Origin of the sequence: Rhizobium sp. AN68 (assembly GCF_030758035.1) — a bacterium.
Taxonomy (GTDB): Bacteria; Pseudomonadota; Alphaproteobacteria; order Rhizobiales; family Rhizobiaceae; genus Agrobacterium; species Agrobacterium tumefaciens.
This window is the reverse complement of the sequence record NZ_JARWMI010000003.1, coordinates 2,110,859-2,339,725: the sequence shown is the minus strand read 5'-3', so window position 1 is coordinate 2,339,725 and position 228,867 is coordinate 2,110,859. Positions and strand designations below refer to the sequence as shown.

Sequence of the window (228,867 nt, the reverse complement as noted above, 5' to 3'; positions counted from 1 at the left end):
CCGACTGGCCGTCCACCTTCAGAATGCTCTGCAGGAAGAACAGTGCATAGAACTGGCCCGTATACCAGACGACGGCCTGACCGATGACGGCGCCGACGAGGGCAAGCAGGGCGATCTTTGCGTTTTTCCACTGGCCGAAGGCTTCGCTGAGTGGTGCCTTGGAGGTCTTGCCTTCTTCCTTCATCTTCTTGAAGGCAGGAGATTCGTTCATTTTCAGACGAATCCAGACCGATACGCCAAGCAGCAGAACCGAAACGAGGAAGGGAATACGCCAGCCCCAGGCGGCGAAGGCTTCCTTGCCGAGTGCGAACTGCACGCCGAGAATGACCATCAGCGACAGGAAGAGCCCGAGCGTCGCCGTCGTCTGGATCCATGAGGTGTAATAGCCTCTGCGACCGTTGGGCGCGTGTTCGGCCACATAAGTTGCAGCACCGCCATATTCGCCGCCAAGCGCCAGACCCTGAAGCATGCGCAGGATGATCAGGATGATCGGGGCTGCGATGCCGATCTGCGATGCACCGGGCAGGACGCCGACGAGGAATGTCGAAACGCCCATGATGAGAATGGTGATCAGGAAGGTGTATTTACGGCCGACAATGTCGCCGAGACGCCCGAACACCAGGGCGCCGAAGGGGCGCACGAGGAAGCCGGCGGCAAATGCCAGAAGCGCGAAGATGTTACGTGTCGTTTCCGGATATTGGCTGAAGAAGTTCGCGCCGATATAGATCGCGAGCGAGCCGTACAGATAAAAATCGTACCATTCGAAGACTGTTCCGAGAGAAGAGGCGAAAATCACCTTCTTCTCCTCACCCGTCATGGGACGGGCGGCGCCGCTCACGGCTGCTACGTTTGCCATTGTCTGTCCTCCACAGATGTCAAATGAGCGCATTGCAGAGCCCTGTCTCTCCTCCGGACTCCCCCGTAAGGGTGCAATGCGCGTAATGTTAGAGTGACAGAAAATTAACCCCAATGAGAGCGATGCTTTCGGATTATGACTTTAGTCTAATGCATAACGTGCAAAAATATCGCGAGGTGGCATTTGCGCTTATGCGCCGGGTCGCTCGCAACGTGCCTTTTTTCTTGACACGAACACCAAACCTTCTAATAGCTTCTCGCGAAGAAGGAGCATCACCTTGCGCAGGCATGTTGCAGACATGATTGTCATGGAAGGACCGGCACAATCCGCCGGCGATGATCCGCGTCTTTCTTATTCTATCCGAATTACGGCCAAAACGACGATTAAAACCGTCTGACGTCTCTGGCCACCGCTCTCTCCCCGGTTTGGCTGGGGATCGAGGAAGCCGCAATGCGATGCGGGTTCCCCACCTCACCCAAAAGAGGAGAGACAGAAAGAGAGCTTGATCATGGGTTTCAAAGTTGCAATTGTAGGCGCCACCGGCAATGTCGGTCGCGAAATGCTCAACATCCTGGCCGAACGTGGTTTTCCGGCAGATGAAGTCGTGCCGCTCGCTTCCTCCCGCTCGCAGGGTACGGAAGTTTCCTATGGCGACCGCACGCTGAAGGTTTCCAACCTCGAAAACTACGATTTTTCCGACACGGATATTTGCCTGATGTCGGCCGGCGGCGAGATTTCCAAGAAGTGGTCGCCGAAGATCGGCCAGCAGGGTTGCGTCGTCATCGATAACTCGTCTGCATGGCGCTACGACCAGGACGTTCCGCTGATCGTTCCGGAAGTCAATGCCGACGCGATCTCGGGCTTCACCCGCAAGAACATCATCGCCAATCCGAATTGCTCCACGGCCCAGCTCGTTGTCGCGCTGAAGCCGCTGCATGACTTTGCCAAGATCAAGCGCGTCGTTGTCTCCACCTACCAGTCCGTTTCGGGCGCTGGCAAGGAAGGCATGGACGAGCTGTTCCAGCAGACACGCGCCGTCTTCGTGGCCGATCCGGTCGAAACGAAGAAGTTCACCAAGCGCATCGCCTTCAACGTCATCCCGCATATCGACGTCTTCATGGAAGACGGCTATACCAAGGAAGAATGGAAGGTTCTGGCCGAAACCAAGAAGATGCTCGATCCGAAGATCAAGGTAACCTGCACGGCCGTGCGCGTTCCTGTTTTCATCGGTCATTCGGAATCGGTCAACATCGAGTTCGAAAACGAGATCACCGCCGATCAGGCGCGTGATATCCTGCGCGAAGCGCCGGGTTGCCTCGTGATCGACAAGCATGAAGATGGCGGCTACATCACCCCGGTTGAATCCGCCGGTGAGGATGCGACCTATATTTCGCGTATCCGTGAGGATGCGACGGTTGAAAACGGCCTCAACATCTGGGTTGTTTCGGACAATCTGCGCAAGGGCGCTGCCCTCAATGCCATCCAGATCGCCGAACTCCTGGTCAATCGTGGTCTCATCAAGCCCCGCAAGGCGGCGGCTTGATACGATTTTTTAAGGTTCGTTAAGTATAACCCGTCTGTTCTGTGTGGGGCAGGCGGGTTTTCCAATTGGCTATCATCACGGCCAGTTTATTTGCAGGCCTTGCTGCCAAAAGGCAATTTAGGCGGCCAAAAAGCAATTTGGCACCCGAGCCCATACAGCAGCGACGTTTTGGTTCTCGGGATAAATTCCCCAAAGGATATCGAAGGCAGATTTTGATGCGGGCAATGAAGGCAATTCTGGCTGGTGTGGCCATGGTCTCGGTTTTGGCGGCGACGCCGGTTGTGGCTGCGCAATGCGGCAACACTTCGGCAGGGTTCGACGCCTGGGTCGGTGCCTTCAAGCAGGAAGCGGCGAGCCGCGGTGTCAGCGCCTCGGTGCTTGATCGTGCCTTCTCCGGCGTCTCCTACAATCAGCCGACCATCCGCGCCGATCGCGGCCAGCACAGCTTCAAGCTGTCCTTCGACCAGTTCATGCAGAAGCGTGGCGGCCAGACGATCATCTCGCGCGGCAAGACCATGAAGAAGAACAATGCGGCTCTCTTCGCCTCGATTGAAAAGGCCTATGGTGTGCCGGCCGGCCCGCTGCTCGCCATCTGGGGCATGGAAACCGGATTTGGCGGCTTCATGGGCAACCAGCACACGCTGTCCGCCGTGGCGACGCTTTCTTTCGACTGCCGCCGTTCGGATTATTTTACCGAGCAGCTTTATGCGGCCCTGAAGCTCGTCGGCAGCGGTTCGCTGAACGTTAACGCCAAGGGTGCTGCCCATGGCGAAATCGGCCAGACGCAGTTCCTGCCGTTGAACGTTGTGCGCTACGGCGTGGATTTCGACCGCGACGGACGCATCGATCTCGTCGGTTCGCGCGCCGATGCGCTCGCCTCCACGGCCAACTTCCTTGTCGGCCACGGCTGGCAGCGCGGTGCGGGTTATCAGCAGGGGCAGACGAATTACGCGGCCATTCAGGGCTGGAACGCTGCAAGCGTTTATCAGCAGGCGATTGCGTTTATCGGCAAGGCGATTGACGGCCAATAAGGCCGCTTTCTCCCAATTGGAACGTCCACTTCCGTGATGCCGGACTAGTTCCGGCATCCAGTCACGGCGCGTCTGCGCCGTGAAAACAATCCCAAGCAATCAAAGACTTGATCGCGCTTGGCCCCGGATCACGTCCGGGGTGACGAAGCTTTGAGAAGGTTTCGACAATCACAGGTCCGGGCGGCGAAAGTCGCCCGTTTTGCCGTCCATCACCCACAATTCGCCGGTGGAGATATCGAACCAGGCGCCATGCAGCTTCACCTTGCCGGCGGTTTCCTGCGCCTTGACGAAGGGGAAGCCGCGCAGGTTGGCGATGGAGTTGCGAATGGAAACGCGCTCCAGCGCCGTCTGGCGCTCGGAAGCGGTCATGACGTCGTTGCTCTGGATCTGCTCGGCGGCGGATTTCACCATGTTCATCCATTTGCCGATGAAGTCGCCGGGTGACAGAGGTTCAAGATTGGGGTCGAGTGCGGCCTGAATGCCGCCGCAGCGGCCATGGCCCATGACGACGATGTCCTTCACCTTCAGAACCTGCACGGCATATTCGATGGCGGCTGATGTGGCGTGGTACTGACCGTCAGGCTCAAAGGGCGGCACCATGTTGGCGACGTTCCGCACGACGAAAAGTTCTCCCGGTCCGCAGTCGAAAATCGTTTCCGGCGCCGAACGGGAGTCACAACAGGCAATGAACAGGGTCTGCGGTTTCTGTCCGGTATCAGCCAGAACGCGGTATCTTTCGCGCTCGTCGGCATAGCGGCCGCTCATGAAGTTCTTGTAGCCGTTGAGAAGGTTTTCCGGAAAATCTTTCATCTATCGCAGTACCGTTGTGCTTGGACCAAGATCAAGAGAAGAACTCGGTGCGTTGAAGACCAATCCTTTAGCCGCTATTTGCGCTTGCTGCGCGAAGGATGCAAGAGATGGCGCATCTGCACCATCGCCATGGGTGTGGAGAGACTTGAAGAATCCGTCTCCAGCGTCAATTCGTTCATGTCGCGTTTTTTGGTTCGCGCCAGAATTTCGAACACGCTGGCGGTGGCCAGTTGCAGCGCCTTCTCGTCGTCCATGCCTTCCAGCAGCCGGGCAAGGAACAGCGCCGCCATCAGGTCTCCGAGACCGTTCGGTGCGTCTTCTATGGCGCGGTGTTCCGCCATCAGCGCGTGCCGGCCGCTCAAATAGAGATTTCCCGTGCCGCCCGCCATCATCGACACGGCTGAGGTGACCAGCATTTTCGGCGGGCCGAGTGCGAGCGCGGCATCCATGATGGCATTGTTGGTCTCAAGCTCGGCGCCGCTCATCCAGGCCAGTTCATAACGGTTTGGCGTGGCGACGGTGGCAAGCGGAATGAGGTGATCGCGGATGGCTTCGGCAGTCTCAAGGGGAATGTATAGTCCGCCCAGATCGCCCATGACCGGGTCACAGGCATAAATCAGCGACGGGTTCTTTTCCTTGAGATTGCGGATCAGCCTTGCGACGGAGCGCACCTGCGACGCGCTGCCGAAATAACCGGTCAGGACAGCCTTGACCTCGCCGATCCATTTGGCGTTTTCGAGGTCCGTCATGGCCTTGTCGAAGTCGTCGTCCTGAAAGCGCATCCGGGTGGACGGGCCATGGCCGGGGTGCCAGGGCAAAACGATTGTGGGCACCGCCCATACCGGATAGCCAAGGGTCTCCAGCGCGAAGACTGCGGCACGGTTGCCGACCGATCCACGCATGACGTGGCTGGAAATGACGATGACGGCGCCCTGGGTATTTTCCTGCATCACGGCCTTCTTGTTTTCAAACGCCACAGAAGCCCGCAAGTGCCCCTGCTCACAGATCAAGATGCGCTCTCATGACATATCGCATCGTCACTTTCCACCGTTAATCCCGCAAGGGTCTATCCCGTAAAACGATGGGCGTCCGGTCTTCTTGGCCTTTCCGGTGCCGGTCCGTTATTGCGGGATCGGCGAACTGCCCTACCTTTTTGTTTACGCATCGGGTTTTCCCAAAACCGCGGTACACTTTTCGGCACGATGCCCTATAGTTGCATCATGCTCGATCTCGTCATCGCCTATTGGCCTCATATCCTTGCCGCTCTTTCCATTTTGATGGGAACCGTGGCGGCCGTACATGCCACGATGACGAAGGAAGAGGTCCGCTCCGCGCTTGGCTGGGTGGGCGTCATCGTTCTGTCGCCGATCGTCGGTGCAGTCATTTATGCGATTGCCGGCATCAACCGGATTCGCCGGTCCAGTATCAGGCAGCAGCGGTCTTTCATGCAGGACGAGATCATGGATCGCGTGGCGCGCCTGGATGCGAGCGGCGAGGTGATTGCCGCGCGGTTCGGACGCCGTTTCGAGGCGATGAAGACGCTCGGCGACCGGGTGACGCGCCACGCACTGACGACCGGTAACAGCATCGAGCCGCTTGTCACCGGCGACGCGGCCTATGCCGCCATGCTGGAGGCGATAGGCGAGGCGAAGCGGTCGATCATCCTCGAAACATATATTTTCGACAATGACAGGATCGGTGCTCGTTTTGTCGCCGCGCTGGAAAGGGCGAAGCTCCGGGGCGTGGAGGTGCGGGTGCTGGTGGATGCGGTGGGCGCGCGTTATTCCGTGCCGAGCATCCTGCCGACGCTCCGGGAAAAAGGCATCGTTGCCGATGTGTTCAACGGCAATGTCATCATGGGGCTGCGGCTGCCCTATGCGAATTTGCGCACCCACCGCAAGATCCTGGTGGTGGACGGGCGCATCGCCTTTAGCGGCGGCATGAATATCCGCGAGGGCTTCACCCTTGAATTCGGCGGCGAAAAACAGGCGCACGACACACATTTCAAGATCAGCGGACCGGTTGTCTCTGATTTTTTCTCCATTGCGGCGGAGGACTGGAGGTTCACGACGGGGGAGCTTCTGCACACGCCGGTCTGGGATATCGCCATTCCCGATGGTGTGCCGGGTTCACAGATCGTCGCCCGCGTTTCCTCCTCGGGGCCGGATAAGAGCATAGAGACCAATCACAAGATGCTGATGGGGGCGTTTTCCGTCGCCCGCTCCTCCATTCTCGTCATGTCGCCCTATTTTCTCCCCGATCGGGAGCTTATTTCAGCGCTCATTACCGCAGCGAGGCGGGGAGTCGTGGTGGATATCATCGTGCCGCAAAGCAACAATCTGGTGCTTGTGGACAGGGCGATGACGGCGCAATTCGACCAGATGTTGAAGAATTACTGCCGCATCTGGCGGGCGACAGGGCCCTTCAATCATTCCAAGCTTCTGGTGATCGACGAGCGCTGGAGCTACATCGGTTCTTCCAACCTGGACCCTCGTTCATTGCGGCTGAACTTCGAAGTCGATCTGGAAGTTATGGATGAGGAATTCGCCGCGACCATCGGAAACCGCATCCGGGAAGCACGGGCAACCGCTTTACCCGTGCGACTGAGCGAACTGAATGCGCGGCCATTCGTTGTCCGTTTTGTGGAGCGCGTCCTGTGGCTCGCTTCGCCGTATCTTTAGAGCGCCATGCGTCGGAAACGCTCTAAAACTTTTAATTTGCGCATCGGAGGCGTCGCAGCGTGAAGAAAAACAGTTTGCTGGAGCGTGGAAAAACGGCACTGGCGAAAAACAGCAGCCTGCCCGCCTTCGTCATGCAGTCACTGCGCGACCGCCACCAACGGAAGAATGCCGGGCAGGTGGAGAAAGATCACTCCTTCCCGGTCATCGCGTCCTACAACGTCCATAAATGCGTCGGACGCGACCGCAGGTTCGATCCTGATCGCACCAGCCGCGTCATTCAGGAAATCGGCGCGGATATCATCGCGCTACAAGAGGCGGACAGCCGTTTCGGCGAGCGCACGGGCCTGCTCGATCTTGCCCGGCTGGAGCGGGAAAGCGGGCTTGTCCCCGTGCCTGTTCTGGCGGGTGTGAAGGCGCATGGATGGCACGGCAATGTCCTGTTGTTCAAGGAAGGTGCGGTGCGGGATGTTCATACGCTGAAATTGCCGGGGCTGGAGCCGCGCGGCGCGCTGGTGGTGGAACTGGATTTGAAAAGCGGTGGCGCACTGCGAATAATCGCCGCGCATTTCGGTCTTTTGAGGCATTCCCGTGCCCAGCAGGCAAAGGCGCTTATCGGTCTTCTGGAAGCGCGAAACGAATGCGCGACCATCCTCATGGGAGACCTGAACGAATGGCGTCTCGGCAATGGCTCGTCGCTCAATACTCTGAGAGATGCATTCGGCGCCCTGCCGCCCGCAGTGCCCAGTTTTCCATCCAACCTGCCGGTGCTTGCGCTCGACAGGATCATCGCCAACCGCGAAGGGCTGATCGAGCAGGTGGAAGCGCATGACAGTGCGCTGGCGCGCATTGCCTCGGACCACCTGCCGCTGAAAGCCGCGATAAGGACCGATCTGCTTCCAACCTGATCCTGTGGCAGCATCGGATACGGCGACAGACTTCAGAGCCGCTGCGCTACCGTCAGATGGCTGCGCGAACGGGCCTCCAGCAGCGATGTGCGGATGGCTTCCATCAGCCGTTCACGGTTGTTTCTGGTCTTGCATCTGTCCAGATTCTGCGCGGCAAGCGCCAGATCGAGACCTTCATGCATTACTATCGAATAGGCAATGGTTGTCGCCCAGTTCTCGTATTCCTGCTCCATCATGTCACCCCTGAACTAAATCATTTAGCCCGAATCACCCTGTTCTTGAAATTACCACAAAATGGAAAGCATAAAATAGCATTGTTCCTTTACGTATCTGCTGCCTTATGCGGATATAGTGTATTCGTTCTTTCGTTATTGCGGCGCAACATGTATGTGCTTGCTGCTTAAGTCATTGAAACAGATTCTGTTTCAGGCGACGCACATGGACGTTCCCACCAACAAAAACGCCGCGCATCGTGAGATGCGCGGCGGGCTTTCGTCGAAGTTTGCGGTGGATTGGATAAGGTCTCAGCCGGCCTTTTCGAGCTTGTAGTCCGAATTGGCAGGTTCTTCCTGTTTGTGCTGGATGAGAGGACGGTTACCCGACAGCTTGCGCACCAGCACGTAGAATACCGGTGTCATGAAGATGCCGAAGAACGTCACCCCGATCATGCCGGAGAACACTGCGACACCCATGGCCGCGCGCATTTCCGCACCCGCACCGGTGGAGATGACCAGAGGCACCACGCCCATGATGAAGGCGAGTGAGGTCATCAGGATCGGGCGGAGGCGCAGGCGACTTGCCTCGACTGCGGCCTGAAGCGGCGTTCGTCCTTCGAATTCCAGCTCGCGGGCGAATTCCACGATCAGGATCGCGTTCTTCGCCGATAGTCCGACAAGGACGACAAGGCCGATCTGCGTAAAGATGTTGTTGTCCCCTCCCGTCAGCCAGACGCCTGTCAATGCGGCGAGAACGCCGAGCGGAACGATTAGAATGATCGCGATCGGCAGGGTCAGGCTTTCATATTGCGCAGCCAATACGAGATAGACGAGCAGCAGCGCCAGCGGGAAGACCACGAGGCTGGAATTACCGGCAAGGATCTGCTGGTAAGTCAGGTCCGTCCATTCGTATTCGATCCCGGCCGGCAGGTTTTCGGCAAGGATTTTCTCGATCGCTGCCTGCGCCTGTCCAGAGGAGAAGCCCGGTGCCGGACCGCCGTTGATATCGGCTGCAAGGAAGCCGTTATAACGGTTTGTGCGCTCCGGTCCTGTCGTTGCATCCACCTTCAACAGCGTGGAAAGCGGGATCATCTGACCGGTGGACGAGCGGACCTTCAGGCGGCCGATATCTTCGGCATGGGCGCGGAATTGCGCATCTGCCTGCACACGCACGCTGTATGTCCGCCCGAAGGCGTTGAAGTCGTTGACATAAAGCGAGCCCAGATAGATCTGCAGCGTCTGGAAGACGTCGCTGACCGAAACGCCCAGCTGCTCGGCCTTGGCGCGGTCGAGATCGGCGAAGAGCTGCGGCACGTTGATCTGGAAGCTGGAGAAGATGCCTGCCAGTTCCGGTGTCTGGTATGCCTTGGCGATGACCGCCTTGGCCGCTTCGTCAAGGGTCTGGTAGCCGTAACCGGCACGGTCCTCGATCTGCAGCTTGAAGCCGCCCGTCTGGCCGAGACCGTTAACCGGCGGCGGCGGGAACATGGCGATGAAGGCATCCTGAATGCCGGCAAACTTCTGGTTCAGCTGCATGGCGATGGCGCCGCCTGACAGTTCCGGCGTCTTGCGGTTTTCGAAGTCGTCGAGAACCGCAAAGACGATGCCGGAATTGGAGCCGATGGTGAAGCCGTTGATCGACAGGCCGGGGAAAGCGATGGCGTGGCTGACGCCCGGCTGTTGCATGGCGATATCGCTCATCCGCTTGATGACGCTTTCCGTGCGGTCAAGCGTTGCGCCGTCCGGAAGCTGGGCGAAGCCGATGAGATATTGCTTGTCCTGCGCCGGTACGAACCCGCTTGGGACCGCGCTGAACATGCCGTAGGTGGCAGCCACCAGCGCCATATAGACGATCATGACGAGGCTTTTGCGCATTACCAGCCCGCCTACGGTTTTGCCGTAACCGTTGGAGGCGGCCCCGAAGGCGCGGTTGAAGCCACGGAAGAACCAGCCGAAAATCCGGTCCATGAAGCGGGTCAGCCAGTCTTTCGGTGCGTCGTGCTCTTTCAGCAGCAGGGCTGCAAGAGCGGGTGACAGCGTCAGAGAATTGATCGCCGAAATGACGGTGGAAATCGCGATCGTCAGCGCGAACTGCCGGTAGAACTGGCCGGAAAGGCCGGAGATAAAGGCTAGTGGGACGAAAACGGCGACCAGCACAAGCGCGATTGCTATGATCGGCCCGGAGACTTCGCGCATCGCCTTGTAGGTGGCATCACGCGGAGAAAGCCCGTTTTCGATGTTTCGCTCGACGTTTTCCACCACCACGATGGCGTCATCCACCACGATGCCGATGGCCAGCACGAGGCCGAACAGGGTCAACGCGTTAATGGAGAAACCGAAGGCATACATGACGGCGAAGGTGCCGATGATCGACACTGGAACGGCGATCAGCGGAATGATCGAGGCGCGCCAGGTCTGGAGGAACAGGATGACCACCAGTACCACGAGGCCAACGGCCTCGAGGAGCGTATCAACGACCTTTTCGATGGAGGAGCGAACGAACTTCGTCGTGTCGTAGACGATTTCATATTTCACGCCATCAGGCATCGCCAGTTGCAGATTGTCCATTGTCGCGCGGACATTGTCGGCGATTTCGATGGAGTTGGAGCCGGGAGCCTGCAATACGGCGATCGCCACGGCGGGTTCGCCGTCGAGCAGCGAGCGCAGCGTATAGTCGGCAGCGCCGAGTTCGATGCGGGCGACGTCGCGAAGACGGGTGATCTGGCCGTTCGCGCCGCTCTTGACGATGATGTTGCCGAATTCCTCCGGCGTCGTCAGACGGCCCTGGGCATTGACGTTGAGCTGCAGGTCGACGCCGTTGGGGCTTGGCGATGCGCCGATGACGCCGGCTGCGGCCTGGACGTTCTGCTGACGGATGGCGTCGGATACGTCGCTGGCGGCGAGATCGTGTTCGGCCACCTTTTGCGGATCCAGCCAGACGCGCATGGAATAGTCACCCGCGCCGAAGACCTGCACCTGACCCACGCCTTCGATACGGGCGAGGCGATCCTTGACGTTCAGCGTCGCATAGTTGCGCAGATAGGTGATGTCATAGGCATCGGTCTTCGACACGAGATTGACGACCATGATGAAGTCGGGCGAGCTTTTGACGGTGGTGATGCCGAGTGCGCGCACTTCCGCGGGCAGGCGCGGTTCGGCCTGCGACACGCGGTTCTGCACCAGCTGTTGCGCCTTGTCCGGGTCGGTGCCCAGCTTGAACGTGACGGTCAGCGTCAGCACGCCGTCCGATGTCGCCTGGCTGCCCATATAGAGCATGTCCTCGACGCCGTTGATCTGTTCTTCAAGCGGCGTGGCGACGGTTTCGGCGATAACGGCCGGGTTCGCACCGGGATAGGTGGCGCGGACGACGACGGATGGCGGAACGACTTCCGGATATTCGGAAATCGGCAGGGCGCGCATGCCGAGAAGGCCTGCGACCACGATCAGGATCGACAGCACGCCGGCGAAGACCGGCCTGTCGACAAAAAATCTGGAAATATTCATATCCAGTCCCCTCTCCGGGTAGATTTGGAAATGCAAGGACCGTTCCGGCGGCATCATGGCCGCCGGTGAGGGCCGGTTCTTTGTGAAATGCGTCTCGCCGGAGGCGGGACGGCGTTATTGCGAGGCGGCGACCTTGTCTTCCGCCTGCGGTGCGATGGTTGCACCGGGGCGAATGCGCTGCAGGCCGTTGACGACGATCGTATCGCCGGCGGCAAGGCCGCTGTCGATGATGCGCTGGCCGTCAGCCGGTGCGCCGGGCTTGATCTGGCGGTAGCTCACCTTGTTTTCGGCATCGACGACAAAGACGAACCGCTTGTCCTGATCCGTGCCGATGGCGCGGTCGCTGATGACTATCCGGTTTTCCGGCTTCGGTTCACCCATGCGCACCCGCACGAACTGGCCGGGAATGAGCCTGCCATCAGGATTTTCGAAGACCGCACGCACACCAATGGTGCCGCTGGCGGAATCGACCTGGTTGTCGATGAGGTGCAGGGTGCCCTTGATCGGCGTGCCTTCATCCGAAAGCGTGCCGATTTCCACCGGGATCTGTTCGAGCGCGGGCAGGGCGTCGGTTGTCTTCGGCAGCTCGGAAAGCGCTTTCGCTACCGTTCCTTCGCTGGCGTTGAAGCTGGCATAGATCGGGTTGACCGAAACCAGCGTCGTCAGGGCAGGCGATGTCGAGCCGGCGGCAACGAGGTTGCCGGCGGTGATTTCGATGCGGCCGACCCTGCCGGAAACCGGTGCAACGATTTCGGTGTAACCAAGATCGAGCTGAGCCGTCGTCAACGTCGCGCGGGCGGCGCGAAGCTGGGCTTCGGCATCCGCAAACGAGCTTTGCCGCTGGTCGAGATCGCTCTGGGAGATCGTGCGATTGTCGGAAAGCCTGCGGCCACGGTCGAGTTCCGTCTTGGCAAGGCTGACCTTGGCTTCGGCGGAGGCGACCTGGGCTTCAGCACCTGCAACGGCTGCCTGATAGGGGGCCGGATCGATGGTGAAGAGGGGGTCGCCTTCCTTCACCAGCGCGCCTTCGCGGAAATGCACGGCCTTGATCTGGCCAGCGACGCGGGAGCGGATCTGCACGCGGTCGACGGCTTCGAGACGGCCGGAAAATTCTTCCCAGCGCATCACATCGCGGCTTTCCACCTTGGCGACGGTGACTGGGATAGCCGGCGTTTCAGCCGGGGTGGAGGCTGCCGTCGCATCACGGCTGGTGGGCAGGTCGAAAATGAGTGCTGCGGCTGCAACGGACATAGCAAGCCCGATACCGGCGCCCGTCAGGGCCGGCGCTTTGTGGTCAGCGTCATGGGTCTCTCCTTGGCTCGGATCAGGAGCCGGTCAGTTTCTCTATCTGTGTGTTTTGTCGCATGGTCCGGGCGTAAAACCGCTACGCACTTTTACTGGACATGCTCAAAATGCGATTTCATTGTTTTATCTGGTCAACGAAAGTCTTGAACTCCGAACAGACGGATGGGACCCATCCGCCGCCCTTTCCTTGATAAAGCCCCGTCCAGCCAATACCGGCGGGGAAAACATGCTGCCGGACGCTGACACCGGAGGCGATGAGCCTGTCGGCATAACCGACCGTTTCGTCGCGCAGAGGGTCGTCCTCGGCGGTAAAGATCAGCGCCGGCGCCACCCGGTTCAGCCGCGTACACTGGCAGGGCGCGGCATAGGGGTGAAAAAACCCGCAGGCCTTGGCAAGGTAATGGCTCCAACCATCCGCCCAGCGCTGGCGCATGCCGATCCTGTCCGCATCGCGGAAGGATTCCGTCGTCATCATCGGGTCGATCATGGGCGACAGAAGTATTTGACCGGCAAGCTTGCCCGGCATGCGGTCTCGCGCCTTCAGCGCAAGCCCAGCCGCCACATTGCCACCAGCCTCTTCGCCGGCCACAAACAGCAGCGATTTCGCGCCGCCATAATGCTTGCGGTCCCGGCTCAGGTGATCCAGCGCTTCGAAGGCACAATCGATCACCATCGGAAACTCGTTGCCGGACGACTTGCTATAGTCGGCCTCGACGACGATCGCGCCGCTTTCGGCGAGCGCGCGTGCCACCGGAAGCTCCGGGCAATTGCCGCCCTTTTCAAGAAACGAGCCGCCGCGCAAATAAAGGACCACAGGCGGGTTGGTGCACAGGCCGGCACTTTCATATCGGCGCACGGAAAGCTGGGACGCCGAGCCCCCACAGCCTTCTATATTTTCCCAGTGCGCTTTCATCTGATCCGGTCCCGTGCGCCGCCATCAGCAGCTCACCATATTTGCAAAATCTGAAATTCATATTATTGTTCGGGAGAAAACGATCAAGTACGTCAAAATGAAAACACTATTCCAAAAAAACGGATAATAGCGACATGGATCAGCTTTCCGCCATGCGGGTATTCACTCGCGTCGTCGAAACCGGCAATTTCAGCCGCGCCGCGACCGCGCTGAACATGCCCAAAACCACCGTCACCAACATGGTCCAGGCGCTGGAGGCGCATTTACATACCACGCTTCTCAACCGCACAACGCGGCGGGTGATGCTGACGACGGACGGCGCTCTCTATTATGAGCGGGCCTCGCAGATTCTGTCGGAAATCGAAGAGCTTGATGGTAGCATGTCCAGCGCGCAGGTGCAGCCGTCTGGCCGGTTGCGGGTGGAAATGGCCGGTGTCTTCGCGGACCTCGTGGTTATTCCACATCTTTGCGAATTTTACCAGCGCTATCCGCAAATCCGGCTCGATCTCGGCGTCGGCGACCGTTTGGTCGATTATATCGCGGAGAATGTCGATTGCGCGCTGCGGGTCGGCACGTTGCGGGATCAATCCCTTATAGCGCGTAAGGTCGGCGAGCTGAAATTCGAAACCTTCGCCTCTCCCCTGTACATCGAGAGTTTCGGCATGCCGCAACAGCCGGAAGATCTCGAAAACGGACATCATTCCGTGGGATATTTCAATGCCACCACGGGCCAGATCATGCCGATCTCATTCGACAACGGGCTTCGCAGCGTCGAGATTACGCCCAACTATGTCGTGTCGGTGAATGACAGCCGCACCTATCTCAACGCCGCGCTGGCGGGCATGGGCATGGTGCAGCTGCCCGTTTTCATGGTCAAGGATGCGCTTGCGCGTGGCGAGCTCGTGCCGGTTCTGCCGGAATGGCGGCGCGAACCCATGCCGATCTATGTCGTTTATCCGCAGACACGGCACGTCACCAACAAGGTCCGTGTCTTCGTGGATTGGCTGGCGAAGATGGTTCACAGCCTCGTCTGAGGCGGCTAGTCACCGCCCGACCTTTGCCGCGACAAAATCGATAAAGGCGCGTACGCGGGCGGCCAGATGATCATGTCCGGCATAAACGGCATGGATCACCTCCATGTCGCCCGGATTGTAATCCTCCAGCACCGGCACGAGCAGACCGGCCTCGATATCCGGCTCGACATGAAACTCTCCGACCCTTCCCAGCCCAAGGCCCGTCAGGCACAGCCTACGCATTGCCATGCCGCTGTTGACCGAGGCGTTGCCGGTCACGGGAAGGCGGTAGACTTCCGTCGTGCCGGGATCACGAAAAGGCCATTCGTTGAGGCTGCGACTGAAATTGAAGCTGATGCAATTGTGTTGGGCCAGATCCTGCGGCTTTTCCGGCATGCCATGTTTTTCGATATAGGCAGGGGAGGCGACGATGATCCGGCGGACCTCTTTCAGCTTTCTTGCCTTGAGGGACGAATCCGCCAACCCGCCGGATCGTATCGCAATATCGGTGCGCTCCTCGATCAGGCTGATGACGCCGTCGGTCAGCGAGATATCCAGTTCGATTTCCGGATAAAGAGATAAAAACTCCGGTGCGAGCGGCAGAAGATACCTTTCGCCGAAGCCCAGCGTGGCGTTGACACGCAGTAGCCCCCGCGGCACCACCTTGCCGCCGCCTGCTACGATCTGCTCCGTATCGGCGATGTCGGCCAGAATGCGCCTTGCCCGGGAAAGATAGATTTCCCCCTCCGGCGTCAGCGTCACCACGCGGGTGGAGCGAGCGAGAAGGCGGGTGCCGAGGCGGTCTTCAATGCGGGTGACAAGTTTGCTCACCGCCGAGGGTGAAAGCTTGAGCCTGCGCCCGGCTGCGGAAAAACTCCCCAGCTCGGCTGCCGCCACGAAGACTTCCATTTCTCCGGCCCTGTTGTCCATCGCTGCACCACTTGTGAAATTAATTCAAAGGCCTTTATCCAATCTTGCTGATTATCATGCAAGTCCCCTTCGCCCATATTGCAATCACATAGTTGATCCAACCGGACAGCACCCGCTGTCCATAACGCCCGCGATCCCGCTCCGGGCGAAGAGGTACTCGTCATGCCATTGGCCATATTTGCCTTGACGATCGCGGCTTACGCGATCGGAACCACGGAGTTTGTCATCGTCGGTCTTTTGCCGACGGTCGCCGCAGATCTCCACATTACCCTGCCGCTTGCCGGCCTTATCGTCAGCGTTTACGCGCTGGGTGTCACTTTCGGTGCGCCGATCCTGACTGCGCTGACCGGCAAGATCGAAAGAAAGCCGCTGCTGCTGGGTCTGATGGCGCTGTTCGTCGTCGGTAATGTCGCAGCCGCCGTGTCGCCAAGCTATGAGACGCTTCTGGTCGCGCGGGTGCTTTCCGCCTTCGCCCATGGCGTGTTCTTCTCCGTTGGTGCCACCATCGCCGCCGATCTCGTGCCGGAAAACCGCCGTGGCTCGGCGATTGCCATGATGTTCATGGGTCTGACTGTCGCCATCGTCACCGGCGTGCCGATCGGTACCTATATCGGGCAGATTTTCGGCTGGCGCGCCACCTTCTGGGCGGTTGCAGGTCTTGGTGTCATCGCCTTTGCCGGTATCGCGGCCCTGTTGCCGGGAACGCTGAAGAAAGCGCCGCCCGCCCGCCTTCTCGATCAGGTGCGGGTGCTGGGTTCCGGCCGACTAATCATCGTTTTCGCCATGACCGCACTTGGTTACGGCGGCACCTTCGTCGCCTTCACCTTTCTGGCGCCGATCCTTCAGGATGTCACAGGCTTCTCCGAAAAGAGCGTCGGCCTGATCCTTGTGCTCTACGGCATCGCCATTGCCGCCGGTAACATCGGTGGCGGCAAAATCGCCAACCACAATCCGGTCAAGGCGTTGATCGGCCTCTTTCTGGCACAAGCCATCGTGCTTCTGGTCTTTTCCTTCACCGCCGTCTCGCCGGTTCTGACCCTGATCACGCTGGTGGCGCTCGGCTTCCTGTCCTTCGCCAACGTTCCCGGCCTGCAGCTTTATGTGGTGCAGCTGGCCAAGGAACACCGCCCCGGCGCTGTCGATGTCGCCTCGGCGCTCAATATCGCCGCCTTCAATCTCGGCATCGCGATTGGTGCGTGGCTTGGCGGTCTGGTGGTGGAATCGCCGATGGGCCTTGCCGCAACCCCATGGGTCGGCGCCATCCTTGTCGCCATTGCCCTCATTCTCACCCTCTGGAGCAGTGCACTCGACCGTCGCGCCTCGCTCTCGCTGAAGACTGCCTGAGTTTTCATATAAATCCCGGCCACTGCCTAAGGGCTGGCCGGGCGTACCCTAAAAGGAGAAAATATATGTTTGATGTCACCGCCAACGGCGCATCGATCCCGGCGCTTGGCTTCGGTACCTTCCGTATTCCCGGCCCCGATGTTCTTCGGATCGTTCCGCATGCCCTGAAGGCCGGCTTTCGCCATATCGATACCGCGCAGATTTACGGTAATGAGGCCGAAGTCGGCGAAGCCATTGCCGGTTCCGGCGTGGCACGCAGCGATATCTTCCTGACCACCAAGGTCTGGGTGGAGAACTACAGGCACGATGCCTTTCTTGCCTCCGTCGATGAGAGCCTGAAAAAACTGAAGACCGATTATGTCGATCTCCTGCTTCTGCACTGGCCGAACGAAGCGGTAACGCTGGCCGAGCAGATCGGCGCGCTGAACGCGGTTCGCGACGCCGGCAAGGTTCGCCATATCGGCGTGTCCAACTTCAATACGGCGCTGATGGCTGAGGCGGTCAGTTTGTCAAAGGCACCGATCGTCACCAATCAGATCGAATACCATCCCTATATCGATCAGGATATGGTGATCGCGGCGGCCAAGGCTGCCGGCATGTCGGTGACGGGTTATTACGGTATGGCCGACGGCAAGGTTTTTGCCGATCCGGTTCTAAAGGACATCTCCGCAAGCCGGGGCAAGTCGGTGGCGCAGGTGGTGCTGCGCTGGCTCGTGCAGCAGCAGGGTGTGATTGCGCTTTCGAAGACGGTGAGCGAAGCCCGTGTTGACGAAAACCTTGCGATCTTCGATTTCACGCTGTCGGTCGCTGAGACGGATGCGATCCGTGCTCTTGCCCGACCGGATGGCCGTATCGTCTCGCCGGACGGGCTTGCACCGGTATGGGACGCGGCTGCCTGACAGTTGCCAACCGGTGTGGGTGGAATTCCTCCTGGTGCCGTCACCCGGGTCTAGCCCGGCATGACGGAGGAGCGGTTTTCACTGATATAGATAACCTTAAGACACCCGGATAAGCTATCCGGGTGTCTTCTGAGAGAGTGGATCAGAATTCGCCCCAGGTCTGATCTTTCGAGGCCGTGGATACGCCGAGCGCTGCGGCCACCTGGCCGATCATGCGACGCGCCGGGGATGGTCTCGGCTGTGCGTTGTCCGCAACGCGCACCGGCGCTGAAGGCTTATATGCGGATCGAGCCGTGCTGGTGCTGGCCATTGCGCCATCCAGCTTGAACTGGCCGACGATCTGGCGGAGTTTTTCGGCATCACCGGCAAGCGATGCGCTGGAGGCCGTCGCCCTTTCGACCATCGCGGCATTGTGCTGCGTGACCTGGTCCATCTGGTTTACCGCGCTGTTGACCTCGGCCAACCCGACCGACTGTTCCCTTGCGGATGTCGCGATGGCGTCGAGTTGTGTATTGATGGCGATGACGTGACTTTCAATGATCTTGAGTGCGTCGCCGGTTGCGGTCACGAGTTTCACGCCGTTCTGCACTTCGTCGGCGGAATTGCGGATAAGCTCCTTGATTTCCTTGGCCGCTTGCGCCGAGCGCTGGGCCAATTCACGCACTTCCTGTGCCACAACCGCAAAGCCCTTGCCTGCCTCGCCCGCACGGGCCGCCTCGACGCCGGCGTTGAGTGCCAGAAGATTGGTCTGGAAGGCAATCTCGTCGATGACGCCTATGATGTTGGAAATCTGGCTTGAAGAGCTTTCTATGCGCTTCATTGCATCGACCGCAGTTGCGACGACCTGACCGGATGTCTGCGCGGATCTGTTGGCCTCGACCGCCACGATCCGCGCCTCCTCAGTCCGTCTGGTCGAATTGCTGACGTTGCTGGTTATCTGGTCGAGCGCTGCGGCTGTTTCTTCCAGCGATGCGGCTTGGGTTTCCGTGCGTTGCGACAGGTCGCTCGCACTCGAACTCAACTCGCGAGAGCCGTTGTCGATCGTGGCCGTGACATCGGCAACGGACAGCAGTGTTTTGCTAAGCTGGTTTACGGCGATATTGAAGTCCGCACGCAGGCTTTCGAATTCTGCGGAGAAAGGCGTTTTCAGCTGGTAGGACAGGTCGCCATTGGCCATATGCTTCAGACCTTCGGCAAGGCCGCTGGTCGCTTCCGCCATTTCGGCGGCGCGCCTGCGATCAATTTCGGCGGTTCTTTGACGCTCTGCCTCGGACTGGTTACGCACCTGCGCCGCATCCGCTTCCAGCCGGCGGGCCTTCAATTCGTTATCCTTGAAGACCTCAACGGCCTTTGCCATCGTGCCGACCTCGTCGCGCCGGTCCGTTCCCTCGACCTTGACGGACAGGTTACCCTCCGCAAGCGTTTGCATCGTGCCGACAAGACCCCGGATCGGCGTGACAAGCCAGCTGCTGATCGCGAAATATCCGATGACGACGACGGTGATGAAGCCGAGGACGACCGCCGCGACGGTAATTAGTGCAGTCCGTTGGCTTATGTCGCTCAGATCATCGCTCTGCTTGGCGCTACGGTTCGAAATATCAGTGGCTATCTGTGTAAGTTTCGCGCCGATCTTGGCAAAGACTGGCTGACACTCGGTGCCAAACGCTTTTTGCGACGCAAGTGCCTCATCCACGGTTGATGCGGTTCGGCCCAGGTGCCAGGCGTTCTTGCACGTCACGTTATAGAGCGTCGTCACGTCGTCCTTGAGTACGCGCAGGCGGTTGTCTTCGGGGATATTGGCGATGGCTCCATCCATCGATACCATGAACTTGTCGCGTGTGGCCTTCACCTCAGCTTCGGCAGCGGCATTACCCTGTTCCGTAAAGGCGATCATCATATCGGCCAGAGCCGCACGCCCGTTCAGCAGTTCCTTGTTCGCGAGCGCCAAATTCAAGGCCGCTGCGCTGTCACGAGCAATAAGATCACTATAACTTCCATCGATCGATTTGATCTGTATGGCGGAGTAGGCCGCAATCAGGATTGCACATACGCCGAATAGCGCAAATACCGTCAAAAACTTTCCGACAACGGGAATATTTCTCATCGTTATGGCTCCCACAAGAAAATCGAGCCCTTCATGGGTCATATTTCGGCATCATGCGCTTTTCCGGTGATGATTATAATTACAAATTTAAGAAACAATTATGTATTATTAGTAATTACGTATCTTATAATAAGATACTGTAATGTTATATTAAATAAGAATAGTATTTAATACTGAATAATTCTAATGAGCATCTCAAATCGGTTGTCATGTCTTGCGCGTCCGCGAACGCCTTCCCGAAGCGAATAAGTTCGGTGTCTAGGGCACGGGACTGTGGTTGGGCGTCAGATCGGCCGAGAACATGCGGGTAGGCTTCGGTTGAAGAGGAGCTATCTGGGACCGACGGCAAAATCAGGCGGTGCCTGTAAGCGCTTTGACATTCCCGACGTTTTCCAGGGAAAACTGGAGCGGGCGAAGGGATTTGAACCCTCGACCCCAACCTTGGCAAGGTTGTGCTCTACCCCTGAGCTACACCCGCTCAAAAACCGCTGGTCCGGGGTAGTTCGCTGGACCGCGGGCCGCCAAAGCGTGGCGACGGGTGCTATATCGCTCAATCGTTTTTGGAATGCAACAGTTTCTTTTGCGGTTTCGGTGGAAATCCGTCTGGCCTGTGGGTTTATTCAAAACGGCCGGGCCGATGCGTCGTAAAAAAGGGTGTTGGCGGGCGAAGGTATTGTTTCGGCTGGCCTTTATTTGGGTGTAAAAGCACACAACCGGCCGGATGGCCAAAAAATAACCTGTTTACATTTGGTTAAAATCTGATTCGACAAGTGATTCGTTCGGGTGTACAAATTTCATGTCCACAAAAAAAGAAACGATACTTGGCATGTCATCATCGGGAGGATGAGCCTTGTCGTATGCAGCTTTTGAAAGAGTCGGCGCACAATTGTCGCCCCAGCAGATCACCGATCTGCAGAATATTTTCGACGGCGTATGTTTCGAGTGCCTTCAAGATCGCTGTAGCCACGTCGCCAACGAGTGCGCGGCGGTTTTGATCCGTAGCGCCCAGCGCGGCATTCTCGATCATGAGATGTTGCGCGACATCGGTCTTGCGGTTTTACGTCGGCACTGATTGCGCCATTTCATTAAAAAAGCGCCCGGGCATCTCGGGCGCTTTCGTGTGTGTGGTGGCAGTAGCAGCGTTGCGGCTCAGCTCTTTTCCTGAACGTGCGCCTCGAGGAACCACAGCGCCTTGTCGAGATCGCGCGAGGCGGCGGTGAAGATATCCGCTGTCGTCGGGTCGCCGGCCTCGTCGGAATCATCGATAGCCTTGCGGATCATGTTGGCCACGTCGCCATAACGGGCGATCAGTTCGTCCAAATGATCGTGGATCTTGTAGATATCGGTCGGATAGGCCTTGAGCTTGGTCGTCGAAGAGACGGATTGCAGGCTACCGAGCGCTGTGCCGCCAAGCTGCACCACACGTTCGGCAATGGTATCGCCGTGATTGTCGAGCTGGGCGCGGAAGGTGTCGAGAAGTTCGTGCACGGCGATGAATTGCGGACCTTTCAGGTTCCAGTGCGCCTGCTTGGTCACCAGTGCAAGGTCGATCACCGAAGCGAGCGATTCGTTCAGAATACCCATCACCGTTGATTTGGCGTTGGAAGGCAGGTCGTTCTTCGTCTTGTGCGTCTTCATCGATGTCTCCTGACGTTGCGGACGGAATGCCGTTTGGCAAAATCTCCCCCGATTAACGCCCTGGCCGGTTGCCCTGTTCCGTCGCTCGGACGGCAATGGCAAAAAACCTCCGCAATCGTCGTATCTCACTCATAAAACAGACAGATGCGTCGACCGTCTATGTTGTTGACACTGATGGTCATGTCGTAGATTTCCCGCAGAACCTCCGGACGGATAATCTGTTCCGCCGGTCCCTGGCGGCAGATTCGGCCATCACGCATGGCGATGATGGTGTCGGAGTACCAGGAGGCGAAGTTGATGTCGTGCAGCACCAGAACCACGGTCTTCTTCAGCTCGTCGGCGGCGCGACGCATGATCTTCATCATGCTTGAGGCGTGTTTCATGTCGAGATTGTTGAGCGGCTCGTCCAGGAGCACATAGTCCGTGTCCTGACACAGAACCATGGCCACGAAGGCGCGCTGACGCTGGCCGCCGGAAAGCTCGTCGAGAAAGCGGCCGGAAAGGTTTTCGAGATGGAGATATTCCAGCGCCCGGTCGATATGGACCTTGTCCTCGATGGTGGGACGGCCCTTCGAATAGGGATAACGTCCAAAACCGACGAGATCGCGCACCGTCAGGCGTGACGAGATGTGGTTGTCTTGCCTGAGGATCGAGAGCCGTTTTGCCAGCGTGTCGGAAGGGGTCTTGGTCACATCCAGCCCGTCCACAGTCACGGTTCCCGCATCCATGGACATCAGCCGTGCCACGATGGAGAGCAGCGTGGATTTTCCCGCCCCGTTCGGCCCGATGATGGAGGTGACGCCGCCTGCCGGAATGGCGACGGAGACGCCATCGACAACAACCGTGTCGCCATAGGATTTGCTGATCTGACTGGCGATGATCATCGCGCACCCCGCTTGAGAATAAGACCGATAAAGACGATGCCGCCCAGAAATTCGATGATGATGGAAAGCGCCGTGTTGAAGGCGAAGATCCGCTCCAGCACCACCTGACCGTCGACTAGGCAGATGATGGCGATGAGGATTGCAGCCGGCAGCACATAGGCATGTTTGCCGTTGCCTGTGAGATAATGGGCCAGCGCCGCAACCAGCAGCCCGAAGAACATGACGGGGCCGACGAGTGCGGTGGAAACGGCAACGAGAACGGAGACCAGCACGAGGATGATCGTCACCGTTCGCTTGTAGTCCACGCCAAGGCTGATGGCCGTTGCGCGGCCGAGCGAAAGAACGTCGAGCGTGTGCAGGAGCCGCAACCCGATAATCGTCACCACGCCGACGATGATGGCTGATACCGCAAGAAGGGTGGGATCGATGGAATTGAAGCTGGCGAACAGCACATCCTGCAGCACCGCATATTCATTGGGGTCCAGCACGCGCTGCATGAAGCCCGAGAGGCTGCGAAAGAACACGCCGAAGACGATGCCGACCAGCACCAGAAGATGCAGGCTGCGTTCCGCGCCGACGAAAAGCCAGCGGTAGAGCAGGGCGGAGAAGGTGACGAGCAGCGCGGTTTCGGCAAGAAACTTCAGCTGCGGATCGATCATCACCACGGTTGCCGAGCCAAACACGAAGATCAGCGCCGTCTGCACCAGCACATAGAGCGAATCGAAACCCATCACCGAAGGGGTGAGAATGCGGTTGTTGGTGACCGTCTGGAACAATACCGTCGAAACGGCGATGGCATAGGCCACCAACAGCAGCGATAGAAGCTTGATGCCGCGAAACGGCAGGATGAAGCTCCAGCTGCCCTTTGCACCGAGCGTCATGAAGGCAGCCATGGAGATGAGCGCCAGTGCGAGAAGCATCAGCAGCACGAGTTTCGCGCGCCGGTCGGGATGTCTCTCATGCATGGTGGCGTTTCCGGAGCAGGAGATAGAGGAACAACGCGCTGCCGATGACGCCGACCACGGTTCCGATCGGTATCTCATAGGGCGCGCGCACCGTTCTGCCGATGATGTCGCAGGCAAGAACGAAGACCGCGCCAAGCGTCGCCACCCAGGGCACGGAACGGCGCATGTTGTCGCCGATCATCAGGCTGACCACATTCGGCACAATCAGGCCGAGAAAGGGGATCATACCCACCGTGACGACGACGACGGCACTGACCAGCGAGACGATGGTGAGGCCGAGCGCCATCACCCGGCGATAGTTCAGTCCGAGATTGGTGGTGAAGTCGCGCCCCATGCCTGCCACCGTGAAACGGTCGGCGGCGAGATAGGCGGCGATGGCGAAAACGAAGCCGATCCACAGCAATTCATAGCGGCCACGCAGCACGCCGGAAAAATCCCCGGTCATCCACGCGCCGAGCGATTGCAGCAGATCGAAACGATAGGCGAAGAAAGTGGTGACGGCAGAAATGACGCCGCCCAGCATGATGCCGATCAGCGGCACCAGCAGCACATCGCGCAGTGGCACCTGCCGTAGAATACGCAGGAAAAGTGCGGTTCCGGCCAGCGCGAAAGCGGCCGCCACCAGCATCTTGCCGAAGATCGGCGTTTCCGGGGCAAGCAGGGTGACGGTGAGCAGGCCAAGGCCGGCGGATTCGGTGGTGCCAGCCGTCGAAGGCTCCACGAAGCGGTTGCGTACCAGCATCTGCATGATGAGACCGGCAATCGCCATCGAGCTTCCGGCCAGTATGAGCGCCAGCGTGCGCGGAATGCGGCTGACGAGGAGCACGCGCAGTGCATCCGCGCTCGTATCCGGCGCAAAAAGCGTCGCCAGCGAGATGTTGCTCACGCCGACGAACAGGCTGACGATGGCGAGTGTCAGTGCCAGAAGGAGGGCGAGGATGAGGGACAGGGATTTCACGTCAGTGGTTTTTCGAAAATGGTGATGGCTCGCTTCGACCTCGCAGATTGCCCGGAGGACTGAACCTCTCCTTCGTCATCCTCGGGAGAAGCCCGGGGATGACGTCGCGAAGGCAGTTTTTACGACTTCTTCTCGGACACGGCCTCGTAGACCTGATCAAGCAGGGTGGTGAGCGCCGTATAACCGCTGCTGACGATATAGGCCGCCTGCGGGTCGAGATAGACGATCTGCTTTTTCTTCCAGGCGTTGGTCTGGTGGATCAGTTCGTTGTCCAGCACCTGGGCGGCGGCCTTGCCTGGGTCCGTTGCGCGGCCGATGCCGGCATCGCGGTCGATCACGAACAGCCATTCGGGATTGACCTCTGCCAGATATTCGAAGGACACGACATCGCCCCGGTCGAAGCGGTCATCGATATCAGGAGCGACCGGCTTGAAGCCGATTTCCGTGTGCAGCCAGCCGGTGCGCGAGCTTGGGCCGTAAACACCGACCTTGCCGGCATTGGTGACGAGGATCATCGCCGTGCCGGAATTCGGCGCGATGGCCTTCAGCTTTGCGACCTTCTCGTCAATGGAGGCGTCGAGCTTCTTTGCTTCTTCCTGCTTGCCGAAGATTTCGCCGAGCTTGGTGATATTGGCTTTGACGCTCGCGATAAATTCCTTGGAATCGATCGACATGTCGATGGCGGGCGTGATCTTCGCAACATCGGGATATTTCGCCCGCGAACGGCCGCCGACGATGACGAGATCGGCTTCTGCCGCATTGATCGCCTCGTAATCGGGTTCGAACAGCGTGCCGACCTTCAGATATTTGCCATCGGCATATTTCTGGAGATAGGTCGGCAGGTTGGAACCAAGGACACCAGTTGGCTCGACGCCCATCGCATCGAGATTGTCGAGCGAGGGGATATCCAGAACCAAAACCTTTTTCGGCGCGGCTTTCAGAACGGTCTCGCCCTGCGCGTGCTTGATCGTCATTTCCTCAGCGCCTGCGGTCATCGCGCCAAGGCTGAAGGCTGCTGCTGCCAGCAGCCGAACGGGGAAGGTGAAGTTGATGGCCACGGATATGTCCCTTGCAATATGGTTCTTGACCCTGCGGAAGCGGATCCCGCAGGCGTAACTTGATGTTCGCTGTCAGCTTTATTGGCAAGGTATGCGGAAATCAAAAATATGTTTTAGAATAGTTCTGAATTGCCGTGAGCGGGAAATGTGTGTGGCATCGGAAGCAAACCCCGGAGCCACATCAGGGGCCGTATCTTTTCTCAATTCGGCGGCCAGTCGCCGACGATCTCGCGTCTTTCCAGTTTCAGCGACCGGTCAGGCTGGATGCGGTAGGTTTCAATCGCCAGCCGGCCGTCGCCCATGACGAATTCGTGGCTGAGCGTGCTGCCGATGGGTGACTTGGTCAATTTGGTGTGGGGTTGTCCGCCATAGGTGATGCTGCCCGGAATGGGTTGCACGTCGGGTGCCGCGGTGGCGCAGCCGGCAAGGCCCAGAACCAGCATGATCGCGATCTTGCGCATGTTTTTCTCCTGCGTTGGACAGGAATACTATCACGGCCGTGCCTGTGCCACACATCCCGTTGCCGTGAATAAAAAAGGGCCCCGCATCCGGAAGGAGACGGGGCCAGTTGCCTTGGGAGGCTGTTTGTTATCAGTCCTCGTTGGCGGCAAGCTGCGTCAGCACCTCGCCGCGGCCGCGGATGCGCATGATGAGCGGGACGATGAAGGCGGCGGCTGCGACAAGGAACAGGCCGACGGCAATCGGTGAGGTGAGCAGCACGGTCGGGTCGCCCTGGCCGATGGCGAGTGCACGGCGAAGCTGCTGTTCGGCAAGCGGCCCGAGGATGAGGCCGACCACGGCAGGCGCGATCGGATAACCGAAGATGCGCATGATGTAACCAAGGATACCGAAGGCGAGCAGCATGCCGAGTTCGAACACGGACGGGTTGGCGCCGATGGTGCCGAGCGTCGCAAACAGCAGGATGCCGGCATAGAGCCAGGGTTTCGGGATGGTCAGCAGCTTCACCCACAGGCCGATGAGCGGCAGATTGAGCACCAGCAGCATCAGGTTGGCGATGAACAGGCTGGCGATAAGGCCCCAGACCAGCTGCGGATTGGTGGCAAACAGCAGCGGGCCAGGCTGAAGACCGAACTGCTGGAAACCGGCAAGCATGATGGCAGCGGTTGCCGTCGTCGGCAGGCCGAGCGTCAGGAGGGGCACGAGCGTACCGGCAGCGGAGGCATTGTTGGCGGCTTCCGGACCGGCAACCCCTTCGATGGCGCCATGGCCGAATTCTTCCGGATGTTTGCTGAGCCGCTTTTCGGTTGCATAGGAAAGGAAAGTGCCGATTTCAGCACCACCGGCAGGCATGGCGCCAATCGGGAAGCCGATCAATGTGCCGCGCAACCAGGGCTTCCAGGAACGCGCCCAGTCCTGCGCACTCATCCAGACCGAACCCTTGACCGCTTCGACCTTCTCGTCGCCACTCTGGCCCTGCGCAACGATGAACAGCGTCTCGCCGATGGCGAACATGGCCACCGCAAGCGTCGTCACTTCCACGCCGTCGAGAAGGTCGGGAATGCCGAAGCTCATGCGGGTCTGGCCGGTCAACTGGTCGATACCGACGATAGCGAGCGCAAAGCCGATGAACAGCGAGGTAAGGCCGCGCAGTGCCGAGTCTCCGAAAGCCGAGGAGACGGTGACAAAAGCGAGCACCATCAGCGCGAAATATTCGCGCGGGCCGAAAACCAGCGCCAGCTTGACGATATAGGGTGCAACAAAGGCGAGAGCGACGGTGGCGATGAGACCAGCGACGAAGGAGCCGATGGCGGCGGTGGCAAGTGCCGGACCGCCGCGGCCCGCACGGGCCATCTTGTTGCCTTCGAGCGCAGTCACGATCGATGCGCTTTCGCCCGGCGTGTTGAGCAGGATCGAGGTGGTCGATCCGCCATACATGCCGCCATAATAGATGCCGGCGAACATGATGAGCGAACCGGCGGGATCAAGCCGGTATGTAACGGGCAGAAGCAGAGCGACCGTCAGCGCCGGCCCGATGCCGGGCAGAACGCCGACGGCAGTGCCGAGTGTCACGCCGATCAGCGCATAAAGCAGGTTCATGGGTTGGGCAGCAACCTCAAGACCGTGCAGCAGGAATTCAAACGTACTCATGGACAGATGTCCCCCAAGTCGAGCAGATGGGCGGGCGGAACGGCTGGCGTTTGCGTCATCGCGCGCCGGCGGTTTCCTGTGATCTCGAATTTTGGTCGGAATGGCTGTTAGAACAACAGCCGTTCCAGAGGCCCGGCAGGCAGAGAAAGCTGCAGCAGCCGCGCAAAGATGATCCAGATGACGAAGCTCAGAGCGATGCCGATGGGGATCGAATACCAGAGCTTGCGTTTGCCGAAGGCGCGCGCCGTAAACGCAAACAGGAGACCGGTGGCGATGGAGAAACCGGCGACGTTCAGCAACAGCATCTGCGCGGCAAGGCCGGTGACGACCCATATGACCGGGGCGACTTCCTGTTTGTCCCGTTCAGGAAAATCACCGCGCCAGGCTTCGATGGCCGTCCAGAGCGCAAGGCCGACAAGACAGAAGGCGATGGCGTAGGGGACCGTTGCCGGACCGACCGGCGAGTAGCCGGTGACGCTGGCGAGACGCGCACTGTCCCAGAAGATCACGCAGGCGATAAGGACGAGGGCTACGGCGATCGCCAGCGCCGCCCAGTCAGGGCGGCGCTCTTGATGTTGTGAAGGGTTGGAACCCTGGCTCATTTTACCAGTCCGATTTCTTTGAGGATGGCGGCGGTGGCGTCGGTGTCCTTGGCAAGCTGCGCCTTGAACTCGTCACCGGAAAGATAGGTATCCATCCAGCTCTTGGTCTTCAGCGTTTCCTGCCACTTTGCGGATTTCGCCAGCTTCTCGATATCGGCGCTGACGGCCTTTTCCTGTTCCGGCGTCAGGCCGGGAGGAGCAGCGACCATGCGCCAGTTCTGCACGACGACGTCGAGGCCGCTTTCCTTGAGCGTCGGCGCGTCAACGCCTTCCAGCTTCTCTTCGCTGGAAACGGCCAGCAGGCGCAACGTGCCCGCCTTGACCTGGCTTTCGAATTCGCCGTAGCTCGAAATGCCGGCAGTGACCTGCGAGCCGAGTATCGAGGCAAGAGCTTCGCCGCCGCCGGAATAGGCGATGTAGTTGATCTTGGTCGGATCGACGCCGGCCGCCTTGGCGATCAGGCCAACAGCGATATGATCGGTGCCGCCGGCCGAGCCGCCGCCCCAGGACACGCTGCCCGGATCTTTTTTGAGCTGGTCGACGAGGTCGCCGATGGTTTTCAGCGGCGAGGATGCCGGAACGACGATTGCTTCATATTCACCAGTCAGGCGGGCGATTGGCGTCACTTCCTTGAGGGTGACGGGCGCCTTGTTGGTGAGGATCGCGCCGACCATCACGTAACCGCCGACGATCAGGGCGTTCGGGTTGCCCTTCTGCTGGCTGGCGAACTGTGCAAGACCGATGGTGCCGCCGGCACCTGGCACGTTCTGCACCTGAACGCTCTTGGAAATGCCTTCTTCCTGCAGCACGGTCTGCAGGGAACGCGCGGTCTGGTCCCAGCCGCCGCCGGGATTGGCCGGCGCGATGATGGTGTAGTCCGCTGCGACCGCCGGAAGCGCGATCACGCCTGCCAGAAATGTGCCGATAAGAAAATGTTTCACTTAGAAAACCCTCCTCAGGATGCCCTTTTTGGGCGTCGTTTTTCGTTTATGCGGAAGGGAGTTTCAGGCCGTGCTTATCCTGACGCTGCCAGGGCAGCGCGGAGCTCTACGGTCCTCAAGATTTCCTCCCGCATCTTCTTCCGCCTCCACGGAATGAAGAAGGATTGCAGAGCATCATAAAAAGCTGTCATCTAACTGACGCACCGCAAGTCCTTGCGCATTTACTCTCTATTAATTTGTGCTTGCCGTCTACTATTGCGAGCGTAGCGCCTCGTTCCACCGCTCGATCAGGCGGCTGCGCTTGACCTGATCCAGATAGACCATCAGGCCCGGGCTGACGGGCACAGGGCGCAATTGTGCGCCGTGGATCGCCTGCATGGTGTTGGCGGTGTTTTCGCCCGCCACGTCAGGGCTGACGGCGGGGATCTGCAATTGCCGGGCCATGATCGTCTGGCCCTCCTTGGACATGAAGAATTCGAGATAGCGGCGGCCGAGCGCCGGATTGGCGGCGGCTTCCGGCACCAGCCCGATGCGAGACATGACCACGGTATAGTCCTTGGGCAGAACGATGCCGACATCGGGATGGCGCGAGGCCCAGCCGGCCGCGTAGGAACCGAGAATATTGTAGCCCAGCACGAAGCGCCCGTCGGAGACACGCTCCAGAATGGCGGATGACGTGGAATAGACCTTCACGCCGGCCGCGCCCATGGCCTTGATGACGCTCCATATATCGCCGAACTGCTCCTGATCGCGCGACATGAACAGGAAGCCGACGCCGGAGCGCTCAATGTCGTAGGTAGCGATGCGGCCATGCACTTCCTTGGCGTGGCGCTCAAGATAATCGACGAATTCGGCACGGGTGGCGGGCGGCTTTTCGGTGGTGAAGCTCGGCTTGTGATACACGAACACCGCCGGCTCGAAGGTCAGCGCATAGGCGGTGTTGCGCCAGTTGGCCCAGGTGGGCCAGCGCGCGCTCATGGCAAGGTCGGAGCGCTGGGCGTAACCGTCATTGCTCAACTTCACCTGCAAATCCATGGCGGATGAAAAGGCGAAATCGGCGGTCTTTTTGCCCGCATCGGTTTCTTTCACGATGCGATCATAGATTTCGCCCGTCAGCATGTCCTCGTAATGGACGGCGATATCGGGGTTGGCCTTCTGGAAACCCTCGATCATCGGCGTGGCCAGCGGTTCGTCCAGCGAGGAATAAACCACCAGCGTTTCCGCATCCGCCTTGCCTGATGGTGCAGGGAAAACGGCGACTTGTGCAAGCGCCGGTGAGGCCATGCAAAGACAGAGACAGAGAAAAACGGCGATACGCATGGAAAAGATCATGCCGCACGCGCTTGCCATTCACAAGCGCCAAGGGCTTGGATAAGCTCGGCAATGTTGCGGGAGGAAGAATTGCGTATTTTGCTGGTCGAGGACAATCAGGTGCTGTCGGAAGGGCTGTGTGCGCTTCTGCGCGGCAGCGGTTATGCGGTGGATGTCGTTTCAGACGGCGCTTCCGCCGACGCGGCGATTGCGGCGGAAAATTTCGATCTCGTCATTCTCGATCTCAACCTGCCGGAAATGGACGGCATCGAGGTGCTGCGCTCCATGCGCTCGCGCCAGGACAAGGCGGCGGTGCTTATCCTGACGGCGCGTGGCACGCCGGAGGAGAAGGTCAAGGGGCTCGACCTCGGCGCCGACGACTACATGATCAAGCCCTTCGACATCACCGAATTTGAGGCGAGGGTGCGGGTGCTGCTGCGTCGCAATGCCGGCCTGCGCTCTTCTACGCTCGGCTTCGGCAAAGTCCTGTTCGACCTCACATCCCGCACCTTTTCAGCCGATGGGCGCCCGCTCGATATTCCGGCGCGTGAAGTGGCGCTGCTCGAGGTGCTGTTCATGCGGGCGGGCAAGGTGGTTGCCAAGGAGGCGATCGTGCAATCGCTGACCGGTTTCGACGACGAGATATCAGGCAACGCCATCGAGCAATATGTCAGCCGGCTGCGCAAGCGGCTTGCCCCCCACGGGCTGACGGTGAAGACGGCGCGTGGCATCGGCTATTATCTGGAAAAGCTGCCGGAGATGGCTGAATGAGACAGGCCGCCTATTCGCTCAGGCGGCGTCTTTTAGGTTGGCTTCTCATCTCCACCGCCATCATCGGCTGCGTTGCGCTCACTGATACCTGGCGCGAGGCGGTCAATACGGCCAATGTCGTCTCCGACCGGGTGCTGTCAGGTTCCGCGCTTGCGATTGCCGAGCGGGTGGTGGTGGCCGAAGACGGCTCGCTGGAGGTCGATATTCCCTATGTCGCGCTGGAAATGCTGACATCGGCGGCGCAGGACCGGGTGTTTTACCGTGTCGACGGGCCAAACGGGCAATTTCTCACCGGTTACCAGAACCTGCCGACGGTGGAGAATCCGGCCGGAGAAACGCCTGCCTATCGCGATGCAGTGTTTCGTGACGAGCCGATCCGCATCGCCGCGATCCGCCGTTTTGCTTCCACCGGCATCAATTCCGTGCCCTTTTCCGTGACGGTGGCTGAAACGACGATCGCCCGCAGCCAGCTTGCGCAGGCCATCATCCTGCGCTCGGCCTTGCGCCTGCTGTTCATGATCGTGGGCGCGGCGATCATTGTCTGGATCGCGGTGACGATTTCGCTCCGGCCGCTTTACCGGCTCAGCGAAGCGATTGCCGAGCGCAGCCCCGACGACCTGCATCCAATCCGGCAATCCGTGCCGGTGGAGGTGGAAAATCTGGTGGAAACGGTCAATTCCTTCATGGTGCGGCTGCAATCGGCGCTCGATGCGCTCAGGCATTTCACCGGTAATGCCAGCCATCAATTGCGCACGCCGCTTGCCATCATCAGCACCCAGCTTGCGCTTTCCGCCCGCGCCGCAAGTCTCGAAGACGCGCAGGCGGCGGCGCGCAAGGGCGGCGCTTCGGTGGCCCATGCCGAACACATCCTCGCCCAACTGCTGCGCATGGCCAATATCGATGCAGCGGGTTCGAGCGAAAAACATGATTTTTCCGCGATAGACTTGGTGGCCGTCGCGCAGAACGTGACCGCCGATTTCGTGCCACGCGCGGCGGACGCCGGCATCGATCTCGGTTTCGAAGGCGAGGGCGAAGCGACAATTCTCGCCGAGCCGCTCCTTATCGGTGAACTGATCGGCAATCTCGTTTCCAATGCCATCAACTACGCGGGGCGTGGTGCGGAAGTCACCGTGCGCGTCGGCAGGCAAGCGGGCGCCGTCTGGCTGGAAGTTGAAGATAACGGCCCCGGCATACCCACGGAAAAACGCGCCATGGTGCGCCAGCGCTTCGCCCGCGGCGAAGCCAACGCCGCCCCCGGCGCCGGCCTCGGCCTTGCGATCATCGAGGAGATCGCCGGGCTGTTCGGCGGGCGACTGACGCTGGAGGACGGCGCGGGCGGGCGGGGCTTAAGGGCCCGGGTAGAGTTTTCCTGAGGCGGCACTGCTGCGCCGTCCCCTTGGATGAGACTCGCGGTCCTATTCGTTCATCTTGTCGATAATCTGCATCATGATGTCAGCGCAGGCCTTCATCGGCTCGTCATCGGCACATTTGACGTCGATTTTGCGCTCGCCGTCTTCAATCCTGAAATGCGCTGCCTTGGAGGGCGGGGGTGGCATTCTCTTGCCATGCGGGCCGTCCCGCCAGCCTGCTTCCCTCGGACCACCAGGGCCGGGCGGCGGAGGTGGCGGCGGCGCATCCGCCCTTGAACCAGCGTCCGCTGGTCCCGGCGGTGGTGGCGGCTGCTGGGCGAAGCTGGACCCCGCCGCGATGAGAAACGCGGCGCCGGCAATGACGAGTTTTTTCATGTGAGAGACCTCGCTGTTGGGCTACAGAGAAGAAACGGTCACATGGGATGCTCGGTTGCCGGTCGGTAAAAATAATTCCGCGTTGTTTTCGTGGCGTATTAGCCCATCCGTTCCGAAGCGTAGCTGCCCGGGCTTGGCGGGAAGACTACGGTGCGGTTGCCGTTGATGAAGGTGCGGTGGTGGATGTGGGCATGGATGGCGCGTGCCAGTACCTGGCTTTCCACATCACGGCCAAGAGAGACGTAGTCTTCGGCAGATTGGGCATGGGTGACGCGCACCGTGTCCTGCTCGATGATCGGGCCTTCGTCCAGATCGGCGGTGACGTAATGGGCTGTCGCGCCGATCAGCTTTACACCTCGGTCATAGGCCTGCTTGTAGGGGTTGGCGCCCTTGAAGGATGGCAGGAAGGAGTGGTGGATGTTGATGATCCGGCCCGACATCTTGCGGCACATGTTATCGGACAGCACCTGCATGTAACGCGCCAGCACCACCAGTTCGGTGCCGCTGGTCTCGATCAGGTCCATCAGCTGCGCTTCGGCCTGCGGCTTGTTTTCCTTCGTTACCTTGATGTGGTGGAAGGGAATGTCGTGGTTGACCACCACTTTCTGATATTCGAAATGGTTGGAGACGACGCCGACGATATCGATCGGCAGCGCGCCGATCTTCCAGCGGTAGAGCAGATCGTTGAGGCAATGGCCGAAGCGGGACACCATCAGAAGTGTTTTCATGCGCTGGCCGTCGCTATAGATGCGGGCTTCCATGCCGAATTTTTCCGCCACAGGCTGAAAGCCCTCGGTGATGGCCTGCATCGTCGCGCCCTCTTCGGAAATGAAGGAAACGCGCATGAAGAACTTGCCGGTCTCGAGGTCGTCAAACTGCGAACTGTCGACGATGTTGCAGCCCTTTTCCGCCAGATAACCGGAAATCGCGGCGACGATGCCGCGGGTCGATTTGCAGGCTACTGTCAGAACATAGGTTGTCATTCGTTTTCCCTCAAAGACTTTGCACCGGCGAGAACCGGCGCAGTTGGCGCGTTCCATAGCGCAGCTCTGTGGCGGAGCAAAGCGCCAAGACGAGTGCAGCAAAGTCATAAGACGGGAAAAGGGGCCGCGCCGTGCCGGAAGCGACATGGAATGTTCCACGGCCAGCACGGCGGCGGCAGGCGTTGCCGCCTGCCGTTACCACTCTCAGGCGCGGCGCAGGCGCATGGCCGGGCGGCCGCGGCCGTCGATCAGCTCCAGCGTGCCGCGGCGCGGCTCGAGCCGGAAGGAGCGGGCGCCTTCAAGCGCTTCGATGAACTGCCTTTCCTGGCGCATGATGTCAGGAGCGCAGGCCATCTGGGTGGAAATCATCCGGCCGAAATCGACGCGGTTGCGGCTTATCTTCACCTCGCCGCCGATGCCGTTGCAGCCGGCATTGCCGGAAACGCGGCCCTCGCGGGAAATTTCCAGCGTTGCCTCGCGGCGGCCGCGAACCCTTTCGCCACGGATTTCCTGCACCAGCCAGCGCCCCTCAATGCCAGCCTGCGGCTTCGGCCTGCCTGGAGCCGCCGCCACCCGTTCCAGAACGAGATCGGTGTCGTCACGCCCACCGGCCAGAACCGAGTAACGGCGCGTGGTGGTGAAGAGCAGCCGGTCGCCCTCGCGGATTTCGGCGCTGAGCGCATAGGAACGGCGGCCACGGATGTCGCGGTCGTCATAACGCAAAACGAAGGGTACCGGCACCTGCCCACGCGGGCGTATGGTGGTTTCGGCGATCGTCTGCGAAGGCGCGTCCGCCAGCGAGACGTCGATGAGGCGCACCGTAACAGTCGCGCCCGGCGGCAGGGCGATCCGCTCGCGATAGGAAACGCTGCCGCGCAGGCTTGCGGGTGCGGCAGCCGCACCGCCCGCTGCAAAAAGCGGTGAAAGCGCGAGGAGCCCTGCGAAATTCCGGCGCGAAAGAAGTGGCTGGCGGTCGTTCATGGTGCTTGCTCCGTGCTGCTGATCGAATTTCAGCGGATGATAAAAAACGGCACTGAACGGGCGATGAACCGGTGAATGTTTCCTCACGAGTGGGGCTGAGCCATCGCGGACTGATGAGGAAGGAGGGAGGCCACCACCAGCAGCCTCCCATTCACTTAGCCACGGAAACTGTCCCGCAGCGCTTCGAACTTCGCCAGCTGATCGCCACGCAGTTCCTTGTTTTCGTCGCGACGGACGAAAATCTTGAACATGGCGCCGCCGGCGGCATTCATGAACCAGACGGAACAGGAGCGTCGGCCATGAAAGCCGCGATCGACGAAGGTGATGCCGGCGCAATTGTCCTTCTTGATGTGGCCGCCGATGGGGCTGTCCCCGTGGATGTTGAACCAGCCGTGGCTTTCGCTGCCCTCTGGCAGGTCGCCCGGCACTTCCAGCACGATATCGCCGGTCTGGACGATCATCAGGACTTCGCCCCAGCCGCGCATCTCGTTCCAAATCGCGTCGAACTGATCGGAACCAGCCGAAACGGCCGCACCTTGCGGCAGGATCGCCAGAACCTCGGCTGATGTCACCTCTGCCTTGGCGGCAATGGCTTCCACGATGCCGTCAGGCTTTTCGGCAAGTGCTGCGGCAGCGCGGGCCTGCCGATCATCGGTCTTTTGTGCTGCAATGCTCATAGGCGAGCCTCAGGCGGCAATCGAACGGCGTTCGCCATTCTTGTCTTCGTGGATGATGACGTCAAAACCTTCGAAATGCGGGCCGGAAAGATATTCGACCTTGCCACGGTTCTCACCGGCCTTGGCATGGGCGGCGCGGAACTGTTCGGATTTGGTCCAGCTCAGGAAATCGTCCTTGGTGGCCCAGACGGTGTGCGAGGCATAGAGCGTGTGGTCATCCGCCTTCGGGCCTTTCAGCATGTGAAATTCGATATAGCCCGGCAGCTCGCTCAGGTGCGATTTACGCTCGCGCCAGATGGATCCGAAGGTATCCTCATAGCCCGGTACGACGCGAAAACGGTTCATTGCGATAAACATGGAAGTCTCCCTTTAAGTTTACAGTTGCAGTCAGGATATCCAGCCGAAGCGTGGATGGAAAGAGGCTGACGATAAAGCGAACAATTTTACTCCACTTATCGATTGCGCCTTCTATAAACATGTGCAAATAACTCAAGTTAAATAAGATGGGCAATCCCGTATCCGCCCGTGCCAGCTTGTGTTTCAGGATAGCGTCATGTTGAATTTAAGCCTTCGCTCGTTCGTTTTCGCCGCCCTCGTGCCCGCCGTCATCGCCGTTGCCGCGCCCGGAGCTAGAGCTTCGGACAAGGGCAATCCGGAGGCGAAACGCATCGTTGCAGTCGGCGGTACGGTAACGGAAATCCTTTATGCGCTCGGCGCGAGCGACCGCATCGTTGCGCGTGACAGCACCAGCAGCTATCCGGCGGACGTGCTGTCCAAGCCCGATATCGGCTATATGCGGGCGCTCTCGTCGGAGGGCATTCTGTCGCAGAAGCCCGATCTCATCCTGTCTGAAGATGGGTCCGGCCCGGCGGATGTCGTTGCCATCCTCAAGGCCAGTGCGGTGCCTTTCGTCACCGTCGATACCCCGCCGAGCGGCGACGCCATCCCCAGGAAGATCGAAGATGTCGGTGCGGCAGTTGGTCTTGCCGACAAGGCAAAGGCATTGGCCGCGGAAACCAAAGCCGGGCTTGATGTGCTCGCCAAGGACGTCTCAGCCGTGCCGGAAAAGAACAGGAAGCGTGTGCTCTTCGTGCTCTCCAGCGCCGGCGGTCGCATCATGGCGGCGGGCAAGGGCACCGAAGCGGCGGCGATCATCGAAATGGCCGGCGGCATCAATGCCGCGCAGGAAATCAGCGGGTACAAGCCGTTGACGGATGAGGCGGTCATCGCCTCCGCGCCCGATGTGGTGCTGACCATGGCGCGCGGCGACCATGCCGGCAAGGCGGATGAGATTTTCGCGCTGCCCGCGTTCCAGTCCACGCCGGCTGCTGCGGAGAAGGCGCTGATCAGCATGGACGGGCTTTACCTCATCGGTTTTGGCCCGCGCACGCCCGCCGCCGGTCGTGAACTGGCGCACAAGCTCTACCCTGATGTGGTGAAGCCGTGAGCCTTGCTGCCTTGAGTTCCACGGAGGGCAGGGTTGCCGGTGACAGATCCCGTCAGGGGGTCGTTACCCTTGCCGTGCTCGTTGGCATCCTGCTGTTTGCCTGCGGCGTGTCGCTCGTCAGCGGGCCCACGGGTGTGGGCATTTCCGAACTCTGGGCCTATCTGACTGGCAGCGCGGATCAACTCGATGCGCGTGATAAAGTCATTCTTGAGGCGGTGCGATTGCCGCGCACGGCGCTCGGCATGTTGATCGGTGCTGGGCTTGGCGTCTCGGGCGCCATGATGCAGGGTCTTTTCCGCAATCCGCTGGCCGATCCCGGCATTGTCGGTGTCACCTCGGGTGCAGCACTTTTTGCGGTTGCGGCAATCTCTCTTGGGGAAGGTGCGCTCGCAACGGTCGCCGTATTTTTCGGCCCGCATTTTCTGCCGCTGATGGCGTTTTTCGGCGGGCTTTTGAACACCTGGCTGCTTTACGTCATTGCCACAAGGGATGGCGCCACCTCCACGACGACGCTTATTCTGGCCGGCATTGCGGTTGCGGCGATTAGCGGTGCGCTGACCGGCCTGATGATTTTTGTGGCCGATGACCGGGCGCTCCGCGACATCACCTTCTGGTCTCTCGGTTCGCTTGGTGGGGCCACCCCTGCCAAGGTTCTCGCCACCTTGCCCTTCATCATCGTCGTGCTCGCCATCATTCCCTTTGTCGCAAGGGGGCTGGATGCGCTGATCCTTGGCGATGCGGCGGCCTTTCACATGGGCATTCCCGTGCAGCGGCTGAAGCGAGTCATCATTCTGGCCGTTGCCGCTGCCTGCGGGGCGAGCGTGGCGGCTGCCGGCTCCATCGGTTTTGTCGGTATCGTCGTGCCGCATCTGCTGCGGCTTGCCATTGGCCCATCGCACCGCTTCCTGCTGCCGGCCTCTGCACTTGGCGGGGCCGCACTTCTGCTTCTCGCCGACAGTTTTGCCCGCACGGTTGCGGCACCGGCGGAATTGCCCATCGGTGTGGTCACCGCGCTGATCGGCGCGCCGGTCTTCCTGTTCCTGCTGCTTGGCCGCGGCGGATTTTCCATGCGGAACATGTCATGATCCAGGCCGAAAACCTCACCCTCATCCGCTCCGGCCGCCGTCTGCTCGATGAGGTCTGCGTCGATCTGAAGCCCGGCAAGGTCAATGTCATTATCGGTCCGAACGGTGCCGGAAAATCGACGCTGATGAAGGTTCTGTCCGGCGAGATGCGTGCCGAGGCCGGTTCAGTGACCTATAATGATGTTGCCCTGCCGTTGTTTACGCCGGTTCAGCTTGCGCGCATCCGCGCCGTGCTGCCGCAGAATACCCAGCTTGCCTTTCCTTTCACCGCGCTCGAAATCGTGCGAATGGGCGCTGTCGCGCAAGGGTCGCGCGCGCCGGAAGAGCAGGCCCGCCGGGCGCTCGCCAGGGCCGGGCTTCGCGGGTTCGAGCAGCGCTCCTACAACATGCTGTCTGGCGGCGAGCAGCAGCGCGTGCAATTTGCCCGCGCTCTCGCCCAGGTGCCGCATCCCGTGGAAAACGGCGAGGTGCGGGCTCTCTTTCTCGACGAGCCGACGGCCAGTCTCGATATCGGCCACCAGATCGCGGTGCTGGAAACGGCGCGGGATTTCGCTATTGGCGGCGGTCTCGTGCTTGCCATCCTGCACGATCTCAACCTTGCGGCAGAATTTGCCGATCAACTTATCGTCATGCATGGCGGCCGGGTAACGGCGAGCGGTCCATCGCTGGACACGATCAGCGACGAGACGATTGAAAGGGTCTATGGCATTGGCGGCGTCGTCGGACGTCTGCCGGCGCGGCATATTCCTTATGTGCTGCCGCAGTCGAGGCATCGCTAGAGCATTTCCAGGAAAAGTGGAACCCGGTTTTCCGTCAGGAAATGCGACAAGGCTCTAAAGGTGATGTCGCCTCAGCTTTCCGGCCGGGTGACGATGAAGAGTGCAGAGCCGAGCATGACGGCGGCAACGATTGCCGCGCGCAGAGCCGGCGGGTCGCTGAGGAACCAGAAGGCGGCATAACTCGCACACATGGCCGACAGGGCCGCAATCTTTGCCTTGCGGGCAATTGCGCCGCGTTCGCGCCATTGCCGAAGCGACGGGCCGAATCGGGGGTGGGTCAGAAGCCACGCCTCGAGTTTCGGTGAGGAGCGGGAAAAGCACCAGAGCGCCAGCAGCAGAAATGGCGTGGTGGGCAAAACGGGAAGAAACGCGCCGACGATGCCGGTCGCGACCATAAGCCAGCCAAGACAGAGGTACAGAAGGCGCATGGATATGCCGGTATCATGAGTTCTCTACTCAGGATAGAGCGGCGGGGCGAAATGTGAGGGCCATTTTGACCGGAAAGCCCGCGTGTCCAGGTCATGCGCCAACTGTTTCGCCATCACATTTGCCGTGATCGGGCGGTTTCCCTGCTCCTTAATCCGTCTTTAGGGTTGAAAGCACGGCACTCTGTCTTTATCCCCTTGGTCCGCAATGTCCGGAGCACAACCGGACGACGACGAGATAAGAAGCAGAAGGAAAACACCATGGCCAAGCTGATCCACTCGATGGTCCGGGTGCTGGAAGAAAAGCGTTCGGTGGAGTTTTACAAGCAGGCTTTCGGGCTTGAGATTGCGGAACGTGCCGAGTTCGAAAATTTCACGCTGATCTATCTCAGCAATGCCGAAGGCGATTTCGAGCTGGAGCTGACTGTCAACCGGGGTCGCGAAGTGCCCTATGCGCTGGGTGACGGCTACGGCCATCTCGCGGTCAGCGTTGCCGATGTGGATGCCGAACATCAGCGTTTCATCGAGCTTGGCCTGTCTCCGGGCAAGATCATCGAAGCCGACCATAAAGGTCAGCCTTTCGCGAAATATTTCTTCATTTGCGATCCGGATGGCTACAAGATCGAAGTGCTGCAGCGCGGCAACCGGTTCAAGTAACAAAGAGGCACATCATGGCAGAGGCAGGCGTCAAACTCGAAGACAGCTGGAAACGTGTTCTTTCCACCGAATTCGCCAGCCCCTACATGCAGAAGCTCAAAGATTTCCTGCTTGCCGAAAAAACTGCTGGCAAGCACATCTTTCCCAAGGGTGTCGAATATTTCCGGGCGCTGGATCTGACCCCGCTCGACAGGGTCAAGGTCGTCATTCTGGGGCAGGACCCCTATCATGGAGTTGGCCAGGCACATGGGCTTTGCTTTTCGGTGCAGCCCGGCGTGCGCATTCCGCCCTCGCTCGTCAATATCTACAAGGAATTGCAGAGCGATCTGGGCATCCGCCCCGTCAGTCACGGTTTTCTGGAAAGCTGGGCGAAACAGGGTGTGCTTTTGCTCAACAGCGTGCTGACGGTGGAAGAATCGCGCGCTGCCTCGCATCAGGGGCAGGGCTGGGAAAAGTTCACCGATGCCGTCATCCGCGCCGTCAATGACGAATGCGAGCATGTGGTGTTCCTGCTCTGGGGTTCCTATGCCCAGAAGAAGGCGGCTTTCGTGGACCAGAAAAAACATCTCGTGCTGCGCTCGCCGCACCCTTCGCCGCTTTCGGCCCATAACGGCTTTTTCGGCAATGGCCATTTTTCCAAGGCAAACGCCTTCCTGGTATCCCATGGCCGCGAGCCTATCGACTGGCAATTGCCGGAAACTGCTTAAGCAACCTTCCAGCCTCCTCCGTCATGCCGGCTCAAGACGGGCATGACGGGGAGTGCAGCAAACATCTTTACAGCGCAGTCGGGTCCGGTTTAAGAATACTCGACTACAAAGTGAAGGATTTGTGCCCGTGTCTCTCCTGTCTGCAGAAACCTCTGTCTCGCTGCCCGATCCCGCATCGATCGTCGATGCTTTCGAGGATCATTTTTCGGAGCATATGGAGATGGAGCGGGAAGGGACGACGGTGCGTTTCAAGGCGGAATATGGCCATGGCAGCTTCAGCGCCGAAGGTGGCCGGTTCGCCGCCCGGGTAAGCTGCGTTTCGGAACATATATTGACTTCGGTCAAGGCCATGGTGGCTGAGCATATCGTTGAGTTTTCCGGCAAGACGGGACTCGATTTCCGTTGGAGCGGACACGGCGCCTATCAGCGCGAGCTACCCAATCTCTTCGTCGGCAAGGTTGCCCGCGCCTATAATCTGACGCCGCATATGCGCCGTCTCGTGGTGTCCGTCGAAAGCGGTATTGAAAGGCTTGTCACCGGCGGCATGCATGTTCGCCTGCTGCTCGTTCCCGATCAGGCGCGCGCTGCGGTCTGGCCTTACCTCGCGCCCACCGGCGCGATCGTCTGGCCGGCGGGCGACGATCTTCTGACGCGGCGCGTCTATACCATCCGCTCCGGCGATGTTGGCCGCGGTGAGGTGGATATCGATTTCGTCATGCATGAGGGCGATGACATGCCGGGCGCAAATTTCGGCGCGACGGCAAAGCCGGGCGACGTTCTCGGCATCATCGGTCCGAGCGGCACTTGCCCGGAAGCGGAGCGTTACGTCTTTGCCGGCGACGAGACCGCGCTGCCGGTGATGCTGCGCATGGCGGCGGAAATGCCTGTTGGCAAGACGCTCAGCGTCTATGCCGAGATCGACAACGAGGCGGAACGGCAGGAGATCGTCTGCGCCGCCAATGTCGAATGGACATGGCTTTATCGTCGCGGCAAGCCCGCCGGCACATCGGGCCTTATCGAACAGGCGTTGCGCGGCCATGCCTGGACGGGCGAGCATGACGGCCTGCATGTTTTCGTCGCCTGCGAGAAGTCCGAGGCGAGGGCGGCGAAATCCTTCCTCACCGATGAGATTTCCTTCCCGAAAGCGTCGCTGCGCGCCGTCGGTTACTGGAGCATGGGCCTCGCCGACGATCATTGAGGCATGCCTCTATCGACTGAGTTGAACAGTCGGTTTTATCGTTCACCAATCGGGAACAATCCGTTCCTGTTGCCGGTCTATGCCCGCAGCACTTCTTACCCCATCTTCACGCCATGAACACGGCTGGCCCGATTGACGGGCCGCCAAGGCGAAAAGGGGTTTATCATGTTGAACCAGATCAAGGGCCTGCACCACGTCACCTCCATGGCCGGTAGTGCGCGCCAGAACAACGGCTTTTTCACCGATACGCTCGGCCTGCGCCGGGTGAAGAAGACGGTCAATTTCGATGCGCCGGATGTCTACCATCTCTATTATGGCGATGAGGTCGGCACGCCCGGCTCCGTCATGACCTATTTTCCGTTCCCGCACATTGCCCGTGGTCGTCCCGGCACCGGCGAAGTGGGCACAACGCTGTTTTCCGTCCCGGAAGGCTCGCTCGGCTACTGGCAGGATCGTCTTTCCAAGGCGGGCGTGGACGGTCTGAAGGCTGACGAGGCATTCGGCAACAAGCGCCTGCATTTTGCAGGTCCCGATGGTGATGGTTTTGCGCTGGTCGAGATCAAGGATGATGCCCGTTCGCAGTGGACCGGCAATGGGGTCAGTGCGGATCAGGCGATCCACGGTTTTCAGGGCGCCTCCTTGCGCCTTCGTGACGAAGGGGCAACCGCCGAGCTTTTGAAGTTCATGGGTTATGAGGAAGTGGACCGCCAGGATGGCGTGCTGCGTCTCGGCATGCCCGGCGGCAACGGTGCTGATGTCATCGACATCGAAACCATGCCGAACATCTCCGGCGCGCGCCTCGGCGCGGGTTCGGTGCACCACATCGCCTTTGCGGTCGAAAACCGCGAAAAGCAGCTCGAAGTCCGCAAGGCGCTGATGGATACGGGCTATCAGGTGACCCCGGTGATCGACCGCGATTATTTCTGGGCGATCTATTTCCGCACGCCCGGCGGCGTGCTGTTCGAAGTGGCCACCAATGAGCCCGGTTTCGACCGCGACGAGGACACGGCGCATCTCGGCGAGGCGCTGAAGCTGCCGACCCAGCACGCGCATCTGCGCGCCCAGCTGGAAAAGCAGCTGGAGCCGCTGGGTGACGAGAAGGCGGTTTAGCCTTATCGAACCTGGCCATCCTTTGGCAGGACGTTAGCCACTCTTTTCTTCTCCCCGTCCGGGGAGAAGACGACACGCTGAAACCTCTCGCTCGACATGTGATGCCCAATGCCTTGCGGCAGAGTGAGTTCGGTATCGCTGAATTTCTCCTTTCAGAAAGGATTATCCAATGACTAAAGACACATATTTCCACAAATCCCGTGCCGGCGTTGCGGGTGCACCGCTTTTCGTCGTGCTGCACGGCACCGGCGGTGATGAAAACCAGTTCTTCGATTTCGGCTCGGGCCTGTTGCCGAATGCCACGATTGTCTCGCCGCTCGGCGATGTCGCCGAACATGGCGCTGCGCGGTTTTTCCGACGCACGGGTGAGGGCGTTTACGACATGGCCGATCTAGAGCGGGCAACAGCCAAGCTGGCGGATTTCGTCAAAGCCAACCGGGAGCACTATCAGGCTGGTCCGGTTATCGGTCTCGGTTTTTCCAACGGCGCGAATATTCTCGCAAATGTGCTGATCGAACAGCCGGAGCTTTTTGATGCCGCCGTGCTGATGCATCCGCTCATCCCGTTCGAGCCGCAGGCGGCTGCGGCCAAATCCTCGCGCCGGGTGCTGATCACGGCCGGAGAACGCGATCCCATCTGCCCGGTGCCGCTGACGAAGGCGCTGGAAAAGAGCCTTGAAGCGCAGGGCGGCACGGTGAAAACGGTGTGGCATCCGGGCGGGCATGAAATCCGTTCGAACGAGATCGAGGCGGTGCGGGAGTTTCTAGCGCCTTATGGAGGGTAGCTTTCTGCCCGGCCTCCTTCCTCACCGGCATGCCGGATCTAGTCCGGGGTGACGGTGAGGGTAGGTGATCCGCCTTTCCGCATCGCAGCCAGGCAGAACGATCCTGCTACCCCCGCCTTAGCGATATCCGCATTGCTGCAACTGCGCCTCGTAACGCAGCGCCATGTTGGCGGAGCGGCGGGCGGCTTTCTGGACGGTGGAATTGTTGCGCCAGCTTCCCTTGGCGTAACCGGCATGGCCGGAATAATAAGCGAGGTAGAGGTTATAGGGATCGTTCAGCGCAATGCCGTTTTCGCGGCGGCTCTTGGCGTGATACCAGCCGACGAAATGGATCGCGTCGGTGAAATCCGTGCGGCTTGCCGACCAGCGGCCGGTTTCACGCTTGTAGACTTCCCATGTACCGTCCAGCGCCTGGGCATAACCGTAAGCGGTAGACTGGCGCGTCCAGGGAATGAAGCCGAAGAGTTTGGTGCGCGGCGGGCGGGCATAGGGGCGGAAGGCGGATTCGGTGTAGATCGTTGCCATCATCACCGGCACCGGCACGCCGAACTCCCGTTCGGCTGCCCTCGCGTCACGTCGCCAATTGTTGAAGAGGCCGTTCCGCTGCTCGAAAATCGCACAGGCATTGGTGACCTGCGACGGTGCGGTTGCGCAACCGGCCAGAACAGTCATCAGTAAAACAACGGCAAATACGCCACGCATCGCGGAACCCTTTCGTTCCGCTATTCTTAAATTGCTAACCATTAACGTCGGGTTTTAAGACACGGTTAATTCAAATGCCGCTGATCAAGCGCCTGTTAACCCGCTGAAAATTCCTGTGTCCGGGATGCGGCAAAACCATGGGGTAAGTGGCGTTTTTTTCCGGAAATGGCATTGCCGGCATCCCCGCACATCCCCGGTCTCACAAAGCCGCTTATCCTTATCCCATCCCGGTCATCCAGCGTGCGCGCGGCGCAAGGTGGGCGGGGCAGGCGGCCAAAACCGGGGAGTTTCCCGATGTCACGGTTGAGGCGGCCGGCATGTGCCCATCCTCCAAACAGGAACCGGTTTGGCGGGCGGGTCACATGTTGAAGCCGGGGCCGCATCGTCTGCAAAACCCTACTACACCATTTGATACTCCCGCAGCGATGCGGCCCCTTTATCACTTCTAAGCGTTGCCTCGGTTTCGGGGCGACGGGCGCGGGCTATGTTTCCGGAGAGCCTGCCCCCTGTACAAAAATGAAAACCGATAAAATTGTAGCAATCGGCTTAAAGCGGCTGAAAACAGTGCTGTGCCATTGTGGGATCACAGACAAGGAGCGGACAACCTGCAAGGACGGGGCCGCTGCGGAAAACAGAAATCGAGACCGGCAGAAGCCGGCGGATCGTCAAACGGGGTATGAAAATGCTGAAGAAGATTATTGCTGCCGCCATCTGCGGAATTGCCATTGCTTCCATGTCCACTCATGCCGATGCGGCTGGTGCCGCCGGTTTCGCCCGCAGCTTTGCCGCAGCCGAAAAGAGCGCCGTAACACAGATCGGTATTTCGGCGCCCGGCGGTTTCGATGGCTGCGTTCTGTCCGCCGGCCAATGCGTTTCGACGATTGCCGCGCCGCTGACCGGCGAACGCCGCGATGAACTGCTGCGCGTCAACCGCGATGTGAACGCCACCATGGGCGCACTCGATGATTATTTCTCCGGCTTTTCAGCCGATGTTCCGGCAACGCCTTCGGTAAGCGCCAATGATTGTGGCGATTGTGCCGCGATCAAGCGCACGGCACTGGCCGGTGCCGGCTGGTCTTCCGCAGCACTGCGCCTTGCCTTTTTGCTTGATGATGACGGATCGCTCGAAAAGGTGCTTGTTGTCACCACAGACAAGGGCGATATCGTGCTCGGCAACGCCGCTTTCTCTCCGGTTGAGCGCGAAACCGCGCTCTAACCCGAACTTTTCATGCCTGCCAGACTGCGCCGGTTTTCCAGACCCTTACGGGATCAGGAAGCCGGCGATTTTTTTCGTTCCGCCACGGCAATGCCGGCCAGCGCCATCACCAGCGCCGCGATCTGGTAGGGATGCAGGGTTTCGCTGAGGACGATGACGGAGAGAAGCGTGCCGAAGACGGGGACGAGGTTGATGAAAAGGCCGGCGCGGTTGGCGCCGATCTGCTCCACGCCCTTGATGTACAGGATCTGGGCGATGAGCGACGCGAAGATGGCGGCATAGACCACCAGCACCCAACCCTTCTGATCGGGCCAGACGACGTTGTCGCGTGAGATTTCCCAAAAGACCAGCGGGACTGAGGTTAGGAGGGCGAAAAAGGCTGGGATCGCCATCAGCGTGCGCCAGTCCACGATTGGTTTCCAGCGCAGGATGACGGTGTAGATGGCATAGACCAGCACCGCCAGCAGCATGATGGCGTCGCCGGCATTCATCTCCAGTTGCAGCAGCGAGACCGGATCACCATGCGAGGCGAGAAGCGCCACGCCGGCAATGGTGAGACAGAAACCGGCGATCTGGCCGAACAGCACGCGAGTGCGGAACAGGATGAAGTTCAACACGAATATGACCATGGGAATGCCCGCCTGGATGACGGCGGCATTGATGGCGGAGGTGTGCTGAAGCGCGGTATAAAGAAAGACGTTGAAAGCGGTGTAACCGACACTGCCGAGCGCGAAGAAGTAAGGCAGGCGTTTTTTCACCACCGGCCAGTCCTTGATGAGCTGCGGCACGGAAATGGCGAAGATGATGGCGACGGCCAAAACCCAGCGCAGGAAGGTAAACGCCATGGGGCTGATGTGGCCGACGGCGAGCTTTCCGGCAACGGTATTGCCACCCCAGCAGAGCGTGGCGATGATGAGGGCGAGATAGGCTTTCGAAGGCACGCTGATGTTTCGCTTCTTCAAGGGGCGGGAAAAGGCTAAGGGGGTGAATAGCGGCCTTGCGTCCGCGCTTGTCCCCCCACGGGGCGAGATAATGCGGAATTCGACGTTTTGTCACGGAAAAAGCAAAATTCACCATAAGAAACAGGGTCGCTTTCCGTAAAACAACGCAGTATACATTCGCGGGTTTGGGTTTCCCATCGGGTTATCGGGCGCGCAAGCGCCATGAGCAGGAAAGCAAGAAATGACGAATGTTGTGGTGGTCGGCTCGCAGTGGGGCGACGAAGGCAAAGGCAAGATTGTCGACTGGCTGTCCGAGCGGGCAGATGTCGTCGTGCGGTATCAGGGCGGCCACAATGCCGGCCATACTCTTGTCATCGATGGCATCAGCTACAAGCTTTCGCTTCTTCCTTCCGGCGTCGTGCGTCCGGGCAAGCTCGCCGTCATCGGCAACGGCGTCGTGGTCGATCCGCATGCGCTGATCGCTGAAATCGGCCGTCTGGAAGTGCAGGGCGTAAAGGTTACGCCGGAAAACCTGCGCATTGCAGACAATGCCACGCTCATTCTTTCCCTGCACCGCGAACTTGATGGCATGCGCGAAGACGCCGCCTCCAACAGCGGCACCAAGATCGGCACCACGCGCCGCGGTATCGGCCCGGCCTACGAAGACAAGGTCGGCCGCCGCGCCATCCGCGTCATGGATCTGGCCGACATGGAGGCGCTGTCCGCCAAGGTCGATCGCATCCTGACGCATCACAATGCGCTGCGTCGCGGCTTCGGCGCTGCTGAAGTTTCGCATGAAACCATCATGGAAGAGTTGAGCTCGGTTGCAGAACGCATCCTGCCGTTCAGCGAAACCGTATGGCTGCTGCTCGACAAGAAGCGCCGCGCCGGTGCGCGCATCCTGTTCGAAGGCGCGCAGGGCTCGCTGCTCGATATCGACCACGGCACATACCCCTATGTCACCTCTTCCAACACGGTTGCCGGTCAGGCCGCTGCCGGTTCGGGCATGGGTCCGGGTTCGCTGGGTTATATTCTCGGCATCACCAAGGCCTATACGACCCGCGTTGGCGAAGGTCCTTTCCCGACCGAGCTGCATGACGAAATCGGCCAGTTCCTGGGCGAAAAGGGCCATGAGTTCGGCACCGTCACCGGCCGCAAGCGTCGTTGTGGCTGGTTTGACGCAGCGCTGGTGCGCCAGTCGGTCGCCACCAACGGCATCACCGGCATCGCGCTCACCAAGCTTGACGTTCTCGACGGTCTGGACGAGCTGAAAATCTGCGTCGGCTACAAGCTCGACGGGCAGGAAATCGATCATCTTCCCGCAAGCCAGGGTGCACAGGCTCGTGTCGAGCCGATCTATGTCACGCTGGAAGGCTGGAAAGAATCTACCGTCGGCGCCCGAAAATGGGCGGATTTGCCTGCTCAGGCAATTAAATATGTCCGTCAGGTGGAAGAACTGATCGGGGCGCCTGTCGCGCTTCTGTCGACAAGTCCGGAGCGTGACGACACCATACTTGTGACTGATCCGTTTGAGGACTAATGTCCTCGGCGATCTAGATTCATAAACCATATCGGGCCGGTACGTCGCCGGTCACGACGAGAAAGTGCTTATGGCGGATTTTGTAGCAGTCATTCGCAAGGCCGTGGATGGCTTGGCGAACAATACTCCCGAAAACCGGGCGAAGGTTTACGACAAGGCGCGCAGTGCGGTTGTGCGCCAGCTCGAGAATATGAAGCCACGTCCGCCGGAAGAATTGTTGCGCCGGCAGATCGCCAAGCTGGACGCTGCCATAGCCGAGGTGGACAGTGAATATGCCGAGGCCTTACCGGCACTGGAGGAGGATGATGCTTTCTCCCCCGTGGCGGAGGAGGCGGATGCTGTCTATCATCCGCAGGATGTTGCCGAAGAGCCTGCCGTTCATGCCGCCGAGCGGTACGAGCCGGTGGAGGAAGAGCCTGCTCCGGTTGTGCCCGCACATTCGGAGCCGGTTTATCCTGTCCAGCCAGAGCCGGTTTATGAAGAACCGGCCCGCGAAGAGGAGCCTCGCCCCGAGGAACCCGTCGCCGCTTTAATCCCGCATGAGGAGCAGCATTACGGCGCGCGTGAGCCGGAGGAGCTTTACGACGCACCCGAACCGGCCCGTGTCGCGCCGGTTCATGAAGCCGGTCCTCACGAGGAAGCCGGTACCTATTTCACCCGCGCGCATGAAGAGCCGGCCTATCAGCCGGAGGACGAGCGCGTTGATGATGTCGCGCCTGAAGCGGCGGCCCCCCATGCCGATGATTCTGTGCCGCCCCATTGGGCGCAGCCGGTTGACGAGGATGACTGGCGCAAGCTCGAAGAAGCGCAGGACGAGGATGTTCGCCCGGCTGCCGAGGCCGAAGTGCGCCACGAGAGGGACGACCATTCCGTCGTCGCCGGTTATTCCGCGCAGCACTATCAGGCCCCGGATGTCAGCTTCGAGCCTGAGCGGCGCGACGGGAACGAGCATGCCGGTTACCGCGCTGCTGCCGATCACGATCCGATTTTTGGCGGGCACGACGATTTTTCCGAACCCCGGCAGACCGAAGACACGGCCCCGAAAAAGGCTGCTGTCGTCGAGGACTTCTCGTCCTATTTCGATGATACGGATCTCGCGATCCCGCCGAAGGCCACGCCTGCGTTGCCGCGCGCCGATAACGATCCCTTCGATGACCGTGCTTCCAAGGACAACAAGGAGCGCACGCCCTGGGACGATCTGGACGAGCTGATCGGTTATGACGGCGCATCGTCTTCCAGCCGGGCAACGACGAACGAAATGCCCGCTCTCGGTGCTGGTGCCGCGACGCCCGCTTACATGGTCAAGAAGAAGCCGCGCCGGAATTATGCCTCGCTGGTACTTGCGCTTGTGGGCGCCGGGCTTCTTGCCGGTGGTGGTTATGCGCTGTGGTTGAACCGTGATGCGCTGAACGACATGGTCGGCGGCCTGGTGCAATCGGCACAGAAGGATGGCGGCACCCAGACGCCTCCAGCCAATACGGCGCAAACGCCGACATCCACACCGCCAGCTGCCCAGCAGCCGCCCGCCAGCGGGCAGCAGCCGACGACAAGCCCCACCAATCATCAGGCGCAGCCGCATGCCGATGACGGGTCCGTCACCGGCACGAAATTCACCCAGCGCCTTCTGGCCGACGGGACCGAGCGCGACGAGGGGCCGGCGCCGGGCGCCAATGGCCAGCCCGTCACGGCGGAGGGCCAGTCGGTCTATGAGCAGAATGTTGCGCCGCCGCCTGCAGGCGAGGCTCCGGCCAATACGGCTGCGGGTACTCCGGCTGGTACGCCGCCGGCACAGCCGCCTGCTGCGGCCGCTGCCGCCACGGGCGACCGCATGTTCCTCTACGAGGAAGTGCTGGGCCAGACGGTTCCGACCGCCATTCAGGGCAGCGTTTCCTGGTCCTTGCAGCAGGAAAACGACAATGAGGGTCGTCCGTCCGCAACGGTGCAGGGCCAGATCACGGTTCCTGGCCGTGGCCTCAGCGCGCTCATCACCTTCAAGCGCAACACCGATCCTTCGCTTCCGGCAAGCCATCTGATCGAGATCGTCTTCTCGGTTTCGCCCGGCTTCGAAGGCGGCGCGATCGACAGCGTCCAGCGTATCGCGATGAAGAGCACGGAGCAGGATCGTGGTAACGCCCTGATCGCGGTTCCGGCCAAGATCACCGACGATTTCCACATGATCGCGCTTAACGACTTCCCGGATGCGATGAAGACCAATCTGGAGCTGTTGAAGAGCCGCAACTGGATCGACATCCCGGTTTCCTACCGCAACGGCCGCCGTGCGCTTCTGACCTTGCAAAAGGGCAATGACGGCATCGCCGCCTTCGACACGGCGCTACGCGAATGGGCGGCTGCAAAGCCCGCGACCGGTCAGTGATGATCTTGGGGATCGGCTAAAGCCGGTCCCCTCATTTCTTCCTTATGTCTTGCAAATAAAAAGCCCGCAGATCTCGCGATCTGCGGGCTTAGAAATTTACTGGCAACGAATCTCACTCTCTCGTCACGCCGGACACCAAGGGGAGTGAGATGGGATGGCAGTCGAGCCAATTACTTCGACGTCATCCTCGGGACAGGCCCGAGGATGACGTAGCCGATAAGTTCAGCCCCACTCTCTTAAAAAGACCGAGCCTTACGCATCCACCACGCGCAGCGCGCGGGCGGCTTCGAGGGCTTCCTTCTGCACCGCTTCCTGAACCTTCTCGAAGGCGCGAACCTCGATCTGGCGCACGCGTTCGCGGCTGATATCGAACTCGGATGAGAGTTCTTCCAGCGTCACCGGGTCTTCGGCAAGGCGGCGAGCCTCGAAGATGCGGCGTTCACGATCGTTCAGCACGCCCATGGCCTTGGCCAGCATGCGGCGGCGGGTTTCCAGCTCGTCCTGCTCGATCAGCACGGCTTCCTGGCTTTCATGGTCGTCCACCAGCCAGTCCTGCCATTGGCCGGATCTCGCCTTCAGATGCCTTGATGGGCGCATTCAGCGATGCGTCGCCATGCAGGCGGCGGTTCATCGAGATCACTTCTTCCTCGGAAACCTGCAGCTTGGTGGCGATTTCCTTGACGTGTTCCGGCTTCAGATCGCCATCGTCGATCGCCTGGATGCGGCCTTTCAGCCGGCGCAGGTTGAAGAACAGGCGTTTCTGGTTGGCAGTCGTACCCATCTTTACTAGCGACCACGAACGCAGGATATATTCCTGGATCGAAGCCTTGATCCACCACATGGCGTAGGTGGCCAGACGGAAACCGCGTTCCGGATCAAACTTCTTCACCGCCTGCATCAGGCCGACATTGCCTTCGGACACGACTTCGCCAATCGGCAGGCCGTAACCGCGGTAACCCATGGCAATCTTGGCAACAAGGCGCAGGTGGCTGGTGACGAGCTTGTGAGCGGCGTCGCGGTCGCCATGCTCGGCGTAACGCTTGCCAAGCATGTACTCTTCCTGCGGCTCCAGCATCGGGAATTTACGGATTTCGTCGAGATATCTATTGAGACCGGCTTCGCCGGCCGTAATTGTAGGCAAACTATTGCGGGCCATAAAGCACCCCCTTATCTATGGTCTGGAACGGCACCCTCATCGATTGGCGATTACTCGCCCAAGGCACACCGCTAGTGGCGGGTCGTTACCGACCCCGCACGAACCCACGTAACAAATATGTATGCACCCGCCGCGTTTCAAGCGAACACAGCGTTCACACATGCGTTATGTCCCGGCGACACCTTCTTTGACCTGTTTAACTTTCGAACGGTAAATTCGTTCCGAAAAACCACCGAGACCGGAGCGCACCATCAGCTCATACATTACCCGCCGGCGGGTGGGGTTATGCAGGCGAACGACCCGGGAGCCGAGAAACTCCGTTTCGACATGATCGAGTGTCTGCAAGTCGGGGCCAGAGGCAATCGCGTCCGCGTAGACAGCGTGAAATTCGCGGCGGCAGACATAGGTCTTGTATTTCGTCATGGCGAAGCAGGCGAGGCTGTGGCCGTGGGTGCGCAGAAAATCGGCGACGCCAACGGTCACTTCCGGCCATGCGGGGTTGAAGGTATCGTCGAAGACGATGACGCCGTGCGGGGCGATCACCTCCAGCGCCAGTTTCGCGTCCGCCAGCACATGGTGCAGGTGGTGCCCGCCGTCGATGCTGAAGAACCTGACGGGACCAGTCCGCGACGTAATATCTGTGGGTGCGAGCCGGGTGCTGTCGCCCTTGATGATCAAGTCCTCATCCATCGCAAAACCCAATCGCCTGCCGTTTTCCATCAGGCGCTCATATTGGTCGAGGCTTCCGTCCGAGGGTGGGTCGAGTTCGAACAGGTCGACGCCCAAAACCTTTTCCTGCGGCTGCGCGAATTTGCGCAGCAGAAAATAGGAGCGGCCATAATAGACGCCGATCTCCGCCATGCCGCCCTTCAGGCCGTCCCTTGTCTGCGCCTGCAGCAGCGCCTTGAAGACAAGCGCGTCGGGTGGGTCGATATAGCCTTCGACGCTTCGTAATCCCTGAAAGATAAACTGGCGTTCATCGGTGTTCATGCGCGATAGATCCCGTCGTCATGCCGGTTCCGTTCAGCTCTGCGGATAAAACGGCGTTCCTTGCAACGTCTGTCTTTCGGCAAGCCAGAGGTCCGGCCACGGCATTCGCGGTGACGATTTCAAGCTTTCCGGGGTTCGAAGAGGTGCGACGATTGAAGCGGAATTGGGGCGGTCTACAAGAAAGACCATGTGGGGAATATCGCTATCCGCTAATCTCTTTTTATTTTCCGTGGCTTCCGGCAAGATGCACGGCGTGGTTTTTTTGACCTCGCCGTGCGGCATTTTCAGCTCCGCAGGGCGATGAGCAGTTCTTCCATATCATCAGGCATGTCTGTTTCGAATTCCATCACCTCGCCGGTGCGGGGGTGTTCGAAGGCCAGGAGATAGGCATGAAGCGCCTGTCGCGGAAAGCGGTTGACGGTGCTTCTCGCCGGTTCCTCAAGCAGGTTCGCCTTGGTGCGAAAGGCCGCGCCATATTCGGGGTCGCCGATCAACGGATGGCCGATATGGGCCATGTGCACGCGGATCTGATGGGTGCGGCCGGTTTCCAGGCGGCACTCCACCATCGAGGCGAGGCAGGACGCATCCGCCTTTTCATGGAAACGTTCCATAACCTCGTAATGGGTGATCGCCTCGCGGGCATCGTCCGTGTCCTCGCGCTTGACGGCGCGTTTGGTGCGGTCGGCGCCGCGGCCGAGTGCGGCGTCAATGGTGCCGCGCAGCGTGCGCGGTCGGCCCCAGACGACGGCCTTGTAGGCGCGTTCCAGCGGGCCGGTGCGGCCGTGATCGGCAAATTGCGCGGCGAGATGGCGGTGTGCGTTGTCGTTTTTCGCCACGACCATGACGCCGGAGGTTTCCTTGTCCAGCCGATGCACGATGCCGGGGCGCTTCACGCCGCCAATGCCGGAGAGGCTGTCGCCGCAATGATAGATGAGGGCGTTGACCAGCGTTCCGGTCCAGTTGCCGGCGCCGGGATGCACGACGAGACCGGCGGGTTTGACGAGCACGATCAGGTCGTCGTCCTCATATTCCACATCGAGCGGGATATCCTCGCCCTTGGGTTCGGGGTCTTCCGGCTCCGGCATGACGATCTCGACGCGGTCGTGCGGGTGCACCTTCTTTTTCGGCTCGGTCACCGGCGTGCCGTTCAATAAAACGGCACCCTGCTCGATCAGGGCTTTCAGGCGGCTGCGCGACAGATCGCCGCCAACTTCGCCCGCCAGCCACACATCGATGCGGCCTTCGGCGTCTTCGCCGGCAATCAGGACTTTCCTTGCGTCTCCGCCTTGTTTAAAGGGGTCGTTCATTCTTATTTTTCCGATCAATCAGCATTCTAGGGAACCCGATGACGCACATCGAGCAAGACGAACAGGAAGACAAGCCGCTTGATCCGGCCATGGATAAAGTTCGCCGCAAGATGATCCGTTTGCAGATCGTGTCGGGCTCCGTGATGTTCATCAGCCTTATGGCTGTGTTCGGCGCGGTTGTCTACAAGGCGGTAGGACCATCGAAAACCGTTGTAACGCAGAGCGTACCGCAAAATCTGGCGGTTCCCACCGGCAACGGACCGCTTGCCGTGACCGCCAGCCTGCCGCAGGGCTTTACAATCGACAATGTCAGCTATTCCGGCGGTGACATGCTGTTTTACGGCAAGCTTGCCAACGGCACCCGCAAGGCGCTGGTCTTCAACGTCGCGGCCGGCCGGTTTCTCGCCGATGTGACGGTCGATGCCCAGTGAGGATATTGATCCGGCGGGCGCGCATGCGCTCCTGGGCGGTCGGGCTCTGATCCCGGTCGAAGACCCGGCCGATCCGCGCATTGCCGCCTTTCGCGATATTCGCGAGCGTGATCTCACCGGTCGCCAGGGCCGTTTCATCGCGGAAGGCACGGTTGTGTTGCGCATGCTGGCCGCCGCCCACAAGGCGGGTGGTGCCTTTGCGGCGGAGAGCATTCTCATCCTCAAGAACAGGCTTTCCGGCGTCGCGGATATCCTAGCCGATTTTCCGCCCGATGTGCCGGTCTATGTGGCGGAAGCGCCGGTGCTGGATAGCATTGTCGGTTTTCACCTGCATCGCGGCATTCTGGCGCTCGGCCGCCGGGTGCGTGACATTACGCTGGACGGGTTGACGGACGCGCTTCCCGCCTCGTCGCTGGTGCTGGTGGGCTGCGGCATTTCCAACCACGACAATCTGGGTGCGATGTTCCGCAACGCCGCGGCCTTTTATGCCGATGCGGTTTTTCTGGACGAGACTTCATGCGATCCGCTCTATCGCAAGGCGCTCCGGGTGTCCGTCGGTTCCGTTCTCTCGGTTCCCTATCATCGCGGCGGTGGTGCGGTGCAGATGCTGGAGCGGCTTTCGCAGGCCGGTTTTGCGATCTGGAGCCTTTCGCCGAATGGCGAGACCGAGATTCGCGATATTCCACGTTCGGATCGCATGGCGCTGGTCATCGGCACGGAAGGCGAGGGGTTGCCGCAATCGGTACTGTCTCGGTTCCATACCGCCCGGATTGCGCAGTCGCCGCAATTGGACAGTTTGAATGCGGGGACGGCTTCGGGGCTGGCGCTTTATCAGATGGCGGGGGCGATAGGGCGGGTTTAGGTCTTCGCGATGTTACTCGTGACGAATGCCGCTCACCCCCCTCTGTCCTGCCGGACATCTCCCCCACAAGGGGGAGATCGACCTGAGGCTAGGTCTCGGCCATCTCGATGTTTGCGAATGAAGTGACGTAAAGCTTCTTGCCGATCTCCCTCCTTGGGGGGGAGATGCCCAGCAGGACAGAGGGGGGTAAACCACACCCACCGAAGGGAATATCAACCCTTCCGCTTCTCCATCAACACACTCGCCCGCTTCGCAAGGCTCTCACGGCCGGTCGAGGCGGTGGCTTTCGCAAGCAGCCCCGGGATCGGCGATTTCTCGCCCTCCTGCGCTGCGGTGAGCGCGATCATCTGGGCGGCGATGCGGGCGATTTCGCGACGGATCGGTTCGTCGTTGCCGGTGCCGCGCACATTCAGCAGGCGTTCGGTGAGTGCCGTTCCCTGATTGCGGATATCCTCGATCTCCTGCTCCAGACCTTCCGGCGGCGTCGCTGCCGGTTCCATGGCGGTTGAGGCCGGTGCAGTGTCTACCGCGACCACGGGCGCGATTTCGGGCAGGACGGGCGCCTTCTGTGGCTGGCTTGCGGTTTCCCCGTTCAGTACGGCGGGGTTGGGCAGACGGATGATCATGTCGTCGGCGCGGCCGCCGGTTGCGGCAAGCTGTTCCTTCAGGCGGGCAACCTCCTGATTGCGCAGAGTCAGCATGGTGTCGAGATCGGCATTTTTTGCCATGACACTGGCGATCTGTTCTTCCAGCCGGGTGACCTTGCGGCTTTCGCGCGCAACCGCCGTCATGGCCTCCTTGTTGCGGGCAGCGACATCCTGCAATTCGCGGGTCGCCGTTTCGCCCTCCTTGCGGAAACGCGAGGCGGTCTGTTTTGCCTGCTCGGCCTCCAGATCGCGGGTGGCGGCGAGGATTTTCGAATCATCCAGCTCGCGGGTCAGATTGGTGAGGCGAGCGGTGATCTCAGACATCTGGCCGGCACGCGCATTTGCGGCCTGTTCCTGCTCCAGAAGGTTTGCCTGTATTGCGCTCGCGCGTTCCTCGCTGGCGTCGAGGGCGCCTCGCAATTCGCCGATTTCCAGCGTCAATTCCTCGATTTTCAGCAAAAGGCCGCGGTTCTGCTCGCCGAGGCGATAGGCGTCGCTGGATGCTGCCTCGTTGGCGAGGCGGAGCGAGGTGTTCTTTTCCCGTTCGGTGTCCAGTTCCTGACGAACCTTGGCGTTTTCGGCGGCATAGAGCGCGCGTGCCATATCCTTCTGGGCGCGAACTTCCTGGGGGCTGATGGGCATTGTCGCGCGCAGCCGGTTTTCCGTATAGGCAACGATGCGGCGATGGATCGCGGGCGCGATCAGCAAGGCCAGCAGGGTTGCGGTGAGAAAACCCAATCCGAAAAGAATGGCATATTCAATCACGCGAGACAGTCTCCGAAACTCAGATACGCGCGCATTCGGAAAGAGGAGCGCGAGAGCACGTTACGCTATTATTGCAACCGTTGGCAGGGGTATCGCCAAGGCAATTGCGCGGGGAGCCGCAAGAGTGCATCCCCATCTCAGCGTCAGAAGGGGTTCCAGGTCGGTTCCTGGGTAAGCTTCAGGTAGCCGACATTGATGCCGAGGCGCGCGCCGATGCCGGTGCGAATGGGTGCCAGCGTGACATCGCTGCTTTTCAGATAGGTCATGCCGACGCCGGCGACGATGAAGGCCGAGCCGCTGACGCCGCCGTAACGGCGATAAAGCGAATCGACCGAAGGCAGATTGTAGACCAGCATCATGGCGCGGGTGCCTTGGCCGCCGTAATCGAGGCCGAGCGACGGGCCTTGCCAGAAGACGGGATGCTGGCCGGCATTCTTGGTATAAAGTGTGCCTTCGCCATAGGTAAGGCCCGCGACGAAAGCGCCGGAGCCTTCCTGCCCCAGAATATAGCCGTTCGGAAGACCGTATTGCTGGAAGGCGCGTTCCACCACCTTGGCGAGGCCGCCGGTGGTTTCACCGAAGAATCCGTGGCCTGCATCCACGACTTCCTGAAAAGAATATTGATCGCTGTTCTGGGCCGAGGCCGGTGCGGCCCACATCAAAAGGCTGGCAAGGAGCGCAAAAATCTTTCCCAGTCCGAGGCGTGCAATGGTGCGGGTTTTCGTAAGGCGCATCGTCATGTCCGTCCGTCTGTTCGTTGGTGCATCAGCCCGAAAATCCGAATCGATTTTCGGCAGGGCCCATGCGAAGATTCAAAGTTCCAGAGCATCCTTTATACGTCCGAACGGACGCGGGGCGCTCCAGGGTGGCCTGTTAAGGCATTTGGCATTTTGAAACCATCCTATTAACAATCGGTTTACCAAATATGGTGTCATTATGGCTTAACAATTTCCACACCGTCCGCGCCTCCCTTGCGCAGGAGAGAATTTTATGACGAGCAAACTCAATATCACGCTGTCCGGTCCCGATCTGGCAGCTCTTCTGTGCAGTCGTGTGTGCCATGACGTGATCTCTCCTGTCGGCGCCATCAATAACGGCCTCGAATTGCTGGACGAGGGCGGCACCGATGACGATGCGCTGGATCTCATCCGCACATCCGCTCTTAACGCATCCGTGCGGCTGAAGTTCGCCCGCCTTGCTTTCGGCGCGTCCGGCTCCGCTGGCGCTTCGATCGATACCGGCGAGGCTGAAAAAGCCGCCAAGGATTTCGCTGCCGCCGAAAAGAAGGCCGAAGTGACCTGGAACGGCCCGCGCGCCATCGTCGCGAAAAATCGTGTCAAACTTTTGCTCAACCTCTTTCTCGTGTCCTACAGCGCGATCCCGCGCGGTGGTAACGTGGATGTGGTGCTGGAAGATCCGGAGGGTGACGCCAAATTCGAAATCACCGTCAAGGGCAAGATGATGCGCATTCCGGCCAAATTCGCCGAGATCTACGAAGGCAGGCTGGAAGAGGCGGTCGACGCACATTCCGTACAGCCCTATTACACGCTGCTTCTGGCGGAGGAGGCCGATATGGCCGTGGAATACAAGGTGCATGAGGATCGCATCGTGTTTACCGCAAAGACGGTTGCCGCGTGATCGTTCAGTTGCAGAGGTAGTTTTGTGAAAGGGCCGGGTAGCGTTTTCCGACGCGCCGGCCTTTTTTGCTTTTGGGGAAGAGGTTCATGACACGTCTGACAACCGCGCGCCTCGTCCTGCGGCCGCACGCCATCACGGATGAAGCGCTTTATTGTGCGTTCTGGAGCGCGGATGTCCGGCCCATCGAAGGGGTCACATCGATTACGCCGCTGGACCCCGAAATCTCCTTTGCCCGTCTTTTGCGCTTCATCGGCCATTGGTCGGTCTTCGGCTTCGGTCCCTTTGTCGTGGAGGAGGCAAGCTCCGGGCGTATCGTCGGCGAGGTGGGCTTTGCCCATATGCGCCGTGGAAACGGCACCGATTTCGATGGCGTGCCAGAAGCGATGTGGAAAATCGATGCTGATCTGAACGGCAAGGGCGTCGCGACCGAGGCGGTGGCGGCGGCAACAGGGTGGTTTGATCGCAGCGGAATTTCGCAGCGGACCGTCTGCATGATTGATCCACTCAACACCCCCTCGCTCGTCATCGCCGCCCGTTTCGGCTTCCGCCTGTTTCGAGATTCGACATTCCGGGGCAATCCCATCCGGCTTTTCGAGCGGGTGGTGGGGGTTTAGTACTGCGCATTCCCACCGGGCCGTCTCAATCGCGTTTCAGGGCGTCCTGAAACCTGTTCGAGGTCTCGGACGGTGGCGGTTTGAACCAAGGGTTGATCCAAGATCAATTTTTGGAGCTTCACATGCGCTATTTTCTTGTGGTCGCCATCGCCATCCTCTCCACCGCTGCGCCCGTGATGGCGGAGAACGCGATTGGTTTCAGACAGCTGGAATTGCCCGATGATTCGGGCACGCGAATGCTGAACCTGTCATTGTGGTATCCGTCCGCACCATCGGGAAAAACTGAGACGGTGGGCGAAAACGCTGCCTTTTATGGTCTCGAGGTTCAACCTGATGCGTCGTTTCTGGCCGGTTCCCGTCCTTTGGTGTTGCTGTCACACGGATTTGGCGGAAGCTGGCGCAATCTGAACTGGATCGCCGGTGAGCTTGTTCAGCAGGGTTATATCGTGGCCGCGCCGGATCACGCGGGCGAATCATTCACTGAAGAGAATGCGATGGAGATCGTGCCGTTATGGGAACGCCCGCGCGACATCAGCCGAACGTTGACGGCGTTGCTCGATAACGATCAACTCGCTGGAAAAATCGACAGGGCACGCATCGCGGTCATCGGCCATTCTCTCGGAGGCTGGACCGCTATGGAGCTGACTGGCGCCCGCTACAGCGCCGATCTCGCGCTAAAAGACTGCAATGCGGAGAAGGTTCTGCCGCAATGCAAGGCACCACGGTTGCTGGCCAAGGTCGGAATCGTTAACGGCGGCAAGGCCGATCCACGCCTTTCGATGGATTTGCGCGATGCTCGCATCCGCGCGGTGATTGCGCTGGACGCTGGCCCGGCCGCCGGTTTCCTGCCGGAAACACTGAAACGTGTCAATGTACCGGTTCTGGTTCTTGCCGCCGGTGTGGAAACGCCCGAGATTGCCGCCATCAAGGCCGATTCGGAATATATCGCCCGCAATCTGCCAAAGGCGACCACGGTTTATCGCGAAATACCGGACGCCAGCCATTTCAGCTTCATGCAGACATGCAAGCCAAACGGCGAAAAAATCGTCGAGGAGCTTTCGCCGGGGGAAGGTTTCGTCTGCCGTGACGGCGGGGGCAGGGACCGCCTGGCCATCCACCGGCAGATCGCGGAGGCGATTGTCGGCTTCCTGAACGTGGAAATGCATTAAGACAGGTGTTCGGGACGTCTCGGTGAACCGTTGCGCGACGTCCCGATCCTTCAGGTCACTTTTTGCGGATGATACCGATAGGCAAGGTCTTCGGGATCAGACCGTGGTGCCGATGGGTCGATAACACCGCCGAGGCGCTGTGCAACTGCTGCTGATTTGCTGTTGCGCGGCGAGACATAGCTGACCAGCGTCTGCAATTTCAGGGTCTCGAATGCCCAGTCGCGCAGTGCAGAGGCCGCTTCCGCAGCATAACCGTGGCCTTCCTGGCCGCCATAAAGCAGCCAGCCCAGTTCCTTTTCGGGAAATAGCGGGCCGTGATTGATGCCGACCTGGCCGATACATTGCCCGGTTTCGCCAAGTTCGATCATCAGCGCCCCGTGGCCGAAAAAATGCCAGTTGGCGAGATCGTGACAAAAAACGCCCCAGGTTGACGGCAGGTCATATGGTCCGCCGACGCCGATGGAGCGGGTTGACGCCATAAAGTCGCGATAGGCGGGGAAATCCGCCATGATCTGCAGGCGCAAAATCAGGCGTTCCGTTCTGAGGGTGGGGATAGAATGGTCCATGGCACTATCCAATCATGAAATCGCAACAAAAAACCCGCTGTCGCCAGCGGGTCTTTTAAAAACTGCCATATCCTGAAGGGGATCAGGCGGTTTCGAGAAATTCCGTGGCTCCATCAGGCTCGCGCAGGACATAACCGCGGCCCCAGACGGTTTCGATGTAGTTTGCGCCGCCTGCAGCATTTGCGAGCTTCTTGCGCAGCTTGCAGATGAAGACGTCGATGATCTTCAGTTCCGGTTCGTCCATGCCGCCATAAAGGTGGTTCAGGAACATTTCCTTGGTCAGCGTCGTGCCCTTGCGCAGCGAAAGCAGCTCAAGCATCTGATATTCCTTGCCGGTCAGGTGAACGCGCTGGCCGCCCACTTCAACCGTCTTGGCATCGAGATTGACGATCAGCTCGCCGGTGGAGATGACCGATTGCGCATGGCCCTTGGAACGGCGGACGATTGCGTGAATACGGGCAACAAGCTCGTCCTTGTGGAACGGCTTCGTCATGTAGTCGTCTGCGCCGAAGCCGAGACCACGAACCTTATCTTCGATGCCGGCCATGCCGGAGAGGATGAGGATGGGTGTCTTGACCTTGGAAAGGCGCAAGGTTCTCAAGACCTCGTAACCCGACATGTCGGGCAGGTTGAGATCGAGAAGAATAATGTCGTAATCGTAGAGTTTACCGAGGTCCACGCCTTCCTCGCCGAGGTCGGTCGTGTAGACGTTAAAACTTTCCGACTTGAGCATCAGTTCGATGCTCTGCGCTGTTGCGCTGTCGTCTTCAATAAGTAGAACCCGCATAATTATCCCCTTTGCCGCCCGCAGATTGGTAAATCATTGCCTCGCGCGATGCGGATCCAGACGTTGCCTGATTTGCAGGCTGCCACCAAATGGTTAACAAATTCTAATTGCCTTTGGCAAGGTGTATCGAATTTATTAAGCAAAGTTGGCATTTCGCTGTTTTTGCACGTGAATCCACCATCGCCAAAATTGAAGCTTAACGTGAGGATATCTCGCTAAGTGATTCAATCGACTCTTACATCGTCGGGCCCGTTTTTTTGGACCTGGCATTTACCGACCCTTAAATGATCGTGTTTATCATTAACGATGCCCGTAAACGAAAGGTTAACGGCGGCGTTTTTTTATTAACGCCGGGTAACTTTTGGGAATCATTCCGGCACAACGGGTTAACCGGGCCGGTTGAGCGGGCGGGTTAAACGGGCCGATCGAGGGGGCATAGTGCCTTTTTGATCCGGGTCTCGCTATCCATGGAGTATTGCGTATGAAGTCGCGTGACAGCCTGGTTCGCCTGAAAGAATTTCAGGTTAATGAAAAACGCCGGCAACTTAACCAGTTGCAGCAGATGATGTCCGAGTTTGAGCGGATGGCAAAGGAACTGGTGCATCAGATATCGCTGGAAGAGAGCAAGTCCGGCATTACCGATCCGACCCACTTCGCATATCCGACCTTCGCCAAGGCCGCGCGTCAGCGTGCGGACAATCTTCAGGTCTCGATCCGGGAGCTGAAGACCCAGCAGGAAGCCGCAGAGGCTTCTCTGGAAGAGGTGCAGGCCGAATATGAAAAGGCGGCGGCACTGGAAAACCGCGACGGAGCGATCCGCGCCCGCGCCTAGGTATTGGCGCAAGATCATATAAGGATCGTCCTCATTGACGGCTGCCGGTGGATCAGGAGGCGGCTTTCAATGACGGGATGCCCATGCTTTTTTCTGGAAGGCCGCCTCTCGTTGGCGGCCTTTTGCTTTGGTGCACCGCAGCGCCTTGCCCGGCTGGTTTCTTGCGGGGCAGGGATGGAGGGAATCCCTGCGTTTTCCATTGTCCGGGGCCGGGGAAAGGCGTAATTTGGTGAAGTTCCGACCAAGAGCCGGAGGCTTGTCCCACGCGCGCCCTGCGCGGACGCGGGTGGGCCAGAAGCGGGGAGGAAACAAATGGCCCGCCAATATATCGATTGCCGCGAATTCCCGAGCGACAGCAAATGCTCGATCGCCATCTCAGCCGATACGCCGGAGGAGCTCATGGAAGCGGCGGTTCAACATGCCGTGGCAGTGCATGGCGCCGAGGATACGCCGGAATTTCGGGCCGAAGTTCGAAGGAGCATACATGCAGGAACACCGCCGCTGAAGGTGGCGTGATTGCTGGCAGCCTGAAACCTATCCGTCGACATGCCGGGCCTGATCCGGCATCCAGCCGACGCGCGTCTGCGCGGCGGAAGATTCCCTTAAGCTCAAGGATTTGAGCTGGCTGGACCCCGCCTCTTGGCCGGGGTGACGGAGCGTGTGGGCTCCGCTTTCGCTAAAAAACAAACTTGAGGTTTTGTCCCGAGCCTCAGCCCGTCTGGCTAGTTACCCCTTGATAACATCTGCCCAGTCAGGGTGGCGTAGCGTCTGAGCCTTGAAGAAGGGGCAGAGCGGAATGATTTTCCAGCCGCCCTTGCGCGCTTCATCGATGGCATGGGCGGCGAGCGCCTGGCCGACACCCTTGCCCCGCAGTGCATCGGGCACGCCGGTATGGTCGATGATGATGAGGGAAGGGGAGGTGCGCGAATAGGTCATCTCGGCCTTGTGGCCGTCGATGGTTGCCGAATATTCGCCGCGCGATCCGGTTTCGGTTGTCTTGATATCCATGATCTCTGCCTTCGCATTGCTTTTCGTTTTTTCCACTGTAACGGCCTGCGCCTGAATTGAAACAGCGGGATAGCGAACGCAGTGGACACAAACCGGTGACAGTCACCGGCTGTGTCTGGCAATTTTCAGGGGAAATCCAAAATCAAACCGAAAGCCCCGTCGATGCGACGGGGCGTTTTGGAAGTTCGGTTTGGGCGCGTTGCCGCGCCGGCGCACTGGTTTAGTGGCGATATTGCTGAATGCGCGTGGTGCGCAGGCCTGCAAGGCCATGATCGGCAATCGACGACTGCCAGGACAGGAATTCTTCGACGGTGAGCGTATAACGCTCGCAGGCTTCCTCAAGGCTCAGAAGTCCTCCGCGCACGGCGGCGACGACCTCTGCCTTTCTGCGAATAACCCATCGACGGGTATTTGACGGCGGAAGATCCGCAATCGTCAGAGGGCTGCCATCGGGGCCGATGACATATTTAACTCGTGGGCGTATCATTTCGGTCATTGGACACTCTATACAAACTCAAGACCATATGACGGGAACTTTAGCCCCGTACCTTTAAAAATTGCCTAAGCAGTTCGTGACAATTTATTAAGAATTTGAACGGTTTCGCCCGATTTGTTCGAGTCGCCTTATTTTGTCGGGAAAAAATTTTTCCAAAAATCGTGTTTCTATCGTCCATCGGTTGTTTTCCTCACAGCGCCGCAAGCGAAAGGCACGTTTTCCCGCTGCCGTGGGCGAATTCCGCGGTTCCCTCATGCAACAGCCGCAGGCGATCGCCGGCATTGAGGGGCAGGATAAGGGTCGTCGACTGCGAGGTGCCGGCATTGGAGGCGTTGCCCGCTACAGTGAGGCCGCCAGCCGCGCCGTTGACGGCAAGCAAAACCTGGTGCCCGGATGAGTACACCACGGCAAGCGACAGGGTGGCCAGATAGAGACCTTTCACGGGAACGACGAGTTCCCTTCCGCCGCCTGTGCCGACCGCGTCGCCGAGAACGAAACCACCCTCATCGATGAAGAGCATGGAAAACCCCGAAGCCGAGCCGTTGGCCGGCCTCGTCGTGCCCGAAGGCAGACTGGCCAGAACCACGGGCCGGTTCGGCATCGTGACCCTGCCGTCGCCGCTGCACAAAAGGGCAGTGTGCCAGGAAATGCCGTCGGCGCTGGTCTTGATCGAAAAACCGTCATTGCCTGCAAGGCCCATTTCCGCCCGGCCGCTCCAGCCGGACTGGAACAGCAGCGAGGCGGTATCGGCCTTTGCCGCCTTGTTGATCGCCATGCGGTGGTTGCCGTTCTCTTCTGTGTGGGTGAAGAGGCTGGCGGGGGCGGCAAGCGCCAGACGGTTGGTGGCATCGGCCTGTGTGCCAATACCAAGCTTTTCGAGGGTCGCCGCGGCAGGCAGCGGCACGTCCCGCCATGCGCTGTCCCGTAGGACGCGATGTTTACCCTCGCTGGAAAACCATGCCGTCCAGCCGGACTGCGGCGCTATCAGCAGCCATGCACCGTCCTGCCGGAAGGCAAGCTTCCCGCCCTTTCCCGCCCCAGTCGCCAGCGGCGTCAAGCGAGAGCAGGAAGCAGTCTCCCTCCGGCGCATTGTCGGGCGGGGCGGCGACCACGTCCTTGACGACCAGCTGGACGATCGCGTCCAGCCGCTGCAGCGCCTCGTTGTGGGTGACGTGTTTCTGTGCCTGCGAGGGCAGGATATAAGGAAGCCTAAGTCTCGCCGTCTGTTCAGTCATGATGTCTCTTCCGCGCTCCGTGGCCGTTCGCCGGCGATTGTGATGCGGCGCGGCGGGGCGGGGATGAGCGGGGATGAAATTATTTTCCGAAATACCGGTTCAACGCCGGTATGATCGATATGGAGGAACTGATTTTGGGGCTCGGCGTATGCGGCTTACCCCCCTCTGCCCTGCCGGGCATCTCCCCCACAAGGGTGGAGATCGGCAAGCGGCTTTACCGTCGCTTCATTCTCAAACATTGAGATCTGCGAGACCTTGCCACGAGTCGATCTCCCCACCTGTGGGGGAGATGCCCGGCAGGGCAGAGGGGGGTAAGCCGCAGACACCGAAGCGAACGCCTAAAAACGCCTGATCACCTAAGGAGGTCTAGCGGTCTCCTCGCAGGCTTATGTCGCAATTTCCACCGTCGCTGCCATTGCGCCCTCGGCAATGAAATCCGGGTTGGCGAGTGCATCCTCACCATCGCCTCTCACCTCATAGGCAAGCAGCCGGCCCTCGCAATCCAGCGTTCTGCCACCGGCGGCGCGTAGTACGGCGTCGCCTGCCGCCGTATCCCACATCATGGTGCGGCTGAAGCGGGGATAGATATCGGCAGCACCTTCCGCCAGCATGCAGAATTTCAGTGAGGAACCAACGGAAATGCAGTCTTTCAGGCCGTGTTCGGCCACGAAGGCTTCCGTTTTCGCGGTACAGTGCGAGCGACTGATCAGCGCCACGGGGGAGGCGCCGCGCTGGCGTGCCCGGATGGGGTGGCGCGCGAGGATCGCGCCTTCGCCGGATATTGCGAGCTTTTCGGCGCTGTTGTCCTTGCCGGTCCAGGCCTGGCCGCGGCAGGGGGCGTAAACCACGCCTGCAACCGGCACGCCGTTTCTGATCAGGGCAATATTGACGGTGAAATCATCCTTGCCGGAAATGAATTCCTTGGTCCCATCCAGCGGATCGACCAGAAAAAATTCCGTGCCTGTCTCCGGCAGAATGCCGTTCGAGACCGCTTCTTCGGCAATGACCGGGATTTCGGGAAAATGCGCAGCCAGTGCCTGCAGAATGATCACCTCCGCCCGCTGGTCTGCCTCGGTCACGGGTGAGCAATCGTCCTTGTACGATACGTGTGGCCCGGCGCGATGGACCGCCATGATTGCCTGCCCGGCGTCCAGCGCCGCTTTCGTCAATATGTCGATCATCTTGTTGCCGTTGCCATTTCGTGCCGGGGATCCTTTACCCCTCTATTTCGCTACTCTTTTGCCCGCCACCCGTCAAACAATGCGTCAGGCAACACTGAAATAAGCATTCGAACGCCATTTTTTTAGCACTTACTGCCGAAATCCTGGCTATTCTGATCGGGAAAACGGCAACGAATGTGGAAATTCCAAATTTTGTGCAGGATCGCCCGTTTTTGACTTCACATTTTTAGCGAACACGATATGCATTTTGCAGGTGGGGGCTAATCGAAAAGGTTCCCCCTATAATTAACATAAACGAGGCGTGGCTCATCAGAGGTCATGCCCAGGGGAAAGACATGGAGTATTTTATCCAGCAGCTCATCAACGGGCTGACTCTTGGATCGATCTACGGCCTCATCGCAATTGGCTATACGATGGTCTACGGCATCATCGGCATGATCAACTTCGCCCATGGCGATATTTTCATGCTTGGCGGTTTCGCCGCGCTGATCGTTTTTCTGATCGCAACATCGTTTTTTGCCGGTATTCCGGTGGCGCTTCTTCTGATTTTGATGATGGTCGTCGCCATGCTGATGACCGGCCTGTGGAACTGGGTGATCGAGCGCGTGGCCTACCGTCCGCTCAGAGGCTCGTTCCGCCTTGCGCCGCTGATCACCGCCATCGGCATGTCGATCGCGCTGTCCAACTTCATCCAGGTGACACAGGGTCCGCGTAACAAGCCGATCCCGTCAATGGTGACGGACAGCTACCATTTCGGCTCCATCACCGTCTCGCTGAAGCAGTTCATCATCATGGCGGTGACGTCGGTGCTGCTGTTCGCCTTCTGGTACATCGTCAACAAGACTCCGCTCGGCCGGGCGCAGCGCGCCACGGAACAGGACCGCAAGATGGCGGCCCTTCTGGGTGTGGATGTCGACAAGACGATCTCGATCACCTTCATCATGGGTGCCGCACTCGCGGCGGTCGCCGGTACGATGTATCTGATGTATTACGGTGTCGCATCGTTCAACGATGGCTTCATTCCGGGCGTCAAGGCGTTTACCGCAGCGGTTCTCGGCGGTATCGGTTCGCTTCCGGGCGCCGTTCTCGGTGGTCTCCTGATCGGCCTCATCAGATCTCTCTGGTCCGCCTATTTCTCCATTGCCTACAAGGATGTCGCGGCATTCGGCATCCTGGCTTTCGTGCTGATCTTCAAGCCGACCGGTATTCTCGGTCGTCCGGAAGTCGAGAAGGTGTGATCCCATGACCAATATCGCTTCCGAAAACGACACTTCCAGCCCGAGCCTGATGGCAACGGCGGTGAAGGAAGGCATCTTTGCGGGCATCGTCTCGCTCGGCATGTTCATTCTTTACGTCGGTATCGTCACCTATCAGGACATCAACAACCAGCTTATCTGGGGCACCCGCTGGGGGCTTCTGTCGATCTTCGTCGGCGTCGCCGCCATCGGCCGTTTCCTGATGGTCGGCTTCATCCGGCCGTCGATGGATCGCCGCAAGCTTGCCAAGGCTAAAAGCGGCATTCTGGAAATCTCCGAGGAAAAAGGCTTTTTCCACAAGCACTTCCTGAAGCTCGCGCTTGTCCTGCTGCTGCTTTATCCCGTCGTCGCCGTGCAGCTGTTCGGTTTTCAGGGCTCGCTGAAATTCGTCGACAATTTCGGCATCCAGATCCTGATCTATGTGATGCTGGCCTGGGGCCTCAACATCGTCGTTGGCCTCGCGGGCCTGCTCGATCTCGGTTATGTGGCATTCTATGCGGTGGGCGCCTATTCCTACGCGCTGCTGTCAAGCCATCTCGGCCTGTCCTTCTGGGTGCTTCTGCCGGTGGCCGGCATTCTCGCGGGCTTCTGGGGCATCATTCTCGGCTTCCCGGTGCTCAGACTTCGTGGCGACTATCTTGCCATCGTCACGCTCGCCTTCGGTGAAATCATCCGTCTCGTGCTGTTGAACTGGACGGATGTGACCAAGGGCACCTTCGGCATTTCCGGCATCGCCAAGGCGTCTATCTTCGGCATCTGGTCCTTCGATGTCGGCGCGCCGAACAATTTCGCCAAGGCCTTCGGCCTGACGATGTCGTCGGCCTATTACAAGATCTTCCTGTTCTACGTGATCCTGCTTCTGTGCATGCTGACGGCTTACGTCACCATCAAGCTGCGCCGCATGCCGATCGGCCGGGCGTGGGAAGCTTTGCGTGAAGACGAAATCGCCTGCCGCTCGCTCGGCATCGATACTGTCATCACCAAGCTTACCGCTTTTGCGACAGGCGCGATGTTTGGCGGTTTCGCCGGCTCGTTCTTCGCCGCCCGTCAGGGTTTCGTATCGCCGGAAAGCTTCGTCTTCCTGGAATCGGCCGTCATCCTTGCCATTGTCGTTCTCGGCGGCATGGGTTCGCTCACGGGCATCGCCATTGCCGCCCTCGTCATGGTCGGCGGCACGGAGCTGCTGCGCGAAATGGAATTCCTGAAGCATGTCTTCGGGCCTGATTTCACGCCGGAACTCTACCGCATGCTGCTGTTCGGTCTCGCCATGGTCATCGTCATGCTGTTCAAGCCGCGCGGCTTTGTCGGCTCACGAGAACCGACGGCCTTCCTCAGGGAACGCAAGGCCGTCTCGGGCAGCTTTACCAAGGAAGGTCACGGTTGATGGCTTCCGGAACGACAAACATGACACCCAATCTAACTGGCGATACGATCCTCAAGGTCGAACATCTCTCGATGCGGTTTGGCGGCCTGATGGCCATCAATGACTTCTCCTTTGAGGCGAAGCGCGGCGAGATCACGGCGCTGATCGGTCCGAACGGTGCTGGAAAGACCACTGTTTTCAACTGCATCACCGGCTTCTACAAGCCGACGATGGGCATGATCACCATGCGTCAGCAAAACGGCGAGGCGCATCTTCTGGAGCGCCTGCCGGATTTCGAGATCACCAAGAAGGCGAAGGTGGCGCGTACCTTCCAGAACATCCGCCTGTTTTCGGGTCTGACGGTTCTGGAAAACCTGCTGGTGGCGCAGCACAATGCGCTTATGAAGGCGTCGGGCTACACCATTCTCGGTCTTCTCGGCCTGCCCGCCTACAAGAGGGCGGTCAACAGTTCGATCGATAAGGCCAAATACTGGCTGGACAAGGCCGATCTGACCGACCGCGCCGACGACCCGGCCGGCGATCTGCCCTATGGCGCGCAGCGCCGCCTGGAAATCGCCCGCGCCATGTGCACGGGGCCGGAACTTCTGTGCCTAGATGAACCGGCGGCCGGTCTCAACCCGAAGGAATCGCTGGCGCTCAATGCGCTGCTGCGCGGTATCCGCGACGAAGGCACGTCGCTGCTTCTGATCGAGCACGACATGTCGGTGGTTATGCAGATTTCCGATCACGTCGTGGTTCTCGAATACGGCCAGAAGATTTCCGACGGTTCGCCGGACCATGTGAAGAACGACCCGAAGGTCATCGCCGCCTATCTGGGTGTCGAGGATGATGAAGTGGAAGACGTGATTGCGGAAGAACTCGACGGAGGAGTGGCCTGATGTCCGGTGAACCGCTTCTCAAAGTACAAGGTGTCGAAACCTACTACGGTAACATCCGGGCGTTGGCCGGTGTCGACGTCGAGGTCAACAAGGGCGAGATCGTCAGCCTTATCGGCGCCAACGGCGCCGGCAAATCGACACTGATGATGACCATCTGCGGCAGCCCGCAGGCGCGCACTGGCCAGGTGACGTTCGACGGCGAAGACATTACCCGCCTGCCGACGCACCTCATCGCCCGCAAGCGTATTGCCCAATCACCCGAGGGCCGCCGGATTTTCCCGCGTATGACGGTGCTGGAAAACCTGCAGATGGGCGCCAATCTCGACAACCTCAAATATTTCAAAGAGGACGTCGAGAAGATTTTCGTCATGTTCCCGCGGCTGAAAGAACGTCAGAGCCAGCGTGGCGGTACGCTTTCCGGCGGCGAGCAGCAGATGCTCTCCATCGGCCGCGCGCTGATGGCACGGCCGAAACTGCTGCTTCTCGACGAGCCGTCGCTGGGCCTTGCCCCGCTGATCGTCAAGGGCATCTTCGAGGCCATCAAGAAGCTCAACCAGGAAGAGGGCCTGACCGTCTTCCTCGTTGAACAGAACGCCTTTGCGGCACTGAAGCTTTCCGACCGCGCCTATGTGATGGTCAACGGCAAGGTGACGATGAGCGGTTCGGGCAGGGAATTGCTGGCTGATCCGCAGGTACGCGCGGCCTATCTCGAAGGCGGCCGGCACTGAAAGATTTTACTTGCGCCGGAAATTTTGCGGCGCAAGATAACGAACCGCCGCCGGCCGTTTTCGAAGGGGAAATTGCCGGTGGCAAACAATAAAATGCCTGCCGGAAAAACGGCGGGACGACAAACAAGGCAGGGCCGGACATTTGCATCCCGGCGCTGATGGGGAAAGAAGATGCAGGGCCTTTTATTCGAGACCGATAGCGGCGTGCGTTATATTCTGCGCGCATTGGTTGTTCTTCTTGGTTTCTGGACGGCGTGGCGCACGGGCAGATCCGTCGCCGATGGCTGGGGCGATTTCCCGCGTGTGGTGATCTATACGCTGGCTTTGGGGCTCGTGATGCGGTTTCTGCATTTCGCGCTTTTCAACGGGCCGTTCATCAACGGCTTCTACTACGTGTTTGACGTCGTTCTTCTTCTGGCTTTTTCCAGCATCGGTTTCCGAATGCGCAGGACGAGCCAGATGGTCAATAACTACTATTGGCTCTACGATCGGACGTCGGCATTTTCATATAAAAAGAAAGATTGACAGCCGGATTCCTCCGGCTGCACGATACTCGCGTGAGTGGAACGTTTCCTGTTCGGTTAAGGTGGGTACTGAACAGGTCCTGGTAGTCAACCCATCCAAAGGAACTGGGAGTATAGTAATGAAGAAGTCTCTTCTTTCCGCCGTTGCGCTGACCGCCATGGTCGCCTTCAGCGGTTCGGCCTGGGCCGATATCGTGATCGCTGTCGGCGGCCCGCTGACAGGCCCGAACGCCGCATTTGGCGCTCAGCTTCAGAAGGGTGCTGAACAGGCTGCGAAGGATATCAATGCTGCAGGCGGCATCAACGGCGAGCAGATCAAGATCGTTCTCGGCGATGACGTTTCCGACCCGAAGCAGGGTATATCGGTTGCCAACAAATTCGTTGCTGATGGCGTGAAGTTCGTCGTCGGTCACTTCAACTCCGGCGTCTCCATTCCGGCTTCCGAAGTTTATGCCGAAAACGGCATTCTCGAAGTAACGCCTGCTGCGACCAACCCCGTTTTCACCGAGCGTGGCCTGTGGAACACCTTCCGTACCTGCGGTCGTGACGACCAGCAGGGTGGCATTGCCGGCAAGTATCTGGCCGACCACTACAAGGACGCCAAGATCGCCATCATTCACGACAAGACCCCCTATGGTCAGGGCCTTGCCGACGAAACCAAGAAGGCAGCCAATGCGGCCGGTCTGACGGAAGCCATGTATGAAGGCGTGAATGTCGGCGACAAGGACTTCTCCGCACTGATCTCCAAGATGAAGGAAGCCGGCGTTTCCGTTATCTACTGGGGTGGCCTGCACACCGAAGCCGGTCTTATCATCCGCCAGTCGGCTGACCAGGGTCTGAAGGCGAAGCTCATCTCGGGCGACGGTATCGTCTCGAACGAACTTGCTTCCATCGCCGGCGACGCCGTCGAAGGTACGCTGAACACCTTCGGTCCCGATCCGACGCTGCGTCCTGAAAACAAGGAACTGGTAGAGAAGTTCAAGGCCGCCGGCTTCAACCCGGAAGCCTACACGCTCTACTCCTACGCCGCCCTGCAGGCGATTGCCGGTGCTGCCAAGGCTGCCGGTTCCGTTGAGCCGGAAAAGGTTGCCGAAGCTCTGAAGAAGGGTACCTTCCCGACAGCACTCGGCGATATCTCCTTCGACGAGAAGGGCGACCCGAAGCTTCCCGGTTACGTCATGTACGAGTGGAAGAAGGGCCCGGACGGCAAGTTCACCTACATCCAGCAGGGGACGTAAGTCTTACTGGACTGCAATATGGAGGCCCGGTCGCAAGACCGGGCTTTCTGCTTTCTGGTGCGGGGCATTTCCGGCGTCAGCATCCAGCCAGCCCAAGTCCTTGGTCTAAAACACTTTCCGAGCCGCACGTCAGACGGATTCCGTCACAAAGACGGAATGACGGTGGTGGGAAAGGCTCGAAACACTTGGCTCCGATCGCGCCTTCAGCCAGCTTCAGCCGCCAGCCTCTCCAGCACAATATCGGCACGTTCCGTGACGGGGGCTTTCGGCAGTACAATCGTCTCATAATCCAGACGGGCATAGTCGTGCAGCAGGCGTTGATATTCCTCCACTGCCACCTCGAAACCATGCTTGCGCTCGCTGTCGCCTCGGTAGATCTCCGGCCAGGGCGGGGTGAGGAAAACCAGCGGGTTATAGCGGTGCGCGTGCCGCAGCGTTTCGATGAATCCATCGCCGCTTATATGGTGAAGTGCTGAGGCGGCGTCGATCAGGCCTCGGTCGAAGAAGACGAGGCCTTCCGCTGGCGCCTTTTGCCGGTCCTCCAGCGCCATGGCGATCGCCCGGCGGGCAAAGGCTTCCAGGTCGATCCAGGGGAGGGCGGTGCCGTTATTTCTCGTTTCCTCAATCGCGATGCGCCGCCCCGGTTCCTCGACGGTCGCGAAACCACGGTGAGCAAGCTCGGCAAGCAGGGTTGATTTACCGCCGCCGGAGCAGCCGGAAAGAATAATGAAATGGTGCATGGGAACCTCCCTGCGCGGGGTTTGGGTTGGATGGAAGATGATGTTTTGGGGGGCTTGGATTGCGGCGTTGCCGCTTGTTTCTTTCCTCGAGGGGAGAAGAAATGTGCTGCACTCGCTCGGCGAATAAGTCGATGCTCTACGCTTAAGCGGAAAATATATGTTTTTCCAACCGTATCACATCAGTTGCAGCCGTCACCCCTGATGCAAAATATGCGCGGCCTTGACGGCGGCGGAGGCGCGGTTTTCGACACCGAGTTTGACGTAAATCTGTTCCAGATGTTTGTTTACGGTTCTGGCGGAAAGGCCGAGAATATCGCCGATATCGCGGTTGGATTTGCCTTTGGCAATCCACAGCAGAACTTCCGATTCCCGCGTTGTCAGGGCAAAGTGGTCCTTTAGCAGGTGGTCGTCGGATTTCTCGTTGGCGGCTGTCAGACGGAAGAGATATTCGTCCGGTCCCATTGCGCCGAGGAAGGAGAGCTGCAAAGCGGGCCGCCCGGCCTCGGTGATCGTCAGCGGTGCATCGCGGGCGGAATCCACTGTTGTCCTGTCGGCCAGCCAGCCGGAAATATGGGTAACGACAATCTCCAGCCCATCATCACGGCCGGTGGCGGCGTTGACCAGCCGGGTTGCCTGTGGTGTGGACCAGTGGATCGCGCCGTTGGCGCGCACGGCAAGCAGGTGGCGTCCGGCGGCATCAAGCGCCACGCGGGCGCTCTGCGCCGAGCGGGCATTGGAGAGATGCACACGGATGCGGGCGCGCAGCTCATCGATGTTGATCGGCTTGGTCAGATAGTCGACACCGCCGGATTCGAGCGCCCGCACCACATGTTCGGTCTCCGTCAGCCCGGTCATGAAGATGACAGGCACCTGGGCCACGGCGGCGTTGGCCTTCAGGCGGCGGCAGGTTTCGAAACCGTCCATGGCCGGCATGACGGCATCGAGCAGGATGATATCGGGCGTGATGCGTTCGGCAATGTTGAGCGCGGCCTGACCGGATGTGGCGATCAGCGCCGAAAAGCCTGACTGTTCCAGCGCATCGGTGAGGAACCCCAGCGCTTCCGGGCTGTCATCCACCAGCAATACAATGTCTCTCGGCAGTGCTGCGCCTTGCCCGCTCATGCCTTGCCGTCTCCCCTGTCGCTCTCTTCAAACCGCTTTAGAAAATGGGCGTAACCGGCCAGATCGAAGGCCTGCACATAGGTGCCAAGCTCTTGCGTGAAGGGCAGGTTGTTCGTGTTGCGGGCGAGATCTGCGAGTTTTGCCTCTATGCCGCGTATGTAGCCTATTTCGCCGAGCCTCTGCAAATCCTTGATATGAATTGCGCCGGGATGAACGATCTGCGCCGGCGGCTGGGGGATGGGTGCCGGGGGAAGGTCGGTATCGTAAATCCATTTCAGGCCGAGATGCACCGCAAGCCTGTCGCACAGGTGGCGGATATCGACCGGCTTGGCGATGGCGTCGTTGTGATTGTCTTCTCCCGCACCCGCTACGATGCCGTCACCGATATTGGCCGAGAGCATGATGAGCGGAGCCGTCTGGCCTGCTTCACGCAACTTTGTCACAAGCTGCCAGCCGGACATTCCGGGCATGGAGATATCGATGAGAAAGAGGTCGGGCTGCACGCCTTCGATGAGTGTCAGGCATTCCGGTCCGCTCTGGGCGGTCAGCACCACGAAATCGAGCGGCGAAAGCACCTGACGCATCAGCTCGCGGTGATCCTCGTTATCATCAACCACCACTATGGTGCGGCGTGGGCCGGAATAGGAGCGAATGGTTTTTTCCGGCGCAGGTGCGGTACTTGGCCGGTGCACAGCCGACAGCATGAGACGGACGCGGAAGGTGGAGCCGTTGTCCTTTTCGCTGGAGACGGAAATCTCGCCGCCCAGCGTGTTGGTCAGAAGCCTCGTGATGGTGAGGCCGAGGCCAAGTCCCGGCATGGGGCGCACGCTTTCGGCCTCGCCGCGCTGGAAAGGCTCGTAGATGCGGGCGAGGTCTTTTTCGGCAATGCCGCGCCCGGTATCCGACACTGTGAAGCTCGCAACCTGGCTGCGATAGGCGACATCGAAGGTGACGCTGCCCTCGTCGGTGAACTTGATGGCGTTGGAGAGCAGGTTGACGAGGATCTGGCGCAGACGCTTTTCATCCGTGCGGACATATTGCGGCAGGGAATGGGCGCGTTCATGCCGGAATTCCAGACCCTTGGCCTGCGCCTGCGGGCGGAACATATCGACGATCTGGTCGAGGAAATCCTGAATATTGATCTCGTTGGAATAGACCTGCAGGCGGCCAGCCTCGATCTTGGAAATATCCAGAAGCCCGTCGATCAGGCCGGAGAGATGGTCGGCGGAACGGCGAATGACCTTGATGGCCGATTGCCGCGGCGCGGGAATGGTCTCATCGCGTTCGAGGATCTGGGCGTAGCCCAAAACAGCGTTGAGCGGCGTGCGCAATTCGTGGCTGAGGCCGACCACGTAGCGGCTCTTGGCGCGGTTGGCGGCCTCAGCCGTTTCCTTGGCGTCCTGAAGGGCGGCGTCGGTCTTCTTGTGGGCTGCGATTTCCTTCAACAGCAGCGTGTTCTGGCGTGAGGATTCCTCTTCCGCGACCACCCGGCTGTCATGGGCAAGAACCAGAAACCAGCAGACGATGCCGGCAATGACGGCAAAGACGAAAAACACGATGAGGATGGTGCGGTTGACCACGTCAGCCGTTGCCGGCGAGGCGGTGCCGACCTGATGGGCGATGAGCGCCAATATGCCGCCAATGGCGGTGACGGCGATGGCCGCCGCCATGCCATAACGTCCGAGCCGTGTGGCGAGTTTTGCCACCAGTTGGTGGGGCAGGAAAGATTTTGCGACCGTCGCGACCTGATAGTTGAGTTTGGCCTTCGGCTTGCACATGTCATGGCAGCGGCTGTCCAGCGAGCAGCAGAGCGAACAGATCGGCGCCGCATAGGCTGGACACCATGCCATGTCTTCCGGCTCGAACGGGTGTTCGCAGATGGAGCAGGTGATGGCGCTCAGCTCGCGCCATTTCTGGCGCGGCTTGCGGGCCAGATAGAATTTGCCCTTCGTGCCCCAGGCGATCAGCGGCGAGGCGATGAAGGCGACGATGAGGGTGAGATAGGGCGCAAGCGAGGCAGCGAGTGCGCCGAAGGTGCCGAAATGCGCCATCAGCGCAATGGTGGCCGAAAGCGCCATGGAGCCGACGCCGACGGGATTGATATCGTAGAGATGGGCGCGCTTGAACTCGATGCCCGGTGGGGCAAGGCCGAGCGGCTTGTTGATGAACAGATCGGCCGAGATGGTGCAGAGCCAGGCCATGGCGACGATGGAAAAAATGCCGAGCGTTTCTTCCAGCAGGCGATAGATGCCGAGTTCCATCAACAGCAGCGCGATCACCACGTTGAAGACCAGCCAGACGACGCGGCCGGGATGGCTGTGGGTGAGGCGGGAGAAGAAGTTGGACCAGGCGAGCGAGCCCGCATAGGCGTTCATGACGTTGATCTTCAGCTGCGAGACCACCACGAAGGCGACCATCAGCAGCATGGCTGCCGTATGGTTGGGGATCATGTAGCCGAAGGCGGTCAGGTACATCTGGGCCGGATCGGCGGCGCGGTCCACCGAGACGCCGGAACTGAAGGTCAAGACCACGAGGAAGGAACCGGCCAGCAGCTTCGGCACGCCCACGACGACCCAGCCAGCACCGGCCAGAAAGACCGCGATGCGATGGCGCAGACGGCTCTGGCCCTCGGCGGGCAGGAAGCGCAGGAAATCCACCTGTTCGCCGATCTGCGACATCAGCGCGAGGATGACGGCAGACGCCGCGCCGAATTCCACCAGATTGAAATGGGCCACGGTGCCCGGCGGACCGGAGGCGTGATGAATGCCGGAAAAGGCCCGCCACAGATCGTATTTTTCCCAGTCCATCAAAGCGATGAAGATGAAGGGCAGGACGTTCAGCACGATCCAGAAGGGCTGGGTGATGATCTGGAAACGGCTGATGAGGCGCACGCCATGGGTGACGAGCGGAATGACCATGACGGCGGAGATGATGTAGCCGATCCACAGGGGAATGCCGAGCGCCAGCTCCAGCGCGCCGGACATGATCGACGCCTCGATGGCGAAGAGCATGAAGGTGAAGGCGGCGTAGATCAGCGAGGTGATGGTGGAGCCGATGTAACCGAAGCTCGCGCCGCGTGTCAGGAGATCGATATCGACGCCGTGACGGATGGCGTAACGGCTGATCGGCAGGCCGACGGCAAGCATGGCAATGGCCGCGACGATGATGGCATAAAAGGCGTTGGTGGTGCCGTATGACAGCGTGATCGCGCCGCCGATGGCTTCCAGTGCCAGAAAGGAAATAGCGCCGATGGCGGTGTGGGAGATGCGGTTGGACGAAAATTGCCGGGCGCTTTTAGCGGTGAAGCGCAGCGCATAATCTTCCAGCGTCTGGTTGGCGACCCAGCGGTTATATTCGCGCCTGACGGGGATGATGCGTTGCCGTGCGGCCATGCCTAGGATCCAGCCCCTTTCCGCAAAAGGTGTTTTGCCATTCTCACAGCCGCACCGACATGCCGCCATCCACCGTCAGCACATGGCCGTTGACGAAGGAGGACGCGTCGCTGGCCAGAAACAGGGCTGCACCGGCGATTTCATCCGGCCTGCCCCAGCGTTCAAGCGGCACGCGCAGCTTGGCAAAGGCGACCATGTCAGGGTTTTCGGCAAGGGCCGCATTGGTTTCCGTGGCGAACATGCCGGGTGCAATGGCGTTGCTGGTGATGCCGCGCGCACCATATTCGACAGCGATTGCGCGCATCAGCCCTGTCAGCCCCTGCTTGGCAACGGGATAGATCGCATCGCCCGGCCTGACGATGTGGCCGAGAATGGAGGTGATGGTGATGATGCGGCCGTAACTGTTGGTATTCATGGCTTGCGCGGCATCTCGCGACAGCGAGACGGAGGAGGTGAGGTCGGTGCGGATAAGCTCCAGCACGTCCTCGTCGCTGAATTCGGAAAGTGGGCGGCGGTCGCGTGCGCCGACATTGTTGACAAGGATATCGAGATGGCCGAATTCGTCCATGATGCGGTGGACGAGGGCAGTTCCGGCGGCGGTATCGGCAATGTCGAAAGCGGCATAATCGGCTTTTCCGCCGGCTTGCCGAAGTATGCCTGCTGCCTGTTCCAGCGCCTCGGCGTTACGGCCGGTCAGCCACACATGGGCGCCAGCCTCGGCAAAGGCCCTGGCGATTTCGAAACCGAGGCCGCGGCCGCTGCCGGTGATGATGGCGATGCGGTTTTCGAGAGAGAATTTTTTGAGAATGCCCATCGCTCACCTTCTTGCTTTAGAGCATCGGACCGAAAACCGTGTCGCGGTTCGGAAAAGCCGATGCGGTTGGTCAAAGCCACGCAACGTCTTCGAGTTTGCGCATAGGCAAGAATATTCCACGCAGGGCAGAGGGCGAAAGGTCGACTGTCCGGTCCGGCCGTTCGGTGGACATAAAAATGGCGTCGCCCGGTTGCGGGCGACGCCATGTCTTGGGTTATCAGGCAGCAGCCGACTTTGCGAGCGGCACTTCTGCAATCGTCTTCAGAACGACGGAAGCGATCTGGTAAGGGCAGCCCTGCGAGTTCGGACGACGGTCTTCGAGGTAACCACGGTAACCGTTGTTGACGAAGGAGTGCGGAACGCGGATCGAGGCGCCACGGTCGGCAACGCCGTAGGAGAACTTGTTCCACGGAGCGGTTTCGTGCTTGCCGGTCAGGCGCAGGTGGTTGTCCGGACCGTAAACGTCGATGTGCTCCTGCCAGTTCTTGGCGAAAGCGGCCATGAGGGCTTCAAAATACTCTTTGCCGCCAACTTCACGCATGAACTTGGTGGAGAAGTTGCAATGCATGCCCGAACCGTTCCAGTCGGTATCGCCGAGCGGCTTGCAATGGAATTCGACGTCGATGCCGTACTGTTCGCAAAGACGCAGCAGCAGGTAACGGGCGATCCAGATCTGGTCGGCGGCGCGCTTCGAGCCCTTGCCGAATACCTGGAATTCCCACTGGCCCTTGGCCACTTCGGCATTGATGCCTTCGTGGTTGATGCCAGCTTCGAGGCAGAGGTCGAGATGTTCTTCAACGATTTCGCGGGCAACCGAGCCGACGTTCTTGAAGCCGACGCCGGTGTAATACGGACCCTGCGGAGCCGGGTAACCCTGCTCGGGGAAGCCGAGCGGGCGGCCGTCCTGGTAGAAGAAATATTCCTGTTCGAAGCCGAACCATGCGTCCTCGTCGTCGAGGATGGTCGCGCGGCTGTTCGATGCATGCGGGGTGACGCCGTCAGGCATCATGACTTCGCACATGACCAGTACGCCGTTGGTGCGGGCCGGATCGGGGTAGATCGCGACGGGCTTCAGCACGCAATCCGAAGAGTGGCCTTCGGCCTGCTGCGTGGACGAGCCATCAAAACCCCAAAGCGGCAGCTGCTCGAGCGTCGGGAATTCATCGAATTCCTTGACCTGTGTCTTGCCGCGCAGGTTGGGGACCGGCTTATAACCGTCAAGCCAGATGTACTCGAGTTTGAACTTAGTCATTACGAACCTCTCATAGGTAACAATGCGAAGCCTTGAGGCTTGCCGTGGCTTTCGCCACCGGAAGCACATTCGCGTTCAAGGGCTGGCGATATAGATGCATGCCGCGTGCCAGATTGGCGATGTTTTGCGAATTCTTCGAAAAATCTTTCAGGCATGCTCAGGGCCGAGGGGGCCGATATGGCCATTAACCGCTCATGCTGCACTGCGGCAGGTAAATCGAACCCTAATGTTTCGTCAGTGATTCCTAACAGATAGCGGGTGGGATCGCTCAAAATGCCCTGTTGCGGTGCAATGTTTTCGATTGCGAACGACGGATCGGCATTTGCCCCAAAAACCGGCGCTTCCGGAATGGTTTTTCTTGCTGAATGACCATTTAATGCCTATATTTTTCGCAACGTGATTTTTTTTTAATCAGATGGAGCTAAACCAGAGCTAACGGGTTTGCTTCACAACCAAAGTGCTTCGATGCAAACAAAGTGAGATGTTCGATATGGCAACTGGCTTTCATCGTGAAACGGCAACGATCTTTCAATTTCCGGTCGGCGGACGCGCGGGGCTCTCAAAGTTCCGTAACATCGGGCTGAGCGATCTGGAGCGCGAGGCACGTCAGCCGCATGTCGATTTCGGCTCCTGGTATCATGACGATGCGATCCGCGACGAAGAGCGGGACGACAAGCCGCACGCCTGATGTGAAGCGTTGCTGATCGTTTCTTCTCCCCCTCCGGGGAGAAGGTGGCGCGAAGCGCCGGATAAAGGGACGACTTCTCAGTCTGTCTCCGACCTCGCACCCTCGACCCGCTGCTGCTCTCGTCTTCCCTGCCGGAAAAGAAGCAAGTTGAAACGCCAGGTTTCACATCGGTTGCCCCGGCCGGGATTTCCCTCTCCCCAACACCCCCTGCAGCTTTCGCCACCCCGCCTACGTCAATTGACGTATACGGTTTCTCGCCCGCGAGATCGATAGTCCCTTCCAGCAGCGGTCAACGATGCCGCTGAAGCCCCATGAGGGCTAAACAAGGAGAGGGGTTCTTCCGATGACATTCCGCAAGACGCTTAGCGCCGCGCTGCTCGGCGCAATCATGTCCACCACCGCCTTCCATGGCGCATTTGCCGCCGACGATACGATCAAGGTAGGCGTGCTGCATTCTCTTTCCGGCACCATGGCGATTTCAGAGACGACGCTGAAGGACGCCATGCTGATGCTCATCGACGAGCAGAACAAGAAGGGCGGCGTTCTCGGCAAGAAGCTCGAAGCCGTCGTGGTCGACCCGGCCTCCGACTGGCCGCTGTTTGCCGAAAAGGCCCGCCAGCTGATTTCGCAGGACAAGGTCGCCGCCGTTTTCGGTTGCTGGACATCTTCGTCGCGCAAGTCCGTGCTGCCGGTTTTCGAAGAGCTGAATTCCCTGCTGTTCTACCCGGTGCAGTATGAGGGTGAAGAATCCTCCCGCAACATCGTCTACACGGGTGCAGCGCCCAACCAGCAGGCCATTCCGGCCGTCGATTATCTCGCCAAGACCGAAGGCGTCGAGCGCTGGGTTCTGGCAGGTACCGACTATGTCTACCCGCAGACCACAAACAAGATCCTGAAGGCCTACCTGATGTCGAAGGGCGTCAAGGAAGAGGACATCATGATCAACTACACGCCGTTCGGCCAGTCCGACTGGCAGACGATCGTGTCCGACATCAAGAAGTTCGGCTCGGCCGGCAAGAAGACCGCCGTTGTCTCCACCATCAACGGCGATGCCAACGTGCCCTTCTACAAGGAGCTGGCGAACCAGGGCATCAAAGCCGAGGACATTCCGGTCGTCGCCTTCTCGGTCGGTGAAGAAGAGCTTGCCGGTCTCGATACCGCGCCGCTGGTCGGCCACCTTGCCGCCTGGAACTACTTCCAGTCTGTCGATACCGAGGTCAACGCCGAATTCATCAAGACCTGGCATGCGTTCACCAAGAACGACAAGCGCGTGACGAACGACCCGATGGAAGCCGCCTATATCGGTTTCAACGCCTGGGTTAAGGCCGTCGAAACCGCAGGCACGACCGATACGGACGCGGTTCTTGACAGCATCATCGGCGTTTCCGTGCCGAACCTTTCTGGTGGCTACTCCACCGTCATGCCGAACCACCACATCACCAAGCCGGTGCTGATCGGTGAAATCCAGGCCGATGGGCAGTTCGAAATCGTGCAGCAGACGCCACAGGTCGTGGGTGACGAATGGTCGGATTACCTGCCTGACTCGAAGGATCTGATTTCGGATTGGCGCAAGCCAATGTCCTGCGGCAACTTCAACGTGGCCACGGGCAAGTGCGGCGGCAAGGGTAGCTGATAGGGACTAGTGGTTTCCGCCCCCTCGTTGGGGGCGGTTTTATCATTCGAAACTGAACAAGCATGCCCCCCTCTGCCCTGTCGGGCATCTCCCCCACAGGTGGGGAGATCGACTCGCGGCAAGGCTCCGCCCTTTCTCATCTGTAGAGACAGAGCGACGCAGGCGCGTCTTGCCGATCTCCCTCCATGTGGGGGAGATGCCCGGCAGGGCAGAGGGGGTAAGCCACTTACTCATCGCCAGATAAAATACACCGCCGCTCCAAGGAACCCGACATGACGATCCGATCTTTTCTCGGAGCCATCTTCCTCTGGCTCACCCTGGGGATCGCCGCCCAGTCCCTCGCGCAGAGCGATCCGAAGGCGCTGATCGACCAGCTCGGCACGGCCGACTTCAAGCAGGCCGAAACATTGATCGGCCAGATTGCTGCCACCGGCGACGCGCGGGTGGTGCCGGCGCTTGAGGCTTTTGCATCAGGCGATCTTTACGTGCGCAAGGCCGACAATCTGGTGTTCATGACCAAGCCGTCGGGTTCCAATTTCACGCTCATCGATCCGCTGACCGGCGAAAGCGCTGGCGAAGCGCCGAAGGCGGCGGTTACCAAGATCAGGGTCAACAACAATCTGCGTCGCGTCATCCGCGCCGCGATGGGCGGCCTGACGTTGCTCAGTCCGGAACGCTCGGTGCGGCTTTCCGCCGCCGATGCGGTTCTGAAAGCCCCCAGCGCCGAAAATCTGGAATTGCTGGAAGCGGCCATATCCAAGGAAACCGACAAAGAGGTGCGGACGCGGATGGAGGAGGCGCGGGCTGTCTCGCTGCTTTCCTCCGACCGCCCCCTTGAGGTGAAGAAAGAAGCGATCGCCACCATCAAGGCGCTTGGCGGGCGCGATGCGATCAGCATTCTGATGGCGGCGACGCCCACGGTTGATCCGAGCCTGAAGCCGGATGTGGACGAGGCGATTTCGAGCATCGAGAGTTCCCTTGCCTTCTGGGATTACGCACAGAATGTTTGGTACGGCCTGTCGCTCGGCTCGGTGCTGCTGCTCGCCGCCATCGGTCTTGCCATCACCTTCGGCGTCATGGGCATCATCAATATGGCGCATGGCGAGATGGTGATGATCGGCGCTTACTCCACCTTCATGGTGCAGGAGTTGATCCGCAGCCATTTCCCCGGCCTGTTCGACTGGTCACTGGCGATTGCCCTGCCGGCCGCCTTTCTTGTCACAGCCTGCGTCGGCCTCATCATGGAGCGCGGCGTCATCCGCTATCTCTACGGGCGACCGCTGGAAACGCTGCTCGCCACCTGGGGTATCTCGCTGATCCTGCAACAGGGCGTGCGTTCCATCTTCGGCCCGACCAACCGTGAGGTCGGCAGCCCGAGCTGGATGTCCGGCTCCTTCAGCGTCGCTTACCTCAACTTCACCTGGAACCGCGTGTGGATCGTCTGCTTCTCGCTTTCCGTCTTCTTCGCGCTGCTGGTGCTTTTGAAGCGCTCCGCCTTCGGCTTGCAGATGCGCGCCGTGACCCAGAACCGCCGCATGGCCTCTTCCATGGGCATCCGCACGCCCTGGGTGGATGCCTTCACCTTCGCGCTCGGTTCCGGCGTTGCCGGCCTTGCCGGGGTAGCGCTGTCGCAGATCGACAATGTCTCGCCCAATCTCGGCCAGAGCTACATCATCGACAGTTTCATGGTGGTGGTGTTCGGCGGGGTCGGCAATCTCTGGGGAACGCTCGTGGGTGCGCTGTCGCTCGGCGTGCTCAACAAGTTCCTTGAGCCGACGGTGGGCGCCGTGCTCGGCAAGATCCTCGTGCTCGTTCTCATCATCCTGTTCATCCAGAAGCGGCCACGTGGTCTCTTCGCACTCAAGGGAAGGGCGATCGAAGCATGATTACCGGCTTCCTCCTGCGCGCGCTCGATCGGCGCATTTCCATCGCCATCGGCATCATCCTGGCCATCGCCGTGCTGGTGCCCGCCTCCAATCTGCTGTTGCCGGCTGACAGCGCGTTCCGCATCCCGACCTACATCATGTCGATGCTCGGCAAATATCTGGCCTACGCGCTGCTGGCGCTGGCGCTTGATCTGGTCTGGGGATATTGCGGCATTCTCTCGCTCGGCCACGCCGCCTTCTTCGCGCTCGGCGGTTATGCCATGGGCATGTATCTGATGCGGCAGATCGGCACGCGCGGTGTTTACGGCCATCCTGTGCTGCCTGACTTCATGGTGTTCCTCAACTGGAAGGAACTGCCGTGGTTCTGGCACGGCTTCGACATGTTCTGGTTTGCAGCACTGATGGTGCTGGTGGTGCCCGGCCTGCTCGCCTTCGTGTTCGGCTGGTTCGCCTTCCGCTCGCGCGTCAACGGCGTTTACCTCTCTATCATCACGCAGGCCATGACCTACGCCCTGCTGCTTGCCTTCTTCCGCAACGACATGGGTTTCGGCGGCAATAATGGTCTCACCGATTTCAAGGATATTCTCGGCTTTTCCGTGCAGGCGGATGGCACCCGTGCCGTGCTGTTTGCGATGACGGCCGTTATGCTGGCGCTTTCGCTGCTGATTGCATCCGGCATCGTCAATTCCAAATTCGGCAAAGTGCTGGTGGGCGTGCGCGATGCCGAAAGCCGGGTGCGCTTCCTCGGTTTCCGGGTGGAAAACATCAAGCTCTTTACCTTCGTCGTCTCGGCCATGATGGCGGGCATTGCCGGTGCGCTGTTCGTGCCGCAGGTGGGCATCATCAATCCCGGCGAATTCTCCCCCGCCAACTCCATCGAGGTGGTGGTTTGGACCGCAGTCGGCGGGCGCGGCACGCTGATCGGGCCGATCATCGGCGCGCTGCTGGTCAATGGCGGCAAGAGCTATTTCACCGGCGCTTTCCCCGAATTCTGGCTGTTTGCACTGGGTGGGCTGTTCATCGCGGTGACGCTGTTCTTCCCCAAGGGCATCGTCGGCACCGTGCAGCATTATCTGGTCGGCCGGCGCGAAAAGCGTGTTGCGCGGGCGGCAAGTGCGGCCGGACAACCGGGCAATGACAGTGCTGCAACAGCGGCGCAACAGGCGGCGGAGTGAGGCTGATATGAACACGGTTTCCGAAAACAGAACCAAAAGCCTGCTTTATCTCGACGGTGTTTCCGTTTCCTTCGACGGGTTCAGGGCGCTCAATTCCCTGTCCTTCGTGGTGGAGCCGGGCGAGCTGCGGGCCATCATCGGTCCGAATGGCGCCGGCAAGACGACGATGATGGATATCATCACCGGCAAGACCCGGCCGGATACCGGCACGGTGCTGTTCGAAGACAGCATCGACCTCACGAAAAAGGACGAGGCGGATATTGCCCAGCTGGGCATCGGGCGTAAATTCCAGAAGCCAACGGTGTTTGAAAGCCATACCGTCTGGGACAATCTGGAACTGGCGTTGAACCGCAAACGCGGCGTCTTCGCCACGCTGTTCTACAGGCTGACAGCGGAGGACAAGGCGCGTATCGAGGAAATCCTCGCCACCGTGCGTCTCAGCCACCGCCGCGGCGATCTCGCGGCCAACCTCTCGCACGGCCAGAAACAGTGGCTGGAAATCGGCATGCTGCTCGCGCAGGAACCGAAGCTGCTGCTGGTGGATGAGCCGGTGGCGGGCATGACGGATGCGGAGACAGCCGAAACCGCCGTGCTTCTGAAGGAAATCGCCAAGACCCGCTCGGTCGTGGTGGTGGAGCACGACATGGGCTTCATCCGCGAGCTGGGCGTAAAGGTGACGTGTCTTGCCGAGGGCTCGGTGCTGGCCGAAGGGTCTATCGATTTTGTGTCCAGCGATCCGAAGGTGATCGAGAATTATCTGGGACGGTGATGGAAGCGTCTGCGGCTTTACCCCCCTCTGCCCTGCCGGGCATCTCCCCCACAAGGGGGGAGATCGGCAAGCGGCTAACACCCTGCCCCAAGACCAGTAGGCGATGGGACGAGCGGGAACGGCATCTGATTTCCCTCCTTGTGGGGGAGATGCCCGGCAGGGCAGAGGGGGGTAGCGCCGCCCACCAAAGCATCAATGGAGTTGCACCATGCTGAACGTCGAAAACATCAACCTCCACTATGGCGCAGCCCAAGCCCTGCGGGGCGTGTCTCTGAAAGCGGAGATGGGCAAGATCACCTGTGTTCTCGGCCGAAACGGCGTAGGCAAAAGCTCGTTGTTGCGCGCGGTCACCGGCCAGCATGCCATCAGTGGCGGGTCGATCAGCTTTGAAGGGGCAGCACTGGATGGGCTGGCACCTTACCACCGTGCCAAGCGCGGTGTCGGCTACGTGCCACAGGGGCGTGAAATCTTTCCGCTGCTCAGCGTGCAGGAAAACCTTGAAAGCGGTTATGCGCCGCTGCCACGCAAGGAGCGTTTCATTCCCGACGATATTTTCAGCCTGTTTCCGGTGCTGCAATCGATGCTGGGCAGACGCGGCGGCGACCTGTCCGGTGGCCAGCAACAGCAGCTCGCCATCGGCCGGGCGCTGGTGACGCGGCCGAAAATCCTCGTTCTCGATGAGCCGACCGAAGGCATTCAGCCGTCGATCATCAAGGATATCGGCCGCGCAATCAAATATCTCAGGGATTCCACCGGTATGGCGATCCTGCTGGTCGAGCAATATCTGGATTTCTGCCGTGAGCTTGCCGACTATGTCTACATCATGGACCGGGGCGAAATTGTGCATGAGGGGCTTGCCGAAACGCTGGATACGCCCGAGGCGCGTCGCCATCTGACAGTATAAATCGAGACTAGAAGCCACGCCTGCCGATCACGGCGTGCAAACGGCCGATTAATATTTTGAAAGTCTATGCGTGTCTGCATGGCTTTTATGCGCAATTTTAGCATTTCATTGAATAAACGCCTGTGATATTGGCAGCGGAAATGCTGCATGCGAGACACAGACGAAGTCTATTCGCACGCCGCGACAGTTGATCCCTTACATTCCACGCGCGTCCGACGTATCGTCGGGGAAACCGTGCCCAATAAAGGCGTGTCAATGCATCAAGACTTTGCCCTTGGCCGGGCTGCCCGGCTGTTCCGCTCCGCCCGCACCCTGTTTCTGGGTCTTGCGATCTGCGCGAGCGCGAGTGTCGCAGCGTCAGCCTCGACCTGCGGTCAGCTTGCTCAACCCGGCGTGGAACCGGGCAGGCATGATTTTTCCATTCTCTCCAGTGGTCAAAAACGCGAAGGCGTTTATTTCGTTCCATCGGCCTATGACGGAAAAAAACCGGTGCCTGTGGTGTTCGATTTCCACGGCTCCAACAGCAATCCGCACGGCCAGCTGAACCGCAGCGGCTGGGACAAGCTTGCCGAGCGCGACGGCCTGATGGTGGTGGCGCTGGCGGGCAGCCTCAATGGCGAATTGCCCGGCACCCATGCCTGGAATGTTCCTGGTGTTACCACCCGTCCCGGCGGGCTGGATGAGGTGAGCTTCATTCGCGATGCAATTGCCATGGTGAAAGGCAAGTTCTGCGTGGATGAGGAGCGCTTTTACGGTTCCGGTTATTCCGGCGGCGGGCGCATGCTGTCGCAATTCATCTGCAATGGTAGCGCGGATTTCACCGCTGCCGGCTTCGTTGCATCGTTGCGCGCGGGTTATCCGTTGGAGACAGAGGGCAAATGGGGACCGGATGCGGCAAGCTGCAAGCCGGCGCGGCCGATGTCGATCATCGCCTTTGCGGGTCTGAAGGATCCGGCCAATCCCTATCAGGGCGGTGGCAAGTCCTACTGGCAATATGGCGGCGAGACGGCGCTGAAACGCTGGGCGGAAATGGACGGCTGCAAGGGCGGCGCGAAAACCAGACCGGGCGAGAGCTTCACCGTCAATTCCTATGACGTCTGTAAGGGCGGGGCACGTATCCAGTCCTATGTCATTGACAATTGGGACCATGCCTGGCCGCGCGCCACCATGAAGGCGGAAGTGCTGGCAGCGTCGGCGGTCCTTACCCGCAAGCCGGGTGGCGAGCAGACGCCGAAGGCGGAACCTGCCGTGGAGCGCAAGATGCCCACAGGCGAAGTGACGCGCACGGTTGATGCGGCGGAAAGAATGTGGGATTTCTTCCGCAACACGGAAGGACAGATGGTAGTGGATGCCGTCGTCAAAAAAGATTGCGGCGCCAAGGCCGGGTCCGCTTCCGCAACCGTTTCGGAGACCGCGTGCAGCCAGAACAGCAAGCCATCCGCCCTTCCGGTCTCGAAGACGGCGAACCTGCCCGGCAGCAGCGCGCCCGTGGCAGAGGACGCATTGTAACCAAGGCTGTCGAAGGTCGCAGCCGGCTGGACCAATTATTCCAGGAAGGTTGCGCCAAGATCCGCCTGCCGGATACGTTTTCCAACGAGATCGAGGCCATCCTCATCAACTCCTCCGGCGGATTGACCGGCGGAGATGAAATGGAATGGCAGGCTGTTGCCGGAGCCGGCACCTCGCTGGTGGTGACGACGCAGGCCTGCGAGAAGGTCTACAAGGCATCCTCCGGAACCGCCACCGTCACCGCCCGCGTTTCCGCAGGGCCGGGCGCCCGGTTGCACTGGCTGCCGCAGGAAACCATTCTTTTCGACCGCGCGTCGCTGACCCGCAGGCTGGAAGCCGATCTCGACGCAACCTCCGAATTCATCGCCGTCGAAGCCGTGCTGCTCGGGCGTCAGGCCATGGGCGAAGCGATGCAGCATGGCCTGTTCCGGGATCGCTGGCGCATTCGCCATGGCGGCCGGCTGGTACATGCCGAAGAGCTGCTGCTTGCGGGAGAAGTGGCGGAGCTGACTGCAAAACCGGCGGTGCTTGCCGGGCAGGTGGCCTTTGCCACGCTTCTTTATATCGGACCTCTGGCCGAGGCGCTTTTGCCTAAAATCCGGGCTATTGCCGGGGAAAGCGGCGGCGCCAGCGAATGGCAGGGCAAGCTTGTCGTGCGCGTGTCCGCCGCGGACGGCTTCTCCCTTAGAAAAATACTTTTTCCGATCATTTCGCTCTTGCGAAACGGCGCGCCAGTGCCGAAAGTCTGGAATCTGTAAAGCTCCGGATCGCCCACGACAGGCGACCTTCCGGGGTCTGTCAAACAAGTCGGATCAGCCCCCGAAACACTGTGTTTTGCGGGGCAGGTGCGAAAGCTGCGGGACGACGATGAACCTTACTCCGAGAGAAAAAGACAAGCTGCTGATTTCCATGGCCGCCATGGTGGCGCGCCGCCGGCTGGAGCGTGGCGTGAAGCTGAATTACCCGGAAGCGATTGCGCTGATTACCGATTTCGTTGTCGAGGGCGCCCGCGATGGTCGCGCGGTGGCCGACCTGATGGAAGCCGGCGCGCATGTCATTTCCCGCGATCAGGTTATGGAAGGCATCGCCGACATGATCCATGATGTGCAGGTGGAAGCAACATTTCCCGACGGCACCAAGCTTGTGACCGTTCACGAACCGATACGCTGAGGGGGGACGATATGGCGCTGGAGCTTCGGCCCAATTGCGAATGCTGCGACCGTGATCTTGCCCCCGACAGCCGGGTTGCGATGATCTGCTCGTTCGAATGCACCTTTTGCGCCGATTGCGCGACCGATGTGCTCAAAGGCGCCTGCCCGAATTGCGGCGGCGAGCTGGTTCGCAGGCCCATCCGCCCGGCGGCCAAACTCGTCAACAATCCGGCATCGACGACACGGGTGCTGAAGGCTGAAGGCTGCGCGGCAGCCACCGCTGCTTGAGAGAGACAAAGGGGAGCACCATGAAACCAGGCGAAATCATTGCCGCAGAGGGCACCATCGAACTCAATGCCGGCCAGCCGACGGTGACGATCGAGGTGGCCAATACCGGTGACCGGCCGGTTCAGGTGGGCAGCCATTACCATTTCTTCGAGACCAATGCGGGTCTTGTCTTCGACCGCGACAAGGTGCGCGGCATGCGTCTCGATATTCCGGCTGGTACTGCGGTTCGTTTTGAACCCGGCCAGAAGCGGGAAGTGACGCTGGTGCCGCTTTCCGGCAAGCGTGAGGTTTACGGGTTTCGTCAACAGATCATGGGGAGGTTATGAGATGGCGACGGCACATTATCACGGAAGTTGCCAATGCGGCGACGTGAGCTTCGAGGTCGACGCCGATCTCGACCACACGGTCGTGTGCAATTGCTCGCGCTGCAAGCGCTTGGGCTCGACGCTTGCCTTTGCGCCTCGCGAAAAATTCACCCTGCTTTCCGGCGACGACAAGCTGACGGAATATCTCTTCAACAAGCACAAGATCCATCATCTGTTCTGCTCCACCTGCGGCATTGAGAGTTTTGCCTATGCCGATGGGCCGGATGGGACGCCGATGGTGGCGGTGAATACCAATTGCCTTGATGGTGTCGATCCGCGTGCGCTGAAGCCGCAGGCTTTCGATGGCGCGGCTGCCTGAGTGATGGCCATGACTTTGAAAAAATTCTGTTTCGGTGCGGCTGTCCTGCTGTCTCTTGCGGCGTCTTCCGCATTTGCCGATGACGCGCCCGATTGCACCTCGCCGCAAACGCAGGCCGATATGACAATCTGCGCCGGCAAGGATTACGAAAAGGCCGACAAGCAGTTGAACGCCGCCTACCAGAAGGTTCGCAAGCAGCTTGCCGAGCGTGACAAGACGGCAGACGAAAGCGGCAAGGGTGCCGTGGATGCATTGGTTGCCGCCCAGCGTGCCTGGGTGGCGTTTCGCGATGCCAATTGTGATGCCTTCGGGTTTCAGGCGCGTGGCGGCACGATGGAGCCGATGCTGGTTTCCTCATGCCTGGCCGATATGAGCAACAAGCGCGCTGATGAATTGCGCCAGTTGTCCGAAGGTTTCTGAACGGTATGGGGCGGCGGATCATGATTGTCGGAAACGGAGAAATGCCGCAGGGCGTGGCCGATCTCATCGACCTTTCCGACATTGTCATCCGCTTCAACGATTGCCGTTCGCTGGGCGCTGGCGGCAGCCGCACGGATGTGGTGGCCGTTTGCAACACCGGCCGGCCCGGCCGCGAGATGAGCGAAGGGGCCGCGTGGCGCGACAATGAGGGGGTGCAGCAGGCTTCCGCCATCTGGTCGGTGCGCGATCCCGCGAAATTTTCGCAGATGGAGCCGGATATCCGCGCTCGCTGGCCCGAACTGACCGATTTTTGTGCCGATTATACCGCCGGTTTCGCAGCATTAGCCGAAGATACCGGCAAGAGCCACCTCGTCATTCCGCGCGGGGTGCATGAGCGGCTTGATCACGCATTGCAGGTCTATGCGCCGGCCCCTTACGTCTGCCCGAGCACCGGGCTTCTTGCCATTGCCCATGTTCTGGAGACCGTGAGCGGCGGTGATGACGAGGTGGCGATTGCGGGCTTTGGTCATCATGGCTGGAACGGGCATCCGTTTGCCGCCGAAAAACAGCTTGTAGAGGCCCTTACACACGAGGGCCGGCTGACACGAATTTCTCCCATATCGATTTTCTCCGCGTCCGAAGGAGCCTGAACCCATGCCTTACAAGATTTCCCGCGCCGCCTATGCCGGCATGTTCGGCCCGACCGTCGGCGACAAGGTGCGTCTTGCCGATACCGAACTCTTCATCGAGATCGAGAAGGACTACACGACCTATGGCGAGGAAGTGAAATTCGGCGGTGGCAAGGTCATTCGCGACGGCATGGGCCAGAGCCAGGCGACGCGGGCCGAAGGCGCTGTCGATACCGTCATCACCAACGTCGTCATCGTCGACCATAGCGGCATCTACAAGGCGGATGTGGGCCTGAAGAACGGGCGCATCCACGCCATCGGCAAGGCGGGCAACCCCGATACGCAGCCGGGCGTGACAATCATTGTCGGCCCTTCGACAGAGGCGATTGCCGGCGAAGGCAAGATTCTGACTGCCGGCGGCATGGATGCACATATCCACTTCATATGCCCGCAGCAGATCGAAGAAGCGCTGATGAGCGGCGTTACCTGCATGCTGGGCGGCGGTTCCGGCCCCGCGCATGGCACGCTTGCCACCACCTGCACCGGCGCGTGGCACATCGAGCGGATGATCGAGAGCTTCGACGCTTTCCCGATGAACCTCGCATTGGCGGGCAAGGGCAATGCTTCGTTGCCCGCGCCGCTGGAAGAGATGGTCCTTGCCGGTGCCTCATCGCTGAAGTTGCACGAGGACTGGGGCACGACGCCCGCCGCCATCGACAATTGCCTGACGGTGGCTGACGAATATGACGTGCAGGTGATGATCCACACCGATACGCTGAACGAGAGCGGTTTCGTGGAAGACACGGTTGCCGCCATCAAGGGCCGCACCATCCATGCCTTCCACACCGAAGGGGCAGGCGGCGGCCATGCGCCTGATATCATCAAGGTCTGCGGCAATCCGAACGTCATCCCGTCTTCCACCAACCCGACGCGGCCCTACACCATCAATACGCTGGCCGAACATCTGGATATGCTGATGGTGTGCCACCACCTGTCGTCGTCCATCCCTGAGGATATCGCGTTCGCAGAAAGCCGTATCCGCAAGGAAACCATCGCGGCGGAGGATATTCTCCACGATATCGGCGCGTTCTCGATCATTTCCTCCGACAGCCAGGCCATGGGCCGTGTCGGTGAAGTGGCGATCCGCACCTGGCAGACGGCTGACAAGATGAAGCGCCAGCGCGGCCGCCTGAAGGAAGAGACCGGCGAAAACGACAATTTCCGCGTCCGCCGTTACATCGCCAAATACACCATCAACCCGGCCATCGCGCAGGGCGTCAGCCATGAGATCGGCTCCATCGAAGTCGGCAAGCGTGCCGATCTGGTGTTGTGGAACCCGGCATTCTTCGGCGTGAAGCCGGAAATGGTGTTGCTCGGCGGTTCCATCGCCGCGGCACCGATGGGCGATCCGAATGCCTCCATTCCCACGCCGCAGCCGATGCATTACCGCCCGATGTTTGCCGCCTATGGCAAGCTGCGCACCAATTCCTCGGTTACATTTGTCAGTCAGGCGTCGCTTGATGCCGGCCTTGCAGGGCGTCTTGGTGTTGCCAAGAAGCTGATGGCGGTGAAGAACGTGCGCGGCGGCATTTCCAAGGCCTCGATGATCCACAATTCGCTGACCCCGCATATCGAGGTTGACCCGGAAACGTATGAGGTGCGCGCCGATGGCGAGCTTCTGACCTGTGAACCGGCGACGGTGCTGCCGATGGCGCAGCGTTATTTCCTGTTTTAACGGCGTTTCGTGGTGAGATTTATCACAAGGTGGATCGGCGGTGGCCTGCTGCTGATCATCCTGCTTCTTGTGCTCGGCACCGTCGTGCCTCGACCCTTTTTTGCCGATGAAACAAGCGGCGTGAGGGATCGCGAGATATTGCTGTTATCCAATCCGATCCATACCGATATCGCCCTGCCTGTTGATGACGATCTGCGGCGGGTCTTTTCCGAATTGCAGGAGGGCGGTATCGCGGTCAACCATCCGGCTGCTGCCCATCTGGTGTTCGGCTGGGGTGGCCGGTCGTTTTACATACAGACGCCGACATGGGCCGACCTGAAGCCGATGCCGGTCGTGCGCTCTCTGACACTCGACCAGTCGGTGATGCATGTGGATGTGACTGGGGATTTTCCCGCCGACCTTGCCGGGGTGAAGCGCCTTCGCATTTCTGAAGCGGGATATCAGCGACTTGTGGCGGGCATTCGTGCGAGCTTCCTGCGGGACAATGGCAAAGTTCAGCTTATACCCGGTGCTTCCTACAGCCTGACGGATGGATTTTTCGAGGCGAATGGCTGGTTCAATGCGCTGGCCGGCTGCAACACGTGGTCTGCCGCCATGCTGCGGCAAGCCGGCATTCGCACCGGCTGGTGGACGCCGTTGCCGCCACTGTTGCGCTGGTCGGTAGCGCTGCACAATTGATCTTCCCGCGGTGCGACGTTTCGTTGATTTGACGTCTGGTAATCCGATTTTTATGCTGCACCGCAGCGCATCTTGCGCTAAAGAAACGGCAAAAGAATTCCGTGCGGATCGGTCCCAAGCGATCCGTGCAAAACGCCAGAAAATTGAAGACAGATCAGGAGACAAGACATGCTCGGCAAAAAAGTGCCCGCCGTTACCTTCCGCACGCGTGTTCGCGACGAGGCCGTTGGTGGCCCCAACCCTTTCCGTTGGCAGGACATGACCTCCGACGATTACTTCAAGGGCAAAAAGGTCGTTCTTTTCTCGTTGCCCGGCGCTTTCACGCCGACTTGCTCGACCTACCAGCTTCCCGATTTCGAAAAGCTCGCGGGCGAATTCCGCGCGCTCGGCGTCGATGAAATCTATTGCCTGTCGGTCAACGATGCCTTCGTGATGAACGCCTGGGCAAAAGGCCAGAACCTCGAAAACGTCAAGGTCATTCCTGACGGTTCGGGCGAGTTCACCCGCAAGATGGGCATGCTGGTCGCCAAGGACAATCTCGGTTTCGGCATGCGCTCCTGGCGTTACGCCGCCGTCATCAATGACGGTATGGTGGAGCAGTGGTTCGAGGAAGAGGGCTATTGCGACAATAGCGATACCGACCCTTACGGCGTTTCCTCGCCGCAGAACATTCTCGAAAACCTTAAGAGCCGCGCTGCGGCCTGATTGCGGTTTGCTTTTTTTGACAAGGCCCGGCAGCGATGCCGGGCTTTTTCGTTTTCCGAGACGCGTTCGACCTGAAAACACGCCTTGAAATCGGCCGGGCTATCCGTCAACAATCGGAACCCCAAGACTGTTTCTGAAATGGATCATCCCATGCTGCGCGTCACGTCCTATCACCCCGCCGGAACTCCAGCCGACGAACCTTCCGGTTATGTCACTCTCGCGCATGACCAGCGGCATCTGCGCCGCAAACTTCTGCATTTGCAGAATGACGAGATGGTGATGTTGGATTTGAAGGAAGCCGTGCTGTTTGCCCATGGCGACCTGCTGGTGGTGGAGAACGGTGATCTGGTGGAGGTTCGCGCTGCGGACGAAAAGCTGTTCGAAATCAAGGCGAAGGACCGTCTTCAGCTGATCGAGCTTGCCTGGCATCTGGGCAACCGGCACCTTTCGGCGCAGATCGAGGAGGAGCGTATTCTCATCCTGCGTGACCACGTGATCCGCGCCATGCTGGAAGGCCTTGGCGCCACAGTGCGTGATGTGGAAGAACCTTTCCAGCCGGCGCGCGGTGCTTACCACGCCCATGGCGGCCATTCCCACGGTCACGGTCACGGGCATGACCATGGTCACCATCACGACCATGGCTGAGGCATGAGCGAAGATCGCGGCGTTGCCGCGCTGCTGCGGCTCATGGCCTGGATGTCGCCGGCCTTTCCTGTCGGCGGCTTTTCCTATTCTGGCGGACTTGAAAAGGCGGTGGAGGACCGGCGCGTCAGTGATGCCGCCGGTCTTTACGGCTGGGTGGAGGTGCTTCTGCGTTCCGGCAGTCTGTGGAACGATGCGGTATTTCTGGCTGATGCCTGGCGTAATGGAACGGACGCCGTCGCCCTGAAGGAAGCAGCGGATCTGGCTCGCGCGCTCGCCGGTTCTGCGGAGCGCTACCGCGAGACGGTGCTCCTCGGCGATGCCTTCGTTTCCGCCGCCGGCGCCTGGCCGCACGCGGTTCTTGAGCTGTTGCCGAAAGAGGTTCCTTATCCTGTTGCCATAGGTGCGGTGGCGGCAGGGCATGGCGTGCCGCTTCGGGAAACGGTTGCCGCATTCCTGCATGCCGGTGTTTCGCAGATCGTCTCCGCCGGTATCCGCCTCGGCGTCGCGGGGCAGAAGGACGGCGTTGCCATTCTCGCCGCAAGCGAGGCGTCGATCGGCGAAATGGCGGCACGGGCCGTGCAATCCACGCTCGACGATCTCGGCAGCGCCACTGTTATCGCCGACACCGCGACCATGCGGCACGAGATGCAGGGAACGCGGCTTTTCCGCTCCTGAATATCTCGCCGCAATGCAGCATTGTCGCCCTTGAAGCGGTCGTGCGAAGCGTTATGGTGGGACAACATCAAAGCATATTGAAGGGAACATGGTTGTGACATCGGGCATGAAATCGGGCAACGGTCCGCTGCGCGTCGGCATTGGCGGGCCGGTCGGTTCCGGCAAGACCGCGCTGACGGAAAAGCTTTGCAAGGCTATGAGCGCCGATTACTCCGTCGCCGTCGTTACCAACGATATCTACACCAAAGAAGATGCGGAAGCGCTGGTGCGCATGCAGGCGCTGCCGTCCGAGCGTATCGTTGGAGTGGAGACGGGCGGATGTCCGCATACCGCCATCCGTGAGGATGCGACGATCAATCTGCAGGCGATTGCCGGTCTCAATGCGCGCTTTCCCGATCTCGATGTTGTCTTCATCGAATCCGGTGGCGACAATCTTGCGGCGACTTTCTCGCCCGATCTTGCCGATATCACCATCTATGTAATCTCCGTCTGTCAGGGCGAGGAAATTCCGCGCAAGGGCGGGCCGGGCATCACCCGCTCGGACCTGCTGGTCATCAACAAGAAAGACCTTGCCCCTTATGTCGGCGCTGATCTGATGGTGATGGACAGTGACGCCACCCGCATGCGCAATGCCATGCCTTTCGTCTTTACCGACATGAAGCGCGGCGAGGGTGTCGATCGCATCGTCGGTTTCCTGAAAGAGCAGGGCGGTCTCTGAGATATGACCACGCCCCTCCGTTTTGGTTCCTATGACGTTTCCCGCTTTGTCGATGGTGTCTACAAGGCGCCTGTCGGCCACCTCATCCACCGGCAGGGCGCGGATGCGCTGGCGGCGGCGCTTGCCGGGCATGAGGGCGAAACGGTGGATATGGACGTCAACTGTTTTGTGCTGTCAGGGCCTGATGGTATTTCGCTGATAGACACCGGTTGCGGCACGGCCTGGGGGCCGACCTACGGCCATGCCCGTGCGGGGATGATTGCCGCTGGGATCCAGCCTGATGATGTCAGCCGTGTTATCCTCACCCATATTCACGGCGACCATGCGCTGGGACTTATCGAAGGCGACCAGCCTTATTTTCCCAATGCGGACATATGGGTGCCCGAGGCCGATCTTGCCTTTTTCACCAGCGAGGATGCACGCAAGACATTGCCGCCTGCGAGGCAAGGCGCCTTCGATATTGCCGCCCGGCTGCTCGACATTTGTGGGGCCATGCTGCGACCAATCCCAACTGGCAGGATTGCCGAGGGTATGGAAGCCATCGCCATGCCCGGCCATACGCCTGGCCATACCGGCTATCTCATCGGTAACGGCGATGACCGGCTGTTATTGTGGGGCGATGTGCTGCATGTGAGCGCGTTGCAGGCGGACGATCCGGGTATCGGTTTCGTCTATGATATCGATTCCGAAACCGCATACTCGACACGTCTCGATGCGCTGACCCAGGTTGCCGATCACGGCTGGCTGGTTTCCGGCGGCCATCTTGGCGGGTTTTTCCGCGTCGAGCGAGAGGGCGATCGCTTCCGCTTCGTGCCGCAGCCGGTCTGATATCCTGCTCGACAAAAAATTAGAGGACGGGATACCCGTAGGCGTCCCGTCCTCTTCCTCTCCCCGGTACTTCTTCAAATCTGCTTCAGCGCCGCGACATCATTGACCTGCACGATGCGGCCGCGAACGGTGACGCCCGCCTTTTTCAGTGCGGAGAAAGCGCGCGACAGCGCTTCCGGCGCAAGGCCGAGCTTGCCGGCGAGCAGGCTTTTCTGGAACGGCAGACGCAGCGAAAAGGACGTAGCGTCGCGAGGCCCCTGATTGATCAGGTAATGGGCAACGCGTTGCGGCGCGGTTTGCAGCCGGTCGTTGGCAATGCAATCCATGGTGCCGAGCAGGCTGTTGGAGAGGCAGCGCATCACGGCCTTGGCGATTGCCGGTTCCTGATCCACAAGGTTGCGGATTCTTGCCAGTTCGAAACGCGCCACGGTGCAGCTTTCCGCCGCCTGCGCGCTGTAACGATAGCTGTCGCTGCCGAAGATCAGGCATTCGTTGAAGGTATCGCCCGGACCGCTGACACGCACATCCGCCTCGCGCCCGTGCCTGTCCAGCCGGTAGAGGCGGACATAGCCCGACAGCACACAGTAGAAATATTGCGCTGCCTCGCCCTCCTTGAAGAGCACATGGCGGGCATTGAGATTGGTGACGGTTGCCGCCTCCATCAGTTTCAACGCCGCCGCTTCATCCGCAATCCCTATCAGGGGCACGCGCAGCAGAATGTTCCTGTCCCTGTTGCTCAGCTTTACGGTCTTGTTCACGTCCATCCGGCTCCCGCTCAAACCTTTTGCCGGGTTGTCCGAAGCGATACGAAACCGGGGATGTTCCTTTTCCCTCACGCCTATCTGAAAAGAGCTCATCGCATTATCCTTCGACCGGCAATTCCCGATGCGAGGGAGATTAGCAGTTCACCTGAAAAGCGAATTGATTTCGATCAAATGGGTTTGGCGTTGTTGTGCGGGGAGCAGGGAAATGTGGAGCGAGTGGGTGCGACCTATCTCTTCTCCCCGACGTGGAGAAGAAGCCAGCCGCAACGCAGTCGCGACCAAGCAAACTCACCACAAAAGGAAACGCCGGGCGCTGGACCCGGCGTTTCAACTTTCACTCGGCTGCGAGCGGCGGCAACCGCAATATATTGCTGCCCTTGTCACCGGATTTTTCACCGGAGCCTTTTTCCATGCCGGCGACGCGCGCTTCCAGCGAGGAGAGCGCCAGGCTGTTTTCGCGGGCGATCTCCGAGAGTTTTTCGTTGGAGAGCGACTCTTCCTCCTCTTCCTTCTTGCCGACGAAGCGGCCGAAGAGGTGGGCGAGCAGGCGCGACAGGTCATCCATGATCAGGAAGAAGGCGGGGACCACGATCAGAGACAGCACCGTGGAGACGATGATGCCACCGATCACTGCAATCGCCATCGGCGCGCGGAAGGAGCCGCCTTCGCCGACGCCAAGTGCCGAGGGCAACATGCCCGCCGACATGGCGATGGAGGTCATGATGATCGGGCGGGCGCGCTTGCGGCCGGCCTCGACCATGGCATGCACCCGTTCCATGCCGTGCCGGCGCATTTCAATGGCGAAGTCCACCAGCAGGATGGCGTTTTTCGTCACGATACCCATCAGCATCAGAATGCCGATGAGAACGGGCATGGAAAGCGCGTTCTGCGTGATGATGAGCGCCACAGCCACGCCGCCAATGGCGAGTGGCAGTGAGAACAGGATGGTGAAGGGCTGGATGATATCCTTGAACAGAAGGATAAGCACCACCAGCACCAGCAGCAGGCCGAGCAGCATGGCGTTGACGAAGCCCTGCTGCATTTCGCCCTGCACCTTGGCATCACCGCTTTCGGCAAGGCGAACGCTTGCCGGCAGTTCGGTTTCCGAAACGATCCGCTTGAACTCCGCCGTCGATGTATCGAGCGCTGTGCCGAACGGTACATCGGAGCCGATGGAGACGACGCGGTTGCGGTCGTTGCGCTTGATCGAGCTTGGACCTTCCGAATAGTCGATATCGGCAACACTGTAGAGCGGCACCAGCGACCCGGATGCGGTCTTGATCTTCAGCGCGCGGATGGTGGCGAGGTCACGGCGGGTATCGATAGATGCCTGCACGCGGATCGGGATCTGCCGGTCGTCCAGCGAGATTTTCGTCAACTGTGCGTCGATGTCACCGATGGTGGCGACACGCACCGTCTGCGAAATCTGCTGCGGCGTGATTCCGAGGCGGGCGATCTCGTCCTTGCGCGGGCGGATTTGCAGTTCAGGACGGGGAAGCGCTCCCTCCGAGCTGACATTGGCAAGGATGGGCGAGGCGCGCAGGCGGCTTTCGAGAATGCCGACGGCGTCGTTCAGATCCTTCTCGTTGGACGAGAGGAAGTTGAAGCTCAGTTCGCGTTCCGCGCGGTCGTTCAGCTTGATGATGCGCACATCCGGAATGCTGTGGACCTTGGCGAAGATATCCCGCTCAACGTCCCACTGCGGACGGACACGACCCTTTTCCTCGATCTTCGGAAGATATTGGCCGACAAGCGGAAGCGAGCCGAGACCCTTGTTGACAAGGGTTTTCAGCAGCGAATGGTCGATATGCTGGAGAATGACGTTGACGGTGGCGCGGCGAAGCTCCAGATCGCCCTTGGGCGAGGCGCCGCCGAGGATGAAGACGCTTTCCACACCGTTGATATCGCGGATGGCGTGGAAGATTTCGGTCGTCGTCCGGTCTGTCTCGTCCAGCGTCGCATTCGGCGGCAGTTCCACCGAAAGCGTTACGCGCGAGGCGTCGTCCGGCGGCAGGAAGCTGCCCGGCACCTGGCTAAGAAGCATGACGGAAGCAATGAGGAAGCCGATGGCGCCGACCAGCGTCAGGTAACGCGCCCACCATTTGGAGGTGGTGGCGGAAACCATGCGCGTATAGGCTTTCATCAGCCAGCCGTCATTGTCGGCATGGTCGTCCATCGCGTCTTCGGCGCGCATCAGATAGGCGGCCATCAAGGGCGTGATGAGACGGGCGACCGCCAGCGAGAAGAACACCGAGAAGGCGACCGTCAGACCGAACTGGATGAAGTACTGGCCGGGAATGCCGGGCATGAACGACACGGGCACGAAGACGGCGATGATGGTGAAGCTGGTGGCGATGACGGCAAGGCCGATTTCGTCTGCGGCTTCCAGCGAGGCGCGATACGGCGTCTTGCCCATCTTGATGTGGCGGGCGATGTTCTCGATTTCCACGATGGCGTCGTCCACGAGAATACCCGTGGCGAGCGTCAATGCGAGGAAGCTGACGAGGTTGAGCGAGAAGCCCATGATGTCCATGATCCAGAATGTCGGGATCGCGGATAGCGGCAGGGCCACGGCGGCAATCAGGGTGGCGCGCCAGTTCCTGAGGAACAGCAGAACCACGATGACGGCGAGGACCGCGCCTTCGATCAGCGTATCGAGCGCTGCCGTATAGTTGCCATAGGTGAAGTAGACGGCGTCATCGACCATCTGGATCGCGACGTCGGGATGGTCCTTGCGGACCTGATCGAGGCTTTCGGCCACGGTTTTGGCGACCGAAACCTCGCTGGCGCCCTTGGAGCGGAACACCGCAAAGGTAACGGCCGGGTTGCCGTTGAAGCGCGAGAAGGACTTCTGCTCCTCATAGGTGTCCGTGACGGTGCCGAGTTCGGCGAGCTTTACGAAACGGCCATTGGAGAGCGCGATGGTGGTGTTGGCAAGCTGGGTGACGTCGCGGGTGTCGCCCAGCGTGCGGATCGTCTGTTCGTTGCCGCCAACCTGGCCGCGGCCGGAGCCGAGGTCGATATTGGTGCCGCGCAGCTGGCCGTTCACTTCGCTTGCGGTGATGCCGTAGGCGTCGAGCTTTTCGGGGCTGAGCGAAACGCGCACTTCGCGGTCGGCGCCGCCATAACGGTCGACCTTGCCGATGCCGGACTTGCCCTGCAGCGAACGCTTGATGGTGTCATCCACGAACCAGGACAGTTCTTCCAGCGTCATGTTCGGCGAGGAGACGGCAAAGGTCTGGATTGCCTGGCCTTCCACGTCGATCTTGCTGACAACAGGCACTTCGATGTCGGATGGCAGATCGCTGCGGATCTTGTCGATAGCGTCCTTGACGTCCTGAACCGCCTCTTCCGTCGGCTTTTCGATGCGGAAGACGACTGTTGTCAGGGATTGTCCGTCGGTGACGGTCGACTGGATTTCGTCGACGCCGCTAATGGCAGCGACGGCATCTTCGATCTCCTTCGTCACCTGCATTTCCAGCTCGGACGGCGAAGCGCCGCTCTGGGTCACGGTGACGGCAACGACGGGAACGTCGATATTCGGAAAACGGGTGATCGGCAGGGCGTTGAAGGCCTGGATGCCGAGGAACATCAAAAGCGCGAAGCCGAGAAGCGGCGCAATCGGGTTACGGATTGACCATGCGGAGAAGTTCATTTCATTCCCTCAGTCAGTTGGACGCAGCCGTCTGGGCTTCCACCGGTCTTATCCGGTCACCATCACGCACGAATGCTCCAGCTTTCTCGACAACCTTGTCACCAGCGGCAAGTCCGCTGACAATCTCGATGAAACCGCTGTCTTCAATGCCGGTCTCGATCTTCACCTGCTTGACGATGTCGCCTTCCACCTTGCGGGTGGTCGAGCCTTCACGCCCGGAGGTGACGGCCGAAAGCGGCAGGGCAAGCGCGTTCGTCTCTTTTACGATGATCTCCGCGCTGGCATACATGCCCGACCGTGCCGGGCTGTCCGTCGGCAGCACAACATGCACGGAACCAAGGCGCGTTGCCGGATCGACGGTCGGCGAAACGAGACGCACCTTGCCCTCAATTTTTTTGGCTCCGCCGGCAACCGTCAAGAAAGCTTTCTGGCCGGCCTTCACCCGCTGGATGTCAGTCTCGGAAAGATCGGCGACAAGCTCGATCGCGCCGTCCTTGATGATCGTGAAAAGCGGGTTTCCGGCGCCGCTGGCGATGGCGCCGACCTTGGCATTCTTGGCGGAAACGATGCCGGTGACGGGGGTTTTCACACCCGTGCGCGTCAGTTTCAGATTGATGTCGTCAATCTGCGCGTCCACGACCTTGATGTCTGCCTCTCCGGCGGAAACGGTCTGCTTGGCGGCATCAAGGCGTGCCTGCGCAACCTGGGCAGCGGCCTCGGTTTTTTCCGTCTCGGAGACGGAACCGGAACCGCTCTGGCCGAGCTTGGCGGCGCGGTCGCGCTGGCGAAGGGCATCGGCCTTGTTGGCCTCAGCCTCCAGAACCTGCGCCTTGGATTGCGCAACGGCGGCCTGCGCCTTGGCCCTGTTGGCCTCAAGCTGGCTTTTTTGCAGGAGAAGACTGTCCGAGGAAAGCACGGCCAGAACCGCATTCGCCTCGACCCTGTCGCCGATATCGACGTTCAGTTCGTCGATCGACAGGCCGTCGACCAGCGGCTGTACATAAATTTCGTCCACGGGCCTGATGGTGCCGGTGGCGATGATGCGGTCCACGAGATCGCGTGTTGCGGCGTGCGCGACGATGATGGAAGGCAGGTTCTGCTGTTTGACCGGTTCCGGCACCTCTCCCTCGGCCACGGCCGAAAATGGCAGGGCCGTTGCGGAAAGAAGAAGGAAAACAAAGCGGTTAAACGTGACTTTATGCTGCATGTGTCTTGGCTCGCGCAATATTCGATCGCATGTCCTTCAGCCTGAAGGCGTGTTTTAAAAGGTCATGCGGCAACGAATGTGAAACAAGGGATCACAATACTTCCTTCTCGATCCTCCCGATTCAAACGCCCCTCAACGCGAATCTTAAGCACCTTTGCCTCGTGCTTTTTTACAAGATCAAATTCGGCAGTCTTGTTGGCGGGGACTCTAATTGTTGTTGTTATACAAATCAATCCGCATAGCCTCGAGGGTTGATATACATTTTTGTATATGGCCGAGTGTTGTAATTCATCAAACGGGTCACCAGCGCGCAAAAAACGCGCGGTGATGGCCGCGCGTTTCCATGTTTTCGGCTTCGACGTGACTATTTCAGCGCCGCATCGGTGATTTCAGTGGTGTAGGCGCCTGTCGGCTCCTTGGTGATGACGGGATCGGAACCGCCGCCGAGCAGCGTCTTGACGGTGCGCTCGTAATCCGCCTTGTCCAGCGCGCCCTTCGAGCCTGCGGTCAGCTTGGCGACTTCGCCCATCATGCGCTTCTGGTGCTTTTCGGTCTGGGCGCCGGAGGCGTCATTTTCAAGAACGATACCTGCTGCATCGTCAGGGTGTTCTTCCGCCCACTTCCAGCCCTTCATGGAAGCGCGGACGAATTTCACCATGTCTTGCTTGAACTTGGCGTCCTTCAGCTTGTCTTCGAGAACGTAGAGCCCGTCCTCCAGCGTTGCCACGCCTTCGTCCTCATATTTGAAGGTGACGAGTTCCTCCGGCTTGATGCCGGCATCAATGACCTGCCAGTATTCATTATAGGTCATGGTGGAAATGCAGGCGGCCTGCTTTTGCAGCAGCGGATCGACGTTGAAACCCTGCTTGAGGACGGTGACGCCATCCGCGCCGCCGGTGGTCGGGATTTTCAGGTGCGCCATCCACGACAGGAACGGATATTCATTGCCGAAGAACCAGACGCCGAGCGTCTTGCCCTTGAAATCTTCCGGCTTGGTAATGCCGGTTTCCTTGAGGCAGGTCAGCATCATGCCTGACGTTTTGAACGGCTGGGCGATGTTGACGAGCGGCACGCCCTTTTCGCGGGTGGCGAGTGCCGATGGCATCCAGTCGACGATCACATCCGCGCCACCGCCGGCCAGAACCTGCGCAGGCGCAATATCCGGTCCGCCCGGCTTGATATCGACATCGAGGCCTTCGGCTTCATAAAAGCCCTTGTCCTTGGCGACGTAATAACCGGCGAACTGCGCCTGGGTGACCCATTTCAGCTGCAGGGTGATCTTGTCGGCGGCCTGAGCCTCAAATGCGCTCAGAAGTGACGCGCCGGCAAGAAGCATGGAGGCAAGTTTCATTTTCATCGCTGTTCCCTTTTTCGTTATTTACGTTCGTCCCCCACGGACGGACGGATGCCAGAAGGTGACGGCGCGCTCGATGAGCGCCACCAGACCGTAAAATCCTGAGCCTGCGAGCGCCGCCACGGCGATTTCTGCCCAGACCATATCGACATTGCTGCGGCCCATTTCCGCCGAGATGCGGAAACCCATGCCGACGATGGGCGTGCCGAAGAATTCCGCGACGATGGCGCCGATCAGCGCCAGTGTGGAATTGATCTTCAGGGCGTTGAAGATGAAGGGCCAGGCGGCGGGCAGGCGCAGTTTCAGCAATGTCTGCCCCCAGCCTGCGGCATAGGTGCGCATCAGGTCGCGTTCCATGTGGCTGGAGGCGGCAAGCCCTTGAACCGTATTCACCAGCATCGGGAAAAACGTCATGATGACGACGACAGCCACTTTCGACTGCCAGTCGAAACCGAACCACATGACCATGATGGGAGCAATGCCGACGACCGGCAGGGCGGAGACGAAATTGCCGATGGGCAGCAGCCCGCGCTGGAGGAAGGGTGAACGATCGATGAGGATGGCGACGATGAAACCGAGGCCGCAGCCGAGCACATAACCTGTCAGCACCGATTTGAGGAAGGTCTGGCGGAAATCCGCCCAGAGGATCGGTAGCGAGCCGAGAAGGCGGGCGAGGATGGCGCTCGGGGCAGGCAGCAGGATGGGCGGGACGGAGAAGCCGCGCACCACACCTTCCCAAAGCGCGAGAATGGCCAGCCCGAAGAGAAGCGGTACGGCCATGCGGCTCATTCGCTTTGCCGACTGTGATGCGAAGGTGTGGCGCACCAGCCATTCGTTGGAGGCCCAGGCGGCAAGCCAGAACAGGATTGCGCCAATAAACCAGACGGGATTTGTCATGGCCGCGCTCCCATTCTCTTGAGGACGGCTGCGTGAGCGATGCCGATGATCGAGACCAGAATGGCGGCCACACCGGCGGCCATGAACAGCGCTGCCCAAATCTGCACGGTCTGGCCGTAATAGGAGCCGGACAGCAGACGCGCGCCGAGACCGGCGACGGCGCCCGTCGGCAATTCGCCGACGATGGCCCCGACCAGCGCAATCGCGATGGCGATCTTCAGCGAGGTGAAGAGATAGGGCAGGGCAGACGGCCAGCGCAGCTTCCAGAAGATTTGTGCGGGCGAGGCATTATAGGTGTGCATCAGGTCCAGCTGGATGGTTTCGGGGCTTCTGAGGCCCTTCACCATGCCGACGACAATCGGGAAGAACGAGAGATAGGTGGAAATCAGCGCCTTTGGCAAAAGCCCGGAAATGCCGATGGAATTCAGGACGACGATGATCATCGGCGCGACAGCAAGGATGGGGATGGTCTGGCTGGCGATGATCCACGGCATGACCGAGCGGTCCATGGCGCGATTGTGGATGATGGCGACGGCAAGCAGGATGCCGAGCACCGCGCCGATGGCGAAACCGAGGAGCGTGGCCGAAAGCGTGACGCCCGCGTGATAAACGAGGCTGCGCTTGGAGGTGATCGCCTTGTTGACGGTGGTGTCCCACAGTTCCGCGATGATCTGGTGCGGGGCGGGGAGAACCGGGCGCTCCTGTGCGAAGGTTTGCGGCAGAAGCTCCATGAAGCTCGGCGTCTGGCCGGCGCGGTTTGCCTGATCGCGGACGAAGGGCATGTTGAGGTAGATGACGCAAAGGTGCCAGACGATGAGGATGGCGAGGAGGACGGTGAGGATGGGGAGGACGCGGTGGCGGAGGAGGGTCATCGGGTTGCCCTCGGTTGATGGGGGGTAATGCTGGCGCTGACCTCACCCCTCATAGCTATGCCCCGCCTTCAATCCCTCACGCACGCGATGCGCAATTGCCAGAAATTCCGGCGTCTCCCTGATCTCAAGCGGCCTTTCCCTTGGCAGCGTGGATTCGATGATATCCGTCACGCGGCCGGGCCGTGGTGACATAACGACGATCTTGGTCGAGAGATAAACGGCTTCCGGGATGGAGTGGGTGACGAAGCAGATGGTCTTGCCGGTCGTATCCCACAGTTTCAGCAGCTGTTCGTTCAGATGGTCGCGGACGATCTCGTCCAGCGCGCCGAAGGGTTCGTCCATCAACAGCAGGTCGGCATCGAAGGCCAGCGCGCGGGCGATGGAGGCGCGCTGCTGCATGCCGCCGGAAAGCTGCCATGGGTATTTCTTGCTGAAACCGCTGAGATTGACGAGATCGAGCGTGCGATCGATGCGCTCCCTCTGTTCGGCCTTCGTATAGCCCATGATTTCGAGCGGCAGTGCAATGTTCTTTTCGATGGTTCGCCAGGGATAGAGTGCGGCGGCCTGAAAGACATAGCCGTAGGACCGGTCCTTGCGGGCGTTTTCCGGCGTGGTGCCATTGACGGTGATATCGCCGGATGTGTGCTTTTCGAGATCGGCAATCACCCGCAGGAACGTGGTCTTACCGCAGCCGGAAGGGCCGATGAAGGAGACGAACTCGCCCTTGCCCACTTCCAGATCGACATTGGAAAGCGCGTGCACCGGGCCATCGCCGGTTTCGAAGGTGAGGCCAAGATTTCTGGCGGAAACGACGGAATAGGACGAGGCTTGGTTCATCGTGGCTTGTTTCCACTTTCCGTCAGGGCTGCGCGTGCCAGCGGCAGCATACGTGTTTCCGTGAGTTTGGCGATCGGCAGATTGGAGGCCGCATCCAGATCGAGCCAGCGCACCTCCTCTATCTCGGCCTGTGGGGTAACTTCGATATTCAGTTGGGCGACGAAGGCATGGGCCACGACCTCCGCCCCTGTCTCATTGGCGGCCTCCTCCCGAAAGATGCCCTCATATCGCGCGGCATTTTCAGGAAGCGTGAGGCCGATTTCCTCGGCAAGTTCACGGTGAAGCGCCTGCTCCGGCGTTTCACCCGGATCGATCTTGCCGCCCGGCTGCATGAAATGCGTGGTGCCGCGCTTGCGCACGACAAGCATTTGCCGCCGCGCATTCAGGAGAACGGCGGCAGCGATGACGATTTCGCGTTTCGGATCGGTGCTCAAGGTCATACACCCGATGCCGGAATGCCGCTGCGTTCTACCTTGCGTGGCGCGACGAGCTCTTTCCATGTGGACAGCGCCTTGCTGACGGCGGGATAGGGATCACGGGCGACGAACGTGCCGTGACCTTCCTGCGTCTTGACTGTGCTTTCCTCGATGCTGACGATGCCGCGCGACAGGGTGAAGCGCGGCAGGCCCTTGACCTTCTGTCCTTCGAACACGTTGTAGTCGATGGCCGATTGCTGGTTTTCCGCGCGGATGGTCTTTTCCCGCACTGGGTCCCAGACGACGAGATCGGCATCGCTGCCGACGAGGACCGCGCCCTTTTTCGGATAGATGTTGAGAATCTTCGCAATGTTGGTGGAGGTGACGGCGACGAATTCGTTCATCGTCAGCCGGCCGGTCGCCACGCCATGGGTCCAGAGCAGCGGCATGCGATCTTCCAGCCCGCCGGTGCCATTGGGGATCTTGCGGAAATCACCGAGGCCGAAGCGTTTCTGGTCGGTGGTGAAGGCGCAATGGTCGGTCGCCACGCATTGCAGCGAGCCGGAGGCGAGACCCGCCCAGAGGCTATCCTGATGCTGGCGGTTGCGGAAGGGTGGCGACATGACCCGGCGGGCAGCATGGTCCCAGTCGGCATTAGCGTATTCGCTTTCATCGAGGATCAGGTGCTGGATCAGCGGTTCGCCATAAACGCGCATGCCGTTCTGACGCGCACGGCGGATGGCTTCATGTGCCTGCTCGCAGGATGTATGAACGACATAAAGCGGCGCACCGGCCATATCGGCGATGATGATGGCGCGGTTGGTCGCTTCACCTTCGACGGAGGGCGGCCGGGAATAGGCATGCGCTTCCGGCCCGACATTGCCTTCCGCCATCAGCTTTTCCTGCATCTGCGCAACGATATCGCCGTTTTCCGCATGCACGAAGGGAATGGCGCCAAGCTCGGCGCAGCGCGAGAAGGAGGCGAACATCTCGTCGTCATTCACCATCAACGCGCCCTTGTAGGCCATGAAGTGCTTGAACGAATTGATGCCCTTTTCCTGAACCACAGTCTTCATCTCGTTGAAGACCTGCTCGCCCCACCAGGTAACGGCCATGTGGAAGGAATAATCGCAGTTGGCTCGCGTTGCCTTGTTGTCCCATCTTTGCAGGGCATCGAGCAGCGACTGGCCGGGATCGGGCAGACAAAAATCCACCACCATGGTCGTGCCGCCGGCAAGGGCGGCACGCGTGCCACTCTCGAAATCATCGGCGGAATATGTGCCCATGAAGGGCATTTCCAGATGCACATGCGGATCGATGCCGCCGGGCATGACGTAACATCCCGTGGCATCGAGCACTGTGCCGCCGGTCAGATCGGGTCCGATCTCTGTGATCTTGCCGCCTTCGATTTTAACATCGGCCTTGTAGGTCAGGTCGGCGGTGACGATGGTGCCGTTCTTGATAATGGTGGCGGTCATTGCACGATCTCCGCAGTTTCCAGCACCGCATGCAGCAGCACGTCGCAGCCCGCGGCGGCCCATTCGGAGGAGATGTCTTCGGCTTCGTTGTGGGAAAGACCGTCCACGCAGGGGCAGAAGATCATGGTGGAGGGTGCAACCCTTGCCGTCCAGCAAGCATCATGGCCCGCGCCGGAAATGATGTCCATATGGCTGTAGCCCAGCTTTTCGGCAGCAGCGCGCACGCGGCCCACCAGCACCGGATCGAAGGTGACGGGATCGAAATGGCCGATGGCCTCGATTGAGCAGGCGACGCCGAGTTCTTCGGCAATAACTGGCACCTCGCGTTCGAAGATGGCGCGCATGTTGTCGAGTTTCGCCTGCGAGGGGGTTCTGAGGTCGATGGTGAAAACCACCTTGCCGGGCAGCACATTGCGGGAATTGGGCGTAAAGATCATCTGGCCGACGCCGGCGACGGCGCCCGGCTGGTGGGCCATCGCCGCTTCCTGCACCTTTTCGAGGATGCGGGCGGCGGCGAGGCCGGCATTGACGCGCATGGCCATCGGCGTCGAGCCGGTATGCGCTTCCTTGCCCGTCAGCGTCACTTCCAGCCACCACAGGCCCTGACCATGGGTAACGACGCCGATCTGCTTGCCTTCCGCCTCGAGGATCGGTCCCTGTTCGATATGATATTCGAAATAGGCGTGCATCTTGCGGGCGCCCACCTCTTCCTCACCCAGCCAGCCGATGCGCTTCAGTTCGTCGCCATAGGTCTTGCCGTCGGTATCGGTGCGGCTATAGGCGTAATCGAGATCGTGAATGCCGGCGAAGACGCCGGAAGCCAGCATGGCCGGGGCAAAGCGAGCGCCTTCCTCGTTGGACCAGTTGGTAACGACAACAGGGTGTTTCGTCTTTATGTTGAGATCGTTCAGGCTTCGCACGACTTCCAGTCCAGCCAGCACGCCGAGAACGCCATCGAACTTGCCGCCGGTTGGCTGGGTGTCGAGATGGCTGCCGATATAGACCGGCAGTGCATCCGGGTCCTCGCCGGGGCGGGTGGCGAACATCGTGCCCATCTTGTCGACGCCCATCGTGAGGCCGGCCGCCTCGCACCAGCGCTTGAACAGGCTGCGGCCTTCAGCATCTTCATCCGTCAGCGTGCGGCGATTATTGCCGCCGGCAATGCCGGGGCCGATTTTCGCCATGTCCATCAGACTGTCCCACAGACGGTCGCCATTGACCGTCAAGTTCTTACCCGCTGCCATGAAGTGTCGTCCTCACCTGTTTTGTTTTTATCGAAGCAAAGCTTGTGCCGTTCCCGTTTTTGCCGGTTAAGATAACAGCCATTGCCTTGTGATGGCGATGGTGGATAAATTGACCGGCTGGTAAACATTGCAAATTCGCCATGACGTCAGCAAGGGATTTTCGTGACGAATCGCACTAATTTTGCCTAAACTGTACGCGGCGATTATTTTTTAAGCATACTGTAGCGGCAATTGCACCGAAAAGAAACACAGAGAGCAGAGTATGGCCATACCGCGCGCAGCGAAAACACAGAAGCGGACCCGCATTCAGGAAGAAAAGCAGGAAGCGATTCTTGAGGCCGCGCTGAGTGTGTTTTCCACCAACGGCTTTCGCGGTTCCACCATCGACCAGATTGCCGAGGCGGCCGGCATGTCGAAACCGAACGTACTTTATTATTTCCGCACCAAGGAGGCGATGCATCGCGCGTTGATCGAGCGGGTGCTGGATACCTGGCTGGATCCGCTCAGGGCTTTCGATGCCGAGGGCAATCCTGAAAGCGAAATCCGCTCCTATATTCGCCGCAAGCTGGAAATGTCGCGCGATTTTCCGCGCGAGAGCCGCCTGTTTGCCAATGAAATCCTCCAGGGCGCGCCCCATATCGAGGATGAGCTGAAGGGTCCGCTGAAGCAACTGGTGGATGAAAAGGCGGAGGTAATCCGCGTCTGGATCAAGGCCGGGCGGATGGCGAAATGCGATCCCTATCACCTGATTTTCTCGATCTGGTCGACCACGCAGCACTATGCGGATTTCGACGTGCAGGTGCGGGCCGTGCTGGGCGACAAGAACGGTGGCGAAGGCCGGTTTGAGGATGCAGCCCGGCACCTGGAGCAGCTTTTCATGGGTGGATTGAAGATCAACAACTGATCTGGTGAGGTTATCGCGAATATGTGATCGATTCTTTATGTCAAAACATGAGGAAAATTATCACCTTTATACTTTACTCCAAAACTCATCTTTATTATGGTGCCGGCATCCCGAACGTCGGGGCATGAAAAAATCAACCGGCAGGTGAGGGAATGGCACGCAAGGAAAAGAAGAAAGCCGAACGCGGCGGCAAGCAGGGCAAGGGCGCGCCTCAACCTGAAAAGGATGTGGCCGAACAGCAGCTTTCCGGTCCGAAGAGCTTTCTTTATGTTGGCGGCCGTGACTGTCAGGTTGCCCATCTTCGCCAGATCGCCAGCAATTTCGGCGCCGAGCTTATCCATCACGATGGCGGATTGCGTGAGGCGGTCTCGCGTATCGACACTGTTCTTCCCTCCGTCGACTGCGTTTTCTGCCCGATCGACTGTATCAGCCACGATGCGTGTCTGCGGGTGAAGTCCGGTTGCAAGAAATTCGGCAAGACGTTCATTCCGCTGCGCAATGGCAGCAAATCCAGTCTGGAGCGGGCGCTGCAGACGATGAATGAACGGACCTTAAACGATGAGCGACGAGCGCAATAATTTCAAAGATGCAGAGCAGGCGGTGGCTGAGGCCTGCCGCGTGGAGCTGCACAAGATGGCCGACCAGGGCGCCGATCCGGCCCTGACGGAGATGTATGAAGTCGTCGGCGAACGCGAGCGGCGCAACCGCGCCGCAGCTGACGGCGGCAATGTGCTCGCTTTTCCCTATTTGCGCACCCGCCAGCCGGGCGAAAAGCCGTTCTTCGAGATCGGTGACGCGGCTCAACGTGGCGGCAACATCCTGTCGTTTCGCTGGAAACGGCGTTGATGCCGATTTAGCCCCTCGGCTTCAAAAATGCACCGGCGCAGAGCACCAGCCATCCCGCGATCATGCCGAGGCCACCCAGGGGGGCCGCGTAGGGAAACAGGCTGTGACCGGAAAAATGTCTGGTGACGAGATCACCAACAAAAACCGCCGTGCCGAAGCCAAGAATCAGCCCTGCCGGAATGGCGGTTCTAATGCGGTCCGCGCCGATATGCAGTGCCACAAGCACCGGCGCATGGGCGAGCGCCATGGCCGAGGCGTTGCCAAGCATATAGGTTTCGCCGGTATGGGTGGCGGCGGCGGCAAGCATGACGCCGGAAGCACCCAAAAGGCTGCCCAGCAGCAAAATCAAGGCGCGCAATCTTTCCGTCGTCATGGGTTATTCGCTTCCTGATTTTGCATGTGAAAGGCCAGCCGCTCCACCGGTCCCCAGATGATGTCCCGGAGCTGTGGGTTGTCGATGGTCTCGTCCATCGCGCGGCGAAAGCAGAGCAGCCATTCGTCCCGCTCGGCGGGTCCGATAGGGGCCACGAAATGACGCCTGCGCAACATCGGGTGGCCGTGTTTTTCGACATAGACCGGCGGTCCGCCAAGATATCCCGTCAGATAATCGTAGAACTTGCTTTCGCTACCGGAAAGATCGGCTGGATGGATGGCGCGGCAATGCACCGCCTCTGGCAGGGTGTCCATTAATTCGTAGAAGCGCCGGGTCAGTGCTCTGACTGTGGCATCGCCGCCGATCGCTTCATAAAGGGTAATGGTCTCGCCGCTCACATCCCGCCTCCTTGAACCCTGCGGCCCTTATCGCTTTCCGGAGCGGGAAGAGCAACAGGCAAAGACGGGATGCGACATTTGCGACACTGGGACATTCATGGTGGCCGTCCGCTTCAAGCGTTCAGCGCCATCCACTCATCCAAAGTTGCGGATGAGATCGAGGCCCTTGCTGAGCAGCGTTTCGGCTTCGTCCTGATTGGCGGCCTCGACGTAGCAGCGCATTTCCGGAGCATTGCCGGACGGGCGGAAATGGATGGTGCTGCCGTCTGTGAGCGCCACGCGCAGGCCGTCAATGTCGCTCAGCGCCTTGACCGTGCCCACGGGGGCGAGGAAGGTTTCGAGATTATCCCGCGAGGCGCGCAGATGCGTCATCAGGGCAGCGCTTTTTTCCTGTGCGAAGTTTTCCAGACGATCCGCAGCCGCGACCGGCAGGTTATAGGCGGCGGCAATCTGCGATAGCGGCTTTTTCTGCTCGGCGGAGAGAAGCAATACGGCGAGGATGGGCAGGAAGCTGTCCCGCGTCGGCAGCGGCGATAGCGGTTTGCCGTTCAATGTGAAGGTGGAGGCTGTCAGAAGGCCGCCATTGGCCTCGAAACCCATGACGCCGTTGTTTCCTTCGGCAAGGGCCTGTGCCATGCCGGCGATCACGAAAGGGGAACCGACCCTGGTGCGGATGACCTTGAACGAACCGCTCGCCTCAATGCCGGAATTGGAGGTGACTGGGGTGACGACCACGCCGGCATCGAGAAAATTCGCCGTGATCAATCCGATCAGGTCGCCGCGCAGCGGCACGCCGTTTTCATCGGCAAGCAGGGGCCGGTCGCCGTCACCATCGGCGGAAACGATGGCATCGAGGCCGTGTTCCGGTGCCCATTTTTTGAGAAGCTCCAGCGTTTCAGGGGAGACCGCCTCGGTATCGACCGGAATGAAGGTCTCGGAACGGCCGAGCGACACGACATCGGCGCCATAGTGGGCGAGAACATCGACGAAGAGATCGCGCGCCACCGTGCTGTGCTGGTAAACGCCGATCTTCAGGCCCGACAACGCCTTTTCCGGCAGGAGTGCAGCATTACGCTCATAAAAAAGCTCGGCTGCAATTGCGGAATGGTCGTCCGCCGTTGCGGCCTCGTCGTTAATCCCTTCAGCCTCGACTTCGGCTGCGAGTGCGGCGATCGCCGTTTCGTCCTGTTTGTCGATCTCGCCGTCCGGGCGGTAGAACTTGATGCCGTTGCGGTCGGCCGGAATATGCGAACCGGTTATCATCAGCGCGCCGGCCTTGAGGGAAAGTCCGTAAAGCGCCAGTGCCGGTGTCGGCACGGTGCCGCAATCGAGCGGTGTGAGGCCGGCTTTTTTCAGCGCGGCGATACAGGTTGCGGAAACATCCGGGCTCGAATCGCGGAAATCGCGGGCCACGAGAATGGGGTCGCCCGCCTTTGCCTGACCCGATGTGAGAAGGTGCCTTGCAAATGCCGTTGCGTAGACGGCCGAGGCCTTTCCTTTCAGATCGACAGACAGGCCGCGAAGGCCGCTCGTTCCAAATTTCAGGCTCATTCCAAACTCCGTTTCGATAAAATCTTTGAGGTTCAAATGGATAATACAAAAATATAACGCCAGAAAGAACCGTATCGATCCATTCAAGTCAATCATCTCTTTCATGGACGCGGCGAATAGGTGATGATGGCGGGGATGATGCGGGTAACCTAAAATTCACCCGTTATATCTAGACTTGCCGGTTAATAGTGGTTCTGGCGACGATGAAAACCATCTGTTGCAGGCCTTTTTTGTGGTTCGTTCAAGTTGGATTGGCTGATGTACAGGCTTCAAAAGGCGGGACATAAGCAGGCACGTCCGCTGGATGAAAAAGCGGCGCCCGCCGCCAGACCCCACGGTTCCCTGCTGGACGATCTGGTGGATGAGGATGAGGTTTTCGAGCGCACGGTGCTGAAAGAGCATCTTGAGCCGAAGCCGGCGGCTGCCGTTGCCGAACCCGCTCCGGCTGAAAAGCCCACAAGGCCGACATCGCCAAGCAACAGTTTCGCGGCCACGCTGCCGGGCCTGAAATATATCGACCGGATCGGTGTCGACGAGGTACTCGGCTGGCTGCGTGCCGGGATCGTCTGGATTGTGCTTGCGATCATTCTCTGCGTCGCCGCTGCACTCGCCTATGCCTACATGACGCCGCCGCGTTACACCGCCTATACGGATATCGTCGTCAATCCCTCCAACCTGAATGTCGTCAATGACGGGGTGTTTTCGCCCAACCAGCAGCGCGACACCCAGATTCTCGAAGTGGAGAGCAAGCTGCGCACCGTCACGTCGCGCAACGTGCTGGCGCGGGTGGTGGACGAGCTGAAACTGGATGAGGACCCGGAATTCATATCCCCACCGCCTCTTGCGCGGCTGAAAGCATTTTTTTCACCCAAGCCGGAAGATGGTGACAACAAGGTCGGCGCGCTTCGTTCGCTGGGCGAACGGGTTGCGGCGGAACGGGATCCGCGGTCCTTCGTGGTTACGCTTGCGGTCTGGACCAATGATCCGGACAAATCCGTGACAGTCTCGAAGGCGATGGTGAAGGCTTTCGAAAGCGAGTTGTTCCAGACGACCTCCGACAGCAGCCTGCGTATCGTCGATGATCTCAAGAAGCGGCTTGAGGAAATGCGTCAGAACGTGACGGTTGCCGAAAAGCGCGTCGCCGATTTCCGCCGCGAAAACGGCCTGCAGGAGAATAACGGCCAGCTGGTCAGCAATCTGGCGTCCGGCGAGCTGAATGCGCAGGTTCTTGCCGCGCAGCAGCGCGTCATTCAGGAGGAGTCGCGCCTCAAGCAGATGCAGGCGGCGATTGCCCAGAACCGCACCCAGAGCGACGCGATCTTCGACAGCCAGACCATGAACACCATTCGTGCGCAATACAGCACCTTGCAGCAGCAGATTGGGGCGATGACGCTGACCTATGGCGCCCGCCATCCGCGTCTGGCGACTGCCGGGGCGGAACGCGACATGCTGGAACGCGGCATTGCGGATGAGGCGCAGCGGATTTTGCTGGCGGCCAAGACCAATGTCGCCGAGGCCCGCTCCTCTCTTGATGCCCTGCGGCTGAAGGCGGTTGCGGAACGCGCCAACGTCTTCACCGACAATGAGGCGCAGGTGCGGCTGCGCGATCTGGAGCGAGACGCCAACTCAGCTGCCGCGATCTACGAGACCTATCTCAATCGCTCACGTCAGATCGCCGAGCAGCAGACAATCGATTCCACCAATGTGCGGGTGATTTCGCAGCCGGTAGCGCCCAATTCCAGAAGCTGGCCGCCCGGCAAGCTGATCTTCCTGATCGCCGGTGGCGTGGGTGGTCTGTTCCTTGGTCTCGGAATTGCCATCGCACTGGGGCTTTTGGGTTTTCTGCGCCGGACAGACCACGCGGAACGCTACGCCTGAGGGCTGTGACCGCGCGCGCTTATTCCTCGGACATCAGGCCGTCATAGACTTCGAGCAGGGCGGCGGCGATGGCAGCGCCCAGCGCATTACCCGCATCGCGAATGCCTGTCTCGTCGCCGTCACGGACCGAAACGGCAAGATCGGACGCCTCGTTGGCGACGATTTCTTTTGCCCGTTCGATGGCCCAAAGGCCGAAATCGCCGCGGTTGTCGATCGATATGGTTTCCATGGCCGGGACCTTTTCTATGGTGTGGTTTCGTCGTCCCTTAACCCATCAGCCGCAAAACCGGAATAGGTGGAGGAGAGGTTGGAGTGGTCACTCAACCCCCGGGCGTATAATTGTTTGATTCAAGCGTCAGATTTATAAGAATATTAATGATAGTTATTCGTAGTGTTTGAAGCCTTATACCTTAATCCTATGCGTGAATATAACAGTGAAACGATGCCTATCTTGGACACCGGACAGAATATGACAGGGAGAGATGTCCCGCATGCGGAAGGGCCTGGCACACACTGGCCGGTTGTTCCGCTTGCGGCTTTGCCCATCACCGATGCGACCATCGAAGAGACGGCGCAGGATTTTATCCTGCGGGCGGAACGTGAACGCGCGGCCGGCGCAAAGCCGTTCTATTCGACATCGGCGAACGGTCAGGTCATCGCACTCTGTCACCAAGACAAGGAATTCGAAGCCCTGCTGCGGCAGGCGGACCAGATTCATGCCGACGGCATGTCGCTGGTGATCTTTTCCCGCCAGTTCTGCGTAAGGGCGCTGCGGGAACGTGTGGCGACGACGGATCTCGTTCATGCGGTGGCCCGGAGGGCTGAGGCGACCGGCACGCGGTTCTATTTCCTCGGCGGTTCCGAAGAGGTGAACCGCGCGGCAGTCGAGGAAATGCAAAAGCTCTATCCACGGCTTGTTTTTGCCGGTCGGCGCAATGGTTATTTCAGACCCGGCGACGAGGAGGCGATCCTTGCCGATATCGTCGCATCGCAGACCGATATTCTCTGGGTGGGCTTCGGCATACCGCTGGAGCAACGTTTCGTCGCGCGCAATCTCGACAGGCTTTCCGACATTGCGGTGATCAAGACCTGCGGCGGTCTGTTCGATTTTCTCGCGGGCAAGAACAGCAGGGCGCCACAATGGATGCAGGATATGGGGCTCGAATGGCTCTACAGGGCCATGCTTGAGCCGAGGCGTCTCGGCAAGCGCTACCTGCTGACCAATCCCATCGCCATATATTCGCTGCTGAAGCACCGCTACGGGTTCGGGGCCGGCAAGGTCTGAAATCTGCGCATTCTCATTGATTCTTTACGGAATTGCCCCTGACCGTCCGGCCGGTTCAGGATCGATATCATGTGAGCGGCATCTGCCGGCGCATGCAATCATCATATGGAGTCGCGCTATATGAGGTCGCTCTAACGTATCGGGGTGGAGGCGTCTTTCCGCGGAAAATCGTTGCAAGTGGGCGTAACGGCGGTACACTGAGCGGATATTACATATTTATTCGAATCAGAAATATATTGAGGACAGCGATGGTAATTACGTCCATTTCTCTTTTCGTATATGGGATTGGCACCGTTACTTCTCTTGCCATGACCTATATAGAAGGCGCCCGCCGCGACAAGGATTGGGACTTTTACCGGGTGACCGGTATCATCCTTTGTTTCTTCTGGCCGGTTCTTGTGCCGCTTCTCATTCTTGCAGCCGTTTTTTCGTCATTCGCTTCCCAGAAACGGCATGTGAATGGGATCTCTTTGCGCAGGGAAAAAACCCTGAGCTGAAAAGCTGATATTAACTGCCGGACGAGCCCGCGTTCAGGCCTTTTTCGCCGGCGCCTTATAGGGCGTGAGCGTAATACCGAGGCTCGCCATGACGCGGCCGATGGACATCAGCGGTGGATGCGTGGCGGGCAGCAGCGCACCGGTTTTCAGGAATGCGGAAACGGCGCGGACCAGTGACAGGCACAGGCTGACGACGTTTTTGGCGGCAAGCAGCAGGCCGCCCTTCAGGCCGGGGCGACGGGCGCGGTCGATGCTGTAATTAATGATCCCGGTTCGGAGCGAGCGCTCCATGATCCAGCGCGGCGCCATGCGGTTTTCCGGCACATATTCGATGATGAGGGCTTGAGCGTTCCAGGCGAATTTGAAATCCGCCTTTCGGCAACGGGTGAAGAAATCCATGTCGCCGCCGCCAAGGAAGTTGAACCGTACATCGAATTCCGGCTTTTCCAGCGTTTCGAAAACTCGCCTCGAGATCAGGCAATTGCCAGACCCATGGATTTGATTGACTACGCCGGTGGGTGCCTCGATGGAGCCGAACAGCGGGTGTGCCAGAACCGCCTTGGGTGCGGGGGCATCGAATTCGCGATCGACCGGCCCGCCGACGATATCGACGCCGAAGGATTTTGCGGCAGAGACCATTTCAGCGAGCCAGACGGGCGAGGCCGCTTCGTCGTCATCGATCATCAGAAACCACTGCGCGGATGGATAGTTCTGCCGCGCCGTGCGGAATGCCGTGTTGATGGCGTAACAATTGCCCTGCGTCGGCTCGACCAGCGTCTGGCCCATCATTTCGCTCTCGGAGAAAAACGCACGCGCGACCGCCAGCCCCGCCTGGCCCACCCCGTCATTATCGACGACGACGATGGCGAAGCGGAAATCGACCTTCTGGGCTGCCAGCGAGTTCAGCGTCTTCTGCAAACCTGCAGGCCTGCGGAAACTCGGAATGCACACCACCGCTTCCGGCATGATTTCGGACATGGACACTCCTAAATTCCGGCAAGGGCTGCGGCGGAAAACACGACGGCGCGCAGGCTTTGGCGCGGGCGATTGACAAATGTATCGGCAAGCGCCGAAAAGGCCTCACGATAGCGCCGGGCGCGAAAGGCCTGCGCCACGGTATAGGCATTCATGTGATTTTCGGATTTGCGGCGAAGCCGGCGCAATTCCTGCGGCGCAATGGCGGCGACGATGGCGGGATCGGAAAACACCGCTTCGATCGCCGGTTCGCAATCCCGGAAGGTCAGAAGGCGGTTCATCATCACGCTTGTCCGGTGCACCCGGTAATCCAGCACGTGGCGGCCGGGCAGATAGGCGAAACGGCCGGAGGCAGCCAGCCGGCACCAGCCATACCAGTCTTCCGCATAACGCAATGTCTCGTCGAAACCGCCAAAATCCTGAAAGATGCGGGTTTTAACCAGCATGATGCCGCCATTGACGATGAAGTTTCCGCCCAAAAGCGGCTGGAGGATGAAACCATCAGGTTTTTCCCGCCGTCTGATGAGGTTGCGCCGCCCGATCTTGGCGCCATTCTCGTCAATGCGCTCATAATCACCGTAGACAGCAACGACATCCGGTCCGGAGATGCCGGCGCATAGGGCGGCGATCGCGCCCGGCTTCACGCGGTCGTCGGCATCGAGAAACATCGTCCATTCACCGCGCGCCTGCGACAGGCCGAAATTGCGCACGGCGGAAACGCCCTGCCGTCCCTGCGGCCGGGCCAGCAGTTTTACGCGGGGATCGGCGAAACTTTGCACCTTTTGCGCCGTTGTATCGGTGGAGCCGTCATTGACGACGAGCACTTCGCAAACGGTTTTCCCCTGAGACAACACGCTTTCGATCGCTTCCACGATGTAACGCTCGCCGTTGCGAACGGGAATGACAATCGAGACGGAAACCAATATTTTTACTCCATCAGGGGCGGGTCAACAATTCTCACACTGAAGTTACTACCGGATTAAGCCGGCTTGCGCCAATTGTGACGTGGTATAGCGTCAGTTAACCTTGCAAATCTTTAATATCCTTTTGGCATGATCAAGATGTTATGTTTTGAGAATTAGAGCGCCGTGCGGCCATTGGGACGCATCAGCGACGTTCTGACAGTTGTGATATGCGCATCGTCCCTTTCGAAAATCGCTTTCGATTTTCAGGCCGATGCGCCGGGGTTGTGGAGGCGGGCGAATGCGGATCGGGCGGCGGAATTTTCTGGGTGGCGCTGCAAGCGCGGGCCTGTTGCATGCCATGGCCGGGCAGGGCGTTGCCGCGACCAGGAAAACGTCGACAAAGATTGCCCCTTACGGTGCGGCCATCTATCTGCCGGACCTTACCGCCGATAGCCGCATCGGCGAAGCGGTGGTCAAATATTGCTCGCGCATCACACCCGTTACTGAAATGAAATGGGAGGTCATGCGGCCTTCGGCAGACGTTTTCGATTTTGCCGCTGCCGATGCGCTTGCGAACTTCGCGCGCCAGAACAAACTCACCATGCATGGTCATCCGCTTATCTGGTACGCTTCCAACGCGCCCTGGCTTGCCAGCATCGGCAGCGGCGCGAAGGTCGAGAAGTTGATGGAAACCCACATCGTCAAGGTGATGGAACGGTACAAGGACGTGATACACAGCTGGGATGTGGTCAATGAGCCTATCCCCGACGTGCCCGGCAATGTGCGCTCGCGCCGCGACGCCTGGTATTATGGCGCAGGCCCGGACGCCATCAAAAAAGCCTTTGACATCGCCCATTCCGTCGATCCGAAGGCCCAGCTCGTCCTCAACGAATATGATGTGGAATTTGCGGTCGAGAAATCGCCGGCCAAGCGCGCGGCCTTCCGCAATCTCATCCTCGAGCTGCTAGAGAAAGGCGCTCCGATCAATGCTATCGGCCTGCAGGGGCATCTGCGCGGTGGCTGGCCCATTGCGAAAGACGAGCTTGCCGCCTTTACCAAGGAAATGCGCAGTTATGGTCTTGCCGTTCTGGTGACGGAACTGGATGCGATGGACCAGACGCTTCCCGCCCCGGAAGCCGAGCGCGACATGCTGATAAACGGTCAGGTCCGCGATTTTCTCGAAGCGGCGTGCGAAGGCGGCCCGCTTTCCTCCATCACCACATGGGGCATTTCGGACCAATATACCTGGATTCGCTGGGCCTATCCCCGCCGGGATGGCACCGCGAACCGGCCGCTGCCGCTCGACTGGAGCTTCAACGAAAAACCCATGATGGCCGTCATCAATGAATTCCGGAACCGTGGTGCGTAATTATGACTGCTGAAATGCCGCTTCCTCCCGTACAAAAGGCGCTGCAAATCAATCTGCATCCCTTCGACGCACCGCATGCGGCCCTGACCGTTCCGCATCAGCTGCGGGTCTGGGGCGGGCAGGTGGACCGCATTCTCCTGACGGTGGATACCGGCCAGGTTGGAGCCGGCCGCTACAAGGGCAACGGTTTCGAGGCCGCCAGCAAACGCCTGTTTGACATGCTGGAGGAAATGCAGGCCAACTATCCGCATCTGTATGTGGATATTGCCGACTATAGCGATGCGGCGCGCAGTGCGGTGGCGGAGACGTTCTTTTCGCGCTCGCCGGTTCCTTATCCCGCCAAGGCTTTCGACGGCGGGCCTTTCCATGTTTATTTCCACGGGTTGAAACGTGCCAACGCCCGTTATGTGCTGCATATGGACAGCGACATGATGTTTGGCGGCGGCAGCCAGAGCTGGTTCAACGAAGCCATTGCGCTGCAGAAGGCCAACCCGGACGCGCTCTGCATCACGCCGTTTTCCGGCCCGCCCACCGTGCGCGGCGATCTCGATATCTCCCGCCATGTCGGCATGCCGGGGGTGAAGAACATTCCCGAACCGCGCAAGCTGCCGAGCCGCGTTCCCACATGGCGGTTCGCCACCGTTTCCACCCGCCTGTTCATGATCGACATGGACCGTTTCGCCAAGCGTATCGGCTCGCTCGAACTGCTGAGACCCGACGTCAAACGGCGCATCCGCTCCTATGCCTATAATCAGCAACCGGTCTCGATGCCTGCCGAAGAGGTGCTGAGCGACAATATGATGCGCATCGGCGTATACCGGCTTGATTTTCTCGGCACGGGCGAGGGCATGTATTCGCTGCATCCGCCCTATCGCTCGCCCGAGTTTTACGCGGCGCTGGGCTCCATCGTCGAGCGCATCGAAAAGGGTGACGTTCCCGAAGGCCAGCTCGGAGATTTCGATATCAACGGATCGATGGTGGACTGGTCGAGCGCCCTTGCGGCCAAGACGCGCTCCAAACGTTACGCGAAGGCGCTGCGTCACCTGATTTCAGCGAATGTCCAGCGCTTCACTGGGGCATAGAAGGCTCGGCATTTTCTTCACAACCGGCGCATGTGCCTTAGAAATCTGTGATGAGCTTGCTCCAGCTTTCCGAGCTTAGCCCGCCAATATAGATATCGCCGGCAAGCGCCCGATCCCGGAGGGCTTCATCCCGGGTGGCCATGCAGAAATAACCGCGATGATGGAAGGTCACGTGGTTCTGACGGTAGAGCGCGTTCATGAGAAACGGCTGCGACATGCCGGTGACATGGGCATAGTTCTCATCATCGAAATGGCGGAACAGCGCACCGAGTACGTCGTTTTCGCGACCGGCATCGCAGACGAGGTTCAGCACATAGGCGGTCCGTCCCGCCTGTCCGAAAAACAGGGCAGCGCCGATGATGCGGCCTTCGGCATTTTCGATCGCCAGGCTGCTCAATTCACCAAGGGTGCCGTTGGTTTTACTCATTTCGATCAGCCAGTGGAATTCCTCGTGGGACCATTCCGGGCGGACGGAAAAACGCTCGATCATTTTCAGCGCGTTGCGTCGGAACGTCTCGAAATCCACCGGTCTGACCGTGGTGCCGGCAACTTCATTGGGCCTTATGCCCTTTTTCCACGATCGCAGGATACGGTCGACAAATCCAAGCGCCATAAGTCCGGGCCTGGATTTGACTACTTGCGAACGGCGCGGCATGCGCAGGGCAATCGCGCTGAAAGGCTTGAGCGCCTTGTGCCATTGCAGGCTTTCCATCGGCAACATGCTGCCGCCGATTGCAAGCCAATGATCGGCGCTGACGGGGGAGGCCGTGTCCGAAAACAGCATATCGTGTTTCGTCGCGCGCATGCCGCGGGACAGGCGCGCGGCGCCGAGTGCGCCGAGTTTTCCTTTCGACGCGAAAGCACATAACAACCTTGCGGTAATGGGTTTTCCATTCGCGACAAACCGCATGGGGACGGCAAGGATAACGCTGGTAACGCCGCTCTCTCCAGCATCGTAGACAACGCTACCGTATTCGGGATCAAACACAGGACTGCTGAAAAACAATGTTTCGACGTAAGCGCCGAAGTCGAAGTTTCTATCAAGCCCGGTCTTTTTGAACGCGCTGTTGAGCACAACCTCGACAGCCGGAAGATCGTCCCTGCGCATGGGTCGAACGCCGGGCGCAGCTGGCTGAACCGGGCGTTGTGTCGCCCCTTCGTTGTTGCTATCGTCCATATTGGTGTGTATCGGAACGTCCACCGTCGGTTTCCAGCTATTTACGCGTTTATGAAATCAACAAGCCAAAGATATATCCAGAGTTGTTAATATACGTTAAACAGAATTTCGGATCATCACCCCAGTATATCCTTAACGTAGCGAAATATCTCTGTCGTCAAATAGATATAAGCAACCTTTACGAGGGCGTATGTCTAGCCAATAATAGGGAAATCAGCAACTTAAATTTGACAGATGAAGTTTGATATGGTCAAGATTCTACCCTTATCCATATGTTGACTTCGAAAATCAGGTTCCGTTTCAATTTCCCGGGCTTCATTCCTCGATAATGGAATTACTATTCCTCCGTGTATTATGGATAACTAAAAAATAGGGTTTTGACGGGATATTCATTTTACCGAGACGAAGCATCGGGTACGATGTGAGAAAGTATGGAAAAAGGTAGAGAAAATTACCTGATGGATGCAGCGCATGATGAGCAGGCGAGTGTCGCCTGGCGGAATGCACTGTTTTATGTGACGTTCTTTTATTTCACGGTCGGCTTCTCGCCTTATATCTCGCTTTCCTCGACCTATCTGGGGTCCGCCATGGCGGCCGGGTCCAACCTCCTCAACCAGCTCACCGCGATCATCCTGCTCATCAGTTTCGTGGCGTTCATGGCAAAGGAGCGGTCGTCTTCCATTGTCTTTACGCCGCGTTTGCTGATGCTCGCGATCTTCGGCTGGTATATCTTCACCTCAGTGGTGGGCGGCGCGCCGGTGTTTTCGCTGCGGCGGCTTGCCATGTGCGCCATCATCTGCGTGCTTGCCAGCTGCTTCCTGCAATTGCCGCGCACCGAGCGGCATTTCACCACGCTGCTTGCCACATGCGTGCTGATCATCCTGTTCCTCTGTTATTTCGGCGTTGCTGTCCTGCCGTCGCGGTCGATCCATCAGGCAAGCGATGCGCTGGAGCCGCTCCTCGCAGGCAACTGGCGTGGGGTCTTCCGTCACAAGAACGAGGCAGCCTCGATCATGGCGGTGCTGATGATCGTCGGGATTTATCTGTGCAAGCGCTGGTCCCTTATCGGCGGCCTGGCGGTTCTGTTGCTGTCGTTGATCTTTCTCGTCAAGTCGGGTGGCAAGACCGCGCTCGGCCTGATGCCGATCATCATCGCCACGGGCTGGTTCATCGTGGGCTGGCCAAGATGGCGTTACGCTGTTGTGACCGTGCTTCTGGGAACCTTCGCCGTGGTGATCGTCGGCACGACCGTTGATCCGGTCTTTTCACAGATGCTGACGAAACTGGGGATCGACGCCAGTTTCACCGGCAGAACCGATATCTGGACCGTCTCCATAGATTATATCCGCCAAAGCCCGATCGTCGGATACGGCTACCAGGCCTTCTGGCGCAGCGACACCCTGATGACGAGCTTCACCGAGAACAATACCTGGGCAACGACGGCGCCGGATTCCCACAATGGCTATTTCGACCTTGTGCTTGGCGGCGGCGTGCCAGGTCTTATTCTGGTGCTGACGTGGATTTGTCTGATGCCGCTTCGCGATCTCGGCAAGATGGATGAGGCCACGCGCAAAAGCCCGCTGACGAAGCTCTATGTCGGCGTCTGGCTTTATGTCCTGCTCTACGGCTTTCTCGAAACGATGTTCTTCCTCAGTACCGGTTTCGTCTGGTTTTTCCTCGTCGTTGCCGTGATGGGCCTGCGTTTGCAGGCGAATGCCAGCCTTGTCGAGGATGAGGCGCAGGCGGAACCGCAATTGGCCCTGACTGGCAGTAACGCGGCCAGCGTGGCGAGGCGCATCAGGGGCAAATCGCGCAGATCGTTGCTCGCAGATGATATTTTGAAATGATTTTTCGTTTCAAATGTGTAAAAGAGCCTGATATTGCGCGCGTTTGCAGCGGGTTTCGCTAAACATGCGTGGCTTAAGTCTTTGTTGTTATGCATGTCCTGTCGCAAAACCGCTCCGCATTTTGCTCGACACGCAATGAACCGGATCGGCAAGGTCAATAAATGGCAGATACAGGCGCCTGTGCGCTCGAAGCGGATGACATCCACAAGAGCTTCGGCGCACACGAAGTTTTGAAGGGCGTTTCGCTGAAGGCCCACAAAGGCGATGTCATATCGATCATCGGCTCGTCCGGTTCCGGCAAGAGTACCTTCCTGCGCTGCATCAACTTTCTCGAAACGCCGGATCGCGGCCGGGTCATCGTCAATGGCGAGGAGATCGCCATGAAGATTGGCAGGGACGGCAAGGCTGTGCCGAAAAGCTGGCGGCAAGTGGAAAAGCTGCGGACAGGGCTTGGCATGGTGTTCCAGAATTTCAATCTCTGGGCCCACCGCACCGTTCTGGAAAATGTCATCGAAGCGCCTGTTCACGTTCTCGGCGTCAAGCGGCAGGAGGCGGTGGAAAAGGCCGAAGCCCTGCTGAACAAAGTTGGCCTTTACGACAAGAAAAATGCCTATCCGGCGTTCCTCTCCGGCGGGCAGCAGCAGCGCGCCGCGATTGCGCGCGCGCTCTGCGTGGAGCCGGCGGTGATGCTGTTCGACGAACCCACCTCGGCGCTCGATCCGGAACTTGTGGGCGAGGTGCTGAAGGTCATCCGCGATCTGGCCGAGGAAGGCCGCACAATGTTGCTCGTTACTCACGAGATGGGCTTTGCGCGCGATGTTTCCACCGAGGTGATGTTTCTGCATCAGGGCCGTGTGGAGGAAGCGGGGCCACCGGCGCAGGTGTTCGGCAATCCGGTAAGCGCCCGTTGCAGGGAATTTACCGGCGCGCTGGCGTGATGGCCGTTTCGCTTCGCCGTTTGTTTTAACAGGAGAGACTTTAAATGAAATTCTTCGCCACGCTGCTTGCCGGAACGGCATTTGCGGTTTCCGCCTTCACCGCCAGCGCCGATGTCCGCTTCGGCATCATGAACGAATCCTACCCACCCTTCTTCGCCAAGGATGCCAGCGGCAAGTGGCAGGGCTGGGAAATCGATCTCATGGACGCCGTCTGCGCGGAAATGAAGGAAAAATGCTCGATCGTCGAGCTTTCCTGGGATGGCCTCATCCCGGCGCTGCAGACGAAGAAGTTCGATGTTATCTGGTCGTCCATGTCCAACACGGAAGAACGCGAGAAGGTCATCGATTTCACCAACAAATATTACAACACGCCGAGCAAGCTGATCGGCGCCAAGGATGGCAAGCCGGGTGCGGCGCCGGAAGACGTCAAGGGCAAGACCATCGGTATTCAGGTCGCGACCATCCAGTCTGAATATTACAAGAAATATTTCGCTGCTGTCGCAGACGAAAAGACCTATCAGACGCTGGACGAGGCGTTTCAGGATCTCGCAGCCGGCCGTATCGACTATGTGTTCGGCGACTCGCTCGTTCTCGATGCCTTCGTGAAGAGCGATGCCGGCAAGGATTGCTGCGCCGACATGGGCAACGTTGCGGATGACAAGGAAATCCTCGGCCTTGGCGTTTCCGGCGGCCTGCGCAAGGACGACACCGAACTCAAGAACAAGCTGAACGCTGCTCTCGCTGCCGTTCGCGCCAGCGGGAAGTATGACGAGATCACCAAGAAATACTTCAGCTTCGATATCTACGGTAAGTAATTTCTCCTGACCGGTCAGATAAATGGCAAGCCTTGAAACCACGCTGCAACTGCTGTCACCCTATCCTCCGGGATGGGGCGGCACCCTTTTGAAGGGTGCGGCGTCGACGCTTGCCATTTCCGCCGGTGCCTATCTGATCGGCATCGTCATCGGGCTTGCCGGTGCACTTGGCAAGCTCTCCGGCAACAGGCCGCTTGGCCTTCTGCTCAATATCTACACGACGGCAATCCGCGCCGTTCCCGAACTGATCCTCATCGTCGGGCTTTATTACGCCGGCACTGATGGCCTGAACCGGCTGCTACAACTGGCAGGCCTGCCGCCTTTGGAAGTGAACGGTTTCGTTGCCGCTGTTGCGGTTCTGGGTTTCGTGCAGGGTGCCTATATGACCGAGGTGCTGCGCGGTGCGATCCTTGCCATTCCGAACGGGCAGATCGAGGCGGCGCGCGCCTTCGGCATGTCGCCGGCCTTGCGTTTCCGCCGTGTGGTCTTGCCGGCACTGTTGCCGAACGCCCTGCCGGGCCTTGCCAATCTCTGGCTTGCGGTAACGAAGGATAGCGCGCTGGTGGCGGTTGTCGGTTATCAGGAGCTGGCGCTTGCGACACGGTTGGCGGGCGCCAGCACCAAGCAATATTTCCTGTTCTTTCTTGCCGCAGCCCTGCTTTACCTTGCCATTACGCTGGTTTCCAACCTCGTCTTTTCGCTGCTGGAGCGCCGTGTGCGGCGCGGCCAGCCGGCCTTGGCATAAAGGGGCCGCGGCATGGATTTTTCATGGATCGCCAAATATTGGCCGCTGCTTATGTCCGGTGCCTGGCAAACGCTGGCGCTGCTCGTCATCTCCGTCAGCATTGGTTTTCTTCTCGCTATAGGGCTTGCCTTCGCGCAGGTCAGCGGCGGGCGTGTGACAAAAATTCTGGCGCGCGCCTATTGCACCTTCTTTCGCGGCACACCGCTTCTGATCCAGCTCTGGCTGCTCTATTATGGCGTCGGCTCGTTTCTGCCGATGATCCCCGGCTTACGTCAGAGTTTCATGTGGCCGGTGTTGCGCGAGGGCTTCTTTTTCGCCGCCGTCAGCTTCACACTGAATTACGCGGCCTATGAGGCCGAGGTTCTGCGCGGCGCGTTGCTGGCTGTGCCAAAGGGTGAGCTGGAGGCGGGCCGGGCTTTCGGCATGGGCCGTTTCACCCTTATTCGCCGCATCTGGCTGCCGCGCGCCATCCGCATCGCGCTGCCGACAATTGCGGGCGAGGTGGTGATGCAGCTCAAAGCCACGCCGCTTGCCTTTACCGTGACGGTGATGGACCTCTACGCCGTGGCCTATAAGGTGCGGCAGGACACGCTGCTCGTCTATGAGCCGCTGATCGTCGTCACCGTCTTCTATCTCATTCTCACCGCCATAATTGCCCGCTGTTTCGGTCTTATCGAACAGCAGGTGCCGGTCCGGCGGTAAACCGTTCAAGGAGCATGAACATGGGCACTATCCGTATTCTCGACGGCGGCATGAGCCGCGAATTGCAGCGGCTCGGCGCCGAGCTGAAACAGCCGGAATGGTCGGCGCTGGCGCTCATCAATTCACCTGATATCGTGCGGCAGGTGCATCAGGAATTCATCGAGGCCGGTGCCGATGTCGTCACCACCAATTCCTATGCGCTGGTGCCGTTCCATATCGGCGAGGAGCGTTTCCAGAAGGATGGCGCATCGCTGATCGCCCTTTCCGGCAGGCTGGCACGCGAGGCTGCGGACGCCTCCGGCCGCGACGTGCTGGTGGCCGGTTCGCTGCCGCCGATCTTCGGCTCCTATGAGCCGCAGAACTTCGATGAAACGCGGGTGCAGGACTACCTGAAGGTGCTGGTCGACAATCTTGGGCCCTTCGTCGATGTCTGGCTGGGTGAGACGCTGAGCCTGATCGCCGAAGGCGAAGCGGTGCGGGAAGCCGTGGCCGCAACCGGCAAACCGTTCTGGATTTCCTTCACGTTGAACGATGATGCGGCTGCGACAGGCGGCGGCGAGCCTGCGCTGCGCTCTGGTGAAACGGTAAAGGCGGCGGCCGAATGGGCCGCGCAATCTGGCGCTGCCGCCCTGCTGTTCAATTGTAGCAAGCCGGAAATCATGAAAGCCGCCGTGGAAACGGCATCCGCCGTCTTTGCGGAAAAGGGCGTTTCGCTTGAGATCGGCGTTTATGCCAATGCCTTCGAAGGTGAACAGGGCGATTCCGCCGCCAATGAAGGTCTGCACGGCACGCGCACCGACCTGACCGACGATGTCTATTCGCGGTTCGCCTGCTCCTGGGCGGATGCCGGCGCAACCATGATCGGCGGCTGCTGCGGCATTGGCGCTGCCCATATCCACACGGTTGCAACGGCATTGCGGCGCGCGGCCGCCTGACGCTACCGCGAGCGCTCCCAGCGACATTGAGTTGAAAGCGGCAGGCTCAACGCCTGCCGCTTTTTTTCGTTGCGGCCATTGACCTCAACTATAGTTGAGGAATTATCAGGGAGTGGAACATTACTGAAGGACGTTCCATGAGCGATAATACACTCTCCATCCGGATCATTTTTGGCAGTGCCCGCAATCCGCGGTTCTGCGATGTCATCGGCAAATGGCTGCAGGAGCAACTCGGCGCATTGCCGGGGATCGAGTTTGCGGTGCTCGACCCGCGCGAACTTGATTTGCCGCAGGGCCACACGCCCGACCGCGCCTCCGTGCGGCAACTTCGTGAAAGCCTTGATGCCGCCGATGCCTTCATCGTCGTCACACCGGAATATAATCGCAGCTACCCCGGCGCGCTGAAGGTCCTGATCGATTCCGCCTATGACGAATGGGGCGCCAAGCCGGTGGCCTTCGTTTCCTATGGCGGGATTTCCGGCGGCCTGCGCGCTGTCGAGCAGCTTCGCCCCGTGTTTGCGGAACTGCATGCAACGACGATCCGCGATGTCGTCAGCTTTGCAAATCCCTGGGACCGTGTCGATGCCGCCGGGCAGTTCGACCCCGGAGCGCCAGCGGCAAGCGCGCTGGAAACGATGATGGGCAAGCTGGGCTGGTGGGCGCATGCGTTGAATAAGGCGCGTTCCGCAACACCCTACAAAGGGGCTTGAGAATGACTGACAATTCCCCGTCGCTGAAACTCACTCTTCTGTTCGTCGCCACACTCACCATCATGGCCGGAACCACGGTTGCGCCCTCGCTGCCCGCCATCGAACAGAGCTTCCTGTCGACGCCGAATGTCGAGATCATGAGCCGCATGGTGCTGACGTTACCATCGGTTTTCGTGGCTCTTTGCGCGCCGGTCGCCGGCGTGCTGGCGGATCGGTTCGGCCGCAAGCGGCTGCTGCTCGGCGCGATCCTGCTTTACAGCCTTTCCGGCATGTCCGGGCTTTTTGCCGATAGTCTTGCGGGCCTGCTCGTTGGCCGGGCCTTTCTGGGGTTTGCGATCGGCGGCATCATGACGATCGGCACGGCGCTGGTGGGCGATTATTTCGAAGGCCCGGCGCGGGAGCGTTATCTCGGCCTGCAACAGGCCTTCACCCAGCTTGGCGGTGTCGTTTTCGTGGTGGCGGGCGGCTTGCTGGCGGATGTTCACTGGCGCGCGCCCTTCGCGGTCTATGCCGTGGCGCTGCTCATTCTGCCGGCGGCACTGTTGTTTTTGCGGGAGCCGGCAAGAAACAATAGCCACGTTAAAAACGGCGGCGAACAGGCTTTTGCGGTCAACTGGTTTCTGGTGGCCGTGCTGGCACTGGCGGCATTTCTCGTCAACGCCCTGTTTTACACCATCCCCTCGCAATTGCCGTTTTTCCTGCGGGAGCTTGGGCTGTTTTCCGGCAGCGTTGCCGGATACGCCATCGGCATCTTCAATCTGGCGGGCGCGCTGATGGCGCTCAACTTCGGTCGGTTGGGGGCGCGGATTGGCGTGACCGTTATTCTGGCGGTCGGGCTGGTGTTGATGGCAACGGGTTTTGCGCTGCTTGCCGCGGCAGACGGGTTGGTTTCCATGCTTTCGGCGCTTGCGGTGGTGGGCCTTGGCCTCGGTGCTGTGATGCCGGCTATCATGTCCACGACGATCATGCTTGCGCCGCTGCGGTTGCGCGGGCGTATTGCCGGCGTCGTTACGGCATCGATGTTTCTCGGGCATTTCATATCGCCGCTGGCAAGCCAGCCTTGGATCGCCCGGTTCGGTTTTGCCGTGACCTATCGCGATATTTCCACGGCGTTCACCGTCATGGCCGGTCTTGCCGTCATGGCTTCCATAATTCAGCGATGGGCGGCGGTGCGAAAGCCACGGTCTTTTGCCCGGGGTGGATGACACGCTCTCTTTGACGTTGTCACTGATCGATGGGGACGGGGGCAACAGCCCTCGTCAATGTTTTGCCGACTGACATTTCCTGTAGCCGGCATGAATATTGTAAGAAAACCAACGAAGCGCGGCTGTGAGACGATCAGCCGTTTTCCGTTCTTTTCCCTCGAAATGTGGCCCGGGGTTTCCGCTTGCTGGCGGACGCGTGCCGCCCGCATAATGGTGACCTGTGTGCATCTGCGCGTTAAATGCGTAAAATGGCGCACCCGACAGGATTCGAACCTGTGACCTTTGGAATCGGAATCCAACACTCTATCCAGCTGAGCTACGGGTGCAGCGGTCACGCTTGAATCGCGTGCAGCGGTTGGTTCATACCCCAGCTTTCTTTCCGCATCAATGTCTAAAAATCAAAGATTTACGAAATGGGGCCTGTTTTCCGGTGAAGGGGAGAGCGTGGGTTGCTGTGAGGGCTGCTGTCTGCATGTTTGCGATAGCAGGGCGGTATGTTGTTTGCGGTATTGCGTTTCTTCCTGATAAGACGTTTCCCTTTTAAGTAGTATTTTACGGCCGCATCCAGCGGCTGTCCTGGCGCTTTTGTACACAGGCGGGTTGATTGTCGTATCGCCTTTCAAACAAGGCGGGGGAGAAGGTTTTTGACCCTAAAAATCGGCGGGTAAATAATCATACTTTTCTTTTGCGCCCGATGGTGATTACGAGACAGGGGTTGTCGCAATGGGTATTAACTGTCAAATTATTATACAATATTAGTATCATCTACATTTATTTGGGATACAGTTTAGTCCTGTTGTCGGTTATCATTCCGGCAGGGTTAAGGAACGAATCAGGCGGGGGATCGGATGGCTTTGCAATTGGCACATAGCAACGGGCCACGGGCGGAAAAGGCCGAAAGCGGCGGCACGCAGGCGGAACATTTAAACGCTATCGACTATGGATTGTTGACGACCGCGATCGGTTATCATTTGAGGCACTCGCAACTTGCCGTGGCAAACGGCTTTTCCGACGTGCTGGCGGAGATGGGATTGCGGCCGGCCGATTTTTCCGTTCTCGTCATAGTCGGCGGCAATCCGGGCCTCAAGCAGAGCGATGTGGCCGAGGCGCTTGGCATACAGCGTGCCAATTTCGTCGCGATCGTCGATAGCATGGAAAGCAAGGGATTGCTTGCCCGCCGCAGGTCGGAAGAGGACAGGCGCGTTCATTTCCTCGACATGACGGATGAGGGCAGCAGCCTTCTTGAGCGCCTTTCCGATGCATGGCGTGACCGCGAGGAAAAGCTGATCGACCGGATCGGCGGCAAAAAAGCCCGTGACCAGCTGCTGGCTCTGCTTGGGCGCCTGCGGGACTGAGCGGTATCGGTCAAGCCGGTCGGCAATCCCTCTGCCCCTGCCTCTCCCTTTCACGAGGGTCTGATTGGTAGCGGGTCGATTTGCGTTGCAATTTTCCTGCGAAACGGCCAAGACGCCTTGGACGTGCCGACGCCTTTGGCGTCGCGTCATGCAATGTTCTGGAAAGGCCCGAAACGGGAACGCCATGCTGATTATCGATACGAGCCATCCGCTTTATCGCCGCTTGTGGGTCAGATTGCTCATCGTCGGCTTTTGCGCCGCCTGGTCCGTCATCGAATTCGTCAATCGCGAATTTTTCTGGGGAACGGTTGTCGGCGGCGTGGCGGTCTATGCGGCCTATGAGTTGTTGCTGAAGTTCAAGCCCGCCAGCGAGGAGAACGCTGGAGGCAAGGCTGACGCGGCCAGGGACGATTCAGACGAGCCAGTGGAAAGCGCACCCACGGATAGAAGCGACGCCGGCTGAGGCGAGCTTTCCGGGCGTAAAACCGCTACCTGCCTCTACTGGAAATGTTCACGGGTTCGCAGCATCCGTATCGCCTGGTCAATCAGGAGATTTGCCGCTGTCATGCGCAGCGTCGCATTGTGCCGGAATTCCGGTCTCACTCCGTCGGGATGATTGAGCCTTGCGAAGGCGCGGCGCTTTTCCGCAAGCGTTGCGGCGGTGTCGGTTTCATGGATGGCCAGTTCTGCTGAAACATCCGCGAGCGAGGTCTTTTCGAGATGGGCCGGCATAGGTTCGGGTTGGGGTTCCGGCTGGGGCTCGGCAAGCGCGACGGGCTCCGGCAGAAAGGCCAGATAGGCGTCGAGACTGGCGTTTCCCGGTTGCGGTGCATCCGGATAGGTATCCATGACGAAGCCAGAGCTGAAACCCACAATACGATGACCGGTGGGCGGCGTCGGCTCCGCGCTTTCGTCTTCTTTTTCCTGTCTCAGTCTTTCAACGACCGACTCGAAGACGGATTGTCCGAAAAGCATGCGGCTATTCCCTGGGCAAGTCCCGATAAATCCGGCCTCTATATACAATGAAGTTGGCGTCTGGCTTGCCTTCCTCAAAAGCCCGTCAGTTTGCGGCTTTCATCAAGAACCAGATCGTAGAGCAGCCGGGCGCTGGGCGGCAAAACGCGGCCTTTGGTGGTGATGATGCTGTAAGGCTTGACGACAAGCTCGAAATCCGTCGGCAGGATGCGGGTGCGGCCGATATCGGCCTGCTGGCCGGCCACGAACTCGGCCATGTCCTGCGCGATTGGCGCAATTGCATCCGTGTTGCAGATAAGGGCAAGCGTCAGCACCACGGATGGTGTGTTGATGACGTTGCGCGGCATGGCGACGCCGTGAGTGAGGAACACGTCTTCCATCGTTCTGCGCAAAAGCGCGCCGGGCGGCTGGAAGACCCAGTCATAACCGGACAGATCCTGCAATGTCACGGGCTCGCCGTGGAGCAGGGGGTGGCCCTCGCGAACCACCAGACAGGCGCGCTCGATGCCAATTTCATGGATGGAGAACAGGCCGGGGTCGAAATCATCGGGGATGCGGCCGATGATGAAATCGTGACGTGCGGCCAGAAGTTCCCGCGCCAGCACGTTGCTACTTTCCACCTGCACGTTGATCTCGATACCGGGATAGGTGTCCATCGCCCGTCTTATGGCGGGCACGACCAGGCTGATGGCCGGTGCGGTGACGGCGCCGATATAAACCGATCCGCCGCTGCCGGATTTCATCTGGTTGAGTTCGCGGCTCGCCTCACGCAGCTCCAGCAATATGGTGCGGGCGCGTCGCGCCAGCGCCTCGCCGAACTTGGTCAGCACCACACCGCGCGACGCTCTCTGACAGAGCGGGCTTTTGACGATTGCTTCCATTTCCGAGAGCATGCGCGATGCCGCCGGCTGCGTCATGTTCATGGCGGCGGCGGCAGCGCTGACCTGCCCGTGCTCCTCGATCATGACCAGCATGCGCAGGTGGCTCATCTTCAAGCCGGCGCGCAGCAAAGGGTTGTCTTCGAAGACGAAGAGCGCATCCGCTGTTTGCGTCTGCTCATACACTTTTTGGTTGCTCATTCGCCGGTTTATACCCCTCAATGGTTATTGTATCGATTTAATATATCATAATTGATATACATAAACTGATTTATTCTATTTGACAGTTATATGGATTCAGAACAATTTGCGGAATGCCGGGGAGGAGCGGCATCTGTTCCATTTCGCAGTTGCGAGATCGGAACGGGCGCAATGCGGCTTCTTCCTCTGATGGCATGAATTTTATGGTGCAACGCAACAAGCGGGTACCAAAGAGGGTTCAAGGGAGAGAGTTAATGAAGTCCATTATTTCGCTGATGGCGGCTTGTGCCATCGGTGCTGCTTCCTTTGCAGCGCCGGCTTTTGCGCAGGACAAGGGTTCTGTCGGTATCGCCATGCCGACAAAGTCTTCCGCGCGCTGGATCGATGACGGCAACAATATCGTCAAGCAGCTGCAGGAAGCCGGTTACACGACCGATCTGCAATACGCCGACGACGATATTCCGAATCAGCTTTCCCAGATCGAAAACATGGTCACCAAGGGCGTTAAGGTCCTCGTGATTGCTTCGATCGACGGCACGACCCTGTCGGACGTTCTGAAGCAGGCTGGTCAGCAGGGCATCAAGGTCATCGCTTATGACCGTCTCATCCGCAACAGCGGCGACGTCAGCTACTACGCCACTTTCGACAACTTCCAGGTTGGCGTTCTGCAGGCAACTTCGATCGTCGACAAGCTTGGCCTGAAGGACGGCAAGGGTCCGTTCAACATCGAGCTGTTCGGCGGTTCTCCTGACGACAACAACGCCTTCTTCTTCTACGATGGCGCGATGTCGGTTCTGAAGCCTTACATCGACAGCGGCAAGCTGGTCGTAAAGTCGGGCCAGATGGGCATGGACAAGGTCGGTACGCTGCGTTGGGATCCGGCAACGGCCCAGGCTCGCATGGATAACCTCCTGTCGGCTTATTACACGGACGCGAAGGTTGACGCTGTTCTGTCGCCCTATGACGGTCTGTCCATCGGCATCATCTCCTCGCTGAAGGGCGTTGGTTATGGCACGAAGGACCAGCCGCTGCCGGTCGTTTCCGGTCAGGACGCTGAAGTTCCGTCGGTCAAGTCGATCATTGCTGGCGAACAGTATTCGACCATCTTCAAGGACACTCGCGAACTCGCGAAGGTTACTGTTGGCATGGTCAACGCCGTTCTGCAGGGCAAAGAGCCTGAGGTGAACGACACCAAGACGTATGAAAATGGCGTCAAGGTTGTTCCGTCCTACCTGCTCAAGCCGGTTGCCGTGACCAAAGACAACTACAAGCAGGTTCTCGTCGACGGTGGTTACTACACCGCAGACCAGCTGAAATAAGCCTGCAACACATGCGGGGATGGCTTGGCGCCGTCCCCGTTTTTCCATAAAAATAAAAACGCCTGAATTAATCGGGCGCTGGATTGCGATATGGCCAATACCATTCTCGAAATGCGGAACATCACCAAGACGTTTCCGGGCGTAAAAGCGCTTGAGAACGTCAACCTTAAGGTAAAGGAAGGTGAGATCCACGCGCTCGTTGGCGAGAACGGCGCTGGAAAGTCGACCTTGATGAAGGTCCTTTCCGGTGTTTATCCCGCTGGCACCTATGAGGGCGAGATCCACTATGAAGGTGCTGTGCGAAATTTTCGCGCCATCAACGACAGCGAAGATATTGGTATCATCATCATTCACCAGGAGCTTGCGCTTGTGCCGCTCCTGTCGATTGCCGAAAATATTTTCCTTGGCAACGAGGTCGCTTCGGGCGGCGTGATCAACTGGCAGCAGACCTTCAACCGTACCCGCGAACTTCTGAAGAAGGTGGGCCTGAAGGAATCGCCGGAGACGCTGATTACGGATATCGGCGTCGGCAAGCAGCAGCTGGTCGAAATCGCCAAGGCGTTGTCGAAGAGCGTGAAGCTTCTCATCCTTGATGAGCCGACCGCCTCGCTCAACGAGAGCGACTCCGAGGCTCTGCTCAACCTTTTGATCGAGTTCCGCAAGCAGGGCATGACGTCGATCATCATCACCCACAAGCTCAACGAAGTGCGCAAGGTGGCCGACCAGATCACCGTGCTGCGCGACGGCATGACGGTGAAGACGCTCGACTGTCATCAGGAAGAAATCAGCGAGGACGTCATCATCCGCAACATGGTGGGACGCGATCTAGAAGATCGTTATCCGCCGCGCGACGTGCCGATCGGCGAGACCATTCTCGAAGTGAAGAACTGGAACGCCTATCACCAGCAGCACCGCGACCGGAAGGTCCTGCACGACATCAACGTCACCGTGCGCAAGGGCGAAGTCGTCGGCATTGCCGGGCTGATGGGGGCAGGGCGCACGGAATTCGCCATGAGCGTGTTCGGCAAGTCCTACGGTCACAAGATCACCGGCGACGTTCTGATCGACGGCAAGCCCGTGGATGTCAGCACCGTTCGCAAGGCAATCGATGCCGGTCTTGCCTATGTGACCGAAGACCGCAAACATCTCGGTCTGGTGCTCAACGACAACATTCTGCACAACACCACGCTTGCCAATCTGGCCGGCGTGTCGAAGGCCAGCGTCATCGACGACATCAAGGAAATGAAGGTGGCGAGCGATTTCCGCACACGCCTTCGCATCCGCTCTTCAGGCATCTTTCAGGAAACGGTCAATCTTTCGGGCGGCAACCAGCAGAAGGTCGTGCTCTCCAAGTGGCTCTTCTCCAATCCTGATGTCCTGATCCTCGACGAGCCGACACGCGGTATCGACGTTGGCGCGAAATACGAAATCTACACCATCATCAACCAGCTCGCTGCCGACGGCAAAGGCGTTCTGATGATCTCATCGGAAATGCCTGAATTGCTCGGCAATTGCGACCGCATCTACGTCATGAACGAAGGCCGCATCGTCGCTGAATTGCCGAAGGGAGAGGCGAGCCAGGAAAGCATCATGCGCGCTATCATGCGCTCAGGGGAGAAGAACTCATGAGTTCGGCAAACACCACAAACGAAGAAAGCAACGTCATCTCGGTCGGGTCGTATATTCGCTCCAATATCCGCGAATACGGCATGCTGATCGCGCTCGTCGCTATCATGGTTTTCTTCCAGTTCTATACCGGCGGCATTCTGTTCCGGCCCGTGAACCTGACCAACCTCATCCTGCAGAACTCGTTCATCGTCATCATGGCGCTTGGCATGCTGCTGGTCATCGTGGCCGGACATATCGACCTTTCGGTCGGTTCCATCGTCGCCTTCGTCGGCGCGATTGCGGCCATATTGACCGTGCAGTGGGGCATGAACCCGTTTCTCGCGGCGCTGATTTGTCTTGTCATCGGCGGCATCATCGGTGCTGCCCAGGGTTACTGGATCGCCTATCATCGCATCCCGTCGTTCATCGTGACGCTGGCGGGCATGCTTGTGTTCCGCGGCCTCACGCTTTTTGTGCTCGGCGGCAAGAACATCGGCCCGTTCCCGACGGATTTCCAGATCATCAGCACCGGCTTCCTGCCTGATATCGGTGGCATCGAAGGTCTGAACACGACGTCGATGATCCTGACATTGGTGATTACGGTCGTGCTGTTCTATCTGGCGTGGCGCCGTCGCGTGGTGAACGTGAAGCACGGCATCGACGTGGAGCCATTCGGTTTCTTCATTGTGCAGAACCTGCTCATCTCAGGCGCTATTCTGTTCCTTGGCTACCAGCTGTCCACCTATCGTGGCCTGCCGAACGTCCTGATCGTGATGCTGGTTCTGATTGCGCTTTACAGCTTCGTGACGCGCCGCACGACCATTGGCCGCCGCGTTTACGCCATGGGCGGCAACGAGAAGGCGACCAAGCTTTCCGGTATCAACACCGAACGCCTGAGCTTCCTAACCTTCGTCAACATGGGTGTACTGGCCGGTCTGGCCGGCATGATCATCGCGACACGCCTCAACTCGGCAACGCCGAAGGCAGGCGTTGGCTTCGAGCTTGATGTGATCGCAGCCTGCTTCATTGGCGGTGCCTCGGCCTCCGGCGGCGTTGGCAAGATCACCGGTGCTGTTATCGGTGCCTTCATCATGGGCGTCATGAACAACGGCATGTCGATCGTCGGCCTCGGCATCGACTTCCAGCAGATGGTCAAGGGCCTCGTGCTGCTCGCTGCCGTGTTCTTCGACGTCTACAACAAGAACAAGGGCTGATTGCCCAGCCAATATAGCAAGTCAAAAAAGTGGCCGGTTTCCGGCCACTTTCATAAGGTGAAGGCGCAACGCGCCGAAGAAGATAAGGCGCGTTGCGCCGCAGGAAGGAAATCCCGTGCTCATTTCACAGATCAAGGATGCCAGTGGCAAAATCACCGTCGCCGTTCGCGAAGAAGGCGGACAGGCGCACGCCGTCAACGGCGCTCAATCGGTTTACGCGCTGGCCATGGAAGCTGCCAATAGTGGCAAGAGCCTTGCCGATGTTGTGTCCGCCCATGGTCTCGGCGATGCCGTCGATCTTGAAAAGGCTTACGCTGAAGGTCGCTTTCTGCCACCGATCACCCATCCCGATCCGGCGCATCTGCATCTGACAGGCACGGGCCTGACCCATCTCGGTTCTGCTGCTACCCGCGACAGCATGCACAAGAAGACCACGGAAGCCGCCGAGGAAAGCCTGACGGATTCCATGAAGATGTTCCGCATGGGTCTGGAAAATGGCAAGCCGAAGGCTGGCGAAAAGGGCGTTCAACCCGAGTGGTTCTACAAGGGCAACGGCTATGTCGCAGCGGCACCCGGTGCTGCTCTCATCTCTCCGTCCTTCGCGCTTGATGGCGGCGAAGAGCCGGAAATGGCCGGCATCTACGTGATCTCCGATAAGGGCGAACCCGTGCGCATCGGCTTTGCCGTGTCGAACGAATTTTCCGATCACGTCACCGAGCGGATCAACTATCTCTACCTCGCCCATTCGAAGTTGCGCCCGGCAAGCTTCGGCCCGGAAATCCGCGTCGGCGTTGCACCGTCGGATATTCGCGGCACCTCGCGCATCCGTCGTGGCGACAAGGTCATTTTCGAAAAGCCGTTTGTTTCGGGTGAGGACAACATGTCCCACACTTTCGCGAACCTCGAATATCACCACTTCAAATACGGCCTGTTCCGCGCACCTGGTGACGTCCATGTGCACATGTTCGGCACCGCGACGCTCTCTTTTGCGGAGGGCATCAAGCCGGAAGCGGGTGACGTGTTCGAGATCGAGGCCGCTGGTTTCGGCCTGCCGCTGAGGAACCCGCTTGCGGTTAATGCGGAAGAAGAAATCACGGTTCGGCAGATCTGATCTACCGGGGCTGCACGTTAAAAACGGATAGAGGGAGGGGGTCGCTCAGCGTCCCCCTCTCGACGTCATCCCCGGCTTGTCTTCAGGTGGGACACATCCGCCAAAGCGATAACGCCGCGGTTTTGCCAGTAATCGTCTTGTCTTAGGTGCGTAATGCTGCCGGAAGACGCGGGAAAGCTGACATAACCGACGCTGTCGATCGGCATTTTGATCCATGCCGCGATGACGAAGGTAAGAGCAAAGCCATGGGTAACGATGATCTGCGTGGGGCAAGGACGCGATATAATCGTGTCCACGGCGCGGTACACTCTTTCGGCCAACTCTCGTCTCGTTTCGCCATCAGCAATTCCGCCACGATGATCCATCCGGTCGTGATGGGGGGCCGGTATCTGACGGGCGTCGAGCCATTCCTGCGGCATACCACCCGCCGAACCGTAGCTGATTTCCCGCAGGCCATCCGTGGTTTCAAAAGGGGACTTGAGGTGTTCAGCAATGATTGCCGCAGTCTGGGAGGCCCGCAGAAGATCGGAACTGAAGATTTCGACTGATGCGTTGCCGATCAAGGCCACAAGTTTCTCGGCCGTCGCCTGCGCATCGGCTTTTCCCTTGGGTGTCAGTTCGGTATCATACCAGCCACCAACCTTGTTCTCGACATGATGGACGGACTGGGTGTGCGTGACGACAAAAATGTTCTTCATAGTGTTCTTCCGGGTAACTGGGGCCTACTCGAACCCCCACAGCCTGCTTTCGCCCACCTCCACGGAATTGCCGGCCGGGTCGCGGATGTAGACGGAATAGCTGTCATTCGGCCAGCGGTGATAGTGTTCGATGGGAATTCCAAGCTCCTCGAAGCGGGCTTTCCAGTCGTCCACTTCTGACTTGTCTTTCGCATAAAAACAGAAATGGCCTTGTCCGGGTGGCGCCGTGGCGCGGGATCGGATTGTCGGGGGTGGCCTTGCGCGATTGTTGCGGATCGAAGACCAGCAGCATCTGCCGGCCACATTTGAAGAACACGAACTGGCCCGGCAGCCTGCGCACCACCTCCAGCCCGAAGACATCGCGATAAAAGGCCTCAGCGGCGTCGAGATCGTTGGCGTAGATCGCCGTTTCCATAAGGGCGGCTGGCGGTTTCATGGTTCCTCCCCGATGTCTGGCAACGGATATAGCGGACAGTCTATGTTTTCGTGCTGTAGGTCAGCACCGTCAGGTCGTGCTTACCAACACCACGCTCCAGAACGGTCCAGCCGCAGTTCGTATAATAGGTTTCGAGACGGCGCTGGCAGCACAGGTAGCTGATGTCGTGACCAAGTTCGGCGGCCCGTTGTGTTGCGGCCTGCATCAGCGCCCGGGCGACACCTGAGCGTCTGCTGTTTTCCTCCACCCAGAGTGCGGCAACCCATGGCAGATATTGTGGCCGCTCCTCCAGATCGCAGTGGATAAGGAAGGCGGAGCCGACGTAACCCTTGTCGTCATGGGCGACGAAGCCGGTTGGCAGGGCATGGGGGTTCACCATGTCCTTCAGATGTTCAGCCACATCGCCGACCTGGAGGCCACTATCCTGCCACCATGCCGTCCAGACCCGTTCCGCAATGATGGGTCCATGGTACTGGCAGTCGCGATAGTCGGAAATACTGTACAAAAAGCCCTCTCCCTGATCGGTTGCTGCGGCGATTTAACCGGTCACGGCGGGCTTTCGCAACCCACAGGTTGTTGAAAGCGGATCAGGGTTTCGTTGCCGTCACATGCAGCCAGTCGGTCGGCAGCTTGTCGTAACCGCTGCCTTGCCGTGCTTCTATTTCCACCCCTGCCCAGGCGAAATGCCCGTACAGGTCCTCAAGCCAGGTTTTCGAAGGATAGTTGTAATAGCGGCCGAACGTGTCGCGGCCTTCCGCTTCCCCGGCCTTGAAGCTGGCGTAAAAAACACCGCCCTGTTTCAGCGCCGTATGGATGCGGCGGATGATGCCGGGAAGGGCAGGGCGCGGCACATGCAACAGGCAGGCATTTGCCCACACGCCGTCATAAGTCTCCACCTCGCCGATATCTTCGAAAAGCAATGTTGCGACGGGAATGCCGAGCCGCGTTTCGGCCGCCTTGGCGATTTCGGGTGTGCCGTCCGTCGGGCGCACGTCGAAGCCTGCAGCGAGCATGAATTCACTGTCCTGCCCGCCACCGCACCCCAGTTCGAGGATGGTCGCGCCTTTGGGCAGGCGCGACAGGAATTTTTCCAGATGGGGAAGGTCCGCCGTCTGCCCTCTCGACGTATAGACTTCGGCATTATCCGTATAAAAGCCGATCGTTTCGTCGTCTCTGCCGGCCATTGTCTCAGCTTTGCGATTGGCTCTGCGATTGCTGCACGGTCACCGAAACGTTCAGCGTTTCGCCGGCCGGGCCGATCCGCATGCCCGATATCGGCGCGCAGTCGCGGTAGCAGAGGCCAAGGGCAATGCGCACGTAGCGATCGTCAGGGCAGATATTATTGGCGGCGTCAAAGCCAACCCAGCCGAGCCCCTGCAGATGCACCTCGGCCCAGGCATGGGTTGCCGTCTGCTCCGCCACGTCTTCCATCATCAGATAACCGGAAACATAGCGGGCGGGCAGGCCCATCAGCCGGGCGGCGGAAATGAGGATATGGGCATGGTCCTGGCAGACGCCCTTGCCGGCTTCGAGTGCCAGTTCGGCGGTGGTTTCGGTGTCGGTCGAACCCGGCACATATTCCACCTTGCTGTTGATCTTCTCCATCAGGTCGTGCAGGCGCTCGAGCTCGCTGTTGCCGGTGCTGGCCTTCGCCAGTTCGCGCACGAGTTTGCCGGGCTTCGTCAGCGGCGTCTCGCGCAGGAACAGCCATAGCGGCGCACTGCCGGTATGGGGGCCGACCATGCCGGCCCTGTCTTCGGTTATGACGAGGCCACCAGCCACGACCTTGACCCTGCGTTGCGGGCCTTCGGTCTCGACCAATGCGACACGGTTGCCGAAATGGTCGTCGTAGCTCACTTCGACGGTGGCGCCGTCGACCGATACATCCCAGTCCTCCACCGTCTGGCACGGGCCGGTCTGTGGCGTCAGGCGCAGCCGCTGCAATGCATAGGGCATCGGCTCGTCATAGACATATTCGGTCGTATGGGTGATTTTCAGACGCATAAGCTGTCCCCGTCCACGCGCTTACAGATAAAAGCGGTAGCCTTCCATGATTTCCTGCCCCAGCTGCCCGTTCCGGTTGACAAATCTCTCCAGAAACTCGTGCAGGCCTTCATCCATGACGCGATCGATCGTCGTCTTGCGCAGACTGTCGCGAATGCTTTCCGCCGTTTCATGCGCCTTGTGCTTTTCACCGTAATCCTCAGCTATGTAATTGAGGTTGCTGGTGATCTTCTCATAGCAATAGGCGAGCGAGCGCGGCATGCGGCCGTTGAGAATGAGGAAGTCGGCAATGTTGGCGGGCTTGTATTCCGCATCGTAGACCCAGCCATAGGAGCGGTGCGCCGAGACCGAGCGCAGGATGGATTCCCATTGGGCGTTGTCCAGCGAGGAGCCGACATGCGCCACGGCCGGCAGCAGCACGTAATATTTTACGTCTAGAATGCGGGCGGTGTTGTCGGCGCGCTCGATGAAGGTGCCGATGCGGGAGAAATTATAGAGATCGTTGCGCAGCATCGAGCCGTGGAAGGCGCCGCGCACCAGACCGGCGCGATGCTTGATGACATCGATGGTCTGCGGCAGTTCGGCATGGCTGAGCTTGCGGCCGAGGATGTTCTTCAGCTCGATCCAGAATTCGTTGGTAGCTTCCCATGTCTCGCGCGTCAGCGCGGTGCGCACCATGCGGGCATTGTTGCGGCCTGCCTCGATGCAGGACATGACGCTCGAAGGGTTTGCCTTGTCCCGCAGGAGATAATCGATCGCGTTGGCCGCGGTCACCTTCTCGCGCGTTTCGAGAAAGGCTTCGTGCACGCCGGCACTCTGCAACACGCCGTCCCAGTCCTCATCGCCGCTGCCGCTGCGCGTCAGGGAAACGCGCAGGCCCGCATCGATAAGCCGGGCGATGTTTTCAGCGCGCTCAATATACCGGAACATCCAGTAGAGCCCGTTTGCCGTTCTGCCCAGCATGGCTTAGTCCTCCAGTACCCATGTATCCTTGGTGCCGCCGCCCTGGCTGGAATTGACCACCAGCGAGCCCTGCTTGAGGGCAACACGGGTCAGTCCGCCGGGAATGATCTTCACCTTGTCTGAAACCAGCACATAAGGACGCAGATCGACATGGCGCGGCGCGATGCCGTTTTTCACCATGATCGGCACGGTGGAAAGCGATAGCGTGGGCTGCGCGATGTAATTGGAGGGGCGGGCTTTCAGCTTTTCGGCAAAAAGCGCCCGTTCCTTTTTCGACGCGGTGGGGCCGACCAGCATGCCGTAACCGCCCGAACCGTGAACTTCCTTGACGACCAGTTCCGCAAGGTTGTCGAGAACGTATTTCAGGCTGTCCGGCTCCGAACAGCGCCATGTCGGCACGTTTTCCAGAAGCGGCTTGCGGCCGGTGTAGAACTCGACGATCTCAGGCATGTAGGAATAGATTGCCTTGTCGTCGGAAATGCCGGTGCCCGGCGCATTGGCGATGGTGATGTTGCCGGCGCGGTAGACATCCATGATGCCGGGTACGCCGAGCGCCGAATCCGGCCGGAAGGTGAGCGGATCAAGGAAGTCGTCGTCGACGCGGCGGTAAAGCACGTCGATGGCCTCGTAGCCACGGGTAGTGCGCATCTTGACCTTGCCGTCCATGACGCGCAGGTCGGACCCTTCCACCAGCTCCACGCCCATCATGTCGGCCAGGAAGGAATGTTCGTAATAGGCGGAATTGTAGATGCCAGGGGTCAGCACCGCGACGCGCGGCTTGCCGGTGCAGCCTGGGGGTGCAAGCGAGGCGAGCGATTGGCGCAGCTGATAGGGGTAGTCCTCCACCCGCTGCACCCGGTTTTCATGGAAGAGTTCCGGGAACATCTGCATCATCGTTTCACGGTTTTCCAGCATGTAGCTGACACCTGAAGGCGTGCGTGCGTTGTCTTCCAGAACATAGAACTGGTCTTCGCCTGTGCGGACGATATCCGTGCCGACAATGTGGGTATAAACGCCGCCGGGTGGCGTGAAACCGATCATTTCCGGGAGGAATGCGACGTTCTTCTCAATAATTTCGCGTGGAATTCGCCCGGCGCGAATGATTTCCTGCTTGTGGTAGATATCGTCGAGGAAAGCGTTGAGAGCGAGAACGCGCTGTTCGATACCCTGGGCCAGTTTGCGCCACTCGCGCCCGGAAATGATGCGCGGAATGATATCGAAGGGGATCAGTTTTTCTGAACTGTCGGCGTGGCCGTAGACTGCGAAAGTAATACCGGTTTTTCGAAAGATGTTTTCCGCGTCTTTAGACTTCTGGATCAGGTGTGCCCTGTCCTGCCGGCTGTACCACTCGTTATAGTTTTCATATGGGCTTCGCGGCGCGTTGTCCGCATTTATCATTTCGTCAAATGCCAACTTCGATGTCCCCTTTTTTGCCATATGAATACAACGACAAATGCAATGCAAGAACTATGCGGAGGCCTCCGTGAAGATTTTTTACCGCCCTAGAGTTTTAAAAAAGAAGCGTTTTTTCGCTTTCAGCCTATAAATGCGGCATTGGCAAATTGGTTGCAGGGCAAGGTGGGGTGGAACGGGGTGGTGGCACTGTGTGCGCCGTGGGCGAATGCACAAATTTTGTTCGTTCGCTTTCGGTTGATGGGTTTTGGGTGTGGCATCAGAAAATCTGAAAGATGCGATCACCAAAACACTTTTGACCTTTTGCGGGGATGGGGATACCGGCTAGCTTGGACGGCTGTGTTTCGCCAAGGGGTGCGCGCCGAGATCCGGCCGGGTAGTTCACCGGTTGCTTCAAGTCGTAAAAATGTCAATTCGCCGCATGCCTTATGTCCCGGGCCCATGTCCGGTTGCGGGGCATCACGCGGCACAGGGGAAGTTCCCATGTCGCTCGACCGTCTGGCTCCGGCCATCTTCGTCTTTCTCTGGTCGACCGGCTGGGTCACCGCGAAATATGCCGTTTATTATACTGGTCCGCTGACCTTCCTCTGTCTGCGTTACCTGTTGGCGGGTGCGATATTGTGGGCGATCTGCCGGTTTTCCTCCATTCAATGGCCTGAACGGCGCATCGATGTTTTCCGGGCAATCTTGTCCGGCGTGTTCCTGCACGGCCTTTACCTTGGCATGATCTGGTGGGCGATAGGGCAGGGCGTGCCGGCGGCGATCGGCGGCATTATTGCCGGTTTGCAGCCATTGATGACGGCGGTTGCCGCCCGTTACATGATCGGCGAAAAGATCTCTCCGGTGCAGCGTGCCGGCTTGCTTCTCGGCTTTGTCGGCATTGCCATCGCCGTGCTGCCGAAGGTCATGGCGTCAGGCGCGCTCGGCCTTTCCGTGCCGCTTTATGCCGTGGCGGTGAATGTGCTGGGCATGACGTCCGTGACCTATGGCACCCTTTACCAGAAGAAATACGTCCATGGCGGAAACATCATGGCGGTCGCCACGCTGCAATATGTCGGCGCCCTCATCGTCACCGTTCCCTTCGCGCTGTTGCTGGAGGATGGTCATGTGGACTGGAGCCTCGGGCTTGCCGCCACGCTCGTCTGGTCGGTGGGCGCGATCTCCATCGGTGCGGTGGCCCTGCTGCTCTATCTCATCCGGCGCGGGCAGGTCTCGCGCGCTGCCTCGCTGATCTATCTCGTGCCGCCGCTTGCCGCCGTGGAAGCGGCCCTGCTTTTCGGGGAAACGCTGACGCCGGCCATGATTGCCGGCACGGTCCTGGCGGTAACGGGGGTTTATCTGGCCAACCGCCGGCCTGCAGCGCCGGTTGAGGCACGTTAATTCCTACAACCTCATATTAGAGATTTGTTAACCATAAAATTATACCTCTCGTTAATCTAGAGATTTGGCGGGGGTTACATGTCTATTTCACGTCGTGGTGTTCTGTTCGGATTGCCGCTGTTGCTGGCCGGCTGCGCAAGTTCCGGCATCGGGCAGCAAAGGCTTAATTATGCGGCGAAGCCGGACGAGAAGTTTCCGCTTCCGGAAATGCATCTCGACAAGGTGAAGCCCGAGCTGCGCCGGCAGGAAGTGGCATACGATACCGCGCATCCGGCTGGAACGGTGATTGTGGATACGCCCGCGCGGCGTCTTTACTACGTACTGGGCGATGGACGGGCAATGCGTTACGGCGTCGGCGTCGGTCGCCAGGGGCTTGCGCTGAAGGGCGACGCCTATATCGGCCGGAAGTCGGAATGGCCTTCCTGGACGCCGACCGCAAACATGATGCGCCGTGATCCGCGCAATCTGAAATACGCCGGCGGCATGGAGGGGGGGCCCGAACAACCCGCTCGGCGCACGGGCGCTCTACCTCTATCGCGGCGGCAACGACACCATGTTCCGTCTGCACGGCACCAACCAGCCGCAATCCATCGGCCACGCCATGTCAAGCGGCTGTATCCGGATGCTGAACCACGACATCATCGATCTTTACAGCCGCGTGCCGGTTGGCTCCAGGGTCGTGGTGTTGCAGGCCTGACGGAGAGGCGGATTTTTCCGCCTTTGCCACTCGAAAAAATGCCTGTATCCTTGGGTTGATTTTTTCCACATGAGTCCAGTTTTATGGTGGAAAATCAACCATGTGTAGAATGACTCCCTTTATGTATTTAAGGGAGTTCTGCTATATCGGAAATGTGATTTTCGGTGTTCGAGACGTGTATCCATAAAGGCATGATTGCGCTGTATCGAGCGTCGCACCACTTCAACGGGGACACATGAACATGGCAATTTTAGACAATCTCTCCCGCTACCGCCCGCAGGCACTCGGGGCGCTGCGCATCATGACGGCGCTGCTTTTCATTTCGCATGGAACGCAGAAGCTGTTCGGTTTCCCGGCATCGCAGATGGACGGCTCCCTGCCGACGATGCTGCTGGTGGCGGCGCTTCTGGAAGCCGTTGGCGGCATTCTCGTGCTGGTCGGCCTTTTCACGCGTCCGGTTGCCTTCATCCTGTCCGGCCAGATGGCTGTTGCCTATTTCATTGCGCACGGGCCTAAGAGCTTCTTCCCCGCGCTCAATGGGGGCGACGCCGCGATCCTGTTCTGCTTCATCTTCCTTTATCTCGTGTTTGCCGGTCCGGGCGCTTTCTCGGTGGATGAACGCCGGGCCTGATCGGCCGCTGCAATCACCGGTCTGTCATTGAAGCCCCGCATGGCTGGTACCGTGCGGGGCTTCATGCTTTTGAAGCGGTGGAAACTTCGGCCGTCACCGAAGCATAGATGCTTGTTTTCGGGTTAGGAACGGTTCATCCTGAACGCAGTTGGAAAATTGATCCGTGACCAGTCAAAACCCTATCGCCCGCGAATTGCTGCTGCTTGCCCTGTTGTCCACTCTGTGGGCAGCATCCTACACTTTCATCAAGATCGGGGTGGAGACCATACCACCGCTGACCTTCATTGCCGCAAGAACCCTGATTGCCGGTCTGTTGCTGCTGGCGGTCATTCGCCTGCGCGGGCTGCGGTTGCCGCGGGATTTCGCGACATGGCGGCTCTTCTTCGTTCAGGCCTGCATCAACAGCGTGTTGCCTTTCACGCTGATCGCGTGGGCGGAGCAGAGCATCGATGCCGGTCTCGCCGTCATCCTCAATGCGACGACGCCGATCTTCACCTTTCTTCTCACCGCGCTGATCATCCGGCATGAACAGGTCAGCGGGCGCAAGCTGTTCGGCACCGTTGCGGGCATGACAGGTGTCTGTCTCATCATCGGTCTGGATGCGTTGAACGGGGCGGGTGAGGCGCTGTGGAGCCAGATTGCCGTGCTGACTGCAGCCTTTTCCTACGCCTGTGCCGCCATCTTCAGCAAAAACTTCAGGGGTCTCGATCCCGCTATGCCTGCCGCCGGCTCGCTGATCTGCGGCGCCGTGCTTCTGCTGCCGGTGAGCGTGATCGTTGACCGGCCCTGGACATTGTCGCCATCTCCGGCGTCGCTCACCGCACTTGTGTGCCTCAGCGTCTTTTCAACCGCGCTCGCCTTCATGGTCTATTTCCGGCTGATGCAGACGCTCGGTTCGGTCGGTACCACGTCGCAGGCGTATTTGCGGGTTCCGATCGGTGTCGCCATTGGCATGGTGTTTCTTGGAGAAGTGCCGACGCCTGCAATGTGGGTGGGTCTTGTCTGCGTGATTGCCGGGGTGCTGGCCATGACCCTGCCGTCGCGGCGCAGGTCTTTGGCGCAGGGCGGTTGAGAGCAAAAGAAAACCCCGCAAGCCTGCGCTTGCGGGGTTTGAAGGTAAACACGCGATACCGGGGAATCGGCTCGCGCAGAGTTAAGTTACTTAGCGGTTACGGCCGCGATTGCCGTTTCCGTTGCCGGAAGCGCGCTTTTCCTGACCGTTGCCGCCAGCAGGAGCGTGACGGTTGCCACCGCTGCCGCCGGGCTTGCGGGCAGGGCGGCGCTGCTTGCGAGGGCCGGCCGGGCGACCTGCGTCACCTTCCGCCGTCTTCACGCGCTTGAAGTCTGACGTGACTTCCAGATCATTGTCCGCATCACGCGGGGCGTGGTGACGCGAGGGACGGGGCTCGCCATTGTGGCGTCCGCCTTCGCGGGGTCCACGCGGCTGGCCGCCATTGTTGTTGCGACCACGGTTGTTGTTGTTCGGGCGCGTCGGGCTGGCAAGACCGGCCGGACGTTCACCGGATGCAACCGGGATATCGATCTTCATCAGCTTTTCGATATCGTGCAGCAGACGTGTTTCGTCCGGTGCGCAGAACGCGATGGCAATGCCGTCGCGGCCGGCACGGGCGGTACGGCCGATGCGGTGGACATAGGCGTCGGGCACTTCCGGCAGGTCATAGTTGAAGACGTGCGTCACGGCCGGAATATCGATGCCGCGGGCAGCGACGTCGGTTGCGACCAGAACCTTGATCTCACCGTCCTTGAAGCCCTTCAGTGCCCGCTCGCGCTGGCCCTGGCTCTTGTTGCCGTGGATGGAAGCGACCTTGAAGCCGATATGTTCCAGATGCTTGTAGAGCTTTTCCGCGCCGTGCTTGGTGCGCAGGAAAACGATCGAGCGGCCATCCGGGTTTTCGTTGAGCGACTTCTTCAGAAGGTCGGTCTTGTCGTTCTTGCCGGCGACGAAATGCACGTACTGCTCGACCTTGTCGGCGGCCTTGCCCGGAGGTGTTACCTCGACCTTGATCGGGTCCGTCAGGAAGTTGCTGGCAAGCTCGGAAATCGCCTTCGGCATCGTTGCCGAAAACAGCAGGGTCTGGCGCTTGGCCGGAACCATCTTGGAAATCTTGCGCAGATCGTGAATGAAGCCCAGATCGAGCATCTGGTCGGCTTCATCAAGCACCAGATAGGTGACCTTGGAAAGCGAGATCGCGTTGCGGGCGATGAGGTCCAGCAGGCGACCGGGTGTCGCCACCAGGACGTCCGTGCCTTTTTCGAGCTGAAGCTGCTGCTTGTTGATCGACGCGCCGCCGACAACCTGGTTGATGCGCAGCGGCGTCTTCTTCACGAAGGAGCGCAGGTTTTCGCCGATCTGGTTCACCAGTTCGCGGGTCGGTGCAAGGATGAGGGTGCGGGTGGTGCGGTTTGCCGGGCGGTCGGCTTGCTTCATCAGCATTTCGATGATGGGCAGGCCGAATGCTGCCGTCTTGCCCGTGCCGGTCTGTGCGAGGCCGATGAGATCACGGCCTTCAAGCAGCAGCGGAATGGCCTTTGCCTGAATGGGGGTGGGGGTTGTGTAGCCGAGCTGGGTAACGCTGGCCACAATCTTTTCAGAGAGGCCGAGTTCGCTAAAACTGGTCAATAGTAATGCCTTTCGGGGCGCCAAAAACCAATCGTCCGGAGCAGTTGCTGCTGTCCGGCGGTTTCGGCGTCAAGAACCCCGCGTGAATTGGGAACTTGTGGGTTGGAATAACTTTCTGCGCATCAGTGCGGCAAAACGCCGTCTTCTGTATTCGTTGCGCTTTTCCTTCATGCGGGCCAAGTCATCTTGGTCATGTGCTGCAGCTCACGCGGCTGCCGAAGGTGAAAGCTTGACCGGCATGTGGGCGTTTTATGGCGTAAAGTCAAGCAATAGTTTTGTAACGCTGCCGTCTCGCGGCGCATGGCTGCCATGCAGAAGGCAGGCTGGCGATTACCGGCGCGGCGCGGAGGCTCGCGAATAATTATGGTTAAAAAAGGGTAAAGCGACCATTCCGCACATAGCAAATAGCGGTTTTCTCACATAACGTTTTTGCAACGACGTCTGGAAATATTTGATTCGACAAGGATGGAACTGCACGGTGTGGAGTATCGCTTGACCCAAGGATGCGGGTTGCTGGAAAAAGCTTACGGGGCAATCGCCGCCCTGGATTTGCCCGCGTGCATCAAGGACAGCGAGCTTCGCTACCTCATGGTCAATGCAGCCTATGGCCGGGTCATGGGGCGTCCGCCCGCCGCGTTCACGGGCCACACGAGCCTTGCCCTTTCCGCCGATATTCGCGATGCCGAGCGTGAGGACAGGGAGCGCCGCTCGCTGGTCTTTGCCACGGACGAAGTGATTTCATGCCATGGTGCAGCGTCTTCAGGGCCTTACAAGCTGCGTTGCGAACGTTTCACCGGCGATGACGGCAGTCTGTTCCTGTTTGAGGTGTTCGAAGAGGCGCCCTCTGTCGTGAAGGGTGTTTCGGACGGCGGCAGCGCCGACCTGCTGTTCGACAGCGGCGTTATCGACCTCATCGATGCCGGCATCGTGATTTATGACCGTGAAAACCGGCTCGTCTATTGCAATGCGCGTTTTGTGGAATTCTACAGTGATTTCAACCTCCAGCTAAAGCCGGGCACCCGGCTTGAGACGCTGATGGAGGCGGTCTATTTCTCGAGCGGCTACCGCAGCGTGAAATCGGACGATCCGGATTACCAGGCATGGCTGCAGAAGCAGTTGCGGGATTTTTCCCTGCCCTATCTCGAAAGGGTGGAGCAGTTTGCCGATGGCCGCTGGGTGCGTATGGTCAACAAGCGGCTGGAAAACGGCATGCTGGTGGGGCTTCGCGTCGATGTGACGGAGTTCAAGGCGCATGAGACCCTGCTTAGCAAGCAGATCCGCGAGACCTGGCTGCTACGCGCCGCGCTTGAGCAATTGCCCGTGGGCGTGTTCCTGCGGGACCAGGACAGGCGGCTGACCTTTGCCAATGCGGCCTTTGAGAAATTCCGGGGCGGCAGCCTCGCCGACTATTTGGGCAAGACCGAATGCGAGATGTTTCCGGAGGAGGGCGCAGAGTTCCAGCGGGAAAACGAGCATATCCTGCAAACCGGAGAGGCGATTGAAAAGACGGGAACCATTCCGCTTTCGGATGGCGGCGCCGTTCCGGTCATAACCCGGCTCGGCCGGGTCACGACGCCCGATGACGAATATTATCTGGTGGGTTCAGTCACCGATGTCAGCCTGCTGAAGGAGCGGGAAAATGCGCTGATCGCGGCGCAGGCGCAGGCCGAAGCGCTGCATCGCCAGTTCGAAACGGTTCTTCATGCCCTGCCGGTTGGCGTACTGCTCCTCAACGCGGATCTCGTCATCGAATATGTCAATCCGTGCTTCGAGACGTTATGGGGCGAAATCGGCGGCGAGAAGTCGCTTGTCGGCAAAAGCTATCGCGAATTCATGGAGGCGAATTTCGAAAGCGGCCTTTATGACTATGGCGATATACCCTTCGAGGAGCTCTACAACCAGCGCGCAGAACGGCTGCTCAACGACAAGGTCTTCACGCCGCGCGAGGTGCGCAGCAAAAGCGGCAAGGTCACCGTCATTTCCAAGACCCGCCTCGACGGCGGAAAAATCCTCAGCACCTATGCCGATGTGACCGACGTGCGCATGCGCGACGCCGAGATCAGTGAGGCAAAGGCCGAGCTTGAGCGTGTCGGCGAATATATGCAGGGTGCCACGCGCGCCATGGCGCAGGGGCTGGTGCTGGTCGAGCAGGGAACCATCATCATGTCCAACGAGGCTGTGGCGCGAATGTTCGATGTGCCGCCGCAGCTGTTGGAAAAGGGCTGCAACTGGTCGGGGTTCTTTGCCCATTGTGCCGGGCGCGGAGATTTTGGCACCAAAGAGGAGGCGGCCGCGACGCTGACCGCCTGGAGAGAGCACATAGCCGCCAACAGGCCGTTCTCCTGGCTGATCCATATTGCCGGAAAGACGTGGCTCAATCTGGAAGCGACCAACAGTTCCGGCAATTACTGGCTCATCATCGTCACCGACGTCACCGAGATGAAGATGCGCGAGGAGGAGTTGCAGCGGCTGCTTTCCCGCGCGGAAGCGGCAGATCGCGCCAAATCTGAATTCCTTGCCAATATGAGCCATGAAATCCGCACGCCGATGAATGGCGTGCTCGGCATGGCGGAACTTCTGGCCAAATCCAATCTGGATACACGCCAGAAAACCTTCACCGATATCATCGTCAAATCCGGCAATGCGCTCCTGACGATCATCAACGACATTCTCGACTTCTCCAAGATCGAGGCCGGGCAGATGAAGCTGCGCAGCGTGCCTTTCGATCCGCCGGAAGCGGTGGAGGATGTGGTTTCCCTCCTGTCCTCAGCGGCGCTGGAAAAGAACATAGAACTTGTCGTCCGGATCGATCCGTCGGTTTTCGGCAAGGTCATGGGGGACGCCGGGCGGTTCCGCCAGGTCGTCACCAATCTTGTTGGAAACGCCGTCAAGTTCACGGAAATGGGGCATGTGCTGATCGAACTTTCGGCGCAGTCGGCGGAAGCGTCGGAGACCATTCTGTCGCTGCGCGTCGAAGATAGCGGCATCGGCATTCCCGCAGACAAGCTCGAAACCATCTTCGACAAATTCAGCCAGGTCGACGGCTCAGCGACGCGGCGGCACGAGGGAACGGGATTGGGACTGGCGATCACGGTCGGTCTTGTCGGTCTTTTCGACGGTACGATCAATGTGGTGAGCGAAGTCGGCAAGGGATCGACCTTCGAGGTCAATATTCCGTTTCACGTTACGGAAAAACGGCGCGACGCTCCGCTTCTTGCCATGGCGATCGAGGATATACGCGTACTCGTCATCGACGATAACGACGTCAATCGCCGCATATTGACGGAGCAGTTGAAGACATGGGGTATCGACGGCCATGCTGTGCAGGACGGGCCATCAGGCATTGCCGTGCTGCAGGAGGCTGCATCCCTCGGTTTTACCATCGACGCCATCATTCTCGATTATCACATGCCTGTTATGAACGGGCTGGATGTGGTCGAGCGGATCAGGGCGGATAGTCGTTTCGACGATATCGCAATCGTGTTCTTGACGTCTATGGATGTCGTAGGTGACGAGAGCCTTTTCACCGATCTCAGCGTGCAGGCGCATCTGATGAAGCCGGCGCGGGCGCGTCTGTTGCGTTCCACCCTGTTCGATGTGGTGCGGGATGTGCGGCAGAAGCGCGCCCGGCAGGATCCGCAGGGGCTGGGCTCAGGTGGCAGCGATGCGCCGGTGCGGCCAGACAATGGCCCCACGGACAAGAAGCGGCGGGTTGTGTCACCTCCGACGATGGTTCCAGACCGACGCCGACCCTGCCTTGTGGATGTGCTGGTGGCCGAGGACAACGACGTCAACCAGATCGTCTTCACCCAGATATTGCAGCAGGCGGGTTTGCGGTTCCTGATCGTCGGCAATGGCAAGAAGGCCGTTCAGGCGTGGGAGGAGCACAATCCCGCCGTCATCCTTATGGATGTGTCGATGCCGGTGATGAACGGGCATCAGGCGACAATGGCAATCCGCTCCGCCGAACAGGCGGCTGCCGACGGCCGGCATGTTCCGATCATCGGCGTTACCGCGCATACACAGGACGCGGACCGCGAGCTCTGCATCGCAGCAGGCATGGATGATTATCTGTCGAAGCCCATCAGCCCCGAAATTCTCGAGGACAAGATCGCGCAATGGCTGGGAGACGCGATGCCACGCCGCGACGTGCCGACCGCCTGACAGTGAAGGCCGGTTGCTGCTGTGGGAGCCGCCTCAGCGGGATGGCTTGGTGCCGCACAGCATCTCACGCTTTCCGGCAAACCCTTTGCGGCGCTCCAGTTCAAAACCGGCGGCGATGAGGTTGCGGCGGACGAAGCCAGCGGCGGCATAGGTGGCGAATGTGCCCCCCGGTACCGTTTTGCCGAACAGCGTCTGCATGATTTCCAGCGACCACATGTCGGGATTGCGGGCAGGGGCGAAACCGTCCAGAAACCAGGCGTCGAAGCCTTCGCTTCTGCCGGAAATGCCGGTGAGCGCTTCGCCGCACACCACTGTCAGGCGCGTCTGGTCGTCCAGTTCGATATCGACCTCGCCTTTCGGGTCCGCCGGCCAGCGGGCGACCAGTGCCTTGCGTTCGGTATCAACTTCCGGCCAGCGGGAAAGCGCCCGGTCGATCTCGTCCGCCTTCATCGGGTAGAGTTCGAAGGACATGAAATGCAGCTTGGAGTGACCGTTGCGCACCTCTTTCCATTGACGCCAGGTCTCGCAGAGATTGAGACCGGTGCCGAAGCCAAGTTCGCCGACGCGGAAGATGCTCTCTCGCTCAAGCCAGCGCTGCGGCAGGCCGTTTCCGGACAGGAAGACATGGCCGCATTCCAGCCTGCCATCCGTCTGGCAATAAAAATGATCGTCAAAGGCCAGCGAATAGGGCATATCCCCCTCACGCCAGTCGAGCGCGGCGGGCGGATTGTCGGCTGCCGAACCGATATCTGCGGTGTTTTCCTTGGAATGTGTCATGACTAATGCCGATAGTCCCGCTTTCAGATCTGGTCAATCACCAAGATTGCGGGCACCAAGATTGCCTGGCTCGGTGCCGCTCCTCATCGTCGGTGGCGGCATCATGGGGCTGTGGGCTGCCGTCAAGGCAGAGAGGATGGGCATAAACGCCCTGCTGCTGGAAGCGGGCCGTCTTGGAGATGGTGCAAGCGGCGGGCTGTTGGGCGCACTGATGCCGCATATGCCGGACCGCTGGTCGGACAAGAAGCAATTCCAGTTCGACGCTCTCGTTGCGCTGGAAAAACAGATCGCCGAGTTGGAAGCCGAGACCGGGCTTTCCGCCGGTTATCGGCGCTGCGGCCGGATCATTCCCCTGCCGAAACCACATTTGCGCAGCATTGCCGAACGGCACGAGCGGGATGCCGGGGAAAACTGGGTTTCAGACGGGCGCCGGTTCCACTGGCATGTCGGTGACAGCCCTTCCGTTACCGGATGGGTGGACGATGCGGCGGGACAAGCGGGCTTCGTGCTGGATACGCTGGCCGCACGGGTTTCTCCCCGGGCGATGATCGCCCTTCTGTCGGCTTTCCTCCGCAACGCCCGGTATGTGCGGGTGGCGGAACAGTGCCGCGTCGTCTCGCTCGATCCGGATAAAGGGCGGGCGGTGCTGTCGTCGGGCGACGAGGTCGCCTTCGATCATGTCATCGTCGCGAACGGCCATGGTTCCTTCGCGCTGATCCGCGATGCCATCGGTCTGGAACCCGGCATTGTGCTTGGACAGGCGGTGAAGGGGCAGGCCGCCCTTCTGGATGCTGCGGCCGATCCGGCCATGCCGGTCGTGTTTCTGAACGGTCTCTACATCGTGCCGCATGAGGATGGCACTGTCGCCATCGGCAGTACCAGCGAAGATTGTTTTTCCGATCCATTCAGCACCGACGAAAAGCTGGAAAAATTGCTCGCGGATGCATGCGCCGTGGTGCCGTCGCTTGGCCGTGCGCCGGTGATCGAACGCTGGGCCGGGTTGCGGCCGAAGGCGGTTGGACGGGACCCGATGGTGGGTACACTTTCCGAATATCCGCGGCTCGTGGCGTTATCGGGCGGCTTCAAGGTCAGCTTCGGCCTTGCCCACTATCTTGCAGATGCTGCGTTGCAGGCCGTGTGTGGCCACACGCCGGACGTGCCTTCCGGTTTTCGCCTTCAAGAACACGTGAGTATTGCCGTCCGGACTTTAGAAACTTCTGATTAGTTTGGTCCACGTCGTTAATCTGTCACGCAAATCGCTTACTTGCTGGCCTGCAAAGAGCCCCGTTTGGCCGCATTTGCGGCGAGGTGATAGCGCATGCGATACGCCATCCATTTCACGCCTTCCCCCAACGACCCGCTGACGCAGGCGGCTGCCGCGTGGCTGGGACGCGATGCCTATTCAGGCCATGCGGTGGAGCCGCCGGGCACGATCGATCTCGGCATGCAGGAGATTTCCTACCATACCGCCCTGCCGCGCCGTTATGGTTTCCACGGCACCATAAAAGCCCCGTTCCGTCTTGCCGAAGGTCATTCCGAGGCCGCGTTGTTGCGCGACCTGATGTATTTTTCCGGCAGGCAGGACCCCTTCACGCTGCCACAACTTATAGTAGCGCGGCATGACAATGTCTTCAGCCTCGTTCCCGAGCGTCCCTGCGAAGTGCTGAATTTTTTCGCAGCCCGTGTGGTGCAGGAATTCGACCGCTACCGCGCGCCGCTCTCCGAGGCGGAAATCGAGCGGGCGGATCCCGACCGGCTTTCGGCTTCGCAGCTGACCAATCTGCATCGCTGGGGCAGTCCGCATGTGATGGACGAGTTCCGTTTTCAGATGTCGCTGACGGGCGGTGTCGAGCCTTCCAGCAGCCAGAGGATCGAGCGTGCCGTGCGCAAGGTTTTCGAGCCGCTGCTCACCCGGCCTCTGTCATTTTCCAGCCTTGCGCTTTTCATCGAGGATGAACCCGGCGCGCCTTTCCGGGTGCATTCGCTGCATCCCATGGGTCGTGTTTCCGCCCGAAAGATCGCCTGAGAAGCGCCCCACAGAAATCGTACACAAAAAAGCATCGGAATGTCGGCAAAATTGCTCTCGACATTCCGAATGCGGATGCTACCGTCCGTGCATCGCATGTCTGAAGCGTGTCGTGTTTACCCGTTCCGGGCAGACACCTTCGGATGGTTGTTTTGCTCATGTCTTCCAGAAGCGGGTTCCGCGTCGGGAGAGGTGTTTTGGGTGGCTGAATGATTTCCGAGAATTACTCCCGCAATCTGGTGGGCTACGGCCGCAATAGTCCCGATCCGAAATGGCCGGGCGGCGCACGCATCGCCGTGCAATTCGTCATCAATTACGAAGAGGGCGGCGAAAGCTGCATTCTCGACAATGACAAGGCGTCGGAATCGCTGCTGTCGGAAATCGTCGGCGCGCAGCCGTGGCCGGGCCAGCGCAACCTAAACATGGAATCGATCTACGAATATGGCTCACGCGCCGGTTTCTGGCGGCTGTGGCGCATGTTCACCGATCTTGGCGTCACCACAACTGTTTATGGCGTGACCGCTGCCATGGCGCGCAACCCGCAAGCCGTTGCGGCAATGAAGGAAGCGGGTTGGGAAATCGCCAGCCACGGTTATCGCTGGCTGGAATACAAGGATTTTTCCGAGGAGGAAGAGCGCAAGCATATTGCCGAAGCCGTGCGCCTGCATACGGAGCTGACGGGCGAGCGCCCCTTTGGCATGTATCAGGGCAAGCCTTCCGACAATACGTTGCGTCTCGTCATGGAAGAGGGTGGTTTTCTCTATTCGTCCGATTCCTATGCCGACGATCTGCCCTATTGGGTGAAGGGATTGCAGGATGAACCGTTCCTGATCATTCCCTACACGCTCGACACCAATGATATGCGTTTCGCCACGCCGCAGGGTTTCAATTCCGGCGACCAGTTCTTCGCCTATCTGAAAGACGCTTTCGACGTTCTTTATCAGGAAGGGCTTGAAGGCGCGCCGAAGATGATGAGCGTCGGCCTGCATTGCCGTCTCGTCGGCCGTCCCGGCCGCGCCGCAGCCCTTCGCCGTTTCATCGAATATGTGCTGGGCCATGAAAAGGTGTGGATCCCGCAGCGTATCGAGATCGCTCGTCACTGGCATGAAAACCACAAGCCGGGAACGCTCTGATGCTGACGCGGGATGAATTTGTCAGCCGTTTCGGCGGTGTGTTCGAACATTCGCCTTTTATCGCCGAACGGGCCTATGATGTTGGAGGCGCAGGTCTGGAGTTAACGGCGAAGGCGGTTCATGGCGGATTATGCGCGCAGTTTCGTGCCGCCTCCGAAGCGGAACGGCTGGGTGTTTTGCGCGCGCATCCTGATCTTGCCGGCAAGCTCGCAATAGCAGGTGAGTTGACCGCCGATAGCCGCAATGAACAGGCGGGCGCAGGGCTCGACCGGCTTTCGCCCGAGGAGCATGCGCGCTTCACCGAGCTGAACTCCGCCTATACGCAAAAATTCGGCTTTCCATTCATCATTGCAGTCAAGGGGCTGAACAGGCACGATATTCTCTCCGCCTTCGAGACGCGTATCGGCAATGATGCGGCGACAGAATTTGCGACGGCGACGGCGCAGGTGGAAAAGATCGCCTGGCTGCGCCTTTCCTCGATGCTGCCCGAGGGTTGAATTGGCGAGCGGCGGTCGTTCCGCTATACTCGTGCTATCTGGAGATTGAGGCCATGAGACCCTCCGAGGTGCTGGAAAAGAACAGGGAAGCGATCCGCGAAGCAACGAAGCGCTTCAACGCGGCAAACCCGCGCGTGTTCGGTTCCGTCGCCCGTGGCGAAGACAGGCCGGACAGTGATCTGGATATTCTGGTGGATGCGTTGCCGGGGACCACTCTGTTCGATCTTGGCGGATTGCTGGAGGAACTGAAGACTATCCTCGGTGTCGAGGTTGACGTCGTCACCTCAGGCGGCCTGCACTCGGATATCCGGGCGCGTGTTCTGATGGAAGCCAAAGCAGTATGAGTACGGATCGACTTCTGCTCTACCTGAAGGAGATGGATGTTGCCGCCTCCCGAATACGGGATTTCATTCAGGATATGGATGAGGCCACTTTTTCTTCCGATACGCGAACCCAGATGGCGGTGATGATGTGCCTTGCCCTGATTGGCGAGGCGGTCGCAAAACTGGACAAACATTACCCCGCGTTTTTACAGCAGCACCCGGAAATCCCCTGGATAAAGATGAAGGGTATGCGCAACTTGATAGTGCATGATTATTTCCGGGCGGAACTCTCGGTGGTCTGGAAAACGATAACGCAGAGCATTCCGGATTTGCAGGCGCGTCTCTCACTCCTCCGAAACTGGCATGCCCAAGGTGAATGACATTTGACTGATTTTCTCGAGATCAAGCCTCTCACCAAAGAGGCGTTCGCATCCTTCGGTGATGTGATCGAAATTACACCCTCTTCCATGCGCCACATCAATGGCGGCCAGACCGAACGGCATCATGCGCTTGCGGCACCCGAGGCAGCGGGCGAGGGTGCGCGCATCATCCTCAATATTTTCCGCGGACAGCCGCGTACCTTTCCCCATACAATCGAGATGATGGAGCGGCATCCGCTCGGCAGCCAGAGTTTCTCGCCGCTGTCCGGCAGGCCTTTCCTTGTCGTCGTTGCCGAGGACGAGGGCGGCAAGCCTGGTCGGCCGCAGGTTTTTCTGGCGTGCGGGGATCAGGGCGTGAATTACCGCCGCAACGTATGGCATTACCCGTTGATGCCGTTGCAGGCGATTTCGGATTTTCTGGTTGCCGATCGCGAGGGGCCGGGCAACAATCTGGAAGAGCATTTTTTCGATGCGCCCTACATGATCGCGGAGCCCAGCCTATGACCGGTTTGACCACTCACGTCCTCGATGCCGCCCATGGCACGCCCGCCGAGGGGCTGACGATCGAGCTTTACCGGCTCTCGGGTGATCGTCGCGAGAAGATTAAGACGGTTAAGACCAATAGCGATGGCCGCGTTGATGGCGGGCCGCTACTTGTGGGCGACAGTTTCAAGGCCGGGGAATACGAGCTGGTTTTCCATGCGGGCGATTATCTGCGTGGCAAGGGCGTCACCCTGGCGGAACCCGCCTTTCTCGACATCATCCCCATCCGTTTCGGCATTGCCGACGAGAGCGGCCATTACCATGTGCCGCTTCTGCTTTCGCCCTATAGTTACTCCACCTATCGAGGAAGCTGACCGCCATGATCTTTGCCGCCATTGCCGATATTCATGGAAACTGCGCCGCACTGGAGGCCGTGCTTGAGGATATCGCGAGGCTGGGCATCAAGGACATCGTCAATCTCGGCGATTGCTTCAGTGGTCCGCTGGAAGCGGGTTTTACCGGCGATGTGCTGGTTGGCAACTGGATACCCAGCGTTCTCGGCAATCATGATCGCGAATTGATCGAGCGCGCGCCGGAAGAGATGGGCAGCTGGGAGAGGCCGGCGCATGCGCAGCTGACCGCCGCGCATCTGGACTGGCTGCACACCCTGCCGTTCAGCATGGTGTTCAAGGACGTCGCCTATTGCTGCCACGGCTCGCCGCGCGGTGATCTGGAGTACTGGCTGGAGACGCTTTCGACGGAAGGGGTGCTGAAATTGCGACCGCTTTCCGAAATCGAGGCCATGGCTGATGGCATCACCCAGCCGCTGATGCTTTGCGGCCACACACATATCGCCCGCACCGTGCAGCTCTCCGATGGCCGCCTGATCGTCAATCCCGGCAGCGTCGGCTGCCCCGGCTGGAAGGATGGCACGCCGTTCGACCATCATGTCGAAGTCGGTCATCCGCTTGCCAGCTATGCCGTGCTGGAAGAAACCGCACGCGGCTGGCAGGTCTATTTCCGGCAGATACGCTACGATAATCTTGCCATGGCCGAGATGGCGAAGGTCAACGGCATTCCGTATCTGGCCGATGCGTTGGAAAACGGTTGGCTCAAGCGGTAGAACTTACCCTTCGCTGTTCATGACAACGCAGGCATAAGACTGCGCCTTCAACTCCTTACAGGCGGAAACCGCCGAAGACTGGTCTTCAAAGCCGGTAAAGCGGGCGCGGTAGAGCGTTGCCGATCCGCTTTGCACCGCTTCGGTATAGGGCGCGATGCCGGAGTAGCTGCCGGCGATGTTGGAGCGCGCATTGGCGAGCAGCGAGCGGGCGGCAGCTTCGCTGTCGGTGGCGGCGATCTGTACTTCCCAGCGGCTGCGCTGGCCGGTCATTTGTGCAGCGGGTGCGGGTTTCGGAATGGCAGAGACCTGGATCATATCCGCCATCTGGCTGTTCGCCGTGGCGATCTGCATGGCGATCGGATCGGCGCGACGCTCGGCAAACATCGGTAGTGGTACTGCTGCCGGAGGGACGGCTGCGGGCGGCACATCGAAGGTGCGGCTGACATTGGTGCTTGCCACCAGCTGTTCGGTATTACGGTTTCTCGAGGCCTGCGGCATCGCCTTGTCCAGCAGAGCAGCCATCTGCGCATCGCGGCTGCGCGCGGTCTTGCCGCCCAGCACGACGCCAACGACACGGCGGCCATTGTGATTGATGGCGCTGACGAGGTTAAAGCCCGACGCATTGGTGTAACCGGTCTTGATGCCGTCCATGCCCTGATAGCGATACATCAGATTATTGTGGCCACGGATGCGCTTGCCCCGGAAGCTGAAGGATTCCATGGCAAAGAGGCCGTATTCTTTCGGAAAGTCGCGCTGCAGCGCAAGTCCGAGTTTCGCCATGTCGCGCGCCGTCGTCACCTGCGATTTGCTGGGCAGGCCGGAGGCGTTGCGGAAAACCGTCTTGGTCATGCCAAGCTGGCGGGCCTTACGGGTCATCATCTGCGCAAATTGTGCCTCGGACCCGCCGAGATGGTCGCCCATGCCTTCCGCCATGTCATTGGCGGATTTGACGATCATGCCGTAGACGGCTTCGCGCACCGTAAACGTCTGGCCCTCACGCACATAAAGCTTCGAGGGGATGACGGCTGCGCCGTTCCTGGACATCCTTATCTTCTGGTCCCAGCAGAATCCGGCCGGCGTGCAACGCCTCGAAGGTCATATAGAGCGTCATCATCTTGGTCAGCGATGCCGGGTGGTTCAGCACATCGGCGTTCTGCGCGGCGAGGACCTTTCCGGTATTGGCATCCATGATGAAATGGGCATAACCGGCCTGCGCAGGCGATGCCTGCAATGAGAGGATCGCGCAAAAGAAGGCGAGTGCGAATACCCATGCGCCCGCCATTCCCCGTTTGATCGTTCCCGACATGGTCCACCCCTTTATGTTCGATCGCCGCGATGGGCGAAGTTTTACTGACACTTTCCGGCAACAAAACCGCTAAAACTTTAGAGATCGCTTTCATGCTTAATTAAGTATGAAATTCAAGTCGGCCGTCGCCCTCACAATTTCCTTGCAAAGAAACCAACCATCCGGTATGTTTTTGACCATGACAAATGCACATGAACGCAAAAAGCAGCCTGAGATCGTGCGCCGCAATCTTCTCGATTGCGCGGCGAAACTCGCTGCCGAGCAGGGGGTTGCGGCGCTTTCCGTGCAGGCAGTGGCCGATGCCGCCGGGGTGACGAAGGGTGGGTTGTTTCATCATTTTCCCTCCAAGCAGGTGCTGCTGGAAGCGGTGATGACTGACCTTCTGGCGGCTCTGGACACTGAGATCGACGACCTCATCTCACAGGATTGTGAAGCTTTTGGGAGCTTCACAAGGGCCTATGTGAACGCGGTTTTCTCGGATCGGGGCAGGGATTCGGGCAGGCAATGGGCAGCGATCTCGGTTTCCATGGTCGGTGAACCGTCGCTTCGGCGCATGTGGAACAGCTGGATTGAGGGGCGCCTTGCCCGTCATAAAGAAACGGATGACGGGGTGGTCCCGGAGATGGTGCGGCTTGCGGCTGACGGCATCTGGTTTGCCGATCTACTGGCCGACGACGGTAAAGCGGGTGGCGACAGGGCGGCTCTGAGGGCCCGGATGATCGCCCAGACGAAAAAGGAAGTGGAACGATGAACGCGGCTGTTTTGACTTATGGGGCGCTTGTCGCGGCTATCGTCTGCGAGGTCATCGCAACTTCCTTTCTGCAGCAATCGCAGCAATTCACCAAGCTGTTGCCGACGGTGCTGATGGCTCTGTTTTACGGTGCGGCCTTTTATCTCCTGTCGTTCACGCTCCGGGCGCTGCCGGTCGGCGTTGCCTATGCGATCTGGAGCGGGCTTGGCATCGTACTCATTTCCAGCATTGGCTATTTCGTGTTCCGCCAGACGCTCGATATTGCTGCGGTGGTTGGTCTTGGGTTCATCGTGACCGGGGTGGTGATCGTCAATGTGTTTTCGAAGACGATTGGGCATTGAGCGGACTTCTCCACCTCATTCCTGTGCTTGTCACAGGAATCCAGCGGGCGCGCGTCTGCGCGACGAGAATAGTCATTTCAGCCCAAGGGCTTGGGCTCGCTGGATCCCTGTGACAAGCACAGAAATGAGGGAGGCGACGTAAAGGCGATATTCTTACCGAAGCATCGGCTTCGATCTTTACGTTGTATGCCGTGTCGTCACCATCACGCCAGAATGCTGCGGTCGACGTCCGTAATCAGCCGCTTCCCGCAAAGCGCCATGCTGATATCCATTTCCTTGCGGATGATCTCGAGCGCCGTCGTCACGCCCTGCTTGCCATCCGCGCCGAGGCCGTAGAGGAACGGGCGGCCGATGTAGGTTCCCTTGGCGCCGAGTGCTACCGCCTTCAGCACGTCCTGGCCGGAGCGAATGCCGCCGTCCATATGCACCTCCACCCTGTCGCCAACGGCATCGACGATCCTCGGCAGCATGGCGATCGAGGAATGCGCGCCGTCGAGCTGGCGACCGCCATGGTTGGAGACGATGATGGCGTCCGCGCCGGTATCGAGCGAGGCGCGCGCATCTTCCTCGTCAAGGATGCCCTTGAGTATGAGCTTGCCGCCCCAACGCTCCTTGATCCATTCGACATCCTTCCACGACAAGCGCGGATCGAATTGCTCGGCCGTCCAGGAGGAGAGCGACGAGAGGTCGGAGACGTTCTTGGCGTGGCCGACGATATTGCCGAAGCTGCGGCGTTGCGTGCGCAGCATGTCGAGGCACCATCTTGGCCGTGTCGCCATCTGCCAGATGTGTTTCGGGGTGAATTTCGGCGGGGCGGAGAGGCCGTTTCGCAGGTCCTTGTGGCGCTGGCCGAGAATTTGCAGGTCGAGCGTCAGCACCAGCGCCGAGCATCCCGCTGCCTTCGCCCGGTCGATCAGATTATTGACGAAATCCCGGTCCTTCATCACGTAAAGCTGGAACCAGAAAGGTTTGGAGGTGACGGAGGCGACATCCTCGATGGAGCAGATGCTCATGGTGGAAAGCGTGAAAGGGACGCCGAATTCTTCCGCCGCTTTTGCCGCCAGCATCTCGCCATCGGCATGCTGCATGCCGGTTAGTCCAGTGGGGGAGAGCGCCACCGGCATCGAAACCTTCTGGCCGATCATTTCGGTGGCGAGCGACCGGTCGGTCATATCCACCAGCACACGCTGGCGTAGCTTTATCTTGGAAAAATCCTCCTCATTGGCGCGGTAGGTGCCTTCCGTCCAGGCGCCGCTATCGGCATAGTCGAAAAACATCTTCGGCACACGGCGCTGAGCCTGTTTCTTCAGGTCCGCTATGGTGAGGATTTTGCCCATGGATAAAGCCTTCACATTTGAATGATGGCTTCACATAACATGGTAATCGCGTTTACGCGATGGCAATCGTCTTTGCAGCAGTGCTTTTTGCACTCGCAAATGGCTAGGAATTATGCTTGAAATATACTGTATTTTGATAATAATTCAGATGGTTTCTCAAGTAATATCGTATTTTAATATGTTAAATTATTTACTCAGATTATTTAGCGCAGTTCTTATTTCGCCCGCGATTGTTTTCGCCGCCGAGTGCCCCTCCGGTAAAAATGATGGAGATGAGTTTGTTCTTGCCCACGGTCAGGTGCGCAGCGAATTCAGGCGATCCGGACCGATCGTCTTGGTGGAGAATGATTTTCAAGGCGCAGGCAAACAGAGGCTTTTTCTCTTTCGGGGGTTAATCGAGCTGGCGCGTTCGGGCGATGACGGCAATTACAGCCAGCACTTTACGTCAAATCTGGAAGCGTTCTGGCCTCTGAAAGTTGGCGCTCGACGCACTTTTGAATTTCTGCCGCTCGAAACTACCAAAATCGAGGATAAGTGGTCACTGACCCTTGCAGTTACGAAGCGGCGCGCCTTTCCGATTAAATTCTGCAATTATGAGGTGTTTTATGTGACCTACGACATTCGTAAAAACGGCAAAGAGGAAGAACGATGGACAGCGGTTTATTCGCCGGATCTGCGCGCCACGGTGGCGAAGATTTACGATGAGGGGACGGAAGACGAAGAAATTGTCGCCTATAATTTGATTGCGCCTCTGAAGCGGTGACGGTTCGACTGCGCTTGAATCAGCTCCAGAATGCTCGCAAAAACAGCTCAGCCCCAAGCAATAGCAGGCAGATTAGGAACCAGCGCCTGAATGTCGCGGGAGTGACGATGCGGCGGATATTCTGACCAAGCCACATGCCGAGAAGCGCTGGCAGGACGGCGAGTGCGGAAAGCGACATGTGCTCGACGCGGAAGGCGTCCTGAGAGGCAAGGCCGGCGGCAAGCGCAACGGTGGAAACGGTGAAGGACAGGCCAAGCGCCTGCACGAGATCGTCGCGGCTGAAGCCAAGCGACTGGATATAGGGCACGGCGGGGACCACGAAAATTCCGGTGCCGCCGGTCAGAAGGCCGGTCGCCAGCCCGACGGCCGGGGAGAGTTTCGGTTCCAGCCTTGCGGGAACGGCGAAGGGCTTTGCAAGAAGGCTGTAGGCTGCGTAAGCCGCGAGGCACAATCCGAGCGCCGAGGTGGTCCAGACGCCGGTGCCTGATGTCATCAGCCGGATGCCGAGAAGCGTGCCGACGGCAATGGCGATCATCATCGGCCATAGTCGCGAGACGATCGCCTTGAAATCGGGTCCGGCCAGCAATTGCCAGATATTGGTGATGAAGGAGGGCAGAATGAGCAGGCCAGCGGCAACGACCGGCGGCATGAAAAGGCCGAGAACGCCCATGGCAACGGTAGGCAGGCCCATGCCGGTGACGCCCGCGACGATGAATGTGGCGACAATCATGAGCGTTGTGGTTGTCTCAAAATCCGGCACGGCGCACTCCAGAGGTCATTCGCATTTCGGCTGACTTGGGCTGTCAGGCGATCATATGAAGCGGGCGAGTGCGGCCTGTTTCTTTTCCCGGCGGGGAGAGAAAAACAGGCGACGCCCGCTCGTTTCAATATGTACTGATATAGATGAGGCCACGACCTGATGTTTCGGCCTAAACCGAACTATGCAAGCGCGCTTTTCATCGCCTTGCCGGTGACGTAGGTCTCGACGACTGTGCGGTCGTCGCCCATGGTCAGCATCAGGAACAGTTCTTCGGTCAGGCTTTTCACCACTTCCATCTTAAGCGCCATGGCGGGCGTGGAAGAGGCGTTGAGAACCGTGATGTCGGCATCCGTGCCGGCGTCCAGCGTGCCGATGCGGTCGACCATGGAAAGCGCTTCGGCATTACCGCGCGTCATCAGATACCAGCTTTCCAGCGGGTTCAAACGCTCGCCCAGCAATTGCTGGATCTTGTAGGCCTCATCCATGGTGCGCAGCATGGAATAGCTCGATCCGCCGCCGATATCGGTAGCAACCGCAATACGAACAGGCTTTTCGCGCCGTTGCAGCTTTTTCATCGGGAAGAGGCCGGAGCCGATGAAGAGGTTCGATGTGGGGCAATGCACGGCGACCGCACCGGTTTCCGACAGCACGTCCGCCTCACGTTCCGAGAGGTGGATGGCGTGGCCGAGCAGGGTCTTGTTGCCCATCAGGCCGTAACGCACATAGATGTCGGTGTAATCGGTCGCTTCCGGGTAAAGCTCGCAGGTATATTTGATCTCGTCCAGATTTTCGGAAAGATGCGTCTGGATGAAGAGATCGGGAAATTCCCGCGCCAGCGCCTGGGCTGCTTCCATCTGTTTCGGCGTGGAGGTGATGGCGAAGCGAGGCGTGATGGCGACGTGGTTGCGGCCCTTGCCGTGCCAGTCGGCGATGACGGCCCGGGTCTCGTCATAGGAGGTTTCCGGCGTGTCCAGCAGGCCCTGCGGGGCGTTGCGATCCATCATCACCTTGCCGCCCACCATCAGCATGCCGCGCTTCAGGGCCTCAGTGAAAAACGCATCGGCTGAGGTCTTGTGCACGGAGCAATAGGCGACAGCCGTGGTGGTGCCGTGGCGCAGAAGCTCATCGTAAAAATGTGTGGCGATGCGCTGGGCATGCACGCTTTCGACGAAACGGCATTCTTCCGGGAAAGTATAGGTATTCAGCCATTCCAGAAGGTTCGCGGCATAGGAGCCGATGACCTGCATCTGCGGGAAATGCAGGTGCATGTCGATCAAGCCCGGCACGATGAGATGAGGGCGGTGGTCCTTCTCCTCGATGTCATCAGGTGCCTGCTTGCGAATATCGGCATAGTCGCCAATGGCGGCGATCTTGCCGTTTTCGATAAGCAGGCCGCCATCCTCGATGTAGAGATAGCTTTGCGTATCGTCGATTGCGAGCGGCGCGCGGCGGAAGCTTAACAGGCGGCCACGCAGCAGAACCATGCTCATTCGGTTTTTTCCTTGGCGTCTTTGCCCGCAGAAACGGCGCTTTCATACCATGCGGTCAGCACTTTGCGCTCCTGCGGGGTGATGGCGGTGATGTTGCCGGGAGGCATGGCATGGCTGCGGCCGGCTTGCAAATAGATTTCGCGGGCGTGTGCGGCGATCTGCGCGTCGGTTTCGAGCTTCACCGATTTCGGCGTGAAGGGCACGCCTTCCCACACCGGCTCGGCGGCGTGGCACATGGAACAGCGGCCCTGAACGACATCACGGGCGCTCGCGAAATGGGCGTCGCTGACGAATTGCTGCTGCATCGGCGAAAGCGTTGCCGCCTTCTGTTCTTCTTCGCCAGTCAGCACCTTCGGCACGGTGGAAAGCCACATGATGACGATGAAGATGAGCGCGGTCAGCAGCCAGGTCCATGTCGGCTTGCCCTTGCGGGCATGGGTGGTGTTGAACCAGTGGCGAATGGTGACGCCCATCAGGAAGACAAGTGCTGCGATGATCCAGTTGAACTCGGTCGCAAAGGCCAGCGGATAATGGTTCGACAGCATGAAGAAGATGACGGGCAGCGTCAGGTAGTTGTTGTGCAATGAGCGCTGTTTGGCGATGCGGCCATATTTCGGGTCCGGCGTGCGCCCGGCGATCAGGTCGGCAACCACGATCTTCTGATTGGGAATGATGATGAAGAACACATTCGCCGACATGATGGTGGCGGTAAAAGCGCCGAGATGCAGGAAGGCGGCGCGGCCGGTGAAGACCTGCGTATAGCCCCACGCCATCGCCACCAGCGCGACGTAAAGCACCACCATCAGGCCCCAGGTGTTGTTGCCAAGCGGCGATTTGCAGAGGAAATCGTAAAACAGCCAGCCAACAGCAAGCGATGCCAGCGACAGACAGATGGCCTGGAACTGGGTGAGCGCCAGCACCGAATGGTCGATGAGGAAAAGGTCGGCGCCGCCGTAATAAACGATGCACAGCATGGCGAAGCCGGACAGCCAGGTGATGTAGCTTTCCCATTTGAACCATGTCAGGTGTTCGGGCATCTGGGCCGGGGCGACCAGATATTTCTGGATGTGGTAAAAGCCGCCGCCATGCACCTGCCACTCCTCGCCATAGGCCCCCGGCGGCAGATGCGGCCGTTTGACCAGCCCAAGATCGAGCGCGATGAAATAGAAGGACGAGCCGATCCAGGCGATGGCGGTGATGACGTGGAGCCAGCGGACGGCAAAGGCCATCCATTCCCACGCAATGGCATATTCGTACATTCGGTTCCCCTGATCCTTGTGCAGCGCACCTTGCGAGAAATTTGACCGTTAGGAAAGGGAAAAGCAAACACCGCACCATGATTGTTCACAATCCCGTACGCTCGTGTCCACAACTTTGGCGCAGGCGCGGCGACGCCCCGCTTCCGGCCCCGTCCAATCGTCAAGGAGCCGTTCTGCCGCTGAGTTTGTGCTTAGCTGGCTAACGCGACTCAGCTATTATCCGCTGAGCAGTCTGCTGATGTGCAAAACTATTGGGCTGCGGGGCCTTGGAGCGACCTGCGTCCGAAAGGACGCTTCGAAGGGCACTCTGACACATTTATGTTGCGCATGTTCTTTCCGGTTTTCGGTCAGAGGCGCAGGGCTTCAATGACATGTTTTTCGCTGGCGGTTCATTCCGAAAGCGGGTGCTGCGAACCCTGGGGGCGGGGGGCAGATCAGGGGCAGGTGTTGCAGTTCCCGGTGCCGTTGCGTCCGGGTATGCGTTGATGCTTGGATTTTGAATGAAGTGACGCAATGACCTTCCGGCAGCCGCCGTTGTTTTCAACGGAGACCGTGCCGATGCGCCTTGTTCTGACAGTTCTTTTCCTGCTGATGGCGTTTAACGCCACGGCGCTTGCGCATGAATCCCACAAGGGGTTCAAATATGAAAGCTACTGCTGCAATGGCGACGCCGAAACCGGCGATTGCCAGATGATCCCTACGCGAAGTGTTCGTGTCACGCAGGATGGTTACGAGGTCTCGCTTGCGCCCGGCGATCATCGTCTGGTGACGCGGCGCCATGTCTTCAGCTGGTCGCAGCGTGAGGCAAGACGATCCGAGGATGGAGAATATCATCTCTGTCTGTTCCCGGACGAGGACACGCCGCGCTGCTTTTATGCGCCTGATATGGGGTATTGAGATGTTTGCGGCCGGTTTTCGTCGATCCGCTTCAGTATCCAGTCGCGAAACAGCCTTATCTTGCGAATGTTCCTGCGGTTTTCAGGGTAGACGAGCCAGTAGTTCTTACCTTCGTTGCTGAGGTGCTCGAAGGGCTGATAAAGGCGGCCGAGGGCAATCTCGTCCGCATAAAGTTCAGGGGTGAGCATGGCTACCCCCTGGCTGGCAATTGCCGCTGCGGCTTCGAAAGCCTGCACGCTGAGGCGGCTGCGCGGATAACGGTCGAGGCCCGGATTTTCGATGCCGACTTCCCGGAACCATTGGCTCCACCAGATGTCACCCGGATCGATGATGCGCAGGCGCAGAAGATCCTCCGGCTTTTTCAATCCACCGATGCTTTCGGCAAGGTTCGGATGCAGCATCGGCGTGTAAACGCCCCGCAGCAACTGATGATAGATCAGTCCTTTGCCATCGTCGCTGCTCCAGCGGATGGCGACATCGCAATCGGACTGCGTAAAATCGATCAATGCGCTTGATGTGTCGAGCCGCACGGCGATCGAGGGATGTTCAAGCTGGAAAGCTCCCAGATGCCGCGAAAGCCAGCGCGATGCGAAGGTCGCGGTGGAGTGAATTGTCAGGGTGGTGTCAGAGGTGTCACGGACATTGTCGACGGCCTCCCGTAAAGTGTTGAAGGCTTCCGCAACTTTCGGCGCCAGTTTCTGCCCGGCCTCGGTCAGCACAACCTGCCGCGCCTTTCTGATGAACAGCGGCTCGCCAACATTCTCTTCCAGCAGTTTCACCTGATAGCTGACCGCCGTCTGCGTCATGCCCAGTTCCTCACCGGCCTTGGTGAAGCTGAGATGCCGGGCGGCGGCTTCGAACACGCGCAGGGCATTCAGGGGGAACTGGCGGGACATTTTCATGGATAAGTTCTCTTTATGCCAACTGCCAAAGGTTTCATTGGTTTTTATCCGGAAAACAGAGCATTTTTAGCTCAATTCATCAACTGAGCTTCTGACATTTTTTAAATGGAGACGAACATGCGCACAGCACTCTTGCGCGCGTGGTCCCGCCTGCGCGCGGGTCTGCGGACCGCGGAACGGTTTTCCCTTGAAAGCCTTCGACCGGATAATCTGGTAGATGAAAGCCTGCCCGACGGGATCAGGCGTGATCTTGGTCTTGAGGATGGCCGCGCTGATTTTCGGTGCGACGGGTTTCGGCAGCGGAAAATGCTTGCAGCAACTCGGCTGCCACAAGGGCCGCTATGACGGCGGGGCGCTTGTCCTTGACGCTACTTCCACCGATCGGCAGGATGAGTTTTTGAAGGCGGGTAGCGGGTTCTCCCTCTCGCTCCAGCCAATGGGCGAAGGTGGCGCGTTTGGTTTTCGAGCCGATCATGCCGACATAAGCGAGATCGTCGCGGGCAAGCGCTTCCTTTGCAATCAGGAAATCGAGTGCGTGATCGTGGGTGACGATGATCGCAGCGCCGTTTGCGGGAATTTTCGCGATCAGCGCTTCCGGCATGGGGATCAGCACGGATACGACACCGGCTGAAAGATCGCGCAACTCGTTTTCACGGGTTTCCACCACGGTCAGTGTCAAAGGCAGAAGCGACAGAGCATCTGCCAGCGCCTTGCCGACATGGCCCGCCCCGAAAATGAAGACGGCCGGCTGCTGCTCGGTTTCAGCCTTAAGCCTTGCCTCGAGTGCTGCCGCGATGTCCGGCGTTACCAGCCGGAAGCGGAGCAAGGTGCGGCCGCCGCAGCATTGGCCGATTTCGGGGCCGAGCGGAATATCCATGCCGTCTTCGGTCGTACCGTTCTTCAACATGGCATGGGCATGGTCTATCGCCATATATTCGAACTGCCCGCCGCCGATGGTCTCCCACAGCGCCTTCCGGCTTACCAGCATGAAGGTTCCAGCCTCGCGCGGCGATGACCCTTTCACGGCCTCGATTTCCACGAGGATTGCAGGTCCGGAGCTGGCGAGGAAGCGGGAGAGGGACGTCATTGTGTCTCCCCTCACACCTTCTTCAACCGTTCCACCGCCATCAGCACCCGCTCGGGCGTTGCCGGCGCATCGAGGCGTGGGCAGACCTTGTAGTCGGCGATGGACGCGACGGCCATGGAGAGTGCTTCGAGAACCGAGATCGCCAGCATGAAAGGCGGTTCGCCCACGGCCTTGGAGCGGCCGATGGTGGGCTCGGCGTTTTCCGACCATTCCGCCAGTTGAACGTTGAAAATCTTCGGCCGGTCGGAGGCAAGCGGGATCTTGTAGGTGGAGGGAGCGTGGGTGCGCAGCCGCCCCTTGCCGTCCCACCATAATTCCTCCGTCGTCAACCAGCCCATGCCCTGTACGAAGGCGCCTTCCACCTGGCCGATATCGATGGCCGGGTTTAGCGACTTGCCGACATCGTGGAGAATATCGGTGCGGTCCATCATGTATTCGCCGGTCAGAGTATCGATCGACACTTCCGAACAGGCCGCGCCATAGGCGAAATAATAAAACGGCGTGCCGCGGCCGGCGGCACGATCCCAATGGATTTTCGGCGTCTTGTAAAAACCGGCGGCGGAAAGCTGGACGCGGGCGAAATAGGCTCGTTTGATGAAATCGTTGAAGGCGACTTCCTCAAGCCCGATGCGCACCCGGTTTGGCAGGAAGACAACCTCTTCTTCCGGCACGTTCCAGTTCTCGGCGGCGAATTTGATGAGCCTTTCACGGATCTGGCGGGCAGCGTCATAGGCCGCCATGCCATTGAGGTCCGTACCGGACGAGGCGGCCGTGGCCGACGTATTGGGCACCTTGCCCGTGGTCGTGGCGGTGATTTTCACCCGGCCAATATCCACCTGGAAGGCATCGGCCACCACCTGCGCCACCTTGGTGTAGAGGCCCTGGCCCATTTCGGTGCCGCCATGGTTCAGGTGGATCGAACCGTCATTATAGATATGCACCAGCGCGCCCGCCTGATTGAAGGCGGTCATGGTGAAGGAGATGCCGAATTTTACCGGGGTGAGCGCAATGCCCTTGCGGATGATCGGGCTGGTCTTGTTGAACTCGACAATTGCCTGCCTGCGCGCGCGGTATTCGCTGGAGGCTTCCAATTCCTCGACGACGCGGGCGATGACGTTGTCCTCGACCTCCTGATGGTAGGGGGTTGTGGTGCGGCCCGAACCGGTTTCGCCGTAGAAATTGAGCTTGCGGACATCGAGCGGGTCCTTGCCGACGGCATAGGCGATTTCCTCGATGAAACGCTCAGCCCCGAGCATGCCCTGCGGGCCGCCGAAACCGCGAAAGGCGGTGTTGGAAACCGTGTGGGTTTTAAGCGGCCGGGAGGTCAGATGCACATGCGGATAGAAATAGCTGGAATCGGCGTGAAACAGCGCGCGGTCGGTTACCGGGCCGGACAGGTCGGAGGAAAAGCCGCAGCGGGCCGCATAGGTGGCGTCGACGGCGTGGATGCGGCCTTCCTCATCGAAGCCTAGCTCGTAATCGACGCGGAAATCGTGGCGTTTGCCGGTGGCGGTCATGTCCTCGTCGCGGTCGGGGCGGATTTTCACGGCCCGGTTCAGCTTCTTGGCGGCAATGGCGCAAAGGGCTGCGAACTGGTTTCCCTGGGTTTCCTTGCCGCCGAAACCGCCGCCCATGCGCCGCACCTGCACCGTGACGGCATTGGATGGCACCTGAAGGATGTGGCTGACAATGTGCTGGATTTCGCTCGGATGCTGGGTGGAGCTCCACAGCGTCACCTCATCGTCCTCGCCCGGCACGGCCATGGCGATGTGGCTTTCGAGATAAAAATGCTCCTGCCCGCCGATCCGCATCGTGCCGGTCAGGCGGCGGGGTGCCACGTCCATTTCGAGCTTCGCATCACCACGCTTCAGCGTCATCGGATCGATGACGAGCGCGCCGCCATTTTCAATCGCCGTGTCGATATCGGTGAAATGCGGCAGGTCCTTGTAGACGATTTTCGCCCTGCGGGCGGCCTTGCGGGCAATATCGCGGCTTTCAGCGAAGACCGCGAAGATCGGCTGGCCGTGAAATTCAACCTTCGTTTCGGCCAGCAGCGGCTCGTCATGACGCCCGCCGGAGGAGACGTCGTTTTCGCCGGGCACGTCTTTGCCTGTCATCACCCATAACACGCCCGGCGCAGCTTCCACTTCCGAAAGGTCCATCGAGACGATTTCGGCATGGGCCCGGTCGGAAAGGCCAAGCGCACCGTGAACGAGGCCGGCGGGTTCGGGAATATCGTCGATATATTCGGCGCTGCCCGTCACATGTTTATGGGCAGAATCGTGCCTGAGCGAGGCGTGTACAGGGCCGTCGATTTCGGTCTTGGTCTTATCGAAGCTTGTCGTGTCCATGGTTCAAGCCTCCTCCAGCGAGAAGCGGGCAAGTTCCTGCTTTTCCCCTGATGTCTCGAGGAAAAACCGTGTCAGCAAATTCTTGGCTGTGAGTTGCCGATATTCGGCGGTCGCGCGCCAGTCGGTCAGCGGTGTGAAATCCTCGTCCAGCACATCGCGCGCCGCGTCGATGGTATCCTGCGACCACGCCTTACCGAGAAGCGCTGCCTCGAGATGTGCAGCGCGTTTCGGCGTGCCGGCCATGCCGCCAAAGGCGACGCGGATGTCTTCGACCGTGCCGTCGGCCTCGAGCGTCAGATGGAAGGCGGCGCAGAGAGCGGAGATATCCTCGTCGCGCCGCTTTGAAATCTTGTAGACGGCATAGTGGCTTTCGGGTTTCTGGAATGGAATAAAGAGCTTTTCGACGAATTCGCCGCTCAGCCGGTCCTGTTTGCCATAATCGATGAAATAGCTTTCCAGCGGCAAGGTGCGGCTGCCGGAAGACGAGCGCAAGGTGAGCGTGGCGCCGAGCGCGATCAGGGCCGGGGGCGTGTCGCCGATGGGCGAACCGTTGGCGATGTTGCCGCCGATTGTTCCCATATTGCGCACCTGTTCGCCGCCAAGACGATCGAACAGCCGGGCAAGCGCCGGGAAATGTTCTGCAATGGTCTTGAAGGCCTGGCTGTAGGTGACACCGGCACCGAGCGTCACGCCGTTCTCATCCACGGCAATACCCTGCAGATCGCCGAGGTTGTTGATGAAGATGACAGGATTAAGCGCCCGCATCTGCTTTGTCACCCACAGGCCGACATCGGTGGAACCGGCAACGATGGTAGCCTTCGGCTCGGCGGCATAGATATCGGTCAATTCAGCAAGCGTTGCCGGGATGATGGTCCGATCTTCGCCGCGGGTGACCGTAATGGTCTCATTGGCGCGGATCGCCCAGAGCCTTGCCATGATATCGGTGCGGTCGCGTTGCAGCGGGTCGAACAGCGCACTCGGGCGGGCGGCTGCAATCTTTTCGGCGGCCCGCACAATCGGCTCGTAACCCGTGCATCGACAGAGATTGCCTTGCAGCGCCTTTTCAATATCGGCGCGGGACGGGTTTTCGCTGGCAAGCCACAGGCCGTAGAGCGACATGATGAAGCCCGGCGTGCAGAAACCGCATTGGGAACCGTGGAAATCCACCATTGCCTGCTGCACGGGGTGAAGCGTGCCATCGCGGCCGGCCAGATGCTCTACCGTCACGATATGGGTTGCATGCAGCGAGCCCAAAAAGCGGATGCAGGCATTGACGCTTTCATAACGCAGCGAGCCATCAACAAGCCGCCCGACCAACACCGTGCAGGCGCCGCAGTCACCTTCAGCACAGCCTTCTTTCGTCCCGGTCAGCCGTCTTTGAAGGCGGAGATAATCGAGAAGCGTGTCTGTCGGTCCGAAACCCTTAAGCGAAATGGTTTCGCTGTTGAGGATGAAGCTGATCGCGTCGTTCATGCACTGCCTTGCTTTTTGTCCGGTTGAGCCGGTTCCCAATCTGCTATCTATGCACGCCCGCGCGCGCATATCGATTTCCGTTTTGGCAATTCATTGTTTCCAAAACGGAAAGAGATGTCATCGATTATTGCGCTGTCCAGCCGCCATCGACGGAAATATGCGTGCCGGTAATGTTGCTGGCGGCATCGCTTGCCAGAAAGACGGCCGCTGCCGCCACGTCATCGATGGTGACGAATTGCTTTGTCGCCTGCAATTCCAGCATCACGTCGTTCTTCACCGCCTCTTCGCTGATGCCGCGCACCTTGGCCATTTCCGGTATCTGCTTTTCGACGAGCGGCGTCAGCACATAACCGGGACAGATGGCGTTGACGGTGACGCCCGTCTGCGCAAGCTCGAGCGCCGCCGTCTTCGTCAGGCCCATGATGCCGTGCTTGGCTGCCACATAGGCAGATTTGAACGGCGAGGCGACGAGACCGTGGGCAGAGGCAATGTTGATGATACGGCCTTTGCCGGCCTTCTTCATCAGCGGTATCGCAACGCGCATCGTATGGAAGGAACTGGTCAGATTGACGGCGATGATCCAGTCCCACTTTTCCGTCGGAAACTCCTCGATCGGAGCGATGTGCTGAATGCCGGCATTGTTGACGAGCACATCGACCGAACCAAGCTTCTCATGCGCGGAATTGATGAGATCGGCAATCTCGTCCGGTTTCGTCATATCTGCCGGGTGGTAGAGCACACGCCCGCCACTTTCGGCTTCCAGCAAAAGGCGGAGTTTTTCAATTTCGTCTTCGTCGCCGAAGCCATTCAGCACGATATTCGCGCCCTCCCTCGCAAATCTCTGTGCGATGCCAAGGCCGATGCCACTTGTGGAGCCTGTCACGATAACTGTCCGATGCATGCTTTCCCCTTTTTGCATTACTTCGCACATATTTAAGCAGGTTATGCCCAAAGGGGGCGGGCTGGCAATCGCGATTTCGGGCGCGATTTCGGGGGAGGCCGGCATGGGGCATAATGCGCCGGCGCCCATCCACTTTTTCGAAGCTAAGCATCCAGATTTTACGCCAGATTTTGCATTTGTCTGAAGGGCCGTCCGTGCCTATCTCTCAGACAATCAAACAGAGGTATCGTCTATGGAACTCGGTCTTTACACTTTTGCGGATGTCAATCCCAACCCCGCCGATGGCCGTGGGCCGGAAGGTGCGCGCCGGCTGCGCGAACTGCTTGAGGAAATCGAGCTTGCCGATCAGGTCGGACTGGATGTGTTTGGGCTGGGTGAACATCACCGCCCGGACTATGTCGCGTCCTCACCCTCCACCGTGCTTGCGGCGGCGGCGGTGAAGACGAAGAATATCCGCCTGACGAGCGCTGTCTCGGTTCTGAGTTCGGATGATCCGGTCCGGGTCTTCCAGCAATTCTCCACCGTCGATCTCCTGTCGAACGGCCGAGCCGAAATCATGGCCGGGCGCGGTTCCTTCATCGAATCCTACCCCCTGTTCGGTTACGACCTCGAAGACTATGACGTGCTGTTTGCGGAAAAGCTCGATCTGCTCCTGGCGCTGCGCGAGAACGAAATCGTCACCTGGTCCGGCACCAAACACCCCGCCATCAATGGGCGCGGGGTCTATCCGCGTCCTCTTCAGGAGCGTCTGCCGGTCTGGATCGCGGTTGGCGGCACGCCGCAATCGGTGGCGCGGGCCGGCGCCATGGGGCTGCCGGTGGCGCTTGCCATCATCGGCGGCGAATATCGCCGCTTCGCGCCGCTGTTCGATCTCTATCACGAAGCTGCACGCCGGGCGGGGCAGGAAAAGACCAGGCTGCGCACCAGCATCAACGTGCACGGCTTCATTGCCGACACCACCGACAAGGCAGCGGACCAGTTTTACGGACCGCAGGCTGAGGTGATGAATCGCATCGGCCGCGAGCGCGGCTGGGGTCCGACAAACCGCGCGCATTTCGATGCGGCGCGTGGGCCGGAGGGCAACCTCTTCCTTGGCGAACCTGAGCTGGTGGCGGAAAAGATCATCAAGGCGCATGGCGTTTTCAAGAACGACCGTTTCCTGTTGCAGATGGCAATCGGCCTGATGCCGCATGACCAGATCATGCGCGGCATCGAGCTTTATGGTACGAAAGTCGCGCCTGTTGTCAGAAAAGAATTGACGGGGAGTGCCGATCCGGTGAAAGCCACGGCCTGATTATTACCAAGGCGGGCGTCTTCAGACCCGCCATTTAGAACGACGGACAGAAACATGGTCATCTCCACCGACGAAGAACTGGTTTTGCTAAAGGATATCGGTCGCATCTGCGCCGTGGCCATGCAGACCATGGCGGATGCGCTGGAACCCGGTATCACCACGGCCGAACTGGATGCGATCGGCCGAAAGGTACTGGAGGATAACGACGCGCAATCGGCGCCGGAGTTCTGCTACCAGTTTCCCGGCGCGACCTGCATCAGCGTCAACGAAGAGGTTGCGCATGGCATTCCCGGCCCGCGCATCATCAAGGCGGGCGATCTCGTCAATATCGATGTCTCGGCGGTGAAGAGCGGTTTCTTCGGCGATACGGGTTCGTCTTTCGCCGTGCCGCCGGTGAAAAAGGAGATCGAGCGGCTGTGCCGCGATGGCAAGCGCGCCATGTGGACGGGCTTGCAGCAGGTGAAAACCGGTCGGCCCTTTGCCGATATCGGCAATGCCATCGGCTCCTTTGCAAAAAAGAACCGCTACACGCTGATCACCAATCTGGCGAGCCACGGCATCGGCCGCTCCCTGCATGAGGAGCCGAAGGAACTGGCGACCTGGCCGGACAAGGGTGAGCGGCGCATCATGCAGGAGGGCATGGTCTTCACCGTTGAACCCTTCCTGTCGACGGGTGCCTATTGGGCCGAAGATGGCGACGACGATCCGTGGACGCTCTATAGCGATCCGAGCGCGCCGACCGTGCAGTATGAACATACCGTGGTTGCTACGAAGAACGGCCCGCTGGTGCTGACGCTGGTTGAGTGAGTGGTGAAGACCGCCACTTTACGAGACACCAAGTTTCGTAGCTGAGTGCGCCAATTACGACGTTTGCCGCATTCGTTGACCTTTCTCCTCCCTCATCCCTGTGCCTGTCACAGGGATCCAGCCAGCCCAAGTCCTTGGGCTGAAAGGACTTCTCTCGCCGCGCGGACGCGCGTCGGTTGGATTCCTGTGACAAGCACAGGAATGAGGGTGGATAAGGATGCGCAGACAACAAGGTCCTTGCATCTCGTACCAACAAAGACGGCTTATGCTGCCGATCAAAATAACTCGCTTGTTCCGTGGCAGTGCGGTTGCGATAAGCCGTACATGAGCATCGACAAGCCACTTTCCCCCAAACATCTGACTGCACTCGGTTTCGCCGGCGCCTTGATGATGGCGTCCGCCATGGGCTTCGGCCGTTTTTCCTTCACCCCCATTCTTCCCGGCATGATGGCTGATGTTCCGCTATCGGCGGGGGATGCGGGTATCGTCGCGGCTGGAAATTTCGCCGGTTATCTCGCGGGGGCGGTTCTCGCCGCCTATTCATGGGGCTCGGGACGGGAACGGCTGGTCGCCCTTTGCGGCTTGTTTTCCACGGGCGCGTTGCTGCTCGCCATGGCCGCATTCAACTCCGTTGCGGCCTTCACCCTGATCCGGTTTTTCGCCGGCGTTGCCAGTGCGATGACCATGATCTTCACGTCGCAGATCGTCATCGGCCACGCCATGAAAGCCGGCAAGGACCATATTCAGGCGCTGCATTATGGCGGCGTCGGTGCCGGCATCGCGATTTCCTCGCTTGTGGTCTATCTCATCGGCGTCGTTTTTGATGGCGGCGGTGCCTCCTGGCGGGAGGAGTGGATTGCCGGTGCCGTCTTTTCCTTCGCTACGTTTCTTCTCGTCTGGCGGGTGATGCCCGCCGGGCCACCCCGGCATGCCTCTGCGCTGTCGGAGCCGCCGCTCAAATGGACGAAGCCGCTCTTTCTGACGACGCTCGCCTATGGGCTGTTCGGCTTCGGTTACGTCATCACCGCCACCTTCATTGTTGCGATTGCCCGCATGGCTGCTGCCGGCGCTTTCGTGGAGTTTCTGGTCTGGTTCGTGACGGGATGTGCCGCCGCCATTTCGCTTTTCCTCTGGAAGCCAGTCTTGAAATCGCAGGGGCTGAAGCGCGCTTTCGTGATCGTGCTTGCTGTGGAAGCCGTCGGCGTCTTCGCTTCCGTCATGCTGCCACCCGTTCCGGGCGTGCTTGCCGGCGGTCTGCTTCTGGGGCTGACCTTCATGGTCATCACCGCCTATGGCCTTCAGCTCGGCCGGGAATTCGCAGGCCCAAGCCCACGCCGCGCCTTTGCCCTGATGACGGCAGCCTTCGGTACTGGACAGATCGTCGGACCACTCGCCGCCGGCTGGATTGCCGAGGTGACGGGAAGTTTTACTGCACCAAGTATTCTCGCCTCTGGCGTGCTTGTCGCCAGCATTCTCCTGATGCTGCCGGTTCTCGCCACGGAGCGGCGGCGCTAAATCCGCCCGGGCATATTGCGCCTCACAAGGGGCGATTTCAGGGGTTCCTTGCGGGATCGATCCGCCGTTTGCGCCTTACATCTTGTTAAGGTCGTCGCTTCTTCGTTGCTGTGCACAAATTTCTGCCCTAGGTTCGGGCCATCTAGTGCTTCGCCAATAATGGCTGACTTCAAACGCGCGTGAGTTCGAAACGTGTTTCATTCTTTCTTTCCCAAACCGAAATTGTTCTTCACCTCCGCCATCGTCTGGGCTTTTGTCGCCATTCTTGGATGGTACTTCATCGTTGAAGGGCTAGGCAGGTCTTGGGGCTACGTGATGCCCGAGCAAGAACCTTACGATCTCAGCTATTTTCTGGTTCCCGCCAATCTGTTCTTCTACGCCTATCTGGCATTGTGCCTGGTGTTGTTCGGGGCTGTCTGGACCGTTCTCGCCAAGGATCACCCCTGGAAGTTCTGGTCCATATGGGGATCGCTGCTGATTATCGCGGTGACCTATTTCGGCGTTCAGATTTCCGTCGTCATCAACAATTTCCGGCGGCCTTTCGGCGATCTCCTGCAAAATGCGCTGTCAAAACAGCCGGGTATCGAAGTCTGGGATTTTTACAGTCTTCAGATTGTCTTCGCCAAGATCGCCTTTCTCAGCATGGCTGTGTCGATCCTCACGGATTTCTTCACCAGCCATTATATCTTCCGCTGGCGCACCGCGATGAACGACTTCTACATGTCAAAATGGGAAAAGCTGCGCCACATTGAAGGTGCCTCGCAGCGCGTTCAGGAAGATACGATGCGGTTCTCCTCCACGCTGGAGGGGTTGGGTATTACCCTGATCAATTCGGTCATGACGCTTGTTGTGTTTCTGCCGATCCTGTTTGCGCTGTCGTCCTACGTCTCCGAATTGCCGATCCTTGGCGAAGTGCCGCACGCGCTGTTCTGGCTGGCGATTGTCTGGTCCGTGTTCGGCACCGTGCTTCTGGCGACGGTCGGCATCAAGCTGCCCGGCCTGAATTTCCGCAACCAGCGTGTGGAAGCGGCTTATCGCAAGGAACTGGTCTACGGTGAGGATCACGCCGACCGCGCCCAGCCGCCGACTGTCAAGGAGCTTTACTCCAATGTGCGGAAAAACTATTTCCGCATGTATTGGCACTACCTCTACTTCAACGTCGCGCGGTATTTCTACATTCAGGCCGATGCCGTGTTCTTGCTCCTGATGCTTGTTCCCACCATCGTGGCGGGCAAGATCACCTATGGTATCTACCAGCAGATCGCCACGGCCTTCGGTCAGGTCAGTAATTCGTTCCAGTATCTGGTCAATTCCTGGACCACGATCATCGAGCTGCTGTCCATCCACAAACGTCTTGTGGCTTTCGAGGCCGCGATCGATGACAAGCCCCTGCCTGAAATCGACGAGCGTTATCTTCAGCGGGAAGCGGAAGCCGGAGAGCTGGCGGCCAACAAGCCCTGACGGAAAACAAAAAGGGCGGCCGACTGGCCGCCCTTTTGCATTGTATCCGGGGACCTTAGCCCTCTGTCTTCTGCTTCCTGCGCGCCTTGATGATCGGCATGGCCTCGGCGTAACTCACGCAGGCGACATCGTCGCTGCGGCAGACTTCGCGCAGCAGCCGCTCATAGGCGTTCCAATAGGCGCCGCCATTCATCTTCACGAAATGGAAGCCCATCTGCAGGGGGATGCGTTCGCCATTATACTGCTTGTCGAAAGCGGTGCGGAACGCCGCATAGGCGCGTTCCTCGAATTCCTGCGCGCGGTCCGGCGTCTCGATGCCGATGGAGTGGCGGATGAAGAGGTTGTAGTCCATGGCGATGATCGGGCGATTGCCGGGGCCTTCCGGAACCAGCGGCAGACCGAAATGTTCGATGCCGTCGCGCTCCACCGGCCATTCCGGTCCCTTGGTGATGCTGGTGGCGTCATAAACGAAGCCGTGTTTCTTCTGGGCTGCGGTCAGCGCCGGCCCCTGCGAAAGATAGGGCGCGCGGAAACCGTTGATGTTTTTCACCATGTCGCGCCAGCCTTCGGGTTCTTCACCCTTCTTGCCAATCATCTGCCAGGCATTTTCCAGCGTGCTGGTGAAGGTGGTAAACTCGCCGTCCCATTGCTCGGCGGTCCATTGGCCGCCATCGAAATGCCCACAGGTGTGATTGCCGATTTCGTGACCTTCGCGATAGGCCGACCAGATGTTGCGCAGCCGCGTCTCCACCTCTTCCGGCGACTGGCCAAATCCGACATTGGAGCGCCCGGCCTTCTGGCCGGGGCCCTGATAGGTCTTGGCGCTGGTCTTGCGGTCCATCACCAGCGTGCAGGCAAGGAAATAGGTGAAATGCGCGCCGACCTCCTTCGCCGTCGCCCGACTTCTTTCCCACAGCGAATTGTCGCCCGCACCGTCGAAAGAAACGATGACGAGCTGCTTCGGCTTCTCTGCATTTTCGGCAAAAGCGGGAAGGGCAAGGCATAGCGACAGGGAAAAAGCAGTCAATGGGCGAAACATCAGGCATCCGTCATGTGAAACACCGCTGCCTTTTGCGGGTGGAATAAGGCGAAGCTTTGAATAAACTGGCTTTTTTACGTCTTTCAGCCTAATTCCTTTTCTGCGTCGCGGTAATGAGGCCGCATTCCGTTCCACCGGGGGACCGTGTTCCATGCTTTTTCTCGTACTCTGTCTTGCCTTGTTTTTCCTGACGCATCTTTTGAAGGTGTTTGCGCCGCGATTTCGCGCGCAGATGATCGCGAAGATGGGAGAAGGACCGTTCAAGGGCGTCTATTCTCTCGCAAGCCTCATAACGCTCGGTCTCGTCATCTATGCGTTTGGCGAGGCGCGACAGGAAACCGGCGTTCTGTGGAACCCGCCGGTCTGGACGAGCCACCTCGCCGTGACCCTGATGCTGCCCGCGATGATCTGTCTTATCGCCAGCCTCATCCCGGCTGGCCACATCGCAACCAGAACCAAACATCCGCTCATTCTGGCGGTCAAGATCTGGGCGCTCGCCCATCTTCTGGCGAATGGAGAGACCTCTTCGATTCTTCTCTTTGCATCGTTCCTCGCCTGGGGTGTGGTGATGCGGATTTCGCTGAAGCGCCGGGAAAGAGCGGGTGAAAAAGTGGTCCGTCCCTTCGTCTCGGGCCGTTACGATCTGGTGGCCATCGTCGGCGGCATCGTTCTCTGGGGCGCTTTCATCCTGAAACTGCACGAATGGTTGATCGGCGTTCAGCCCATCGCCATGTAGGAAATCAACGTTTCCCCCTTACATATCAGGCAAAATAGGCTAGAAGGCCGACCATGACCCGTCGGCTGGACTTTTGCTGACCCGGGTAAGCGGCTTGGTATGTCTGCGAACGGATGGATCGGCGACGATCTCCGCGCGGGTAACGGAGAATTTGATGGCAAACGAAAATGATACCTTTATCCGCGAAGTGAACGAGCAGATCCGTTCCGAGCAGCTTTCCCGTTTCTGGGGCCGCTACGGTATCGTGGTCGTTGGCGCCGCCGTTCTCGTGGTTGTGGGCGCCGCCGGTGCTGGCATCTACGAATACTGGAACACCAGCCGCGCTTCCAATTCCGGCGACCAGTTCATTGCGGCGCTGAAGCTTGCTTCCGACAACAAGACGGACGAAGCGCTGAAGGCCTTTGCCGATCTTGAAACCTCCGGTCATGGCAATTATCCGGTACTGGCGAAGTTCCGTTCTGCGACGCTGCTTTCGCAGAAGGGCGATGCGGCCGGCGCCATCGCTGCCTTCACCGCGATCGGCAACGACACGTCTGCCCCGCAGGTCTTCCGCGATACGGCGAAGGTGCGCGCGGCGTGGCTGCTGGTTGACAACGGCACGTATGATCAGGTCGTTGCACTAGCGGAGCCATTGAGCGGCGAAGGCCAGACCATGCGTGCATCGGCTCGCGAAGCCCTTGGTCTTGCCGCCTACAAGGCTGGCGATTTCGCCAAGGCCAAACAATGGTTCGAGCAGATCGTCAGCGACGCGCAGGCGCCACGCAATGTGACGAACCGCGCGCAGATCATGCTCGACAATATCACTGCTTCGGGCAAAGCTGTCTAACACGGCTTTCCCACCTCCAAGGATTAACAATCAATGAGCTTCACCGTCGCCATAGTCGGGCGCCCCAATGTCGGCAAGTCCACGCTTTTCAACCGTCTGGTCGGAAAGAAGCTGGCGCTTGTCGACGATACGCCGGGCGTGACCCGTGACCGCCGCCCCGGCGACGCGAAGCTTGTCGACCTTCGTTTCACCATCATCGATACCGCTGGTCTGGAGCAATCCGGGCCGGAGACGCTTCAGGGCCGCATGTGGGCGCAGACCGAAGCGGCGATCGACGAAGCCGATGTGACGCTTTTTGTCGTTGACGCCAAGGCAGGCCTGACGCCCGCCGATGAAACGCTGGCCGAAATGCTGCGCCGTCGTGGCAAGCCGGTGGTTCTGGTGGCCAACAAGTCCGAGGCGCGCGGTTCCGATGCGGGCTTCTACGATGCCTTTACGCTCGGTCTTGGCGACCCTTGCGCCATCTCGGCCGAACATGGCCAGGGCATGATCGACCTGCGCGACGCCATCGTCGAGGCGATTGGCGAAGACGTTGCCTTCCCGCCTGAAGTGGATGAGGCAGAGACCGATATCGTTCTTCCGCGCACTGAACCCGGCAGCGAGGAAGAGGAAGAAGAAGAGCCTGTTTATGACGAGACCAAGCCGCTGCGCGTCGCCATCATCGGCCGACCGAATGCGGGCAAGTCCACCCTAATAAACCGTTTCCTTGGTGAAGACCGTCTGCTAACCGGCCCGGAAGCGGGCATTACCCGCGACAGTATTTCCGTCGAGTGGGACTGGCGCGGCCGCACCATCAAGATGTTCGACACGGCCGGCATGCGCCGCAAGGCCAGGGTAACGGAAAAGCTGGAGAAGCTCTCGGTCGCGGATTCCCTGCGCTCCATTCGTTTCGCCGAAACGGTGGTGATCGTGTTCGACAGCACCATTCCGTTCGAAAAGCAGGACCTGCAGCTGGTCGATCTCGTTATCCGCGAAGGCCGCGCCGCCGTGCTTGCCTTCAACAAATGGGATCTGGTTGAAGATCCGCAGGCGTTTCTGGCCGATCTGCGTGAAAAGACCGAGCGGCTTCTTCCGCAGGCCCGCGGCATTCGCGCCGTGCCGATGTCCGGCCAGACGGGCTATGGCCTTGACCGGTTGATGCAGAACATCATCGATACCGACAAGATCTGGAACCGCCGCATCTCGACCGCCAAGCTCAACCGCTGGCTCGATGCGCAGACCACGCAGCATCCGCCGCCGGCCGTTTCCGGCCGCCGCCTCAAGCTGAAATACATGACGCAGGTAAAGGCGCGCCCTCCGGCCTTCATGATTTCCTGCACCCGACCGGAAGCCATTCCGGAGAGCTACACGCGCTACCTCGTGAACGGTCTGCGCAAGGATTTCGACATGCCGGGCGTGCCGATCCGCGTGCATTATCGTGGCTCGGACAATCCATTCGAGAGCAAGGCGAAGAAGAGGCGGTAATCGGCTGCTGAAAACCTCTCCTCCGTTATTCTCGCGCTAGTCCCGAGAATCTGCAAACTTTCGATTTTGCGACTCGGGAGGTAGATCCTCGGGACAAGCCCGAGGATGACGTCGCGTGGGGCCGAGGTCTCACCAACATCGAGATCGACGGTGAACCGGTCTCTCCCGTTGCCTTCCGATAATCATAAAACTGGCGAGTAAAAAACCATGTTGATCAAGCAGACCGACTATCACCGGATTTACCGCGTCATCAACAGCCTGCTCGTCAACGACAATGCTGACCCGGCTACGGCCTGCATGTATTTCAGCACCTTCGGCGCCTTCATCCTTCAGCAGCATTACAAGGTGAAAGCTGTGCCGAAGGGCGGGCTTGCCGCTTATAATCTTGGTGGAACGGTCATGCTTTTTGCGGACCATCGTGACGATGGTTACGTAACGGGCGCTGGCGATAATTTCCATTGCTGGGTCGAAGCGGACGGATGGGCGATCGATTTCATGGCGCCCGCTTTTTCGCAGAGCGCACGCGAACTTTCCGTGCCCCCGAAGATGTTTCAGCGTCCGCTATCGGCCATGGCGGCTTCCATCAACGATCTCGATCATTCCGGCGATTTCTTCTACCGCTCCGAGCCGGAAGCCACCGCGCGGCGTTTTGCCGACTGGCACAAACAGGCGATGATCGGCGATCTGGCAAGCGTCGCCGCAAACTGGTTCCGCAAGTCGCCGAAACAGATGTCCCCGTCGCTTTCGGTCACGGAGCGGAACGGCAAGGCGCGGACGGTGCCGCTTTCCGGCCAGGCGCTCGTCGGCGTGTGGTGATCTAAGACGGGATAAGTCTTTGTGAAATTAGGACGGCCAGCGTGATCTCGCGGCAGCCGCCTGACGTCAATCAGCAGCCCGACCCCGTTCTAAAGATAACGGCGGTCGCGTCCAGATCGTCTTGTGACACTCCTGCTTTGTTTCGTCCACCGTTCCCCGATAAAATGTCGGGGATCAATGTGTCTCCACGTCAGGCAAGTCGTGAGCGGGACAAAAGCGGCAGGGATTTTCCGGCGGCGTGGATGACATTGTCGAGGAATTGCCGCGACGCCTTTTCCCAGCTGTAGCTTTTGGAAAGCGCCAGGGCCTCCTGCGATGAACAATGGAGCGCTGCAAGACACGCGTCGCGAAGATTGTCATTCAGCGCGCCTGCCCCGGGATTGCCGCCGAGGATATCGATCGGCCCGGTAACGGGGAAGGCGGCCACCGGCACACCGCTCGCCAGCGCTTCCAGAATGGTGTTGCCGAATGTGTCGGTCTTGGACGGGAAAACGAAGACATCGGCCTGCGCATAGGCAGCCGCGAGTTCTTCCCCGGTCTTGATGCCGGTAAACAGCACGTCCGGATATTTTTCCTGCAATTCATGGCGGGCCGGGCCATCGCCGATCACGACCTTCGATCCGGGCAGCTCGAGGTCGAGGAATTCAGGCAGGTTCTTTTCCACCGCCACACGACCGACCGTCATGAAGATCGGTCTCGGCAGATCGAAAGGCAGCGACGTTTTCGGACGTGGATGGAAAAGTTCGGCATCGATGCCGCGGCTCCAGCGCTTCAAGTTGCGAACCCCGCGGGCCTCAAGCTCGGTCTCGAGGCTTGGCGTCGCCACCATGCAGGTGTTGCCACCGTTGTGAAACCAGCGCACGAAAGCGTAAAGCCAGCTTTCCGGGACGGGGAAGCGCGCCGCGACATATTCGGGAAAGCGGGTGTGATAGCTGGTGGAAAAACGCATCCTGTTCTTCACGCACCAGCGCCGCGCCATGAAACCCAGCGGACCCTCGGTGGCGATGTGGACGAAGGAGGGCTGGCTTTTTTCAATCTCCGCCGCGACACGGCGATAGCCGGCGACTGACAGGCGGATTTCCGGATAGGTCGGGCAGGGGATGCTGTAGAAACTCTGCGGTGTCACCATGTGCACATCCACGCCCAGCCGCGCGAGTTCCGTATTGGTATTTTCGATGGAACGAACCACGCCGTTGACCTGCGGGTGCCAGGCATCTGTGACAATCGTGATTCTCGTCATGAAACACCGATCCTGCTCGACTGCGCGCGGGCGATTCCCCACCACCCGGCTTCCGCCCGTATATGCGGCGTGCGTGTTACAGGATCATGTCAGGGCGGATAAGGGTAGAGAAGTGTCCTTTGCACACACAAGCTGCTCTTGTCCGTAATGCACGCTCCTGGTCATCCCTGTGACAAGCACAGGTGTCAGGAAGCCGGTTCCGTCTGGCATCATCCGACCAGCGGAAGAAGCTCGGGGCTGATCAGCGCGCCGTGATGGCCGATGACGGTTGCCGCTGCCCGTGCGGCAAAGACGGCGGCGTCATGCGGCGAACTGCCGGTTACATATCGGGCGAGAAACGCGCCGTTGAAACTGTCGCCTGCACTTGTCGTATCCACCACATCCACGGCTTCTACCGCCGGAGCGTGGCTGCGTGCGCCGCTGAAATCGAGTGTCGCACCCTTTGCGCCATCCTTGACGACGATGTTGGCGACGCCGAGCGCACGGTAACGCTCGATTGTGGCCTCGACGGATGTGTCACCAAAATGGCTGGCTTCGTCATCGAAACTCGGCATTACCAGCGTTGCGGCGCGTGCGCCGTTGGTAATCGTCTCCAGCATCGTGTCCTTGTCGGACCAGAGGCGCGGGCGGATGTTCGGGTCGAAGACCACGGGCTTGCCCGCTGCCTTGGCGCGGCGCAGTTCCGCAAGGAAAGTATCTACATCGTGGGGCGAAGCGAGAATGGCGAGCGTGATGCCAGAAAAATAGATGACGTCGGCGCTTTCCACCGTCTTGCGCAGGTGGTCCGCATCTGCTGCGAGTTGCCTTGCTGCGGCGGCGTTGCGCCAATAGCTGAAGGTGCGCTCACCATCCTTGAGGTTGATGAGGTAAAGGCCGGGTGTGCCGCCCTTGATGCGGCGGATTTTTTCCGTGCCGATACCGGCATCTGCAATGAAGGCCAGCATGTCCTGCGAAAGAGGATCGTCGCCGAGTGCCGTGAAATAATCGACGGACCAGTCTTCTGGCAGACAGGCACGTGCATACCATGCCGTATTGAAGGTATCACCGGCAAAACCCTTGCGCAGCAGCCCGTTTCCGGCCTGCGACAGTTCCACCATACATTCGCCAATCGACAGAAACCGTCCGCCCACGCCGTCATCCTCCACTTACTTTACCTTCGGGATTACGACGACAGGAGGTGCCTGACAAGCCCGCTTCGAGGTGATTTTGGGCATTTGCGAAGTTCCGGTTTACGCAGGGACAGCTGCTTTATATTCTCGGACCAACCCTCATCAGGAGATCGCTCATGCCGACAACCCATGCCCCGGTCCACAAATCCCAAGCGCAATCGGACTGGTGGAAGGGGGCGGTGATCTATCAGGTATATCCGCGATCCTTTCAGGATACGACCGGGGACGGTTACGGCGATCTTGCCGGGGTGACGAAGCGGCTGTCCTACATCGCCTCGCTCGGCGTCGATGCCATCTGGCTCTCGCCTTTCTTCACCTCCCCCATGGCCGATATGGGCTATGACGTTTCCGATTATTGCAATGTCGATCCGATGTTCGGCACGCTTGCCGATTTCGATGCATTGATGGCCGAGGCGCACCGGCTGGGGCTGAAAGTCATCATCGACCAGGTGATTTCGCATACATCCGATAAGCATCCCTGGTTCGTGGACAGCCGTGCAAGCCGCATCAACAGCAAGGCGGACTGGTATGTCTGGGCCAATCCCAAACCGGATGGCACGGCGCCCACCAACTGGCTTTCCGTGTTCGGCGGGCCGGCATGGGAATGGGATGGCGTGCGCAAGCAATATTACATGCACAGCTTTCTCGCCTCGCAGCCGGATCTCAATTTTCACAATCCGGATGTTCAGGATGCGCTTCTGGAAACCGTACGGTTCTGGCTCGATCGCGGCGTGGACGGTTTTCGTCTCGATACCGTCAATCACTATTTCCACGACAAGCTGTTGCGCGACAACCCGCCGCTTTTGGACGACGAAAGCTTTGGCCTCGATGCGTCCGACGTCAATCCTTACGGCATGCAGGATCATCTCTACGACAAGACGCGGCCGGAAAACGTGGCCTTCCTCCAGCGCTTCCGCGCGCTTCTCGATGAATATGAGGGCCGCGCCACCGTGGGCGAGGTGGGGGACGGCGCACGCTCGCTGAAGACGGTCGCGGCCTACACATCCGGCAACGACAAACTCAACATGTGCTATACCTTCGATCTGCTCGGCCCGGATTTCAGCGCAAAACACCTGCGGGGCTCGGTCGAGACCTTTGGCAAGGTGGTGACGGATGGTTGGGTGTGCTGGGCCTTTTCCAACCACGATGTGGTGCGCCATCTGAGCCGGTTTTCCGAAGGCTCCGAGGAGCAGACGCGGGTTGCGAAGCTCGCCATCTGCGTTCTCGCCAGCCTACGGGGCTCGATATGTCTGTATCAGGGTGAGGAGCTGGGCCTGACCGAGGCCGAACTGGCCTTCGAGGATTTGCGTGACCCCTACGGCATTCGCTTCTGGCCCGCCTTCAAGGGGCGTGACGGGTGCCGCACGCCGATGGTGTGGGAAACCGGCAAGCCGAATGCGGGTTTTTCAAGCGCGGAAAAGCCGTGGCTGCCGGTGCCCTATGTCCACGCCATGCAGGCGGCGGATGCGCAGGAGCGCAAGCCGGACTCGGTTCTTAACCACTACCGCGCGGTCTTGTCCTTCCGCAAAACCCATGGAGCATTGCGCGACGGCGATATGGACTTCATCAAGACCAATCTCGATGTGCTGGCCTTCACGCGCCACAAGGGTGACGAAAAACTGCTGTTCGTTTTCAACCTGACGCGTGAGGCGGTGGAATTTCCTATCCCGAAGGGTATGGAGGTCACGGATATCCTGCCGATGCCGGGTTTTGAGCCTTTGTTCGACGCCGGGATCGTGAAGCTTGAGGGGTTGGACGTGTTTTGCGGGGTCGTCGCTTGAGCCTGCAATTTTCCATCAGGGACGCCGCAGCATCTCTGGATGACTGGTCCCTTTTGCGCCACCGTTTATGGCCCGATGCCTCTGTTGCCGACCACAGGGCGGAATTGCAGAACCTATCCGACAACGACGCCGGTTTCATTGCCTATGATCTGGTCGGAATGGCCATCGGTTTTGCCGACGTCAGCCTCCGGCGGGATTATGTCAACGGATGCAATACCTCGCCTGTTGCGTTTCTCGAAGGCGTTTATGTGGAGGAGGAATTCCGCGGTCAGGGCGTTGGCGCGGCATTGATCGCCGAGGTCACCCGCTGGGCGATCAGCAAGGGTGTGAGCGAACTTGCCTCCGATGCCAATATTGCCAATGTCGATTCACACCGTATGCATGCGGCGCTGGGGTTTGAGGAGACCGAACGGGTGGTTTATTTCCGCAAGCTGCTGCCATCGCATTCATGACTTGCCGATGCTGTAAGTCAGCCGATTTAGCAATCCGTCCGTTTCGCCTTCTTTTTTATGCGGACGTCGCTCGGCTCATTTATTCTTATTCCGGTAACTTGCGCCACGCCTATTTTGGCAGGGTCGCGGGCAAATATTATTACGTGACCTGGCCTGCAGAAACGAAAATCTGAGACGGCTCGCGCCGTCTCAGAAACGCGGCATAAGCAGATTACGCTGTTTCCAGCCGATAAACTCCGTCGTCAGATCAGTGCAAACCGATCCACATCCACCATGCCCATGTCGGAAATCTTCAGGTGCGGGATGACGGGTAGCGGCAGGAAAGCCACCTGCAGGAAGGGCTCCTCGAGCGTCGTGCCGAGCGCATAGGCTGCCTTTCGCAGGGTGTGGAGCGTGTCTCGCACCGTTTCGTAAGGTTCGAGGCTCATCAACCCGGCGACCGGGAGCGCAATCTCGCCCGTCACCTTGCCGTCTTCGACTACCACGAAACCGCCCTTGATTTCGCCGAGCCGGTTGGCGGCCAGCGCCATGTCGTCCTCGTTAACGCCGACAACGCAGATATTGTGGCTGTCATGACCGACAGTGGAGGCGATGGCGCCCTTCTTCAGCCCGAAGCCCTGCACGAAGCCGTTGGCGTGGTTGCCGTTCTTGCCATGGCGCTCGATGACGGCGACCTTGATGATGTCGTTTGCGAGATCGACAGTCGTCTGGTTGCCGTCCGTCGGCAGCGTGTAGCGGCGATGTTCGGTGATGATCTTGCCGGGGAGCACGCCCATCACCGGGGTCTCGCCTTGCGCGACCGGCACGCCGAAATGGGCGGCGAGCACTGGTCTTGCCTTGACGCTGTCAAGACCGACGGGCGCGACCGGCTTGCGGGTGGCAAACAGCGCGTCATCGACGATACGGCCGCCGGAGAAGACCATGCCGGCCTTGCAGTTCTGCAAGGTGTCGATCACCACGAGGTCGGCACGCCAGCCCGGTGCGATAAGACCGCGATCACGCAGGCCGAAGGCCTTTGCGGCGGAAATCGAGGCGGCGCGGTAGATGGCGAGCGGTTCCACGCGGTTGGCGATTGCAGTGCGGATCATATAATCGAGATGACCCTGTTCGGCGATGTCGAGTGGGTTGCGGTCATCGGTGCAAAGCGCAAGATAAGGCGACAGACGCTCGGTGATAACAGGCATCAGGGCGTGCAGGTCTTTTGAGACCGAGCCTTCGCGCACGAGAATATGCATGCCCTTGCGGATCTTTTCCAAAGCCTCGGCAGCACTGGTGCACTCATGTTCGGTGCGGATGCCGGCTGCCAGATATCCGTTCAGCGCCGTTCCCGACAGAAGCGGCGCGTGTCCGTCGATATGCTGTCCCTGAAAGGCTTCGAGTTTTGCCATGCATACCGGGTCTTTGTGGATGACACCCGGAAAATTCATGAATTCGGCAAGGCCGATAACCTTCGGATGATCACGGAACGGCAGCAGTTTTTCGATCGGCAGATCGGCGCCCGAGGTTTCCAGATGGGTTGCGGGCACGCAGGACGAGAGCTGCACGCGGATGTCCATGATGGTTTCCATGGAACTGTCCAGGAAGAACCGAAGCCCCTCCGCGCCCAGAACATTGGCGATCTCATGCGGGTCGCAGATGGCGGTGGTAACGCCGTAGGGCAGAACGCAGCGGTCGAATTCGTGCGGCGTCACCAGCGATGATTCGATGTGGAGATGGGTATCGATGAAACCTGGAACGACGATTTTCCCCGAAATGTCGATTTCCCGGCGACCCTTGTAGCTTTCGCAAGTTCCAACGATGGTATCGCCGCATATGGCGATGTCGGAGGCAACAAGTTCTCCAGTTACGAGGTCGAAGAATCGTCCGCCCTTGAGAACTATATCTGCCGGTTCACGGCCCGTACCCTGATCGATGCGCGTTTCAAGTTTCGAATTCATGCGGCTTTTCTTCGGCTCCTGGTTTACGTCGTTCGCGAGAATTTTCAGTATTTACATTCTTAGGTTGTTTCTTGACTTAATCGAATTGATTCTTTGCGTTTTAAATATATCCAGAGTAAAAAATTTTCATATTCGTGCTATCTTATGTTTAAGTTCCAAAATTGAACAATGTTAGGAATGCGTAACTTACCCTTGGAGGGATACCGGTTGGTCCCGGTCTTTTCAGCAATTGCCAGCGGAGGTTACCATTCCCGGGAAGGAAAATAAAAGCGTCTGATGCTCAAACGAATTTCTACCCAGCAATTGACGGTTGGCATGTTTATCGAAGCGGTCGAGGGAGCGCTTTCGAACAGCGAATTTTTGCAGCGATATCGATTTCTTCTGCGCCATGAAGAGTTGATGCGTCAATTGAAATTGAGCGGCGCTGAAAGCATCATCATCAATACGGCCAAGGGAAACGATATCGAGGGTAGGCCGTACTCTGGAACCGTCCCGCCGCGATTAAACAATGGCCCCGAAACCATGGCTGCCATCACCCATGCCGTGCGCTCTGCCGCCGATGCCATTGCCGAGACATTTGCCGTTGCCGAAGCCGGTGGCTGCGTGTCCCTCAAGGGCATGACAGCGGCGGCCGGCAAGATTTCCGATGCGGTCCAGTCGAACCCGGCGATTTTCATCGGCGTTACCCGGTTGAAGTCGAAGGACGAGACGACCTTCGTGCATTCGGTTTCCGTCAGCGGGTTGATGATCCATTTTGGCAATTATCTCGGGCTGGACAAGGAAACGGTCGATCTGCTCGGCATCAGCGGCCTGCTGCACGATATCGGCAAGGTGGAAATTCCTTCGTCGATCCTCAACAAGGCGGAAGGGTTAAGCGCCACCGAGCGGGAAATCATCAATCTTCATCCAACGTTTGGCCGGGATATCTTGTCTCGCAACGAGCAGATGCCGGCCATGGTTCTGGATGTCTGCTTCAATCATCACGAGCGCATTGATGGCGGCGGTTATCCCAGCGGCTGCGCCGGAAACGAGATCAGTCTTTACGCGCGCATTGCGGCGATCTGCGATGTCTATGACGCCGTAACCTCGGTTCGGCCCTACAAGAAGCCGTGGACGGCAAACGAAGCGCTGACGTGGATGTTGCGCCGGGAAGGCCACTTCGACATGCAACTTTTGAAGAAATTCGCGCTGTGCATTTCCACATCGCTGCCGCGTAGCTAGGCAGCAGGCGATCTCGAAGTCGCGCTGTTTGAGGCTTGCCCGGCGGCGCCGAAGTGACGCCGCCGATGCAGGATGTTTACGCTGCCTTGGTTTTCGCCTTGCGGGTGAGATGCACCACGACGTTCTCGATCATGCGCATGCCGGCATCCTGGCCGAGAGTCATGATCGATTCCGGGTGGAACTGAACGGCGGCTACCGGTTCCTTGGCGTGTTCGATGCCCATGATCGTGCCGTCTTCACTTTCCGCGGTGATGATGAAATCACGCGGAAGGGTGGAAGGGTCGGCGAAAATCGAGTGGTAGCGACCCACGGTCACTTCCTTGCCGAGACCGGAGAAGACCAGGCCTGGCTCCAGCACGCGGATGCGTGAGGGCTTGCCATGCATTGGTACCGCAAGTTGACGAAGTTCGCCGCCATAGGCTTCCGCCAGCGCCTGAAGACCGAGGCACACGCCGAAGATCGGCAACTCGCGGGCGCGGGCGGCCTTGATCGTCGCCTTGCAGTCGAAATCCGTCGGGCTGCCCGGTCCGGGCGAAAGCACGACGAGATCGGGCTGGAAGCGGTCGAAGACCTCCGCTGCGACCGGCGTTCTGACGGTGGAAACCGTGGCGCCCGTCTGGCGGAAATAATTCGCCAGCGTGTGCACGAAACTGTCTTCGTGATCGACCAGCAGGATCTTGACGCCGGTGCCCACCTTGGCGGCATCGCGCTTGGTGGCGGCCGAGTTTGTGGCTTTTGCATCGCGAATGGCCGCGATCATGGCGGATGCCTTCAGTTCGGTTTCGGCTTCTTCTTCCTGCGGATTGGAATCATTGAGAAGCGTCGCACCGGCGCGGACTTCCGCGATGCCATCCTTGATACGGATGGTGCGCAGCGTAAGCCCGGTATTCATGTCGCCGTTGAAACCGACCATGCCGATTGCACCGCCATACCAGGCGCGCGGGCTCTTTTCATGACTTTCAATGAAGCGCATGGCCCAGAGCTTCGGTGCGCCGGTGACGGTGACGGCCCAGGCGTGGCTGAGGAAGCCATCGAAGGCATCCATGTCGTCGCGCAGACGGCCCTCGATGTGGTCGACCGTGTGGATGAGGCGCGAATACATCTCGATCTGGCGGCGGCCGATGACCTTCACCGAACCCGGCTCGCAGACGCGGCTCTTGTCATTGCGGTCCACATCCGAGCACATGGTCAGTTCGGACTCGTCCTTCTTCGAATTCAGCAGCTTCAGGATCTGCTCGCTGTCGGCAATCGGGTCGTCGCCACGCTTGATGGTGCCTGAAATCGGGCAGGTCTCAATGCGACGGCCGGAGACGCGCACGAACATTTCCGGCGAAGCACCGACCAGATATTCCTGATGACCGAGATTGATGAAGAAGGAATAGGGCGAGGGGTTTATCGCCTTCAGGCGGCGGGAGATCGCCGATGGATTGCTTTCGCAGCGCTCCATGAACTTCTGGCCGGGAACGACCTCGAACAGATCGCCGCGTCGGAAGCTTTCCTTGGCTTTCACCACCAGCTCGGAATATTCGCCGGGACGGTGATCGCCCTTGGGCGGGATCGTGTCGGTGGTCTTGAAGGGATCGGGCGCGATCTCTGAGGACTTGCCGTCCGTCGTTACACCGTCCTTCTCGAAATCGTAACGGTCGATCCAGGCCTTGGCGGAATAATGGTCCACGACGAGAATTTCGTCGGGCAGATACAGCACCATGTCGCGCTGGTCTTCCGGGCGCGCGAGCGAAAGCTTGATCGCGTCGAACTGGAAAGCGAGATCGTAACCGAAGGCGCCGAACAGGCCGATGGCCGAATCCGCATTCGAATAGAACAGGTCGACGATGGCGCGCAGCGCCGTGAAGACGGTCGGGATTTTCGAGCGTTCTTCTTCCGTAAAGACGCGGTCCGGCTCGTTGACCGTGAGGTCGAGACGGCGGACGGAGGATGCGCCCAGCGTCAGATCGGGCGTCGCCTTCAGCTTTTCGGTGATGAAGTCGAGCAGTACTTCGCCGCGACCGTTATAGGCTTCGATCCACATCTGGCGACCGAAGCAGGAAATGCCGAGCGGCGGATCGATGATGGCCGTATCCCAGCGCGTGTAGCGGCCCGGATATTCGTAGTTGGACGAGAAAACCGCGCCGCGATGGGCATCGAGCTTTTCGATGTAGTTGTCGATGGCGCTGGCATATTCGGCGGCGCGACGCTTTCGGCTGACCTTTATGCCGCCTTTCGTCTCGTAGGTTTCCGCTCCGTCATCCTGAATGATCGTTACCATTTCTTTCGCACTTCCCGTTTTTCAGGCCCGATGACAGGCGGCAGAATAACAAAAAAGCCGCCTGAAAATTCGGGCGGCTTGGACTTTGTCTGAAGACATGACTGGTCAAGGCCGCGTAAAGCTGCTCCACCACCAGTTAGCAATGTTCATAGACACGATGTTCATGCGAAAATTGTTAGCCTGCACAATTCGCCTTGGCAAGCGGATTCCGGCGACGGAATGAACCTTACCGGCGCGAGTTGCGTTCCTGTCCTGCTGAAACAGTCAGGAGTGCCCCGGAAAATGCTTCATCGCCTGTGTCTTCTGATGACGAGTCTCGCTCTTATTTCCGCTTCCGAACCGCCGCCACAGGTGCCGGTGCCACAGCCGAAGCCTGGCGAACAGCAAGCACCTGCCACGACGGAAAAGCCGGCCGATAAGGGCGCGCAAACGCCCGAAGACACACCGAAGCCGACCCCCAAGCCGCAACCGCCTGAAGAAGGAAAATCCGACGCGGAAGGGAAGGGTGCCGAGGACAAGAAGAAAGATGACAAGGGGCAAAACGGCGGCGAGACGGTAACTCCGGCTGTCGAAGCAACGAAACCCGAGGAAAAACCGCCGGAGCCTGTGAAGCCGGAAGACCCGGCAGAGCTTCAGGCCTGCCTTGGCGCATTGAAGGAAATCGGCGCGGAATTCAAAGAGCTCGAGCCGATCCGCGACGACGAGCAGGGGTGCGGTATCGAAGCGCCGATCGAGCTTTCCGTGGTGCTGCCGGGCATCAAGCTTGAACCATCTGGCACCATGCGCTGCGAAACGGCCCTTGCGCTATCGCGCTGGACAAAGGAGATGATGCTGCCGGCTGCGGCTCTCGCCCTGCCGGACAAAAAGGTAACGGCGATTGCCAATGCCTCGACCTATATTTGCCGCAACCGCAACAGTGCCGAAACCGGCAAGATTTCCGAACATGCCAAGGGCAATGCTGTCGATATTTCCACCATCGCCTTTGACAAGGGCGATCCGCTGGTGATGAAGCCGCGCGGCGAGGATGGAACGGTGGAAGGTGCCTTCCAGCGGACGATCACAGCCGCCGCCTGCCTGTTCTTCCGAACCGTTCTTTCCCCCGGCAGCGACGCGACCCATCAGGATCACCTGCATCTCGACGTGCTGGAGCGAAAGGGAGGTTATCTCTACTGCCGCTGATAAAAAGGGGGCGACCCGAAGGCCGCCCCGACTGGAGATGATGTTCCGACCGGGTTCAGAATTTCTGGGTCAGAGAGATTTTGAAGGTGCGTCCCGCTTCCGTATAGAAGTCGACAGGCTGGTTGACGGTGCTGACGGCATTGGGGTTGACGTCACGGACGCCGACGGCGTTCCAGTATTGCTTGTCGAACAGGTTGTAGACGCCGGCCTGAATACGCAGGCCCTTGGTCTGTTCCGGTTCCCACCAGCCGGTCAGGTTGAAGATGCCGTAACCGGGTGCGTCGTAGGTTGTGGCCACCTTGTCGTCACGCATATGCGAGGAGAAGATGCCGGTGAATTCCGTGCCCCATGTCTCCTGTGCGTAGCCGACGCCGAGGACGGACTTGAACGGCGCCACCGTGCGGATGAATTCGTTGCTGTCTGTGTCTTTGCCATAAGCATAAGCAAGCGACGCATGGGCGAAGAAGCCGTTTGCGAGTTCCTTGCGGACCTTGGCTTCCACTCCGGAGATTTCAACATTGTTGCGGTTGCGATAGGTAAAGAGCGATCCGTTGCCCCTGCCGCCGAAGCCGGGGAACAGCGTCGTCGAGGTCGTGTATTGCTCGATGAAGTTCTTGTACTTGTTGTGGAACAGCGTCAGGCTCCCCGTCAGATCGCCGGATGCGTAATTGGCGCCGATTTCAAAGCCGTTGCTGGTTTCGGGGTTGAGTGCGGAGTTGCCGACCACGGCATAACCGGAGCTGATATTCGAGAAGTTCAGATAAAGCTCGTTGATGGTCGGAGCGCGATAGGCCATCGACCATTGTGCGAAGAGCTGCAATTCCGGCGTCACGTCGTATGTCGCGAGCAGCTTCGGCGAGAAGCGCGAACCGCTATTGCCGCTTGGCAGGCCGAAGGTGTTGTAACCGCTGTTGCTGGATACCGAGCCATCCGGATCGTAATCGTAGGAATCGAAGCGCAGTCCGGGGGTCAGCCTGAAACCGTTTCCAAACGCGATTTCGTCATCGAGATAGAGGCCAAGGCTCTTGCCGCTCACGTCAGGCATGTCCGACTGTGACGATGAGGTCACTCCGCCTGTGTTGGCATAAAGTGCCTGGCTGAAATCGGTTGTCATGGCGTTGCCGCCGAAGCGCACGGTGTGCTGCACGCCGCCGAGTTCGAAGCCGGATTCAAGGCCGCCGACTATGCCGAAAGCGCTGTTGCGCATGCTGTCTTCGCGGATATAGAGCGAGTTGTTGGTCAGCCGGTTGCCAGCGCCAGATTCTTTGGAGAGGCGCGTCCAGTAGAGCGACAGATTGGCTGCATCGATCAGGCTGTCTGTCGACGGCGCTTCATATTCGTAATCAAGCGATACGCGGTCGCGCTCCGTATCCTCGTAGCCGCTGTAGTCGCCAATACGGTAAGTCGATCCCGAGACGCTGACGCCTTGCAGGGTTCGCATGTCGCTGCGATCTCTCAATGAATAACGCTCGGCCGTAAGTCCGATGCGGTGGCCGCCTTCCAGATCCTGGCGGATCTTGAACATCAGGTTGCTTTCGTAGGTATCTGCCGGGTTGGGCTTGGTGCGGCGGGTTCCGTAGATATCGGCGAAGCCCTTATTGTCCGTTTCGTTGCCGCGCTTGTAGGAGCCCTGGAACAGAACCGAGGTGTTTTCGATCTTCTTTGCAACGGCGAGCGATCCGCCGACGCTTCTGTCCTCGCTGTCATAGGTGGTCTTGGCAACACCGCCCCAGTCCTTGCCTTCACCGATCAGGTCTTCCGGTTCAAGCGTGCGCAGAACGAGTGCGCCGCCAAGGGCGCCGGAACCGATGCGGCTGGAATCGGCGCCGCGTACAACGTCAACCGTGGAAAGCGATGAAAAATCAAAGCTCGAACTGGTATCACTCAGGGTCGTCGTCGCCTGTCCCTGACGGGCGAAATTGTTGAAGTAGGGAACGGGAATATTGTCGATCAGGGTCACGACACGGGCGCCGCCCAGACCGCGAATGAACAGGCCGCCGGGCCTGCCGGGCTTGGCATCCACATAATCGACGCCCGGCTCGGTGGAATTTCCGAGGTCCTTGATGCTGCCGATGTCTTTCTTCCTGATGTCTTCCGCCGTCGTCTGGCTTGCAAGCGGTGTGTCGGCGGCTGCATTCGCGCTTTTGACGCGCTTGCCCTTGACCACGATCTTCTCCAGCGTGGTGGTGTCGTTCGTCTGCGACGCGGCATCCTGCGATTGCGCAGGTCCGGCAAAGGGCAGAAGAGACATGGCAGTGCACAAAAACAGCGCCGAATGTGTGCGCGAGATGGACATTAAATACCCCCGGATAAGGCGCGCGCAGAAGCTATGGCGCGCAAAAACGCGCCGCGCTTGCTGTCGCGGCTGAAACTGTTTTGAATTGTTACGGGCAAGCCGATAGCTGAGGACTAAAAAACATGATCATAACTGTCAACATATTATATATGACTTTTATCATCATGTTTTAAAGCATAACGGTGCGTGGCAAAAATGTGACGCTCCGTGAGACTGCATCCGGACCGGTGGAGAGGCCCGAAAATGCCGGGTTCCGGCCAAAGTCCCGACATTGACGCTTGCTAGGATATTCGCAGCCAGTTTAGATGGCGGAAGAATGCATGCTCCAACAATATACAAAAAAGTAATCGGATACGGAAATGAAGTCACTTGAACTGCTCGTCGAGCGGATCATTCTCTCCAGCCGCTGGCTGCTTGTCGTGTTTTATCTCGGGCTCGTTGCGGCGCTGGCGGTTTATGCATTTTCCTTCGTGCTGAAGTTCCTGAAGGTCGCCAAAAACGTTTTCACTTACGACGAGATCGGACATGATCCTCGCCATGCTCGGGCTGATCGATGCGGCGCTGGTCGCGAGCCTTATCGTCATGGTGATGATTTCCGGCTACGAGAATTTCGTCAGCCGTTTCGATGAGGCGGATGACGAGGTTTCGTTTCTGGGCAAGCTTGATGCCGGCAGCCTGAAAATCAAGGTCGCATCGTCGATTGTGGCGATTTCGTCGATCCACCTGCTACAGATATTCCTCAACGCCAGTCAGTATACGGATAGCCAGTTGATGTGGTTCACCATCATCCATCTGGCCTTTGTCGTCTCGGCGGTCATGCTCGGTTTCCTGGAGAAACTGATGGCCAAGCCGAAGGATAAACCCGAAAAACCGGCACTTTAGTCAAGGTGGTCCGCCCGATATGAAGGTTGCAACACTGTTTGCCCATGCCGCCTGGTCGTCGCTTCTGGGTGTCCTGCGCCCACCGCCGGGTGGCGCCTGAATGCCAAAGACGGAGCGCCAGGCCAGACTTTGCCGCGACCTTTCGGCTGCCATTGACAGACCCCAATGGCTGGCGGCGCTGCAGCAGGTGATGCAGGCGTTCAGTTATTCCTACGTGACCTTGCTGAAGCTGCCGAGCATTCGCAATGCCTATGCCCTGCCGATAGTGGTGGAAAGCAGCCTGCCGGTGTGGGTGGTGAATGCGATGACCCGGGACGGTGAACTTGCAGATTGCCCCGTCATAAAGCGCGGCGCTTCATCGATGATGCCGCAATACTGGTCTCTTGACGATAAGGACATCAACTCCGGCTCGCTGTTGGAAGTCTCAACCTTGCTGCGCGGCATGGGAATCACTTCCGGTCTTCTGGTGCCGGTGAACGGCATGGACGGAAACCGGCATCTGATGAATTTCGCAGGCGATTGCGATGTCCTGTCGCAGGGTTCGCTGAACGAGCTGTGCATGATCGCCCTTCACGCCCTGGAGGCCTACGACCGGCTTTGTCGTGCAGGCTCAAAACTCCCCTCACCACTGACGAAGCGGGAACTCGACGTGGTTCGCTGGACTGCGCAGGGCAAGACCTCCGTGGAGATTGCCGAGCTTCTGTCCATCTCGGAGCACACCGTCAATACCTATATGAACAACGCCATTCGCAAGCTGGATTGCGTCAACCGCGCGCAGCTGGTGGCCAAGACAATACGCCTTGGCCTGATAAGCTGATTTTCATGCCGGTCCAAGCCGTTGACTTACCTGTCGAGAACGGAGCGGAGCTCAACGAGGTTGGAGCGAACGCGCAGAACGTAAAATCCCATGGTGGCAAGGTGCGAGGGCATGATCCAACCGCTTTCGTCGCCGTTGGAAATGATTGCCGGCTGGATGCGTAGCGCCGCACGGGTCTGCCCCAGGGTGTCATTCCACAGATTGGTCAGATTGCGTTCGCGAATAACCTGCGCGAAGTCCGATCCGGCTGCCGACAGCACGCCGTAATAACCATAGAGCTGGCCATAGGCGAACCAGAAACGGTCGTCCGCGCGAGTGTCGAACCAGCCGCCATTATAGTTTTCCGAACGCTCGCGCAGAATGGCCGATGTCGAGCCAATATCGCCGGCAATGCGGTCGATGAACTGGATGAGGTTATCGGCGCGTGTATCGAAGACGGCCTTGCAGGCGGTCAGTTCACCGTTAAATGCCTGGAAGCTGCGGATGGCGGCGCGATAGTAGCTCGGTGTCGGTGTTTTGGGGCCAAACGGATCGAGGCCGAAATACCAGGAATATTCGCTGAACTGCATGTTCCCGCGCGCTTCCTGGAGATTGTTGTTGATACCGGAGGTTCCACGAACGCGACCGAGCGTATCCACCAGTTCCACCGCGGTGCGGCGCACCGCCTGGTTCACGCCGCGCTGGAAGGACGCCTTGTTGTCCAGAAATGGCGTGCTGTCCCAGTCGATGCCGAAGAGGCCAAGACGATAGAGCAGCATGGAGGAAATCCATGCATTCTGATTGACGTTGAAATCGGTGAGATCGGCGGCAGCATCGACGATAGCCGAGCGCTGGCATACCGGTGCGGAGGTGTTTGCGGCAGCACCGGTGGCGCCGGCGGCGGCCGTGGGTGTCGCAGCCGGCAATTCCTGCCCGGGCGGCACCGTGCGCTCGGCAAGCTTGTAACGGGAAATATAATCCGGGTCGAAATTCGTCCAGACCTGCGTTTGCCAGAAGAAGTATCCGTAAAAGCCGGCCAGAAGGATGAGCACCAGAGCGATCGGACCCTTGATGATCCAGTTGCGGTCGCGATACCAGCCGTGGGCGGCCATGAAAGGCCACAGAAGCCAGGCGACGACCAGACCGGCGGCCTTGCCGATGGCGTTGAAGGCTGCCTGAATCAAAGCGGTTATCCGGTCGATCATGTCGTCATAGTCTCCTCTGCCCGTGGGGCTGAACGCCGGAAGGAACAACCGCGGTTCGGCCATGCGCCTTTTGGCGCTTCGCAACAACCGCGGTCGTTTACTGTCTTCCAGATATGTCCCTACCCACCGGGATACAACATGATTGCGAAACTTTTCTCAACCTGCGGTCCGCGCGGGTCGTTCCCGTGTTCCGGAACTACGCGTGGAGCATGTATCGCCTTAACAAGGTGACAGGCGGTTACAGACCGAGCTTGGCAATTTCGGCGTCCAGCCGCTCCGCGCCTTTTTCGGCAGCTTGCCGGTCTTTATGGCATCCAGATTGGCCGGTGCGGCATCGCCGACCACAACGAGGGCGACCATGCCCATGCCGAGATGCGGCGTGCATTTGACGACGTATGCGCCGTCCTTCTCGACGGTCAGTTTCACCGTCTCGTTCATCTTGCCCTTGAAGTCCGCAACGCCCTCGGGAAGCATTTCCTTGACGGCAGCCGCATCATGACCCTTGTCGACGGGCACGAAGGAAATGACGTCGCCGACAGCTGCCTTGACGGTTGCCGGTTCAAAGACCATCGCCTGACCGTCGCTGCCCTTGTTGAGCATCTTCACCTCGATTTCGGCCGACAGGGCGGGAAAGGCGAGGAGGGCAGCAGCGATGGCAAGGCTGGCGACGGTGGCAGTTTTGTTGTGCATATCTTTTGCTCCTGAGAGAAAGCACATCCCACGCGAATGTGTCCGCATGGTCTTAGCGCAGGAGCAGGGGAGCCATCCTTGCGAAAAATCAAATGCGGCAACCGGCCGCAGACGGTCAGTCGCCCTTGACCGTTTCGACCCAGTGGCGGCGGCAGAAGGAGACGTATTTTTCGTTGCCGCCGACATCGATCTGCGCGCCTTCCTTGACCACATTTCCTTCATTGTCGAAACGGGCGACCATCGTCGCCTTGCGGCCGCAATGGCAGATGGTGCGGATTTCGCGAAGCTCGTCGGCAATGGCGAGCAGTTCCCTGGAGGCCGGGAAAAGCTTGCCCTGAAAATCCGTGCGCAGGCCGTAGGCCATCACCGGAATGTTCAACCGGTCGGCAATACCGGCAAGCTGCCAGACATGGTGTTCGGACAGGAAGTTGGCTTCATCGATAAAAACGCAGGCAACGGGCGCTTCGGCATGCAGGGCCTCCACTTCGGAGAAGATATCGGTGTTTGCGTCGAAGGTCCGTGCGTCGGACGACAGGCCGATGCGCGACGCGACCCGGCCGAAGCCGGCCCGGTCGTCAAAGGCGGCCGTGAAAATCAACGTGCGCATGCCGCGCTCGTGATAATTATAGGATGCCTGTAACAACATGGTCGACTTGCCGGCGTTCATCGCCGCATAATTGAAATAGAGTTTTGCCATCGTCCACTCCCTGTACACCTTCGCGTCTTTTGACGGCGAAGGGCCGGGTTGAAAAGTGCCGCAACGGGAAAAACACAGATTTCCGCATGCCGCAGCTGTCCGTATCGCGGACTAAAAAGCCGGAGATTTTCATCGTCGTGTCGCAAACGGCGGGCCAAAGCACGCAAATGCACGCGAGTTGATTGTGTCCGGCAGATATTGATAATGGCAAGGGAACGAAAAAAGGGAGCAAGCGATGTTTGCAAATAGAAGTCGCTGTCTGGCTTTGGCCGCAGCAATCTCCGTCATGACGTTCAATGCAGCCGGCGCTGCGGAGCCGGCAAGTTGTGGCAAGGTTCGTTTTTCCGATGTGGGCTGGACCGACATCACTGCCACCACAGCGACTGCCACGGTGCTGCTGAAGAGCCTCGGTTATGAAACCGACGTCAAGCTTCTCTCGGTGCCCGTTACCTATACATCCCTGAAAAACAAGGACATCGACGTCTTCCTCGGCAACTGGATGCCGACCATGGAAGGCGATATCGCGCCTTACCGCGACGACAAGTCGGTTGAAACGCTGCGTGAAAACCTGACCGGCGCGAAATACACGCTGGCGACCAATGCCAAGGGTGCTGAACTCGGCATCAAGGATTTCAAGGATATCGCGGCCCATAGCGGCGATCTCGGCGGCAAGATCTACGGCATCGAGCCCGGCAATGACGGCAACCGCCTGATCCTCGACATGGTCGCCAAGGACACCTTCGGGCTGAAGAGTTTCGAGGTGGTCGAATCCTCCGAACAGGGCATGCTGTCGCAGGTTGCCCGCGCGGGGAAATCCGGCGAACCGATCGTGTTCCTCGGCTGGGAACCGCATCCCATGAATACGAATTTCAAGCTGACCTATCTGACCGGCGGTGACGAGGTTTTCGGCCCCAATCTCGGCGGTGCGACGATCTACACCAATGTCCGCAAGGGTTACACCGAGGAATGCCCGAATGTTGGCGTCTTTCTCAAGAACCTGGAATTCTCCCTGCCCATGGAAAACGAGATCATGGGCAAGATCCTGAATGATGGCCTCGAGGGCGAAGCGGCGGCGACTGCCTGGCTGAAGGCCAACCCGGCCGCGATCGAACCCTGGCTTGCCAACGTCAAGACCAAGGATGGCAGCGCTGACGCCTTGCCCGCCGTCAAGAAGGCCTTGGGCCTCTAGGTTGCAGACAACGCATGTATCCGGCCTAACCTTTTAAACAGGCCGGATACTGCAGGAATTACCATGTCCTTTGCATGATCTCGGTCCGCGAATTTTTCTCGCATCCGGGGTCACGCGCGATCCCGGTGTCCGGCAATGCTGTTGCCGGCCGTCGTTTCTGCATTAGCGGCATTTCCGGTGAAACGGGATCACCTTCAATGCCTGTTCTTCTTATTTTTTTGCAATTCCGGGCCCAAAACCGTTACGCATTTTTACTGGAATTGCTCTGGTTCACGAAAGGTCTTGTCTTACCGTGGAATGGCTCAGCGCTCCTGAAAACCGCCTGCCCGTCGGCCGATATGCCAAGGAGGCCATTGACTGGCTGACCGGCAATCTCGCTTTTTTCTTCGATTGGCTTTCTTTCATTTTCCAAAGCGTCATTAACGCCCTGCTTTACGTTTTGCAGGCGCCGCATCCGCTGGTCATCGTCGCGATTGTGACGGCTCTTTCAGCCTGGACGAGGCGGTCGGTCGGCATGCCGGTCTTTACGGCGCTTGGTCTGCTGTTCATCATCAATCTCGGGTACTGGAAGGCGACGACGGAAACGCTGGCGCTCGTCCTCGCCTCCAGCGCGGTCTGCATGATCATCGGCATACCGCTTGGAATACTGGCGGCGCGGCGCAAGTGGATCTATGCCGGCATGCGCCCGGTGCTGGATTTGATGCAGACCATTCCGACCTTCGTCTATCTCATTCCGGCGCTAGTGCTGTTCGGCCTCGGCATGGTTCCCGGGCTTATCGCCACTGTCATCTTCGCAATTCCCGCGCCCGTGCGCCTGACCCGTCTCGGCATCGTTTCGACGCCGCCGGCGCTGGTGGAAGCGGCCATCGCCTTCGGTGCCACGCCATCGCAGGTTCTGCGCAAGGTAGAGCTTCCCTTCGCTGCGCCGCAGATCATGGCGGGTCTTACCCAGACGATCATGCTTTCGCTTTCGATGGTGGTCATCTCCGCCCTCGTCGGCGCCAACGGCCTGGGGGTGCCGGTGGTACGCGCCTTGAACACCGTCAACATCGCCATGGGCTTCGAAGCTGGGTTGTGCATCGTCATATTGGCGATCGTTCTCGACCGACTTTTCCGCCTTCCCGGCACGGAGCATGATCTATGAGTGATGCAATCATCTTCGGAAATGTCGATATCGTCTTCGGCGACCGGCCCGAGGCGGCGCTGGCGCTGATCGACAAGGGCAGCACGCGTGACGAGATCAACGAGCAGACCGGCCTGGTCCTCGGCGTTGCGAATGCCTCGCTTTCGGTAAATGAGGGCGAGATACTCGTGCTCATGGGGCTTTCGGGCTCCGGTAAATCGACGCTGCTCAGGGCCGTTAACGGCCTTGCGCCTGTGGTGCGCGGCAATGTCAGCGTGAAGACGGCGTCCGGTTTTGTCGATCCCTATCGGGCGACGGCGAAGGCGCTGCGCGATCTGCGCATGCATACGGTTTCGATGGTCTTCCAGCAATTCGGCCTGCTGCCCTGGCGAAACGTTGCCGACAATGTCGGTTTCGGGCTGGAGCTTTCCGGGACGCCGGAAGCCGAGCGCAAGCGCATGGTGGCCGAGCAGCTTGAGCTGGTGAACCTGTCCGCCTGGGCTGACCGCAAGGTGGGGGAGCTTTCCGGCGGCATGCAGCAGCGCGTAGGGCTGGCGCGCGCCTTCGCAACCGGAGCGCCCATTCTCTTGATGGACGAGCCGTTCTCGGCGCTCGACCCGCTCATCAGAAGCCGCCTTCAGGACGAACTTCTGGAGTTCCAGAGCCGGTTGAAGAAAACCATCCTCTTCGTCAGTCACGATCTGGACGAGGCATTCCGCATCGGCAACCGCATCGCCATGATGGAGGGCGGGCGTATCATCCAGTGCGGCACGCCGCAGCAGATCGTCAAGCAACCGGCTACGCAATATGTCGCGGATTTCGTGCAGAACATGAACCCGATCTCCATGCTGACCGCCGCGGACGTGATGAAGCCAGGCGTGGACGAACAAAACGGCCGGTTGAACGTGGCCGCCACCGCCCGTCCGACATCGCCGCTGATCGATATCCTCGATGCGCTCTCGAAACATTCCGGCGCGATCGGTGTTGTCGATAATGGCGCAATTATAGGCACGATTTCCGCAGACGAAATTGTGACAGGCCTCACTCGCCACCGCAAGAAATGAGAAACACTCGCATTGGTCGAGAAAACGAAAGGCCTTCCTCACCGGAAGGCCTTTTTGTATTACCTAATGCTGGTATAAAGAAAAAGAATACCCAAGACATTATAAGTTATGCATTAAAATAATTACGAATAAAAAGCATATTGCAAACTTTGAGAAAATTGCGCAAAGTAAAACTAGATTCTGTACCTCCTTGCTAAATTTAAGGTGGTGTAAGGTAGTGGTCACGAAGCCAGACATTGGAAGACAAGATTTGTGTGCTCAATTTTTGATTGTTTTTTGCTCCAAATACTACTGAGAATGTAGCAGTTTGTTGCTAAAATGACGAAAAACAGGCGAAAGTCTGAAAATTTGATCAAGATGTCCAGGTAAATGATCAATGAAGAATAGTCTTGGAGGGGGACACGATATAAGCAAGATTTAGGTATATACAACGTATCGACTGAATTATAAAAAACACCTTTTGGACCACCTATAATAGCCACCATGACGGTCTTTCCGACTGTCATCAGGAGACTTGAGCGTATGGATAACCAATCTCTGTCGGAACATAGCATCGCCGCTGCAGACTTGCTCTCAGCGATGGCAAATCCCAAGCGCCTGATGATCTTGTGCACGCTGGTGGATACGGAAGTGCCGGTCGGTGTTCTCGCCTCCCAAGTTGGTCTCAGCCAGTCCGCGCTCTCGCAACATCTTTCGAAATTGCGTGCCCAGCGGCTGGTGAAAACAAGACGGGATGCTCAGACCATCTATTATTCCAGCAATTCCGAATCCGTCAAAAAAATCCTCGCTTCCCTCGAGGAGATTTATTGCCAGGTGCAGAAGAGCAGCAAGACTGCTGCCGCTTGATCTAACGGCCATCCCACGGCCCGACGGTGCCATTCCGTTGAAACCGGCGCATGACGCCGGTTTTTTCTTTTTTTGGCGTCTGGCTCGCATGTAATGCGGTGAAAAGTCGCCCGCGCCACTCAGGGCGAAGACGCAGCCTGTATCTGTTGCTTTAGGCGGCTTGCCGCAGCCGCATATCCACCGTCGGCACCATCGACGAAATGCATATGGTCCTTCGAAAGCGGGGAGGGCACGATACAGGTCATCAATGCGGCGTCCTGCTCGTGCAGGCCGAAATAGCAGGTGCCGGAAAGGCGCCCCAGCTCCAGCCGCGCACGGATTTTTTCGAGCCTCTCGGCGTCGATATCAACCGTCATTTTCAGGCCATCGTCGAATTTCCGGAAATCGGTGTTGCTGGCAACCGAGCGACGATAGCGATCCGCATTAAACCGTCCGAGCGACAATCCCGTCATGCCGAGGAAATTCACGAGGAAGCTCTCGCCGAGAATGCGCAGCGAACGGCGCACCTTGCCCCAGCTATCGTGATAGGCCGCACCTGCCCTGGCTTCCAGACCGAGGCCTTCCCGCACGAAGCCCAGTTTCGGCCCATCCTCCGGCACGGGGTGGCCTTGTCTTGCATCCTGCGTGGCCAGATCGACGAGATCGATGACCAGCTGGCGGAATGCCGGCATATCCAGTGAGGGTCCCGGCATGGCGATGATCGACACCACCTTGCCATGGGTTGCCGGAATGGGGTTCCAGCGGCACGAAAGGCCGGTCAGGTCCGGCCGCCCGCCTGTCGCAACCGTAGGCAGGGCATATTGCCCCTCCTTCATCCGCGCCTCGGCCCAGCTGTTGCCACCGCCCGAAAACATGGCGTAGGAAACATCCTCGCTTGCCTGAAAGCGCGCGACGCGCACATCGAAACCGTTGTTGCGTATGTCCTCCACCGGAACAAGCGCCACACGCATCGAAAGGTCGAGATCGTCCTTCACCCAGCGCTGCACGTTCGAAAGGGCGGTGCGCGCAAGGGATATCCCGTTCGGTGGCACCGCGACGGCGGCTCCATCGCCACCGAACACGAAGGGCAGGTCGTGACGCCCGAGGCTGTTCGATATGCCTGAGATGACCGCAGCGCCCGCCATGTTGACGGACTTATATCTGCCGGTGCCGATCGCCCCTGTCGAATCGATGATATCGGCAATGGCCAGCGCCCATCCCGGCGGCAGGGCGCGATAAAGCGCCGGGTCGGCCACGTCCTCGAAATGTCGGAAGACGGGCAGACCCGTCAGAAATTCGTCATCTGCTGTTATCATGCCGCCATTATCCTCCTGCGGCGACCAAACGCCAAGCGTTTACGCCGTTGCGCTCGCCCGTTTCGATGACACGATCGAGGCTGGCCTGACGATAGATTTACCGCGAATAGACCTTATCCAGCAAAGGTGACTTGCATAAGCCATCAAACCTTCCGTATGAGTTGAAATGAAGGCTCGGAATTCAAAAATGGAACGGGTTTTCGCCGGGAGGCGTCCGCGAAGTTTCATTCGGTCGGCGCCCAAGGCGCTCATCGGGGCTGAGACCCCATTTCCAAGGAGACACCAGGATGAAACTGAAGACATTGACCAGCGTGACGCTTGCAGCGTCCTTCGCATTCGCACCGCTTGCCCATGCCGAAATCGTCATCGGCCTGATTGCGCCGCTTACCGGTCCCGTCGCCGCCTATGGCGACCAGGTCAAGAACGGCGCTCAGACGGCAGTCAATGAAATCAACAAGAAGGGCGGCATTCTCGGAGAGCAGGTCGTTCTGAAGCTTGCAGACGATGGCGGCGAGCCGAAGCAGGGTGTGTCGGCCGCAAACCAGCTGGTTGCCGAAGGCATCCATTTCGTCGTCGGTCCAGTGACCTCCGGCGTTGCCATTCCGGCATCGGACGTGTTTGCTGAAAACGGTGTCCTGATGATCACCCCCACGGCGACCTCGCCGGGCCTGACGAACCGTGGCCTTACCAATGTTTTCCGCACTTGCGGTCGGGACGACCAGCAGGCAGAAGTGGCGGCGAAATACGTTCTTGCCAAGCTTAAGGACAAGAAGGTCGCCATCATTCACGACAAGGGCGCTTACGGTAAGGGTCTGGCGGATGCCTTCAAGACCACGCTGAATGCCGGTGGCGTTACCGAAGTTCTCTATGACGCGCTGACACCAGGCGAAAAGGATCTCGGCGCGCTGACGGCCCGCCTGAAGTCTGAAAATGTCGATATCGTCTATTTCGGCGGTTACCATCCGGAAGCCGGCCTTCTGGTGCGTCAGTTGAACGATATCGGCGCCAAGGCTGCCGTTATCGGCGGTGACGGCCTGTCGAACAGCGAGTTCTGGAACATCGGTGCCAAGGCTGGTGAAGGCACGATCTTCACCAACGCCTCCGACGCCCTGAAGAACGAGGATTCCAAGGCTGCTGCCGAAGCTCTAAAGGCCGCCAACATTCCTGCGGAAGCCTTCACCCTTAACGCTTACGCTGCCGTCGAAGTGCTGAAGGCCGGCATCGAGAAGGCTGGAAGCGCAAAGGATTCCGAAGCGGTCATCACGGCTCTGAAGAGCGGTGACGCTTTCGCCACGGCGATCGGCAAGGTCACCTATGGCGAGAGTGGCGACCTGTCATCGCAGGCTTTCTCGCTCTACAAGTGGCAGGACGGCAAGATCGTCGCAGCCGAATAAGGATCAGGCGTACCGGCCGCATCCGTTGCGGCCGGTACCATCTCCGTTGCGTGACTAGGGGCAAGCAGAATGGGCAGTGACGTGGACGCCCGGGATGCAAGCGCGGCGGGCGGGGAAAACCTTCCTCACATTGGCTTTGCGCGGATATTCCCGATTCTCAGAGTTTTCGATGAGGCCAAGGCGCGGGAATTCTATGTTGATTTTCTCGGTTTCAAGGTCGACTGGGAACACCGCTTCGGCGAAAACTTCCCGCTCTACATGCAGGTTTCGCGGGCCGGAATGGGGCTTCACCTCAGCGGCCATCATGGCGACGCGACGCCGGGCTCCAATATCTTCGCCACCATGCACGGCGTGCATGCCTTCCAAAAAGAGCTGGCGGGCAAAGACTACCGCTTCCTGAAGCCTGGTGTCGAAGAATTGCCCTGGGGCGATGTCATGGAAGTCATCGATCCATTCGGCAACCGTATCCGTTTCTGTGAGCAGAAAAGCGAGGGGTGACGTCTTCGACGTGACCTCATGGGTCTTGACCTCGGCTGCGGTTTGAACGATAGGAAGCGCAAATAGCGAGCCGCGTGCACGGAGACCCCGTGCGCGCGGTTCGTGCGTTTTGGCGGTCAGTTCTGCAATTCGTTCGCATCCGCACGGGGGCAAAAAATGAACACTGAAGGCAATGCACTGGTAAGGAAGCTCGCATTCTGGGGCATTCCACTTTCTTTCGGCGTGCTTGGCCTCAAGCTCGTGGCCTGGTGGGTCACAGGGTCGGTAGCGCTGCTGTCGGACGGTCTGGAATCGACCGTCAACGTTGTTGCGGCCTTCATTGCCTATTTCGTCATCCGTTATGCGCAGAAGCCCGCAGATGACGATCACCAGTTCGGCCATCACAAGGCGGAATATATCTCGGCTGTCGTCGAGGGCGTGCTGATCGTCGTCGCCGCACTTCTGATCGTGCAGGAAGCCTGGGGTGGTCTCTTCAACCCGAAGCTGCCGGAAGCGCCGGTTCTCGGTCTTGCCATCAACGCGTCAGCGGGCGTCATCAACGCCGTCTGGGCGACAATCCTCATCCGCGTCGGCCGGAAATACGCTTCTCCCGCCCTCAAGGCGGATGGTCATCATATCATGTCGGATGTCGTAACGTCCGCAGGGGTTCTGGTCGGTCTGGTTCTGGCGCTTCTGACGGGTTACGCCATTCTCGATCCGCTGCTCGCCATTCTGGTGGCCATCAACATCCTGTTCCAGGGATCGAAGGTCATTTTGCATTCGCTCGGCGGGTTGATGGACCGGGCGGTGGAACCGGAAGAAGACGAGGCGATCAAGAAGGCGATCGCCGAAAATTCCGTCGGCATCATCGGCGTGCATGATCTTAGAACCCGCCGCGCCGGTTCGGCCGCCTTCATCGATTTCCACGTCGTTGTTCCCGCCCCGATGACGGTGCGCGAGGCGCATGATATTTGCGACCGCCTTGAAGATGCCATAAGGGAAGTCATACCGGGTGCCAGCCTTGCCATTCACGTCGAGCCGGAAGGCGAAAAGGCGCATGGCGTCAAAGTGATCGTTTGAATAAGCAGGAGTTTTCCATGTCCGTGACGGATGTTTCCAGCCTGTCGCAGCTGGGCGCGAAGGTCGATATGCCCGAGAGCCCTGAAAAGGCCATTCTCGAAAAGGTGCCGAACGGCAATGCCGGTACCGATTATGTGGTGCGGTTCACAGCACCCGAATTCACCTCGCTTTGCCCGATGACCGGACAGCCGGATTTCGCCCATATCGTCATCGACTATATTGCCGGTGATTTCCTGGTGGAATCGAAGTCGCTGAAGCTGTTCCTGCAATCCTTCCGCAACCACGGCGCATTTCACGAGGATTGCTCGGTCTATATCGCCAGGCGGCTGGTGGAGTTGTTGCAGCCGAAATGGCTGCGCATCGGCGCTTACTGGTATCCGCGCGGCGGTATTCCGATTGACGTTTTCTGGCAGACCGGACCGGTGCCTGAGGGCGTGTGGTTGCCGGATCAGGGTGTGCCGACCTATCGCGGCCGCGGCTGATCCGGCTTTTCACGGTTGAAAACGTTCAGGCGAACGACCCGTCGTCGCCTTGATCGAAATCGTCATCGGCGCTGTCGTCGTAGTCGGCCTGCTGGACATCGTTACTATTGTCCGGCTGGGAGGAACTGTCGCCGTAGTAGTTGTTGATGACGGTTTCTTCGACCGGTGCATTGTTGCTCAGCGGATTGCCGCTGCCGAATGGCGAGCCAATGCCGAGCGACGATGCGTGGTTGCCGAAAATACCGCTCAGCGAATTGGCGAGCAGCATGCCGCCGGCAACACCTGCAGCAGCGCCGAGCGCACCTTGCAGGAAACCGCCGCCGGAGCGTCCGGCTGCTGCGGGTTGCTGGCTCCAGAGGCCACCGGGCTGCTGATCAGGTGCGCGGCCGGCTGGTGAGCCCCAGGGACCGGCTGTCTGGCCTGCGGTATCGTTGCGCCATGATGTCTGGGGCGGTGGCGAGACGGGCGCCGGAGCAGGTGATTGCTGTTGGCCGGTGCCGAAGATCGAACTCAGAAAACCACCCTGTGCGGCTGCTTGCGGGGCCGCATTACCGCTTTCCAGCGCATGGATGCGGTCTTCGAGCTGTTGGATGTGTGCTGCTGCCGCTTCCAGACCCTTTTCCTGAACAATCACAGCCTGGGCGAGATAATAGGGGGCTGCGGGCTGATCGCGCACGGCATCTGCGATCAATATTTCCGCCTCGCGGTCGCGCGGAGTGGCGGATGCGGCTTTTGTCCTGTCGAACAGGGCCTTGAGAAGTTGGCTTTCTTCCGGTGACATATGATGCCTCCTTACCGTGAAGCGGAAATCAACGATAAGGAGGTAAGTCCAAATTCAGGCTTTTCAAAGCGGTCGAAACTTTAAATTTCGGTAATGATCGTCACCCGCCGAAGGCAAGCGAAAGGCCCGCTATTGCCGTCAGCGCGCCGGCGGTACGGCTTGCGGCCGAGCCGAAACGGGCAATGCGCAGGCCAAGCACGATGCCTGCGAGATGCAGGATCGCGGTTGCTATCATGAAACCGATGCCGAATTGCAGGGCGCCGGCGCTGCCGAGTTCACCGCCATGGGCATGGCCGTGGAAAAGGGCAAAAGCGCCGACCACGGCCGCAGCGGCTGCCGTCGGCAGCTTTGCAGCAATCGTGACCAGCAGGCCGAGGCCGATGACGGAGGCCAGGATGGCCGGTTCGACAAACGGAAGGCCGATGCCATAAACGGCCATCAGGAAACCAATGGCCATGGTGCCGACGAAGGCGGCAGGCACGATCCACAGCGCCTTGCGGTCATTCTGCGCCATGGCGATCTGCGATGCCCAGAGACCGACGGCAACCATTGCAAGAATATGATCCGCACCGAAGAAGGGGTGGGAGACGCCAGCCATGAAGGAGCCGTGTTCTTCGGGGTTCAAATGGGCGAAAGCGGGCAAGGCGGTGGCGCCGAGCGCTGCGGCAGCAAGGCTTAGTCTTTTCAGCATGATTCCCTCTTTTGATTATCGCCGCCAGCAAGGGGATCTTGGGGTTCCCGCAATCGGCGGCACTGCAATGAGGACCTGACGATACCGCGAACCCGGAGAGGCTGTCCATGCGTCATCTGCCGGGGGCGATGTTTATTGTTGGGGCGCAAACCTTGCCTTTTTTGCTCATTGCCTTACGTAACAAGTCGCACTATGTCCGAAGGGCATGCATGAATTACGCTGGAGAGCCGCTGATGAACGAAGACGAAGACGACAAGAGCAAGGAACTGCCGATCGGCAAGGAAACGGAAGCGAATCTTTTCAAGTCGCGTTCGATCTTCATCTATGGTGGCATCACGCAGGAATTGGCGCAGAAGGTCTGCACGCAGCTCGTGGCACTTGCCGCCGCCAGCGACGACGACATTCGCGTTTACGTCAATTCGCCGGGCGGCCATGTCGAGATCGGGTGATTCGATCCATGACATGATCAAGTTCATCAAGCCGAAGGTTTATATCATCGGTACGGGCTGGGTCGCTTCCGCTGGCGCGCTGATCTATGTTTCGGTGCCGAAGGAACGTCGCCTTTGCCTGCCGAACACCCGCTTCCTGCTGCACCAGCCCTCCGGCGGCACGCGCGGCATGGCATCCGACATCGAAATCCAGGCCCGCGAAATCATCAAGATGAACCAGCGCCTGATCAAGATCTTCGCCAAGGCCACCGGCCAGAGCGAAGAAAAGATCGCCAAGGACATCGATCGCGATTACTGGCTCGGCGCTGAAGAAGCCAAGGGCTACGGCCTCGTCGGCAAGATCGTCGAGAGCCAGTCGGAAGTTTAAGGTTTTGATTTTTAGTTGAGAGAGCCCGTGCCGGTGGAAACCGGCACGGGCTTTTTTCATTCAGGCCGGATGATACGTGCCGCTCTCGGTCATGTGCATTGAATGTTCGGCCGGCATCACTTCATCGTGTTGCAGGCCTTCATCATGTCGGCTTTTTTCATCTTGTTCATTTCCATGTCAGCCTTGTGCATGCAGTCCTTTTTGGATGCCATGGACATGTCGCCTTTTTTCATCGTCTGCGTCTTCATGGTGTCGTTGTGCATTTTCGTCATATCGGTCTTCATGCCGTCGGCATGGGCGATGCCTGCGAAAGAAAGAACAGACAGCATGGAAGCGGTGGCGATGGTGGTAAAAATGCGGGTCATGAAAGATCTCCTCTGGACGTCATTAAATGTCCGCCGGCGTTGCACCGGGGCTCACGATTGTCCATTCGGTGGGGATCCGTGTGTCGTTACACGCTCACGCGTTTGTGACATCATATTCGGGCGAGATTCTTTTCACGCCATTATGTAACAATATCCCGCCGATTGCGAATAACCCGATAGTGACGATGACAGGCAGCCTTTCGGAAGAGACATTAAAAATGCTGATGCTGCGTTCCCTCGATGGGGACGAGGGCGCTTACAGGCATTTGCTCCATGCCCTACGCAGGCTGCTGACAGCCTATTTCGACCGGCGCATGAGGGCCGCTTCACGGGGGGATGTGGAAGATCTCGTTCAGGAAACCCTGTTGTCGCTTCACGCCAAACGCGAGACCTATGATCGAGCAAGGCCGTTTACCGCCTGGTTCTTTTCGATAGCGCGCTACAAACTCATCGATCACTACAGGGGCAGGGGTGCGCGCCAGCTTTCGGAAGTGGAACTTGATGAGACGCTGGAAGCGGGATCGTCCGTCGATCAGGTCACGGCACGTATGGATGTGGAACGGTTGCTCGACGAGTTGCCGCAGCGGCAACGCGACCTCATTCGCAGGGTAAAACTCGAGGGTCAGTCAATCGCCGAAGCGGCCCAAAAATCCGGCCAGACCGAGCTTGCGGCGAGGGTCGGCATTCACAGGACGCTTAAAATGCTGGCGGCAAAGTTGCGAGGCGAAACGTGAGGAAGACGGAAGACATCATTGAACAACTGGCAAGCGGCCTCAAGCCCGTGCCTGCCTTGTCACTGGAGCGCCGGCTGGCGCTGGCCGTCCTGCCCGGCCTTGGCGTTTCGCTGTTGCTGATGCTTGCAATTCTCGGGCCGAGGGTCGACATGCACGACGCCTTGACCGAGCTGGGATTCTGGATCAAGTCCGCCTATAACGCCCTGCTGGCCCTGACTGCGTTTTTCGCGGTCGGCCGCCTTACCCGCCCCGAGGGGAACAGCGGCTGCCTTTTCATTTGGCTTGCGCTAATTTTCGTTGTGATGGCGGCGATAGCGCTCGTACAGCTGGGGTTTGCCTTTCCGGACAATTACAGGACGCTTGTTCTGGGGTCGTCCGCGCTGCATTGCCCGTTTTTGATCGTCGCTTTCGCGCTTCCGGTATTCCTGGCGAATTTTTCAGTTCTCAAACGCTCAGCCCCGGCTGATCCAGCCCTGGCAGGTTTTGTGGCTGGCATTGCGGCGGGTGCAGCCGGAGCCTGGGTTTATTCCTGGTTCTGCACCGAAAACGGCATGGCTTTCGTGCTGATCTGGTATTCGCTTGGCATTTTCATCACCGGCCTTATCGGCGCTTTTGCCGGTTCGCGTTTTCTGCGCTGGTAAAAGGCGTACCTGTTCAGCCTGCGGGCATCTTGCCAGCGGTTGGGTTTTTTGATCTTCAAGGGAAACAGAAGATCCGGGAACCGCCATGTTGATGAAAGATTTTTCCGTACAGAGCCTGTTCATGGGGTGCCTGACCGCCTTTGTCGGCTTTGCCAGTTCTTTCGCCGTCGTGTTGCAGGGCCTGAAGGCTGTCGGTGCGACGGATTTCGAGGCAGCGTCAGGGCTGATGGCGCTTTCGGTGGCGATGGGGGTTTGCGCGATAGCGCTTTCAGTCGCGACGCGGATGCCTGTCAGCATCGCATGGTCGACTCCTGGTGCAGCCCTGCTGGCGACCACAGGCGTGATCGAGGGCGGTTTTCCGGCCGCCGTGGGCGGGTTCATCATCTGCGCCATATTGATCATCATTGCCGGCCTGTTCCGGCCGCTCGGAAAGGCGGTGGCCTCCATTCCAGCGCCACTTGCCAACGCCATGCTCTCCGGGGTCATCATCGGCCTGTGTTTTGCGCCGATCAAGGCGATCGGCTTTAACCCGGCGCTCGGATTGCCGATCATTCTTGCCTGGATCGTGGTGGGAGCCTTTAAACGACTTTTCGCCGTGCCTGCGGCACTTGCCGCTTTCGTGCTGGTGATGATCTTCGGTGTCGATATTCCGGCGGGGGCGCTTGACCGTGTGGCGCAATCGCTGACGCCTCCGATGGAGTGGGTGACGCCCGTCTTCAGCCTGCACGCCGTCATTTCCATCGCGCTGCCGCTCTTCATAGTCACCATGGCGTCGCAGAATATTCCCGGTATCGCAGTGCTGAAGGTCAATCACTACGATCCGCAGCCCGGACCGCTTTTCGCGGCGACCGGCTTCTTCTCACTGCTTTCCGCACCCTTCGGCGGCCATGCAGTCAATCTTGCCGCGATTACGGCGGCGATGTGCGCTGGCGAGGACGCCCATCCCGATCCGAAACGGCGCTATTGGGCGGCGATCATCGGCGGTGTGGGCTACATCGTCTTCGGCCTGCTGGCGGGCGCGGTCACGGCTTTCGTGGCACTGGCGCCGCCTGTCCTCATTCAGGCGGTGGCGGGGCTTGCACTGGTGGGCGCCTTTTCCGGCTCTGCCGTTGCGGCTTTCAGGGATCCGGAAACACGCGAGGCAGCGGCGATCACCTTCCTCATCACCGCCTCCGGCCTTTCCTTCGCCGGTGTCTCCGGTGCCTTCTGGGGGCTGATCGGTGGCGGGTTGATGATGGCTTTGACCGGTTTTGTAAAAGGATTGAAGAGACAATAGCCCTTGCATCCAAATATTTCGCCGATTATAAGCTTGCCCATGAGCAACAGCATCGCAACCATTTCCGGCATGAGCGCGCAGATTTCTGCGATTGCCTCTCCGTGCGGTGCACTCTCGCTTCTTAGCCTCGACCTTACACGCGGTTGCCGGGTCCAGTGAGGAGCGCCCGGCGGCCGAAAGCCCGCTGGCGCAAACGCTCCTCATCTCGAAATCTCATTTTATACTGGATTTAGGCCCTTGAGGGCCGCGCATCCGCCGATGGCTCGAGAAGCCCGCGGAATGCGCAAGGAGGAAGCGAAATGGACGGCAAGATCACCAATATTTCCAAAGGCATGTCGGACGCGAACGTCAAGTATCGCCCTTACCCGACCATCAATATTCCTGACCGCACGTGGCCGGGCAAGACCATCACCAAGGCACCGATCTGGTGTTCGGTGGACCTGCGTGACGGCAACCAGTCGCTGGTCAACCCCATGGGCCATGACCGCAAGGCCCGCATGTTCAAGCTGCTGCTCGAAATGGGCTTCAAGGAAATCGAGATCGGTTTCCCCTCCGCTTCGCAGACGGACTTCGATTTTGCCCGCTGGTGCGTGGAGCAGGGCAATGTGCCTGAGGATGTTTCCCTGCAGGTGCTGGTGCAGTGCCGTCCGGAACTGATCACCCGCACCTTCGAAGCGCTGGAAGGCGCCAACAAGCCGATCATCCACTTCTACAACTCCACCTCGGAATTGCAGCGCCGCGTGGTATTCGGCAAGGACGTGCACGGCATCAAGCAGATTGCTGTCGATGCCGCCAAGATGATCACCGACATGGCGGCCAAGGCCGGCGGCGGTTTCCGCTTCGAATATTCTCCGGAAAGCTTTACCGGCACCGAGCTGGAAGTGGCGCTGGAAATCTGCAACGCGGTGGTCGAGGTGGTGAAGCCGACGGCGGATAACAAGCTGATCCTGAACCTGCCTTCCACCGTCGAAATGGCGACACCGAACATCTATGCAGACCAGATCGAATGGATGTGCCGCAATATCGACAATCGCGAAAACGTCATCATTTCGCTGCATCCGCACAACGACCGCGGCACTGGCATCGCTGCGACGGAGCTGGCTCTGATGGCCGGTGCGGACCGTGTCGAGGGCACGCTGTTCGGCAATGGCGAGCGCACCGGCAATGTCGACGTCGTGACGCTGGCGCTGAACATGTATACGCAGGGCGTCGATCCGGAGCTGGATTGCCGCGATATTGAGCGCATCAAGGCGGTCTACGAATATTCGAACGAGATGACCATCCCCGAGCGCCACCCTTATGTCGGCGAACTGGTCTATACGGCGTTTTCCGGCTCGCATCAGGATGCGATCAACAAAGGTATGAAGGCGATCAAGGTTGCCAATCACCCGGTATGGGAAGTGCCCTATCTGCCGATCGATCCGAAGGATGTCGGCCGCTCCTACGAGGCGATCATCCGTATCAATTCGCAGTCCGGCAAGGGTGGGATCGCCTATATTCTCCAGCAGGATTACGGCATCAACCTGCCGCGCAACCTGCAGGTGGAGTTCCGCGAAGACATCCAGCGCATCACCGATGAAGAGGGCGTGGAACTGCCGGCCAAGCGCATCTACGAGCGCTTCATGGAACGTTACGTGACGCAGCCAAATGCGCGCATCAAGTTCGTCGATCACCACACCTATCCGGCGGGCGATTTCAAGGGCGTGCGCATTGTCGCCGCCGAAATCACCGATAACGGTGAGGTGAAGCGCATCGAGGGCAAGGGCACCGGTCCTATAGACGGGTTCATTAATGCGCTGTCGGTCTATCTCGGCATCGATCTGTCGGTGAATGACTATTCCGAGCATTCGCTGCAACACGGGTCCAATGCTTCCGCCATTGCCTATGTCGAGATGGAGCATCCGGGCGGAAAATTGTTCGGCGCCGGGGTGAATACGAATATTGTTGGCGCTTCGCTAGAGGCGATTGTTTCGGCGGCCAATCGGGTACTGGAAGAGCGAGCTAGGTAAGTTCGCTTCTTGGGAGGGGCTCACCCCCCTCTGCCCTGCCGGACATCTCCCTCGAAAGGGGGAGATCGACCTGAGGCACGGTCTCGACCATCTCAACGTTCAGAATGAATTGACGAAAGAGCGTCTTGCCGATCTCCCCTTATGGGGGAGATGCCCGGCAGGACAGAGGGGAGTGAGCCACAGACCCTAACCTCAACACTCCGGTGTTTATCCCCCCAGCCGCGAAAACCCCAACGGCCTACCATTCTCATAAAATACCCTGATATCTTCAAGCCCGATACCCGTTCCGGTATCGTTGAGGCTGTGGCGTTCACAGGCGACGTTCCAGGTGCCGGGGCCACCGGAAATATGGAAGAGATTATAGGCCGCGCGCGGTTTTTCACCGCCCGGTCCCTGGCTGGCGGAGGCGATGCCGACGACCGGGATGTGCTCTTGCCCGTGGTGAGTGTTCAGCCAGTATACGGTGTTCAAATGGGTGTGGCCATGCAGTACGAGCTCGGCGCCGCCAACGCCAAGCGCTGCCGCGAAACGGCGAATGCCGAACATGCGCTTGTGGGCAGCCGCCGCACCGCGGATCGGCGGGTGATGGATCATCACCACGCGGAACAGCCCCTGTTCACCGGCTTTTTTAAGAAGTTCCGCGGTTGCGCGTGCTTGACGGTTGCCGAAATAGCCGGTGGCCGAGAAGGGCGGCGTTGCAATCGAGGTGGAGCAGCCAATCAGTGCGACGGGACCGCGCACGCGCATATAGGGGAAAATCTTGCGGTCATCGTCCCATTCCGCCGGGTCGCCATCGCCCCGCACATAAGGATACCAGGCGCGCATGGCCTTGTCGTGCGCGCCGGAAACATAGGCGTCATGATTGCCGGGAACGACCGAGATCTTTTTCAGGGTCGCCGACTTCTTCCAGCCAGTCGGCGGCGGCGCGAATTTCAATGCCTGTCGCAAGATTGACGAGATCGCCGGTAATAGCCAGATGATCCGGCGATTTGGCCTCGAGATCATCGAGCAGCTTTTCCAGCGTGTCGGTGAAAAGGTGCTTGCGGCGGTTGCGGTGCCAATTGACGAAACCGGTGATACGCTTGGATGCAAGTTCCCGGAAAGTGAGTTTTGGCAATGGCCCGAGATGGACGTCTGAAATATGCGCAAGTTTGAACATGGCGGCAGAGATAACCTATGATATGCGGCACGTCCAATAAAAGCCTGCCGACAGGGGGAAACCAGGGTGAATGACGAGAGAACCGAGCGGCAGGCACGTCCGTTCCACACGCGTATCCTTATCCGCCTGCTTCATTTCGTTTTTCTGTTCACACGCGGTGCCACCCTCGGTGTGCGTGCGCTCTGCTTCGATGATGCGGGGCGGATTTTTCTGGTGCGGCATACCTATCTGCCCGGCTGGTATCTGCCTGGCGGCGGGGTGGAACGCGGCGAAACGCTGCTGATGGCGCTCAACAAGGAAATCCGCGAGGAAGGCAATCTCGAGGCTGCGTCGACCCCCGAGCTTGTCCATGTCTACCTTAATCTGGAAGGCAGCAACCGCGATCATGTGGCGCTCTACCGGCTTCAGGTTACCCAGACCACGCCGAAAAAACCGGATCACGAAATCACCGAAAGCGGTTTTTTCGATCTCTCGGACCTGCCGGAAAATGTAACGCCCGCCACCCGCCGCCGCCTTGCCGAACTTTCCGGCAAAGCGGCGATTGCCGACTACTGGTAGCGGCGGCGTCTCTGCCGTCAGGCAAGCGTCTCACGGCCATGGGCCATGGTCAGGTCCAGTTCCGGGCCAACGGGCACGATACCTGTCGGGTTGATGGTGAGGTGGCTGCGGTAATAATGTTCCTTGATGTGGCGGATATCGACTGTGTCCGGCACGCCTGGTGTCTGGTAGAGGTCGCGGAGGTAACCCGTGAGATGCGGGTAATCGTGAATGCGGCGGATGTTGCACTTGAAGTGGCCGACATAAACAGGGTCGAATCGCACTAGCGTGGTGAAGAGACGCCAGTCTGCTTCCGTCTGTTCTGCACCGAACAGGAAACGGCGGTCCTTCAGTCGGTCTTCCAGCATATCAAGCGTTTCAAACACCTTCACGGCATTTTGCTGATAAGCATCCTGCGTGGTGGCGAAACCGGCCTTGTAGACGCCGTTGTTGACGGTGTCGTAGATAACGTCGTTCAGCGCATCGATGTCGGCGCGCAGTGCTTCGGGATAATAATCCGCAGCCGATCCGGTAAGGTCGTTGAAAGCCACGTTGAACATGCGGATGATTTCGGCCGATTCATTGGAGACGATGGTGCCGCGTTCTTTGTCCCACAGTACCGGCACGGTCACCCGTCCCGAATAGTTGGCATCCGCTCTGGTATAGACCTGCCACAGTGTGGAAAAGCCGAAGAGGTGGTCCTCGGTTGCACCCGGAGTGCGTTCGCCTTCCGGTCTGAACTCCCAGCCGTTTTCCAGCATCAGCGGATCGACGACGGAGACGGAAATCAGGTCTTCCAGCTTTTTCAGCTTGCGGAAAATCAGGGTGCGATGCGCCCAGGGGCAGGCGAGCGACACATAGAGGTGGTAGCGATCCTTCTCGGCCTTAAAGCCACCTTCGCCGGAAGGTCCGGGCGCGCCATCCACCGTTACCCAGTTGCGAAATTGCGAGGCGCTGCGCTTGAAGTGCCCCTTGGTTTCCTTGGTGTCGTACCAGACGTCTTTCCATACGCCTTCCACCAGCATGCCCATGACGATCTCCTTGATTGTTTCCTTGACCGCAATTCTAACCGTTTAGCGCGGTGCCGCGAACCCGTAGTGCATTGAACAATGCGTTTCCGGTCTCGCATGGGCTGAATGGAATAGTGCCGAGATTTGTTCTGGACGGGTGGGAATTTTCCTGATAATTGCGATTTTCACAAATCTGAGGAAATTGTAGATTATGATCGAAACACGGATGCTCCGACGACGCTGACGCTCCTGAACGCCTTTACCGGCGCAGCCGTCATCTATTGTCGCATCCGCATTTTGGAAGTTTCGGTCTCTTCATGTCCAAGCACGATCTTGTCTACCTCACCGAGGACGCGTCGCACGACGCCATCATCGAAATCATCAACGAAGAAGCATTCGGCCCCGGTCGGCACACCCGTGCCGCCGCGCGCATTCGCGAGCAGGGTCCGCATGACCGGTCGCTGTCCTTCGTCTGCGCCGATGATGGTGAGACGATCGCTTCGGTGCGCATGACGCCGGTTCTGGCCGGTGGGGTGAAGGGCCATATGCTCGGCCCGCTTGCCGTGCGGCCTTCGCACAAGAACATGGGCATCGGCCGTGAACTCGTCCGGATTGCTATCGCTGCCGCCCGGCGGAAGGGTTCGGAGGCCGTCATTCTGATTGGCGATCCGCCCTATTACATGCCGCTCGGTTTCGAAAAGGTAGGCTACGCGGCGCTTGATTTTCCAGGTCCGGTGGATCCGAACCGGGTGCTGGTCGTGCCTGCTGGTGACGACGTGCACCAGCGGATGAAGGGCAAGATCGGCTGGCGCAAATGCGAGGCCGCCATGCCTGCCGCCCAGGCGGAAGACGACGGCTTCGAGGAGCCTCTTCGGGTTTACGGCTGACGGATTTCTTTACGTCGGATTTCCCGCCCCTCACCAGTGCGTCCTTTTCCCTCATTCCTGTGACAGGCACAGAAATGAGGAACGGGGCGTTGAGTCGCCCATACACTGGCCGGTTATTTCGCTAAAGATGACGGGATGGTGTTCTGCCTTGAAACCATGCATCCGACTTCGCAAAATTCAATTCCGTTTCTTTCCCCTATGCGATAGCACTCGATAGTCGATTTCGGCACGGGGGCGAGCATATGACGGCAATCACCATGAACGATGCGCTGGAACGCGCAGGTGCGGGCGCCTATCAGCGGCGGTTGATGGGTATTTTCGGCCTCGTCTGGGCAGCGGATGCCATGCAGGTGCTGGCGGTCGGCTTCACCGCCGCCTCGATTGCCCTAACGTTTGGACTGACTGTTCCGCAGGCCCTGCAAACCGGAACGGCCTTCTTCTTTGGCATGCTTTTAGGTGCTGCCGGTTTCGGGCGTCTGGCGGACCGTTACGGTCGCCGCCGTGTGTTGATCGTCACCGTGGCCTGTGATGCCGTGTTCGGTGTACTTTCCGTCTTTGCGCCGAACTTTGCCATTCTTCTTGTCCTACGCTTTTTAACGGGTGCGGCTGTCGGCGGCACCCTGCCGGTGGACTATGCGATGATGGCGGAATTCCTGCCCGCAAAGAACCGGGGCCGCTGGCTGGTCATGCTGGAAGGCTTCTGGGCCATCGGAACCCTGATCGTGGCGCTTGCAGCGTGGGGCGCCAGCCTTGCCGGTGTTGCCGATGCCTGGCGTTATATTTTCGCGGTTACGGCTTTCCCAGCCGTTGTGGGTCTGGGTTTACGGTTCATGGTGCCCGAATCGCCGCTTTACCTCGTGCGGAGAGGCCGATCGGACGAAGCCAAGGCCATCGTCAACCGCATGCTGGTGGTAAACGGCCGCGCGCCACTTGATGCCGGGACAGGGCTTTTTCAGCCGGAGGTGTCGAAGGGGCAGGGGATATTTTCGCCGGCGCTCAGACAGCGCAGCATCATGATCCTTGCCATCTGGTTCCTTGTTTCCGTTTCCTATTACGGCGTCTTCACCTGGATGCCGGCAAAACTGGCGGGAGACGGTTTTGGCTTCGTGCGCGGTTATGGTTTCCTCGTGCTGGTGGCACTGGCGCAGATACCCGGCTATGCGCTTGCCGCCTATGGCGTTGAAAAATGGGGCCGCAAGCCGACGCTGATCGGTTTCTGCCTGCTGTCCGCCCTCGGTTGCCTGCTCTTCACGCTCGCTACAGGCGGAGCAATGATCGCCACTTCGCTTCTGATCATGAGCTTTGCGCTGCTCGGCACCTGGGGTGCGCTTTATGCCTTCACGCCCGAATTGTATCCGACGGAATCGCGTGCGACCGGCATGGGGGCTGCGGGCGCCATGGCAAGGCTGGGCGGCCTTCTGGCGCCGTCGTTCCTGGGTTATGCCATCGCGCAGGGCTTCGGTTTCGCCATCGGCATTTTCGCTGGGCTGCTGGTGCTGGCTGCGATTGCCGCAACGATGATCAATGTCGAAACGCGGCGGGTGGCGCTCTCCTGACACTGCTGCGCCAACCGCTTTCTTTCGAACGGATTAGAAACGCTTTTCAAGCCATGTGATCGCCTGGCCGCTGGAGAGGGGGGCAAGCGAGCCGATCTTGGTGAAACCGCAGCGCTCATAAAGCCTCAGCGCATCCGGGTTCATCGTGTCGATGTAAGCGCCGATGCAGCCGCGCTTTTTGGCTTCTTCCTCCGCCATCGCCAGCAGCTTCGGGCCAGTGCCCTGACCGCGCAGGATTTCCGGCACGAAGAGAAGCTGCACATAAAGCCAGCCGCGGCCGGTATAGCCGACAAGACCGCCGGTGACGGTGTTCTCATCGTCGCGGATGGTGATGATGAGTTCGCGTTTGTCGCTTTCGCCAAAACGGGCGAGATTATAGGCCACCAGGGGATCGCGGATGGCCTTTTCGGCTTCTGCATCCGCGATGTCGCTCAAAACGAAATTCATGATTATCTTTCCCGGGTCGCCGAGCGGCGGCCGTTTCTCGTTTCCACTGCGAGACGTGAAAGCGCCTGAGCTTCCACCGGAAAGTTCCTACCGGCCCTCACGCCACCAGAGCGCGGAGAAGGCAAGGAGCAGGGCGGCAAGCCCTGCAAAACCGGCAAACAGCGGTAGGGTGTTGACACCTTTCAGCACCGTCTCATCGGTCATGCGTATCAGCATGCGATCCTCATCGGCAACCCTGATATCGCCTCTGACAGGCAGGATATCGGGCAGCGCCACGCGGCCCGAATTGTCGGCGACACGGTGCACGCTGCCCTTGGTGGCGTCGGCCAAGGGCTTCAGAGTTTCGGTCGTCGAAATCATTGCCTTGAATTCCGGCGCATCCACCGCGCCGACATGGACGAGCGTGGTGAAATCGCCGTTCTTGATTTCGAACAGGCCGGTTTCGTCCATGCGACGCTCGATCTTGTAAAGACCTGGCTCGGTATTGTTGAAGGCCATGTTTTCGGTTTTGCCCGAGGGGAAATGCACGCTTGCCTGACCGGGGTCGTCGCCGATGGTCTGGCGGGTAATTTGCAATGTGCGACCGTTGGCGCGTGCCGTCAGCGCCTCTTCCTCAAGCTCCGGTTCCTTCATCAGCCAGTGGGCGATGCGGCGGTAAAGCGCCACATGCGGGCCGCCGCCTTCGTAACCCCGCGCCCAAAGCCAGCCCTGATCGGAAAGCAGCATGGCGACACGGCCTTCACCCTGGCGGTTCAGCACCAGCAGCGGGTCCTGCCCGTCACCCAGCATCACGGTCTGGCCCTGCGGCGGCTCGACGCTGACGGTGCGGAACCAGCGGCCCCAATGCGGCGGCTCATCGCCCGACCCTTCCAGCCCGCGGGTAACGGGGTGTTTCTTGCCCGCTTCCGAGAGGCGGGGATAAAAGGCGGACTGATGCACCTGGCCTGTCGGCTGGGCCGGCAGCACGGATGCAAGCGGCGTCATGGCGATCGAATCCTGACCGGCATGTTCCGGGCCGGCTGCGATCAATAGCGCGCCGCCCTTTTCGACATATTGCGCGATGTAATCGTAATAGAGGATCGGCAGCACGCCGCGATGCTGGTAGCGGTCAAAGATAATGAGGTCGAAATCCTCGATCTTTTCCACGAACAATTCGCGTGTGGGGAAGGCGATCAGCGACAGTTCGTTGATCGGCGTACCGTCCTGTTTTTCCGGCGGGCGCAGAATGGTGAAATGCACCAGATCAACCGAGGCGTCGGATTTCAGGAGGTTGCGCCAGGCGCGCTCGCCCGCATGCGGCTCGCCGGAGACCAGCAGCACGCGAAGGTTCTGGCGGATACCTTCTATCAGGTGAACCGCACGGTTGTTCGCGGCCGTCACTTCGCCGGGAAGCTCGGCGACGGAAAATTCCATGACATTGTTGCCGCCGCGCGGAACCTTGAAAGTAAAGGGGGTCGGCTGGCCGGGTGTGGCCTGCAAGGTGGCGATTTCTTCGCCGTTCATCTTCACGGTTACTTCCGCCGAACCACCGCCTGCGGCTGCACGGCCATCATCGAAGACGCGCAGCGTCAGTTGCTGTTCCTCGTTGACGATGCCAAAGCGCGGCGCGCGGACGATCTCGATACGGCGGTCGAATTCATCGGCCTTGCCGGTGATCAGCCCGTGGAGGGGAGCGCGGAAACCAAGCGCCTGTTCGGCATTGGGCAGAGCATTCGGAATATCATGGATCTGGCCATCGCTGAGGAAAATCGCACCGCCGACGCGGGAGGGTGAAACATCCGAGACGGCGGAGGAGAGGGCCGAGAAAAGCTGCGTCGAAGGTGAATCGCTCTCACCATCATCACGCACTTCCACGATGCGCGGTTCGATGCGCGGGAAGCGCGACAGCCGGTCTTTCAGCGCGGCAAGCGCCATATCCGTCATCTGCGGTCGGTCCTGCACGTCCTGGCTCTGCGAT

Annotated in this window: 214 protein-coding genes, 2 tRNA genes and 10 pseudogenes (2 of these 226 only partly in view); 125 read left to right on the top strand and 101 right to left on the bottom strand. The window is 59.3% G+C overall.

The window, feature by feature from the left end:
* Positions 1–856: the 5' portion of an MFS transporter gene (locus RBH71_RS24490; RefSeq protein WP_003514082.1), read on the bottom strand. It extends 1,028 nt beyond the left edge of the window; the window shows 856 of its 1,884 coding nt (coding positions 1–856); it begins with the start codon at positions 854–856; its stop codon lies beyond the left edge, outside the window.
* Between the two features lie 508 nt (positions 857–1,364).
* Between RBH71_RS24490 and RBH71_RS24485 the strand changes: the two genes are divergently transcribed.
* Both RBH71_RS24485 and RBH71_RS24480 read left to right on the top strand, forming a co-directional pair.
* On the top strand, positions 1,365–2,399 hold the full coding sequence (locus RBH71_RS24485) for an aspartate-semialdehyde dehydrogenase (protein ID WP_003514078.1): 1,035 nt from the start codon (positions 1,365–1,367) through the stop codon (positions 2,397–2,399).
* 215 nt (positions 2,400–2,614) lie between these two features.
* Positions 2,615–3,430 (top strand): lytic murein transglycosylase, encoded by an 816-nt coding sequence (locus RBH71_RS24480; protein ID WP_003514072.1) that lies wholly within the window; start codon positions 2,615–2,617, stop codon positions 3,428–3,430.
* Between the two features lie 168 nt (positions 3,431–3,598).
* On the opposite strand, the gene RBH71_RS24475 is transcribed toward RBH71_RS24480, so the two are convergent.
* Positions 3,599–4,240: a carbonic anhydrase gene (locus RBH71_RS24475; protein WP_003514071.1), complete on the bottom strand. Its 642-nt coding sequence runs from the start codon at positions 4,238–4,240 to the stop codon at positions 3,599–3,601.
* 74 nt (positions 4,241–4,314) lie between these two features.
* Positions 4,315–5,190: a pyridoxal kinase PdxY gene (gene pdxY / locus RBH71_RS24470; protein WP_003514069.1), complete on the bottom strand. Its 876-nt coding sequence runs from the start codon at positions 5,188–5,190 to the stop codon at positions 4,315–4,317.
* A gap of 270 nt (positions 5,191–5,460) precedes the next feature.
* Between pdxY and RBH71_RS24465 the strand changes: the two genes are divergently transcribed.
* Both RBH71_RS24465 and RBH71_RS24460 read left to right on the top strand, forming a co-directional pair.
* Positions 5,461–6,921: a phospholipase D-like domain-containing protein gene (locus RBH71_RS24465; RefSeq protein ID WP_003514067.1), complete on the top strand. Its 1,461-nt coding sequence runs from the start codon at positions 5,461–5,463 to the stop codon at positions 6,919–6,921.
* Between the two features lie 59 nt (positions 6,922–6,980).
* The gene (locus tag RBH71_RS24460) at positions 6,981–7,826 is read left to right on the top strand and encodes an endonuclease/exonuclease/phosphatase family protein (RefSeq protein WP_003514066.1); all 846 of its coding nucleotides are present in this window, start codon (positions 6,981–6,983) and stop codon (positions 7,824–7,826) included.
* 32 nt (positions 7,827–7,858) lie between these two features.
* Here RBH71_RS24460 and RBH71_RS24455 read toward each other — a convergent pair whose 3' ends face one another.
* The 4 genes from RBH71_RS24455 to RBH71_RS24440 all read right to left on the bottom strand — a co-directional run bounded on the left by RBH71_RS24455 (position 7,859) and on the right by RBH71_RS24440 (position 13,763).
* Positions 7,859–8,062: a hypothetical protein gene (locus tag RBH71_RS24455; RefSeq protein ID WP_003514064.1), complete on the bottom strand. Its 204-nt coding sequence runs from the start codon at positions 8,060–8,062 to the stop codon at positions 7,859–7,861.
* A gap of 288 nt (positions 8,063–8,350) precedes the next feature.
* On the bottom strand, positions 8,351–11,545 hold the full coding sequence (locus RBH71_RS24450) for an efflux RND transporter permease subunit (RefSeq protein ID WP_003514062.1): 3,195 nt from the start codon (positions 11,543–11,545) through the stop codon (positions 8,351–8,353).
* 114 nt (positions 11,546–11,659) lie between these two features.
* Positions 11,660–12,796 (bottom strand): efflux RND transporter periplasmic adaptor subunit, encoded by a 1,137-nt coding sequence (locus RBH71_RS24445; protein WP_323687532.1) that lies wholly within the window; start codon positions 12,794–12,796, stop codon positions 11,660–11,662.
* Positions 12,797–12,965: 169 nt separating this feature from the next.
* A complete protein-coding gene (locus RBH71_RS24440) occupies positions 12,966–13,763 on the bottom strand; it encodes an alpha/beta hydrolase fold domain-containing protein (RefSeq protein WP_003514059.1) in 798 nt (265 codons plus the stop codon).
* A gap of 134 nt (positions 13,764–13,897) precedes the next feature.
* Between RBH71_RS24440 and RBH71_RS24435 the strand changes: the two genes are divergently transcribed.
* Entirely contained in the window at positions 13,898–14,797 is a 900-nt protein-coding gene (locus tag RBH71_RS24435; protein ID WP_003514057.1) for a LysR family transcriptional regulator, read from the top strand.
* Between the two features lie 9 nt (positions 14,798–14,806).
* Here the strand turns inward: RBH71_RS24435 and RBH71_RS24430 are convergent, their stop codons facing one another.
* Positions 14,807–15,706 carry a LysR family transcriptional regulator gene (locus RBH71_RS24430; protein ID WP_035251889.1) on the bottom strand — a complete coding sequence of 300 codons (900 nt, stop codon included), beginning with the start codon at positions 15,704–15,706 and terminating at the stop codon, positions 14,807–14,809.
* A 162-nt stretch (positions 15,707–15,868) separates the two neighbouring features.
* Here RBH71_RS24430 and RBH71_RS24425 point away from each other — a divergent pair, with 162 nt between their 5' ends.
* Entirely contained in the window at positions 15,869–17,050 is a 1,182-nt protein-coding gene (locus RBH71_RS24425) for an MFS transporter (RefSeq protein ID WP_003514054.1), read from the top strand.
* Between the two features lie 65 nt (positions 17,051–17,115).
* Entirely contained in the window at positions 17,116–17,949 is an 834-nt protein-coding gene (locus RBH71_RS24420) for an aldo/keto reductase (RefSeq protein ID WP_003514052.1), read from the top strand.
* Positions 17,950–18,091: 142 nt separating this feature from the next.
* Here RBH71_RS24420 and RBH71_RS24415 read toward each other — a convergent pair whose 3' ends face one another.
* Positions 18,092–20,053 (bottom strand): methyl-accepting chemotaxis protein, encoded by a 1,962-nt coding sequence (locus RBH71_RS24415; protein WP_035251930.1) that lies wholly within the window; start codon positions 20,051–20,053, stop codon positions 18,092–18,094.
* A gap of 403 nt (positions 20,054–20,456) precedes the next feature.
* Positions 20,457–20,531, bottom strand: a tRNA-Gly gene (locus tag RBH71_RS24410).
* 372 nt (positions 20,532–20,903) lie between these two features.
* On the opposite strand from RBH71_RS24410, the gene RBH71_RS24405 reads away from it, so the two are divergent.
* Positions 20,904–21,125 carry a hypothetical protein gene (locus tag RBH71_RS24405; RefSeq protein WP_013636760.1) on the top strand — a complete coding sequence of 74 codons (222 nt, stop codon included), beginning with the start codon at positions 20,904–20,906 and terminating at the stop codon, positions 21,123–21,125.
* A 77-nt stretch (positions 21,126–21,202) separates the two neighbouring features.
* On the opposite strand, the gene dps is transcribed toward RBH71_RS24405, so the two are convergent.
* The 10 genes from dps to RBH71_RS24355 all read right to left on the bottom strand — a co-directional run bounded on the left by dps (position 21,203) and on the right by RBH71_RS24355 (position 30,540).
* Positions 21,203–21,691, bottom strand: coding sequence for a DNA starvation/stationary phase protection protein Dps (dps, locus tag RBH71_RS24400; protein WP_003514046.1), 489 nt, complete (start codon positions 21,689–21,691; stop codon positions 21,203–21,205).
* 125 nt (positions 21,692–21,816) lie between these two features.
* Positions 21,817–22,575 (bottom strand): ABC transporter ATP-binding protein, encoded by a 759-nt coding sequence (locus RBH71_RS24395; RefSeq protein WP_323687531.1) that lies wholly within the window; start codon positions 22,573–22,575, stop codon positions 21,817–21,819.
* Complete coding sequence (locus tag RBH71_RS24390; protein WP_111802895.1) at positions 22,572–23,540, bottom strand: iron chelate uptake ABC transporter family permease subunit; 969 nt, start codon at positions 23,538–23,540, stop codon at positions 22,572–22,574. Before RBH71_RS24390 ends, RBH71_RS24395 begins: the two co-directional genes overlap by 4 nt.
* Positions 23,533–24,498: an ABC transporter permease gene (locus RBH71_RS24385; protein WP_003514042.1), complete on the bottom strand. Its 966-nt coding sequence runs from the start codon at positions 24,496–24,498 to the stop codon at positions 23,533–23,535. Before RBH71_RS24385 ends, RBH71_RS24390 begins: the two co-directional genes overlap by 8 nt.
* A gap of 119 nt (positions 24,499–24,617) precedes the next feature.
* Positions 24,618–25,556 carry a siderophore ABC transporter substrate-binding protein gene (locus RBH71_RS24380; RefSeq protein WP_003514040.1) on the bottom strand — a complete coding sequence of 313 codons (939 nt, stop codon included), beginning with the start codon at positions 25,554–25,556 and terminating at the stop codon, positions 24,618–24,620.
* A gap of 200 nt (positions 25,557–25,756) precedes the next feature.
* Positions 25,757–26,017 carry a hypothetical protein gene (locus tag RBH71_RS24375; protein WP_003514037.1) on the bottom strand — a complete coding sequence of 87 codons (261 nt, stop codon included), beginning with the start codon at positions 26,015–26,017 and terminating at the stop codon, positions 25,757–25,759.
* A 130-nt stretch (positions 26,018–26,147) separates the two neighbouring features.
* A complete protein-coding gene (locus RBH71_RS24370) occupies positions 26,148–27,665 on the bottom strand; it encodes a tripartite tricarboxylate transporter permease (protein ID WP_003514036.1) in 1,518 nt (505 codons plus the stop codon).
* Positions 27,666–27,772: 107 nt separating this feature from the next.
* The gene (locus tag RBH71_RS24365; protein ID WP_003514034.1) at positions 27,773–28,267 is read right to left on the bottom strand and encodes a tripartite tricarboxylate transporter TctB family protein; all 495 of its coding nucleotides are present in this window, start codon (positions 28,265–28,267) and stop codon (positions 27,773–27,775) included.
* A complete protein-coding gene (locus tag RBH71_RS24360; RefSeq protein ID WP_003514032.1) occupies positions 28,264–29,208 on the bottom strand; it encodes a Bug family tripartite tricarboxylate transporter substrate binding protein in 945 nt (314 codons plus the stop codon). The genes RBH71_RS24365 and RBH71_RS24360 overlap by 4 nt, the downstream gene beginning before the upstream one ends.
* Positions 29,209–29,460: 252 nt before the next feature.
* On the bottom strand, positions 29,461–30,540 hold the full coding sequence (locus RBH71_RS24355) for an ABC transporter substrate-binding protein (RefSeq protein ID WP_323687557.1): 1,080 nt from the start codon (positions 30,538–30,540) through the stop codon (positions 29,461–29,463).
* A gap of 69 nt (positions 30,541–30,609) precedes the next feature.
* Between RBH71_RS24355 and RBH71_RS24350 the strand changes: the two genes are divergently transcribed.
* Both RBH71_RS24350 and RBH71_RS24345 read left to right on the top strand, forming a co-directional pair.
* Positions 30,610–31,290 carry a response regulator transcription factor gene (locus RBH71_RS24350; protein ID WP_025594373.1) on the top strand — a complete coding sequence of 227 codons (681 nt, stop codon included), beginning with the start codon at positions 30,610–30,612 and terminating at the stop codon, positions 31,288–31,290.
* Positions 31,287–32,663 carry a sensor histidine kinase gene (locus RBH71_RS24345; RefSeq protein WP_003514021.1) on the top strand — a complete coding sequence of 459 codons (1,377 nt, stop codon included), beginning with the start codon at positions 31,287–31,289 and terminating at the stop codon, positions 32,661–32,663. Before RBH71_RS24350 ends, RBH71_RS24345 begins: the two co-directional genes overlap by 4 nt.
* A 42-nt stretch (positions 32,664–32,705) precedes the next feature.
* Here the strand turns inward: RBH71_RS24345 and RBH71_RS24340 are convergent, their stop codons facing one another.
* The 5 genes from RBH71_RS24340 to RBH71_RS24320 form a co-directional block, all read right to left on the bottom strand.
* The gene (locus tag RBH71_RS24340; RefSeq protein WP_003514020.1) at positions 32,706–33,035 is read right to left on the bottom strand and encodes a hypothetical protein; all 330 of its coding nucleotides are present in this window, start codon (positions 33,033–33,035) and stop codon (positions 32,706–32,708) included.
* 98 nt (positions 33,036–33,133) lie between these two features.
* On the bottom strand, positions 33,134–34,018 hold the full coding sequence (gene purU / locus RBH71_RS24335) for a formyltetrahydrofolate deformylase (protein WP_003514019.1): 885 nt from the start codon (positions 34,016–34,018) through the stop codon (positions 33,134–33,136).
* A 204-nt stretch (positions 34,019–34,222) separates the two neighbouring features.
* Complete coding sequence (locus RBH71_RS24330) at positions 34,223–34,999, bottom strand: YbaY family lipoprotein (protein WP_003514018.1); 777 nt, start codon at positions 34,997–34,999, stop codon at positions 34,223–34,225.
* Between the two features lie 155 nt (positions 35,000–35,154).
* Complete coding sequence (hutX, locus tag RBH71_RS24325; protein ID WP_003514017.1) at positions 35,155–35,676, bottom strand: heme utilization cystosolic carrier protein HutX; 522 nt, start codon at positions 35,674–35,676, stop codon at positions 35,155–35,157.
* Between the two features lie 9 nt (positions 35,677–35,685).
* Positions 35,686–36,033 (bottom strand): antibiotic biosynthesis monooxygenase, encoded by a 348-nt coding sequence (locus RBH71_RS24320; RefSeq protein WP_323687530.1) that lies wholly within the window; start codon positions 36,031–36,033, stop codon positions 35,686–35,688.
* A gap of 196 nt (positions 36,034–36,229) precedes the next feature.
* On the opposite strand from RBH71_RS24320, the gene RBH71_RS24315 reads away from it, so the two are divergent.
* Genes RBH71_RS24315 through RBH71_RS24305 form a run of 3 tightly spaced genes read left to right on the top strand, consistent with a single transcriptional unit; the run spans position 36,230 to position 38,987 of the window.
* Positions 36,230–37,123 (top strand): heme/hemin ABC transporter substrate-binding protein, encoded by an 894-nt coding sequence (locus RBH71_RS24315; RefSeq protein ID WP_003514008.1) that lies wholly within the window; start codon positions 36,230–36,232, stop codon positions 37,121–37,123.
* Entirely contained in the window at positions 37,120–38,208 is a 1,089-nt protein-coding gene (locus RBH71_RS24310) for a FecCD family ABC transporter permease (protein ID WP_003514007.1), read from the top strand. Before RBH71_RS24315 ends, RBH71_RS24310 begins: the two co-directional genes overlap by 4 nt.
* Positions 38,205–38,987 carry a heme ABC transporter ATP-binding protein gene (locus tag RBH71_RS24305; protein WP_003514004.1) on the top strand — a complete coding sequence of 261 codons (783 nt, stop codon included), beginning with the start codon at positions 38,205–38,207 and terminating at the stop codon, positions 38,985–38,987. The genes RBH71_RS24310 and RBH71_RS24305 overlap by 4 nt, the downstream gene beginning before the upstream one ends.
* A 71-nt stretch (positions 38,988–39,058) precedes the next feature.
* On the opposite strand, the gene RBH71_RS24300 is transcribed toward RBH71_RS24305, so the two are convergent.
* Positions 39,059–39,415, bottom strand: a complete 357-nt coding sequence (locus RBH71_RS24300) for a YbaN family protein (RefSeq protein ID WP_003514002.1) — start codon at positions 39,413–39,415, stop codon at positions 39,059–39,061.
* 258 nt (positions 39,416–39,673) lie between these two features.
* Here RBH71_RS24300 and RBH71_RS24295 point away from each other — a divergent pair, with 258 nt between their 5' ends.
* The 5 genes from RBH71_RS24295 (at position 39,674) to RBH71_RS24275 (ending at position 43,868) form a co-directional block, all read left to right on the top strand.
* Positions 39,674–40,069 (top strand): VOC family protein, encoded by a 396-nt coding sequence (locus tag RBH71_RS24295; RefSeq protein ID WP_003514001.1) that lies wholly within the window; start codon positions 39,674–39,676, stop codon positions 40,067–40,069.
* A gap of 14 nt (positions 40,070–40,083) precedes the next feature.
* Positions 40,084–40,776 carry a uracil-DNA glycosylase gene (ung, locus tag RBH71_RS24290; RefSeq protein WP_003514000.1) on the top strand — a complete coding sequence of 231 codons (693 nt, stop codon included), beginning with the start codon at positions 40,084–40,086 and terminating at the stop codon, positions 40,774–40,776.
* A 121-nt stretch (positions 40,777–40,897) separates the two neighbouring features.
* Positions 40,898–41,974, top strand: a complete 1,077-nt coding sequence (locus RBH71_RS24285) for a siderophore-interacting protein (RefSeq protein WP_035251885.1) — start codon at positions 40,898–40,900, stop codon at positions 41,972–41,974.
* A 165-nt stretch (positions 41,975–42,139) separates the two neighbouring features.
* On the top strand, positions 42,140–43,084 hold the full coding sequence (locus RBH71_RS24280) for a VOC family protein (protein WP_003513996.1): 945 nt from the start codon (positions 42,140–42,142) through the stop codon (positions 43,082–43,084).
* 169 nt (positions 43,085–43,253) lie between these two features.
* Entirely contained in the window at positions 43,254–43,868 is a 615-nt protein-coding gene (locus tag RBH71_RS24275; RefSeq protein ID WP_065658661.1) for an alpha/beta hydrolase, read from the top strand.
* A gap of 117 nt (positions 43,869–43,985) precedes the next feature.
* Here the strand turns inward: RBH71_RS24275 and RBH71_RS24270 are convergent, their stop codons facing one another.
* Positions 43,986–44,570, bottom strand: a complete 585-nt coding sequence (locus tag RBH71_RS24270) for a transglycosylase SLT domain-containing protein (protein ID WP_003513986.1) — start codon at positions 44,568–44,570, stop codon at positions 43,986–43,988.
* 682 nt (positions 44,571–45,252) lie between these two features.
* Between RBH71_RS24270 and RBH71_RS24265 the strand changes: the two genes are divergently transcribed.
* On the top strand, positions 45,253–45,786 hold the full coding sequence (locus RBH71_RS24265; protein ID WP_013636741.1) for a transglutaminase-like cysteine peptidase: 534 nt from the start codon (positions 45,253–45,255) through the stop codon (positions 45,784–45,786).
* A 53-nt stretch (positions 45,787–45,839) separates the two neighbouring features.
* Here RBH71_RS24265 and RBH71_RS24260 read toward each other — a convergent pair whose 3' ends face one another.
* Positions 45,840–46,727 carry a DMT family transporter gene (locus RBH71_RS24260; protein ID WP_035251928.1) on the bottom strand — a complete coding sequence of 296 codons (888 nt, stop codon included), beginning with the start codon at positions 46,725–46,727 and terminating at the stop codon, positions 45,840–45,842.
* 241 nt (positions 46,728–46,968) lie between these two features.
* Here RBH71_RS24260 and RBH71_RS24255 point away from each other — a divergent pair, with 241 nt between their 5' ends.
* Together RBH71_RS24255 and RBH71_RS24250 are read left to right on the top strand one after the other, a co-directional pair.
* Positions 46,969–48,267: an adenylosuccinate synthase gene (locus tag RBH71_RS24255; RefSeq protein ID WP_003513983.1), complete on the top strand. Its 1,299-nt coding sequence runs from the start codon at positions 46,969–46,971 to the stop codon at positions 48,265–48,267.
* Between the two features lie 70 nt (positions 48,268–48,337).
* Positions 48,338–50,641: a hypothetical protein gene (locus RBH71_RS24250; protein WP_003513982.1), complete on the top strand. Its 2,304-nt coding sequence runs from the start codon at positions 48,338–48,340 to the stop codon at positions 50,639–50,641.
* Between the two features lie 252 nt (positions 50,642–50,893).
* Here the strand turns inward: RBH71_RS24250 and rpoH are convergent.
* The 4 genes and pseudogenes from rpoH to RBH71_RS24230 all read right to left on the bottom strand — a co-directional run bounded on the left by rpoH (position 50,894) and on the right by RBH71_RS24230 (position 54,094).
* Positions 50,894–51,797: pseudogene (gene rpoH / locus RBH71_RS24245) on the bottom strand (RNA polymerase sigma factor RpoH).
* 165 nt (positions 51,798–51,962) lie between these two features.
* Positions 51,963–52,787 (bottom strand): class I SAM-dependent methyltransferase, encoded by an 825-nt coding sequence (locus RBH71_RS24240; protein WP_003513981.1) that lies wholly within the window; start codon positions 52,785–52,787, stop codon positions 51,963–51,965.
* Between the two features lie 33 nt (positions 52,788–52,820).
* Positions 52,821–53,069, bottom strand: a complete 249-nt coding sequence (locus RBH71_RS24235; protein ID WP_003513980.1) for a hypothetical protein — start codon at positions 53,067–53,069, stop codon at positions 52,821–52,823.
* A 2-nt stretch (positions 53,070–53,071) separates the two neighbouring features.
* Positions 53,072–54,094, bottom strand: coding sequence for an RluA family pseudouridine synthase (locus RBH71_RS24230; RefSeq protein ID WP_003513979.1), 1,023 nt, complete (start codon positions 54,092–54,094; stop codon positions 53,072–53,074).
* Positions 54,095–54,132: 38 nt separating this feature from the next.
* On the opposite strand from RBH71_RS24230, the gene RBH71_RS24225 reads away from it, so the two are divergent.
* Positions 54,133–54,525: a hypothetical protein gene (locus RBH71_RS24225; protein WP_003513978.1), complete on the top strand. Its 393-nt coding sequence runs from the start codon at positions 54,133–54,135 to the stop codon at positions 54,523–54,525.
* The gene (locus RBH71_RS24220) at positions 54,515–55,387 is read left to right on the top strand and encodes a TrmH family RNA methyltransferase (protein ID WP_003513977.1); all 873 of its coding nucleotides are present in this window, start codon (positions 54,515–54,517) and stop codon (positions 55,385–55,387) included. The genes RBH71_RS24225 and RBH71_RS24220 overlap by 11 nt, the downstream gene beginning before the upstream one ends.
* A gap of 212 nt (positions 55,388–55,599) precedes the next feature.
* On the opposite strand, the gene RBH71_RS24215 is transcribed toward RBH71_RS24220, so the two are convergent.
* Together RBH71_RS24215 and RBH71_RS24210 are read right to left on the bottom strand one after the other, a co-directional pair.
* A complete protein-coding gene (locus RBH71_RS24215; protein ID WP_003513976.1) occupies positions 55,600–56,799 on the bottom strand; it encodes a hypothetical protein in 1,200 nt (399 codons plus the stop codon).
* A 143-nt stretch (positions 56,800–56,942) separates the two neighbouring features.
* Positions 56,943–57,539, bottom strand: coding sequence for a DUF1134 domain-containing protein (locus tag RBH71_RS24210; RefSeq protein ID WP_003513975.1), 597 nt, complete (start codon positions 57,537–57,539; stop codon positions 56,943–56,945).
* Positions 57,540–57,789: 250 nt separating this feature from the next.
* Here RBH71_RS24210 and chpT point away from each other — a divergent pair, with 250 nt between their 5' ends.
* The 3 genes from chpT (at position 57,790) to RBH71_RS24195 (ending at position 60,220) form a co-directional block, all read left to right on the top strand.
* Positions 57,790–58,437 (top strand): histidine phosphotransferase ChpT, encoded by a 648-nt coding sequence (chpT, locus tag RBH71_RS24205; RefSeq protein ID WP_003513974.1) that lies wholly within the window; start codon positions 57,790–57,792, stop codon positions 58,435–58,437.
* An 86-nt stretch (positions 58,438–58,523) separates the two neighbouring features.
* Positions 58,524–59,051: a GNAT family N-acetyltransferase gene (locus RBH71_RS24200; protein WP_003513972.1), complete on the top strand. Its 528-nt coding sequence runs from the start codon at positions 58,524–58,526 to the stop codon at positions 59,049–59,051.
* 122 nt (positions 59,052–59,173) lie between these two features.
* Positions 59,174–60,220, top strand: coding sequence for an alpha/beta hydrolase family protein (locus RBH71_RS24195; protein WP_003513970.1), 1,047 nt, complete (start codon positions 59,174–59,176; stop codon positions 60,218–60,220).
* A 50-nt stretch (positions 60,221–60,270) separates the two neighbouring features.
* On the opposite strand, the gene RBH71_RS24190 is transcribed toward RBH71_RS24195, so the two are convergent.
* The gene (locus tag RBH71_RS24190) at positions 60,271–60,786 is read right to left on the bottom strand and encodes a GNAT family N-acetyltransferase (RefSeq protein WP_003513969.1); all 516 of its coding nucleotides are present in this window, start codon (positions 60,784–60,786) and stop codon (positions 60,271–60,273) included.
* Between the two features lie 82 nt (positions 60,787–60,868).
* The gene (gene ctrA, locus RBH71_RS24185) at positions 60,869–61,573 is read right to left on the bottom strand and encodes a response regulator transcription factor CtrA (protein ID WP_003491823.1); all 705 of its coding nucleotides are present in this window, start codon (positions 61,571–61,573) and stop codon (positions 60,869–60,871) included.
* Positions 61,574–62,054: 481 nt separating this feature from the next.
* On the opposite strand from ctrA, the gene RBH71_RS24180 reads away from it, so the two are divergent.
* Both RBH71_RS24180 and RBH71_RS24175 read left to right on the top strand, forming a co-directional pair.
* On the top strand, positions 62,055–62,405 hold the full coding sequence (locus RBH71_RS24180) for a flagellar export protein FliJ (RefSeq protein ID WP_003513968.1): 351 nt from the start codon (positions 62,055–62,057) through the stop codon (positions 62,403–62,405).
* Positions 62,406–62,717: 312 nt separating this feature from the next.
* A complete protein-coding gene (locus RBH71_RS24175) occupies positions 62,718–62,921 on the top strand; it encodes a DUF1059 domain-containing protein (protein ID WP_003513967.1) in 204 nt (67 codons plus the stop codon).
* 210 nt (positions 62,922–63,131) lie between these two features.
* Here RBH71_RS24175 and RBH71_RS24170 read toward each other — a convergent pair whose 3' ends face one another.
* The 3 genes and pseudogenes from RBH71_RS24170 to RBH71_RS24160 form a co-directional block, all read right to left on the bottom strand.
* Positions 63,132–63,413, bottom strand: coding sequence for a GNAT family N-acetyltransferase (locus tag RBH71_RS24170; protein ID WP_003513965.1), 282 nt, complete (start codon positions 63,411–63,413; stop codon positions 63,132–63,134).
* A gap of 220 nt (positions 63,414–63,633) precedes the next feature.
* A complete protein-coding gene (locus RBH71_RS24165) occupies positions 63,634–63,909 on the bottom strand; it encodes a DUF1153 domain-containing protein (RefSeq protein ID WP_003513963.1) in 276 nt (91 codons plus the stop codon).
* Positions 63,910–64,099: 190 nt separating this feature from the next.
* Positions 64,100–65,144, bottom strand: a pseudogene (locus tag RBH71_RS24160) (DUF2793 domain-containing protein).
* A gap of 110 nt (positions 65,145–65,254) precedes the next feature.
* On the opposite strand from RBH71_RS24160, the gene RBH71_RS24155 reads away from it, so the two are divergent.
* On the top strand, positions 65,255–65,386 hold the full coding sequence (locus tag RBH71_RS24155) for a hypothetical protein (RefSeq protein WP_019565104.1): 132 nt from the start codon (positions 65,255–65,257) through the stop codon (positions 65,384–65,386).
* Positions 65,387–65,530: 144 nt separating this feature from the next.
* On the opposite strand, the gene cysQ is transcribed toward RBH71_RS24155, so the two are convergent.
* Positions 65,531–66,325, bottom strand: a complete 795-nt coding sequence (cysQ, locus tag RBH71_RS24150) for a 3'(2'),5'-bisphosphate nucleotidase CysQ (RefSeq protein WP_003513960.1) — start codon at positions 66,323–66,325, stop codon at positions 65,531–65,533.
* Between the two features lie 335 nt (positions 66,326–66,660).
* On the opposite strand from cysQ, the gene RBH71_RS24145 reads away from it, so the two are divergent.
* From RBH71_RS24145 to RBH71_RS24120, 6 genes are all read left to right on the top strand, one after another.
* A complete protein-coding gene (locus tag RBH71_RS24145) occupies positions 66,661–67,563 on the top strand; it encodes a branched-chain amino acid ABC transporter permease (protein WP_323687529.1) in 903 nt (300 codons plus the stop codon).
* 49 nt (positions 67,564–67,612) lie between these two features.
* Positions 67,613–68,965, top strand: a complete 1,353-nt coding sequence (livM, locus tag RBH71_RS24140; protein WP_370647612.1) for a high-affinity branched-chain amino acid ABC transporter permease LivM — start codon at positions 67,613–67,615, stop codon at positions 68,963–68,965.
* Positions 68,965–69,843, top strand: a complete 879-nt coding sequence (locus RBH71_RS24135; protein ID WP_019565106.1) for an ABC transporter ATP-binding protein — start codon at positions 68,965–68,967, stop codon at positions 69,841–69,843. Before livM ends, RBH71_RS24135 begins: the two co-directional genes overlap by 1 nt.
* A complete protein-coding gene (locus RBH71_RS24130; protein ID WP_003513939.1) occupies positions 69,843–70,571 on the top strand; it encodes an ABC transporter ATP-binding protein in 729 nt (242 codons plus the stop codon). The genes RBH71_RS24135 and RBH71_RS24130 overlap by 1 nt, the downstream gene beginning before the upstream one ends.
* A gap of 171 nt (positions 70,572–70,742) precedes the next feature.
* Complete coding sequence (locus RBH71_RS24125) at positions 70,743–71,096, top strand: DUF6867 family protein (protein ID WP_003513938.1); 354 nt, start codon at positions 70,743–70,745, stop codon at positions 71,094–71,096.
* A 118-nt stretch (positions 71,097–71,214) separates the two neighbouring features.
* Entirely contained in the window at positions 71,215–72,333 is a 1,119-nt protein-coding gene (locus tag RBH71_RS24120) for a branched-chain amino acid ABC transporter substrate-binding protein (protein WP_003513936.1), read from the top strand.
* A 203-nt stretch (positions 72,334–72,536) separates the two neighbouring features.
* Here the strand turns inward: RBH71_RS24120 and RBH71_RS24115 are convergent, their stop codons facing one another.
* The 5 genes from RBH71_RS24115 to RBH71_RS24095 form a co-directional block, all read right to left on the bottom strand.
* Positions 72,537–73,073: an AAA family ATPase gene (locus tag RBH71_RS24115; RefSeq protein WP_003513935.1), complete on the bottom strand. Its 537-nt coding sequence runs from the start codon at positions 73,071–73,073 to the stop codon at positions 72,537–72,539.
* Between the two features lie 192 nt (positions 73,074–73,265).
* On the bottom strand, positions 73,266–74,195 hold the full coding sequence (locus tag RBH71_RS24110) for a response regulator (protein WP_003513933.1): 930 nt from the start codon (positions 74,193–74,195) through the stop codon (positions 73,266–73,268).
* Positions 74,192–77,587: an ATP-binding protein gene (locus tag RBH71_RS24105; RefSeq protein ID WP_003513931.1), complete on the bottom strand. Its 3,396-nt coding sequence runs from the start codon at positions 77,585–77,587 to the stop codon at positions 74,192–74,194. Before RBH71_RS24105 ends, RBH71_RS24110 begins: the two co-directional genes overlap by 4 nt.
* Positions 77,588–77,630: 43 nt before the next feature.
* On the bottom strand, positions 77,631–78,401 hold the full coding sequence (locus tag RBH71_RS24100) for an SDR family oxidoreductase (protein WP_003513928.1): 771 nt from the start codon (positions 78,399–78,401) through the stop codon (positions 77,631–77,633).
* A 217-nt stretch (positions 78,402–78,618) separates the two neighbouring features.
* The gene (locus RBH71_RS24095; RefSeq protein ID WP_003510168.1) at positions 78,619–79,653 is read right to left on the bottom strand and encodes a glutamine synthetase beta-grasp domain-containing protein; all 1,035 of its coding nucleotides are present in this window, start codon (positions 79,651–79,653) and stop codon (positions 78,619–78,621) included.
* Between the two features lie 481 nt (positions 79,654–80,134).
* Here RBH71_RS24095 and RBH71_RS24090 point away from each other — a divergent pair, with 481 nt between their 5' ends.
* From RBH71_RS24090 to aidB, 21 genes are all read left to right on the top strand, one after another.
* Positions 80,135–80,341 (top strand): DUF2735 domain-containing protein, encoded by a 207-nt coding sequence (locus RBH71_RS24090; RefSeq protein ID WP_003513926.1) that lies wholly within the window; start codon positions 80,135–80,137, stop codon positions 80,339–80,341.
* Positions 80,342–80,684: 343 nt separating this feature from the next.
* Complete coding sequence (gene urtA / locus RBH71_RS24085) at positions 80,685–81,974, top strand: urea ABC transporter substrate-binding protein (RefSeq protein ID WP_003513924.1); 1,290 nt, start codon at positions 80,685–80,687, stop codon at positions 81,972–81,974.
* 272 nt (positions 81,975–82,246) lie between these two features.
* Positions 82,247–83,860 (top strand): urea ABC transporter permease subunit UrtB, encoded by a 1,614-nt coding sequence (gene urtB / locus RBH71_RS24080; protein ID WP_003513922.1) that lies wholly within the window; start codon positions 82,247–82,249, stop codon positions 83,858–83,860.
* Positions 83,857–85,035, top strand: coding sequence for an urea ABC transporter permease subunit UrtC (urtC, locus tag RBH71_RS24075; protein WP_003513919.1), 1,179 nt, complete (start codon positions 83,857–83,859; stop codon positions 85,033–85,035). Before urtB ends, urtC begins: the two co-directional genes overlap by 4 nt.
* A 7-nt stretch (positions 85,036–85,042) precedes the next feature.
* Positions 85,043–85,804 (top strand): urea ABC transporter ATP-binding protein UrtD, encoded by a 762-nt coding sequence (gene urtD / locus RBH71_RS24070; protein WP_003513917.1) that lies wholly within the window; start codon positions 85,043–85,045, stop codon positions 85,802–85,804.
* A gap of 208 nt (positions 85,805–86,012) precedes the next feature.
* Positions 86,013–86,708 carry an urea ABC transporter ATP-binding subunit UrtE gene (gene urtE / locus RBH71_RS24065; RefSeq protein ID WP_003513916.1) on the top strand — a complete coding sequence of 232 codons (696 nt, stop codon included), beginning with the start codon at positions 86,013–86,015 and terminating at the stop codon, positions 86,706–86,708.
* A 255-nt stretch (positions 86,709–86,963) separates the two neighbouring features.
* Positions 86,964–88,217: an alpha/beta hydrolase family esterase gene (locus tag RBH71_RS24060; protein WP_019565111.1), complete on the top strand. Its 1,254-nt coding sequence runs from the start codon at positions 86,964–86,966 to the stop codon at positions 88,215–88,217.
* The gene (locus RBH71_RS24055) at positions 88,124–88,975 is read left to right on the top strand and encodes an urease accessory protein UreD (RefSeq protein ID WP_003513912.1); all 852 of its coding nucleotides are present in this window, start codon (positions 88,124–88,126) and stop codon (positions 88,973–88,975) included. The genes RBH71_RS24060 and RBH71_RS24055 overlap by 94 nt, the downstream gene beginning before the upstream one ends.
* A 109-nt stretch (positions 88,976–89,084) precedes the next feature.
* A complete protein-coding gene (locus tag RBH71_RS24050) occupies positions 89,085–89,387 on the top strand; it encodes an urease subunit gamma (protein ID WP_003513909.1) in 303 nt (100 codons plus the stop codon).
* 11 nt (positions 89,388–89,398) lie between these two features.
* Positions 89,399–89,656 (top strand): DUF1272 domain-containing protein, encoded by a 258-nt coding sequence (locus RBH71_RS24045; protein ID WP_003513907.1) that lies wholly within the window; start codon positions 89,399–89,401, stop codon positions 89,654–89,656.
* Between the two features lie 20 nt (positions 89,657–89,676).
* Positions 89,677–89,982 (top strand): urease subunit beta, encoded by a 306-nt coding sequence (locus RBH71_RS24040; protein ID WP_003491734.1) that lies wholly within the window; start codon positions 89,677–89,679, stop codon positions 89,980–89,982.
* Position 89,983: 1 nt separating this feature from the next.
* Positions 89,984–90,340: a GFA family protein gene (locus RBH71_RS24035; RefSeq protein WP_003513905.1), complete on the top strand. Its 357-nt coding sequence runs from the start codon at positions 89,984–89,986 to the stop codon at positions 90,338–90,340.
* A gap of 9 nt (positions 90,341–90,349) precedes the next feature.
* A complete protein-coding gene (locus tag RBH71_RS24030) occupies positions 90,350–90,760 on the top strand; it encodes a lysozyme inhibitor LprI family protein (protein WP_003513903.1) in 411 nt (136 codons plus the stop codon).
* A gap of 5 nt (positions 90,761–90,765) precedes the next feature.
* Positions 90,766–91,410, top strand: a complete 645-nt coding sequence (locus tag RBH71_RS24025) for a hypothetical protein (protein ID WP_035251880.1) — start codon at positions 90,766–90,768, stop codon at positions 91,408–91,410.
* A gap of 4 nt (positions 91,411–91,414) precedes the next feature.
* Complete coding sequence (ureC, locus tag RBH71_RS24020; protein ID WP_003513898.1) at positions 91,415–93,124, top strand: urease subunit alpha; 1,710 nt, start codon at positions 91,415–91,417, stop codon at positions 93,122–93,124.
* 9 nt (positions 93,125–93,133) lie between these two features.
* Positions 93,134–93,802 carry a TIGR02117 family protein gene (locus tag RBH71_RS24015; RefSeq protein WP_035251877.1) on the top strand — a complete coding sequence of 223 codons (669 nt, stop codon included), beginning with the start codon at positions 93,134–93,136 and terminating at the stop codon, positions 93,800–93,802.
* Between the two features lie 168 nt (positions 93,803–93,970).
* Positions 93,971–94,507, top strand: a complete 537-nt coding sequence (locus tag RBH71_RS24010) for a peroxiredoxin (RefSeq protein WP_003513894.1) — start codon at positions 93,971–93,973, stop codon at positions 94,505–94,507.
* 150 nt (positions 94,508–94,657) lie between these two features.
* On the top strand, positions 94,658–95,152 hold the full coding sequence (gene ureE, locus RBH71_RS24005; protein WP_003513892.1) for an urease accessory protein UreE: 495 nt from the start codon (positions 94,658–94,660) through the stop codon (positions 95,150–95,152).
* Positions 95,153–95,155: 3 nt separating this feature from the next.
* The gene (locus RBH71_RS24000) at positions 95,156–95,827 is read left to right on the top strand and encodes an urease accessory protein UreF (protein ID WP_003513890.1); all 672 of its coding nucleotides are present in this window, start codon (positions 95,156–95,158) and stop codon (positions 95,825–95,827) included.
* 106 nt (positions 95,828–95,933) lie between these two features.
* Complete coding sequence (gene ureG, locus RBH71_RS23995; RefSeq protein ID WP_003513889.1) at positions 95,934–96,545, top strand: urease accessory protein UreG; 612 nt, start codon at positions 95,934–95,936, stop codon at positions 96,543–96,545.
* 3 nt (positions 96,546–96,548) lie between these two features.
* Positions 96,549–97,373 carry an AidB family quorum-quenching N-acyl homoserine lactonase gene (aidB, locus tag RBH71_RS23990; protein ID WP_003513887.1) on the top strand — a complete coding sequence of 275 codons (825 nt, stop codon included), beginning with the start codon at positions 96,549–96,551 and terminating at the stop codon, positions 97,371–97,373.
* Between the two features lie 74 nt (positions 97,374–97,447).
* Here aidB and RBH71_RS23985 read toward each other — a convergent pair whose 3' ends face one another.
* From RBH71_RS23985 to RBH71_RS23940, 10 genes are all read right to left on the bottom strand, one after another.
* The gene (locus RBH71_RS23985) at positions 97,448–98,137 is read right to left on the bottom strand and encodes a Crp/Fnr family transcriptional regulator (RefSeq protein ID WP_035251874.1); all 690 of its coding nucleotides are present in this window, start codon (positions 98,135–98,137) and stop codon (positions 97,448–97,450) included.
* Between the two features lie 334 nt (positions 98,138–98,471).
* Positions 98,472–101,792 (bottom strand): efflux RND transporter permease subunit, encoded by a 3,321-nt coding sequence (locus tag RBH71_RS23980; RefSeq protein WP_003513883.1) that lies wholly within the window; start codon positions 101,790–101,792, stop codon positions 98,472–98,474.
* Positions 101,793–101,805: 13 nt separating this feature from the next.
* Positions 101,806–102,999, bottom strand: a complete 1,194-nt coding sequence (locus RBH71_RS23975; RefSeq protein WP_003513881.1) for an efflux RND transporter periplasmic adaptor subunit — start codon at positions 102,997–102,999, stop codon at positions 101,806–101,808.
* 364 nt (positions 103,000–103,363) lie between these two features.
* Positions 103,364–104,356 carry an ABC transporter substrate-binding protein gene (locus RBH71_RS23970; RefSeq protein WP_003513879.1) on the bottom strand — a complete coding sequence of 331 codons (993 nt, stop codon included), beginning with the start codon at positions 104,354–104,356 and terminating at the stop codon, positions 103,364–103,366.
* 21 nt (positions 104,357–104,377) lie between these two features.
* A complete protein-coding gene (locus RBH71_RS23965) occupies positions 104,378–105,250 on the bottom strand; it encodes an ABC transporter permease (RefSeq protein ID WP_003513877.1) in 873 nt (290 codons plus the stop codon).
* Positions 105,247–106,122 (bottom strand): ABC transporter permease, encoded by an 876-nt coding sequence (locus RBH71_RS23960; protein WP_003513875.1) that lies wholly within the window; start codon positions 106,120–106,122, stop codon positions 105,247–105,249. The genes RBH71_RS23965 and RBH71_RS23960 overlap by 4 nt, the downstream gene beginning before the upstream one ends.
* 42 nt (positions 106,123–106,164) lie before the next feature.
* Positions 106,165–106,959: an ABC transporter ATP-binding protein gene (locus RBH71_RS23955; RefSeq protein ID WP_003513873.1), complete on the bottom strand. Its 795-nt coding sequence runs from the start codon at positions 106,957–106,959 to the stop codon at positions 106,165–106,167.
* Positions 106,956–107,399, bottom strand: a complete 444-nt coding sequence (locus RBH71_RS23950; RefSeq protein WP_003513872.1) for an NUDIX hydrolase — start codon at positions 107,397–107,399, stop codon at positions 106,956–106,958. Before RBH71_RS23950 ends, RBH71_RS23955 begins: the two co-directional genes overlap by 4 nt.
* A complete protein-coding gene (hydA, locus tag RBH71_RS23945) occupies positions 107,396–108,853 on the bottom strand; it encodes a dihydropyrimidinase (protein WP_003513871.1) in 1,458 nt (485 codons plus the stop codon). The genes RBH71_RS23950 and hydA overlap by 4 nt, the downstream gene beginning before the upstream one ends.
* Positions 108,850–110,097, bottom strand: a complete 1,248-nt coding sequence (locus tag RBH71_RS23940; protein ID WP_003513870.1) for a Zn-dependent hydrolase — start codon at positions 110,095–110,097, stop codon at positions 108,850–108,852. Before RBH71_RS23940 ends, hydA begins: the two co-directional genes overlap by 4 nt.
* A gap of 262 nt (positions 110,098–110,359) precedes the next feature.
* On the opposite strand from RBH71_RS23940, the gene RBH71_RS23935 reads away from it, so the two are divergent.
* From RBH71_RS23935 to RBH71_RS23925, 3 genes and pseudogenes are all read left to right on the top strand, one after another.
* The gene (locus RBH71_RS23935; protein WP_003513869.1) at positions 110,360–111,001 is read left to right on the top strand and encodes a TetR family transcriptional regulator C-terminal domain-containing protein; all 642 of its coding nucleotides are present in this window, start codon (positions 110,360–110,362) and stop codon (positions 110,999–111,001) included.
* A gap of 254 nt (positions 111,002–111,255) precedes the next feature.
* Positions 111,256–111,579: pseudogene (locus RBH71_RS23930) on the top strand (DUF2325 domain-containing protein); the annotation flags it as partial.
* A complete protein-coding gene (locus RBH71_RS23925) occupies positions 111,560–111,847 on the top strand; it encodes a hypothetical protein (protein WP_003513867.1) in 288 nt (95 codons plus the stop codon). The pseudogene RBH71_RS23930 and the gene RBH71_RS23925, both read left to right, overlap by 20 nt.
* A 7-nt stretch (positions 111,848–111,854) precedes the next feature.
* On the opposite strand, the gene RBH71_RS23920 is transcribed toward RBH71_RS23925, so the two are convergent.
* The 3 genes from RBH71_RS23920 to uppO form a co-directional block, all read right to left on the bottom strand.
* Positions 111,855–112,220 (bottom strand): DUF423 domain-containing protein, encoded by a 366-nt coding sequence (locus RBH71_RS23920; RefSeq protein WP_003513866.1) that lies wholly within the window; start codon positions 112,218–112,220, stop codon positions 111,855–111,857.
* Entirely contained in the window at positions 112,217–112,618 is a 402-nt protein-coding gene (locus RBH71_RS23915) for a group II truncated hemoglobin (protein WP_003513865.1), read from the bottom strand. The genes RBH71_RS23920 and RBH71_RS23915 overlap by 4 nt, the downstream gene beginning before the upstream one ends.
* 135 nt (positions 112,619–112,753) lie before the next feature.
* Positions 112,754–114,169, bottom strand: a complete 1,416-nt coding sequence (gene uppO, locus RBH71_RS23910; RefSeq protein WP_003513864.1) for a polysaccharide biosynthesis phosphomannomutase UppO — start codon at positions 114,167–114,169, stop codon at positions 112,754–112,756.
* A gap of 258 nt (positions 114,170–114,427) precedes the next feature.
* Between uppO and uppM the strand changes: the two genes are divergently transcribed.
* The gene (gene uppM / locus RBH71_RS23905) at positions 114,428–116,047 is read left to right on the top strand and encodes a polysaccharide biosynthesis protein UppM (protein WP_003513855.1); all 1,620 of its coding nucleotides are present in this window, start codon (positions 114,428–114,430) and stop codon (positions 116,045–116,047) included.
* A gap of 19 nt (positions 116,048–116,066) precedes the next feature.
* Here the strand turns inward: uppM and RBH71_RS23900 are convergent, their stop codons facing one another.
* Entirely contained in the window at positions 116,067–116,276 is a 210-nt protein-coding gene (locus RBH71_RS23900) for a hypothetical protein (RefSeq protein ID WP_003513853.1), read from the bottom strand.
* A gap of 240 nt (positions 116,277–116,516) precedes the next feature.
* On the opposite strand from RBH71_RS23900, the gene uppL reads away from it, so the two are divergent.
* Positions 116,517–117,332, top strand: a complete 816-nt coding sequence (gene uppL / locus RBH71_RS23895; RefSeq protein ID WP_034502051.1) for a polysaccharide biosynthesis UDP-hexose transferase UppL — start codon at positions 116,517–116,519, stop codon at positions 117,330–117,332.
* Between the two features lie 530 nt (positions 117,333–117,862).
* Here the strand turns inward: uppL and uppJ are convergent.
* Positions 117,863–118,807: a polysaccharide biosynthesis UDP-hexose transferase UppJ gene (gene uppJ / locus RBH71_RS23890; RefSeq protein ID WP_003513847.1), complete on the bottom strand. Its 945-nt coding sequence runs from the start codon at positions 118,805–118,807 to the stop codon at positions 117,863–117,865.
* Positions 118,808–118,815: 8 nt separating this feature from the next.
* Complete coding sequence (gene uppH, locus RBH71_RS23885) at positions 118,816–119,727, bottom strand: polysaccharide biosynthesis endo-1,4-beta-xylanase UppH (protein WP_003513845.1); 912 nt, start codon at positions 119,725–119,727, stop codon at positions 118,816–118,818.
* A 280-nt stretch (positions 119,728–120,007) separates the two neighbouring features.
* Here uppH and uppI point away from each other — a divergent pair, with 280 nt between their 5' ends.
* Complete coding sequence (uppI, locus tag RBH71_RS23880; RefSeq protein WP_003513843.1) at positions 120,008–121,078, top strand: polysaccharide biosynthesis UDP-hexose transferase UppI; 1,071 nt, start codon at positions 120,008–120,010, stop codon at positions 121,076–121,078.
* A 2-nt stretch (positions 121,079–121,080) separates the two neighbouring features.
* On the top strand, positions 121,081–122,160 hold the full coding sequence (gene uppG, locus RBH71_RS23875; RefSeq protein ID WP_003513841.1) for a polysaccharide biosynthesis glycosyltransferase UppG: 1,080 nt from the start codon (positions 121,081–121,083) through the stop codon (positions 122,158–122,160).
* Positions 122,161–122,197: 37 nt separating this feature from the next.
* Here the strand turns inward: uppG and RBH71_RS23870 are convergent, their stop codons facing one another.
* The gene (locus RBH71_RS23870) at positions 122,198–123,268 is read right to left on the bottom strand and encodes a hypothetical protein (RefSeq protein ID WP_003513839.1); all 1,071 of its coding nucleotides are present in this window, start codon (positions 123,266–123,268) and stop codon (positions 122,198–122,200) included.
* Positions 123,269–123,768: 500 nt separating this feature from the next.
* Here RBH71_RS23870 and uppW point away from each other — a divergent pair, with 500 nt between their 5' ends.
* From uppW to RBH71_RS23830, 8 genes are all read left to right on the top strand, one after another.
* Complete coding sequence (uppW, locus tag RBH71_RS23865) at positions 123,769–125,184, top strand: Wzy-type polysaccharide biosynthesis protein UppW (RefSeq protein ID WP_019565136.1); 1,416 nt, start codon at positions 123,769–123,771, stop codon at positions 125,182–125,184.
* A gap of 161 nt (positions 125,185–125,345) precedes the next feature.
* On the top strand, positions 125,346–126,122 hold the full coding sequence (locus tag RBH71_RS23860; RefSeq protein ID WP_003513836.1) for an ABC transporter ATP-binding protein: 777 nt from the start codon (positions 125,346–125,348) through the stop codon (positions 126,120–126,122).
* Positions 126,123–126,166: 44 nt separating this feature from the next.
* Complete coding sequence (locus RBH71_RS23855) at positions 126,167–126,937, top strand: transporter substrate-binding domain-containing protein (RefSeq protein ID WP_003513835.1); 771 nt, start codon at positions 126,167–126,169, stop codon at positions 126,935–126,937.
* A 22-nt stretch (positions 126,938–126,959) separates the two neighbouring features.
* The gene (locus RBH71_RS23850; RefSeq protein ID WP_003513832.1) at positions 126,960–127,682 is read left to right on the top strand and encodes an ABC transporter permease; all 723 of its coding nucleotides are present in this window, start codon (positions 126,960–126,962) and stop codon (positions 127,680–127,682) included.
* A 12-nt stretch (positions 127,683–127,694) separates the two neighbouring features.
* Positions 127,695–128,384: an ABC transporter permease gene (locus tag RBH71_RS23845; RefSeq protein WP_003513820.1), complete on the top strand. Its 690-nt coding sequence runs from the start codon at positions 127,695–127,697 to the stop codon at positions 128,382–128,384.
* Positions 128,385–128,404: 20 nt separating this feature from the next.
* A complete protein-coding gene (locus RBH71_RS23840; protein WP_003513818.1) occupies positions 128,405–129,319 on the top strand; it encodes a homocysteine S-methyltransferase family protein in 915 nt (304 codons plus the stop codon).
* A gap of 137 nt (positions 129,320–129,456) precedes the next feature.
* Positions 129,457–130,029 (top strand): NADPH-dependent FMN reductase, encoded by a 573-nt coding sequence (locus tag RBH71_RS23835; RefSeq protein WP_003513816.1) that lies wholly within the window; start codon positions 129,457–129,459, stop codon positions 130,027–130,029.
* A 2-nt stretch (positions 130,030–130,031) separates the two neighbouring features.
* On the top strand, positions 130,032–131,234 hold the full coding sequence (locus RBH71_RS23830; protein WP_003513815.1) for an MFS transporter: 1,203 nt from the start codon (positions 130,032–130,034) through the stop codon (positions 131,232–131,234).
* Between the two features lie 249 nt (positions 131,235–131,483).
* On the opposite strand, the gene RBH71_RS23825 is transcribed toward RBH71_RS23830, so the two are convergent.
* Positions 131,484–131,560, bottom strand: a tRNA-Arg gene (locus tag RBH71_RS23825).
* A gap of 522 nt (positions 131,561–132,082) precedes the next feature.
* On the opposite strand from RBH71_RS23825, the gene RBH71_RS23820 reads away from it, so the two are divergent.
* The gene (locus RBH71_RS23820) at positions 132,083–132,589 is read left to right on the top strand and encodes a MarR family winged helix-turn-helix transcriptional regulator (protein ID WP_111790639.1); all 507 of its coding nucleotides are present in this window, start codon (positions 132,083–132,085) and stop codon (positions 132,587–132,589) included.
* 184 nt (positions 132,590–132,773) lie between these two features.
* Complete coding sequence (locus RBH71_RS23815) at positions 132,774–133,052, top strand: hypothetical protein (RefSeq protein ID WP_003513720.1); 279 nt, start codon at positions 132,774–132,776, stop codon at positions 133,050–133,052.
* 35 nt (positions 133,053–133,087) lie between these two features.
* Here RBH71_RS23815 and RBH71_RS23810 read toward each other — a convergent pair whose 3' ends face one another.
* Entirely contained in the window at positions 133,088–133,564 is a 477-nt protein-coding gene (locus tag RBH71_RS23810; RefSeq protein WP_003513719.1) for a hypothetical protein, read from the bottom strand.
* 74 nt (positions 133,565–133,638) lie between these two features.
* Entirely contained in the window at positions 133,639–134,643 is a 1,005-nt protein-coding gene (locus tag RBH71_RS23805; protein ID WP_003513718.1) for a LysR family transcriptional regulator, read from the bottom strand.
* Between the two features lie 254 nt (positions 134,644–134,897).
* Here RBH71_RS23805 and chvE point away from each other — a divergent pair, with 254 nt between their 5' ends.
* From chvE to araD1, 4 genes are all read left to right on the top strand, one after another.
* Positions 134,898–135,962, top strand: a complete 1,065-nt coding sequence (chvE, locus tag RBH71_RS23800; protein ID WP_003513717.1) for a sugar ABC transporter substrate-binding protein ChvE — start codon at positions 134,898–134,900, stop codon at positions 135,960–135,962.
* 90 nt (positions 135,963–136,052) lie between these two features.
* Complete coding sequence (gene gguA, locus RBH71_RS23795; protein WP_003513716.1) at positions 136,053–137,591, top strand: sugar ABC transporter ATP-binding protein GguA; 1,539 nt, start codon at positions 136,053–136,055, stop codon at positions 137,589–137,591.
* The gene (gene gguB, locus RBH71_RS23790) at positions 137,588–138,784 is read left to right on the top strand and encodes a sugar ABC transporter permease GguB (protein WP_003513714.1); all 1,197 of its coding nucleotides are present in this window, start codon (positions 137,588–137,590) and stop codon (positions 138,782–138,784) included. Before gguA ends, gguB begins: the two co-directional genes overlap by 4 nt.
* Positions 138,785–138,899: 115 nt before the next feature.
* Positions 138,900–139,895 carry a 2-keto-3-deoxy-L-arabinonate dehydratase AraD1 gene (gene araD1, locus RBH71_RS23785; protein ID WP_003513712.1) on the top strand — a complete coding sequence of 332 codons (996 nt, stop codon included), beginning with the start codon at positions 138,900–138,902 and terminating at the stop codon, positions 139,893–139,895.
* A 65-nt stretch (positions 139,896–139,960) separates the two neighbouring features.
* Here the strand turns inward: araD1 and RBH71_RS23780 are convergent, their stop codons facing one another.
* The 7 genes and pseudogenes from RBH71_RS23780 to RBH71_RS23750 all read right to left on the bottom strand — a co-directional run bounded on the left by RBH71_RS23780 (position 139,961) and on the right by RBH71_RS23750 (position 145,409).
* Positions 139,961–140,593 carry a histidine phosphatase family protein gene (locus RBH71_RS23780; RefSeq protein WP_003513710.1) on the bottom strand — a complete coding sequence of 211 codons (633 nt, stop codon included), beginning with the start codon at positions 140,591–140,593 and terminating at the stop codon, positions 139,961–139,963.
* Positions 140,594–140,617: 24 nt separating this feature from the next.
* Positions 140,618–141,029, bottom strand: a pseudogene (locus tag RBH71_RS23775) (VOC family protein).
* Positions 141,030–141,069: 40 nt separating this feature from the next.
* Entirely contained in the window at positions 141,070–141,534 is a 465-nt protein-coding gene (locus RBH71_RS23770; RefSeq protein WP_003513705.1) for a GNAT family N-acetyltransferase, read from the bottom strand.
* Between the two features lie 82 nt (positions 141,535–141,616).
* Entirely contained in the window at positions 141,617–142,213 is a 597-nt protein-coding gene (locus tag RBH71_RS23765; protein ID WP_003513704.1) for a class I SAM-dependent methyltransferase, read from the bottom strand.
* A gap of 4 nt (positions 142,214–142,217) precedes the next feature.
* Positions 142,218–143,033 carry a transglutaminase family protein gene (locus tag RBH71_RS23760; RefSeq protein WP_003513702.1) on the bottom strand — a complete coding sequence of 272 codons (816 nt, stop codon included), beginning with the start codon at positions 143,031–143,033 and terminating at the stop codon, positions 142,218–142,220.
* Positions 143,034–143,054: 21 nt separating this feature from the next.
* Entirely contained in the window at positions 143,055–143,996 is a 942-nt protein-coding gene (locus RBH71_RS23755; RefSeq protein ID WP_003513700.1) for an alpha-E domain-containing protein, read from the bottom strand.
* Positions 143,997–143,999: 3 nt separating this feature from the next.
* The gene (locus RBH71_RS23750) at positions 144,000–145,409 is read right to left on the bottom strand and encodes a circularly permuted type 2 ATP-grasp protein (RefSeq protein ID WP_003513699.1); all 1,410 of its coding nucleotides are present in this window, start codon (positions 145,407–145,409) and stop codon (positions 144,000–144,002) included.
* A 483-nt stretch (positions 145,410–145,892) separates the two neighbouring features.
* Here RBH71_RS23750 and RBH71_RS23745 point away from each other — a divergent pair, with 483 nt between their 5' ends.
* From RBH71_RS23745 to RBH71_RS23730, 4 genes and pseudogenes are all read left to right on the top strand, one after another.
* On the top strand, positions 145,893–146,789 hold the full coding sequence (locus RBH71_RS23745; RefSeq protein ID WP_003513697.1) for a DMT family transporter: 897 nt from the start codon (positions 145,893–145,895) through the stop codon (positions 146,787–146,789).
* A gap of 78 nt (positions 146,790–146,867) precedes the next feature.
* A pseudogene (locus RBH71_RS23740) lies at positions 146,868–147,486 on the top strand (L,D-transpeptidase).
* A gap of 235 nt (positions 147,487–147,721) precedes the next feature.
* On the top strand, positions 147,722–148,117 hold the full coding sequence (locus tag RBH71_RS23735; protein ID WP_019565150.1) for a DoxX family protein: 396 nt from the start codon (positions 147,722–147,724) through the stop codon (positions 148,115–148,117).
* A gap of 163 nt (positions 148,118–148,280) precedes the next feature.
* The gene (locus tag RBH71_RS23730; RefSeq protein WP_003513692.1) at positions 148,281–149,189 is read left to right on the top strand and encodes a DMT family transporter; all 909 of its coding nucleotides are present in this window, start codon (positions 148,281–148,283) and stop codon (positions 149,187–149,189) included.
* A 90-nt stretch (positions 149,190–149,279) separates the two neighbouring features.
* Here RBH71_RS23730 and RBH71_RS23725 read toward each other — a convergent pair whose 3' ends face one another.
* Positions 149,280–150,758: a DEAD/DEAH box helicase gene (locus RBH71_RS23725; protein ID WP_003513690.1), complete on the bottom strand. Its 1,479-nt coding sequence runs from the start codon at positions 150,756–150,758 to the stop codon at positions 149,280–149,282.
* A gap of 465 nt (positions 150,759–151,223) precedes the next feature.
* Between RBH71_RS23725 and RBH71_RS23720 the strand changes: the two genes are divergently transcribed.
* Positions 151,224–154,922 carry a response regulator gene (locus RBH71_RS23720; protein WP_323687528.1) on the top strand — a complete coding sequence of 1,233 codons (3,699 nt, stop codon included), beginning with the start codon at positions 151,224–151,226 and terminating at the stop codon, positions 154,920–154,922.
* Positions 154,923–154,955: 33 nt separating this feature from the next.
* Here the strand turns inward: RBH71_RS23720 and mnmD are convergent, their stop codons facing one another.
* Positions 154,956–155,699 carry a tRNA (5-methylaminomethyl-2-thiouridine)(34)-methyltransferase MnmD gene (gene mnmD, locus RBH71_RS23715; protein WP_003513687.1) on the bottom strand — a complete coding sequence of 248 codons (744 nt, stop codon included), beginning with the start codon at positions 155,697–155,699 and terminating at the stop codon, positions 154,956–154,958.
* Here mnmD and RBH71_RS23710 point away from each other — a divergent pair.
* The 9 genes from RBH71_RS23710 to RBH71_RS23670 all read left to right on the top strand — a co-directional run bounded on the left by RBH71_RS23710 (position 155,698) and on the right by RBH71_RS23670 (position 161,664).
* Positions 155,698–156,924, top strand: coding sequence for an FAD-binding oxidoreductase (locus RBH71_RS23710; protein ID WP_323687527.1), 1,227 nt, complete (start codon positions 155,698–155,700; stop codon positions 156,922–156,924). The genes mnmD and RBH71_RS23710 overlap by 2 nt on opposite strands.
* A gap of 93 nt (positions 156,925–157,017) precedes the next feature.
* Positions 157,018–157,725, top strand: a complete 708-nt coding sequence (locus tag RBH71_RS23705; RefSeq protein ID WP_003513684.1) for a DUF1045 domain-containing protein — start codon at positions 157,018–157,020, stop codon at positions 157,723–157,725.
* Positions 157,726–157,934: 209 nt separating this feature from the next.
* Entirely contained in the window at positions 157,935–158,858 is a 924-nt protein-coding gene (gene puuE, locus RBH71_RS23700) for an allantoinase PuuE (protein WP_003513682.1), read from the top strand.
* Positions 158,858–159,355 carry a 2-oxo-4-hydroxy-4-carboxy-5-ureidoimidazoline decarboxylase gene (gene uraD / locus RBH71_RS23695; protein ID WP_003513681.1) on the top strand — a complete coding sequence of 166 codons (498 nt, stop codon included), beginning with the start codon at positions 158,858–158,860 and terminating at the stop codon, positions 159,353–159,355. Before puuE ends, uraD begins: the two co-directional genes overlap by 1 nt.
* A 53-nt stretch (positions 159,356–159,408) precedes the next feature.
* On the top strand, positions 159,409–159,699 hold the full coding sequence (locus tag RBH71_RS23690) for a nucleotidyltransferase family protein (protein WP_003513679.1): 291 nt from the start codon (positions 159,409–159,411) through the stop codon (positions 159,697–159,699).
* Positions 159,696–160,058, top strand: a complete 363-nt coding sequence (locus RBH71_RS23685; RefSeq protein WP_003513677.1) for a DUF86 domain-containing protein — start codon at positions 159,696–159,698, stop codon at positions 160,056–160,058. The genes RBH71_RS23690 and RBH71_RS23685 overlap by 4 nt, the downstream gene beginning before the upstream one ends.
* 3 nt (positions 160,059–160,061) lie before the next feature.
* Complete coding sequence (locus RBH71_RS23680; protein ID WP_003513675.1) at positions 160,062–160,562, top strand: ureidoglycolate lyase; 501 nt, start codon at positions 160,062–160,064, stop codon at positions 160,560–160,562.
* Complete coding sequence (gene uraH, locus RBH71_RS23675) at positions 160,559–160,915, top strand: hydroxyisourate hydrolase (RefSeq protein WP_003513673.1); 357 nt, start codon at positions 160,559–160,561, stop codon at positions 160,913–160,915. The genes RBH71_RS23680 and uraH overlap by 4 nt, the downstream gene beginning before the upstream one ends.
* Positions 160,916–160,920: 5 nt before the next feature.
* Entirely contained in the window at positions 160,921–161,664 is a 744-nt protein-coding gene (locus RBH71_RS23670; protein WP_003513672.1) for a metallophosphoesterase family protein, read from the top strand.
* A 3-nt stretch (positions 161,665–161,667) separates the two neighbouring features.
* Here RBH71_RS23670 and RBH71_RS23665 read toward each other — a convergent pair.
* Positions 161,668–162,946 (bottom strand): annotated as a pseudogene (locus RBH71_RS23665) (serine hydrolase).
* Positions 162,947–163,136: 190 nt separating this feature from the next.
* Here RBH71_RS23665 and RBH71_RS23660 point away from each other — a divergent pair.
* Both RBH71_RS23660 and RBH71_RS23655 read left to right on the top strand, forming a co-directional pair.
* The gene (locus tag RBH71_RS23660) at positions 163,137–163,721 is read left to right on the top strand and encodes a TetR/AcrR family transcriptional regulator (protein ID WP_080580904.1); all 585 of its coding nucleotides are present in this window, start codon (positions 163,137–163,139) and stop codon (positions 163,719–163,721) included.
* Positions 163,718–164,062, top strand: coding sequence for a DMT family transporter (locus RBH71_RS23655; RefSeq protein WP_019565161.1), 345 nt, complete (start codon positions 163,718–163,720; stop codon positions 164,060–164,062). Before RBH71_RS23660 ends, RBH71_RS23655 begins: the two co-directional genes overlap by 4 nt.
* Before the next feature lie 203 nt (positions 164,063–164,265).
* On the opposite strand, the gene RBH71_RS23650 is transcribed toward RBH71_RS23655, so the two are convergent.
* Entirely contained in the window at positions 164,266–165,399 is a 1,134-nt protein-coding gene (locus RBH71_RS23650) for an alpha-hydroxy acid oxidase (protein WP_003513664.1), read from the bottom strand.
* Between the two features lie 148 nt (positions 165,400–165,547).
* Here RBH71_RS23650 and RBH71_RS23645 point away from each other — a divergent pair, with 148 nt between their 5' ends.
* Positions 165,548–166,162 (top strand): hypothetical protein, encoded by a 615-nt coding sequence (locus tag RBH71_RS23645; RefSeq protein WP_323687526.1) that lies wholly within the window; start codon positions 165,548–165,550, stop codon positions 166,160–166,162.
* A 19-nt stretch (positions 166,163–166,181) separates the two neighbouring features.
* Here RBH71_RS23645 and RBH71_RS23640 read toward each other — a convergent pair whose 3' ends face one another.
* The 3 genes from RBH71_RS23640 to puuD form a co-directional block, all read right to left on the bottom strand.
* On the bottom strand, positions 166,182–166,892 hold the full coding sequence (locus RBH71_RS23640) for a sulfite exporter TauE/SafE family protein (RefSeq protein ID WP_323687556.1): 711 nt from the start codon (positions 166,890–166,892) through the stop codon (positions 166,182–166,184).
* A 209-nt stretch (positions 166,893–167,101) separates the two neighbouring features.
* A complete protein-coding gene (gene guaD / locus RBH71_RS23635) occupies positions 167,102–168,412 on the bottom strand; it encodes a guanine deaminase (protein ID WP_003513659.1) in 1,311 nt (436 codons plus the stop codon).
* Positions 168,409–169,671, bottom strand: a complete 1,263-nt coding sequence (gene puuD / locus RBH71_RS23630; protein ID WP_003513658.1) for a urate hydroxylase PuuD — start codon at positions 169,669–169,671, stop codon at positions 168,409–168,411. The genes guaD and puuD overlap by 4 nt, the downstream gene beginning before the upstream one ends.
* A 558-nt stretch (positions 169,672–170,229) precedes the next feature.
* Between puuD and RBH71_RS23625 the strand changes: the two genes are divergently transcribed.
* The gene (locus RBH71_RS23625) at positions 170,230–170,568 is read left to right on the top strand and encodes a hypothetical protein (RefSeq protein WP_003513656.1); all 339 of its coding nucleotides are present in this window, start codon (positions 170,230–170,232) and stop codon (positions 170,566–170,568) included.
* On the opposite strand, the gene RBH71_RS23620 is transcribed toward RBH71_RS23625, so the two are convergent.
* The 5 genes from RBH71_RS23620 to RBH71_RS23600 form a co-directional block, all read right to left on the bottom strand.
* Positions 170,544–171,470: a LysR substrate-binding domain-containing protein gene (locus RBH71_RS23620; RefSeq protein WP_003513655.1), complete on the bottom strand. Its 927-nt coding sequence runs from the start codon at positions 171,468–171,470 to the stop codon at positions 170,544–170,546. The two genes, RBH71_RS23625 and RBH71_RS23620, sit on opposite strands and share 25 nt — an antisense overlap.
* A 238-nt stretch (positions 171,471–171,708) precedes the next feature.
* Positions 171,709–172,557 (bottom strand): xanthine dehydrogenase accessory protein XdhC, encoded by an 849-nt coding sequence (xdhC, locus tag RBH71_RS23615; RefSeq protein WP_323687525.1) that lies wholly within the window; start codon positions 172,555–172,557, stop codon positions 171,709–171,711.
* Positions 172,558–172,568: 11 nt separating this feature from the next.
* Positions 172,569–174,908: a xanthine dehydrogenase molybdopterin binding subunit gene (gene xdhB, locus RBH71_RS23610; RefSeq protein ID WP_003513651.1), complete on the bottom strand. Its 2,340-nt coding sequence runs from the start codon at positions 174,906–174,908 to the stop codon at positions 172,569–172,571.
* A 3-nt stretch (positions 174,909–174,911) separates the two neighbouring features.
* Entirely contained in the window at positions 174,912–176,381 is a 1,470-nt protein-coding gene (xdhA, locus tag RBH71_RS23605) for a xanthine dehydrogenase small subunit (RefSeq protein WP_003513650.1), read from the bottom strand.
* Positions 176,382–176,505: 124 nt separating this feature from the next.
* The gene (locus tag RBH71_RS23600; RefSeq protein WP_003513648.1) at positions 176,506–177,282 is read right to left on the bottom strand and encodes a 3-hydroxybutyrate dehydrogenase; all 777 of its coding nucleotides are present in this window, start codon (positions 177,280–177,282) and stop codon (positions 176,506–176,508) included.
* A 232-nt stretch (positions 177,283–177,514) separates the two neighbouring features.
* Here RBH71_RS23600 and RBH71_RS23595 point away from each other — a divergent pair, with 232 nt between their 5' ends.
* The 4 genes from RBH71_RS23595 to sbmA all read left to right on the top strand — a co-directional run bounded on the left by RBH71_RS23595 (position 177,515) and on the right by sbmA (position 182,359).
* On the top strand, positions 177,515–178,576 hold the full coding sequence (locus RBH71_RS23595; RefSeq protein ID WP_003513642.1) for an LLM class flavin-dependent oxidoreductase: 1,062 nt from the start codon (positions 177,515–177,517) through the stop codon (positions 178,574–178,576).
* Between the two features lie 54 nt (positions 178,577–178,630).
* Complete coding sequence (gene map, locus RBH71_RS23590) at positions 178,631–179,383, top strand: type I methionyl aminopeptidase (protein ID WP_003513640.1); 753 nt, start codon at positions 178,631–178,633, stop codon at positions 179,381–179,383.
* Positions 179,384–179,707: 324 nt separating this feature from the next.
* Entirely contained in the window at positions 179,708–180,898 is a 1,191-nt protein-coding gene (locus RBH71_RS23585) for an MFS transporter (RefSeq protein ID WP_003513638.1), read from the top strand.
* A gap of 192 nt (positions 180,899–181,090) precedes the next feature.
* Complete coding sequence (gene sbmA / locus RBH71_RS23580; protein WP_003513636.1) at positions 181,091–182,359, top strand: peptide antibiotic transporter SbmA; 1,269 nt, start codon at positions 181,091–181,093, stop codon at positions 182,357–182,359.
* Between the two features lie 55 nt (positions 182,360–182,414).
* Here sbmA and RBH71_RS23575 read toward each other — a convergent pair whose 3' ends face one another.
* Entirely contained in the window at positions 182,415–183,398 is a 984-nt protein-coding gene (locus RBH71_RS23575; protein WP_003513634.1) for a polysaccharide deacetylase family protein, read from the bottom strand.
* Positions 183,399–183,549: 151 nt separating this feature from the next.
* Between RBH71_RS23575 and RBH71_RS23570 the strand changes: the two genes are divergently transcribed.
* From RBH71_RS23570 to RBH71_RS23555, 4 genes are all read left to right on the top strand, one after another.
* On the top strand, positions 183,550–184,134 hold the full coding sequence (locus RBH71_RS23570) for an NnrU family protein (protein ID WP_003513633.1): 585 nt from the start codon (positions 183,550–183,552) through the stop codon (positions 184,132–184,134).
* A gap of 154 nt (positions 184,135–184,288) precedes the next feature.
* A complete protein-coding gene (locus tag RBH71_RS23565; RefSeq protein ID WP_003513632.1) occupies positions 184,289–184,960 on the top strand; it encodes a tetratricopeptide repeat protein in 672 nt (223 codons plus the stop codon).
* A 33-nt stretch (positions 184,961–184,993) separates the two neighbouring features.
* Positions 184,994–186,424 (top strand): ribosome biogenesis GTPase Der, encoded by a 1,431-nt coding sequence (gene der / locus RBH71_RS23560; protein WP_003513631.1) that lies wholly within the window; start codon positions 184,994–184,996, stop codon positions 186,422–186,424.
* Positions 186,425–186,631: 207 nt separating this feature from the next.
* Positions 186,632–187,240, top strand: a complete 609-nt coding sequence (locus tag RBH71_RS23555) for a DUF2026 family protein (RefSeq protein ID WP_003513629.1) — start codon at positions 186,632–186,634, stop codon at positions 187,238–187,240.
* Between the two features lie 190 nt (positions 187,241–187,430).
* Here RBH71_RS23555 and RBH71_RS23550 read toward each other — a convergent pair whose 3' ends face one another.
* Together RBH71_RS23550 and RBH71_RS23545 are read right to left on the bottom strand one after the other, a co-directional pair.
* On the bottom strand, positions 187,431–188,480 hold the full coding sequence (locus tag RBH71_RS23550) for a bifunctional monoglucosyl/glucuronosyl diacylglycerol synthase (RefSeq protein ID WP_003513627.1): 1,050 nt from the start codon (positions 188,478–188,480) through the stop codon (positions 187,431–187,433).
* Positions 188,481–188,689: 209 nt separating this feature from the next.
* Positions 188,690–189,610 carry a sugar kinase gene (locus tag RBH71_RS23545; protein WP_003513625.1) on the bottom strand — a complete coding sequence of 307 codons (921 nt, stop codon included), beginning with the start codon at positions 189,608–189,610 and terminating at the stop codon, positions 188,690–188,692.
* A gap of 155 nt (positions 189,611–189,765) precedes the next feature.
* Between RBH71_RS23545 and RBH71_RS23540 the strand changes: the two genes are divergently transcribed.
* Both RBH71_RS23540 and aac(6') read left to right on the top strand, forming a co-directional pair.
* Complete coding sequence (locus RBH71_RS23540; protein WP_003513623.1) at positions 189,766–191,430, top strand: alpha-glucosidase family protein; 1,665 nt, start codon at positions 189,766–189,768, stop codon at positions 191,428–191,430.
* The gene (gene aac(6') / locus RBH71_RS23535; protein WP_003513621.1) at positions 191,427–191,882 is read left to right on the top strand and encodes an aminoglycoside 6'-N-acetyltransferase; all 456 of its coding nucleotides are present in this window, start codon (positions 191,427–191,429) and stop codon (positions 191,880–191,882) included. Before RBH71_RS23540 ends, aac(6') begins: the two co-directional genes overlap by 4 nt.
* Before the next feature lie 242 nt (positions 191,883–192,124).
* On the opposite strand, the gene ade is transcribed toward aac(6'), so the two are convergent.
* Positions 192,125–193,819, bottom strand: a complete 1,695-nt coding sequence (ade, locus tag RBH71_RS23530) for an adenine deaminase (protein WP_111800990.1) — start codon at positions 193,817–193,819, stop codon at positions 192,125–192,127.
* A 276-nt stretch (positions 193,820–194,095) separates the two neighbouring features.
* Here ade and RBH71_RS23525 point away from each other — a divergent pair, with 276 nt between their 5' ends.
* The gene (locus RBH71_RS23525) at positions 194,096–195,040 is read left to right on the top strand and encodes an HD-GYP domain-containing protein (protein WP_003513616.1); all 945 of its coding nucleotides are present in this window, start codon (positions 194,096–194,098) and stop codon (positions 195,038–195,040) included.
* 76 nt (positions 195,041–195,116) lie between these two features.
* Here RBH71_RS23525 and RBH71_RS23520 read toward each other — a convergent pair whose 3' ends face one another.
* Positions 195,117–197,306 (bottom strand): anthranilate synthase, encoded by a 2,190-nt coding sequence (locus RBH71_RS23520; protein WP_003513614.1) that lies wholly within the window; start codon positions 197,304–197,306, stop codon positions 195,117–195,119.
* A 282-nt stretch (positions 197,307–197,588) separates the two neighbouring features.
* Here RBH71_RS23520 and RBH71_RS23515 point away from each other — a divergent pair, with 282 nt between their 5' ends.
* Complete coding sequence (locus tag RBH71_RS23515; protein ID WP_080797961.1) at positions 197,589–198,485, top strand: extensin family protein; 897 nt, start codon at positions 197,589–197,591, stop codon at positions 198,483–198,485.
* 55 nt (positions 198,486–198,540) lie between these two features.
* Here RBH71_RS23515 and RBH71_RS23510 read toward each other — a convergent pair whose 3' ends face one another.
* Positions 198,541–200,781 (bottom strand): TonB-dependent hemoglobin/transferrin/lactoferrin family receptor, encoded by a 2,241-nt coding sequence (locus RBH71_RS23510; RefSeq protein ID WP_003513609.1) that lies wholly within the window; start codon positions 200,779–200,781, stop codon positions 198,541–198,543.
* A 359-nt stretch (positions 200,782–201,140) separates the two neighbouring features.
* Between RBH71_RS23510 and RBH71_RS23505 the strand changes: the two are divergent.
* Positions 201,141–201,663 (top strand): annotated as a pseudogene (locus RBH71_RS23505) (TIGR00645 family protein).
* Between the two features lie 100 nt (positions 201,664–201,763).
* Positions 201,764–202,480, top strand: a complete 717-nt coding sequence (locus tag RBH71_RS23500) for a helix-turn-helix transcriptional regulator (RefSeq protein WP_003513606.1) — start codon at positions 201,764–201,766, stop codon at positions 202,478–202,480.
* A 26-nt stretch (positions 202,481–202,506) separates the two neighbouring features.
* Here RBH71_RS23500 and RBH71_RS23495 read toward each other — a convergent pair whose 3' ends face one another.
* The 3 genes and pseudogenes from RBH71_RS23495 to RBH71_RS23485 all read right to left on the bottom strand — a co-directional run bounded on the left by RBH71_RS23495 (position 202,507) and on the right by RBH71_RS23485 (position 205,051).
* Positions 202,507–203,664, bottom strand: coding sequence for a DUF2333 family protein (locus RBH71_RS23495; protein WP_003513603.1), 1,158 nt, complete (start codon positions 203,662–203,664; stop codon positions 202,507–202,509).
* A 238-nt stretch (positions 203,665–203,902) separates the two neighbouring features.
* Positions 203,903–204,354, bottom strand: a pseudogene (locus RBH71_RS23490) (pseudoazurin).
* Between the two features lie 115 nt (positions 204,355–204,469).
* Complete coding sequence (locus RBH71_RS23485) at positions 204,470–205,051, bottom strand: thymidine kinase (protein WP_003513599.1); 582 nt, start codon at positions 205,049–205,051, stop codon at positions 204,470–204,472.
* A gap of 286 nt (positions 205,052–205,337) precedes the next feature.
* On the opposite strand from RBH71_RS23485, the gene RBH71_RS23480 reads away from it, so the two are divergent.
* From RBH71_RS23480 to RBH71_RS23465, 4 genes are all read left to right on the top strand, one after another.
* Positions 205,338–206,240, top strand: a complete 903-nt coding sequence (locus RBH71_RS23480) for a choline ABC transporter substrate-binding protein (protein WP_233283658.1) — start codon at positions 205,338–205,340, stop codon at positions 206,238–206,240.
* Positions 206,241–206,532: 292 nt separating this feature from the next.
* On the top strand, positions 206,533–207,384 hold the full coding sequence (gene choW / locus RBH71_RS23475; RefSeq protein ID WP_003513593.1) for a choline ABC transporter permease subunit: 852 nt from the start codon (positions 206,533–206,535) through the stop codon (positions 207,382–207,384).
* On the top strand, positions 207,381–208,427 hold the full coding sequence (choV, locus tag RBH71_RS23470) for a choline ABC transporter ATP-binding protein (RefSeq protein ID WP_003513591.1): 1,047 nt from the start codon (positions 207,381–207,383) through the stop codon (positions 208,425–208,427). The genes choW and choV overlap by 4 nt, the downstream gene beginning before the upstream one ends.
* A gap of 522 nt (positions 208,428–208,949) precedes the next feature.
* On the top strand, positions 208,950–209,273 hold the full coding sequence (locus RBH71_RS23465; protein WP_003513586.1) for an ArsR/SmtB family transcription factor: 324 nt from the start codon (positions 208,950–208,952) through the stop codon (positions 209,271–209,273).
* A 119-nt stretch (positions 209,274–209,392) separates the two neighbouring features.
* On the opposite strand, the gene RBH71_RS23460 is transcribed toward RBH71_RS23465, so the two are convergent.
* Positions 209,393–210,568, bottom strand: coding sequence for a DUF3095 domain-containing protein (locus tag RBH71_RS23460; protein ID WP_003513584.1), 1,176 nt, complete (start codon positions 210,566–210,568; stop codon positions 209,393–209,395).
* Between the two features lie 287 nt (positions 210,569–210,855).
* On the opposite strand from RBH71_RS23460, the gene RBH71_RS23455 reads away from it, so the two are divergent.
* The 4 genes from RBH71_RS23455 (at position 210,856) to queF (ending at position 214,001) form a co-directional block, all read left to right on the top strand.
* Positions 210,856–211,962, top strand: coding sequence for a branched-chain amino acid ABC transporter substrate-binding protein (locus tag RBH71_RS23455; RefSeq protein ID WP_003513582.1), 1,107 nt, complete (start codon positions 210,856–210,858; stop codon positions 211,960–211,962).
* Positions 211,963–212,031: 69 nt separating this feature from the next.
* Entirely contained in the window at positions 212,032–212,460 is a 429-nt protein-coding gene (locus tag RBH71_RS23450) for a glyoxalase superfamily protein (protein WP_003513579.1), read from the top strand.
* Positions 212,461–212,616: 156 nt separating this feature from the next.
* Complete coding sequence (locus RBH71_RS23445; protein ID WP_003513576.1) at positions 212,617–213,519, top strand: cation diffusion facilitator family transporter; 903 nt, start codon at positions 212,617–212,619, stop codon at positions 213,517–213,519.
* 17 nt (positions 213,520–213,536) lie between these two features.
* On the top strand, positions 213,537–214,001 hold the full coding sequence (queF, locus tag RBH71_RS23440; RefSeq protein ID WP_003513573.1) for a preQ(1) synthase: 465 nt from the start codon (positions 213,537–213,539) through the stop codon (positions 213,999–214,001).
* 25 nt (positions 214,002–214,026) lie between these two features.
* On the opposite strand, the gene RBH71_RS23435 is transcribed toward queF, so the two are convergent.
* Both RBH71_RS23435 and RBH71_RS23430 read right to left on the bottom strand, forming a co-directional pair.
* Positions 214,027–214,782 (bottom strand): DUF2076 domain-containing protein, encoded by a 756-nt coding sequence (locus tag RBH71_RS23435; RefSeq protein WP_003513571.1) that lies wholly within the window; start codon positions 214,780–214,782, stop codon positions 214,027–214,029.
* A 100-nt stretch (positions 214,783–214,882) separates the two neighbouring features.
* Entirely contained in the window at positions 214,883–215,473 is a 591-nt protein-coding gene (locus RBH71_RS23430; RefSeq protein ID WP_003513569.1) for a HupE/UreJ family protein, read from the bottom strand.
* Positions 215,474–215,706: 233 nt separating this feature from the next.
* Here RBH71_RS23430 and RBH71_RS23425 point away from each other — a divergent pair.
* Positions 215,707–216,289: pseudogene (locus RBH71_RS23425) on the top strand (ATP-dependent Clp protease proteolytic subunit).
* A 116-nt stretch (positions 216,290–216,405) separates the two neighbouring features.
* Here the strand turns inward: RBH71_RS23425 and RBH71_RS23420 are convergent.
* Complete coding sequence (locus RBH71_RS23420) at positions 216,406–216,654, bottom strand: pentapeptide MXKDX repeat protein (protein ID WP_003513561.1); 249 nt, start codon at positions 216,652–216,654, stop codon at positions 216,406–216,408.
* A gap of 218 nt (positions 216,655–216,872) precedes the next feature.
* Here RBH71_RS23420 and RBH71_RS23415 point away from each other — a divergent pair, with 218 nt between their 5' ends.
* The 4 genes from RBH71_RS23415 to leuA all read left to right on the top strand — a co-directional run bounded on the left by RBH71_RS23415 (position 216,873) and on the right by leuA (position 221,314).
* A complete protein-coding gene (locus tag RBH71_RS23415) occupies positions 216,873–217,388 on the top strand; it encodes a sigma-70 family RNA polymerase sigma factor (RefSeq protein WP_003513560.1) in 516 nt (171 codons plus the stop codon).
* Positions 217,385–218,029 carry an NrsF family protein gene (locus RBH71_RS23410; RefSeq protein WP_003513559.1) on the top strand — a complete coding sequence of 215 codons (645 nt, stop codon included), beginning with the start codon at positions 217,385–217,387 and terminating at the stop codon, positions 218,027–218,029. The genes RBH71_RS23415 and RBH71_RS23410 overlap by 4 nt, the downstream gene beginning before the upstream one ends.
* An 88-nt stretch (positions 218,030–218,117) precedes the next feature.
* The gene (locus RBH71_RS23405) at positions 218,118–219,305 is read left to right on the top strand and encodes a benzoate/H(+) symporter BenE family transporter (RefSeq protein ID WP_035251911.1); all 1,188 of its coding nucleotides are present in this window, start codon (positions 218,118–218,120) and stop codon (positions 219,303–219,305) included.
* A 299-nt stretch (positions 219,306–219,604) separates the two neighbouring features.
* Entirely contained in the window at positions 219,605–221,314 is a 1,710-nt protein-coding gene (leuA, locus tag RBH71_RS23400) for a 2-isopropylmalate synthase (protein WP_003513556.1), read from the top strand.
* Between the two features lie 207 nt (positions 221,315–221,521).
* Here leuA and RBH71_RS23395 read toward each other — a convergent pair.
* Positions 221,522–222,473: pseudogene (locus RBH71_RS23395) on the bottom strand (metallophosphoesterase family protein).
* Between the two features lie 66 nt (positions 222,474–222,539).
* Here RBH71_RS23395 and RBH71_RS23390 point away from each other — a divergent pair.
* Positions 222,540–223,031 (top strand): NUDIX domain-containing protein, encoded by a 492-nt coding sequence (locus RBH71_RS23390; protein ID WP_003513554.1) that lies wholly within the window; start codon positions 222,540–222,542, stop codon positions 223,029–223,031.
* Between the two features lie 17 nt (positions 223,032–223,048).
* Here RBH71_RS23390 and RBH71_RS23385 read toward each other — a convergent pair whose 3' ends face one another.
* Entirely contained in the window at positions 223,049–224,041 is a 993-nt protein-coding gene (locus tag RBH71_RS23385) for a glutathione S-transferase family protein (protein WP_003513553.1), read from the bottom strand.
* 296 nt (positions 224,042–224,337) lie between these two features.
* On the opposite strand from RBH71_RS23385, the gene RBH71_RS23380 reads away from it, so the two are divergent.
* Positions 224,338–224,907 (top strand): N-acetyltransferase, encoded by a 570-nt coding sequence (locus RBH71_RS23380; RefSeq protein WP_323687524.1) that lies wholly within the window; start codon positions 224,338–224,340, stop codon positions 224,905–224,907.
* Between the two features lie 242 nt (positions 224,908–225,149).
* A complete protein-coding gene (locus tag RBH71_RS23375; protein ID WP_003513550.1) occupies positions 225,150–226,463 on the top strand; it encodes an MFS transporter in 1,314 nt (437 codons plus the stop codon).
* A gap of 33 nt (positions 226,464–226,496) precedes the next feature.
* On the opposite strand, the gene RBH71_RS23370 is transcribed toward RBH71_RS23375, so the two are convergent.
* Entirely contained in the window at positions 226,497–226,910 is a 414-nt protein-coding gene (locus tag RBH71_RS23370) for a GNAT family N-acetyltransferase (RefSeq protein WP_003513546.1), read from the bottom strand.
* A gap of 87 nt (positions 226,911–226,997) precedes the next feature.
* Positions 226,998–228,867: the 3' portion of a hypothetical protein gene (locus tag RBH71_RS23365; protein ID WP_003513544.1), read on the bottom strand. Its footprint extends 218 nt past the window's final position; 1,870 of the gene's 2,088 nt are visible here — the last part of the coding sequence; the start codon falls outside the window, past its right edge — the gene reads right to left on this strand; its stop codon occupies positions 226,998–227,000.

Coding starts and splice junctions, on each gene's coding strand:
- RBH71_RS24485 (WP_003514078.1), top strand. CDS start 1,365: ATGGGTTTCAAAGTTGCAATTGTAGGCGCCACCGGCAATGTCGGTCGC.
- RBH71_RS24480 (WP_003514072.1), top strand. CDS start 2,615: ATGCGGGCAATGAAGGCAATTCTGGCTGGTGTGGCCATGGTCTCGGTT.
- RBH71_RS24475 (WP_003514071.1), bottom strand. CDS start 4,240: ATGAAAGATTTTCCGGAAAACCTTCTCAACGGCTACAAGAACTTCATG.
- pdxY (WP_003514069.1), bottom strand. CDS start 5,190: ATGCAGGAAAATACCCAGGGCGCCGTCATCGTCATTTCCAGCCACGTC.
- RBH71_RS24465 (WP_003514067.1), top strand. CDS start 5,461: ATGCTCGATCTCGTCATCGCCTATTGGCCTCATATCCTTGCCGCTCTT.
- RBH71_RS24455 (WP_003514064.1), bottom strand. CDS start 8,062: ATGATGGAGCAGGAATACGAGAACTGGGCGACAACCATTGCCTATTCG.
- RBH71_RS24450 (WP_003514062.1), bottom strand. CDS start 11,545: ATGAATATTTCCAGATTTTTTGTCGACAGGCCGGTCTTCGCCGGCGTG.
- RBH71_RS24445 (WP_323687532.1), bottom strand. CDS start 12,796: ATGTCCGTTGCAGCCGCAGCACTCATTTTCGACCTGCCCACCAGCCGT.
- RBH71_RS24440 (WP_003514059.1), bottom strand. CDS start 13,763: ATGAAAGCGCACTGGGAAAATATAGAAGGCTGTGGGGGCTCGGCGTCC.
- RBH71_RS24435 (WP_003514057.1), top strand. CDS start 13,898: ATGGATCAGCTTTCCGCCATGCGGGTATTCACTCGCGTCGTCGAAACC.
- RBH71_RS24430 (WP_035251889.1), bottom strand. CDS start 15,706: ATGGACAACAGGGCCGGAGAAATGGAAGTCTTCGTGGCGGCAGCCGAG.
- RBH71_RS24425 (WP_003514054.1), top strand. CDS start 15,869: ATGCCATTGGCCATATTTGCCTTGACGATCGCGGCTTACGCGATCGGA.
- RBH71_RS24420 (WP_003514052.1), top strand. CDS start 17,116: ATGTTTGATGTCACCGCCAACGGCGCATCGATCCCGGCGCTTGGCTTC.
- RBH71_RS24415 (WP_035251930.1), bottom strand. CDS start 20,053: ATGAGAAATATTCCCGTTGTCGGAAAGTTTTTGACGGTATTTGCGCTA.
- dps (WP_003514046.1), bottom strand. CDS start 21,691: ATGAAGACGCACAAGACGAAGAACGACCTGCCTTCCAACGCCAAATCA.
- RBH71_RS24395 (WP_323687531.1), bottom strand. CDS start 22,575: ATGATCATCGCCAGTCAGATCAGCAAATCCTATGGCGACACGGTTGTT.
- RBH71_RS24390 (WP_111802895.1), bottom strand. CDS start 23,540: ATGCATGAGAGACATCCCGACCGGCGCGCGAAACTCGTGCTGCTGATG.
- RBH71_RS24375 (WP_003514037.1), bottom strand. CDS start 26,017: ATGCGCAAGATCGCGATCATGCTGGTTCTGGGCCTTGCCGGCTGCGCC.
- RBH71_RS24370 (WP_003514036.1), bottom strand. CDS start 27,665: ATGAGTACGTTTGAATTCCTGCTGCACGGTCTTGAGGTTGCTGCCCAA.
- RBH71_RS24365 (WP_003514034.1), bottom strand. CDS start 28,267: ATGAGCCAGGGTTCCAACCCTTCACAACATCAAGAGCGCCGCCCTGAC.
- RBH71_RS24355 (WP_323687557.1), bottom strand. CDS start 30,540: ATGATCTTTTCCATGCGTATCGCCGTTTTTCTCTGTCTCTGTCTTTGC.
- RBH71_RS24345 (WP_003514021.1), top strand. CDS start 31,287: ATGAGACAGGCCGCCTATTCGCTCAGGCGGCGTCTTTTAGGTTGGCTT.
- RBH71_RS24340 (WP_003514020.1), bottom strand. CDS start 33,035: ATGAAAAAACTCGTCATTGCCGGCGCCGCGTTTCTCATCGCGGCGGGG.
- purU (WP_003514019.1), bottom strand. CDS start 34,018: ATGACAACCTATGTTCTGACAGTAGCCTGCAAATCGACCCGCGGCATC.
- RBH71_RS24330 (WP_003514018.1), bottom strand. CDS start 34,999: ATGAACGACCGCCAGCCACTTCTTTCGCGCCGGAATTTCGCAGGGCTC.
- hutX (WP_003514017.1), bottom strand. CDS start 35,676: ATGAGCATTGCAGCACAAAAGACCGATGATCGGCAGGCCCGCGCTGCC.
- RBH71_RS24320 (WP_323687530.1), bottom strand. CDS start 36,033: ATGTTTATCGCAATGAACCGTTTTCGCGTCGTACCGGGCTATGAGGAT.
- RBH71_RS24315 (WP_003514008.1), top strand. CDS start 36,230: ATGTTGAATTTAAGCCTTCGCTCGTTCGTTTTCGCCGCCCTCGTGCCC.
- RBH71_RS24305 (WP_003514004.1), top strand. CDS start 38,205: ATGATCCAGGCCGAAAACCTCACCCTCATCCGCTCCGGCCGCCGTCTG.
- RBH71_RS24300 (WP_003514002.1), bottom strand. CDS start 39,415: ATGCGCCTTCTGTACCTCTGTCTTGGCTGGCTTATGGTCGCGACCGGC.
- RBH71_RS24295 (WP_003514001.1), top strand. CDS start 39,674: ATGGCCAAGCTGATCCACTCGATGGTCCGGGTGCTGGAAGAAAAGCGT.
- ung (WP_003514000.1), top strand. CDS start 40,084: ATGGCAGAGGCAGGCGTCAAACTCGAAGACAGCTGGAAACGTGTTCTT.
- RBH71_RS24280 (WP_003513996.1), top strand. CDS start 42,140: ATGTTGAACCAGATCAAGGGCCTGCACCACGTCACCTCCATGGCCGGT.
- RBH71_RS24275 (WP_065658661.1), top strand. CDS start 43,254: ATGACTAAAGACACATATTTCCACAAATCCCGTGCCGGCGTTGCGGGT.
- RBH71_RS24270 (WP_003513986.1), bottom strand. CDS start 44,570: ATGCGTGGCGTATTTGCCGTTGTTTTACTGATGACTGTTCTGGCCGGT.
- RBH71_RS24265 (WP_013636741.1), top strand. CDS start 45,253: ATGCTGAAGAAGATTATTGCTGCCGCCATCTGCGGAATTGCCATTGCT.
- RBH71_RS24255 (WP_003513983.1), top strand. CDS start 46,969: ATGACGAATGTTGTGGTGGTCGGCTCGCAGTGGGGCGACGAAGGCAAA.
- RBH71_RS24250 (WP_003513982.1), top strand. CDS start 48,338: ATGGCGGATTTTGTAGCAGTCATTCGCAAGGCCGTGGATGGCTTGGCG.
- RBH71_RS24240 (WP_003513981.1), bottom strand. CDS start 52,787: ATGAACACCGATGAACGCCAGTTTATCTTTCAGGGATTACGAAGCGTC.
- RBH71_RS24235 (WP_003513980.1), bottom strand. CDS start 53,069: ATGCCGCACGGCGAGGTCAAAAAAACCACGCCGTGCATCTTGCCGGAA.
- RBH71_RS24230 (WP_003513979.1), bottom strand. CDS start 54,094: ATGAACGACCCCTTTAAACAAGGCGGAGACGCAAGGAAAGTCCTGATT.
- RBH71_RS24225 (WP_003513978.1), top strand. CDS start 54,133: ATGACGCACATCGAGCAAGACGAACAGGAAGACAAGCCGCTTGATCCG.
- RBH71_RS24220 (WP_003513977.1), top strand. CDS start 54,515: ATGCCCAGTGAGGATATTGATCCGGCGGGCGCGCATGCGCTCCTGGGC.
- RBH71_RS24210 (WP_003513975.1), bottom strand. CDS start 57,539: ATGACGATGCGCCTTACGAAAACCCGCACCATTGCACGCCTCGGACTG.
- chpT (WP_003513974.1), top strand. CDS start 57,790: ATGACGAGCAAACTCAATATCACGCTGTCCGGTCCCGATCTGGCAGCT.
- RBH71_RS24200 (WP_003513972.1), top strand. CDS start 58,524: ATGACACGTCTGACAACCGCGCGCCTCGTCCTGCGGCCGCACGCCATC.
- RBH71_RS24195 (WP_003513970.1), top strand. CDS start 59,174: ATGCGCTATTTTCTTGTGGTCGCCATCGCCATCCTCTCCACCGCTGCG.
- RBH71_RS24190 (WP_003513969.1), bottom strand. CDS start 60,786: ATGGACCATTCTATCCCCACCCTCAGAACGGAACGCCTGATTTTGCGC.
- ctrA (WP_003491823.1), bottom strand. CDS start 61,573: ATGCGGGTTCTACTTATTGAAGACGACAGCGCAACAGCGCAGAGCATC.
- RBH71_RS24180 (WP_003513968.1), top strand. CDS start 62,055: ATGAAGTCGCGTGACAGCCTGGTTCGCCTGAAAGAATTTCAGGTTAAT.
- RBH71_RS24175 (WP_003513967.1), top strand. CDS start 62,718: ATGGCCCGCCAATATATCGATTGCCGCGAATTCCCGAGCGACAGCAAA.
- RBH71_RS24170 (WP_003513965.1), bottom strand. CDS start 63,413: ATGGATATCAAGACAACCGAAACCGGATCGCGCGGCGAATATTCGGCA.
- RBH71_RS24165 (WP_003513963.1), bottom strand. CDS start 63,909: ATGACCGAAATGATACGCCCACGAGTTAAATATGTCATCGGCCCCGAT.
- RBH71_RS24155 (WP_019565104.1), top strand. CDS start 65,255: ATGATCGATATGGAGGAACTGATTTTGGGGCTCGGCGTATGCGGCTTA.
- cysQ (WP_003513960.1), bottom strand. CDS start 66,325: ATGATCGACATATTGACGAAAGCGGCGCTGGACGCCGGGCAGGCAATC.
- RBH71_RS24145 (WP_323687529.1), top strand. CDS start 66,661: ATGGAGTATTTTATCCAGCAGCTCATCAACGGGCTGACTCTTGGATCG.
- livM (WP_370647612.1), top strand. CDS start 67,613: ATGGCAACGGCGGTGAAGGAAGGCATCTTTGCGGGCATCGTCTCGCTC.
- RBH71_RS24135 (WP_019565106.1), top strand. CDS start 68,965: ATGGCTTCCGGAACGACAAACATGACACCCAATCTAACTGGCGATACG.
- RBH71_RS24130 (WP_003513939.1), top strand. CDS start 69,843: ATGTCCGGTGAACCGCTTCTCAAAGTACAAGGTGTCGAAACCTACTAC.
- RBH71_RS24125 (WP_003513938.1), top strand. CDS start 70,743: ATGCAGGGCCTTTTATTCGAGACCGATAGCGGCGTGCGTTATATTCTG.
- RBH71_RS24120 (WP_003513936.1), top strand. CDS start 71,215: ATGAAGAAGTCTCTTCTTTCCGCCGTTGCGCTGACCGCCATGGTCGCC.
- RBH71_RS24115 (WP_003513935.1), bottom strand. CDS start 73,073: ATGCACCATTTCATTATTCTTTCCGGCTGCTCCGGCGGCGGTAAATCA.
- RBH71_RS24110 (WP_003513933.1), bottom strand. CDS start 74,195: ATGAGCGGGCAAGGCGCAGCACTGCCGAGAGACATTGTATTGCTGGTG.
- RBH71_RS24105 (WP_003513931.1), bottom strand. CDS start 77,587: ATGGCCGCACGGCAACGCATCATCCCCGTCAGGCGCGAATATAACCGC.
- RBH71_RS24100 (WP_003513928.1), bottom strand. CDS start 78,401: ATGGGCATTCTCAAAAAATTCTCTCTCGAAAACCGCATCGCCATCATC.
- RBH71_RS24095 (WP_003510168.1), bottom strand. CDS start 79,653: ATGACTAAGTTCAAACTCGAGTACATCTGGCTTGACGGTTATAAGCCG.
- RBH71_RS24090 (WP_003513926.1), top strand. CDS start 80,135: ATGTTCGATATGGCAACTGGCTTTCATCGTGAAACGGCAACGATCTTT.
- urtA (WP_003513924.1), top strand. CDS start 80,685: ATGACATTCCGCAAGACGCTTAGCGCCGCGCTGCTCGGCGCAATCATG.
- urtB (WP_003513922.1), top strand. CDS start 82,247: ATGACGATCCGATCTTTTCTCGGAGCCATCTTCCTCTGGCTCACCCTG.
- urtC (WP_003513919.1), top strand. CDS start 83,857: ATGATTACCGGCTTCCTCCTGCGCGCGCTCGATCGGCGCATTTCCATC.
- urtD (WP_003513917.1), top strand. CDS start 85,043: ATGAACACGGTTTCCGAAAACAGAACCAAAAGCCTGCTTTATCTCGAC.
- urtE (WP_003513916.1), top strand. CDS start 86,013: ATGCTGAACGTCGAAAACATCAACCTCCACTATGGCGCAGCCCAAGCC.
- RBH71_RS24060 (WP_019565111.1), top strand. CDS start 86,964: ATGCATCAAGACTTTGCCCTTGGCCGGGCTGCCCGGCTGTTCCGCTCC.
- RBH71_RS24050 (WP_003513909.1), top strand. CDS start 89,085: ATGAACCTTACTCCGAGAGAAAAAGACAAGCTGCTGATTTCCATGGCC.
- RBH71_RS24045 (WP_003513907.1), top strand. CDS start 89,399: ATGGCGCTGGAGCTTCGGCCCAATTGCGAATGCTGCGACCGTGATCTT.
- RBH71_RS24040 (WP_003491734.1), top strand. CDS start 89,677: ATGAAACCAGGCGAAATCATTGCCGCAGAGGGCACCATCGAACTCAAT.
- RBH71_RS24035 (WP_003513905.1), top strand. CDS start 89,984: ATGGCGACGGCACATTATCACGGAAGTTGCCAATGCGGCGACGTGAGC.
- RBH71_RS24030 (WP_003513903.1), top strand. CDS start 90,350: ATGACTTTGAAAAAATTCTGTTTCGGTGCGGCTGTCCTGCTGTCTCTT.
- RBH71_RS24025 (WP_035251880.1), top strand. CDS start 90,766: ATGGGGCGGCGGATCATGATTGTCGGAAACGGAGAAATGCCGCAGGGC.
- ureC (WP_003513898.1), top strand. CDS start 91,415: ATGCCTTACAAGATTTCCCGCGCCGCCTATGCCGGCATGTTCGGCCCG.
- RBH71_RS24010 (WP_003513894.1), top strand. CDS start 93,971: ATGCTCGGCAAAAAAGTGCCCGCCGTTACCTTCCGCACGCGTGTTCGC.
- ureE (WP_003513892.1), top strand. CDS start 94,658: ATGCTGCGCGTCACGTCCTATCACCCCGCCGGAACTCCAGCCGACGAA.
- RBH71_RS24000 (WP_003513890.1), top strand. CDS start 95,156: ATGAGCGAAGATCGCGGCGTTGCCGCGCTGCTGCGGCTCATGGCCTGG.
- ureG (WP_003513889.1), top strand. CDS start 95,934: ATGAAATCGGGCAACGGTCCGCTGCGCGTCGGCATTGGCGGGCCGGTC.
- aidB (WP_003513887.1), top strand. CDS start 96,549: ATGACCACGCCCCTCCGTTTTGGTTCCTATGACGTTTCCCGCTTTGTC.
- RBH71_RS23985 (WP_035251874.1), bottom strand. CDS start 98,137: ATGGACGTGAACAAGACCGTAAAGCTGAGCAACAGGGACAGGAACATT.
- RBH71_RS23980 (WP_003513883.1), bottom strand. CDS start 101,792: ATGAACTTCTCCGCATGGTCAATCCGTAACCCGATTGCGCCGCTTCTC.
- RBH71_RS23975 (WP_003513881.1), bottom strand. CDS start 102,999: ATGCAGCATAAAGTCACGTTTAACCGCTTTGTTTTCCTTCTTCTTTCC.
- RBH71_RS23970 (WP_003513879.1), bottom strand. CDS start 104,356: ATGAAAATGAAACTTGCCTCCATGCTTCTTGCCGGCGCGTCACTTCTG.
- RBH71_RS23965 (WP_003513877.1), bottom strand. CDS start 105,250: ATGACAAATCCCGTCTGGTTTATTGGCGCAATCCTGTTCTGGCTTGCC.
- RBH71_RS23960 (WP_003513875.1), bottom strand. CDS start 106,122: ATGACCCTCCTCCGCCACCGCGTCCTCCCCATCCTCACCGTCCTCCTC.
- RBH71_RS23955 (WP_003513873.1), bottom strand. CDS start 106,959: ATGAACCAAGCCTCGTCCTATTCCGTCGTTTCCGCCAGAAATCTTGGC.
- RBH71_RS23950 (WP_003513872.1), bottom strand. CDS start 107,399: ATGACCTTGAGCACCGATCCGAAACGCGAAATCGTCATCGCTGCCGCC.
- hydA (WP_003513871.1), bottom strand. CDS start 108,853: ATGACCGCCACCATTATCAAGAACGGCACCATCGTCACCGCCGACCTG.
- RBH71_RS23940 (WP_003513870.1), bottom strand. CDS start 110,097: ATGGCAGCGGGTAAGAACTTGACGGTCAATGGCGACCGTCTGTGGGAC.
- RBH71_RS23935 (WP_003513869.1), top strand. CDS start 110,360: ATGGCCATACCGCGCGCAGCGAAAACACAGAAGCGGACCCGCATTCAG.
- RBH71_RS23925 (WP_003513867.1), top strand. CDS start 111,560: ATGAGCGACGAGCGCAATAATTTCAAAGATGCAGAGCAGGCGGTGGCT.
- RBH71_RS23920 (WP_003513866.1), bottom strand. CDS start 112,220: ATGACGACGGAAAGATTGCGCGCCTTGATTTTGCTGCTGGGCAGCCTT.
- uppO (WP_003513864.1), bottom strand. CDS start 114,169: ATGAGCCTGAAATTTGGAACGAGCGGCCTTCGCGGCCTGTCTGTCGAT.
- uppM (WP_003513855.1), top strand. CDS start 114,428: ATGTACAGGCTTCAAAAGGCGGGACATAAGCAGGCACGTCCGCTGGAT.
- RBH71_RS23900 (WP_003513853.1), bottom strand. CDS start 116,276: ATGGAAACCATATCGATCGACAACCGCGGCGATTTCGGCCTTTGGGCC.
- uppL (WP_034502051.1), top strand. CDS start 116,517: ATGACAGGGAGAGATGTCCCGCATGCGGAAGGGCCTGGCACACACTGG.
- uppJ (WP_003513847.1), bottom strand. CDS start 118,807: ATGTCCGAAATCATGCCGGAAGCGGTGGTGTGCATTCCGAGTTTCCGC.
- uppI (WP_003513843.1), top strand. CDS start 120,008: ATGCGGATCGGGCGGCGGAATTTTCTGGGTGGCGCTGCAAGCGCGGGC.
- uppG (WP_003513841.1), top strand. CDS start 121,081: ATGACTGCTGAAATGCCGCTTCCTCCCGTACAAAAGGCGCTGCAAATC.
- RBH71_RS23870 (WP_003513839.1), bottom strand. CDS start 123,268: ATGCGCAGGGACGATCTTCCGGCTGTCGAGGTTGTGCTCAACAGCGCG.
- uppW (WP_019565136.1), top strand. CDS start 123,769: ATGGAAAAAGGTAGAGAAAATTACCTGATGGATGCAGCGCATGATGAG.
- RBH71_RS23860 (WP_003513836.1), top strand. CDS start 125,346: ATGGCAGATACAGGCGCCTGTGCGCTCGAAGCGGATGACATCCACAAG.
- RBH71_RS23855 (WP_003513835.1), top strand. CDS start 126,167: ATGAAATTCTTCGCCACGCTGCTTGCCGGAACGGCATTTGCGGTTTCC.
- RBH71_RS23850 (WP_003513832.1), top strand. CDS start 126,960: ATGGCAAGCCTTGAAACCACGCTGCAACTGCTGTCACCCTATCCTCCG.
- RBH71_RS23845 (WP_003513820.1), top strand. CDS start 127,695: ATGGATTTTTCATGGATCGCCAAATATTGGCCGCTGCTTATGTCCGGT.
- RBH71_RS23840 (WP_003513818.1), top strand. CDS start 128,405: ATGGGCACTATCCGTATTCTCGACGGCGGCATGAGCCGCGAATTGCAG.
- RBH71_RS23835 (WP_003513816.1), top strand. CDS start 129,457: ATGAGCGATAATACACTCTCCATCCGGATCATTTTTGGCAGTGCCCGC.
- RBH71_RS23830 (WP_003513815.1), top strand. CDS start 130,032: ATGACTGACAATTCCCCGTCGCTGAAACTCACTCTTCTGTTCGTCGCC.
- RBH71_RS23820 (WP_111790639.1), top strand. CDS start 132,083: ATGGCTTTGCAATTGGCACATAGCAACGGGCCACGGGCGGAAAAGGCC.
- RBH71_RS23815 (WP_003513720.1), top strand. CDS start 132,774: ATGCTGATTATCGATACGAGCCATCCGCTTTATCGCCGCTTGTGGGTC.
- RBH71_RS23810 (WP_003513719.1), bottom strand. CDS start 133,564: ATGCTTTTCGGACAATCCGTCTTCGAGTCGGTCGTTGAAAGACTGAGA.
- RBH71_RS23805 (WP_003513718.1), bottom strand. CDS start 134,643: ATGAGCAACCAAAAAGTGTATGAGCAGACGCAAACAGCGGATGCGCTC.
- chvE (WP_003513717.1), top strand. CDS start 134,898: ATGAAGTCCATTATTTCGCTGATGGCGGCTTGTGCCATCGGTGCTGCT.
- gguA (WP_003513716.1), top strand. CDS start 136,053: ATGGCCAATACCATTCTCGAAATGCGGAACATCACCAAGACGTTTCCG.
- gguB (WP_003513714.1), top strand. CDS start 137,588: ATGAGTTCGGCAAACACCACAAACGAAGAAAGCAACGTCATCTCGGTC.
- RBH71_RS23780 (WP_003513710.1), bottom strand. CDS start 140,593: ATGAAGAACATTTTTGTCGTCACGCACACCCAGTCCGTCCATCATGTC.
- RBH71_RS23765 (WP_003513704.1), bottom strand. CDS start 142,213: ATGGCCGGCAGAGACGACGAAACGATCGGCTTTTATACGGATAATGCC.
- RBH71_RS23760 (WP_003513702.1), bottom strand. CDS start 143,033: ATGCGTCTGAAAATCACCCATACGACCGAATATGTCTATGACGAGCCG.
- RBH71_RS23755 (WP_003513700.1), bottom strand. CDS start 143,996: ATGCTGGGCAGAACGGCAAACGGGCTCTACTGGATGTTCCGGTATATT.
- RBH71_RS23745 (WP_003513697.1), top strand. CDS start 145,893: ATGTCGCTCGACCGTCTGGCTCCGGCCATCTTCGTCTTTCTCTGGTCG.
- RBH71_RS23735 (WP_019565150.1), top strand. CDS start 147,722: ATGAACATGGCAATTTTAGACAATCTCTCCCGCTACCGCCCGCAGGCA.
- RBH71_RS23720 (WP_323687528.1), top strand. CDS start 151,224: ATGGAACTGCACGGTGTGGAGTATCGCTTGACCCAAGGATGCGGGTTG.
- RBH71_RS23710 (WP_323687527.1), top strand. CDS start 155,698: ATGACTAATGCCGATAGTCCCGCTTTCAGATCTGGTCAATCACCAAGA.
- mnmD (WP_003513687.1), bottom strand. CDS start 155,699: ATGACACATTCCAAGGAAAACACCGCAGATATCGGTTCGGCAGCCGAC.
- RBH71_RS23705 (WP_003513684.1), top strand. CDS start 157,018: ATGCGATACGCCATCCATTTCACGCCTTCCCCCAACGACCCGCTGACG.
- puuE (WP_003513682.1), top strand. CDS start 157,935: ATGATTTCCGAGAATTACTCCCGCAATCTGGTGGGCTACGGCCGCAAT.
- uraD (WP_003513681.1), top strand. CDS start 158,858: ATGCTGACGCGGGATGAATTTGTCAGCCGTTTCGGCGGTGTGTTCGAA.
- RBH71_RS23690 (WP_003513679.1), top strand. CDS start 159,409: ATGAGACCCTCCGAGGTGCTGGAAAAGAACAGGGAAGCGATCCGCGAA.
- RBH71_RS23685 (WP_003513677.1), top strand. CDS start 159,696: ATGAGTACGGATCGACTTCTGCTCTACCTGAAGGAGATGGATGTTGCC.
- uraH (WP_003513673.1), top strand. CDS start 160,559: ATGACCGGTTTGACCACTCACGTCCTCGATGCCGCCCATGGCACGCCC.
- RBH71_RS23670 (WP_003513672.1), top strand. CDS start 160,921: ATGATCTTTGCCGCCATTGCCGATATTCATGGAAACTGCGCCGCACTG.
- RBH71_RS23660 (WP_080580904.1), top strand. CDS start 163,137: ATGTTTTTGACCATGACAAATGCACATGAACGCAAAAAGCAGCCTGAG.
- RBH71_RS23655 (WP_019565161.1), top strand. CDS start 163,718: ATGAACGCGGCTGTTTTGACTTATGGGGCGCTTGTCGCGGCTATCGTC.
- RBH71_RS23650 (WP_003513664.1), bottom strand. CDS start 165,399: ATGGGCAAAATCCTCACCATAGCGGACCTGAAGAAACAGGCTCAGCGC.
- RBH71_RS23645 (WP_323687526.1), top strand. CDS start 165,548: ATGGTTTCTCAAGTAATATCGTATTTTAATATGTTAAATTATTTACTC.
- RBH71_RS23640 (WP_323687556.1), bottom strand. CDS start 166,892: ATGATTGTCGCCACATTCATCGTCGCGGGCGTCACCGGCATGGGCCTG.
- guaD (WP_003513659.1), bottom strand. CDS start 168,412: ATGAGCATGGTTCTGCTGCGTGGCCGCCTGTTAAGCTTCCGCCGCGCG.
- puuD (WP_003513658.1), bottom strand. CDS start 169,671: ATGTACGAATATGCCATTGCGTGGGAATGGATGGCCTTTGCCGTCCGC.
- RBH71_RS23625 (WP_003513656.1), top strand. CDS start 170,230: ATGCGCCTTGTTCTGACAGTTCTTTTCCTGCTGATGGCGTTTAACGCC.
- RBH71_RS23620 (WP_003513655.1), bottom strand. CDS start 171,470: ATGAAAATGTCCCGCCAGTTCCCCCTGAATGCCCTGCGCGTGTTCGAA.
- xdhC (WP_323687525.1), bottom strand. CDS start 172,557: ATGACGTCCCTCTCCCGCTTCCTCGCCAGCTCCGGACCTGCAATCCTC.
- xdhB (WP_003513651.1), bottom strand. CDS start 174,908: ATGGACACGACAAGCTTCGATAAGACCAAGACCGAAATCGACGGCCCT.
- xdhA (WP_003513650.1), bottom strand. CDS start 176,381: ATGAACGACGCGATCAGCTTCATCCTCAACAGCGAAACCATTTCGCTT.
- RBH71_RS23600 (WP_003513648.1), bottom strand. CDS start 177,282: ATGCATCGGACAGTTATCGTGACAGGCTCCACAAGTGGCATCGGCCTT.
- RBH71_RS23595 (WP_003513642.1), top strand. CDS start 177,515: ATGGAACTCGGTCTTTACACTTTTGCGGATGTCAATCCCAACCCCGCC.
- map (WP_003513640.1), top strand. CDS start 178,631: ATGGTCATCTCCACCGACGAAGAACTGGTTTTGCTAAAGGATATCGGT.
- RBH71_RS23585 (WP_003513638.1), top strand. CDS start 179,708: ATGAGCATCGACAAGCCACTTTCCCCCAAACATCTGACTGCACTCGGT.
- RBH71_RS23575 (WP_003513634.1), bottom strand. CDS start 183,398: ATGTTTCGCCCATTGACTGCTTTTTCCCTGTCGCTATGCCTTGCCCTT.
- RBH71_RS23570 (WP_003513633.1), top strand. CDS start 183,550: ATGCTTTTTCTCGTACTCTGTCTTGCCTTGTTTTTCCTGACGCATCTT.
- RBH71_RS23565 (WP_003513632.1), top strand. CDS start 184,289: ATGGCAAACGAAAATGATACCTTTATCCGCGAAGTGAACGAGCAGATC.
- der (WP_003513631.1), top strand. CDS start 184,994: ATGAGCTTCACCGTCGCCATAGTCGGGCGCCCCAATGTCGGCAAGTCC.
- RBH71_RS23555 (WP_003513629.1), top strand. CDS start 186,632: ATGTTGATCAAGCAGACCGACTATCACCGGATTTACCGCGTCATCAAC.
- RBH71_RS23550 (WP_003513627.1), bottom strand. CDS start 188,480: ATGACGAGAATCACGATTGTCACAGATGCCTGGCACCCGCAGGTCAAC.
- RBH71_RS23540 (WP_003513623.1), top strand. CDS start 189,766: ATGCCGACAACCCATGCCCCGGTCCACAAATCCCAAGCGCAATCGGAC.
- ade (WP_111800990.1), bottom strand. CDS start 193,819: ATGAATTCGAAACTTGAAACGCGCATCGATCAGGGTACGGGCCGTGAA.
- RBH71_RS23525 (WP_003513616.1), top strand. CDS start 194,096: ATGCTCAAACGAATTTCTACCCAGCAATTGACGGTTGGCATGTTTATC.
- RBH71_RS23520 (WP_003513614.1), bottom strand. CDS start 197,306: ATGGTAACGATCATTCAGGATGACGGAGCGGAAACCTACGAGACGAAA.
- RBH71_RS23515 (WP_080797961.1), top strand. CDS start 197,589: ATGCTTCATCGCCTGTGTCTTCTGATGACGAGTCTCGCTCTTATTTCC.
- RBH71_RS23510 (WP_003513609.1), bottom strand. CDS start 200,781: ATGTCCATCTCGCGCACACATTCGGCGCTGTTTTTGTGCACTGCCATG.
- RBH71_RS23500 (WP_003513606.1), top strand. CDS start 201,764: ATGCCAAAGACGGAGCGCCAGGCCAGACTTTGCCGCGACCTTTCGGCT.
- RBH71_RS23495 (WP_003513603.1), bottom strand. CDS start 203,664: ATGATCGACCGGATAACCGCTTTGATTCAGGCAGCCTTCAACGCCATC.
- RBH71_RS23485 (WP_003513599.1), bottom strand. CDS start 205,051: ATGGCAAAACTCTATTTCAATTATGCGGCGATGAACGCCGGCAAGTCG.
- RBH71_RS23480 (WP_233283658.1), top strand. CDS start 205,338: ATGACGTTCAATGCAGCCGGCGCTGCGGAGCCGGCAAGTTGTGGCAAG.
- choV (WP_003513591.1), top strand. CDS start 207,381: ATGAGTGATGCAATCATCTTCGGAAATGTCGATATCGTCTTCGGCGAC.
- RBH71_RS23465 (WP_003513586.1), top strand. CDS start 208,950: ATGGATAACCAATCTCTGTCGGAACATAGCATCGCCGCTGCAGACTTG.
- RBH71_RS23460 (WP_003513584.1), bottom strand. CDS start 210,568: ATGATAACAGCAGATGACGAATTTCTGACGGGTCTGCCCGTCTTCCGA.
- RBH71_RS23455 (WP_003513582.1), top strand. CDS start 210,856: ATGAAACTGAAGACATTGACCAGCGTGACGCTTGCAGCGTCCTTCGCA.
- RBH71_RS23450 (WP_003513579.1), top strand. CDS start 212,032: ATGGGCAGTGACGTGGACGCCCGGGATGCAAGCGCGGCGGGCGGGGAA.
- RBH71_RS23445 (WP_003513576.1), top strand. CDS start 212,617: ATGAACACTGAAGGCAATGCACTGGTAAGGAAGCTCGCATTCTGGGGC.
- queF (WP_003513573.1), top strand. CDS start 213,537: ATGTCCGTGACGGATGTTTCCAGCCTGTCGCAGCTGGGCGCGAAGGTC.
- RBH71_RS23435 (WP_003513571.1), bottom strand. CDS start 214,782: ATGTCACCGGAAGAAAGCCAACTTCTCAAGGCCCTGTTCGACAGGACA.
- RBH71_RS23430 (WP_003513569.1), bottom strand. CDS start 215,473: ATGCTGAAAAGACTAAGCCTTGCTGCCGCAGCGCTCGGCGCCACCGCC.
- RBH71_RS23420 (WP_003513561.1), bottom strand. CDS start 216,654: ATGACCCGCATTTTTACCACCATCGCCACCGCTTCCATGCTGTCTGTT.
- RBH71_RS23415 (WP_003513560.1), top strand. CDS start 216,873: ATGCTGATGCTGCGTTCCCTCGATGGGGACGAGGGCGCTTACAGGCAT.
- leuA (WP_003513556.1), top strand. CDS start 219,605: ATGGACGGCAAGATCACCAATATTTCCAAAGGCATGTCGGACGCGAAC.
- RBH71_RS23385 (WP_003513553.1), bottom strand. CDS start 224,041: ATGGGCATGCTGGTGGAAGGCGTATGGAAAGACGTCTGGTACGACACC.
- RBH71_RS23380 (WP_323687524.1), top strand. CDS start 224,338: ATGTCCAAGCACGATCTTGTCTACCTCACCGAGGACGCGTCGCACGAC.
- RBH71_RS23375 (WP_003513550.1), top strand. CDS start 225,150: ATGACGGCAATCACCATGAACGATGCGCTGGAACGCGCAGGTGCGGGC.
- RBH71_RS23370 (WP_003513546.1), bottom strand. CDS start 226,910: ATGAATTTCGTTTTGAGCGACATCGCGGATGCAGAAGCCGAAAAGGCC.